This is a genomic window from Kitasatospora sp. NPDC091335 (assembly GCF_044757205.1).
Lineage (GTDB): Bacteria > Actinomycetota > Actinomycetes > Streptomycetales > Streptomycetaceae > Kitasatospora.
The window spans coordinates 1-172,520 of sequence record NZ_JBIVUM010000019.1 but is presented as its reverse complement, the minus strand read 5'-3'; the positions used below and the strand labels follow the sequence as shown (position 1 = coordinate 172,520).

The following is a 172,520-nucleotide window of genomic DNA, read 5'->3' as shown; positions in this document are numbered from 1 at the left end:
TCTCCACCCTCGAACGCGGAATCCGCCGAGACGACGACCTCGCCAACGCCTACCGCGACTGGCTCACCGCCGCTTGACAGCCCATAGGAGCATCAACCGGCTCCCCCGGAGCGGGTTCCGGGCCGCCGCGATCTGACGGATGGTCAGCAGAGACGGTGCGGACACACGACGGCCCCGCCCCGGCGACCGGCCGGAACGGGGCCCCGCGGCGGAACCGCGCAGGTCAGATCAGCTCGACCAGGTCCGCGATCGACTGGACCACCCGGGTCGGCCGGTACGGGAAGCGCTCCACGTCGGAGGCGGAGGTCAGGCCGGTGAGCACCAGGATGGTCTCCATGCCGGCCTCCATGCCCGCGACGATGTCGGTGTCCATCCGGTCGCCGATCATCACCGCCGTCTCGGAGTGGGCGCCGGCCGTGTTCAGCGCCTCGCGCATCATCAGCGGGTTGGGCTTGCCGACGAAGTACGGGTCGACGCCGGTCGCCTTGGTGATCAGGGCCGCGACCGAGCCGGTGGCCGGCAGCACGCCCTCGGTGGAGGGGCCGGTCTCGTCCGGGTTGGTGCAGATGAACCGGGCGCCCTGGTTGATCAGGCGGATCGCCTTGGTGAGCGCCTCGAAGGAGTAGGTGCGGGTCTCGCCGAGGACCACGTAGTCGGGGTTGTTGTCGGTCAGCACGTACCCGGCCTGGTACAGGGCCGTGGTGAGCCCCGCCTCGCCGATCACGTACGCCGTCCCGTTCGGCCGCTGGCTCTTGAGGAACTTGGCCGTTGCCAGGGCGGAGGTCCAGATGCACTCCTCGGGCACCTCCAGGCCCATCCCGGCCAGACGGGCGCTGAGGTCGCGCGGGGTGTAGATGGAGTTGTTGGTGAGGACCAGGAAGGGCTTGCCGGACTCCCGCAGCCTGCGCAGGAACTCCTCCGCCCCGGGGATCGGCGTGCCCTCGTGGATGAGGACCCCGTCCATGTCGGTCAGCCAGGACTCGATGGGCTTACGGTCTGCCACGTGCGTGTCTCCCGAAGTGTTGCAACGTCTTGCATGGTACGAAGGCCCTGACGCGGCACAGCCTAATCCGCGCACCTGGCCGATGGCAGCACGTCCCGCCCACCGGGACGCGGCCGCCGGCCCGCGGCCGTCCCGTCGAAACCGGGAGCAACCGGGCGCCGCGTGGTTGAGTGGGCGCATGAACCCGCAGACGACCTCCCGCCCGTTCCGCGTCGGCCTGATCGGCTACGGCCTGGCCGGCTCCGCGTTCCACGCGCCACTGATCGCCACCACGCCGGGGCTGCGGCTGGACGCCGTGGTCACCGCCAACCCCGAGCGGCGGGCCCGGCTGGCGAGCGAACACCCCGGCGCCCGCGCCGTGGACACCCCCGAGCAGCTGCTGGCCGACCCGGACGCGCTCGACCTGGTCGTCATCGCCTCGCCCAACCGCACCCACGCCCCGCTCGCCCACGCCGCCCTGCGGGCCGGCCTGGCCACCGTCGTGGACAAGCCGCTGGCCGGCACCGCCGCCGAGGCGCTGGAGCTGTGCCGGCTCGCCGAGGAGCAGGGCGTCCTGCTCTCCGTCTTCCACAACCGTCGCTGGGACGGCGACTTCCTCACCGCGAGCCGGCTGGTGCGCGGCGGCGCGCTCGGCCGGGTGCACCGCTTCGAGTCCCGCTTCGAGCGCTTCCGCCCCAAGCCGAAGCCGGGCTGGCGGGAGCTGGCCGACCCGGCCGAGGTCGGCGGCACGCTGTACGACCTGGGCAGCCACCTGGTCGACCAGGCACTCACCCTGTTCGGGCCGGTCGAGACGGTGTACGCGGAGATCGACGTGCGGCGCGACGGCGCGGTGGTGGACGACGACGCCTTCCTCGCCCTCACCCACGCCTCCGGCACCCGCTCGCACCTGTGGACGAGCGCCGTCACCCCGCTGATCGGCCCCCGGCTGCGGGTGCTCGGCGACACGGCCGGCTACGTCAAGCCCGGCATGGACCCGCAGGAGGCCGACCTGCGGGCGGGCCTGCGCCCGGACGGCACCCGCCCCTGGGGCGCCGACCAGCCCTCGCACTACGGCACCCTCGGCACCGACGAGTCCGCGATCCGGCTGCCCACGGACCGGGGCGACTACCCCCTCTTCTACGCGGGCATCGCCGCCTCCCTGGCCTCCCCCGGCACCCCGCCTCCGGTCGATCCGCGCGACGCGGTGGCCACCCTCGCGGTGCTGGAGGCCGCCCGCGCCTCCGCCGCGACCGGGACGGCGGTCCGCCTGGGCTGACGCGCGCCTCGCCCGGCCGGCCGCCACACCCCTGCCGCCGCACTCCTGGAGGCATTCCCCTGGAGCCCTGCCTCGCGCCGCTCCTAGGATGATCGGATGAGCAGTCAGCGGGGGCGGCAGGCCGACGGCGAGGAGCGCCTCCGGCGCGAGCGGGAGTGGTCCGCCGAGCAGAAGAAGCGCGAGAAGGCGTGGAGCGCGGAGTTCGAGGAGCGCCGGAAGGCCAAGGAGGCCGAGGAGCAGGAGCGCCGGCGGGCCGCGGCCATCGCCTCGAACCGGGCGGCCTGGGCGACCGGCCGGGCGGGCGGAAGCGAGACCATCGGCTACGTCGACGTCACCGGACCCGACGCCGTGCCCGTACGGATCGCGGTGGTGTGGCTCGGGCGATTCGGGGCCACCGCCCGGCCGCTGAACGACTACCGCCCGCTCCGCAACGTCGACGTGGGCGGCGGCGAGGGAATCATCTACCTGATCCCGTACGCGGCCCTCGTGGGCCTGAACTTCGGGGTCCGCTGGCTCGTCCTGCAACTGCTCGGCCGCCCGCTCTGGGCCGTCGCCGCCAGGACGGGGGCCGACCGGGGCGGGCGGGGCAGCGCCACCGTCCTGCTGCGCACCCGGGACCGGGCGACGGCCCTGAAGCGCGCGGCCGCCCTCGCCGACCGGGTCGAGCAGGACGGGACCGCCGCCCTCAGGACCCGCTGACCCTCAGGACCCGCTGACCTCACGACCGGCCGGCCCGCTGACCCTCACAGCCCGATGACCTCCACCGCCGAGCCCAGCCCGCGGAAGTCCGACACGTTGCGGGTGTACAGCGGCAGCCCGTGGGCGGAGGCGACCGCCGCGATCATCAGGTCGATCCGGCGCGGGCGCGGCTGCCGCCCGGCGGCGATGGTCAGGGTGACCAGCGTCCCGTAGCGGGCGGCGGCCGCCGCGTCGAAGGGCAGCGGGTCGAAGTCCGCCATCGCCGCGCCCAGCACCTCAAGCCGGGCCGCCCGGCCGGCCGGGTCGCGGGCCATCGACACGCCCTGCTGCAGCTCGGCGAAGGTGATCGCGGTCAGCTCGGGCACGGCCGGCAGGTCGGCCGGGTTGAGCAGCGCCAGATCGATGTACACACAGGTGTCCAGCACCCCGGCCGGCCGCCGCCGGGGCGCTCTGCGGCGCTCAGCCACGCCGCCGCTCGAACGGGTCGCCGTCCTCGTCCCCCACCAGCTCCTCGGGCCCGAAGTACTCCTCGGCCTCCTTGCGCATCTGCTGGTAGTCCACCCGCGGCAGCTTCACGTGCCGCGCCACCAGCTCCTCCGCGGTGAGCCGCCGGCGCCCGGACACCGGCCGCAGCTCGGCGACCTCGACCCCGTTCCTGGTGATGTGGAAGGTCTCCCCCGCCTCCACCGCGTCCATCACCGCGGCGGAGTTGTTCCTGAACTCCCGCTGGGTAATCGTCTTCACCCCTCCACGGTAGCCCCGCGTAGCCCCCTCGGCTACACCTCGCACGATCCCCCCGCGATCCCGCGAAACCCCGCCCCTTGCCGGTCCGCGACCGTCACGTTCGTATACAAAGGGGAATTCCGGGAGACCCGGCCCCGCCGAAGCGGGAGGGGGACGCGGCGTGGGTGTGCGCGGGGGACGTTCCGTAGGGGGTTTCCCCGATGGAGGCGGGAACCCGGGGGCTCGTAGGATCGTCCTGCTGGTACGTCAGGAAGCCGAGGGACGCCGGGAGGGGGCAGCCGCCGTGGCCGTGGTCGCGATGCTGCTGGGCCTGCTCCGGGTGTTGACCGGGGAGTTGGTGGCCGACAGCGGGGCGCTGGCGTCGGTGGCGGCCGTTGCGGCCGTGGTGCTGGTGGCCGGGGCGGTCGCCGGGGCGCTGGCCGGGGCTCGGCTGCTGGGGGCGCGGGCGCCCGCGGCGGTGCGCAGCGGGGTGCTGCGGCGTCGGGCGTTCGGTACGGCGTTCCTTCCGCAGCGTGATCCGGACGCCCGGGGCAGGCGACGCCCCAGGGCACCGGGAGCGGCCCCGGCGGCCGCGTGAAACCCCTGGTCCCTCTGGTGCCGTAGGAAGATTCCTCGCAGGCCGTCCTCCGCCGATCGCTCATGTCCTGAGACCCCGGAGGGCTCGCTTCACCATGTCCGTACTCGCTGTTCTCGACCCGGCCGTCGCCGTCGCGCACGCCGCCGTCGCCGCCGTCGCCCACCTGGTGCCGACGGCGCTGGCCATCGTCCTGTTCACCGTCGCCGTCCGGCTGGCGCTGCATCCGCTGGCGCGGGCGGCGGCGCGCGGGGAGAAGGCCAGGGCGCGGCTGGCGCCGAAGGTCGCCGCGTTGCAGAAGAAGTACCGGGACCGGCCGGAGCGGCTGCGCGAGGCGCTGGCCGAGATGTACCGGAAGGAGCAGGCGTCGCCGTTCGCGGGGTGCCTGCCGATGCTGGTGCAGGTCCCGTTCTTCTCGGTGATGTACCGGCTGTTCACCACCCCGAACGACCTGCTGGACCGCACCCTGTTCGGCGTGCCGCTGGGCCTGCACGTCACGGGTGCGCACGGCGCTGGCCAGTGGGTGGTGTTCGGGGTGCTGTTCGCCGGGCTGGCGGCGGTGGGGTACGTCAACTTCCGCCGGGCCCGGCGCGCGGCCGCGGCGGCGATTGTGAGTGCGGCGCAGCCCGCCCCGCAGCCGGGGGCGGGGCTGCTGCCGTACCTGTCGTTCGGCTCGGTGCTGTTCGCGGCGCTGGTGCCGGTGGCCGCCGTGCTCTACCTGCTGACGACCGGCGTCTGGTCGGCCGCCGAGCGGGCCTGGCTGTACCGGGACGGGACGCCGGTGCCGGCCGCCGCGCTGATGACCTGATGTCCCGATGAAGCGCTGAGCCGCTGAGCCGAAGCGACCGGCCGACCGGCCGACCGTCAGAAGTGGCGCAGCAGCTCGGGAAAGGCTCCGATCCGCAGCGTCGCCTCGTCCGGGCCGAGCTCCTCGTGCTCCAGCACCCAGGTGTGCTCGTGCGGGATGAAGACGGTGTGCAGGCCGGCCCGGCGGGCGGGGGCGATGTCGGACTTGGGCGAGTTGCCGATCATCCAGGTGCGGCCCGGGTCGAGGTCGAGGTCGGCGGTCAGCTGCCGGTAGGTGTCGACCGACTTCTCGACGACGATGTGGATGCCCCGGAAGTGGTGGTCGATGGCGGACTCGGCCACCTTGCGCTGCTGCTCGCCCTGGTCGCCCTTGGTGAGCAGCAGCAGGTGGTGGCGGTCGGCGAGGGCCGCCAGGGTGTCGGCGACGCCGGGGATCAGCTCGACGGTCCGGCTGGTCAGCGGGGTGAGCAGGTCGTCGATGCGGGCCTGCTCGTCCGCCGTCGGCGTACGGCCGTTGAGCCGTTGCAGGCAGTCGGCGAGGCTCTGCCGGAAGACGGCGGCGCCGTAGCCGAGGGCGGCGGAGTTGACGGCCTCGATCTCGTTCAGCAGGGCCCTGGTGCGCTCCTGCTCGGCCGGGGCGGCGACCCAGTCCAGGAAGCCGTCGATGACCCGCTCGAAGAGGACGTTGTTCTCCCAGAGCGTGTCGTCGGCGTCGAAGATCAGGATCTGGTCGGTGTGCATCCGGTGGTCTCCAGGGTGAGGTCGGTCAGGCGGGCGGCAGCAGGCGGGCGGCGCGGTCGAGCGTCTGCCGGAGGTTCTCCTCGGTGGTCCGCCGGCCGGCCTCCTCGATGGTGAGCCACTCCAGCGGGGAGGCCGGGTTCTCCGGCCTGGCCTGCTCCGGGGTGCCGGTGGCGAGCAGGAAGCGCAGGTCGGCGTGCTCGTGCGCGGGTTCGGCGGGCGAGGCGGGGACGGGCACCACGGCGAGGTGGACGAGGGCGGGGCCGGGCCAGGGGGTGAGGTCGGTCAGCCCGGACTCCTCCAGGCCCTCGCGCAGGGCGATGTCCAGCGGCCTGGTCTCCCCCGGGTCGCCGTGGCCGCCGACGTGCAGCCAGGCCTGCTGACGGACGTGCCAGCGCAGCAGGACGCGGCGGGTCGGCGGGTGGACGATCAGCGCGGAGGCGGTGAAGTGGAGTGGGAAGGTGCCCCTGTTCCAGGCGTCGGCGACGCCGAGGAGGCGGCGGGCCCGCTCGTGGTCGGCGGTCTCCACCGGACCCTGCGGGTGGTGGTCGTCCAGCAGTCGGGCCAGGTCGGGGCTCGGGGACGGGCGGCCCGTGGTCACCATCGGTCTGCGCTCCTCGTTCCGCTCCGGGACGGCACCGGCCGCGCGGACCGTGGGCCGTGGAGCACGTCGGCCGGCGTGCGGGCGGGCGTCCGGCCCGGGGCTTCGGGTTCCGGCGAACCCGCGCAGCCTAGCCCGGGGGCGCTCGGGCGTCCCACCGGTTTTCACCGGCGGGAGCACCGGTCCACAGGCCTTCCGGCGGGCGCCCCGACGGACGTTCCACCGGAGGACACCTCCCGTACCGCCGGCGGCGTACCGGCTGGTCCGGGCGTTTCCCCGGAGGCCGTAGCCTGTGGTGATCGTTTCGGGACAGGTGGAGGGATGTCGTCATGGTGGCTGCTCCGGCACTCGCCGAGCTGCGCGAGGTGTGCCAGCCGCAGGCCAAGATTCAGAGCCGCAACGGCGAGCACTGGGCGGGACGGCTGTACATGCGGCGGATCTCGCTGCGCACCACCCGGCAGCTGGTGCGCACGTCGGTGTCGCCGAACACCCTCACCTGGGTGATGGTGGTGTGCGGGGTCGGTGGCGGCGCGGCCCTGCTGATCCCGGGCCTGACCGGTGCGGTGCTGGCCGCCGTACTGTTCCAGCTGTTCCTGCTGTTCGACTGCGTGGACGGCGAAGTGGCGCGCTGGAAGCGCCAGTTCAGCATGGCCGGGGTGTACGTGGACCGGCTCGGCGCCTACCTGGCGGACGCCGCGCTGATGATCGGCGCGGGCGTACGGGCGGCCCGCGGCGGGTCGGAGCTGTGGGTGTCGGTGGGGCTGGCGGCCGCGCTGGGCGTGGTGCTGCTGAAGGCCTCGACGGACCTGGTGGACGTGGCCCGCGCCCGCAGCGGGCAGCTGCCGGCGACCGAGGAGTCGACACAGCCGCGCTCCCAAGGCATCGCGACGGCCCGCAAGGTCGCCTCGCTGTTCAAGATCCACCGGGTGACGAACGGCATCGAGGCCTCGCTGGTGCTGCTGGCGGCGGCCGTGGCGGACGCGGGGCTCGGCCACCTGGACGCGACCCGGTGGGTGCTCGCGGGCATCACGGTGATCACCTGGGGCATGGTGGTCGCGCACCTGGCGTCGATCCTTTCCTCCTCCCGGCTGCGATGAGGCCGAAGCGCTGAGACCGATCACCCCGGGGCGGACCGCCCCGGGCCGGCTGGCCGAGGCCGGCCGCGCCGAGCGGCCTGGCCCCGCTGTGGACGCCGTTCGCCGCGCGGTGGGCCGTGCCGGGTCCGGACATGACCCCGCGCGGCCACCTGCTGGTCGGCTTCCTCTACCTGCCGACCCGTCGCCTGGGCCCCGTTGCTCGCGGCCGTCACCGTGTCGTACCACCGCCGGCACCGGACGGTGGCGGACGCGGCCCCGCGCCCGGCCTGAGGGCCGATGAAGCCCCAGGGCCCTCCACCGCCGCGATGATCCGGACCTGATGTCAGGGCCCCCCTTCCTTCGGAACCAATTGGACTACATATTCAGTCCAACGGCATATACAGTCGTCCGACAGTCCGACAGAAGGGGGGCACGTCCATGCCGCACCGCACGCCCGCCCGGCCGCGCCGACTCCGGCCCGCCACCACCCCGCCCACCACCGGCATTCCGTTCAGCAGCATCCCGATCAGCGCCCTGCTCGCCACCGCCCGCGCCGCCGCCGTCCGCACGGCCGCCACCCGGCCCGCCGTCGTCCTGCTCGTGGGGTACCTCGCCGAGCTGCTGTTCCGGCTCGTCCTCGTCCGGCGCATGAGCTTCCCGTCCGTCCACCCCGACGAGGACTCCTACCTCGCGATCGCCCGCGTGCTGGCCGGCGGCTCGGCGACCGAGATCCCGGTCGGCGTGGTCATCCCCGGCGGCTACCCGCTGCTGATCTCCCCGGCGCTGCGCCTGGCCGGCGATCCGGTGACCGCCTACCACCTGATCATGGACATCAACGCCGCCGTCAACGCGCTGGTCTTCCCGCTCGCCTACGTCGCACTGCGCCGCCTCGGCCTGAACCGCCGGCTCTCGTACCTCTTCGGCGCCACGACCGCGCTGCTGCCGCCGGTGATCTTCTACTCGCAGTTCGTGATGACCGACGCCGTGTTGCCCGTCCTGGTGCTCGCCTGGCTGCTCTGCCTGCACGGCTGGCTCGCCGACGGCCCGGCACGGCGCCGCGCCTGGCACGCCGTCGGGGCGGGCGCGGCCGCCGGCTACACGATGGCCGTGCACGACCGCGGCGGGGTGGTGGTGGCGCTGACCGCCGCCGTCCTGCTCGGCGTCCTGCTGCTGCGCCGGGCCCCGTGGCGCGCCACGGCGGCCGGGCTCACCGCGCTCGGCCTCGGCGTGCTCGGCGCCAAGCTGCTGGAGGCCTGGCTGCACGCGCGGTTCACCGTCGAGAACAGCGACGTCGGCGGCTACCTCTGGGAGGGTCTGACCGACCCCGAGGCGGCGCAGCGGACCCTCGCCAGGACCGCCGGCCAGACCTGGTACTTCATCACCTCCACCTGGGGCGTCGGCGGGCTGGCCGTCGTCGCCTGCCTGGGTGCGGTGTTCGACCGCCGCAGGCCGCGCGCCCTGCGGATCACCGGCGGCGTGCTGGTGGCGCTGCTGTTCGGCACCGCCCTGGCCTCCGCCGCCGCCCTGCCGCCCGACGGGCGGGTCGACGACTGGGTGTACGCCCGCTACACCTCCTACCTCGCCCCGGCGGCCTTCGTGACGGGCGTCGCGGTGCTCGCCGGGTACGGGCGGCGCGCGCTGCGCCGGACGGCGGCGGTCACCGCCGGACTCACCCTGCTGCTGGCCGAGGCCGTGCTCCTGTCGGCCGGCAAGGAGCTGCGCACGTCGAACTTCATCCCCTGGAGCCTGCCCGACGTCTCGTTCCTGGCCGCGAGCTGGGGCCGGCTCGACATGCTCCGCACCTCCGCCGCCGCGCTGATCGTGCTCGGCGCGGTGGTCATGGTGCGCAACGCCGGGGGCCGCCGGATGCTCCGGGTGCTCGGCGTCTCGCTGGCGCTGTTCGCCGCGTTCGCGACCACGACGATCACCACGCAGGTCGCCCGGCCGCACTCGGTGGGGCGCGAGGGCCTGGCGACCGGCTTCACCCGCGCCTCCGGGATCAGCCAGGACGACAACGTGGTGTTCGCCTGGGACATCGACTGGTCGCTGCGCGCCGTCCAGACCTTCGAGGTCTACCGGGGGAAGGTCTGGTCCCGCGACCCGCGCTGGCAGCCCGTCCCCGCGGAGGCGAACGCCATGGTCCTCCCGCTGCCCGGGGCGGGGAAGCAGGCGGAGGCGTACTGGCCGGACCATCCCGCCGACTGGTACGTCGAGCGGGTCGACGCCCGGCAGAACTGGGCGGTCTGGCGCCGCCGTTGAGCCGCCCGGCACCGAACCCGGCCGGCGCCGGGCCCGACCGGCACTGAGCCGGCCCGGCAACAAGCCCGACCGGGCCGGCTACCCCTCCGTACGGGTGTGGGCGGCGAGGACGGTGTCCAGCACCCCGGGGAAGCGCCGCTCCAGGTCGGCCGTGCGCAGCGCGGAGAAGCGCCGGTTGGCCTCCTCGCGCTGGGCGATCAGCCCGGACTCGCGCAGCACCTTGAAGTGGTGGCTCAGGGTGGAGGGCGCGACGTCCACCGGGAAGGTGCCGCAGGCCCGTTCGGGCTCGGTGCGCAGAATGCGGACGATGGTCATCCGGGTGGGGTCGGAGAGCGCGTGCAGGACGTCGAGGAGGTCGATCTCCTCGGCGGCGGGGTGCGCGAGTGCCGGTCGGCGGCGGGTATTGCGAGGCAAGGTCGACCTCCCTGATCTGCGATGTTCGACATCCATAGAAGAGGCGTGGTACCACTGCCCCGAGCTAATTTCGTATTTCGTCGAATATCGTAGCCGAGGGGGCCCGACATGCGCGCACTGGTGATGACCGCACCCGGTGGAGCCGAGAACTCACAGGTCCTGGAGATCGCGGCGCCGCACCCCGGGCCGGGCCAGGTGACGATCGACGTCGCCCGCGCCGGGCTGAACTTCGTGGACGTGATGACCCGCCGCGGCGACGCCGCGTACGCCGCCGAGTGGCCGTACCGGCCCGGCAAGGAGGTGTCCGGCACGGTCCGCGAGCTCGGCGCGGGCGTCGCCGGACTGGCGGTGGGCGACCGGGTTGTCGCCGCGCCGGTCGGCGCCGGGCTCGCCGAGGTGGTGGTCGCCGAGGCCGCCCTCACGGTGACGGTCCCGGACGGGGTGGCGCTGCGCGAGGCCGCCGCCGTCCCGCTCGGCCTGGCCACCTCGATGCTGCTGCTCACCGACGCCGGCCGCTTCACCGCGGGGGAGACCGTCCTGGTCCACTCGGCGGGCGGCGGGATCGGCAACGCCGTCGCCCGGCTCGTCCCGCTGCTCGGCGGCGGCCGGCTGATCGGCACGGTCGGCCGACCGGAGAAGACCGCGGCGGCGCTCGCCTCCGGCTACCGGCACGCGTTCGCCCGCGGCGAGGGCCTGGCCGAGGCCGTCCGCGCCGCCACCGGCGGACGGGGCGTCGACCTGGTGCTCGACCCGCTGGGCACCGCGGCCCTCGACCTCGACCTCGCCGTGGCGGCGCCCGGCGCGCGGATCGTCCTGTTCGGCAACGCCGGCGGCGGCGCCGTCGCCGACCTGCCTCCGCTCGGCCGCCTGATGGCGGGCAACCTGACCGTCACCGGCTTCAGCCACCGCGGCCTGGCCGCCACCGCCCCCGAGCGTCTGGCCCGCGCCATCCGCCGGGTCCTCGGCCTCCTCGCCGACGGCGGCCTTGAGCTGCCGGTCACCGAACTGGCCGGGCTCGACGCCGTCCCGGCCACCCACGACGCCATGCAGGAGGGCCGGGCGACCGGCAAGTACGTGGTGCGCGTCGGCGGCTGAAACCTGGAGCCCCCGACCAGGACGGAAACGCGGGAGCCCGGAACGGCACCGTGCCCTGCACGGGAAGCGACTCCGCCGACTTCCCGTGCAGGGCGCGCCAGGTCACCGAGGGGGATCGGCGAGCCGGCCGTTCAGCGCCCGGAGGGGCTCGCGGCGCCGGTGGTGGAGGATCCGGAGCCGGCCCGGCCGGTGGCGGTGGTGGCGGTACGGACGCGACGCTTCAGAGCCATGTGCATGACAGGGCTTCCTTTCGGAGGGAGGAAGGGGCGGAGGGGAAGAAGGCGACGGGAGTCGCCGGCGACGGCCGGTCAGCTCAGCGGCCTGCCGGGGCACCAGGCGTCGCCCCAGGCCGTCGTCTCGATGCACTTGTGGCCGCCCTGCCCGCCGACCGAGCCCGCCGGCGGCGCGCCGTGGAACACCGAGGCGCCGGCCGGGGCCACCCCGCCCAACCAGGCAGCGGCGCCCAGCGCGACCGCGACCAGGGTCCGCGTCACGATTCCTCGCATGGCGACAACTCCCATCACTTCGTGGACAGTTCGATACGATTCGGGCGTTTTCGCAGTTCCTGCCGCTGCCGCCCGGGCCGTGATCGTCACCCTGCCAGTCGGCGGATGGCCACGGCATCCCCCGCAGGGGATCATGAGCCTGCCTGGCAGCTTTAGGAGGCATGCGATGGAGCCCGGGAACGGTCCGGAACCGGCCGTCGGCGTACCCGCGCTCGACAGCGCGGCCGTCACGCTCTACCGGTGGACGGTGGTGCACGAGCGCCTCACTCCGGCGACCCTCGCGCAGGCCGCGTCGGAGACCGGCCTGAGCCTCCGGGAGTGCGAGTCGGCCGTCCGGCAGCTCACCGGGGCCTGCCTCTTCCAGGAGCTGCGCCCGGCCGGCGACCCGGCGGGCGCGGACCCGACGGGGGCGGGCCCGACGGCCGACGACCCGACTGCCGACGGCCCGACGGGGCCGGGCCCGGCGACCGACGGCCCGACGGGGGCGGGCCCGACCGCCTGGCGGCCCGTCAGCCCCCAGGCCGCGACCGCGCAGCTGCTCTCCGCGCGCGACACCGCCCTGCGCGCCCAGGAGGAGTCCCTGCGCGAGCAGCGCCGGCTCATCCAGCAGCAGCGCGACGGGCTCGCGGCGCTGCTGCCCGTCTACCTCCAGGCCCGTCAGCACGCCTTCCCCCAGGGCACCATCGACCGCCTGCCCGACCAGTTCGCGGTGCGCTCGCTACTCTCGGACGTGATCGACTCCTGCCGCAGCGAGGTGCTGGTCTCCAAGCACGGCGGATCGTTCCCTCCGGCCGCCCTGCGCGAGGCACTGCCGCGCGACCTGGCGCTGCTCGACCGGGGCGTCCGGATGCGGAGCCTCTACCAGCACGCGACCCGCTTCGACCAGCCCACCCGGGTGCACTCGGAACGGCTCATCGAGGCCGGCGCCGAGATCCGGACGCTGCCGGAGGTGCTGCCGCAACTGATCATCGTGGACGGCTCGCTGGCCCTGCTGCCCGCCAGCTCGGGTGGCGCGCTGATCATCCGGGAGCCCGACCTGCTCTCCTACCTGCTGACGGTCTTCGAGCGGGACTGGGGGAACGCGACCCCGTTCGCCAGCGGCCCGCAGGCCGCGCACGACGTCACCAAGACGATGAAGCAGAGCATCCTGGTGCTGCTCGCGAAGGGCCTCAAGGACGAGTCGATCGCCCGGCGGCTCGGCATCTCCCTGCGCACCTGCCGCCGCCACGTCTCGGACCTGCTGGACAACCTCGGCGCGCACAGCCGGTTCCAGGCCGGCGTGGTCGCGGAACGGCTGGGCCTCACCGCGCACCCGGCACCGGCCGCCCCGGCCTCCGGCGAGGAGCCGACACCGGCCCCGGCCTGCCCGGCCTGCCCCGCGTGCGGCGGACCGCTGCCGACCGCCCCGGCCCCCTCCCCCGGCGGGCCGCGCCCGGGTGGCCGCCCACCGCGCTACTGCTCGCCCCGCTGCCGCTCCCGCGCCTACCGGACCCGGCAGAGGGAACGGGCGGACGGCGTCACGTAACCCGGCGGCGGCGTGACGTAACCCCGGCCGGCGCCGGGGCAGGGCGGGCACGGTCCGCCCGGCTCCCCGCCGTGAACGCCCCGAACCCCTGCCGGGCCGTCGACCCCGCGAGGCCGCGAGGCACCGCCGGCAGCCGCCGGGCATAGCCCCCGCCCGGCGGGCGTTGACCCCCGGCATGACCAAGATTCTGGTGATCGGCGCAACCGGCAGTGTGGGCAGGCACGTTGTGGCCTCGCTGGCCGAAGGCGGCCACGAGGTAAGGGCGTTGGTGCGGGACCCGGCGAAGGCCGTACTGCCCGCGGGGGTCGAGGCCGTCCGGGGCGACCTGACGGATCCGGCGAGCCTGGAGCCGGCGCTGGCCGGCGGGGTGGAGGCGGTCTACCTGATGTGGCCCGGCCTGCCCGTGCAGCCCCGGGTGGTGGAGCTGATCGCCCGGCACGCGCAGCGGGTCGTCTACCTCTCGGCGGACGTGCCGGACCTCGCCGACGACGAGCCGGCCGTGATCTTCCACCAGGAGATCGAGCGGCTGATCCGGCACTCGGGCCTGCGCTGGACCTTCGTCCGGGCGATCGACTTCGCGGGCAACCTGCTGGCCTGGGCGGACCAGGTGCGGGACGGCGTGGTCCGCTGGCCGTACGGGCGGGCCCGGCGTTCGCTGGTGCACGAGCGGGACATCGCGGACGTCGCGGTCCGGGCGCTCACCGAGGACGGGCACGACGGCGCCGCGTACGTGGTCACCGGCCCGGAGTCGCTCGCGCACGCCGAACTGGCCGGGATCATCGGCGAGGAGCTGGGCCTCGCGGTGCGCTGGGAGGAACTGCCGCCGGAGACGGCCCGCGAGCGGCTGACGGCGGCCTGGGGGAACGCGGCGTTCGTGGCGGCCCGGCTGCGCGCCTGGGAGTCGTTCACGCACGAGCCGGAGCGGGTGACCGACACCGTGCGGCAGGTGCTGGGGCGTCCGCCGCGCGACGTCCGCAGCTGGGTGCGGGATCACGCGGCGGACTTCCGGTAGACCGGACGGGTGGCGCGGTCAGTAGCGGACGGCCTTGACCACGACGGGGAGCAGCGTCGTGTCGGCCGGCTGCCTGCTGAACGCGACGGGCTGGGCCTTGCCGTTCGCCGGGACGTTCTCGGCGCCGACGACGGCACTGTCCACGGCCTTGCCGCTGGTGTCGGTGAAGTCGACCTGGACGGCGTAGGAGGCCTCGTCGAGCCCCGAGTTCTGGATCGTGACGACCACGGCGTGCAGGCCGCCGGTGTTCTGCCGCGCGATGCCGGTGATGGTGATGTCGTTCTGCGCGTTGCCGCCGTCCGTCACCCCGCTGAGCACCGAGGCGGCCTTCTCCCTGGTCATCGCCTGCTGCGCCGAGACGGAGGCCTCGAAGGCGGACGCCGCCGCGGAGTTGGAGGCGGCGGCGGCCACGGAGGCCTCCGACGCCGAGGCCGCCGCGGCCGACGCCGAGGCCAGCATCGACTCCGCGGCGGAGGCGACGGCGGAGGGCGGCTCGCCGGAGAAGGCGCTCGCGTTGGGCGGGGTGGCGGTCGGCGAGCCGGCCGCCGTGCCCGAGGAGCTGCTGCCGCAGGCGGCGAGCACGGCGGCGCCGGAGGCCGCCACGATCAGCGCGACCGTGCGCTGCATCGTCCACCTCCGGACCGGCGGCCGGTCGCCGCCCGACGTCTGGCCGCCGTCCGGGGTGCTGCGGGGCGCCGGACGGCGGCCGGGTCGGCCGTGGCTGGGGGGACTGTGGAGTTCACGCACCGAGGGATCCCTCTCCTGGTCGGTGTTCGGCGGCCGAGGGGCCCGTACGTCCCCATGCTTGGCAACAACCGGCTCCACAGCGACAGCTCGTGACCCGTCCGAGTGGGGCGGGCCCGCGCCCGGGCGTCCCGGCCGGGGGCCGAACGGGTCCGCGGGCGGGCCTCGGGCACCGGCCCAGGGGTCCGAACGGGTCCGCGGGCAGGCCCCTCAGGCGCCGATGGTCAGCACCGCCTTGCCGTGCAGCCGCCGCCCGAGCAGGGCGTCGACCGCCCCGGCCGCGTCGTCCCAGCCGCCGCGCCAGGTGATGCCGGGGTCCAGCTCGCCCGCCGCGACCCGGTGGGCGAGCCAGCCGAGGTCGCGGTCGAGGCCGGGGCAGGCGAGCAGGTAGAAGGAGATCACCGAGCGGTCGTGCCTGGCCGCGTCGCCGAAGAGGTCACCGAACGCGAAGTCCTCGCCCCGGCCGGAGCTGTGCCCGGCGGCGACCAGGGTGCCGCCCGGGCCCAGGACCCGGTAGGCCTCGACCAGGTGGTGTCCGCCGACGAGGTCGACCACGCCGTCGACCGGGCCAGCCGCCTCCTTCGGCGAGGTGACCACCTCGTGGGCGCCGAGCCCGCGCAGCACGTCGCCGTTGCGGGCGGGCGAGCCGGTGGACGCGATCACGTGCGCCCCCGCCGCCCGGGCGAGCTGGACGGCGTAGCGGCCGACGCCGCCGGTGGCGCCGGTGACCAGGACGCCGCGGCCGAGCAGCGGGCCGATGCGGTGCAGCGCGCGCAGGGCGGTGGCGGCGGCGACCGGGATGGTGGCGAGGGCGCCGAGGTCGGCACCGGCGGGCGCGGCGCCGATCAACCCGGTGTCCACCGCCCGCAGTTCGGCCCAGCCGCCGGCGGGCATCAGGGTGACCACCGGGGTTCCCTCGGCGGGGCCGGAGCCGTCGGCGGCGGCGCGTTCCACGGTTCCGGCGGCGTCCCAGCCGAGGACGGTGCCGTCGGGGGCCGCGTCGAGGCCGAAGGCGACCTCGCCGTAGTTGAGCGAGGTCGCGGTGACCCGGACCAGCGCCTGGTGCGGCGCCGGTTCGGGGTCCGGGGCCGTGCCGAGGCGCAGGCCGCCGGGGGCCGAGCGGTCGACCAGGAGTGCGCGCATGGAAGATCCTCCCCAAGATTCTGCCACTGAGTGGCATAAGCCTATAGGTGGCACTCCGGGCCTGACTACACTGACCGCGATGACTCCCGAGAACGCCACCGGCACCGCGCCCCGGGCGGGCGCCCCCGAGGCCCCGGGCGCCACGCTCCCGCTGCGCGAGCGCAAGAAGCTGCGCACCCGTCAGGCGCTGATCGACACCGCCCTGGAACTGTTCGGCGAGCACGGCTTCGACGGGGTGACGCTGGACCGGCTCTGCGAGGCCGTCGAGGTCTCCAAGCGGACCTTCTTCCGCGCGTTCACCAGCAAGGAGGACGTCGCGATGGCCCCCACCCAGGACCTGTGGGCGGCGTTCCTGGAGGTACTGGAGGCACTGGAGGCCCCGGCGGACCGGCGGCTGCTGGCTGTCCTGGAGGAGGCGCTCACCGGGGCGATCGGCCGGATGCCGGCCGACGGCTGGGCCGAACGCGCCCTGGCCAGCCGCCGGCTGGCCGCGGGGACGCCCTCGATGGACGCCCATGGACTGGCCTTCTGCGAGCGGACGACCCGGGAGGCGGTGTCGGCGATCGACCGCCGCTTCGCCCTCGACGGCCTTCCGGGCAGCGCCGGGCCGCGCGCCCGGCTGGCGGTGGACATGCTGGTCGCCGCGTTCCGCCAGGCGATGGACGGCTGGGTGGCGCAGCCGTACGGGCACACCCGCGAGGACCTCGCCCAGCGGCTGCGCGCGGCCTGTGCCGAACTTCCTGGCGCGCTCGCGGCGACGGTCGAACCGCGACGGGCCTGAGGCACGGCGGGCCCGAGGTGCGGTCGCGCCGCCGGCGTTCCGCGGCGGTGAGCCGGGCGCGCACGGGCCGGGCCGCATCCCTCCGGCCCGGGTCGGGCGGAGCCCGCCGGCGTTCCGATGGCCACCCCGAGGCCCGGGCGCGCGGGAGCACCGCGCGCCCGGGCAGGGCTCAGGCGGTGGCCGCCTCCGCGCCGTCCGCCTCCGGGGCGGGCACGGCCCGCAGCTGGGGAGCGGGCGGCGCGGGGATGACGGCGGCGACGGCGGCCGCGATCAGGGCGACGCCGCAGCCGATCACCAGGCCGACCCGGAAGCCGCCCTCCGAGGGCAGGGTGTGCCCGCCCAGGGTGACGGTCATCTGCGACAGCACCACGCCCATCACTGCGGCGGACACCGAGGTGCCCAGCGAACGCATCAGGGTGTTGAAGCTGTTCGCCGAGGCCGTCTCGGACAGCGGAACCGCGCTCATGATCAGCGCGGGCATCGCCCCGTAGGCCAGGCCCACGCCGCTGTTGCAGACGACCGTCACGACCAGCACGCCCCAGGTGGAGCCCATCAGCGCCAGCGCCAGCCCGTACCCGACGGCGATCGTCAGGGCGCCGGCGGCCAGGGTGAACTTCGGTCCGCGGGCGGCCGACAGCTTTCCGCCGAACGGGGAGACCACCATCATCATCAGACCGCCGGGCGCCATCCACAGGCCCATGGCGAGCATCGACTGCCCCAGCCCGTAGCCGGTGGCCTCCGGCAGCTGGAGCAGCTGCGGCACGATCAGCGCCTGGGCGTACATGCCGAAGCCGACCAGGACGGAGGCGAGGTTGGTCAGCAGCACCCGGGGGCGGGCGGTGACCCGCAGGTCCACCAGCGGCTCGGTGACGCGCAGCTCCCAGCGGGCCCAGAGCATCAGGATCGCGGCGGAGGCGGCGAACAGGCCGAGGGTGCGGGTGCTGCCCCAGCCCCAGTCGCCGCCCTTGGAGACGGGCAGCAGCAGGCAGACCAGCCCGGCGCTCAGGCCGATCGCGCCGACGAAGTCGAAGCGCCCGCCGACGGGACGGCGGTCGGCCGCGGCCGGGGCGGGGATGACGGTCCAGAGCATGCCGATGATGACCAGGGCCAGCACGGCGGTGCCCCAGAACAGCACGCGCCAGCTGGCGTAGTCGGCGACGCCTGCGGCGATCGGCAGGCCGAGGCCGCCGCCGATCCCCATCGAGGCGCTGACCAGCGCGATCGCCGAGCCGAGCCGCTCGGGCGGCAGCACGTCGCGCAGCAGGCTGATGCCGATCGGCACCAGGCCCATGCCCATGCCCTGGAGTGCCCGGCCGATGATCATCGGCACCACGGAGTCGGCCAGCGCGCACAGCACCGAGCCGAGCAGCAGCGGGACACAGGAGGCGATGAGCATCGGCCGCTTGCCCACCAGGTCGCCGAGGCGTCCGCTGATCGGGACGAAGACGGCGGCGGAGAGGAGGGTCGCGGTGATGACCCAGGAGGCGTTGGACGCGGAGGTGTGCAGGAGTTGCGGCAGTTCGCTGATCAGCGGGGTGACCAGGGTCTGCATGATCGCGGCGACGGTGCCGGTGAAGGCGAGCGTCGCCACGATCGGACCGGTGCGGAGGGTGGGGGCGGGGCCGTTGATGACGGGCCTCCTCGGGCAGTCGAAGAGCAGACGTGTGCGAAAAACACACGATGTGCATGAAACACAGACTGGTCAGCTTACACAAGATGTGCGTCATGCACATCGTGTGTGATGCGCATACCTCTGGCATACTGAAGGGTGATTCACGGAGAACCCGCAGGTCGAAGCGGTGATGAAGGGACTTCGACATGACCAGCCCCACGCACGACGTCGCCCTCGAATTCCTGGTGTTCGCCCGGCACCGCGACCTCAGCCAGGTCAACGCCCGCCCCGAGGGCAGCCAGCTCGAACGCAGCGCCTACATCCTGCTCAGCCGCGTCGAGGCAGAGGGGCCCATGTCCATCGGGCAGTTGAGCGACGCCTTCGCCCTGGACGTCTCCACGCTCAACCGCCAGACGGCGGCCCTGAAGAGCGCGGGCCTCCTCGAACGCATCCCGGACCCGGACGGCGGCATCGCCCGCAAGTTCCGCCTGACCGACAAGGGCAAGCACCGGCTGGACGCCGAACGCGAGGCCCACGTACGGGCACTGAACCTCGTGATGGCCGACTGGCCGGAGGAGGACGTCGCCGGCTTCGCCGGCTACCTGCGCCGCTTCAACACCGGCATCGAGCGCCTCGACGGCCGCCCCTGGCCCCGGAGTTGAGGCGCCGACTGGCCTTAAGGCAGGCAGCCCGGGCACCGGCCGGGCAGGGCACGGCACCGCGCGCGGCCACCCGGGATCGAGGGCGGAATGGCGCGACCTCGTCGCCGCCATCCGCGCCGGCGAGTTCGACGTCTGAACTCCCCCGCCGCACCGGCCGGGGCCGCTGTCCCCGGCCGGTGCTTCAATCGTCCCCATGCGGATAGAGCGCCACCACGTAGCAGCCTCAGCCTCGACGACTTCTCCGACCACATCGGTCGCGAAGTCCACTCCTACTCCCGCGCCGACCTGATGACCGCCACCGAATGGCAGCTCATCTCCGACGCCTTCCTCGACCAGCTCGGCGCCCTCTCCCTCACCTCTCCCCAGCTCTCCTCCCCCGAGGCCCAGGCCCTCCTCCGCAACGCCGCCGAAGCCGCCGCCGGCGTCGTCTCCTTCTCCGCCTACTACCCCCGCGACCGCTTCTCCGTCTTCCTCGACTACGTCAACTTCGGGATGGAGTACGACCGCGAAGCCGCGCCCACCCCGGCTCGCCTCGGCGTCCACCGGTGGGTCAACGCCTTCTGCCTCATCGTTCTCGCCGACGCCTTCGACCGTCATGCCGAAGCCCTCATCTTCACCTGGCAGGCCCTCGCCCCGGCCTCCGACCTCGCCACCGCCCTCCTCTCCCACTTCCCGACCTGCATCGACTTCCCCACCAACACCGGCGACGACCCCACCTTCCAGGCCCTCCACGCTCTCACCACCGCGGACCGGCCCGCCTTCGACGCCGCCGTCCTCGCCCTCCTCGACCGCACGGACGGCACCCGCCCCCGTACTCTCCTGCCGCTCCTCCCCCTCGCCCTCTCCGCCCTGGCCCACCGCGCCCATGGCTGGCTCCCCTCCGTGGAGACCGACTACCTCCCGCACTCCCTCGTCACCGGATTCGCCACCCCCGAGCGCCGCCCCGAGGACGTCGCCTGGCCCGTCCGGCTGGACCGGCCGACCCCACCGCTCCCCCTCGACGCGAATTCCGAGGCCCTCTTCGAGCGCAGCGCCCTGGAGGCGACCACCGCCTCTGCCCGCGCCCGCGCGCTGGAGAAGCAGGCGACCCTCTTCTGCATCCGCGCCTCGCACGCTCCCGACGCCACGGACGCCCAGCTCGCCGGCCTCCGCCGGGGCTCCCAGCTCGGCGCCGACCTCTTCCGCGACGCCCTCGCCGACTCCGACGCCACCACTGCCGCGAGCCCCGGCCACTGACAGACCGCCGTCTCCTTCGCCCTCGTCGCCGACGACCGGGACGACCTCGAACCGCTCCTCCTCGCGGGCCCCACCCGTTCCACCGGCGACCGCTCCGTGTTCGCCGCCTACCGCCTCGCCCTGCACGACCACCTCCGGGGCATCGACGCCCGCCCTGCCGTCGAGAAGGCCCGGTTGGAAGCGGCCCGTGCCAAGGAGTGGGGCTTCGTCCCGGCGCCCGTCGCCCTGCTCTCCCAGCTGGTCGACGGCGACGAGGACGGCTTCAACCTCGCCCTCCTCGACGCCCTTACCGCCCACCGCGACCACCACCTCGTCGCCGACCGGGCCACCGAGACCACGGCTCCGCTCAGCCTCGATCTCCTCGCCCTCGCCTGCCTCGCCCGCCACCACCGCTGGACCGTCCGCGTCGAATCCCCGTACCTCCCGGCCCGGCTCCTCCAGGACCGCGATTCGGCGCACCGGCGTTGAGCTGCTAATCTTCCTGATGTCGCGAGGAACATGATTCTTCGCCAGGCGTCAGCGGTGCTACCAGAGCACGTCCTACTTTCAGTAGGAAGAGTCCGTGCAACCCGGGCCTGGCGCTCCACAACCGGAAGGGTCCGGCATCCACCAGGATGCCGGACCCTTCCACGTTCCCCACCCCAGGATCAGCCCTTCATCGCACTCCAGTAGACATCCGCGTTGTCCCCTCCACCGCTCTCGCGATTCATGGAGAAGATGCCGCAGTCGTCGTAGCTGCTGGATCCCACGTACGGGTTGGCCCAGTGCAGCGCGACCTTGGCACCGCTGTGCCAGCCGTCGCCCGTCGGTCCGGACGAACGAGCAGCCGTCCCGTCCCACCTCCGGGGCCACGATTCGGCATACCGGTGCTGAGCTGCTAATCTTCCTGATGTCGCGAGGAACATGATTCCCCGTCAGGCGTCAGCGGTGCTACCAGAGCACGTCCTACTTTCAGTAGGAAGAGTCCGTGCAACCCGGGCCTGGCGCTCCACAACCGGAAGGGTCCGGCATCCATCAGGGTGCCGGACCCTTCCGCATTCCCCCTCAGGCCGGACGAAGAGGCTCAGCCGGTGGGTGACCATGGAGTGGGAAATCGGAGATCTCGACTTCCCACTCCACGACAGCACCCTTCGCCTCAGACAGAAGGCTTCGCGAGTGCGGGCCGCACGAGCACGGCGAGCAGGGCCAGCACTGCCAGGGCGAAGAGCGTGAACAGGTGCGCCCCCAACAGCAGACCGAAACCAATCAGCACGACCTGCACCGCTCCCGCCCCGACCAAGGCGGGGACACCACGGGACGCCCTTTGCGGGGACTGCATCGCCCACAGACCCCGAGCCGCCCAACCGTTGACCCCGGACATGACGATTCCCGCCACCAGGAATCCGTACGGCAAGTAGCTCGGAACGGGCGCTCTCTCGTCCTCGAAGGCGATACCGCCGGCGAACAGCGGCATGGCTATGCAGAAGAAGAGAACGATCGCAATGGTTTCAAGCAGCATCAGAGCCATTGCGCCCAGCAGGGCGGCAGTGGAGGAGCGGGTCATCTTGCCTTCCAAACGTTGCGGCCGGATCGGTCGTGAGTCGAGATATAAAGATTCACGCTCAGTATGACAGCGAGTACAATCCCTCGTCGGCCACCGCAATTGCACACCAGGTGCGGATCTGAGCATGGTAGTCCACTGCGGGGCCGTCCTTCATGTGATCCAGCATGTGCTGACCGAAGAACCTCCCCGTGGCGTTGCTGTGATAATCCATCGCGTGGTGGGCGTTGGCGGTTTCTTCCGACATGTTGGACGGCTTCGGGCTCATCTCATGGCGATCAGCGAACCCCTTTGCGGTTTTCGCACCCATCATCAGAGTCATACTGCCGTTCCACGCACAATGACGGTAGGCGTCACGCTTCCCGCCGTTGCCGTTGCTCCCGGGCCAGATTCCACCCGGCTTGCCTTCCTGGTTGGAATGGTAAATCGCCAGTTCGGAGGCGTCATACGCCTTGGCGCAGATGATCCAGCGGCTCGGCCACGCACAGAAGTTTCGCTCGGCTTCGTTCATGTAGTCGTCGGCACCCAATATCGCCGTATCTCTCGACTGCAGCCCAGGGGTCGCTGGCGCACCCTCGTGCGTCCAGTCCGGGGCGATACCGAAGCCAGCGATGTCCTCCATGCTACCGGGCGCCTCGCCGGCCGGTACGATCTCGCCACTCACGAACGCTTCGGTTGCCGCGTCCTTCGCCTCCTGGGCGACCCCGTCCGAGATCGTCGAAGAACTACCGAATACGGTGACGTCCTTCACCTTGGCGCTGTGGTCCTCGGCAAACCACTGCGGGCCGATTTCCAGAGCCTGGGGCGACGTGAGCAGAATCGGGCTGCCGATCGTCGCCGCGTACGCCCCACCGGAAATAGCGTCGGTCGGGTTTGTCGCACTGGCGACGGAAGCCGCCGAGGCCGACGGGAGGAAGCGGTCGGACACCAGCGCATTGGTCTCGATGTCATTGGATCCCTGCACCGGACCCGTGCTGCTCGGGTAGGCGCTCGCCGATGCGGCCCCGACGGTCGTCTTGGTGACACCAGCAGGAAGCGCGTCGAGCCATGCCTTGATCTCCGGCTCGACGCCGGAACCGAAGCTGTACACGAGGGCGCCATCGACTGCCGCCACCGCAGTCGACGCGCTGAGCGCCTCCTGCCAGGACTCCGTATGGACGATCACGACGTGCTTCGGGGACGCGATGCCGTCGCGGGCGATCGACAGGGAAACCTGTGCGGCATTCCCTCCAAGGAACCGCTTGGTCTGATATCCGAGCGCGCGGATCTGCTGCTCCGTGGCATCCGATATCGACCCGGTTCCCCCGGACAGGTAAACGGTCTTGCCCGCCGGCAGGGTCCGCTTCAACTCCTCCGCAACGGAAGCGTTCAGTCCGTTCTGCGGGTTGAGCAGCAGCGGACCGCGCTTCGACTTCGCCAACGGAATGGCGCTGACGGCATCATGCCAGGCATCGAACCTCGCCACCACGGCCGAATCTGCCGCGTTACCCGTCGCCGAATCCCTCGAGCGCCAGTGCTTCTTCGACGCGTTGACGGATGTTTCGGAATCGGACGAGCCGGATACTCGGCTGAGATTCACCGGCTCCGTGTAGGCCTCGAAGGGGGATACCCGGAAGGCCTCCATCCAGAGTGACTTCCCCGTGGTGCCGATCTCCGATCGCACCGTCGCGCGCTGGTCCAGCTGCTGCCAACCGATGTCCTTCACATGCCCGTCGGCCTTGTAGTAATTCGCATGGTCCCCGCCGAAGGTCAGGGCTTCCAGTGACGGCCCGGCGACACCTGCCGTCCCGAGCAGGAGTTTCGTTCCACTTCCTGCCACGGGGACCCGCGAGTACTGCGACCAGCCGACGCCGGACCAGTGCGCCCTGACATCCAGAATCGCGCCGACCGGAGCCGAAGCCCAGGAGACCTCGACCGCCTCGATCGGCTCGCCCTTCCCCGTCCAGCCGGCGAACCCGTCCGAAGCACTAGTGACCCAAGGACTCCAGCCGAGGTTTCTCACGTGCGCCCGGTAGGCCAACAGTCGCCCGTCGCTGTTGACTGAAAGCCTGGTCTTCGAAATAGCCGCCCTGTCTTCGGCCGTGAGCTCCACCGTGTGCGGCTCGACCGATCCACCGGCATTGGGAGAAGCCTCAGCCGACCCGGCGCCGATGCAGCCGAGAAGAACGGCAGAGAGAACGACCGATGCCACCGCTCTCCTTCTGCGGCTCATCGCTCCGTCGCCAGACCGGCGCGCTGCTCTCTGCTTTCCAATTAGCGAAAAGTGCACCATTTGCCCCCCTTTTTGTAATTTAAATGCATTTAAATAGATATCTCTTTACCTAAGTTAAATACTAATAGCATTCCTGGCACCTGCCAACACCCGCCCACCCGGAGTACCGGCGAAAGCCGCGCCCTCCACCAAGGGTGAGACGGTGACGGCTTCCGCGGCGACTCGGGACGGAAATCCGGGTGAGGCCGGCCCCGCGGGCCCGTACGATCCCTTGCGGAGCGCGCGAAACACAGTCCCCGGTCGGTAGTCCGGGCGCCGTCGGCGATGACCGGCGGTCAGTAACCTCCCCTCCCAGGGTGTCCGGCGCCCTCCCTCCCGGCGCGCGACCGCGTGCGGGAAACGGCAGGACAACCAATGGGAGGAACGCACCATGCCGAGCACGTTCAGCGTGTTCTTCGAGGGCCCGTTCTGGGTCGGGGTGCTGGAGATCGCGGGCCCGCGAGGGGTCCGTGCGGCCCGCCATGTCTTCGGCGGCGAGCCGGGCAACGCGGAGTTGCCGGAGTTCGTCCGCAGGGACTTCGGCCGGCTGCTGGACTCCGCGCTCGCGGCGCCGGAGGTGGCCGACGAACGGCGGCCCCGGGGGCTGACGTCACTGAATCCCAAGCGGCTCGCCCGGCAGGCGGCCAGGGAGTCGGCGGCCGGGCCGCTGAGCACCGCTGCCTTGGAGGCGCTGGAACGCCGGGCGGCCGCCCGGCGCCAGGCCAAGGAGCGCCACCGGGGCAGGTGAACCGCCAGGGCCGGTGAGCCGCCACAGGCTCGCCGGCCCCGGCTGCGCCTCAACTCGCCGAGCCACTCCCGTACCTGCCCGTCACCACGCGGGTAAGGTCCACCGCTCACGGCCGGTCGGGCTCGAAGACGGCCGGGCCGAGGTCGGCCGGGACGTGGGCCTCGGCGAGGGCCGCCGCCTCGGCCGCCGACCCGACCTCGGCGATCAGGTCGCCGCCTCCCTCGCAGTCGAGGGTGCGCTGCACCCGGTACGTGCCGCTGCCACGGACCGGGACGATGACGACCGCAGGCCCGAGCACGTGGCCGACGCTGGGCCGGAAGCCGAGTCGCCACATGCTGGAGAACGGGAGCAGCTGTCGCAGTCGCGGTCGCACCTGCGCCGCCTCCACCGCCGCCCCGAACTCCGGGAACCCGGGCAGCTCCTCCTCCCCCCATTCCCGGAGCCGTCGCCACGCCACGTCGACCGCTTCGGCCGCGCCGCGGTCGGCCGCCTCCGCGAGTTCGCCGCACGTCAGCCACGGCAGCAGCTCGCGCATGTCGGGCAGGCGCTGCCCGCTCCCCCAGGCCACGCCCGCCCGGACGATGTCCCCGAGGTCCTCGGTGCCGCCCGCGATCATCGCCAGGCCCCGGCTCCAGCCGTCGACCCCGATGAAGCGGCAGTCGTCCTCAAGGTAGACGTCGAGCGCCTCCCGTCCGGGCACCCGGGCTTCGATGCTCGCCGTCCGGCCCGAGTCGTCCGGCATCACGGCGATGTCCAGGCCCAGTTCGGCTGACATCCGCTCCAGCGCCGCGGCGAGGCCACCGGCGGCGACGACATCGGGATAGAACGCGGGATCCATGTCGCCAGTATGGCGATATGACTATCCCGGATCGAGAGAACGGCCTGATCTCATCGTCCCCGAACCTCCCAGGCGGAAGCCGGTTTTCCAGCGCCGGAGGCCGGGGTAAGGCCGAGACGTTCGCACCCCGACCGTTCCACTGCTCCCGGCGGGGGTGAATTCCCTGACGCTCTCCCACCGGATTCCCACCGGAAGGACAACCCTCATGCACAGGACTCTTCGGAACGCCCTCGCGACCGTCCTCGTGACGGGCGCGCTCACCGCCGCCGCCGCTCCGACCGCCGTGGCCGCCGAGTCCACGCCGTCGGCGGCCGGGGTGCAGACGGAGCTCCGCAACCCGAGGACGATCAAGGTGGCCGACTACAACAAGGCCCGCAGCACCCTGATCAACGCCGGCAGCAGGACGGCCGCCAAGTCCCACCCGGCTCACGGCACCAAGGACGTCCCGGTCTCCCACGGCACCAGCCTGCTCGCGGAGGCCCGGGACGAGTTCCGCGCCGCCGACCGGAACCTGCCGGCGGGCCAGAAGAAGTCCGACATGTCGATCCCGCACTACAACGCCGTCCACAGCGCGGCCAGGACCATGGGCATCGACCGCTGGTGACTGCCGGTTCCCTGTCGATCGTCGGGCGCGGACCCTACTGCAACGGCCACGCGGGCTTGGGCGTCACCGAAGGGCCGCCCAGCGTCCCGTCCTCGTCCACGGTGTAGACCCTGACCTCGTGCTCCAGCGTCACCGTGATCCGGCCCGGTCCTGTCCACTCGGCCCGGAGGAAGCCCTCCTCCTCGCCCCAGGTGCCGAGGCTCCAGTGCCGGGCCGACCAGCCGGTGCCGGACACCAGCTCGACCCGGTAGACCGGATCGATCGAGAAGGCCAAGTCGGTGATGTTCAGCACGTGGTCGGCACGGTTCGGCTCCGGCCTGCTGTCGACCAGCCGGCCGTCGCCGCCGAAGACGTACGCCAGCGCGCCGACCGCCGCCCCGACGACGAGGAGCGGCGACAGGACGGCCGCGCAGCCGATCTGCGCCCACCTGGTCCGGAACTCGAACTGGGCCACCGCCGAGGCCACGGCCAGGGTGACCGCCGTCCCGAGCAGCAGCACCGGATGGTTCAGCCAGCGTTCGACCTTGACCAGCCCTCCCTGCTGGGAGGAGAGGTAGCCCGGCAGGTACACCAGGAAGGCCGCCAGCGCCGCGCCACGAAGCCACCAGACGACCTGTTTGCGGCGCGTCACCGTCATTTGCTCCCCCCGGAGTTGCTCTTTGCCGGGACTTTACTAGAGGGTGCCACCGGGCCCGGACGACGGGTACCCCGTCGTCCGGGCCTGGTGGACCACCGGCCGTACCCCCGTCACCGCCGGTAGAAGACGCTCCGCGACCAGAAGTAGCCGACCAGCGTCAGCACCGTGCACCAGGCCAGGGCGCTCCAGGCGCTGGTGCCGATCCCGGTGCCCATCAGCAGGCCGCGCAGGGTCTCGATCATGGGCGTGAACGGCTGGTACTCGGCGAACCAGCGCAGCGCCGTCGGCATGGAGTCGGTCGGCACGATGGCACTGCCGATGAAGGGCAGGAACTGTAGGGGCATCGGCATGTTGCTGGCGCTCTCGACCGTCTTGGCCACCAGCCCGATGCCCGCCGATATCCAGGTCAGGGCGACGGTGAGGAACAGCAGCAGGCCTGCTGCCGCCAGCCACTCCACCGGTCCGGCGTCCGGCCGGAAGCCCATCGCCAGGGCCGCGCCGATCACCAGCACCAGCCCGATCATGGTCTGGATGACGCTGCCGGCCACGTGCCCCGCCAGGAAGGCGGAGCGCGATATGGCCATCGTGCGGAAGCGGTTGACGATGCCCTCGGTCATGTCCGTGCAGATGCCGATCGCGGTGACCAGCGACCCGGACGTGGCCGCCATCAGCACGATGCCGGGCGTCACGTAGTCGATGTAGTTGCCGCCGCCGATGCCGGCGCCCAGCGTGCTGCCGTAGGCGTAGTTGAAGAGCAGCAGCATCATGACCGGCATCACCACGACCGCGAAGGTCAGGGACGGGTACCGCAGTGCGTGCTTGAGGTTGCGCCGCAGCATGGTCAGCGAATCGCTGAGCACGTAGCCGGCCGTCCCCGTGGCCGTGCTCATCGCACGCCCTCCCCGGTGAGTCGAAGGAACACGTCGTCCAGGTCGGCCGTCTCCACGATGAGCGACTCGGCCTGCACCGACGCGTTGTCGAGCGCCTCCAGCACGGCCCGGACGGTGAGGACGGAGTTGTCCCCCGGGATGTCCAGCCGCAGCGTCTCGCTGTCGGCCTCGGCGTACTCGAACAGCGCGGCGGCGGTGGCCAGTCGGCCGGCGTCCGCGAACCGGAGCCTGATCCGCCCGCCGGGGACGAACCGCTTCAGCTCCTCGGCCGTGCCCTCGGCGACGATCCGGCCACCGTCCAGGACGGCTATCCGGTCGGCGAGTTGGTCGGCCTCCTCCAGGTACTGGGTGGTGAGGAAGATCGTCACCCCCTGGTCGGCGACCAGGCCCCTGATGATCTCCCACATGGTGCGCCGGCTGCGCGGGTCCAGCCCGGTGGTCGGCTCGTCCAGGAAGATCACCTTCGGGTCGCCGACCAGCGTCATCGCGAGGTCGAGCTTGCGCCGCATGCCGCCGGAGAAGGTGGTGACGGGCTTGCCGGAGGCCTCGGTGAGGTCGAAGACCCGCAGCAGTTCCTCGGTCCGCCTCCGCCCCTCCCGACGGCGGAGGTGGTTGAGGTCGGCCATCAGCATCAGGTTCTCCTCGGCGGTGAGCAGGTTGTCCACCGCCGAGAACTGGCCGGTCACCCCGATCGCCTTCCGCACCCCGTCGGCCTCACGCTCCACGTCGTGCCCGGCCACCCGGGCCGAGCCGCCGTCGGCCGGGATCAGGGTGGAGAGGATCTGCACGACGGTGGTCTTGCCGGCGCCGTTGGGCCCGAGCAGGGCGAAGACGCTGCCCGCCGGGATGTCCAGGTCGACGCCCTTCAGGACCGCCTTGTCCCCGTAGGACTTGGTGAGTCCGGTCGCCGAGACCACCGGGTGCGCCGGGACCGCCGGGATCGCCGCCATCACGCCCTCCGCACGATGACGTTGCCGACCTGGGTGCGGCCGCGGACCTCGACCGTCTCCACCGCGTCGCCCGGGCCCTTGGTGGGGCCGAGGTCGTTGCGGACACCGCCGACCTTGCTGTGCACGTCGAGCCAGGCCGCGGTGCCCTCCGCGATGCCGACCTCCACGTCCCCCACGCTGGTCTGGAGGGTGACCTGGCCACGGACCACCCGGCCGACCCGGATGTGGCCGTGCGCCGACTTGGCGTCCACGTTCCCCTCGGCCACGCCGACGTGGATCCGGCCGTTGGAGGCGTTGGCGTGCAGCTCTCCGCGCACCTCGTCGATCTCGGTGTCCCCGTTGCTGTTCTTGACCGTCAGCCGGCCCTCCACGGAGCCGATCTCGATCCGGCCGGCGCCGGTCACCTCGGCGTCCCCGGCGGCCGCCCCGAGCCGGACGTCACCGAAGCCGCTGTCGAGCCGCACGCTGCCGGCGCTCTCGACCTGGATCCGGCCGAGCGAGGTCTTCAGCCGGCAGGCGCCGAGCGGCCCCTCGGTGACGAACTCGGCCATCGGGGACTCGCTGTGGACCTCGGAGCCGGCCGGCAGCTCGACCAGGACCTCGACCGCGCCCTTCTTGCCGGCGAAGACGGAGCGCTGCTTGGGCGTCTTGATGCCGAGCCGGCCGCCGGAGAAGTCGACCTGGGTCTGCTCGGCGGCCTTGACGTCCGCCTCCTTGGCCGGGTTCGCGGGCCGGACCTCGACCACGGCGTCGGTGCGCTTGCCCGCCTTGATCCAGACCGAGCCGATGTCGAATTCGATGACGGCGGAGATCGGTCCGTCGGTCTCGTACGTGGGCATGGCTGTCCCGTCCTCTTGACTCGTGTAGGTGTTCCCGCTGGTCGGAGCGGGGGTGACGTCGAAGGTGCAGAAGTCTCGGGTACCGCGGAGGTGCTAGTGGACCCAGCCGGTGAAGCCCTGGCCGCCGACGCTGCGCGGGACGTGGCTGCCGGGGTCGGCGACCGGACGCCGGGCCGGCTCACCGCCCTCCAGCGCGCCCGCCAGCGCCCGGACCAGCCAGGCGTTGAGCGAGAGCCCGGCCTCGCCGGCGGCCTCCTCCGCCCGGGCCTTGAGGTGGGCGGGCAGGCGCAGGTTGATCCGGGCGGTGCCCGTCTCGTCCGGCTCCGGCGGCGCCGACGGCATCGCCGCCGCCACCAGTGGCGCCACGCCCGGTGCCATCGATGGCACCGCCGATGGCACCGCCGATGGCGTCACCGGCGGCAGATCGCCGTGGAAGGCGCCCGAGCCGGGCGGCGCCGTCACCACGAACTCCGGGTCGAGTCCGCGCAGGCGCACGTCCACCGAGCCGGGGGCGAGGTCGCGGGTGACCTCGCCCATGGCGGCCGAGAGCGCGTTGAGCAGGGTGAGCCGCACGGCCGACTCCAGCGGGAGCGTCAGCCGCTCGGCCAGCGCGCGGGCTTCGTCCCCACCGGTGGCAGCGGCCACCGCGAGCTCGTTCCGGAGGTTTTCCACGTAGGGCGTGAGGTCCATGGCCGATAGCTTGGCACGTCCGTGGCGCCATGTCGAGCCATTTGTGGCACCACTTTGGCGCCACGCCTCGGACGGGGTTGGCACCGACAACGGAACCGCCCCGCCGACCCGGGCGGAATCCAGGGGTCGACGGGGCGGTTCACCAGCGGGAACGCGACGGCGGAAGGGTCAGGACGAGGGCTGCTGCCAGCCCGCCAGGTAGGCGTCGATCTCCCCGGCCAGCCGGGTCTTGCCCGCCCCGTCCAGGAAGGAGGCCTCGACCGCGTTGCGGGCCAGCGCCGCCACCCCGGCCGCGTCCAGGTCCAGCAGCCGCGCCGCCACCGCGTACTCGGTGTTGAGGTCGGTGCCGAACATCGGCGGGTCGTCGCTGTTGACCGTCACCAGCAGCCCGGCCGCCACCATCCGCTTGATCGGGTGGTCCTCGATCCGCTCCACGGCCCGGGTGGCGATGTTGGAGGTCGGGCAGACCTCCAGCGGGATGCGGTGCTCGCCCAGGTGGTCCAGCAGCGCCGGGTCCTTCACCGCCTGGGTGCCGTGCCCGATGCGCTCGGCGCCGAGCAGCCGGATCGCGTCCCAGACCGTCTCGGGACCGGTGGTCTCGCCCGCGTGCGGGACGCTGTGCAGGCCGGCCGCCCTGGCCCGGTCGAAGTACGGCTTGAACTGCGGGCGCGGCACACCGATCTCCGGGCCGCCCAGGCCGAAGCTGACCAGGCCCTCGGGCGCCAGCTCGGTGGCCAGCCGCGCGGTCACCTCGGCCGACTCCAGGCCGGCCTCGCCCGGGATGTCGAAGCACCAGCGCAGCACCACGCCGAGCTCCTTCTCGGCGCGCAGCCGGGCGTCCTCGATGGCCTCCATGAAGGCGACCTCGGGGATGCCCCGGCGGACCGAGGAGTACGGGGTGATGGTCAGCTCGGCGTAGCGGATGTTCTGCCGGGCCATGTCCTCGGCCACGCCGTAGGTGAGCGCCCGGACGTCCTCCGCGTCCCTGACCAGGTCGACCACGCTCAGGTAGACCTGGATGAAGTGCGCGAAGTCGGTGAACTGGAAGTACTCGGCGAGCGCCTCGGGGTCGGTCGGCACCCTGGAGTTCCCGGCGTGCCGGGCGGCCAGTTCGGCGACGACGCGCGGCGAGGCCGAGCCGACGTGGTGGACGTGCAGTTCCGCCTTGGGCATCCCGGCGATGAACGCCTCGATGCTCCGGTCTCCCGACCCGATCCGACTGGCACTGGGGACGATCCGACTTCCGTCCGGCTGGACCACGGTGGTTCCCTACTTCCTTCTACGCGCGTACCGACGACAGTGCTGGCAAGGATAGGCCGTGCCCGGGAGCGGCTTCCGGGCTTCCCGGGGATCACCCTCCGAGCGCGACCGCCGCCGTGTGGATCAGCAGCCCGGCCAGGGCGCCGACCACCGTCCCGTTGATCCGGATGAACTGGAGGTCGCGGCCGACGTTGGCCTCGATCTTGCGGGAGGCGTCGTCGGCGTCCCAGCCCGCCACCGTCTCGGAGATCAGCGAGGTGATCTCGGCGCGGTAGGTGTCGACCAGGTACTGGGCGGCGTCCTGGAGCCAGCCGTCCGCCTTGGCCTGGAGCTTGGGGTCGGTGGCCAGGCGCTCGCCGAAGCCGCGCACGCCGTCGCGGATGCGCCGGCGCAGTTCGCTGTCCTCGTCCTCGGCCGCGCCCATCACCAGGGTGCGCACGGCCGCCCAGGTGGAGTTGATCAGGTCCTGCACCTCGGGGCGGGCCAGCAGCTCGGCCTTGGCCCGCTCGACCCGGGCGATGGTCTCCGGGTCGGTCTGCAACTCGGTCGCGAAGTCGGCGAGGAAGTTGTCGATCGCGCCGCGAGCCGGGTGGGCCGGGTCGTCCCTGATCTCGGTGACGAAGCGCAGCAGCTCCTTGTAGACCCGCTCGCCGACCTGGTGGTCGATGAACCGGGGCGTCCAGCCCGGGGTCTTCTGGGTGACCTTCTGGACCACCTCCTCGTGGTTGGCGGTCAGCCAGCCGTGCGCCCGGACCGCCACCAGGTCCACCACCCCGTGGTGCCCGCCGTCCGCGACCACCTTGCCGAGCATCCGGCCCATCGGCTCGGCCACCGAGGTGGCGGCGGCCCGCCTGGTCACCGCCTCGGCGACGACCGCCCTGACGTCGTCGTCGCGGAGCACCGCGAGCAGGCCGCGCAGCGCCGCCGAGGCCTCCTTGGTGACCCGCTCGGCGCTGCCCGGCGCGGCCAGCCACTCCCCCAGCCGCCGGCCGATGCCGAGCGCCGCGAGGCGGCCGCGCACCACGTGGCCGGAGAGGAAGTTGTCGCCGACGAAGTCGCCGAGCGAACGGCCGAAGGCGTCCTTCTTGGTCGGGATGATCGCGGTGTGCGGGATCGGCAGGCCGAACGGACGGCGGAACAGCGCGGTCACCGCGAACCAGTCGGCGAGCGCGCCGACCATGCCCGCTTCGGCGGCGGCCGCCACGTACCCCGCCCAGGGCCCGGCACCGGCCGCCTTGGCCCAGGTCGCGAGGGCGAAGACCAGGGTCGCGAAGGCCAGCAGGCCGGTCGCGATGGTCTTCATCCGGCGGACGCCACGTCTCTTCTGCTCGTCGGCCGCGGTGAACCGGACCCCGGGGCCGGTCCCGCTGAAGGCATCGTCACTCACCCCGCCAGTCTGCCCGGTGCCCGGCGCGGGCGGGGGCTCGCATCGCGATCACGCGCCCCGGGCGGGCTTCACGCCCCGGATCGACGGCAGGGTTCCACGCCCTGGACCGTAAGCGCGGGCCTCACGCCCCCGCCGCGGGCGCAGGGCCTCACGCCCCGCCCAGCACGATCCGCCGCACCCCCTCGCCCGCCCACCGCGCCGGGTCCGTGCACCGCCGCCCGTCCAGCAGCACCCGCACCCCCGGCAGGTCCACCGGCGCCAGGTCCCGGTACTCCGGGTGGTCCGCCTGTAGCACCGCCGCCACCACCGGCTCCCCGCCGTACGGCGGCAGCCCGAGCGCCGCCAGCTCCTCCGCCCGGTACAGCGGGTCGCCGACGTACGGGCGCGCGCCCGCCGCCGCCAGCGCCGACACCAGCGGGAACACTCCGGAGTAGGCCGTCTCCTTGACCCCGCCCCGGTACGCCGCGCCGAGCACCAGCACGCCCTGCCCGGCGATCCCGCCCGGCACCGCCCCCGCCAGCACGCCCACCGCGTAGCCGGGCACGGCCAGGTTGGCCTCGCGCGCCGCCCGCACCACCGTCGCGCCCGGGTCGTTCCACAGGTACAGCCGCGGGTACACCGGGATGCAGTGCCCGCCGACCGCGATGCCGGGCCGGTGCAGGTGGCTGTACGGCTGCGAGTTGCAGGCGTCGGCGATCTCCGCGAAGTCCACCCCGACCTCGTCCGCGTACCGGGCGAACTGGTTGGCCAGCGCGATGTTGACGTCCCGGTACGTGGTCTCGGCGAGCTTGCTGAACTCGGCCGCCTCCACCGAGGCCAGCTCCCAGACGCCGTTGGGCCGCGGCAGGTCCGGGCGCGGGTCGAAGTCCAGCACCGCCCGGTAGAACTCGGCGCCGCGCCGGGTGGAGGACTCGTCCAGGCCGCCGACCAGCTTGGGGTAGCGCCGCAGGTCGGCGAAGACCCGTCCGGTGCGGACCCGCTCCGGGCTGAACACCAGCCCGAAGTCCGCCCCGGCGGCGAGCCCGGACCCGGCCGCCAGCCGGGGCGCCCAGCGCTCCCTGGTGGTGCCGACCGGCAGGGTCGTCTCGTAGCTGACCAGGGCGCCCCGGCGCAGCCCGGCCGCGACGGCGTCGGTGGCGGCGTCGAGCAGGGCGAAGTCCGGGCTGCCGTCGGCGGCGGTGACCAGCGGGACGACCAGCACCACGGCCCCGGACCGGGCGACCGCGGCCGTGGTGTCGGTGGTGGCCCGCAGCCGGCCCTCGGCGACGACCCTCTTGAGCGCCTGCTCCAGGCCCTCCTCCCGGGGGAACGGGGGCACGCCCCGGTTGACGCTGTCCACCACGCCGGGCGCGATGTCCGCGCCCGTCACCCGGTGGCCCTTCGACGCGAACTGCACCGCCAGCGGCAGGCCCAGCTTGCCCAGCCCGACCACGCAGACGTCCAGACTCATCCCCGTTCCCCTTCCACCGAAGTCCCCGCTGTCTCCGAGGCTCACCACGGGCCTCCGTACGCCGATGTTCACCGGACGTCCCCGCTCACCGAATCGGCGAACCGGCGCCACGCCGGGTGGCGCCGCAGTCCGCGGCGCAGCTGCGCCGGGACGAGTCCGCGCCACAACTGCCGGGCCAGACCGGGCGACGGGGCGACCGCCTCCGCCGCCCCGGCCGTCTCCTCGCGCAGCAGGAACAGCTCGTCCGGCAGCCCGGTCCCGGCGTCCCGGAACGCCGGATAGTCCGCGTACAGCCGCCGCCCGTCCCGCACCGCCGGCGGCTCGCCGTGCGCGGCCTCGTAGCGGATCTGGTTCCGCAGCGCCTCCGGCCTTCCCGCGGCGGCGAGTTCGAGCCGCACCCGCTCGGCGACCGGCAGCCGGTGGTACACCTCGCGGGCGCCGAACCGCTCGACCAGTCCGGCGACTTCGGCGCACACCCGCCCCTGGGTCTCCTCGGCCAGCAGCAGGAAGCCCTCGTCCAGCAGGCGCGGCACGTCCCAGGCGAAGCTGCGCACCCGGATGGCGTCCAACTCCTCTACGGGGCTGGCAAGTTCGGCGGCCACCTGCTGGAGCGCGGCGATCCCGCGCAGTCGGTCCAGCACTCCGGCCCGCTCGGTGACGTTGCCCCGGTCGTCGCGCAGCACCAGGAAGTAGCAGTCGTAGTCGGCGAGGACGGACACCCTGGCCGCCCGCAGGCAGGCCTCCAGGGTGAACGGCTGGTCCGAGAAGACCTTCAGCCGCTCGTCGCGGCGCAGCCCGTGGCGCCGGACGAGGTCGAGGCGGAACAGCTTGGTGTCGGCCAGCGCCCAGGCCAGCGCCGAGTCGGCGAAGCCCACGGACTCGGCGTCGGCGTGGAAGATCCCCTGCGGCACCAGCCGCCCGTTCACCCCGACCTGCTTGGGCACCACCACGTCCGAGCCCCAGGCGTCGGCGGCCGTGACCAGCCGCTCCAACGCCTCCTCGCCGAGCCAGTCGTCCGCGCCCAGGAACAGCACGTAACGGCCGCGGGCCAGCTCCAGGCCCCGGTTGGTCGGGCCCGCGGGGCCGCCCGAGTTGGGCTGGTGCACCACCGTGAACAGCCCGGGGTGACGGGCCGCGTACGCGTCCAGCAGCTCCCCGCCGCCGTCCGTGGAGCCGTCGTCCACGGCCACCACCTCCAGCCTCCCCGGCGCCAGGGACTGGCCGACCAGCGAGTCCAGGCAGGCGGTGAGGTACGGCACGGTGTTGTAGACCGCGACCACCACGGTCACGTCGGGTACGGGCATCGGGCGGCGGGCCTCCGGATTCGGTTTCGGTGAGTGACGACTGGCCAACTCGCGGTGAGGGCGCCGGGTCACGACCGTCACCCGCACCGGCGACGGGGAACAGAACACGCTCCCGGTCGCCGCACGGACACGCGGCGACCGGGAGGCGACAGGCCGACGGGCCGCGCGACGACCGGGGGCGGACGCGCGGAGCCCGGGGAACGGAACGCCGACGGGCCGGCCCGTCAGCCGATCGCGACCCGCGCGTACATCCGGGCGATCACGTCCTCGATGGCCGGCTCGCGCACCGACAGGTCCACCAGCGGGTACCGCGCCGCCACGGCGGCCACGATCGGCGCGGCACTCTCCTCGGCCGGGAAGGCCAGCCACTGGCGCGGCCCGTCGACCCTGCTGACCCGCGCCCCCGGCACCTCGATCGGGGGCCCGGCCTCGGCGAGGTCCACCACCAGGGTCCGCTCGCTGCGGCCGTCGGCGTGCAGGCCGTCCAGCCCGCCGTCGTACACCACCCGGCCGTGGTCGATCACCATCACCCGGCCGCAGAGCTGCTCGATGTCGGTGAGGTCGTGGGTGGTGAGCAGCACGGTGGTGCCCCGGTCGCGGTTGACCTCGCGCAGGAACTCGCGCACCCGGCCCTTGCTGACCACGTCCAGGCCGATGGTCGGCTCGTCCAGGTAGAGCACCCTGGGGTCGTGCAGCAGCGCCGCGGCGAGGTCGCCGCGCATCCGCTGGCCGAGCGAGAGCTGGCGCACCGGGGTGTCCAGCAGGCCGCCGAGGTCGAGCAGTTCGACGCAGCGGTCGAGGTTCTCGCGGTACCTGGCGTCGGGGATGCGGTAGATCCGGCGGGCGAGTTCGAAGGAGTCGCACAGCGGCAGGTCCCACCAGAGGGTGGTGCGCTGGCCGAACACGACGCCGATCCTGCGGGCCAGCGCGACGCGTTCGCGGGCCGGGTCGACCCCGGCCACCCGCAGCCGTCCGGAGCTGGGGACGAGGATGCCGGTGAGCATCTTGACGGTGGTGGACTTGCCGGCCCCGTTGGGCCCGATGTAGCCGACGCACTCTCCGGCGTCGACGGTGAAGCTGAGCCCGTCGACCGCGCGGACCTCGCGTTTGACCCGGCGGAACCGGCCGGTGCGGGCCCGTACGGTGAAGTCGCGGTGGACGTCGTCGAGTTCGATCAGTGCCATGGGAGCTCCTTCTGGGGGCTGGAGTGGTTCAGCTGCCGGTGCCGCGATAGGCGCGCAGCCCGGCGCGCCAGGCGAGCCCGGCGGCGAGGAGGCAGAGCGCGGCGGCGGCCGGGGAGGCGAACCGGAAGGCGACGGGCAGGCCGAGCGGGTCGGTCCGGCCGAGGACGTGCAGTGCGGGCAGCCAGTTGACGAAGGCCAGCGGGACGCCGAAGACCACCCCTGCGACCAGTTCCTTGGCGAAGACGGTCGGCGGGTAGTGCAGCAGGGTCGCGCCGCCGTAAGTGAAGGAGTTCTGGATCTCCTTGGACTCGCCCCACCAGAACTGGACGGTGGCGCCGCCGACGTAGACCGCGCCGAAGATGACGGTGCCGCAGACCAGCATGACGGGCACCATCAGCACCCGGTCCCAGGTCCAGTGCACGTCCAGGGCGGCCAGCGACCAGGCCAGCACCGCGACGGCCTGGAGCGGGCGGCCGAGCCGGCGCAGCGTGAAGCGTTCGGCGCACAGCTGGGAGAGCGCGGGGGCGGGCCGGATCAGCATGGTGTCCAGCGAGCCGCTGACGATCCGCGCGCCGAGTCCTTCGGCCGAGCCGACCAGCAGGTTGGCGGCGCCGAGCGAGAAGGTCGCGGTGCCGTACAGGAAGGCGGTCTCCGGCAGGGTCCAGCCGCCGAGCCGGTCGGTGTGCCGGAACATGATCACCAGCACCACGAAGTCCAGGGAGTGGGAGACCAGGCTGGCCACCAGGTTCAGCGCGAAGGAGGCCCGGTAGGCCATCATCGAGCGCATCCACATCCGGGCGCAGAGCCACCAGGAGCGCACCGCCCAGGCGGCGCGGGGCCCGAACCGCTCCCGCACGAAGGGCTCCGGGCCGAGGGGCCCGGGAGCGTACGGCTCCCGTACGAGCTGCTCAGCCACCCTGGACCACCACCTTGCGGGTCGCCAGCCACTGGGCACCCCGCCCGGCGGCGAGCAGCACGGCCGCCCAGCCGAGCTGGAAGCCGAACGCGCCGAGCAGGCCGGTGCCGCTCGCACGTTCCAGGAAGACGTCGCTGGGGACCTTCACCAGGGCCGCCCAGGGCAGCACCCCGCCGAGGTCGCCGAGCCATCCGGGGAACAGCGCGATCGGCAGCAGCATCCCGGAGAAGAACATCGAGACCACCAGCATCACCGAGCGGATGCCCTCCGAGTCGTTCAGCCAGAAGCCGGTGATCGAGACCAGGAAGCGCAGCCCGAAGCTGACCACCACCGCGAGCAGCGCGGAGAGCAGGAAGAATCCCCAGGTCAGCGGGTGCTCGGGCATCCGGAGGTGAAACACCAGCGCACCGATCAGCATCGGCACGGTGCCGCGGACCAGCGCCTGGAAGCCGGCCCGGCCGAGGTCGGAGGCCAGCCACCAGCACTGGAAGTCGACCGGACGGTAGAGGTCGACGGCGATGTCCCCGCTGCGGAAGCGGTCCTGGAGGTCGTCTTGGAAACCGCCGCCCCAGACCGCGACGGTGACCAGCAGGCTCTGGCTGACCCAGATGTAGGTGACGGCCTGGCTCTGGTCGTAGCCGCCGAGGCCGGGACGGGCCTGCCAGAGGGCGAGGAAGGTGTAGGCGAGGATGACGCCGAAGACGGTGTTGGTGAAGGTGCCGGCCACGGTGGCGGCCCGGTAGGTGGAGTAGCGGCGGAAGGCGCCGCGGGTGACGGCGGCGTAGAGCATATTGTCTCCTTATCGACAAACAGGAGCAGAGGGGAGTGCCCCACGGCATCCGCGCACGCCCCAACGGCCCCGACCGGCCGCACCCGGGGGTGCCGGGCCGGACGGGCGGAGCTGCGGAAGTGGGTGCGCTATGCGGTTCTCACCTTTCACCGTACCTCCGGCCCACACCCCCCGCACCCGGTTTATCCGGCCTGATCGCCCGTCAAATAGCAGATAATCTCGGCATGACCTTGAGCAGCCGACGCCAGGCCAAACGGGCCGCCCGCCGCGAGGCCCGCCGCGCCCTCCCGCTCTGGCGCCGGGCCCTGCCCACCTGGCGGATCACCCTCGGCACCCTCACCGCGCTGCTCCTGCTCGCCGTCGGCGGCTTCGCCGCGCTCTACGCCGTCGTCCCGGTGCCCGATCCCAACGCCCACGCCGTCGCCCAGAACAACATCTACCTCTACGCCGACGGCACCACCGAGATCGCCCGCACCGGCGCCGTCAACCGCACCGACGTCACCATCGACCGGATCCCGCTCCAGACCCAACAGGCCGTCGTCTCCGCCGAGGACCGCACCTTCTACCAGAACCGCGGCATCGACCTGAAGGGCATGATCCGGGCCGGCTGGAACACCCTGCTCGGCAAGGGCACGCAGGGCGGCTCCACCATCACCCAGCAGTACGTCAAGAACTACTACCTCACCCAGGACCGCACCATCGAGCGCAAGGGCCGCGAACTGCTCATCGCGCTCAAGGTCGACCAGCAGCGCGACAAGCGCGAGATCCTCGCCGGCTACCTCAACAGCAGCTACTTCGGCCGCGGCGCCTACGGCATCCAGAGCGCCGCCCACGCCTACTACGGCGTCGACGCCGCCCAGCTCACCCTCGGCCAGGGCGCCTACCTCGCCGCCCTGCTCCAGGCCCCCAGCCTCTACGACGTCAGGACCGCCACCCCCGCCAACCGCGAGAAGGCCCTCGCCCGCTGGCACCACACCCTGGACGGCATGGTCCAGCTCGGCTTCCTCGCCCCCGCCGACCGCGACGCCACCACCTTCCCCGAACCGCTCGACCCCCAGCCCGCCACCGGCCTGTCCGGCCAGGCCGGCTACCTCGTCGGCGTCGCCGACGACTACCTCATCTCCTCCGGCACCCTCGACGCCGCCACCCTCAAGGCCGGCGGCTGGCGCATCACCACCACCTTCGACAAACCCCGCCAGGACGCCTTCGCCCAAGCCGTCCAGGAGCAGCTCACCAGCGAACTCGACCCCCGGGCCCGCCCCGACACCGACACCGACGTCCGGGTCGCCGGCGCCTCCGTCGAACCCGCCACCGGCCGGGTCGTCGCCGTCTACGGTGGCCCCGACTACGCCAAACAGCCCTACAACGACGCACTGCGCCAGGACAACCAGATCGGCTCCACCTTCAAGCCGATCGACCTCGCCGCCGGACTCCTCGCCCAGCACACCGTCGACGGCCGCCCGATCACCACCGAGTCCCGCTACGACGGCACCAGCGAACGCCCCGTCACCGGCGGCCCCACCCCGTACGCGCCGCCCAACGAGGACGACATCGACTACGGCAGCATCACCCTGCGCCAGGCCATGGTGAAATCCGTCAACTCCGTGTACGCGCAGGAGGGCGTGGACGCCGGACTCGCCCGCGTCCGGGAGACGGCCGTCAGACTCGGCATCCCCGACAGCGTCCGCGGCATGGACCCGGCCAACACCTCCATGACCCTCGGCACCGCCACCCCCAGCGCCATCGACCTGGCCGGCGCCTACGCCACCCTCGCGGACCACGGCCAGGCCCGCACCCCCTGGTCCGTCCTCACCCTCGAACGCGCCACCCCCGGCGGCACCGTCGACGTCCCCGAACTGCCGGAGCACAACCCCACCGACGCCATCGGCCGCGGCATCGCCGACTCCGTCACCGACGTGCTGCGCGGCGTCATCAGCCCCCGCGGCACCGGCGCCGCCGCCCTCGACCTCGGCCGCCCGGCCGCCGGGAAGACCGGCACCACCGACTCCAACCTCTCCGCCTGGTTCGCCGGCTACACCCCCGAACTCGCCACCACCGTCGGCCTGTTCAGGGAACACCCGAAGACCCACGCCAAGGAACCCCTGGCCGGCACCGCCGGACTCGCCCGGATCAACGGCGGCGCCTTCCCCACCCGGATCTGGACCGCTTACATGACCGCCGCCCTCGACGGCACCCCCGCCCAGGACTTCGACCTCCAGACCGCCAACGGCGAGCCCGGCGACACCACCTGGCCCACCGCCCCCGTCAGCACCACCCCCAGCGCGACCACCACCCCCACCACCCCGGCCACCGGCGGCGCACCCACCGCCGCCGAGCCGGCCCCGGGCACGCCGCCCCCCACCCACGCACCCGCCACCCACGACGCGCCCAGCGCCCCCGCCGCCACCGGCGAACCCGAGCCGCGCCCGACCACCCCCAGCCCGCAGGCCCCCAAGCCCACCACCGAACCGGAACAGCCCAGCACCACCCCCCAACCCAGCCGGCCCCAGCCCACCAGGCCCACCGCCCTCCCCAGCACCACCGGCGGGCCCCCCACCCACCTGGCGACCCCGCCCGGCACCCCGCACTAGCGCAGGCCCCGGCCCCAACACCGCCCGCTACCGCACCAGTTCGCGCTCCAGCGGAGTCCGGAACCGCGGCGTCACCCGCACCTCCCCCAACCAGCCCGCCAACCGCCGCGCCTCAGCCGCCACGGCCCCCTCGGCCTGCGCCCCGACATCCCGGAACAGCCGCCACACCAGCTCGCCGTCGGCCCGCTGCGCCCAGCCGCCCACCACCTCGCCGCACCACCACACCGTCGGCCCGGCGTTGCCCGCCCGGTCGAACAGCGCCGGCACGTCCTCCGGCCGCAGGTACCAGTCCCGCCCACGCCAGCCCATCACCGCCGGGTCCAGCGCGGGCAGCAGCGCCGCCCACGGCTCGGGCTCCGCCACCGGCCCCTCGTCCCCCGGCAGCACCAGCGCCGCCGCCCCGCCGGCCAGTGCCACGTCCCGCGCCCCGAGGTCCGCCAGCGCCCCGCGGACGTCCCTCAGCGTCCAGCCCGTCCACCACTTCACGTCCTCGACCGTCGCCGGCCCGTACGCCGCCAGCCAGCGCCGCACCACCTCGGCCCTGGCCTCCCGCACCGGCACCTCGGGCCACTGCGGCACCAGCGCCCACGGATAGCTGCTGCTCAGCCACGAACCCCGCGGACGGCAGCGGCGCAGGTGCCCGTCCGAGGCCAGCAGCCGCAGCAGCCGGCTGCCCACGCTCTGCCTCGCCTCGTACGCCTTGCCCGCCGACATCAGCATCGTCTCGCGCAACTGCGGTACGTCCTCGGACAGTTCCCTGGCCGTCGCCTCACCTCGCCGGGCCAGCGCGGCCAGCACCTCACGCTCGGTCTCCGCCAGCCTGGCCTCGTCCCAGCCCTCGGCGTGGTCCCGCAGGTGCTTCAGCAGCGTCGCCCGCTCCTTGGCCGCGATCGCCCGCGCCGCCGCCGAACTCACGTACGGGGCGAGGCCCTCCGTCACCGCGAAGATCGTCCGCCGCATCGACAGCAGTTTCACCAGCGAGACGTCCTCGTACAGCGCCCGGTCCACCTCCGCCGCCGAGGGCTCCGCCAGCCGCGCGCAGGCCGACAGGTACACCGTGGCCGCGTCCGTCGCGTGCAGCCCGACCACCGCGTCGGCCACGGCCTCCACCCGCGCCGCCCGCACCGACGGCGCCAACAACTGCCGCCGCCCCAACCGGGCGCGACGCTCCTCATCACCGATCACCGGCACGCTCATGCCGGGACCCTAGCCCGTGCCGCCGACAACGCCCGGAACCGGTCCACCACCGCCCGGCCCGGGCCGACCGGACCGGACTCGAAGAAGAAGAAGAAGCGCAGCCGCTCCGCCGTCACAGGTACAGTCCGGTCGAGCCCTCCGTGTCGCCGAAGCGGGCCGCGGCGACGGCGTGCAGGTCACGCTCGCGCAGCAGCACGTAGGTGGCGCCGCGGACCTCGACCTCCAGCTTGTCCTCCGGGTCGTACAGCACCCGGTCCCCCGGCTCCACCGCGCGCACGCTCTGGCCCACCGCGACGGCCTCGGCCCAGGTGCAGCGCTTGGACAGCTCCGCGGTCGCAGGGATCAGGATGCCGCCGGTCGAGCGGCGCTCGCCCTCGCTGCCCTCGATGCGCACCAGCACGCGGTCGTGCAGCATCCGGATCGGCAGCTTCTCGCCGAGCCGGTCGTGACGGAGGACCTCCTGCTGGTGGTCGGGGCGGGTCGGTTCGTCGTTCGTACTCACGGTCCCGAAGGTACCGTCCCCCCGGCACGGCGCGTGACGCTGGCCCGGCATGCGGAAGGCCGCACGTCCGGAAGTCCCGACATGCGGAAGGCCGGGCACGCGGAAGGCCGGGCACGCGAAAGGCCGGCCGCCCGATGGCGCCCGGCCTCTCCGTCCTGCCGCACTCAGCCCTTGCGGCGCTTGCGGGCCGAGGCGACCAGCAGCACCAGGCCCACGCCGACCAGCGCGGCCGGGACGACCCGCTCGCGGCGCGGCTGCCCCTGCTCGTCCACGAACTGCGCCCTGACCTTCTCCACCACGCCGCTGGCGGCCACGTAGACCCGGGCGGTCTTCTCCTCGACGGCGGCCGCCGCCTTGGCCTTGACCTGGGCGGAGATGGTGCTCGGGTGGACGCGGACGGCCAGCTCGTCCAGGGTCGACGCCAGCCGGTCACGCGTCCGCTCGATGTCCGCCTCGATCTGGACGGTCGTCCGCACCGACCTGTCCTGCGTGCTCGCCTCGCCCACTCGGGCCACCCCATTCACTTGCCGATGTTGTTCCGTCCGATCCGTGCGATCGGTGCGACTGACCCAGTGTGTCAGCTGCCGAACACGGTCGCGCGGCCCCACCCACCATCGGAGGTAAGTTTGCCGTGGTACGACCGTCCGTCCCAGCATCCAGGAGAGTACGACCGTGACTGAGCGCCTCCAGCCCGGCGACACCGCGCCCGCCTTCAGCCTGTCCGACGCCGACGGCAACCAGGTGTCCCTCGCCGACCACGCGGGCCGCAAGGTCATCGTCTACTTCTACCCGGCCGCCCTGACCCCCGGATGCACCAAGCAGGCCTGCGACTTCACCGACAACCTGGAGGTCCTCGCGGACGCCGGCTACGACGTCATCGGCATCTCCCCGGACAAGCCGGAGAAGCTCGGCAAGTTCCGCGAGGCCGAGAACCTCAAGGTCACCCTGCTGTCCGACCCGGACAAGACGGCGCTGGAGGCGTACGCCGCCTTCGGTGAGAAGCAGAACTACGGCCGCACCTACCTCGGCGTGATCCGCTCCACGATCGTCGTGGACGAGCAGGGCAAGGTCGAGCACGCGTTCTACAACGTGCGGGCCACCGGCCACGTCGCCAAGCTGCTGCGCGACCTCAAGGTCGGGGCCTGAACCCAGGGCGTGAGTCCAGGACCTGGTGCCGGGGCCTGAATCCGGCTCCGGGGCCCGGCCCGGGAACGACGAAGCGGTGGCGGCACACCCCCCGACCGGGTGCACCGCCACCGCCGTCCATCACCTCAGCGGACCATCCTGATCATCTGATCAGCAGGCCCCGAGGTCGCTCCAGACACCCCACGAACCGCTGGCGGAGGGGTCGTCGCCCTTGGTCCACCACTTGTTCTGGTAGTAGTGGCCCTTCCACGAGACCTTGGTGGGGGTCGCGTAGGTGGTGCCCGCGTCCCAGCTCGGGGCGGCCGCGCAGGTGCCCGAGGTCGGGGTCACGGTCGGCGTGACCGTGGGCGTCACCGTGGGGGTGACGGTCGGGGTCACGGTCGGCGTGACCGTCGGCGTCACCGTGGGGGTCGGGGTCGGGGTCGGCGTACCGCCGTCCACCGCGCCGCGGGTCAGGTCGCCCTTGATCCCGTACAGCGTGCCGCCCACGTTGACCGTCCAGTTCGACGGGGTGGACACCGGCAGGTAGTAGACGAAGTCCATGTCGATCGAGGCGCCCGGCGCCAGCGACTGCCAGCCCGGCAGCTTGACCGACACCCGGTTGTAGTTGCCCTTCAGGCCGCCCACGTTGCCCGGGCCCGGGTTGTCCTGCTTGATGACCTGGAGGCCGAAGCCGGACTGGTCCTTGGCGTTGCCCGGGGCCGAGTTGCCGTAGTCGAACTGGAACTCGGTGCCGCCCGGCAGGGTCAGCGTCGAGTTGTTGACGATGTGCAGCTTCGGGTTGATCGGGTAGTTCGAGTCGCCCAGCGCGAAGTTGTTGAACGACACGTCGATCGGCAGGGTCTGCTGCGGCAGCGCGACCGTCGAACGGATCGCACCGTACGGGGTCGACGCCTTGAACTTGTCGTACATCAGCGAGGTCAGCGTGTTGCCGGGCACGTACTGGCCCTTGCCGCCGTTGGCGGTGGCGTCCCACTTGTAGTCGCCCGCGAGCTCCCAGATCATCGCGCCGCCGGCGCCCTGGTTGACGATGTAGTCCGCCTTGGCGCCCACCGACTGCTCGTCCTCGGTGGAGAGGAAGACCTTCTTGGTGTCGTTCCACAGCCACGGCGCCACCAGGGTGGAGCTGTAGTTGCGGGTGTAGGTGCCCTGGAGCGCGGTGTCCGACACGCCGTACTTGGACAGGTAGTCGGGCAGGATGCCCTTCTCCAGGTTCTTCGCGTGCCACATCGGGTTCGACCCGGCCGGGGACTCCTTGCCCGCGTCGTCCTTGTCGTTCCAGATGTTGTCGATGCCGACCGCGCCGTCACCGCAGGCGGTCAGGCCGGAGCCGACCGGGCAGGTGGTCGCCGAGGCGGTGCCCCAGAGGCCGTTGGTGCCGCCCTGGACGTTCTTGAACCCGCGGGTGTAGTACGGCAGGCCGACGTTGATCCGGCCGCCCGGCATCGAGCCGCGGAAGTAGTGGTACGACCAGTCGGCGTTCAGGTAGCCGATGCCGCCGTACTGACCGGTGCCGTAGACGTTGGCGGAGGCCAGCTCGCCGTCCTTGCCGTCGTCGAACAGCGAGGCGTTCGGGCCGACGTACTTGTTCCAGGCGCCGTGCAGGTCGTACGACATGATGTTGACGTAGTCCAGGTACTTGGCCACCTGGAAGGTCTCCATGCCGCGCAGCAGGTAGCCCGAGGACGGGGCCGCGACCGACAGCAGGTAGTGCTTGCCGTCGGCGGCGCCCGCCTTGTCCAGGCTCTCGCGCAGGGTCTTCATCAGCGCCGCGTAGCCCTTGGCCAGCGAGCCGCGCTTGGAGTTGGCGAGCTGCCAGTCCAGCGGGTTGCCGGCGTCCTTCATCGAGGTCGGGTACTCGTAGTCGACGTCGACGCCGTTGAAGCCGTACTTGCGGACGAAGTCGACCGACGAGGCGGCGAAGGTGTCGATGCCGGCCTGGTTGACGCTGCCGTCCGGGTTGACGGTCATCGAGTAGAAGCCGCCGGAGTTGACGCGCTTGCCGTCGTCCCCGAAGTAGCCGCCGGTCTCGGTCCAACCGCCCACCGAGATCATGGTCTTGACGTTCGGGTACTGCTTCTTGTACTTCGTCAGCAGGTTGAAGTGACCCTTGTACGGCAGGCTCGGGTCCAGCTCGGCACCGGGGACGCCGGGGAAGGAGATCCCGGTGGCCTCGTTGGTCGGGCCGTCGGTGCCGACCGAGAGCTTGTTGTCGCCGCCGACGTGGCCGAAGGCGTAGTTGAGGTGGGTGACCTTGTCCCAGGGGATGTCACTCACCAGGTACGGCGCGTCACCGTTCTTGCCGGTGCGCCAGCCGGTGAAGTAGCCGATGATGCGGCGCTGGTGGTCCGCGCCCATCTTCTCGCGCCCGCTGGTGTCGTAGACGGAGCAGTACGGGACGTCCACGCCGGCGGTCTGGTACAGGCCGTCCGGCCGACAGGCCGCGTTGTCGACGGCCGCCGAAGCCTGCGAGGGCGCCGCACCCAGCGTCGCCATCAGCAGTCCGGCCAGCGAGGCCGCCGCGAGCGAGGCCACACCGGCCCGCGCCGCAGGGCTCTTCCGGCGGTCGGCGGCGGTGGGACGCCGCTCCGCCGTGTTTCGGATCAACACTCGGTCCTCCAGGAGAGAGTGTCTGCGCGTGCCTGTGGGGGAGCACGTGCGTGGGGGATTGCAATTGGCGCAGAAGCTATGTGGTCTGAACCACATAGGTCAATAGGTCTGTACCAATTGGTAATCAACAACCAAACATCACAGGTCGGGAGCCCGTGACAACCGGTCATCCCGTGGCCGAAAACCCCCTCCTGGCACTTCCCCGTCGACCCGGGGGGCGCCGCACCCCCACGGCCGGGGAACCGGGACGCGGCACCGGCGGGGCCACGGCCGAACTCGCTGTCCCCTTGCCCGGCAAAGCCCTAGACTGGTCGCCATGCGGCCTTGGCGGAATTGGCAGACGCCTGGGCTTTAGGTGCCCATGGGAGAAATCCCGTGAGGGTTCGAGTCCCTCAGGCCGCACTAGCCTTGAAATCGAAGGCCCGCCCCGAGAGTGATCTCGGGGCGGGCCTTCGGCGTCCCCATCGGACAGGACATCAGGCCAGGAGGTCCTTGACCACCGGGGCGAGGGCGCGGAAGGCCTTGCCGCGGTGGCTGATGGCGTTCTTCTCGTCGGCCGTGAGCTCCGCGCAGGTGCGGGTCTCGCCGAGGGGCTGGAGGATCGGGTCGTAGCCGAAGCCGCCGTCGCCGGCCGGGGCGGTGCGCAGGGTGCCGAGGAGGCGGCCCTCGACGACGCGCTCGGTGCCGTCGGGGAGGGCGAGGGCGGCGGCGCAGAAGAAGTGGGCGCCGCGGTGCGGCTCGGCGATGTCGGAGAGCTGGGCGAGCAGCAGGTCGAGGTTGGCGCGGTCGTCGCCGTGCCTGCCGGACCAGCGGGCGGAGAAGATGCCGGGTGCGCCGTTCAGCACGTCCACGCAGAGGCCGGAGTCGTCGGCGACGGCGGGCAGGCCGGTGGCGCGGGCCAGGGCGTGGGCCTTGAGCAGGGCGTTCTCGGCGAAGGTGACGCCGGTCTCGGGGACGTCCGGGATCTCCGGGTAGGCGTCGGCGCCGATGAGTTCGACGTCCAGGCCGGCGTCCGCCAGGATGGCGCGGAGCTCGGTGACCTTGTGCTGGTTACGGGTGGCGAGGATCAGACGGGTGGACATATCGCCCACCCTACCGAGAGGCCGGGAACGGTCAGCCGGTGCAGACCGAGGTGAGGTTGCCGGCCGCGTCGCCGAGCGGCTTGAGGTCGGGGACCTCGTTCCTGTCGGCGGCGTGCTGCACGTTCTCGACCTGCTTCCTGAGGTCGGTCACGGCCTTGGCGACGTCGGTGTTCTTGGAGTTCTTCCCGACCTGGTCGAGGTCGTTCTTGAGCTTCTGCAGGGCCTGTCCGGCTGCGGCCGAGTCGTTGCTCGCGTTGTCGTAGGCCTTGGTGACGTCGGCGATGTCCCCGGTGAGCTTCACGGCGGTGTTGCCGCAGTCGAGCGCCTTCTGGGCGGCGGAGCAGCTCACCATGCTGAGCGGGAGGATCGCGATCAGTCCGGCCACGGCGAGGGCGGCGGGGCGGGCGATGCTGGACGGCATCCGGTCCTCCTGTGGGGCGCGGGTTCCGTGGTGGGAGACGCGCGCCGGGAGGTGCGCGGTTCCCGCAGCGGGAGTGCTGCGGGAACCGTACGGTCTCCGGGCCCGGCCTGTACAGCAGGCCGACCGTTCGGCGGGCCGTTCACGTCGTGGCCCGTACGGGTGTCCGGACCGTGGCCCGTACCGGTGTGCGGGCGCGGCCCGAACGGCCGTCCGCGCCCGCGGTCTGAACGTGCGTCCGACCGGGTCCACGGCTGCGGGGCCCGCGCCGGTTCAGCCCTCCAGGGCCTTGCGCTGGATCTCGTCGAGCTCCGCGCAGCCGAGGCTGCCGAGGTCGAGCAGCCGGTTGAGCAGGTCGCGGTCGAACGGGGCGCCCTCGGCGGTGCCCTGGACCTCGACGAAGCGGCCGTCGGCGGTGCAGACGATGTTCATGTCGGTCTCGGCGCGCACGTCCTCCTCGTACCTGAGGTCGAGCATCGGGGCGCCGTCGATGATGCCGACGCTGACGGCGCTGACGCCGCCGGTGATCGGCTGGCCCTTGGCGCGCAGCAGCTTCTTGTCGCGGGCCCAGGCGACGGCGTCGACCAGGGCGACGTAGGCGCCGGTGATGGCGGCGGTGCGGGTGCCGCCGTCGGCCTGGAGGACGTCGCAGTCGAGGACGATGGTGTTCTCGGCGAGCGCACGGTGGTCGACCACGGCGCGCAGCGAGCGGCCGATGAGCCGGCTGATCTCGTGGGTGCGGCCGCCGATGCGGCCCTTGACGGCTTCGCGGTCGCCGCGGGTGTTGGTGGCGCGCGGGAGCATGGAGTACTCGGCGGTGACCCAGCCCTCGCCGCTGCCCTTGCGCCAGCGGGGCACGCCCTCGGTGACGCTGGCGGTGCACAGCACCTTGGTGTCGCCGTAGGAGATGAGGACGGAGCCTTCGGCGTGCTTGCTCCAGCCCCGTTCGATGGTGATCGGGCGGAGCTGTTCGGGGGTGCGGCCGTCGATGCGTGACATAGGCACTGAGCGTAGTCGCTCGGGGGCTGCGTCCGGATGGCGCTCCGGGGCCGCGTCCGGATGGCGTCGCGGGGGCCGCTCGGGATGCGCCGCGGCCCGCTGTCCCCCTGAGCGGGTCGGCGGGCCGGGCGGGCTGAACCTGGGTGGCTCAGCTCACATCATGTCCTCGATGTCGGCGGCGATCGGGTCGGCGTCGGTGCCGATGACGACCTGGATCGCGGTGCCCATCTTGACGACGCCGTGGGCGCCGGCGGCCTTGAGGGCGGCCTCGTCGACCAGGGAGGCGTCCTTGACCTCGGTGCGCAGGCGGGTGATGCAGCCCTCGACCTCTTCGATGTTGTCGATGCCGCCCAGACCGGCGACGATCTTCTCAGCCTTGCTGGCCATCTGATTTCTCCCTCTGTACTCGGCCCTTCGGCGGCTCTGCCGGGTGCCGTCCTGCGCTGGTGCTGGGGTTGTTGTCCCTCGACCGTCGGGCGGTGAGGTCCGTGCCGGTGGCTGATGCGGATTCAGCGGCGGTCGTGCTGGCGAGCAGCGCGACCAGCATCACCCGTGCCGGTCCGATTTGCCACGTTAGTCCACTTTCGGCCCATCCCGGCGGGCGGGCTCCCGGTCGTCGCCCGAGGATGACGATCAGCGGGGCCGGCTCCTCCGGGGTTCGGCCTGCGTCCAAGTGGTCTACACCAATATAGGTGTACCCCGATGAACGCAGGCAGGGACCCCGGGTGTTCCCGGGCTCCGCCCGAGGGTCCCGCGGGGGCCCCCGGGTCGGCAACTGCTCCCGGAGGGCGAAGGATGAGTTCGGCAGGCGCCACGACCCCGCAGACCACGTGGTGGCACACCTTCTACGGCGGCCTCCAGAAGATGGGCCGCTCCCTGCAGCTGCCGGTGGCGGTGCTCCCCGCCGCGGGCATCCTCAACCGGCTCGGCCAGCCGGACGTGTTCGGCAAGGACGGGCTGGGCTGGGACAACGTCGCGAAGGTGTTCGCCTCGGCGGGCGGCGCGCTGCTCGACTCCTCCTTCGGCCTGCCGCTGCTGTTCTGCGTCGGCGTCGCGATCGGCATGGCGAAGAAGGCGGACGGCTCCACGGCGCTGGCCGCCGTGGTCGGCTTCCTCGTCTACTACAAGGTCCTGCACGCCTTCCCGGAGAGCTGCCCGGCGGGAACGACCCTGGCCCCGGACGCCTGGACCGGCCAGTGCGTGAGCTACTCGTCGGCGAAGATCGCCGCCGCGACGTACCAGAACCCGGGCGTGCTGGGCGGCATCCTGATCGGCCTGCTGTCGGCCTGGCTGTGGGTCCGGCTCCACCGCACCAGGCTGGTCGACTGGCTCGGCTTCTTCAACGGCCGCCGCCTGGTGCCGATGGTCACCGCCCTGGTGGGCCTGGTCATCGCCGTGCTGGCGCTGTGGGTCTGGCCGCCGATCGGGCGCGGCCTGAACGACTTCTCGCAGAACCTCTCCGACCTCGGCGCGGGCGGCGCCGGCATCTTCGGCGTGTTCAACCGCGCGCTGCTGCTGATCGGCATGCACCAGCTGCTGAACACCTTCGTCTGGTTCCAGTTCGGGTCGTTCGACAAGCCGGACGGCACGATCGTGCACGGCGACATCCCGCGCTTCCTGGCGGGCGACCCGACCGCCGGCCAGTTCCAGACCGGCTTCTTCCCGATCATGATGTTCGCGCTCCCGGCCGCCGCCCTCGCCATGGCGCACGCGGCGAAGCCGCACCGGCGCAAGGAGATCTACGGCCTGATGCTCTCGGTCGGCCTGACCTCCTTCGTCACCGGTGTCACCGAGCCGCTCGAGTACTCCTTCGCCTACATCGCCCCGGCCCTGTACGCCGTGCACGCGCTGCTGACCGGCGCCTCGATGGCGGTGACCTGGGGGCTCGGGGTGCACGACGGGTTCAGCTTCTCGGCCGGCCTGATCGACTACGTGATCAACTGGGGACTGGCCACCAAACCGTGGCTGATCATCCCGATCGGGCTCTGCTTCGCCGCCGTGTACTACGCGCTCTTCCGGTTCATCATCGTCAAATTCGATCTGAAAACACCGGGTCGGGAGGACGAAGCAGAGGTGGAGGACGTCACCAAGGCCTGAAACCGAGCGTCACCGGGGTTATCCCCGCATTGGCCTCCGGACCCACCGGTCCGGGGGCCATCGGCTTTTTTCACAGGGGGGCGGCCCCGGCCCAACTCCCCTGGCAGGACCGGGTGTGCTTTTGTTGCGCGATTAGCCAAAATCGGTTTTGTTGCGTGACCGGCCAAAATCCAATGGTGACCGGCGGCCATGATCGCCGCCGGTATGTAGGTTTCGATTTCATAGCGCTTCCCGGCGACAGCGCTTTCCGGGGTTCCTCGACTTCTCCACCCGTGCTACAAAACTGGTCTACACCACGTGTGGTGTAGACCAGTTCGCGGTTGGCCCCCTGTGCCTCCCCCCGACCGACCGCCATGCCGTAAGGAACCCACCCCCATGAGTCAGTCTGAGCAGGCACCGGCGCCCGCCACGGCTCCGGCCCCGCCAAGCCCCGCCAAGAAGTTCGGCCAGAGCCTCCTCCAGGGTCTGCAGAAGATCGGTCGCAGCCTCCAGCTGCCCATCGCCGTGCTCCCCGCGGCCGGCCTGCTGATGCGTCTCGGCCAGGACGACGTGTTCGGCAAGGACGGCCTCGGCTGGGACAAGGTCGCCGCGGTGTTCAACACCGCCGGCACCTCGGTCTTCGACGCGCTGCCGATGCTCTTCGCGGTGGGTATCGCGATCGGCTACGCGAAGAAGGCGGACGGCTCCACCGCCCTCGCCGCGCTGGTCGGCTACCTGGTGTACAAGAACGTGCTCACCGCGTTCCCGATCACCGAGTACAAGATCCTCCCCGGCAAGGACGAACCCGCCACCTACCAGAACCCGGGTGTGCTCGGCGGCATCGTCATAGGCCTGCTGGCCGCGGTGCTGTGGCAGAAGTACCACCGCACCAGGCTGGTCGACTGGCTCGGCTTCTTCAACGGCCGCCGCCTGGTCCCGATCATCATGGCCTTCGTCGGCACCGCCGTCGGCGTCTTCTTCGGTCTGGCCTGGGGCCCGATCGGCGACGTCATCAAGAGCCTGAACGACAGCCTGATCAGCGCCGGCGCGCTCGGTGCGGGTGCCTTCGGCCTGGTCAACCGCGGTCTGCTGCCGGTCGGCATGCACCAGTTCGTGAACTCCTACGCCTGGTTCCAGACCGGTGACTTCACCAAGCCCGACGGCACCGTCGTGCACGGCGACCTGACCCGCTTCTTCGCCGGCGACCCGACCGCCGGACAGTTCATGACGGGCTTCTACCCGATCATGATGTTCGCGCTGCCCGCCGCCGCGCTGGCCATCGCCCACGCCGCCAAGCCGCACCGCCGCAAGGCCGTCACCGGCATGATGATGTCGCTGGCCCTGACCTCCTTCGTGACCGGTGTCACCGAGCCGATCGAGTTCGCCTTCGTCTTCATCGCCCCGGTCCTGTACGTCATCCACGCGGTGCTGACCGGCCTCTCGATGGCCCTGACCTGGGCGCTCGGCGCACACGTCGGCTTCACCTTCTCCGGCGGCCTGATCGACTACGCGCTGGCCTGGACGAAGGCCACCAACCCGTGGATCATCATCCCGCTCGGCCTGGCCTTCGCCGCGGTCTACTACTTCCTGTTCCGCTTCGCGATCACCAAGTTCAACCTCAAGACCCCCGGTCGCGAGGACGACGACGAGATCGAGGACGTCACCAAGGCCTGACGCCCGCGTCACCACCACGCCTCGAAGGCCCCGCCCCGCCGCTGCTCCCCCAGCGGCGGGGCGGGGCCTTCCGCGTACCCGGGCCCGCCCCGCGCGTACCGGGCCCGCCCCATGCGTGCCCCGGGGCACTCCGGGCGGTCGGGAAAGCCGGTTGACGAACCGACGGACGCCCTGGTCAACTGAAGCGGTGAACGCCTCGTGCCCGCTGGTCACCCGCAGCCACATCGACTTCGGTCGCGTGTGGTCCGCGGCGTGTCGCGGCTGAGCTGACCGTTCCCCCACCGCCGCCCGGCTGACGACCCGCCCGGCGCCGGTCCTTCCCTCCCCCCGCCCGCACGGGCCCCGCCCACGCAGGCTCCGCCCGCGGGCCACCACCGCGCTCCGGCGTGCCCCCGCGCGGCCGTCTCCGCACGGCCGCGCCGGTCGCCCGCACGCGTCCGCACGAGGAAGTCAGGCTCACCATGCCCCGCCAGTTGCACCTGTCCGCAGCCCTCGACAGCCCCGGCCGTCTCGACGCCGGGCACTACGCCGCCCTCGCCCGCCACGCCGAACGGGCCACCCTGGACTTCGTCACCCTCGACGACTCCTTCGCCGCCGAGCCGCACCGCCCCGACGCCCTCGCCACCCTCGCCCGGATCGCCCCGCTGACCGGCCGGGTCGGGCTGGTGCCGACCGTCACCACCACCCACACCGAGCCCTTCCACACCTCGATCTCGGTCAACACCCTGGACTGGGCGAGCGAGGGCCGGGCCGGCTGGCTGGTCGGCGTCTCCACGACCGAGGCCGAGGCGCGGGCCTTCGGCCGCAAGCCGGCCGCCGCCGAGGACGAGCTGTGGGCCGAGGCCGCCGACGCCGTCGAGGTGGCCGCCCGGCTCTGGGACAGCTGGGAGGACGACGCGGAGATCCGCGACACCGCCACCGGACGGTTCGTCGACCGCGACAAGCTGCACTACGTCGACTTCGCGGGCCCGCACTTCTCGGTCCGCGGGCCGTCCATCACCCCGCGCCCGCCGCAGGGCCGCCCGGTCGTCACGGTGCCGGTCACCGCCGCGGACCTCACACCGGACGCCTCCCCCGGCGGGCGTGCCCGGGTCGCCGCCGCCATCCGGCACGCCGACGTCGTGCTGCTCGACGCCCCCGACCGTGCCACCCGGCTGACCGCCGCCACCGAACTGCGGCTGCGGGCCGGCGAGAACCTGCGCGTCCTCGCCCGGCTCGACGCCTCACTGTCCGCCCTGCCCGACCGGGCCGCCGACGAGCGGCTGCTCGCCGAACTCACCGCGACCGGCACCGGCGTCGACGGCTTCCACCTCACCCCCGCCGACCCGCTGCGCGACCTGGCCGCGCTGGCCGACCGGATCGCCCCGGCCCTGCGCGCCGCCGGACTGCTGCGCACCGGCTACCCCGGCCGCACCCTGCGCGACCACCTCGGCCTGGCCCGCCCGGCCAGCCGCTACGCCGCCCGCCCCGCCGACGCCTCCACCGGTGCCCCTGCCACCGGCGACCTGTCCACCGGTGCCCCTTCCACCACCGCCCCCGCCCTCGCCGAGGTGACCCGATGACGGACCGACCGCTCAAGCAGATCCACCTCGCCGCGCACTTCCCCGGCGTCAACAACACCACGGTGTGGAGCGACCCGGCCGCCGGCAGCCACATCGAGTTCGGCTCCTTCCGCCACCTCGCGCAGACCGCCGAGCGCGGGAAGTTCGACTTCTTCTTCCTCGCCGAGGGCCTGCGGCTGCGCGAGACCAAGGGCCTCATCCACGATCTGGACGTGGTCGGCCGTCCCGAGTCGATCACCGTGCTGAACGCGCTGGCCGCCGTCACCGAGCGGCTCGGACTGGCCGCCACCGTCAACGCGACCTTCAACGAGCCGTACGAACTGGCCCGCCGCCTCGCCTCCCTGGACCACCTCTCCGGCGGGCGCGCGGCCTGGAACGTGGTCACCTCCTCGGACGCCTTCACCGGCGAGAACTTCCGCCGCGGCGGCTACCTGGACCGCGCCGACCGGTACACCAGGGCCGCCGAATCCGTGCAGCTGGCACGGGAGTTCTGGGACGCCGGGGAGGAGCCCGTCCGGCACTCGGGGCCGCAGTTCGACGTCGAGGGCCGGCTCTCGCTGCCCCGCCCGCCGCAGGGCCACCCGGTGGTGATCCAGGCCGGCGACTCCGACGAGGGCCGGGAGTTCGCCGCCGCCACCGCCGACGTGGTCTTCTCCCGGCACTCCACCCTCGCCGACGGCCAGGCCTTCCACGCCGACGTCAAGCGCCGGCTCGCCGCGTACGGGCGCAAGCCGGACGAGCTGAAGATCATGCCCGGAGCCACCTTCGTGCTCGGCGACACCGACACCGAGGCGGCCGAACGGGCCCACGAGATCCGCCGGGCCCAGGTCAGCCCGCAGACCGCGCTCGCCTTCCTGGAGCAGGTCTGGGGCGTCGACCTGTCCGACCACGACCCGGACGGCCCGCTGCCGTCCGTCGACCCCGTCCCGGACAGCGCCCTGGTCCAGGGCCGGGTGCGGCACACCGACCCGGTGACCGTCGCCGAACAGTGGCGCGCGGTGGCCGCGGAGAAGAAGCTGACCAGCCGCGAGCTGGTGATCGAGGTGACCGGGCGGCAGTCCTTCATCGGCTCGCCCGGGACCGTCGCCGCCCGGATCGACCACTTCGTGCAGAACGACGCGGCCGACGGCTTCATCCTCGTCCCCCACCTCACCCCGGGCGGCCTGGACGAGTTCGTCGACCGGGTGGTGCCGCTGCTCCAGGAGCGCGGGGTGTTCCGCACCGACTACACCGGCCCCACCCTGCGGGACCACCTCGGGCTGCCGGTGCCCGGGCGGCGCTGACCCAGGGCCCAGGGTGTGTCTGACAATTCGCGTCGGAACAGGGCGCGGCGTTGGGGTGCGTGCATCGCAAGGCGGAGGAGGGGGACCTCCCGGCCGAAGGCTGGGGGCGCGTCGCGCACCCGGCGGGAATTGATCAGACACACCCTAGATCCACCCGCGCCGAGCGGCGTGCACGCCGGCCTGGAAGCGGCTCTCCGCGCCCAGGCCGGCGGTCAGTTCGGCGACCAGCCTGCGCACCGTGCGCTCCGACACCTCAAGCTTCCTGGCGATCGCGGCGTCCGTCTGCCCGGCCGCCAGCAGGCGCAGCACCGCGACCTGGCGATCGGTCGTCTCCGCTTCCCCGGGGCCGAGTTCGGGCGGGGTCCAGGCGGCCGACCAGAAGTACTCGAACAGCTCGGCCACCAGGGCCACCAGGGCCGGCTCGCGGACCACCACCGCCGCCTCGGCGACCGGAGCGTCCCCGCCAGGTCCGGCGCCGGGCGCGGGCAGGATCGCCAGCCGGGCGTCCACCACGATCAGCCAGAGCGGCAGCGAGTGCGCCGCCCTGATCCTGGCCCCGGCCCCGGTCAGCTCCCGGACGTGCGCCAGCACGGCGGGGCGGCGCAGCGCGGCGGCCGGGTAGATGGTGCGCAGGGCGGCGCCGTGGGCGAGGGCGAGGCGTTCGCGGGCGAGCTTGCCGGCCAGGGCGGGGCCGGAGAGGTCCTGGCCGGGGCGCAGCGAGAGGGCCTCGGTGCGGGCGCCGCGGGCGGCGTCCTCCAGCAGGGCGGCGATCCGGTCGGCGCCGCGGACGAGTTCGAGTGCGGTGTCGGCGCGGTGCCGTTGCTGGACGGGCAGGTAGCCGGTGTGCAGCCGGTCGACGGAGTCGCGGGCGTGGCGCAGGGCGGTGACCAGGGCGGTGACCTGGGTGTCGGCGTCGAGCAGGAGCTGGCGTACGGCGGTGTCGACGGAGACGGCGGTGCCGGTGGTGCCGGTGGAGTCAGTGCCGGTGGAGTCCTCGTTCCGGTGGTGGTCGGCGGTCGGCTGGAGCAGGCCGAGTGCGCGCAGCTCGGCAGTGGCGGCGGCGAGCCTGCGGCCGTCCCAGTCGAGGCCGAGGGTCTCGGGCGGGCGACCGGGTTCGGTGAGCAGGCGGGCGTAGAGCTGGGTGGCGTCGGTGCCGGTGGGGCTCTCCATCGGCGCAGCCTAGTGACGGCGGGCGGGGGCCGGTCGGGGGTTTCCGCTCCGCGAGACGGCGGCGGCCCGGCGGCGGTACGGCGGTGAAGTCCGCTGTCCGGTACGGCGTTTCCGCTCCAGGACATGGCCGGTTGCGGTCGGCCGCGGCGGGCTGACCCGGTCGCCCGCGGCCCGCAGGATGTCCGGCATGGCTCTTCCCGAAGCTTCGACGATCTGGTGGAACGGCGCCCTGGTGCCCTGGCGGGAGGCCCGGGTGCACGTCCTCGCGCACGGCCTGCACTACGGCACGGGGGTGCTGGAGGGCACCCGGGTGTTCGCGACGGCGGACGGCCCCGCGGTCTTCCGGCTACCCGAGCACCTGCGCCGGCTGCACCGCAGCGCCCGGATGATCAGGATGGAACTCCCTTACGACGTAGCCGACTTGACCAGAGCTACGGTGGACCTGGTGCGCACCAACGGCCACCGGGACTGCTACCTGCGGCACTTCGCCTTCCTCGGCTACGGCACGATGGGCATCGACATGCGCCACTCGCCGGTCGACGTGTCGATCGCGAGCTGGGAGTGGCGGGGCCAACTCCCGCACGAGGAGGGCGGGATCACGCTGAAGACGAGCAGCTGGCGGCGGAACGACCCGAACGCGGTGCCGCCCGCCGCGAAGGCCACCGGCCCGTACCTGAACTCGGTGCTCGCCCGCCGGGAGGCCAACGACGCGGGCTACGACGAGGCGCTGCTGCTCGGGCCGGACGGCACGGTGAGCGAGTGCACCGGGGAGAACGTGTTCGCGGTCAGGGACGGGGTGCTGCGCACTCCCCCGTCGAGCGCGGGTGCCCTGGAGGGCATCACCCAGGACACCGTGCTGACCCTGGCCCGTGACCTGGGGATCGAGGCCCGGGTGGAGAGCCTGCTGCGCTCGGACCTGTACGCGGCGGACGAGCTGTTCGTCTGCGGTACGGCGGCGGGCGTCATCCCGGTGCGCGCCCTGGACGACCGGGCCCTGCCCGCCGCGCCCGGCCCGGTGACGAGCCGGCTGCGGGAGGCCTACCGGGCGGCCGTGACCGGTGCCGATCCGCGCTACCGGCACTGGCTGACGCCGGTGGCGTGACCGTGCGCGGTCCGTCCGGTGCCCCGGACGGACCGCGCTCGGAAGGCGGTCAGCCGGTGCGGCGGCGGCGGATCAGGGTGAAGGCGCCTGCCCCGACGCCGACCAGCAGTGCGCCGACGCCCGCGATCAGGCCGGTCCGGTCGCTGTCGCCGCCGGTGGAGGCCAGGTTCACGTCCGCCGGCCGGGCGGCGGCCGGGGCACCGTCCGCGGGCGGGGCGGTGGCCATGGGCGCGGCCGGGGCGGCGGGCGCGGTGGTGGCGTCGCCGGCCGGGCGGGCGGCGGGCGCGCCACCGGCCGGCTTCGAACCGTCCGAACCGTCCGAGCCGTTCGAGCCATGAGAGCCGTGAGAGCCGGACGGTGCTGCCCGGGTCACGTCGGCCTCCCGGGCGGCGATCCCCTGGGCGGTGGTCGTGGCCGGCCGGCCGGTGGGCTTCGGGGCCGGGGCGACGACCTTGACCTTGGCGCCGCGCGAGCACATGGTGGTGCCCCGGAAGGGAAGGTCGCCCTCGTTGACGAAGACGCAGGGGTTCAGCTCGGTGGTGCCGAGCGGGGTGTCTGCCGGGTAGCCGACCCGGACCCGCCTGGTCGTCGAACTGTTCGGCGCCGCCGAGGAGTTGCGGCCGTCCAGGTAGAAGCCCGCCGGGGGCTCGGCCGCGCTGGTGACCGGTGCCAGGACGGTCCAGGCGCCGTCGTCGCCGCGGACCTCGACCCTGGCGTGCCGGTCGGTGAACAGCACGTTCCCGAGGTTGGTGTAGGCGGACGGGGTGGGGTTGTCGAGCACCGCGTCGAACTCGATCGGTGCCCCGCCGGCGACAGCGGTGGCCGGGACCCCGGACACGCCGTTGCTGATCGCGTCGACCTTGATCACGTGGGTGTCGTTCAGCGGCGGCTCGATCGGGGAGTCCAGCCACCAGCCCTTGACGCCGGTGCGGAAGGTGAGGTCCGGGCCGACGCCGCCGTTGGAGGCCCCGTCGTGGGGCAGGCCCATGGGGACGCCGAGGCGCACCTTGATGTCCGTGCCGCCCGCCAGGGTGTGGAGCTTGTCGGTGGCGCCCGAGTAGACGGTCCGGTCCGCCTCGGTGCGCTCCTCCAGGTCGACCGTGCGCCACGCGCCGAGCGAGTCGTCGTGGTACGCGAGGCTCAGCGCGTGCGGCGGCGTTCCGAGGCCGGTCTCGATCGAGAACTCCAGTACGACGGCGCTGCCCTGGTCCCCCGGGTTGCCGATGTGCTCGGTGAACTCGACCGGTCCGCCCGCGGCGCCGATCACGGCCGGGGCGTTCACGGTGAGGCTGAACGGCCCGGCGGTGGCGAAGGCCGGGGCGGCCGTCACGGCGCCGCCCGCGACCAGCGCGGCGGTGAGCGCGACCGCCGGGGCGAGCCGACGGGCCCGGTGCGGGGCACGGTTGTTCTTGCGCATGGGAATCCCCCCTGGATTTCCGCCCCGGACCGGCACGGCCGGGTCCGGGCAGCACGAAGCGAACCTGGTGACTGGTGTGATCGCGGCCGCACCCGACGGGCCGGCCGTTCCGGCGGTGTCTCCCGCCTCTTGTCCACCAGGACGTGCGGGGGGCGGCGGGGTTGCAGGTCGTCCCCCGAATTCTTCCGGGAATCCCGTGGACACCGTCGGCCCGCTCAGATCTCGTACACGGCGCCGGCCCGGGCGATCTCGACCGGCCCCGGGTAGGCGGCCGCGGCGTCCCTGCGGTTGTGCTCGGCGTCGGTCCACGGGGGGATGTGGGTGAGGACGAGCCGGCGGGCGCCGGCCGCGACGGCGTGCTCGCCCGCCTCGCGGCCGTTGAGGTGGACGGCCTGGTAGGTGTCGCGTCCGTCGATGTACGCGGCCTCGCAGAGGAAGAGGTCGGTGTCGCGGGCGAGCCCGACGAGTTCGGTGCTCTCCCCGGTGTCACCGCTGTAGACCAGCGAGCGGCCGTCGTGCTCCAGCCGGAAGGCGAAGGCGTCGACGGGGTGGTTGACCCGGGCGACGTCGATCCGGAACGGGCCGAGCTCGAAGCTGCCGGGGGTGAGGGTGCGGAACTCGAACACCTCCTTCATCCCGGGGTTCTCCGGCATGTCGTAGGCGCGGGCGAGGCGTTCCGCGGTGCCGGCCGGGCCGTACACGGGCAGCAGGCCCGGGCAGCCCTCGGCGCGGTAGTTGCGGGCCACCCAGTAGGCGCACAGGTCGACGCAGTGGTCGGCGTGGAGGTGGCTGAGCAGGACGGCGTCGACGTCGTAGAGGCCGGTGTACTTCTGGAGGGCGCCGAGGGCTCCGTTGCCGAGGTCGAGGACGACGCGGTAGCCCTCGGCCTCGACCAGGTAACTGGAACAGGGCGAGTCGGCGGCCGGGAAGCTCCCCGAGCACCCCACCACGGTCAGTTTCATCCGAGCCCCTCCGCCCCGACACGTCCTGGCTGCTGCTGGAAAACGGCGTCGCCGTCTTCCGTGGAGAACGGCGTGGAAAACGGCGGGCCGGGCCGGTGGACCGGCCGGTGGCACCGCGTTGGTGTGTCGAGGGTAAGGGCGGAGCGGCACTTTGCCCCCGTCCCCGTGCCGGGCTGTGGGCGGAATCACCAGAACGCCCGGGGCGGGGACGAGGGCGGTTGACGGGGCCGGGTCTCAGCGGCTCCGTGGCCGGTTGCGGGCCCAGGTGCGGATGGTGAAGGGGTACCAGCGCGGGTGTCCGCTGCCGTCGGTCAGGTCCGGATCGGGCAGCAGCGCGTGCCGGCGGTAGCTGCGGACGGTCTCGGGCCGGACGTTGATGTGACGGGCGATCTCGGCGTAGGACCACAACTCGGGGCCACGGGCCACGGGGCACCTCCGGGGGGACGGGGGCGGACGTTCGTGACGCAGCCTTGCCGAGTCGGGCAGGGCGCCGGGCCCGGAACGGCCGCCGTGGCACGACCGTGACGAACCGGGAGCAATGCGCTGACAAACACCCGGACACCTGCCCGACCGTCGCGGCGGCCACGGTGGTGGCGTTCGCCCCGGGCCCGGTACGGTCGCCGCATGAACGGCATGACCGCTACCTGGCTCGTCCTGTCACTGCTCGGCGTCGCGCTGCTGGCCGCCGCCGTGGCGGTGCTGGTGCGGCGCACCCGCCCGGCCCCGCGCCCGGCCGGGCCGCCCCGCCCGCGGCCGCGCCCGGGGACCGCCCCGGCGCCGCGGGAGATCTGGTGGGCCGACGTGCCGTTCGAGGACGGCCCCGGCTCCAAGGACCGCCCGTGCCTGGTGCTGCGGGTGCACGGCCGGACCGCCACCGTCGCCAAGATCACCAGCAAGCACCGTGCCGAGCGCCCCGGCGTGCTGCCGCTGCCGCCCGGCACGGTGGGCGACCGGCAGGGCAGGACCAGCTGGCTGGAGACCGACGAGCTGCGCGAGGTGCCGCTGTCGTCCTTCCGCCGCCGGGCCGGCACCCTGGACCAGCGCTCCTGGGCCCGGGCCCGGCAGGGCCGGTAGCGCCCTACGCCCAGAGCTGGCCCTGCAGGGCCTCGACCGCGGCCTCGGTGGACTCGGCGGTGTAGATGCCGGTGGACAGGTACTTCCAGCCGCCGTCGGCGACCACGAAGACGATGTCCGCGCGCTCCCCCGCGGCCGCGGCCTTGCGGCCGACGCCGATCGCCGCGTGCAGGATGGCGCCGGTCGACACGCCTGCGAAGATGCCCTCCTGCTGGAGGAGTTCGCGGGTGCGGCGGACGGCGTCCGCGGAGCCGACCGAGAAGCGGGTGGTCAGCACCTCGGCGTCGTACAGCTCGGGGACGAAGCCCTCGTCCAGGTTGCGCAGCCCGTAGACCAGGTCGTCGTAGCGCGGCTCGGCGGCGACGATCCTCACGCCGGGGACCTTCTCGCGCAGGAAGCGGCCGACGCCCATCAGGGTGCCGGTGGTGCCGAGGCCGGCCACGAAGTGGGTGACGGTCGGCAGGTCGGCGAGGATCTCGGGGCCGGTGCCGGTGTAGTGGGCGCCCGCGTTGTCGGGGTTGCCGTACTGGTAGAGCATGACCCAGTCGGGGTGCTCGGCGGCGGTCTCCTTGGCGATCCGGACGGCGGTGTTGGAGCCGCCCGCGGCCGGCGAGGGGATGATCTCGGCGCCCCACATGCGGAGCAGCTCGCGCCGTTCCTCGCTGGTGTTCTCGGGCATCACGCAGACCATCCGGTAGCCCTTGAGCCTGGCGGCCATGGCCAGCGAGATGCCGGTGTTGCCGCTGGTGGGCTCCAGGATGGTGCAGCCGGGGGTGAGCCGGCCGTCGGCCTCGGCGCGCTCGATCATGTGCAGCGCCGGGCGGTCCTTGATCGAACCGGTGGGGTTGCGGTCCTCCAGCTTGGCCCAGAGGGTCACCAGGCCCTCGGCGTTGCCGGGGACGGCGGCGGACAGCCTCGGCAGGCGGACCAGCGGGGTGTTGCCGACGGCTTCGAGCGGACTGTCGTAGCGCAAGGGAGGCCTCCGGCCAAGGCGGTGAGGGTGACGAGGGACGGCTCCCCCCGCCGGGCCGGCGGGGGGAGCCGGGAGCTCAGCGGGCGCCGCCGGCGACGGCGGGCAGGATGGTGACGCTGTCACCGTCGGCGAGGGCGGTGGAGATGCCCTCCAGGAAGCGGACGTCCTCGTCGTTCAGGTAGACGTTGACGAAGCGGCGCAGCTCGCCGCCCTCGACCAGGCGGGCGGCGATGCCCGGGTGGCGGACGTCGAGGTCGGTGAAGAGTTCCCCGAGGTTGCTGCCGTTGCCCTCGACGGCCTTGGCGCCGTCGGTGTAGGTGCGGAGGATGGTCGGGATGCGGACCTCGATGGCCATGAGTGCGCTCCTGGGCGAGTCGTGGAGTGGATGGGCCGCAGCGAGCGCGGCGGGGCGGGCGGACGCCCGGGGCCCGGCGTCGCGGGAGGGCGGCGGGCCCGGGTGAGTGGGTGCAGCGGCTCTCAGCGCGAGCGCGCGGGCGTGCCGGGACAGATCGCACCGGCGTGCCGGCACAGGTCGATGTGCAGGCGCGCCACGAGGCGGGTGCCCGGGGCCTGAGTGCTCACATCGACGGAACGCATGGGCTCATCGTATAGATTCCCGGCCCCGCTCCGACATGCCCGTCTCGGGATCCGGATGTTCTCGTTTCCCGTACTGAGACGACGGCGGCCCGCCGCCCCCTGGCGAGGGGGCGGCGGGCCGTGTCCGCGGGGCTGCCGGTCAGGCCTGGTAGGCCTCGACGACCTGCACGTCTTCCTCTGTGATCTCGCCGTCCACGATGCGGAACGAGCGGAACTCGTAGGGGTCCTCCTCGCCGGTGCCCTCGGCGGTGGAGACCAGGACGTAGTGGGCGAACGGCTCGGAGGCGTAGCTCACGTCGGTGCGCGAGGGGTAGGCCTCGGTGGCGGTGTGCGAGTGGTAGACGATCACCGGCTCCTCGTCCCGGTCGTCCATCTCGCGGTAGAGCTTGAGCAGGTCGCCCGAGTCGAACTCGTAGAAGGTGGGCGAGCGGGCGGCGTTGAGCATCGGGATGAACCGCTCGGGCTGTCCGCTGCCGGCCGGTCCCGCGACCACGCCGCAGGCCTCGTCCGGGTGGTCGGCGCGGGCGTGGGCCACGATCCGGTCGCGGAGTTCTCGGGTGATGGTCAGCATGCGGTCAGGATAGCCACGCCCCGGCGCGTGTCCGCCGGGGTGTCCGAGGCGCGGTCGGCCACCGTCCGAGGCACGGTCAGCGGGCGTCCGCGTTCCCGTCGGCGGCGGGCAGCCGGGCCGGGCCGGCGCCGTGGAGGGCCTGCGGGTCGCGGCGCTTGAGCACCCGGTAACCGACCACCAGCAGCAGGGCCCAGGCGGGGAAGACGAACAGCGAGATCCGGTTGTCCCGGTCCAGGCCGATCAGCACCACGACCACGGCGAGGAAGGCGAGCGCCGCCCCGCTGACCCAGGCGCCGCCGGGCGCCTTGAAGCTGGGCGCCGGCAGGCGGCCGGCCTGCCAGGCCCTGCGGTAGCGGATCTGGGAGATCAGGATCATCGCCCAGGTCCACAGGCCGCAGACCGTGGCGACCGAGGTGATGTACTCGAACGCCCGTGCCGGGACGAGGTAGTTGAGCACCACGCCGGCACCCATCAGCAGGCTGGAGACGGTGATCGCGAAGGCCGGGGTGCGGCGGGCGTTGAGCCTGGTGAGCCGTCCCGGTGCCTGCCCGCTCAGCGCGAGGTCGCGCAGCATGCGGCCGGTGGAGTACATCCCCGAGTTGCAGGAGGAGAGCGCCGCGGTGAGCACCACGAAGTTGATGATGCCGGCCGCCGCCGGGATGCCGATCTTGCCGAAGGCGGCGACGAACGGGCTGACGCCTGGCCGGAATTCGGTCCACGGGACGAGCGAGAGGATCACCACCAGCGCGCCGATGTAGAACAGCGCGATCCGCCAGGGCAGGGTGTTGATGGCGCGCGGCAGGGTCTTCTCGGGATTCTCGCTCTCGCCCGCGGTGACGCCGACGAGTTCGACGCCCAGGTAGGCGAACATGACGATCTGGAGGGTCATCACGGTGGAGCCGATGCCCTCGGGGAAGAAGCCGCCGTGCTGCCACAGGTGACTCACCGACGCGGTGTCACCGGCCTTGCTGAAACCGAGGGTCAGCACCCCGATGCCGATCAGGATCATGCCGATGATGGCGGTGACCTTGACCATGGAGAACCAGAACTCGATCTCGCCGAACAGCTTCACCGAGATCAGGTTGGCCCCGTAGAGCAGGACCAGGAAGGTCAGCGCGCTGATCCACTGAGGTATGCCGGGCGCCCAGAACCGCACGTAGACGGCGGCGGCGGTGGTCTCGGCCATGCCGGTGACGACCCAGAACAGCCAGTACGTCCAGCCGGTCACGTAGCCGGCGAAGGGGCCGAGGAACTCCCGGGCGTACTCGGCGAAGCTGCCGGAGACCGGGCGGTAGGTGAGGAGTTCGCCGAGTGCCCGCATGATCACGAAGATCACCAGGCCGGCGACAGCGTAGGAGAGGATCAGGCTCGGACCCGAGCGGGAGATCGCGGTGCCCGCACCGAGGAACAGGCCGGTGCCGATCGCGCCGCCGATCGCGATCATCTGGATCTGACGGCTGCCGAGCCCGCGCTCGTAACCCTCCTCGCCCGCCGTGCCCTCGGCCACTCCGTCGTACAACTTCTCGGCCATCGCGCACCGTCCTGGTCGGTCTCGGGGGTGGAGAAGTCGTACCACGCGGAGTTCGGACAGCGGTGTCCATCTGAGCGTTATTTGAGCATGACCCGTCCCGTTTTGCCCGATTTTCATAAGAAATGCCCCGGCCATTCGTCCGCATTCTGGACGAAACGACCGGGGCTTGCCCGGAACCGGGCAGGATCGGTGCGCGGTCAGTCCGCGATGGCCTCCAACAGCGACTCCTGCAGGGCTCCCAGCCACAGGTACGCCATCACCAGCGGCTTGCGCTCGTCGCCGTCCGGCAGCTCGTAGAGGCCGTCCTCGTCCTCCTCGGTGATCTCCAGCCGGGCCCCGACGGCCAGCCGCAGGTCGTTCAGCGCGCCCAGCCAGCGCAGGCAGTCGGGGGCCACGAGCTTGAGCACCCCGCCGTCGCCGAGGCCGTCCAGCGCCCGGACGACGAACAGCGCGTCGTCCCGCTTGCGGGCCCGCAGGTCCAGCTCGGTGAAGCGGCGGAACTCGCCCGCGGCGGCCCTGGTCTCGTCGTCCGCCGGCTTCTCCGGGTCCCCGTAGGCGTCCGGGAAGAGCCTGGCCAGCGCCGGATCGGTGGGCGCCTCGGTCGGGCCCTCGGCGAACAGCGCCGCCAGCGGGTCCCCGTCCTCCCCGCCCGGGCCCGGGCCGATCAGCTCCAGCAACTGCACTTCCAGCGAGCGCAGGATGGAGGCCTCCCACTCGTCCAGCGCGATCGCCGCGCCGCCACCGCCGGTGCTCTCGAACAACCCAGCCATCTGTATCGGTCAGCCCGTCTTCGTCGTCTTCGGTCGTACGGCCGGCGGTCCGGCAGTCCGGCGCCGGTCGGGTCGGCGTCAGTCGTGCTGCAGCGTCGCCCAGAGGCCGTAGCCGTGCATCGCCTGCACGTCACGCTCCATCTCCTCGCGGGAACCGCTGGAGACCACCGCCCGCCCCTTGGTGTGAACGTCCATCATCAGCTTCCTCGCCTTGTCCTTCGGGTAGCCGAAGTAGGCCTGGAAGACGTACTGGACATAGCTCATCAGGTTGACCGCATCGTTGTGCACGATGGTCACCCACGGCGTGTCCGGCTCGGTCACCGCCAGTCCTTCGACCTCCGGGCGCTCGATCTCCACGGGCGCGACGCTCACGCCGGGTCCTCCTCGCTGCACAGTCGTCCGATACCCCTCACGCCCCATGCTGCCATCCGGGGGACACCCGGGCGATTCCGGCCCCGGCGTCCCGAAGAGAAATCGTCACTCTGACGCTAAGTGGTAGTAGCATCATCCTCATGGACGCCACTTCAGTGCGCGCGGCCGGCTCGACCGCGCTGCTCACCGACCGCTACGAGCTCACCATGCTGCAGGCAGCCCTGCGCAGCGGAGCCGCGCACCGCCGCTCCGTCTTCGAGGTGTTCACCCGCCGCCTGCCCAGCGGCCGCCGCTACGGCGTCCTGGCCGGCACCGGCCGGGTGCTGGACGCCGTCGAGAGCTTCCACTTCTCCACCCCCCAGCTGGACTGGCTGGCCGACCAGGGCGTGGTCGACGAGGACACCCTGCGCTTCCTGGCCGACTACCGCTTCCGCGGCGACATCCACGGCTACCCCGAGGGCGAGGTCTACTTCCCCGGTTCGCCGCTGCTCACCGTCGAGGGCAGCTTCGCCGAGGCGGTGATCCTGGAGACGGTGATCCTCTCGATCCTCAACCACGACTCGGCCATCGCCGCCGCCGCCTCCCGGATGACCGCCGCCGCGGGCGGCCGTCCGGCGATCGAGATGGGCGCCCGCCGGGCCCACGAGCAGGCCGCCGTCGCCGCCGCCCGGGCGGCCTACGTGGCCGGCTTCGCCGCCACCTCCGACCTGGAGGCCGGCTTCACCCACGGCATCCCGACCACCGGCACCGCCGCGCACGCCTTCACCCTGGTCCACGACAGTGAGCGGGACGCCTTCAGGGCGCAGATCGCCTCGATGGGCAAGGGCACCACGCTGCTGGTCGACACCTTCGACCTGCGCGAGGCCGTGCGCACCGCCGTCGAGGTGGCCGGGCCCGAGCTGGGCGCCGTCCGGATCGACTCCGGCGACCTCACCCTGTTGGCCCACCGGGTCCGCCGCCAGTTGGACGACCTGGGCGCCGACCGGACCAGGATCATCGTCACCTCCGACCTCGACGAGTACGCGATCGCCGCCCTGGCCGCCGCCCCGGTGGACGGCTACGGCGTCGGCACCAGCCTCGTCACCGGCAGCGGACACCCGACCTGCGCGATGGTCTACAAGCTCGTCGCCAGGGCCGGGACCGACGGCGGGCCGATGGTGCCGGTGGCCAAGCGCGCGGCCGGCGGCAAGACCAGCATCGGCGGCCGCAAGTGGGCGGCCCGCCGGCCCGACGCCGACGGGGTGGCCGAGGCCGAGGTGGTCGGCACCGGGCCCGTCCCTGACGACCTGCGGCCGCACCTGCTCCAGGTGCCGCTGGTGCTCGGCGGCGAGACGGTCGGCCGGGAGCCGCTCAGCGCCGCCCGTGACCGGCACGTGCGCGCCCGCGCCGCGCTGCCGCTGTCCGCCACCCAGCTGTCCAAGGGCGATCCGGTGCTGCCGACCGAACTGGTCCTGCCCACCGAACCCACCCGCTGACCGGAGCCGCCCGGGGCCGGGCCACCGGACCGGCCCCGGGGCTTCCGCCCCCGCTCGCCACTCCCTAGAGTCAGCCTTAGAGTTCCCCCGAGTTTTCCCCGGAGCTCCCCGAGGACCCCCGCGCCCCGCACGGCCGGGCCGAGTGCTCCCGAGGGCTCCCCCACCGGGGCGCCGCCTCCCGCGGGCCCCCGAGATCCGAGGATGCCAGCCATGCACCGGGCACTGATCGTCGTCGACGTGCAGAACGACTTCTGCGAGGGCGGCAGCCTGGCCGTCGCCGGAGGCGCGGAGGTGGCCGCCGCCATCACCGACCTGATCGCCGAGTCCGCCCCCGGCTACCGGCACGTCCTCGCCACCCGCGACCACCACATCGACCCTGGCGACCACTTCTCCGCCGAGCCCGACTACGTCGACAGCTGGCCGCCGCACTGCGTGGCCGGCACCGAGGGCGTGGGCTTCCACCCCAACTTCGCGCCCGCCGTCATCTCCGGCGCGGTCGAGGCGGTCTTCGACAAGGGCGCCCGCTCGGCGGCGTACAGCGGCTTCGAGGGGCTGGACGAGAACCGCCGCGGGCTGGTGGAGTGGCTGCGCGAGCGGCAGATCGACGAGGTCGACGTGGTCGGCATCGCCACCGACCACTGCGTCCGGGCCACCGCGCTGGACGCCGCCAGGGAGGGCTTCAGCACCCGGGTGCTGCTGGACCTCACCGCCGGGGTGAACCCGGAGACCACCGCCGCGGCGCTGGCGGAGCTGCGGGCGGCCGGGGTCGAGCTGGTCGGCGAGCCGGTGGTCCGCCCGTAGCGCCTTCCGGCGCTGCGACGTGGGGACTGCGGCTCCGGGTCTGTGACTCCGGGCCGTGGCTCCGGGCCGTGGCTCCGGGCCGTGGCCACAGCCGGCCGACCGGAGGGCCGGCCGCTCAGACCACCAGCAGCTCCACCACGTCCGTCCCGCCGACCCGGTGCGCCTCGCGCAGTTCGCCGCCGACCGCGTCCGGGTCGGCGGCCAGCCGGGCCCCGGAGACGTACACCACGCGGACGCCCAGGTACTCCATCCGGTGCTGGCCGCCGCGCACCCAGGCGGCCTCGCCCTCGCTCACGCTGCGCAGCTCCGGGTCCACCTCCACCGCGACGCCGCGGTCCGGCCAGTAGAGGTCGGGGACGGCGATGTACGTGCCGCCGCGCATCCGCAGCTCGGGGGCGCTCAACGGGGCGGGCAGCAGCCACTCGTCGACCAGTCGGCCGATCCGCTCCAGCAGCAAGTCCCGCTCGGCGGCGATGAGTTCGTCCAGCGCGGCCCGCACCCTGGGTTCACAGGTGAGCCCGGAGTCGGCCAGCTCGTCCACCAACTCCCGTACCGTGCAGCGGTTCTCGGGCGATGCCACGGCCTCCCGCAGCACCTCGCGCACCGGGGCCGGGCCGCCGGGACCGGCCGTCCACTCGACCAGCGCGTCGGCGACCGCCCTGGCCACCGGAGCGCAGGCCAGGCCGTGCACCGACCGCGCCACCAACTCCCGTTCGGTGCGCCTGATCCGGACCTCGCCGACGTCCTTCAGCCGGCGCTGACGGGGCACCAGGACGTCCACCCCGGCCACCGCGGGCAGCCGGGGCACCGCGGTGAAGCCGTACAGCGCCAGCGCGGCCGTACCGGTGATCACCGCGACCTCCCGACGGCCCTCCTCGCGCCCGTTCTGCGCGGCGTACAGCAGGGCGGCCCACATCCGTTGCTCCGGGGTGGGCTCGGCGGACTGCAGCAGGTAGACCCTGGGCAGCATCCGCCGCCAGGGGCCGCCCCGACGACAGTGCTCGGTGATCACCCGGGCCGGCACGCCCCGGGCGCGCAGCTGGTTCGCGGTGACGACGTTCTGTTGACGCTTCGCCAGCTCCTCCAGGGACGGCGGCGGCGACGGAATCCGGTAGCTCATGCCGACACCATCCCCAACCGTCCGGACCCCCGACCGGGTGCCTGACGCACTGTTACCCAACCGTCGCGAAACCGGGATCAGCCGGCACTAAAGTCCTCATACCCTCACTCATTTGGAGTAATTGACGCTCATAAGGTTGTCACATGTGATCGAAAACGATCGCCACCCTGGTCGCCTGACCCAGAGTGACCAAAGGCATACGGCGAGGGACCCCCAGGGCGTCAATCCCACCCCGGGAATTGCCTAGGCTTACGTCATGTCACGTGACGAGACCGCCGGCCTCCGCGCGGCCCAGCTCCGCCTCGGCCGTCTGCCCGGATACGTCCGCCGCCCAGACCCCGCCCGCCGGAGCGGCGAGAAGGGCCATACGTACAAGAAGGGCTGGGAAGTCCGCTTCACCGCCCGCAGTGAGGCCGAGATAGCAGAGATCCGCGACCTCGTGGTCGCCGCCGGGTTCGCCCCGGCCAGGCCCTTCTTCAAGGGGCACCAACTCATCCAGCCCGTCTACGGCATGGCCGCCGTACAGGCCTACCTGGCCGCTAGACAGGCCGCCGAGGAACACGCCGCCAGGGCCGCGCTCGGCCGCCGGCGGCGCACGGACGGACCGACCGTCGGGGGGCACGGGTCCGGACCGCTCGTGGGCGGCGGGCACACCGCGGGTTCGCTCGGGTCCGGAGGGCACTCGCCCGGAGCGCACTCGCCCGGAGCACACGGGCCCGGAGGGCACTCGTCCGGAGGGCACGGGCCCGGAGCGCACGCCGCGGGTGCGGCGCACCGGTGCGAGCGTGAGGAGGCCGCCGCCGGAGCAGCCGCGGCGGCTGCGGCCGCGGCTGCCGTGGCCGCGCGGGCGGCCCGGCGACGAGCGGTCGAAGCCTTCCCGACCCAGGTCGAACGGGACACCGCCGCCGACCGGATCTCCCCCACGGAGGCCCGGACGACCTCCTGACGGGCGGCCGCTCCGCCCGTCCGCCCGCCCCGGCCGGTCCCGCCCGCCGGCTCCGTTCGGGCCGGTCCCGATCGGACCGGCTCCGTCCAGGCCGGCCCCGTGCAGGCCGGTCGCGTCCAGACCGGTCCCGTTCAGGCCGCCGGGGCGTGGTCGATGTGCACGGTGGCGGCCAGCAGGCGCGGGACCGCCCGGATCAGCGCCTGCTCCGCCGCCTCGGCCACCCGGTGCGCCGCCACCACGGTCAGCGCGCCGTCCACCACCACGTCCGCCTCGGCGCGCAGCGAGTGCCCGATCCACCGCATCCGCAGCGCGCCCACCCCGCGCACGCCGTCCACCTCGCGCAGCGCACCCTCGGCGGTGTCCACCAGGACCGGGTCCACCCCGTCCATCAGCCGGCGGCCCACCTCGCGCACCGAGCCGCGCAGCACCAGCAGGATCGCCGCCGTGATCAGCAGGCCGACCAGCGGGTCCGCCCAGGGCAGGCCGAGTCCGGCTCCGGCCGCGCCGACCAGCACCGCGAGCGAGGTCAGCCCGTCGGTCCTGGCGTGCACGCCGTCCGCGACCAGCGCCGCCGAACCGATCCGGCGGCCGGTGCGGATCCGGTAGCGGGCCACCCACTCGTTGCCCAGGCAGCCGGCCAGCGCGGCGACCGCCACCGCCACCAGGTGGTCCACCGGCCGGGGGTGCAGCAGCCGGTCCACCGCGGCCACCCCGGTGAACACCGCCGAGGCCGCCACGGCCAGCACGATCGCCACCCCCGCCAGGTCCTCGGCCCGCCCGTACCCGTAGGTGTAGCGGCGGTTGGCGGCCCGGCGGCCGAGCAGGAAGGCGATCCCGAGCGGGACGGCGGTCAGCGCGTCGGCGACGTTGTGCACGGTGTCGCCGAGGAGCGCCACCGAGCCGGAGAGGGCCACGATGGCGGCCTGGACCAGCGCGGTGGCGCCGAGCACCACCAGCGAGATCCACAGGGTGCGCAGCCCCTCGGCGGAGGCCTCCATGGCCGTGTCCACCCGGTCGGCGGCGTCGTGCGAGTGCGGGCGCAGGAGATGGGTCAGGCGGTGGCGCAGACCGTGGGCGTGGTCGTGGTCGTGGCCCTGGGCCCGATCCTGGGCGGGGGTGATGCCGTCATCGTGGCGATGGCCATGCCCCCGTCCGTGGTGATCTTCACCGCGATCGTGAGTGCGGTTGTGCGGGTGGTTGTGCGGGCGCGGGTTCGCGCCCTGGGCGTGGACGTCAGCCTCCATAGGCCCTACGGTGGCACATCAACCGCCTTGCAGCCATAGCCGTCCTACACCCTCTGACCAGCTGCGACGCGCTCGCAACTACGCCTCCCACGCCACTGCGCAGCACCACCCCGCCGGCCCCCGCCCGGCCGTCCCGCCGCCACTCCACCCCCGGTCGCCACCGGAACCGGCCTGGCGGCGACAGGTTCCGGGCATTCCATCGGATTGGTCACCCAGCGCACCGAGGGCCTACCGTAGAGTGAGCACAGATGATCGACCGTCAGAAACCCATCTCCCTTTCCGAGAAGCCGAGATGACCAACCGTCACGAGAGTCCCGCCGAGCCGCCCCCGGGGCCCGGCGAGCCGGCGGAGGTGCCACTGGAGTTCACCGCGTTCTGCGAACTCCACCGCCCCCGGTACCTCAGCTATGCCCGCGTGTGGCTGACCGAGCACAGCGCCGCGGCCACCGCCGTCCAGCAGGCGTTCGCGGAAATCGCGGTGCACTGGCGGGAGTTGATGGGCAGCTCCAACCCGACCGCGCACGCCTGGGAGATCCTGCGCGGCACCGTCGCCGAACACACCCGCAGGGTGACCGCCGACCCGGACCGCCACCCGGCCGACGACGACCTCGCGGTCCTCCACTACGTCGTCGGGCTCGCCGCCCCCGAGATCGCCGACGTCATCGGCACCGACGCCGCCAGCGTGGCCGGCCGACTGCGCCGCACCATGCTGCGCGAGGCCTCCGGCTGGTGACCCCTCGCCCCGCCCGCCGCCGGAACGGCCTCCCCGGGGGCGGCCGGTCCCCGGACACCCGTTCCCGGGGCCTCCGGTCCGTGGACGACCGCCCCCGGGACCGTCTCAGACCCGCTCGCCCGTCACGTCGAACAGGTGGTGCACCGGGTCGTGGATCAGGTACCGGGAGAACGTCTCGACCGTGAACCGCGCCCCGTCACCGCGGTTCCCGGTCCGCCGCCACTGCTCGCCGGCCACCCGCTCGAAGGCCGCGGCGAGCTTCTCCGCGGCCTCCGCCAGCTCCCCGGCCACCACCTGCGGGTCCTGCTCCCCGTAGCGCTCGGCGACGGCCGTCTCGTCCTGGTCCCAGTTGGGGAACAGCGGGCCGTCCTGGTCCAGCATCAGGTTCAGCCGGATGTCGAACAGTCGGAAGACGTCCCGGACGTGGCACGCGTACTCCAGGTCCGACCAGATCCCGGGGGCGGGCCTGCGGCGCAGCCCCTCCCCGTCCCCGGCCAGCACCGCCAGCCAGCCCTCCGCATTGGCCCTGACCATCCCGGCGACGTCCTCCCGGACCACCCGCGGGGTGTCCAACCCGCAGTCGGGGCAGGGGCGTTCCAGCACCCAGGTCCAGTCCTTGGTGTCCGGGACGATTCCGTCGGTGGTGGTGGTGGCGGTGACCGGTGCGTTCTCGACCGGCGTGCTCTCAGAAGTGCCCATGGCCCCAGCATCTCCGCCGCCCCACCGACCCCACCAGCGGCAATGACGCCAGCGACCGCCGAAATGCGGCCACCCCCGGCGCATTCACCCGGCGCAGTCCCCCCATACGCGCCCCCTCCGCCACGCTCACCCCATATCGGCGCGTACGGACGAAAACGCGTGGACGAACCGGAGACCGACCACCCATCCTGAGCGCCATGACCGCCGACACCGCCGCCGACATCGCCGCCCTCGCTGACAAGCCCACCCTGGACGGCCGCACCGTCCGCCTCGTCCCCCTCGGCGAACGGCACACCGACCCGCTGTGGGAGCTCTGCGCCGACGAGACGACCAACCGCCTCACCGGCACCCGCACCGCCTTCACCCGCGACCGGATCCGCCAGTGGTGCGCCACCCGCGCCGACCAGCCCGACCGCCTCGACCTCGCCGTCGAGGACCCCGCCACCGGCCGCTTCCTCGGCGAGACCGCCCTCACCGACGTCGACCCCGACAACTCCTCCGCCGGCTTCCGGATCGCCCTCACCCCGGACAGCACCGGCCGCGGCATCGGCACCGAGACCACCCTCCTGGTCCTGCGCCACGCCTTCGAGACCATCCGCCTCCACCGCGTCCACCTCGAAGTCTTCGAGTACAACGAACGCGCCGCCCACTCCTACCGCAAGTCCGGCTTCACCCTCGAAGGCCGCGCCCGCCAGGCCCACCACTGGGGCGACCGCTACTGGGACGTCCTCCACATGGCCGCCCTACGCGACGAATGGCTCGCCACTCACTGATACGGCCCCCCATACGGCGGCTGCCGGTACGGCTGCTGCTGATGCTCCCCCGCAGCCGCGGCCCGCCTCCTCCGCCCCCGCACCACGAACACGACGACGAGCACCACGGCCCCGACCAACAGTCCCAGCAGCCCCACACCGATCCCCACGATGACCCAGGGGCCGATCGCGTCGCTGCCGCCGCCGTGGTCCCCCTCAGGGACCATGGGCGCCTCGGAGGGCTCGTCCGTCTCCTCATCGGCGGGAGGAGGCGTGCCCTTTGCCTCCGGTCGGTTCGCCAGCGGGTTCTCCCGAGGTCCGTTGTCCACCGCGGGGTTCGCTTCCAGAGCCTTCGCCGGTGAGAGAACCCCATATCCGTAGTGGCTGTTGGGTACCCCGGACCCATCAGCCGGCGGAGTGGCCGACTTGATCATCCGGTTGATCACCTGTCCAGCTGACAGGCTCGGATATTTCGACCGAATCAGCGCAGCAGTGGCGGACGTATAGGCGGCGGCGGCGGAGGTACCGTCGCCGGCCGCGTAGCTCGTGGGTGACTTGGCCGAAGCGTGATAGATGTCCACGCCAGGTGCGATGAGTGTGGTCTCGGGCCCCGGTGTGGAACCGGCCCACACAACTCCCTTGGAATCCATGGCGCCCACGGCCACCACCCCGGGGAAGGCCGCCGGATAGTTGACACCCAAGTCCGAACCGCTGTTGCCCGCACTGGCGATCAGAACGGCGTCCTTCGACACCGCGTACGCAACGGCCTTGCGCGTCTTCGTGTCGAACCGGAGGAGCCCTCCCAGGGACATATTGACGACCGTCGCACCGTGGTCCACCGCGAAGCGGATAGCCTCGGCAAGATCGTTCACCTGAGGTTCGGAGCCACCGTCCGTGGTCTTCACCTTCACCGGCAGAATCTTTGCCTTCGGGGCCAGACCCATCACTCCGGCCTGCGAACCGTGTCCATGCCCCACGATGAGGCTCGCCATGCCGGTACCGTGGCCGACAGTATCGATACGGCCATCCGACTGGGTTCCTGAGAAGTCAGCCCCAGGAACGACCTGCCCGGTCAGATCCTGATGATCCGAGTTCACCCCGCTGTCGATCACCGCAACGACGACGCCTTCGCCCTGGCTGACCGGCCACACCTTCGACTCGACCTCGAAGGTCTTCAAGGCCCACTGCTGGTCCCTGATCTGATCGCCCGATGCCGCCGGTGCGGCAACACCCCAGACCAATGCCCCGACGGCAAGGGCCGCTGTACCACGCGCCAACCAACGGCTCGTCAAACCCGGTCACCCCACTCGCCGAGGCGTCCCACAGATCCGCGACCTGCGGGACGCGATCAGATCACCCGTCCGTCCACGGGTCGGCCTCATTCCACCACGTTCGGGTTGGTCGGCTTGTCCGACGCCCAGGTCTCCTCGTCTTCTACGAGGTAGTCCGGCCGCTTGCCGTCCTTCTCCCGGTCCTTCTTCCGTCCTTGCGCCCCGCCCAACGGGACACCGGGCGTCATGCCGTTCGTGCTTGCGGCGCTGGACTCCCCCCTGAACCGGTTTCGCGCCCCCAGCCCCGACCCGCCCTCGATGAATGCCTGCTTGCCGCGCGCACCCTCGCCAGGCAGCGTGGTCTCACGGACAGCACCACCAGGCCGAGCCGGAAGCCCAGCCGTCTGCCTGGCTCCGGACGCCCCACGCCCCCCGGCCCCGACACCCGGGTGGACTTGACCGCCACCACCGGTGTTGCCGGCTCGGCCCCCGAGTGAACTCGAACCGCCCCCTGGCGTCTCGGCGCCGGGGAACCCCTTGCCGCCGATTCCGGTCTTGCTCTGGCCGAATCCAGGCACGCCCGGCGCATTCTGCGCGGTCGGCCCCGCAGGACTGATGCTCTGCACGCCCCCGCCGGGGGGCGATCCATTCACGGGCCCTGCGGCCGGTGCACTGTTCAGGCCGGAGGTCTGGGTCCCCGAGGTAGGGGGCGTCGGAACGCTACCGCTCGGGCCAGGAACCGGCGTACCGGTGATGCCCGAACCTGAAACACCGCCCGGTGTGGTCAACGGCTTCGCCGAGGCCTGCGCCGAACCTCCCTTGATCCCGGAGTCCACCGGGACAGCTGAATTCCTGGGTACGGAGCCCGCAGCCGCCGGTGGCTGGGAGGACTTCGGCCGCTGCATTGCGGGGGCGGGTACCGTCCGTACCGGCGTTCCCCCGGCCCCAAGAGAGGTGCCCGACATCATCGCGGCGGCCATCGCCGCTGCGGAACTCGGATCGCCCTGTGCTGCCACCTCGTGCGAGTTTTCCTTCCCCCTAGGACTGTACGGCGACGGAGCCTTCAGGGCCGGGGTGGCGACGCGGTAGTGCATGGCGAGGGTTTGCATGATGGCGGCCGCTTCGGCCTTCTTGCGGTCGGCGACCGGGATGTGTTCGTCGTCGTCGCCGAAGAGGGCGTCGCCGACGGTGTCCTTGACCTTGTCCCAGTTGCCGGGTTCCTCCGGCATGTCGCGCTTGGCCTTGGCCATGGCTTCGGAGGTCTGGTGGAGGATGTTGGCCGCGTCGTTGGCGTAGGCGGCGGCGTTGTTGATGCTGGCGGCCAGGGTGAGCATGCGGGTGTGGAAGGCGTCGCTGGTGGTGCCTTCCCAGGAGGTGGCGGCCTCGGTGCTGGCCTTGGTGAGGGTCAGGCGGATCTGCTTGAGGGTGTCGGCGGCCCTGCGCCAGGGGTCGCCGGCGGCCATCACCGCGCCGGGGTCGAGGGCCTGGGCCATCGTGCGGAGCTGGGCGTGGCTGTACTTGGTGAAGTCGGTGTAGACCACGGGCGGTCGGCCTCCGTTCGGTCCGGGCAGCGGGCGGCGAGCGGCGGCTAGACGGTGGTGTTGCCGCGGTTGGACGGGGTGAGGTTCTTCCGGGCCGCTGCCTGGCTGCTCGCGGAGGGCTGGGCGACGGACCAGCCGTCGTCGCCGGGCTTGAGCTTGGCGACGGTGTGCCGGTCCTGCTCCTCGTAGTTGGTGGCGGTGAGGTCGGCCTTCCGCTGGGCCTCGTTCACGGCTTCCTGGAGCTGGTTGAGGACGTCGCGCAGCGCGTCCCGCATGGTGCCGTAGCGGCCGTGGATCTCGGTGGCCTCGGCGAAGGTCCCGAAGGCGCTCTTGCCGATGCCGCTGCGGCCGTGGGTGTCGGTGCCGTCGGCGTGCTTCTGGAAGTCGGCGAGCAGCAGCCGTACTTGGCCGGCGAAGGTGCGCAGTTGCTCGACTTCGACGCGGTAGCCCTGCCCGGCTCCGCCGGTCGAACCGGTACCTGTGGTCCCTGGTCCTGATCCCATTTTCGGCGCCTCCCCCGTGCGTCCGTCCCTGGCGGCCGGGGCCGGGCCCCGGTGTCTCATGTCTAACACACCGTGCCCGAATCCCGCCCCGGGCATGGTCAGTTCGCGGTCGTCCCGGTCCGCTGGGCTTCGGCGAGGGCGCGTCGGCAGAGCGCGTCGGCGTGCCGGGTGGTCTCGGGGAGGCGGTAGTGGCGGGCGAGGCCGAGGGTGGTGCGGACGGCGGTGTCGAGGCCGGTCCGGTGGCCGACGGAGACGAAGACGGGTTTCACGCCCGGCCTGGTGCGGACGGCGCGGCCGACCTCCTCGCCGGTGGCTGGGTCGGTGAGCGGGGTCCAGGAGCCGCGCGGGGCGTCGGGCTGGTGGTGGTCGAAGGTGAAGGGGGTCTTGGCGACGCCGAGGGTGCGCAGTCCGGTGAGGACGCCGAGGTGGCTGGCGAGTCCGAGGCGGCGCGGGTGGGCGATGCCGTAGCCGTCGCAGACGACGGTGTCGGGGGTGCGGGTGAGGGCGGCCAACGCGTCGAGGACGGCGGGCAGTTCGCGGAAGGCGAGCAGTCCGGGGACGTACGGGAAGGCGATCCGGCCGACGACGGTGGCCTGTTCCACGACGTCCAGGGTGTCCCGGTCGAGCAGGACGGCCGCGGCGGCGACGAGGTCGCGGTCGTCGTCGTACGCGACGTCCACACCGGCGATCAACGGGCCGGCGGCCTCGTCGTCGTGGGTCTGGACGAGCGGGCGCAGCCGCTCCTGTTCGGCGAGCGCCTCGGCCTCGGTGGTGGGCCAGTCGGCGGGGATGGGCACGGTCGGTTCCCCCGGTACGTGTGGGTGCATGGTGGTGCGCGGTGTCGACAGGTTCCGGGCCACCGTACCGACCGGGTCGGACGACCCCGGGATGAGCCCGTGCGCCCCCTGTGCCCCCGCCCCCGGCGGCTAGCCTGGACGTACCCGGCTCCCCCGCCGGGCAGGACCACCGGAACCGGCACCACTCCCGCCCGTTTCCCCCCGACGCGCGAAGGACCCCCCGCCATGCCGCGCCCCTCCGTCGCCCAGGTCTGCCTCGGCTCGTTCACCGTCGTCGCCGCCACGGTGGCACTGCTCGCCGTCTCGGGCGCCTCCGGCGTCCTGGCGGTCGCGGTGCTGGTGGGGTTCTCGCTGGCGCTCGGCACCGTGGTGACGGTGCTCGCGATGTCCGCCGCCCGGTCCGGGGCCCCGGCTCCGGTGGCGAGCCCCGCGGATCCGGCCGAGGCGCCCGGCCCCGCCCCGGCCGCTGCCGGGCACGCGTACGCCCGGCAGCGCTGAGGCGCCGCCGGGCGCAGGTGCGTCCCGCTCCGCCGCTCAGACCTCCGTGGTGACCACCACGGTCTTCGCGGCCTTGTCGTGCAGGCACTGCCGGTACGGCTTGTCGAAGACGCCGAAGAGCCCGTCGACGACCCACCAGAGTGCGGCGCAGCAGAGCACGGCCGGGAGGATGAAGACGGCGGCGCGGGTCCAGGCGGCGGACTGGGTGGGCTTGTTCCCGTCGACGAGCATGGCGACGCGGATCTTCATCGCCTTCTTGCCGAGGGTCTGGCCGTCCCGGCTGAGCATCAGGGCCTCGTAGACGAGGTAGATGGCGCAGCCGAGCCAGAACGCCTCGGTGGAGCCGTTGCGCGTGCCGAGGTCGCTGAAGGGCCCCACGATGATCACAGCGATGAGCTGCATCAGGAGGTAGTCGATCAGCCGGGCGAGGATCCGCTTGGGCCAGGTGCCGATCGGCGGCATGCCGGGGACGGGGCCGGCGCCGGGAGTGCCGTACGCGCCGGGACCGTAGCCGGTGCCGTAGCCGGGCGGGGCCTGGTCGGACGGAGTCTGACCGTACGGGTCCTGACCGGGGGTCGGAGCGCCGTACGGGCTCCCGCCGTAGGTGCCCTCATAGGCGCCGGGACCGCCGGACGGACCGTTGGACGGGGTCGGGCCGGACGGCTCGCCTTCCGGCGTGCCGCCGCCGGGCTGCGGGGGCTGCTTGTCGAAGGAGGGCTTGCCGCCCCCCTCCGGCTGGGGGCCTGAGGGGTCGTGGGTGCTCATGCTCCCGAGTAGAACATCACACATTCTCAATGCTTGGGACATTTTGTCCGTTTTGCACGAGGCCTGCGGCCCTCAGCCGCGCACCACCCGGGTACGGGCCGCGCGGTCCTGCCAGCCTCGCCGCGCCGTACGGTCGAACACCGGCCAGACCAGGCCGAGCAGCAGCAGCACGCCCAGTTGTCGCACGGCCCACCGGAGCAGTGAGCGGCCGAGGCTCAGCCTGGCCCTGGCGGCCGGGGCGGCGGCGTCCACCACGCGGATCCGGGCCAGCCGCTTGCCGAAGGTCTGGCCGGTGCGGGCGATCGGCAGCACCTCGTAGAGCAGGCTGACGAACAGCAGGATGCCGATCAGCACGGCGATCTTGCCGAGCACCACGTCGTCGACCAGCCAGACCTGGATCTGGCGCCGGGTGAGGGCGCTGGCCATCCGGGCCTGGTCGAGCTTCCGCTGGAGGTGGTCGGTCACCGAGCGGCCGAGCGGGATCCCGGCGGCGACGGCGACCACCAGCAGCACGGCGGTGTCCACCGCCCGCGCCGCCAGGCGACGGCCGAGGCCGGCCGGCACGGCCGCCCGGGAGCCCCGGGAGCCCTTGGCGGCCCGGGAGCCCCGGGGGGAGGCGGCGGGGACGGGGGCGGCACCGGACGGGCGGGGCTGGACGGCGGTCTCCCGGACCGTCCGCACGGTGGGCAGCGGGGCGACCGGGGCGGAGCCGGCCGTGGCGACCGCAGGCGTCGAGGCCACCGGGGCGGCCGCGACCGGAGCCGCCTCCCCGCCGAGCACCGGCACCGGCCCCGAGGCCAGGACGGCCGGCACCGGCGCCTCCCGGACCGCCATCGCCACCGCCACGGCGGGCGCACCGGTGGCCACCGGCTCCACGGCAGCCGAAGCACGCTCGGGCTCCGCACGCCCTTGGTCCGCGTCGAGCGCCTCCGGAAGCACCCCCCAGGAGACCCAGCGCGGCGCATCGCCCGTCTCCACCAGGCCCCGCTGCGCCCGCGGATCGGCCTGCCAGCCGGACTCTCCGTGCCACCCGGGCTCCGCGGCAGCCGGGGCGGGGGCCGGAGCCGAGGAGGCAGCCGGAGCCGAGGAGGGAGCCGGAACCGGGACCGCACCCGCCCTCGGGGCCGTCCCCGGCATCGCGCCGACGGCCACCGGCTCGTCCGGGGCCCCGGGCAGCCCGATGCCGGCGAAGCCCGAAGGCGCCGCCGACGGAGCCCCCTGTGCGTCGACCGTCCGGAACACCGGCCCGCCGATCACCTCCGCCACCCGCGACCCGAGCACGAAGGACGCCCCGCCCGAGGTCTGGTCGAAGTACACCGGCCCGGTGTCACCGCCGCCCGCCGGCATCCCCGCCACCACCATCGCCTGCATCCCCGCCGCGGGCCCCAGGCCCGGAGGCCCCAGGTCCGGAGCCTGCCCCGGCCCCTGCCGCTGCCCCGACATCGCGTCCACCCCGACCGGAGGCAGCACCGGAGCCACCACCGAAGGCGCCACCGGTGGCACGACCGGTGGCACGACCGACGACTCCGTGGACGGCACCACCGGCGGCGGCACCACCCGCGCCGCGCCCCCGTCCGGGGCGGGCCGCCGGGTCGCGTACCGGGGCGCTTCCAGCACCTCACCCTCGGCGGGCGCGAGCCGGGTGGTGCCCGGCACCCAGGCCGAGCCGCCCCAGTACCGGACGAAACCGGGGATGGAGGGGTCGGGGTAGTAGCCGGGCTCGGGCGCGACGGCCGGGTCGCCGGCGTCGGCGAAGGGACGGTCCGTCATGGGGGTCTTCTCTCCTGGCAGGTCCCGACGAGGGCGGTGCGGGCCGGTCGAGCCCGCCACGGCAGACGAGTCGATCCGCGCGCACGGCCCGGCGCGCGCCCGGCGCTCGGCGCGTGCGGGGGCGCCACCGATGGGCGGACAGTCGCCGGACAGTCACAAAGGGTAGTACCTCACCGGAGCCAGGACGGGAAGTTCGTGATTCCCCGGACAGTGAAGGGTCGCTCAAGGTAGGGAACCCGGCGCACGACGAGTGCTCGCGCGCCGTACCGTCCGCCGTTCACCACCCCTCACCGAACTTCCCGAAGAAATCCCGGAAACGCGTGTAAGAGCCGGTGCGGACCGCTCTCTCAAAGGTCACAGGGGCCCGGAACCGGGCACCGCCCGAAGGCAGAGAGGAAGACGATCATGGAGCGTCCCGTCAGCGTGGTCGAGCACGAGCTGGAGCTCAACCTGGTGCTCTCGCCGGAGCACAGCGTCCCCGTGCCGGCCCGGCTGTCCTACGGCAGCCACGACCCGTACGCGGTGTACATGACCTTCCACCTGGACACCGGGTCCCCGGTGACCTGGGTGTTCGCCCGCGAGCTGCTGGTCGAGGGCACCTTCCGCCCGTGCGGCCAGGGCGACGTGCGGATCTGGCCGACCCGCTCGGGCCGGCGCAGCGTGCTCTGTCTGGCCCTGAGCTCGCCCGCCGGGGACGCGCTGCTGGAGGCACCGCTGCCGGTCGTCGCGGCCTGGCTGGAGCGGGCGCACCGGCTGGTCCCGCCGGGCAGCGAGCTGGCCGCGCTGGACATGGACGGCTCGCTCGCCGAGCTGCTCGCCTAGGCGTGCGCCGCAGCGTGCACCGGCACGTACAGCAGCACCTGCCCGGACCCGAACGCGACCGAGCACACGAGCACGGGTACGAGCGGGAGCGGGACCGGGGAAGCAGGAGCGGCGCCCCCGCCGGTTCAGCGGGCCGCGGGGGCCTGCTGACGACCGCGGGCGGTGTCCGGGCCTCCGGCGTCGCGCTGTCCGGGCAGCCGGACCAGCGGTGCGCCGGCCGAACGCCGTCGGGCCCTTATCCGGACGGCGGCGGCGAGCAGGAAGCAGAGTCCGACCCACGGATAGACCGAGGTCGGCAGCTGGCGCCACGGTGACATGTCGAGGACGGCCTGGCCGACCGGCTTCGCGGCCCACATCGCGAAGGACAGGAAGGCGACCAGCGTGGCCCAGAAGACGGCCCGCCAGCGCAGCCGGCGCACGCCGGCCGGGCGGGCGTGCTCGACGGAGGCCTCGGCGGCGAGCAGGACCAGCATCGGCACGCACCAGACCCAGTGGTGGGTCCAGCTGATCGGCGAGATCAGCACGGCGGTGACGGCCGCGCAGCAGACGCCCCAGGCCTCGGCCCGGGGCAGCCAGCGGCCGCTGCGCGCGGCCCAGGCGGAGACCGCGAGGCCCGCCAGCGCGACCAGGCCGGCCCCGAGGGTGGCGATCGTGCCGGGGTCGGCGGTGTGCAGCAGGCGGGCGAAGGCGCCGCGCAGCGACTGGTTGTCGACGATCCAGGTCTTGCCGACCCTGGAGGAGTCGTAGAGGTACTCGGTCCAGAAGCCCCGGGTGGCGTCGGGCAGCACCAGGGCGCCGAGCAGGAAGGTGCCGAGGAAGGTGAAGCCCGCCACGAAGGCGGCCCTGATCCTGCCGGTGATCAGCAGGTAGACCGCGAACAGGCCGGGGGTGAGCTTGATGCCGGCGGCGATGCCGATCGCCACGCCCTTGCTCCGCCGCCCGTCCGGGCGGGTGAGGTCCCAGAGGATCAGGCAAGCCAGCGCGAGGTTGATCTGGCCGTAGCGGAGCGTGGTGAAGACCGGTTCGAGCCAGACCCCGAGGCCGGTCACCAGGATCACGCCGATCGGCCGCAGCTCGCGGCGCGGCCAGCCGGCCAGCTTGAACGACAGGTGGGTCAGCAGGGCGAGCAGCCCGACGTTGCCGAGAGTGATCGCCACCCTGAGGAACGGGACCGGGAACCAGGTGGTCGGGACGAACAGCATCGCCGCGAACGGCGGGTAGGTCGCGGGCAGGTTCCACTCGGTGACGCGCAGCGCGTACAGGTCGGTGCCGTCGGCCACGGCGGCGCCCTCGGCCCGGTAGACGATCATGTCCACCATCGAGGTGTGGACGAAGTGCCGGACCACCGCGTACACCAGCAGCGACACCAGCGCCACGGCGGAGGCGGCCAGCAGCGGGCGGCGGGGGGCCTCGCGCAGAGCCCGGACGGGAGCGCCGACGGCCCGGCGCAGCCGGTCCGACAGGGGGGCGGGCGAGGGGTCGGGTGCGGTCCGCACCGGGCTGCGCTCGTCTTGCACCGCTGTCACTGTCCACTCCGTCCAGGGCTGGGCCGACCAGCGACGATACCGGATGCGGTCCGGGCGGGACCGGACACGTTCGCCTACGCAGCGTGACAAAACGGCCCTGACCGGCCGTACTCCGTTGCGGGCGGAGTACGGACGGCCAGGACCGGAGGCAGCGGCGCGAACCGGGCGATCGGGGAGGACCGGCAGGACGGGGAGGACGGGCCTCAGCCCTTGTACGCCCCCAGGGCCCGGGTGAAGTCCAGCGGCTGCTGGACGACGCTGCTGCACGTGGCGTCGGCCACGGCCTTGGCGCCGCCCTCGCAGGCCTTGTCCCGGGTGCCCGACCACATGGACAGCCAGGCCAGGTGCCTCGCCGTCGCGAAGTCGGCCAGCTGCTTGGCGTCGGCCACCGTGAAGACCTCGCTGGCGACGTCGTTGACGCCGATCATCGGGGTGACCGCGACCTTCCGCCAGGCGGCCGCGTCGTCCAGTCCGAGCACGCTCTTGACCTGGGCCTGGGTGGCGGTCGCCGCGGCGATCGCGTACTTGCCCATCTGGCCCTGCGGGTTGGGGGCGACGCCGTCGCCGAAGTCCATCGCCATGATGTTGACGGCGCCGATCGCGACCCCGTTGGCCTTGGCGCCGGCGACCAGGTCGACGCCCTCCTGGGTCAGGCCGGAGGGCAGCGCGGGCAGGGTGAAGGAGACGTCCAGGGCCTTGCCCTTGGCGGCGGCGGTCTTCTGGAGCTGGGCGATGGCCTGGGCGCGCCGGGTGTTGGCGGCGGCGTTGGCGATCGCCCCGCCCTCGACGTCGAAGTCCAGCCTGGTGAGGCCGTAGGTGTCCACGACCTTCTGGTACACGGCGGTCAGCTCGGCGGTCGAGCCGCAGGCCAGGGCGAGCTCGCTGCCGTTGGCGCCGCCGAAGGAGGCGCGGACCTCGCCGCCGGCCGCCCGCAGCGCGCCGATCTGGGCGGCCACCGCGTCGGCGGACAGCTCGCTGACACCGCCCCACTTGGGCGTGCAGCCGCCGCCGGACACCACGAAGGCGAGGTTGAAGTCCTTCACCCCGCTCGCCTTGGCGGTGGCGACCAGGTCGTACGGCGGGTAGAGCGAGGTGTCCACGTACGGGGCGAAACCGGCCCCGGCGCCGACCGGGGGAACGGGCACACCGGTCGCCGTGGGGGTGACGGTCGGGGTGGGGGTCGGCGCCGGGGTGGTCGGCTTCACCGTCGCGGTGACGGTCGGGGTGGCGGTCGGGGTGATGGTGGGGGTGACGGTGGGGGCCGCGGTGGTGGTCGGCGCGGCGGTGGCCGTCGCGCTCGCCGTGGGCGAGGGGGTGGTGGTCGGACGGCCCGAGGGGGTGGGCGCGGTGCCGTCTCCCGCCTTGCAGGAGACGTTGTTGATCAGACAGCCGGACGGCTCGGCCTGGGCCCCGCCCGCGCCCTGGGCGACGAAGCCGACGACCACGCTCTTGCCGGGCTCCAGCCGCTTGTTCCAGGCCTCCGGCCTGACCGTGACGTGCTGCCCGTCGACGGTGAGGGTGGCGTTCCAGAGCGAGTCGATCTTCGCCCCGGCCGGCAGGTCGAAGCTGAGCGTCCAGTCCTCGATCGCGCTGCTGTCCGGGTTGGTGACCAGGTACTGGCCGGTGTAGCCGGAGTCCCAGGAGCTGGTGCGGCTGTAGACGGCACCGAGCGAGGCGGCGCTGGCCGAGGAGGCGAGGACGATCGTCCCGCCGGCGACCAGGGCGGCGGCGACCGCGGTGGCCCCGATGATCGCGCCCCGGCGGCCGCGCCTGCGGTGGCCGGAGCGGCGGGTGGGCTGGGTCGTCATGGCGCGTTTCCTCCGCGGATGCCTACGGTCGGCCGCCGTCCGGGCGCGGCTGCGCGGGGACCTCCGGGCGGCCGGCCCGGCACGGTCGGGTGACCGGCGCGACCGACGCTAGCGGCGGTCCGGGGGCGAAACCGACGGGCTGAGCGAGGGGTAGAACTCCCTTAGGCCGCCGTTAAGGAACCTCCCCGGCCCACCGCCGCGGAGCGGCCGGTCCCAGGCCGGTCCCAGGCCGACGCCAGACCGGCAGCAGACCGACGCCAGACCGGCACCGGGCCTCGGGGCCGGACCGGTCGGACGCCGCAACGGAACCGGAGGCACCGTCACTTCTGGAAGAGCGCGCCCCGGCTCCGCCGCCGTCCGGTGCGCGCGGGCTCCGCCGCCTGCGGCCCGGTGAGCAGCCGCAGCCGGGTCTCGGCACCGCCGAGCACCGCCGAGCGGCCGAGCGCGAGGTCGCCGCCGGTGGACTCGGCGAGCTTGCGGACGATGTCCAGGCCGAGGCCGGTGGAGCCCTCGCCGCCGTGCCCCTCGCCGCGCTTCAGGGCGGCGGCCGGGTCGCTGTAGCCCGGGCCGGCGTCGCCGACCAGCACGATCACCGAGCAGTCGGTGGCCAGCACGTCCACCGAGAAGGCGGTGCCGACGGTGGTGTGCCGGAAGACGTTGCCGAGCAGCGCGTCGACGGCGGCCGCCAGGTCGCCGCGCTGGACGGGCACCGGCGCCGCCCGTTCGGCGCCGGCCAGTTGCCAGCGGCGCCCCTCGTCCTCGGCCAGTGCCGACCAGAAGGCGACCCGTTCCCTGATCACCTCGGCGGCGTCGCAGCCGACCGCGACGGCGGGCGCGTCCTCGGGGGCGCGGCGGGCCGAGCGGATGATCTGGTCGACCTCGCGCTCCAGTTGGGCGACCGCGTGCCGGGTGGCGTCGGCCGCGTCGCCCTCGCCGAGCGAGGCGGCGTTGAGCCGCAGCACGGTCAGCGGGGTGCGCAGCCGGTGTGACAGGTCGGCGGCCAGTTCCCGTTCCGCGGCGAGGAGTTGGACCACCCGGTCGGCCATGGTGTTGAACGCGTGGCCGGCCTCGCGCAGTTCCTCGGGGCTTCCCTCGACCTGTTTTCCCTCCACCGGGACCCGCACCGAGAGGTTCCCGGCGCCGAGCGAGCGGGCGGCGGCGGCGAGTTTCCTGGCGGAGGCGACGATCCGGCTGCCCATCCGGTCGGCGACCAGGACCGAGATGGCGACCAGGCCGAGCGCCACGGCGGAGAGCACCTGCCAGGCCGTGGCGACGCCCCGGGTGAGGTCGCTCTCGGCCACGAACACCTCGACCACCGCGGTCCGTCCGGTGTCCACCGCGACCGGCTGGAGCAGGGCGTACCCGCCGGCCACCTGCACGGTGAAGGAGCGGCCCTGCCCGCCGGCGGTGGCCACGTCGGCCGCGACGGCGCGGGCCTCCCCGAGCGTCGGGCCCCCGGGCTCGCCGACGGCCGGTCCGGCGGCACTCGTCCCGGCACTCACTCCGACACCGGCCCCGGCACCGGCCCCGGCACTCGTCCCGGCGGCGGTGGTGCCGGAGCTGCCCGTCCCCGCACCACCCTCCCCGCCACCCGGCCCGGCGGGCTGCCCGGCCGCCGGCAGGTGGACCGCCATCCGCCCCTGACCGCCGGCGTCCGTGCTGGCCAGGGCCCGGTTGATCGCGTCCTGGTCGGTGGTGATCGCCAGGGCGGGCCCGAGTGCCGCCGCCTGCCGCTCGGCGGCGGTGAACGCCCGGTCCCGCGCGGTCTGTTGGACCATCATCCCGAGCGGGATGAGGAAGGCCAGCGCGACCATGGTGGTCCCGGCCACGGCGGCCTTGATCAGGGCCCAGCGCAGCGAGCGCCCGAAGCGCCTCATGTCCGGTGCTCCGCCGGACCCCCGGCCGCCTCCAGCCGGACCCCGACACCCCGGACGGTGTGCAGGTAGCGGGGGTTGGAGGCGGTCTCGCCGAGCTTGCGGCGCAGCCAGGAGAGGTGGACGTCGATGGTCTGGTCCCCGCCGTAGGTCTGCTGCCAGACCTCGGCGAGGATCTCCTTGCGGGGCACCACCACGCCGGGCCTGGCGGCCAGGAAGGCCAGCAGGTCGAACTCACGGCGGGTCAGGTCGAGCGGCCGTCCGTCCAGTGCGGCCTCGCGCCGCTGGAGGTCGATGGCCAGCCCGCCGACCCGGAGCACTTGGGCGACGGGCGCGGCGCCGCCGCCGAACCGGCGCAGCACGGCGGTCATCCGGGCGCTGAGGTGCTCACCGGAGAAAGGTTTCACCAGGTAGTCGTCGGCACCGTCGTTGAGCAGCCGGATGATCTCGGCCTCGTCGTCCCTGGCAGTGGAGATGATCACCGGCACGTTGGTCAGGCCCCGGATCATCTTGAGCGCCTCGCTGCCGTCCAGGTCCGGCAGGCCCAGGTCGAGGATCACCAGGTCACAGCCGACCTGGGCGACCTCCCGCAGCGCCTCCAGGGCCGTGCCCACGCTGCGGACCGCGTGACCGGTGTCGGTCAGGTGGCGGATGAGGGCGGAACGCACGAAGGGGTCGTCCTCGACCACGAGCACTGTTGCCATGGGCCTGCACGGTACGCCATCGCCGGGTAATGGTCTGTACCTCGGGGGTGGGTCCGGACATTGTGCAACTGCCCTGCCGAATACCGGGGGTGCCGGTCTCCATCCGTATGGAAATACGGCAGGATGTGCGGACGATGCGGAACGGACTGGTACAGCTCGGCGCCTGGGCGGCGGCCACCGGGGCGGCGGTGGCCCTGTCCTGGCTCGGTGTGCACACGGTGCTGACCGGCGCCGCGTTCGAGCAGCCCACGGCCCTGCCGCTGCCCTCCGCGAAGGCCGACGGCACGCCGCACCCCGCGCCCACCACCACCGAGCAGCCGCGCTCCGCCACACAGTCCACCACCCCTTCCCCGGCGGCCTCCCCGACCACCGCCACCGCGACCACCAGCGCCGCCACCGCCCCGCACGGCCCGGCCCCCGCCCCCACCGCCGCGACGCCCACCCGCAGGCCCAGCCCCACCCCCACCGCGACGTCGACGGTGAAGAGCTACCCGATCCCGGGCGGCAAGATCGCGCTGGACCTGAAGCCGGACCGGGCCACCCTGGTCTCGGCCACCCCCGACCCGGGCTGGCAGATGCAGGTGTGGACCGACGGCCAGTGGCTGCGGGTCGACTTCACCCGGGGCGACGAGGCCAACTCCGTCATCGCCTCCTGGAACGGCCACGCGCCGATGGTGCAGACGGTGGTCCGCTAGCGGCACCGGCGCCCCGCCCACCCGGCACCCCGTCAGAACCCCTCTCGCCGGAACACATCGGCGGAACCCGTCGTCAGAACCCCTCGCGCGGCCGGTACCCCGGCAGGTACGGCCCCACGTACCCCGCCCGGTCCACCAGCGTGTGCCTGGTCCCGCCCGGCACCCCGATGGTGGCCAGCACCACCGCGCCGTAGTCGTCCCGCGCCTCGTACGGCTCGGCCAGCGACAGCGCGCCCCGGTCCACCGCGTAGTCGTAGGCGTAGTAGACGTCGGGCACGCTCACCGAGAGGTCCAGCACCCCGTCCCCGTACTGGTCCAGGTACGCGGCCAGCTCCCGGCCGCGGGGTCCCGTGGTCCGCACCGGGGAGGTGAGCACGATCCGCGTGCCCGGCGCGGCGAGCACGTACGAGCGCGTCTCCCGGTCGCCCGTCTCCGGCCCCGCGTACGCGGTACAGCACAACCCGAGCGCGGCGCAGTAGCGGCGGGCCGCCCGCTCGGCGTCGGCGACCGCGAAGACCACCGCGTCGGCGCGGCCCAGCGGCAGCGGCCCCGCCTCCGCCGGGTCCGGTGCGAGGCCGGCCCCGAGCAGGACGGCTTCGGCGGCGGTGTCGGTCATGACTGCCCTCCCGGTAGGCGTACGGACCATCGTGGCCGCCCCCGGCACCGCGGGTGGGGCCCTGCGCACGGGGGTGTGGCTGGAGGGTGGCGCCGGGCCGACCCGCGCGCAACTGTTCCGTTTCCTCCTGGTCAAGCTGTGCCCCGGAGCGGGAGAATCGGCCGCGCCGCTGTACAGATTGCCCACCACAGGACGGTGCCGCGATGCCCCCCGCCCACGCCCCGAGCTCCGCCGGCTCACCCGACGCCCCCGCCGCGCACGGTGCCGCCACCACCTTGCCGGGCAGCACCAACGACACCATCGACACCCTGGACGGCCGGCTGATCCGGCTGCTCGCCGAGGAGCCCCGGATCGGGGTGCTGGAGTGCTCGCGCCGGCTCCAGGTCGCCCGGGGCACCGTGCAGGCCCGGCTGGACCGGCTCCAGGCCAAGGGCGTGATCGGCGGCTTCGGCCCCGAGGTGGACCCGGCGGCGATCGGCTACCCGGTGACGGCCTTCGCCACCCTGGAGATCTCCCAGGGACAGGGCGCGGACGTGCGGGCGCACCTGGCGAGCGTTCCCGAGGTGCTGGAGCTGCACACCATCACCGGGATCGGGGACATGCTGGTGCGGATCGTGGCCCGGTCCAACGCCGACCTGCAACGGGTGATCGACCGGGTGCTCGGCTTCGACGGGATCGTCCGCTCGTCCACCGCGATCGTGCTGGAGAACCCGGTACCGTACCGGATCCTGCCGCTGGTGGACCAGGCCGCCGCCGAGTAGGAGGGTCCGGACGACGCCACGCGCCGATTTGGCACAGACGCGAGGCGGCGGCGGTTGCCGCAAGATTTATGTATGAACGTTCTACTATTCTTCGCGCCACCCCCGGAGCCATCGATACCCCCGGCAGCCGCGCCCTCGCCCGGGTCGGCCCCCGCATGACCCACACCGTCGCGGCCGACGGTACCGCCCCCACCCTCATCGCATCCGCCCAGCGCGCCCTGCGCCTGCTGGAGGCGGCCGCCCAGTACCCCAAGGGCGCCACCGCCAAGCAGCTCGCCCGGGACACCGGCCTGGCCCTGGGCACCGCCTACCACCTGCTGCGCACCCTGGTGCACGACCGCTACCTGGAACGGCGCAGCGGCCTCTACCGCACCGGCCCCGCGGTCGCCGGGCTCCTCAGGAACGACGGCCCCTCGGCCGGCCGGGCCCGGCTCAAGGCGCTGCTGGGCACGCTCGCCGACGAGCTGTCCGCCGCCGTCTACTTCACCTGGTACCGGCAGGGCGAGGTGGAACTGATCGAAGCCGCCGAGGCCCCCGGCGCGCCGCTGACCGACCGGCGCCACTGGCGGTCCGGCGCGCACGCCCACGCGGCCGGCAAGACCCTGCTGGCCCTGATGACCGCCGAGGAGCGCCGGAACCACCTGGCCCGCTACCCGATGGTGCCGCTCACCCCCTACACCCTGCGGGACCCGGCGCACCTGCCGCTGCTGACCCGCCAGGGCCCGCGGCGGGCCGTCCCCATCACCCAGTTCCAGGAGTACGCGCTCGGCACCGCGGGCGCGGCGGTGCCGATCGTCGCGGGCAGCGGCATCGGCGCGGTCTCGGTCTCCCTGCCGATGGCCCAGGCCCACCGGCTGGCCGGGATCGCGGCCCAGCTGCACACCAGGCTCGGCGACGACTTCGCCGCGGTGGCCTTCGGGATCTGACCGGGCCGGGAACCGACCGGCCGGAATCCGACTCCACCGGGTCGGGCTGCCCCCGTGCGGAGGGGGCGGGGGGGGAGCCCGGTCAGCAGGAGGGAACGCTGCCGCCGCTCCTGAGCGCCTCCAGGGCCGCGACCGACTCGCCCAGGGTGCCGACCGGCACCAGCCGCAGCGACTTCGGCGTGTTCACCCGGGCGTCCGCGCACTCGTCCTTGGGCAGCAGGAACACCGTCGCGCCGTCCCGGGCGGCCGCCTGCGTCTTCAGCGGGACGCCGCCGACCGGGCCGACGGTGCCGTCCTTGTCGATGGTGCCGGTGCCGGCGATGGTGAGCCCGCCGGTGAGGTCGCCGCCCTTGCCGTCGCCGGCCAGCTTGTCGACGATGCCCAGCGCCAGCATCTGGCCGGCGCTCGGACCCCCGACCTCCCCCAGGTCGACCTTGACCTTGACCTGGTCCGGCGACAGGTGGAGGAAGTTCAGGGCGGCCGCGGTGGCGGCGTCCTGCGACTCGGCCATCTGCTGGGCGGTCGCCTCGTCCGCCTTCACCGGATTGGTCTCCGGGTAGACCGTCTCGGTCGGGCGCACGGCCTCCTTCGGGTCGAACCACGCCCGCACCGAGCGCCAGAAGGTGTTCTTCTGCCCCGGGTTGGTCGCCGTGATGGTGACCATCCGCAGCTCTCCCCGCGTGGTGCGCAGCGGCGCCCCGGTGATGGTGAGCACCGGCTTGTCCTGGTACGAGCCCAGGGTGTCCGCGGTCAGGCCCGGCCAGGTGATCGTGTACGGCAGCGGAACGAAGGCGGCCACGCCGAACAGGGCGGCGACCAGCGCGCCGCACAGCGTGAGCGTGCGGGTCCGCGGGGAGGTGAGGGCCTTGGGGAGCTTGGTGTCGGACACAAGGGGAATCCAAACACACCCGACGCCGTGCGCGGGCGCTACCTGAGGGCGTCGGCCACCTCGGTCGCCGCCTCCACCACCCGGGGGCCGACCCGCTCGGGCACCATGCCGTTCAGCATCACCACGCCGACGCTGCCCTCGATGCCGCTCAGCCCGAGCAGCGCGGCGGCCGCCCCGCTCGCTCCCGACTGCTCCTCCGCGCGGGTGATGACGAAGCCCTGCTCGGGCCGGCGCTGGCTGGGGAAGGTGCGCGCCTCCAGGATCGCCCGGCCGGCCGCGCTCTCGGTGAGCGGGTGGCGCAGTCCGGTCCGGTAGGCGACGTGGAAGTCGGTCCAGCTCGGCTCGACCACGGCGACGGCCAGCGCCTCGTTGCCGTCCACCAGGGTCAGGTGGGCGGTGGCGCCGAGGTCCTCGGCGAGGCTGCGCAGGGCGGGCAGCGCGGCCTCGCGCAGCAGCGGGTGCACCCGGTGCGCGAGGCGCAGCACGCCGAGGCCCACCCGGGCGCGCCCGCCGATGTCCCGGCGGACCAGACCGTGCTGTTCCAGGGTGGCCAGCAGCCGGTAGACCACGGTCCGGTTGACGGCCAGCCGGGCCGCCAGCTCGGTGACGGTGAGCCCCCGCTCGGAGTCGGCGAGGAGCTTGAGGACCCGGACGCCGCGGTCCAGGGTCTGGGAGGTCTCGGCAGTCACGACGGGGCAATCCTTTCCGCGGCGCTCGCGGGGCGGGCGGCGCCGTTCCAAGGCCGGTGTCGCGCGCAGGTGGGGGTGGCCGCGCTCGGGCCCGTACGGCGTCGTCCTTGACGCGCACGGCCCTGCGGCGCCGTCCCGCGGGGGTTGCCCGGCGGAAGAGCGTGGGGGAAAGGTAGTGAAGGAAATGACGCGACGGAAGTGGTTGTCCAAAATTCGGGCGTGATCGACGGCAACGCCGCCTCGAAATCCGGACGAACCCCCGCGATTCGCCGGGTGCGTCAGGGTGCGGACGCGCCCCCGGTCCGGAGTGCGGACACCCCGGGACGGGCGGGGCGGTGCCGCGCCCGTTGCCGCAGCGCTCCTCCGCGTGCTCCCGGGCCTGCTACTTGGCCCACTCCCGGATCTTCGCGATCCGCGCCGTGAGCTGGTTGGCGGTGGCCTGGGCGGTGAGCGGCCCGCCGCACTGGCGGCGCAGCTCGTTGTGGATGGTGCCGTGCGGCTGGCTGGTGCGGTGGTGCCAGGCGGCGACCAGCGCGTTCAGCTCCTTGCGCAGCTCCCTGAGCTCCTGGTGGGTGACCACCGGCCGCTGCTCGGCCGGCAGCTCCAGCAGGTCGGCCTCCTCGGCGGGCTTGGTCTTGCTGCGCTGGATCTGCCGGTGCTGGCGCTTCTGGAGCAGCATCTGCACCTGGTCGGGTTCCAGCAGGCCCGGGATGCCGAGGTAGTCCTCCTCCTCCTCGCTGCCCGGGTGGGCCTGCATGCCGAATTCCATGGCGTTGTAGAGCACCCGGTCGAAGACCGCGTCGGAGCCCAGCGCCTCGTAGGAGAACTCCTCGCCGCCCGCGCCGTCCGGCCCGTCGTTCGCCCGCTCGGCCTCGGCGAGCAGCCGGTCCTCCTCGTCGAAGAGGCCCTCGCCCTCCTTCTTCGGCCGGTCCAGCACGTGGTCGCGCTGGACCTCCATCTCGTTGGCGAAGCCCAGCAGCATCGGGATGGTCGGCAGGAACACCGAGGCGGTCTCGCCGCGCTTACGGGCGCGCACGAAGCGGCCGACCGCCTGGGCGAAGAACAGCGGGGTGGAGATCGAGGTCGCGTACACCCCGACGGCCAGCCGGGGCACGTCGACGCCCTCGGACACCATGCGGACCGCGACCATCCAGCGCGAGGTGCCGGCCGCGAAGTCGGAGATCCGCTGGGACGCCTCGGTCTCGTCCGAGAGCACCAGGGTGACCTTCTCGCCGCTGATCTCGCGCAGCATCTTGGCGTACGAGCGGGCGACGGTCTGGTCGGTGGCGATGACCAGTCCGCCGGCGTCCGGGATCGCCTTGCGGACCTCGGTGAGGCGCCGGTCGGCGGCCTGGAGCACGGCCGGGATCCACTCGCCCTGCGGGGACAGCGCGGTGCGCCACGCCTGGGCGATCAGGTCCTTGGTCATCGGCTCGCCGAGCCTGGCCTCCAGCTCGTCGCCGGACTTGGTGCGCCAGCGCATGTTGCCGCTGTAGCTGAGGAAGATCACCGGGCGGACGACGTGGTCGGCCAGCGCGTGCCCGTATCCGTAGGTGTAGTCGGCGACGGACTTGCGGATGCCGTCGCCGCCCGCCTCGTACGCCACGAACGGGATCGGGTTGGTGTCCGAGCGGAACGGCGTGCCGGTCAGCGCGAGGCGCTTGGTGGCCGGCTCGAAGGCCTCGAAGCAGGCCTCGCCCCAGGACTTGGAGTCACCGGCGTGGTGGATCTCGTCCATGATCACGAGGGTCTTGCGGGCCTCGGTCCGGTTGCGGTGCAGCATCGGGTTGACCCCGACGCCCGCGTAGGTGACCACGATGCCGTGGTAGTCCCTGGACAGCGGCCCCGAGGAGTACCCCGGGTCCAGCCTGATGCCTATCCGCGCGGCGGCCTCGGCCCACTGCTTCTTCAGGTGCTCGGTCGGCGCGACGACGGTCACCTGCTGCACCAGGTGGTTGTGCAGCAGGTACGAGGCCAGGGTGAGCGCGAAGGTCGTCTTGCCCGCGCCCGGGGTGGCGACCGCGAGGAAGTCGCGCGGCTGCGTCTCGATGTACTTGTCCAGCGCACCCTGCTGCCAGGCCCGCAGCTTGCCCGCGGTGCCCCAGGGGGCGCGGCCGGGGAAGGCCGGGGAGAGGTGGTGCGAACCGGCGGGCGCGGCATGGCCGACGGACCGGACGGGCGCCTGCGGCTCCGACATGTCGGAGAACAGCGGCATCGAGGAGGCGGCGGCAGTACTCACGGTCTCCGAGGGGGGATCATCGCAGGTCAGAGGCGGTTTTGCGGCCTCGCCCCGCGGTCGGGCGGCGATCGGACAACCCGCCCAGCGTACCGGCCCGGCGCCGTTCGGGCCTCCAGGCGGGGCTCCGCGCCGGGCCCGCGCGGCCGGAAATCGTCGTGACCCGGATCACACCGGAAGTCCCGTGGAACCGGGTAATCACCCCGGGCCCCGGCACTCTCACCAGGGTGAGGCCGCACCACCCCCACCTGCCCGAGCGCGGCCTCGCACCGAACCGAAGGGACCCACCCGTGCGCACCGTCGAAGAGACCGTCCAGGCCCGTCTGATCCTCTCGCTCCACCGTTCCGTCCGGCTGCGCGTGGTGCTGTCCTACCAGCCCGAGGACCCGCTGGCCGTCCGGATGGCCTTCCCCGCCGAGTTCTCGCTGGACGACGCCGAGGGCCAGAGCGCCGAGGACATCGTCTGGGTCTTCGCCCGCCAGCTGCTCTCGGCGGGCATCGAGCTGCCGGCCGGCGTCGGCGACGTCCACGTCCGGCCCTCGGTCGGCCGGCGCACCGTGGTCGAGCTGCGGGCCCCGGAGGGCACCGCGATGCTCCAGTTCGACACCGCCGACCTGCGCCGCTTCCTGTGGCGCAGCCGGCTGGTCGTCCCCGAGGGCGAGGAGCACCTGCATCTGGACTCCGACCGCGCGCTCGCCCAGCTGCTGGGCTGACGGGCGGCCCGGCGGCACGGCCGGGACAGCGGCGCACGGTCACCCGGGTCCGGGGCCCGGGGACTGTGACCCACCGCTCAGCCCGACAGCCTGCGCATCAGCCGGACGCCCTGGGCCGCCGTGAGGTGCGGCAGGTAGGCCTTGCCGATCGCCCTGGTGATCCCGGGCAGCGCGGCCGGGTCGGGATACGCCATGTACATCGGCCGGTACTCCGGCTGGAACTTCGCCTTGAACGCCAGCAGCGAGCGGAAGCCGTACACCGGCTCCAGCACCTTGCCCATCCAGTCCAGCATCCGCTGCAACCCGGTGGGCTCGCCGTCCTGCCCGGTGCGGGCCAGCGGGGCTCCCGACAGCGAGAGGAAGCGCGCGCCCTCCTCCTTGAAGCCCAGCGCGGCCGAGGCGATCAGGAACTCGCTGACGCCGCGGAAGCCGTCCGAGCGGCGGCGCATGAAGTCCAGCGTCCAGCCGACCGGCACGCCGTCCTCGTACACCGGCATCCAGCTGGTCAGCCCGTGCACCACCCGCTGCCCGTCCACCGCGATCAGCACCCGCACGTCCGGGTCGTCCAGCTCCTCCAGCCCGCCGAGCGTGAAGCCCATCTCCGGCAGGCCCTTCTCCGAGACCCACTCCTCGGAGATCGCCCGGATCTGCTCCCGCAGCGCGAGCGGCGCCTCGTGGTACGCCCACCACTCGGCCGAGATGCCCTGCTTGCCGGCCTTGTTGAGGGCGGTGCGGATGTCCTGCCACTTGCGGCCGGTGAAGGCCAGCTCGGGCAGCGGCACCACGGTGTCCTCGGCGACCTGCACCGAGCGCCAGCCGAGCTGCGCGGCGGCGGCCCTGGTCTCGCCGCAGACGCTGTAGAAGCACGGCGTCCAGCCGCGCGCGTCGCAGTACCGGGCGAAGCCGGCCACCGCCGCCGCCCGGTCCTCCGGGGCGCCGAACGGGTCGCCGGTGGTCAGCGCGACGGTGCCCACCACCCGGTAGGCGACGGCCGCCCTGCCCCCCTCGTCGAACCAGTAGTGGTTGCCGTCCCAGGTGGCGATGAACGAGAGCGTCCCGCCGCCGTGCTCGGTCAGCAGCGCCCGCGCCCTGGCGGCCGCCGCCGCGTCGGTGTGCAGCACCGGACGGCGGAAGACGGACAGCAGCACGACCAGCGCGACCGCCCAGAACGCCAGCCCGCAGTACGTCTCCAGGAGGCGCGCCACCGGCCCGACCGCGATCGGGTAGTCCGGCAGCAGGTCGTTGTACGCGGGCGGCAGGAACTGGGCCGGCAGCCCGGCCACCAGCCGGCGCGCGGTCGCCCCCGGCTCGAACTCGCCCGCCACCAGCCGCCCGAGCCCCACGTACGCGGCCGCGGAGGCGAGCGCCGCGCCGCCGAGCACCAGCGCCAGCCGGCGCACCGAGCGCCCGGCCAGCCGCAGCGGGAACCGCTTGCGGGTGGCCAGCAGCAGGACGGTGGTCAGCAGCGGCAGCAGCAGCGCCTCGACGAAGTACTGCACCACGTCCCGGCCGACCGGCCCGGCGTCCACGTACAGCCAGCACAGCAGCGCCGCCCAGAGCAGCTCGGTGGCCACGGTGACCAGCCAGGCGAACCGCAGCCCCCGGCGCAGGCCCTCGGCGAGCACCAGCAGCAGCGCGGGGAACAGCGCGGCCATCATCCGGCCCGGGGTGTCGAAGATCCGGACCACGGCGTGCGCCCGGGCGCAGTCGTGCGCCGACACCGCGCAGAAGTCGGCGACCTCCTCCGGGCTGAGCCGGTGCGAGAGGTACAGCTCCGAGAAGGTGTTGAACGGCCCGCTGGCGTTGTCGTACAGCGAGGCGATCAGCGGCCCGAAGGCCGCGGCGACCAGGCAGAGCGCGACCAGCACCCGGGTCTCGGAGTGCGAGGAGCGGTGACTGCGCAGGTGCGGGCGGCCCCGGCTGACCAGCGCGCCCAGGCCGAGCCCGGCCAGCGCCGCGGCGCACCGCTGGACGCTCTGCAAGTGGCCCACGTACAGCGTCATCACCAGCGGGACGAGCAGCACCAGCAGGTGCAGCCGGCGCCGCCAGAGCACGGTGAGCCGGTACCCGAGCACCCCGGCCAGCGCGAACAGGCCGACGGCGGGGCCGACCGAGATCTGGTCGGCCACCGAGAGCGTCCACGGCTCCCCCGCCGAGGAGCCGAACGCGACCAGCGCGGTGCCCAGCAGGGTGCCGACGACCTGCCCGCCGACCAGCACCGCGAGGGTGCGCGGCCGCCCGAGCCGGTGCTCGGCGGCCGGGCCGACCAGGAGCAGCAGCAGGCTGGTGAACACGTACGAGCCGCTGCCCGAGCACCAGAACACCGAGGTGACCGGCGTCCACCAGTGGCCGTCGGCCAGCGTGGACGTTCCGACCCCGGCCCGTTCCAGCAGCCGGTCGGACGGGCCGTGGGCCAGGCTGCCGGTGGCCGCGCCGAGCAGCCAGAGCCCGGCCAGCAGGGCCAGCGTCAGCGGCGCCGAGCGCAGCCGGGCACCGAGCGCCCTGGCCGCCCGCCGGACCCGCTGCGGGCGCGGCTCGGGCGTCCGGGTGACCGGGGCCCGGTCGGTGCCGCGGCCGGTCGCCCGCCCCGCGTCCGGCCCGGCCCCCTGCTCGCCGACGGCGGCGGCGACCAGCGCGGTCCCCGCCCCGGTCACCGGGTCAGCCCGGTCTGCTGGGCGAGCCACGGGATCTGCTGGGCGATGCCGGGGCGGAAGACGACCCAGCCGTGACCGCCCGGCATCAGCTCGAACTTGGACTTCATGCCGGCCGCCTGCACGGCCTCGTAGACCTTCTCCATCTGCGGTCTGAACTCCTCGTCGGTCTCGCCGACGACCAACGCGACGTTGGTGTCCGGGAACTTCCTGCGGGCCATCACCTGGAGCGGATCGACCGCGTCGAACTTCTTCTCGTCACCACCGAACGCGGCCTTGACGGTCTGTTCCCGACTGCCCAGGGTCGGCTCGTCCTGACCCGACATGTCGAGGACGGTGCCGTACACGTCGGACGCGTTGACACCGAGCTGGAGCGCGCAGGTGCCGCCCATCGAGGCGCCCCCGATCGCCCAGGCGTTCCGTCCGGTCGCGGCCTGGAGGTTCTGGTGGACCCAGGTGGGGACGTCCACCGCCAGGTAGGTCTGGGTCTTGGCGATCTTCGAGTCGAGGCAGAGCGTGTTGGCCCAGGTGGAACCGAGCTGATCGGGCATCACCACGATCGGCGCGAGGCCGCCGTGGTCCGCGGCGTAGGCGTCCAGCGCCTCGTTGATCTGCGCGGAGAGCACCCAGTCCCCCGGGACGCCGGGCTGACCGGTGATCATCACGACCACCGGGAGCAGCGGCCGCGGGGTGGCCTGGTAGGCGGGCGGGAGGTAGACGTACGCGTCCCTGGCCTTGAACCCCGACTTGGTGCCGGGGATCGGCACCACCGAGACGGTGCCCTTCTCCGGCAGGCCCGCCGGGGGCTTCCAGACCTCCTCCAGCACCTTGCCCGGCGGGGTGGTCAGGATCTGGCCGACCTTGGTGGCGACCAGCCCGTCGGTCCTGGTCAGCCACGGCGCCAGCATGACGCGGCCGCTCGGGAACTGGCCGAAGCCGATGTTGACCTGGGAGGAGGCCATCAGCACCACCAGGCCGCTCAGGCCCAGTGCGAGCCCCCGGCGCTTCCAGGTGAGCCGGCGGACCCGGTAGCCGGCCAGGCAGAGCGCGGTGAGGGCGACGGCCGTCCACCACGTGACGTACCGGGGCGTGCCCTCGGGGAAGGGGTGCCACCAGCCGTCGACCACGACGTCCAGGAGCAGGCTGAGCACGGCCGCGGTGAGCAGCGCGGCGGGCAGTCGGAACCGCCACCAGCTCCGCCCGCGGCCGACGGTCAGCGCGAACAGCGCCGCCCAGCCGGCCGCCAGCACGGCGTGCGGAATCGGGCCCTCGGTGAGCGGCCAGTCGATCGGGTTCCAGCGGGAGGCAAGGGTCAGCGTGGTCATGCGGCTTCGCCCGGCCGGGTGGTGTCGGCCAGGAACCCGTAGGCGACGACGTTGCCGTCGTAGCCGTGTTCCTCGCTGTACGCGCCGCCACAGGTGATCACCCGCAGCTGTGCGTCGCCGGCCTGACGGTAGACCCGGTCGTCCGGGAAGTCCTTTCGGTCGTGCACTTCGATGGCGTAGAGCTGGTAGACGGCGGTGGCGCCGTCCGCCCGGGCGATCTCGATCCGGTCCCCCCGGTGGAGCGCGCCCAGATGGTAGAAGACGGCCGGTCCGGCCTTGTTGTCGACGTGTCCCGCCAGGATCGCGGTGCCGCGCTGGCCGGGGCTGGCGCCGCCGCGGTACCAGCCCGCCAGGTTCCGGTCCGCCTCGGGCGGGGTCTGGAGGTGGCCCGCGGCGTCCAGTCCGAGCGCGGTGACCGGGGCGTCCAGCCGGACGGCGGGGATGCGGATCCTGGTCGGCGCGGACGGGCCCAGCGGCGGGACGACCGAGACCGGCGCGATCCCGGCCTGGGCCTGGCCGGCCCCGGGCGCGGGCGGCGGCGCCGACGGACCGCCGTCGTGCAGCAGCCAGGCACCGAACACCAGCGCGGCTCCCGCCGCCAGGGTGCCCGGCCAGGGGCTCCTGCTCTGCTGGACGCCCACGGGCGCTCCCCTCTGCCGACGAGACTCCGCTTTCTGGGAGTTTCCTGGGAAACAATTCAACCGGAACGGACTGTAAGGCACGTCCATACGACGGTCGTACCGGCACCCGCCGATCGGCAGGGTCGACGGCGCCTTTCCTGCGCCACGTGCGCGACCGGTCGCGGAGCGCGACGACCGCCCCCCACATACGATCGCCGCGGGACCCCACCCGACACGACCTACCGACGGTCCGACGGGCCGGTTCGGTTGCGTCGTTCGGGGGATCGCCCGCGACCGCGCGCTGCGCCTCTTCGGCCGGCCCCGCCCCCGTGCCATGCTGACCCGGTCGCGGGGCCCCCACCCCACCCGCCCCGAGCCGGACTCCGCACTCCCGCACGCCGCCCCCGCCCCACGAACGGAGTGACCATGGAAGCCCTCTCCCGCCGGACCCTGCTGGCGGCCGGTGCCGCCACCGCCGCCACCCTGGCGGCGGGCTGCGGCAGCAACCACGCCGCCGACGGGGAGCGGGCGACCGGCACCACCGGGGCCGCCACCGTCCCCGCCACCGGCGCGGCCGACGAGCGGGACGGCTCCCCCACTCCGGCCCCGGCCCCCAGGCCGCAGGCCGTCCTGATCGGCGACGGCTCCACCTCGGACACCGGCGCCCAGCCGCACCAGCCCGTCCCCGACCAGCTGCGGCCCGGGCAGCGCCCGCCCCAGTTCGTGGTCTTCTCCTGGGACGGCGCCGGCGAGCTCGACAACGGCCTGTTCGCCCGCTTCCGCCGGCTGGCGCAGGAGCACGACGCGAAGATGACCTTCTTCCTCAGCGGCCTCTACCTGCTGCCCGAGTCCAGGAAGGACCTCTACCGCCCGCCGCAGCACAAGGCCGGCGCCTCCGACATCGGCTACCTGAGCGACCAGCACATCCGCGACACCCTGGAGAACGTGCACGCGGCCTGGCTGGAGGGCCACGAGATCGGGACCCACTTCAACGGCCACTTCTGCGGCTCCACCGGCGTCGGCAAGTGGTCCCCCGAGGAGTGGGACAGCGAGATCCAGCAGGCGATGGACTTCGTGACGAACTGGCGCACCAACACCGGCTTCACCGACCTGCCGGCGCTGCCCTTCGACTACCGCAAGGAGCTGATCGGCAGCCGCACCCCCTGTCTGGAGGGCCAGCGCAACCTGCTGCCCACCGCGGTCAAGCGCGGCTGGCGCTACGACAGCAGCGGCAACGGCACCCAGGTGTGGCCGCAGAAGATCCAGGGCGGCGCGCTGTGGGACCTCCCGCTGCAGTCCATCCCGTTCCCCGGGCACACCTTCCAGGTGCTCTCGATGGACTACAACATCATGTACAACCAGTGCGGGCCCAACACCAAGGCCGACCCGGCGCTCCATCCCGGCTTCCAGACCCAGGCCCGCGACGCCTACCTGATGGGCTTCGACCGCGCCTACAACGGCAACCGGGCGCCGTACGTCATCGGCAACCACTTCGAGGAGTGGAACGGCGGCATCTACATGAACGCCGTCGAGGACGCCCTGAAGGCCATCGCGGGCAAGCCGGAGGTCCGGCTGGTCTCCTTCCGCCAGCTGGTCGACTGGCTGGACGCCCAGGACCCCGCGGTGCTGCGCAAGCTCCAGACGCTCGCCCCCGGGCAGTCCCCGGGCGGCGGCTGGGAGGCCTTCCTCGGCAGCCCGGCGGCGCCGCCGGCCCCCGCCGCCGGCGCCGTCGGCTGACCGTCAGGCCTTCGTCCGCACCCGGCCGGAGAGCAGCGCGCCGATCAGCGCCACCGCGGCCATCGACAGCAGGATCACCGCGAAGGCGCCGGGCGAGCCGGCCGCCTCGCCGCCCTCGTGGGCGGCGGCGAGCGTGCCGCCGCCCAGCGCCGCGAACATCACCCCGGCCAGGCCCGTCAGCAGCACGTTGCCCAGCGCGTCGCTCATCTGGAGGGCGGCCGAGTTGGCCCCGGCGTCCTCCGGCGCGGAGAGCTTCATCATCAGCACGCTGACGGTCGCGATCGCCATCCCCATCCCGATGCCGCCGACGCCCCAGGCCACCGCCGCGGCCCAGGCCGGCACCGCGGGGACCAGCACCAGCGCGGCGCCCGCGATCGCCACCGCGGTCAGCACGAAGCCGCCCCGGATCATCGCCTCGCGGTAGCGCTCAGCCCCCGGCCGCCCCTGGAGCCAGGAGCCCAGCGCCCAGGTGAGCCCGCCGCTGGTCAGGGTCAGCCCGGACAGCGTCGGCGAGAGGTCCCGCTGGGTGGTCATCATCAGCGGGACGAAGGCCTCGGCCCCGAGGAACGCCCCGGCCGCCAGCCCGCGCAGCAGGATCACCGTCGGCAGGCCCCGGCCGGCCCGCAGGGTCCCCCGCGGCAGCAGCCCCAGGACGGCCGGCACCAGCAGTGCCGCCCCGGCGATCCCGGGGAGCAGCCCGACCAGGTCGCGCCGCTGGCCGGCGTACTGCAACAGGCCCGCGCCGACCGCCGCCATCGCGGCCAGCAGGGTGCGGCGGCGGTCGAAGGCCGCGCCCCTGACCGCCGGGTGCTCCCGCTCGGAGCGGGCCAGCGCCGGGCCCATCACCGCCAGCGGCAGCAGGATCAGCGCCGGCACGGCCAGGAAGACCCAGCGCCAGCCCAGGTGCTGGGTGACGGCCCCGGAGACCAGCGGGCCCAGGATCGAGGGCAGCACCCAGGCCGAGGAGAAGGCCGCGAACACCGCCGGCCGCAGCCGGTCCGGGTAGGCCCGGCCGACCACCACGTACAGCGCGACGATCACCAGCCCGCCGCCCAGGCCCTGGATCGCCCGCCCGGCCACGAACACCCACATGCCGGGCGCCGTGCCGGCCACCACCAGACCCACGCCGAACACCGCGATGCCGGTGAACAGCGGCCGCAGCGGCCCGCTCCGGTCGCACCACTGGCCGGAGACGACCAGGGCGAACAGCGTGGTGGTGAAGTAACCGGAGAAGGCGAAGGCGTACAGCCCCAGACCGTCCAGTTCGCGGGCCGCGGTGGGCATCGCGGTGTTGACGGCGGTCGCCTCGAAGGCGATCACCAGGACCACCGAGACGATCCCCAGTGTCAGCGCCCGGTAGCGGGCGCCGAGCACCCCGCCACCGGGGTCGTCGTCGGGGGGTATCGGTACGGGGTCGACCGAGGTGGGGGAAGCAGTGGTCATACGGGACATGGTAAGAGCCGTCCGCCCCGATGACCCCTGACCCCGGTCGGTGATCGACTCGGTCCTCGGACCCAGGCCCCCGGACCCGGGACCGGCCCGGAGGCCGGTCGCCGCGGCGCCCTCAGGGCGGATGCGGCGCCCTCAGGGCGGATGCGGCGCCCTCAGGCCGGGTGCGGCGCCCTCAGGCCGGGTGCGGCACCCCGGGTCTCAGTGCAGCACCTTGAGGCCCACCACGCCGGAGACGATCAGCAGCAGGCAGGCGATCCTGGCCGTGGTCGCCTGGTCCCCCAGGGCCGCCATGCCGTAGACCGCGGTGCCGACCGCGCCGATGCCGACCCAGACGGCGTAACCGGTGCCGATCGGAATGGTGCGCATCGCGTACGCCAGACCGCCCATGCTGAACAGCAGCGCGACGCCGAAGACGAGGCTGGGAACGAGGCGGGTGAAGCCCTTGGACGATTCCAGGGCGACCGCCCACACGGTCTCCAGAAGACCCGAGACGATCAGAACGAGCCAGGCCATGACGGTCGTACCTCCGCAGTCCACAGCGGCCGGAATGCCGCTGAACTGCGCCGTCTTGTCGTCACCGGGTACGACGCGCTCGTCCGGGATGGCGGAAATGCCGCCACCGGTCTCCGACCGTAGCACATGTCGCCATACAGAATTTACACAAGGACATTGACCCCTCTCCCCCGGATCGGCCACTATGAATTCACTGGCCGTGTGCCCGAGTGGCTTAGGGAACCGTCTGCAAAGCGGTACACGCGGGTTCGATTCCCGCCATGGCCTCGCCGGAAAAGGGAATTGCCGGCCGACTTCTCCGAGTCGGCCGGCAATTCCCTTTCCGTCGTTTTCCCGGGTTTCCGGTCAGGCCGTGACGGCGTCCTCCGCCCGGATCGGCAGCCGGCCCACCGGCAGGCCGGTGGCGGCGCGCACGGCCGCGGCGACGGCCGCCGGGGCGACCACCGCGGGGACGGCGCCGACCGCCTTGGCTCCGAAGGGGGCCACCACGTCGCGCTCCTCCAGCAGCGTGGCGATCCGCACCTCGGGGGTGTCCAGCGCGGTGGGCAGCCGGTAGCCGGTGAGCGAGGGGTTCTGGAGCACCCCGCCCTCCGTGCGCAGGTCCTCCAGCAGCGCCAGGCCCACGCCCTGGGCCACGCCCGCCTCGATCCGGTCCTCGATCTGGCGCGGGTTCAGCGCCCGGCCGACGTCCTGGGCGACCGTCATCTCGACCACCCGAACGGCGCCCAGCTCGATGTCCACGTCCACCACCGCGCGCATCGCGCAGAACGAGATGGAGACGAAGGCGTCACCGTGCCCGGCCTCGTCCAGCGGCTCGGTGGGGTGCGGGCGGCACTGCGCGGTGGCCCACAGCTCCTTGCCCTCCAGCGCCTCGGCGACCGGCATGCCGAGCACCCCGTCGTACGAGGTGATCTTGCCGTCGGCGATCTGGAGCAGCTCCGCCGACATCCCGAAGTTCGCCGCGATCGGCTGGAGCAGCTGGTGGCGGACCATCAGCGCGGCCCGCTCGACGGCGCCGCCGGAGACCCAGGTGTGCCGGCCGCGGGCGGCGGGCCCGGCGATCGACTGGTCGCTGTCGGCCGGCGCGATGTAGACCTCGCTGACGCCCAGCACGGTCTGCACGATCTGCCGGGCCAGCGTCGCGAAGCCCTGCCCGGCGTCGACCGCCGCGCAGATCACCGTGGCGTGGTCGCCGCTGACCCGCACGGTCGCGGTGGAGACCTCGTCCTCGCCCTCGGCGCCCAGCATGTGCACCATGCCGACGGCGTAGCCGATGCCGCGCCGCACCGCCGCCGGGTCGCCCGCGCCGCCGGGACCGCCGGGCAGCAGCCACTCGGCGTCCGGGTCGTCCACCGGCAGGGCCGGCAGCGGCTCGTCCGCGACCGCGTCCAGCAGGGCGCGCACCGGCGCCGGGCAGGTGACGGCCTGTCCGGTGGGCAGCGGGTCGCCGGTGGACATCGCGTTGCGGCGGCGGATCTCCACCGGGTCCACGCCGATCCTGGCGGCCAGCTGGTCCAGCTGCGACTCGTACGCGAAGCAGACCTGGAGGGCGCCCTCCCCGCGCATCCGCCCGGCCGGCGGGTTGTTGGTGCGCACCGCCCAGGCGTCCACGAAGACGTTCGGGCAGACGTACGGACCGGCCGAGAAGGCCGTCGCGGCGGCCAGCGCCTCGGCGGAGACGTCCGCGTAGGCACCGCCGTCCAGCAGGATCTGCGCCTCGACCTTCACCAGCGTGCCCTCGGCGTCGGCGTGGTGGCGGTAGCGCAGCAGCGCGGGGTGGCGCGAGGCGTGGGTGTGGAAGGACTCCTCGCGGGTGAGTGTCATCTTCACCGGGCGGCCGGTGCGCAGCGCCAGCAGCGCCAGGGTGACCTGGAAGGAGAGGTCCTCGCGGTCGCTGGTGGCGCCGGGCACGCCGGTGACCACCAGCCGGACCCGGTCCGGCTCCAGGCCCAGGCAGGCGGCGGTGCGGTCGCGGTCGCCGTGCGGGTCGGTGGAGGACAGGTGCAGCTCCACCCCGCCGTCCGGGCGCGGCACGGCCAGCCCGGCCTCGGCGCCGAGCGGGGCCGGGTCCTGCCGGCCGACCTGGTACAGGCCCTCGACGACGACCTCGCCGACCGCGTCCGGGTCCCCGGTGCGCAGCGGCAGGTGGCGGAACAGGTTGCCGTCCGGGTGCAGCGGCGGCGCGGTGAAGGCCTGCTCGGGGTCGGTGACGGCCTCCATCGGCTCGTAGTCGACCGCGATCAGACCGACCGCCAGCCGGGCGGTGTCCGGGTGGTCGGCGGCCACCGCGGCGACCGGTTCGCCGTGGTGGCGCACCACGCCCGCGGCCAGCACCGGCCGGTCGGCGACGATCGGCCCGGCCGGGGCGCCGTCGGGGGTGCCGTCAGGGCCCGGCGGCAGGTCGGCCGCGGTGACCACGGCGTGCACGCCGGGCAGCGCCAGCGCGGCCGAGGTGTCGATGCCGCGGATCCGCGCGTGCGGGTGCGGCGAGCGCAGCACCGCGCCCCACAGCAGCCCCTCGGCCCACAGGTCGGCGGCGTACGGGTAGATGCCGAGCGCCTTGGGCAGCGCGTCGCTGCGCAGCGGGGAGCTGCCCAGGCCGGTCGGCTCCGGCGTGCCGCCCTCGCCGCCGTCCTGCTGGAGTGCTGCGCCGATGTCGGTAGGCGACGTCATGATGCGTGGTCGTCCTCGGGGAGCCGGATGCCGTGGGCGGGGGTGGCCCCGTACGGGACGCCGGCCGGGGCGCCGCCCTCGGCCGGGGCACCGTGCGGGTGCGGGACGGCGTACGGGGTGCCGTGCGGCGGCGTGCCGTCGTGGGCGGTGCCGGGCAGCGGGGTGCCGTGCGCGGGGGTGGGCTCGTAGACCGGGGCGTCGTACCCGGTGTCGTAGCCGTTCTGCTGCTGGTGGCCGTCCGGGTAGGGCAGGTAGGTGCCGTGCGCGGGGGTGGCCTGGTACGGCTGTTCGGGGTAGCCCTGCGGCGGGTAGTACACCTGGTCGTCGGCGGCCTGGGCGGGGATGGCGTCCCGGATCGGGGCCAGCACGGTGGTGTCGTACACGCCGGTGTCGTAGCCGCCCTGGGGGTCGCCGTACGGCGGCGCGGCCGGGGCCTGCTCGACGCCCTGCGCTCCGGCGTGGTGCTGTCCGACGTGCCGGGGGCCGGTGGCGTGCGCGTCCGGGTGGGGCCCGGCGGACTGCTGCGGGACGTGCTCGATCCAGGCCTCGGCGTCGGTGTAGACCGGCGGCTCGACGGGCTGGTCCGGCTCGGCGGGCCCGTCCGCCGGCCCTTCGGCGGCCGTTTCGGCGGACGCCTCGGCCGCCTCGGCGGCCTCCTCCGCCTCCAGCGCGCGGGCGTCCGCGACGGTCTGGACGGCGGCCAGCACGCCCCGGTAGCCGGTGCAGCGGCAGAGGTTGCCGCAGAGCGCCTGGCGGGCCTCGACCTCGGTGGGCCGGTGGTTGCGCTGGAGCAGGTCGTGCACGGCCATCGCCATGCCGGGGGTGCAGTAGCCGCACTGCACGGCGCCGGAGGCGGCCAGTGCCTGCTGGACCCCGCTCGCGCCGCCGGCGGCCGACAGGCCCTCGACGGTGCTGATCTCGCTGTCCGCGGCCAGCGCGGCGGGCACCAGGCAGCCGGCCACCAGCTGGCCGTCCACCTGCACCGAACAGGCCCCGCACTCGCCCTGCTCGCAGCCGTCCTTGGCACCGGCCAGGCCGAGCCGCTCGCGCAGCACGTAGAGCAGGCTCTCGCCGATCCAGGCGTCGGTGACGGGCCGTTCGAAACCGTTGACCCGCAGCGTGTACGAGGCGCACGGGCGCAGCTCGCGGCTGACCTGCGGGGAGAGGCCGAGCGGGTCGGCGTCGAGGGTCTCGATGGGGTCTGTGCTCACTTCAGCGCCCTTCCCAGTGCCCGTCGGGCCAGCACCGATACGGTACGCCGCAACCGAACGGCGGCCGCGGTCGGCCCCTCGGTCACGGCCTCCCAGGCGCCCTCGGCGCCGTAGTTGTCGGGGACGCAGGCGGCGGCCGCGTACTCGCCGAAGGCCACGGTCGCGGCCGGGTCGATCTCCCGGCTGCCGTCCCAGTCGATGCAGCCGGCCACCCAGGCCTCGGCCTCCAGCGGGCGCAGCGGCACCGGGGCGACGGCTCCGACGGCGCAGCGCACCGAGCGCCGGGCCGGGTCGAGGACGAGGGCGACGGAGGCGGTGGCGCGGGCCGGGCCGCTGCGGCCGGTGGCCTTGAGGAAGACCTGCGGGGCGTGCAGCAGCGGGACCCGCACCCAGGTGAGCAGTTCGCCGGGGCGCACCGGGTCGAGTCCGGTGAGCAGGTGACTGACCGGCACCTCGCGGCTGCCGCCCGCTCTGGTCAGGGTGACGCTGGCCTCCAGCGCGGTGAGCACCGGGAGGGTGTCGCCGGCCGGGGCCGCGGTGACGATGTTCCCGCCGAGGGTGCCGACGTTGCGGACCTGCGGCGGCCCCGCGGTGCGGGCGGCGTCGGCGAGCGCGGGGATGAGCGCCGCGAAGTCGGGGCGGTCCATCCGGGCGTGGGTGAGTCCGGCGCCGAGGACGGCGGTGCCGCCGTCCTCGTAGCGCCACCCGCGCAGTTCGGTGATCCGGCCGAGGCCGACCAGGGCGGCGGGCCGCAGCCGGCCGGCGTTGACGGCCTCCATCAGGTCGGTGGCTCCGGCCACCGGTACCGCGGCCGGGGCGGCGGCCAGCGCGTCGACGGCCTCATCGAGGGAGGCCGGCAGCATGATCGTCCGGTTCACCTGGGTCCCACCGTGCTCCACTTGCTCATCGATCGCCTGCCGCCCGCCGGCCTACGGCCGTGCCGTCCCGCGTCAGCAGCCCGGCCTGGCCCGTAGGGTACGGGCGATCGGGCCGGGTTGGGCAACTCTGGCACACAATGCTCGATGATCACTTCGGGGCCGGTGAACGGGGCTGCCCGATTGGGACTGATACCGGGCGGTATCTGCCCCGACCCGGTCCGGGCCAGGGCAGATGTTCATCTCTTCTTGACGTCGGATGACCGCTCAGAAGTTCCCGGTGAGTAGGACTAACGGACCGGCGGCGGACCCTCCAGCGGGCGGCCGACCACCCCGGGCCGGCGCTGCCAGGGGTGCGGCCCGTCGGCCGGGCGGTACTCGACGCCGAGCGCGTCCAGCGCCTTCAGGTGCGTCGTCAGCCGCTGCTCGAACCCGGCGAAGTCGCGCGCGGCAGGCTCGGCGGGCAGCTCGGACCAGGCGACCTCGGCGAAGGCCACCAGCCGGGGGAAGGCCCGGTAGTCGATGTCCCTGGCGCTGTCCGTGAACTCGCTCCACAGGTTGGCCTGGGTGCCGATCACGTGCCGGGCGGCGGACTCGTCCAGCTGCCCGGGGACCGGCTCGAACCGGTAGACGTCCTCCAGGGTGCGCACGAAACCGATCGGGATCGGCTCGTCCGGCCCGTCCGCCTGCCGGTGGTCGAAGTAGACGTGCTGCTCGGGGCACATCACCACGTCGTGCCCGGCCTTCGCGGCGGCGACCCCGCCGCCGAAGCCGCGCCAGGAGGCGACGGCGGCGCCCGGGGCGAGCCCGCCCTCCAGGATCTCGTCCCAGCCGATCAGCCGGCGGCCGCGCTCGGCCAGCCAGCGGTCGAAGTGCCGGATGAGGTGGCTCTGCAGTTCGTCCTCGTTGGCCAGGCCCAGCTCGCGGATCCGCTCCTGGGCGGCCGCGCTGTCCTTCCACTGCTCCTTGGGGCACTCGTCGCCGCCGAGGTGGATGAACTCGGACGGGAACAGCTCCAGGACCTCCTCCAGCACGCCCTCGAAGAAGCGCAGGGTCGCCTCGGAGGCGTTGAGCACGTTGTGGCTCACCCCCCAGTCGGTCCAGACCCCGAGCGCGGCGGTGTCCACCACGTCGGAGTTGCCCAGCTCGGGGTAGGCGGCGACGGCGGCCTGGGTGTGGCCCGGCAGGTCGATCTCCGGGACGACGGTGATCCCGCGCGCGGCCGCGTAGGCGACGATCTCGCGCAGGTCGTCCTGGGTGTAGTAGCCGCCGTGCGGGCGGTCGTCACGGCGCTGGGCGGCCCGGTAACCGACCATCGAGCGCTCCCGCCAGGCCCCGCGCTCGGTCAGCCTCGGATAGCGCCTGATCTCCAGCCGCCAGCCCTGGTCGTCGGTCAGGTGCAGGTGCAGCACGTTGAGCTTGTGCGCGGCCAGCAGGTCGACGAAGCGCAGCACGTCCGACTTCGGCAGGAAGTGCCGGGCGACGTCGAGCAGCACCCCGCGCCAGCCGAACCGGGGGGCGTCCTCGATGTCGGCGCCGGGCAGCACCCAGCCCTCGCGGCGCAGCGGCGAGCGGCGGTAGGCGTCCGGTCCGAGCAGCTGCCGCAGGGTCTGCGCGCCCCACACCGCACCGGCCGGGCCGCCCGCGGCGAGCAGGACGTGGCCGGGGCGCACCGTGAGCCGGTACGCCTCGGCGGCCAGCGCGTCGTCCTGGACCAGCTCGATTCCCTCACCCGGACGGCCCGGGCCGAGCGGCAGCCCGGTGGCGGCGGACAGGGTGGCCCGCAGCCAGCGCTCGGCGTCGGCCAGCGCGGGGGAGGCGGTCAGCGTGGTGGCGGCGTCGAGCGGGAAGTCCTCGTCCGGGCGCCGGACGGCACTGGAGGGTGCGGGAATGAGGTCCATTCCGACATCCTGCCCACGCCCCGAACGATCGGCATAGACCACCATCGAAAAGCAGTGCTATGCAAAACGGCGTTGTGCGTGACGCCGCGGAGCCCCTCGGACTACTTGTTCTCCCCGTCGCCGTCCTTCGGCTTGCCGATGCCGTCGTAGATCTCCTTGCACATCGGGCAGACCGGGTACTTCTTCGGGTCGCGTCCCGGCACCCACACCTTGCCGCAGAGCGCCACCACGGGGGACCCGGAGAGCGCGCTCTCCATGATCTTGTCCTTCTGGACGTAGTGCGCGAAGCGCTCGTGGTCGCCGTCCCCGTGGGACACCTGGGGGACGGGCTCGACCAGGGTGCCGGTGCCGAGGCCGCGCTCGGGCTCAAGAGTGCTCATGGGTGCCAAGTCTATGGGCGCCTCCGGAAACCCGGCCAGTATCGCGCCGCCGGGCCCCGGCTCAGTTCATCGTCGGGTCCTCCGGATAGGTCGCCAGCAGGGCCAGCGGGCCGCGCTGGCGGCGCAGCACCGAGCGCCACAACCGCTCCGGCTCGGGGCTGGAGACGTCCCCCGGCTCGCAGTCCACCAGGTACCAGGCGCCGCTCTCCAGCTCCGTCTCCAGCTGCCCGGGCGACCAGCCCGCGTACCCGGCGAAGATCCGCAGGCTGCCCAGCTCGCCGGCCATCACCTCGGGCGGCGCCTCCAGGTCCACCAGGCCGATCGCGCCGTGCACCCGGCGCCAGCCGAGCGGCTCGGCGGTGCCCGGCTCCCCCGGCGCCACGGCGAGGCCGAGCGCCGAGTCCAGCGCCACCGGGCCGCCCTGGAACACCACGGCCGGCCGGCCGACGAGTCTGTTCCAGCCGTCCAGCACACTGCCCACCTCGACCGGCGTCGGCCGGTTGAGGACCACGCCGAGCGCCCCCTCGGCGTCGTGGTCGAGGAGCAGCACCACCGCCCGCGCGAAGTTCGGGTCGGTGAGCATGGGCGTCGCGACGATCAGACGGCCGGTGTGGGACCGGCCTCCGTGCGAATGGGCCGCCGTCATGCCCACATGATCCCGCAGAACGGCACCGCTCGGACACCGCAACGCCCGGAAACCCGCCACGCCGGACGAACACCCGTACGGCCGCACCGGCGGGCGCCGACAGGCCCGGAGAGAGCACCATCACGGGAGAGGCTCACGGGAACCAACGGCGCGCCTACTACCATCTACGTCTGGTGGACGCCTCTCTACGGTGCCGACTCGGTTTCGCCGGGGGCCCGAACGCGCCCGTACGACCGGTCCACCACCGGCTCTCTCCCGGAGCCCTCCCCCCGACTCCTCTGGCACCCCGGATTGCGAGAACGATGACCGACGACGTCCTGCTGGTCCACGGCGGAAACCCCCTCGAAGGCGAGATCCGCGTCCGCGGAGCGAAGAACCTGGTCCCCAAGGCCATGGTCGCCGCCCTCCTCGGCCAGGGCCCCAGCAGACTGCGCAACGTCCCGGACATCCGTGACGTCAAGGTGGTCCGCGGCCTGCTTCAGCTGCACGGCGTGACCGTGCGCACCGGTGACGAGGAGGGCGAGCTGATCCTCGACCCCTCGCACGTCGAGAGCGCCAACGTGGCCGACATCGACGCGCACGCCGGCTCCTCGCGGATCCCGATCCTGTTCTGCGGCCCGCTGCTGCACCGCCTCGGCCACGCCTTCATCCCCGGCCTGGGCGGCTGCGACATCGGCGGCCGCCCGGTCGACTTCCACTTCGAGGTGCTGCGCCAGTTCGGCGCCAGCATCGAGAAGCACCCGCAGGGCACCTACCTGGTCGCCGCGCAGCGCCTGCGCGGCACCAAGATCGAGCTGCCCTACCCCTCGGTCGGCGCGACCGAGCAGGTGCTGCTCACGGCCGTCCTGGCCGAGGGCGTGACGGAGCTGCGCAACGCGGCCATCGAGCCGGAGATCGTCGACCTGATCTGCGTGCTGCAGAAGATGGGCGCGATCATCACGCTGGGCACCGACCGGACCATCCTGATCACCGGTGTGGACGAGCTGAACGGCTACAACCACCGCGCGCTGCCGGACCGCCTGGAGACCGCCTCCTGGGCCTGCGCGGCGCTCGCCACCAAGGGCGACATCTACGTCCGCGGCGCCCGCCAGCTGGAGATGATGACCTTCCTCAACACCTTCAGGAAGGTCGGCGGCGCCTTCGAGGTGGACGACGAGGGCATCCGCTTCTGGCACCCGGGCGGCGAGCTCAAGGCGATCGCCCTGGAGACCGACGTGCACCCGGGCTTCCAGACCGACTGGCAGCAGCCGCTGGTGGTCGCCCTGACCCAGGCCACCGGCCTGTCCATCGTCCACGAGACGGTGTACGAGTCGCGGCTGGGCTTCACCGGCGCGCTGAACCAGATGGGCGCGCACATCCAGCTGTACCGCGAGTGCCTGGGCGCCACCCCGTGCCGCTTCGGCGCCCGCAACTTCCTGCACTCCGCGGTCGTCTCGGGCCCGTCCAAGCTGATCGGCTCCGAGCTGGTCATCCCGGACCTGCGCGGCGGCTTCTCGTACCTGATCGCGGCGCTGGCGGCCGAGGGCACCTCGACCGTGCACGGCATCGACCTGATCAACCGCGGCTACGAGAACTTCATGGACAAGCTGCGCGACCTCGGCGCCCACGTCGAGCTGCCCAGCGAGCAGCTGGTCGACGCCTGACGGGCCGGGTCACCGGAACGGCGAGAGGCCGGGCTCCCCAGCGGGGAGCCCGGCCTCTCGGGCGTTCAAGGGGTGGCTCAGGCAGCGCCCTTGGCGGCTTCCTTCAGCTTGGAGCCGGCGCTCACCTTGGCGCTGTAGCCCGCGGCGATCTGGATCGGCTCGCCGGTCTGCGGGTTGCGGGCGGTGCGGGCAGCGCGGTGGGTGCGCTCGAAGGTCAGGAAACCGGGGATGGTGACCTTCTCGTCGCCCTTGGCGACGACCTCGCCGACGATCTCGGCGAAGGCGGCCAGAACGGCGTCGGCGTCCTTGCGGGTCACCTCGGCGCGCTCGGACAGCGCGGCCACCAGCTCACTGCGGTTCATGTGTACTCCTGTGGTCTGTTCGCTTGCGGTGTGCGGGGGCCCATCGGTGCTCCCACCGGGGGGCACCCGGATGGGCCGCAGGTCCGCACACTGTGCTCATGCAGGCAATGCGTGGTCACGGGCCGGATCCGCACCCGGTGCCGTGCGCCGGAGCCGTCGAAGGCCCGCCCGCCTGCCTGGATACGAATCCTGCCCCGACCGGCCCCGAGAAAGCCAATCGGGCCCCGGCCGAGCCACCCCAACATCGCCCGCCCGTTGGAGGTGTGACGCTCCGTCGGCTCCGGCGGACCGGGCGCGGGCGGCGGTCGGGACGACACGCCGGAAGACCAGGGGGACGTTCCGTACTTGTCGGACACGCCTGCCCCGTGCAGAGCTACGGTACGCCCTAGGACTGACAAGCCCAAACACGCCCCTCGCCCTTGTGTCGCAAGGGTTCGGGGCGGGACTGGGCGGGTATGACCGCTATTCGCACATTTGAGCGATCCGTGACGGGTCGCCCGATGCCTCCGTCAGAGCTTGACGACGGGGAAAGCGGCGGTGTCGAGGGTGCCGACGATGCCCGGGGTCGGACGGGCCGGTACGGGGGCCTCCTGGGCACCGGCCAGGGCCGCCTCGCGCACGGCGGCGGCGACGGTCTTGGCCACGTCCTTGTGGAACACGCTCGGGATGATGTAGTTGGCGTTCAGCTCGTCGTCGGCCACGGTGGTGGCCAGCGCCCGGGCGGCGGCGATCATCATCTCGGTGTTGACCGTACGGCTCTGGGCGTCCAGCAGGCCGCGGAAGACACCCGGGAAGACCAACACGTTGTTGATCTGGTTCGGGAAGTCGCTGCGGCCGGTGGCGACCACGGCGGCGGTCTGCCGGGCGATGGCCGGGTCGACCTCCGGGTCCGGGTTGGCCAGCGCGAAGACGACCGCGTCCGGCGCCATGGTGGCCAGGTCATCGCCGTCCAGGACGTTCGGGGCCGAGACGCCGATGAAGACGTCGGCGCCCGCCACGGCCTCCTTGAGGCTGCCGGTGCGGCCCGAGCGGTTGGTGTGCTCGGCGATCCAGCGCAGGCTGTCGTCGAGGTCCCCGCGGCCCAGGTGGACCACGCCGTGGACGTCCGCCACGGTGGCGTGCTCGACGCCGGCGGCCATCAGCAGCTTGAGGATCGCGGTGCCCGCCGCGCCGGCGCCCGACATCACCACGCGGATGTCGGCGATCTCCTTGCCGACCACCTTCAGCGCGTTGGTGAGGGCGGCCAGCACCACGATCGCGGTACCGTGCTGGTCGTCGTGGAAGACCGGGATGTCCAGGGCCTCGCGCAGCCGGGCCTCGATCTCGAAGCAGCGCGGCGCGGAGATGTCCTCCAGGTTGATCCCGGCGAAGCCGGGGGCGATCGCCTTGACGATGGCGACGATCTCGTCGGAGTCCTGGGTGTCCAGGCAGATCGGCCAGGCGTCGATGCCGGCGAAGCGCTTGAACAGGGCGGCCTTGCCCTCCATGACCGGCAGCGCGGCCTCCGGGCCGATGTTGCCCAGGCCCAGCACCGCCGAGCCGTCGGTGACGACGGCCACGCTGTTGCGCTTGATGGTCAGGCGGCGGGCGTCCTCGGGGTTCTCCGCGATCGCCATGCAGACCCGGGCGACGCCCGGGGTGTAGATCATGCTGAGGTCGTCACGGTTGCGGATCGGCAGCTTGGAGGACATCTCGATCTTGCCGCCGAGGTGCATCAGGAAGGTGCGGTCCGAGACCTTGCCGATCGACACGCCGTCGATCGTGCGCAGCTTCTCGACGATCTCCTCGCCGTGCACGACCGAGGAGGCCGCCACCGTGACGTCGATCCGCAGCGCCTCCAGGCCGGAGGCGGTGACGTCGAGACCGGTCACCGATCCGCCGGAGGACTCCACGGCCGTGGTGATCGCACTGACGGCGTTGCCCCTGGCCGGGACCTCCAGCCGTACCGTGATCGAGTTGGAGACACTGGGCACCGTCGCCATCGACGCTTCCTTCTTCCGTCTGTCCCGCAGGCTCAACATCTTGTTGAAGGCATCGCCTGCGCATGCTGGGACTCGATCGTCGCACCTTCCGAGGGGTAGCCAGAAATAACGTTCATTGAGTGTGCGGATCCGACAATCCCACCCGAACGCCGCCGGGCTCCCGCCGCTCACTCCTTGCCTCCTCCGGCCGATGCGTTACATTGGACGGGACACCGGCTCGATCCAAGCCCCCGGGCCCAACCTTCGTCCCTTCGAGGGACCACTTGCCGCGAGGCGAGCATGGCGGGTCGGTGTCATCAACGTCTGAAGGCCCCTCACCAACCGGTGAGGGGCCTTCGTGCTGCGGTCCGTCAGCCGTGCAGCAGCGCGGGCACGCCGGCCGCGTCCGGCAGGTCGTCCGGGCCGGAGAGCACGGTCAGCCGCTGGGTCGCGCGGGTCAGCGCCACGTACAGCACCCGCAGGCCCGCCTCCGACTCGCCGGCGATGCCGGTCGGGTCGGCCACCACGGTCGCGTCGTACTCCAGGCCCTTGGCCTCCAGACTGCCCAGCACCACCACGCGCTCGCCCAGGCCCTCGGCCCAGCCCGCCGCCTCGGTCCTGCGGTCCATCGGCACCACGATCGCCACGGTGCCGTCCACCTCGGTCAGCAGCCGCGACAGCTCGGCCCTGGCGGCCGCGCCGAAGGCCTCCGGCGAGGGGTCGGCGACGGCCGCGAAGCGCGGCTCCATGCCGACGTGGCGCACCGCGCTCGGCGAGGGGGTGCCCGGTGCGGCCAGCGCCAGCACCTTGGCCGCCACCTCGGCGATCTCGGCCGGGTTGCGGTAGTTCACGGTGAGCGTGAAGCGGCGGCGCGGCTTGCCGGCGAGCACCTCGTCCAGCGCGCCCTGGGCCTCCTGCGGGAACGGCCAGGAGGACTGTGCCGGGTCCCCGACGATCGTCCAGGTGGCCATCCGGGCCCGCCGGCCGATCATCCGCCACTGCATCGGGGTGAGGTCCTGCGCCTCGTCCACGATGACGTGCGCGTACTCCTTGCGCTCGACCGGCAGGCTGTCGCGCCGGCGGGCGCTGCGGTCGGCGAAGGTGGTGACCTCCTCCAGGCCGCTCAGCAGGTCCACCGCGTCCACCTCGCGGAACTTCGGGCGGGCCGGCTCGCCGAGCAGCACCTGGAGCTCGTCGATCAGCGCGACGTCGTGCGCGGACAGCGCGCCCTCGCCCGCCGCCGACAGGTGGCGCCAGGAGGCGGCCAGCAGCCTGGCCTCGTCCGGGGTGACGGCCCTGCGGGCGATCCGGTTGGTGTGCCGGTGCTGCCGCAGCGTGCCGAGCACCCGGCGCGGGGTCACGGCCGGCCACCAGGCGTCCAGGAAGTCCAGGAAGGAGGCCTCGTCCGAGACGTACTCGTCGAAGGACTCCTTCTCCTCCTGGCGCTGCTCGCGGGCGTAGTGGTCGGCGGGCTTCGGCAGGTCCCTGGTGGCCTGCTGCCACAGGGCGTCCAGCAGCAGCCGGCGGGCGCGCGGGCGCAGCAGGTTCAGCGGGGTGCCGCCGGAGCCCACCACGTTGCCGCGCACGGCCTTCAGCCGGCCGGCGTCCAGCTTCAGCACCTCGCCGCGGGCGACCACCTTCAGCTCCTGCGGGGCACCCAGCTCCAGCGCCGCCCGGGCGGCCCGGCGCAGCAGCTGCACCATCCGGGCCGAGCCCTTGACCCTGGCCGCCTCGGGGGTGTCGTAGGTGCCCGCCTCGATGCCGTCCACCAGCGAGCCGACGGCCCGGATGGCGACCTGGCCCTCCTCACCGAGCGAGGGCAGCACGCCCTCGGTGTAGGAGACCAGCAGCGGGGTCGGCGAGACCACCAGGATGCCCCCGGCGTAGCGGCGGCGGTCCTGGTAGAGCAGGTAGGCGGCGCGGTGCAGGGCGACCGCGGTCTTGCCGGTGCCGGGGCCGCCGGTGACCAGGGTGGCGCCCGCGGCCGCGGCGCGGATCACCTCGTCCTGCTCCCGCTGGATGGAGGAGACGATGTCGCGCATCGAGTGGCTGCGGGCGCGGCCCAGCGAGGCCATCAGCGCGCCGTCGCCGACCACGGCCAGCTCCTCGCCGTCCAGGGTCGGGGTGAGGTCGGGACGCAGCAGGTCGTCCTCGACGCCGATCACCTTGCGGCCCTTGGAACGGATCACCCGGCGGCGGATCACCCGGCCGGGCTCGACCGGGGTGGCGCGGTAGAACGGCGCGGCGGCGGGCGCGCGCCAGTCGATCACCAGCGGACCGTACTCGGCGTCCAGCACGCCGAGGCGGCCGATGTGCAGGGTCTCGGCGACGGCCGGGTCGGCCCGGTCGAGCGGGGTGTCCGACGGGATGCCGTGCTCCTCGGGGGCGTCCGCCCGTTGGAGGTCGATCCGGCCGAACAGGAAGTCCTCGAACTCGTTGTTCAGGCGTTGGAGGTGGGCGCCGGCCCGGTAGACCTGGGCGTCCCGCTCGGCGAGCGCGCCGGGAGTACCGACCTGGACCCGCTTGGCGGCGTCCTCCAGGATGTACTCGGCCTCGGCGAGCTTCTCCTCCAACCGGTGGTAGACGGTGTCGAGGTGCTGCTGCTCACCGGCGATCTCGCGTGCGCGGACGGTCTCGTGGTCGGTGGCGGGGGTGGTGGGCGTGTTGCTCTGCATGGCCTCGGTGGTAGCGGCGGAATCCGGCTCCGGAAAACGAGCGGACGGATGATCCTACGCCGCGACCCCCCGGCCGCGCTGCTCCGGAGCGGACAAAAGTCGAAGGCCGCCCTCCGCTGAGCGGTGGACGGCCTTCGACATGAACATGGGGTGGTGGAGATGCCGGGAATCGAACCCGGGTCCAGTGGAGTTAATTCAGGGCTTCTCCGAGCGCAGTCCGCTGTGCTTTTCTCGGCCCTGGCGGTCACACGGACAAGCCGCCAACAGGCCCAGCTGCTGTTTGATTTCCCATCCACCCTCGCAGCCCGGGCGGACGGTTGAGTTCCCTAGATTATGCCAGGGTCCGGGTCGGGAACTCCCCGGTCTGACACCCAAGCGCTATCGGTGCTTATTAGGCAGCGAGAGCGAACTGCTGGGAATCGCGCTTAGAGTTGGCGATTATTTTTTTGCGACACGTGGTTTACGAGATCATTGCCGCGTTCCTCGGCTCGCTTCCCCTGTTTCAACATCCCCTGTCGAAACCGATCATCCCCATGTTTTTTTGAGAAACAGCTCGGACGGTGATCGTCCGTGTTGCTTGCGCCATACTACGCGAGGCGACGGGCGAGGGTCCAGCGGATTAACCCTGGCGCCGCCGGGCGGCCGCCACCGCACGGGCCGTCTCGCGGGTGTCCTGCTTCTCCCGCAGCGTCTGGCGCTTGTCGTAGAGCTTCTTGCCGACCGCGAGTGCCAGTTCGAGCTTCACCCGGCCGTCCTTGAAGTACAGCGAGAGCGGGACCAGGGTGTGACCCGCGTCGCGGACCTTGGTCTCGATCTTCTGGATCTCCATCCTGTGCAGCAGCAGCTTGCGCTTGCGCCGGGCCGCGTGGTTGGTCCACGTCCCCTGGGTGTACTCGGGGATGAAGACGTTGTCGATCCACGCCTCGTGGTTCTGGATGTAGGCGTAGCCGTCGACCAGGTTGGCCCTCCCCTCACGCAGCGACTTGACCTCGGTGCCGGTGAGGACGAGGCCGCACTCGTAGGTGTCGAGGATCGTGTACTCGTGTCGCGCCTTCTTGTTCTGCGCGATCAGCTTCTGTCCGGTTTCCTTTGCCATAGCGCGGCCATTCTCGCACTTCGACGCCGGATGGGGCAGCTGCTTTAGCGGCCGGGCTAGGCGAGGGTGCCGAGCCCGGACAGCACCCGCAGGGCCAGCCCGTCGGCCTCCTCGCCGGAACCGGCCGGGACGTCGGGGGTCAGGCCGGTGCCGTCCAGCGAGCGGCCGGCCGGGGTGTGGTAGCGGCCGACGGTCAGCTCCAGCACGGCGCCGTCGGCGAGCCGGCTGGGCTGCTGGACGGTGCCCTTGCCGAAGGTCCGCGAACCCACCACCACGGCGCGGCTGCGGTCCTGGAGGGCGCCGGCCAGCAGTTCGGCGGCGCTCATCGTGCCGCCGTCCACCAGCACCACCAGCGGGGTGCGCTGGTCGCCGCCGGGCGGGGCGGTCAACTCCCTGGTCTCACCGCGCTCCTGGTACGAGCCGACCGTTCCGCCGTCCAGGAAGATCCCGGCGGTGCCGGCCGCCTCGTCCACCAACCCGCCGGAGTTGCCGCGCAGATCGAGCACCACGCCGGCGTGCGGGGCGCGCAGCGCGGCGCGCACCTGGTCGGCCACGCCGCTGGTGAAGCCGCGTACGGTCACCCGCAGCACGCCCTTGCCCAGCTGCTCCGCGGTGACCTGCCGACTGTCCAGCAGCACGCGCCGCAGCCGCAGTTCGCGCACCTCGGCGCCGCCGCGCCGGACGGCCAGGGTGACCTCGGAGCCGGCCCGCCGCTCGTCGCCCTGGCCGCGCAGCCGAGCGACCACCTCGGTCACCGGCAGGCGGTCCGCCTGGTCCTGGCCGATCCGCAGCAGCCGGTCGCCGGGGGCGATCCCGGCCGCGGCGGCCGGGCCGTCCGGCGCGACCTGGGCGACCTCGGTGACGCCGTCCTCACCCCGGCCGACCGAGAGGCCGACGCCCGGGTACCGGCCGTCCAGGCCCTGGCTGAACTCCGCGTACTCCTGGGCGCTGTAGTACGCGCCCCAGCGGTCGCCGCCGGCCGCGAGCAGGTGCTCGGCCTGCTGCTCGGACAGGGCGGCGCCGGCCGGGTCCGCCGGCAGGCCGCCGACGGCCGCCGGGGCGGTGTCGGCGGAGGGGCGGTGCGGCGGACCGCCCGGATCGCCCCAGGCACCGGTGGCCGCGCCGGTCAGCAGCACGGCGCCGAACACCAGGCTGAGAGCGGCCACCTGGCGGGCCCTGCGCGGATTCTGCAGCATGTCACGGGAGTGTAGACACCGGTCCGCGCGGGACGGGCCGCAACGGTGGACCGCGGAACGCCGACGGCCCCGGACGGCGCAGTGCCGTCCGGGGCCGTCGGGGTGTCCCCGAATCAGACCTTGAGGTACTTGCGCAGCGTGAAGAACGCCGCGACGCCGGCCATTCCCATGCCCACCACGATCAGCAGCGGTATCACCGCCAGCACCGAGCCGAGCCCGATGAAGTGGATGAACTGCACCCGGTCGGCCAGCCAGTTCTGGACGAAGAAGTGCCCGCCGACCAGCAGCCCGGAGGCCATCGCGGCGCCGAGCAGCGCCGAGAAGGCCGCCTCGGCGATGAACGGCATCTGGACGTAGAAGTTCGAGGCACCGACCAGGCGCATGATGCCGGTTTCACGCCGTCGGCTGTACGCCGACACCCGGACGGTGTTGACGATCAGCAGCAGGGCGACGAAGAGCATCAGCACCATGATCACGAAGGCCGCCGTCTGGAGGCCGTTGAGCAGGCCGAACAGGTTCTCCAGGATCTTCCGCTGGTCCTCGACCGACTTGACGCCGGGCTTGCCGGCGAAGGCGCTCTGGATCACGTCGTACTTGGTCGGGTCGTTGAGCTTGACCCGCCAGGACTGCGGCATGGCGTCCGGGCCCAGGACGGAGATGAGCGGGTTGTCCGGGTTCATCTCCTTCCAGTGCTTGTACGCCTCGGCCGAACTCTCGTACGTGGACGACTGGACCACCGAGGTCATCTTGTCCAGCTGGTCCTTGATGTCCTGGACCTGCTGGTCGGTGGCCGCGCCCTTGTCGCACTGGGGCGAGTTGCGGGCATCCGCCTTGGTGCAGAAGTAGATGCTCACCTCGACCTTGTCGTACCAGTACCCCTTCATGGAGTTCACCTGGTCGCGGACCAGGAGCGAGGAACCGGCGAGGGCGAGGGAGAGCGCGACGCTGACCACGACCGCGATGGTCATGGTCAGGTTGCGTCGGAGACCCACACCGATCTCCGACAGGACGAACTGGGCACGCATGCGGGAAACAACTCCAGGGTCGGTACTGCTCGTGGTCTGGCGGTCCGGGCCGGCGGCCCCACGGGTCAGCGCTGGTCGGTCAGTGCTGGTATCCGTAGACGCCGCGGGCCTGGTCGCGGACCAGCAGCCCCTTGTCGAGCTCGATGACGCGCTTGCGCATCTGGTCGACGATGGCCTGGTCGTGGGTGGCCATCAGCACCGTGGTGCCGGTGCGGTTGATGCGGTCGAGCAGCTTCATGATGCCGACCGAGTTCTGCGGGTCGAGGTTGCCGGTCGGCTCGTCCGCGATCAGCAGCATCGGACGGTTCACGAAGGCACGGGCGATCGCCACGCGCTGCTGCTCACCACCGGACAGCTCGCCCGGCATGCGGTCCTCCTTGCCGCCCAGGCCGACCAGCTCCAGCACCTCGGGCACCACCTTGTTGATGGCGCTCTTGGGCTTGCCGATCACCTCCAGGGCGAAGGCGACGTTCTGCGCGACCGTCTTGTTCGGCAGCAGGCGGAAGTCCTGGAAGACGGTGCCCAGCTGGCGGCGCATGTGCGGCACCTTCCAGTTGGACAGCTTGCCGAGGTCCTTGCCCAGCACGTGGACCGCGCCCGTGCTGGGCCGCTCCTCGCGCAGGCACAGGCGGAGGAAGGTGGACTTCCCCGAGCCGGACGAGCCGACCAGGAAGACGAACTCACCCTTCTCGATCTCCAGCGAGACGTTGTCCAGGGCGGGACGGTTCTGCTTGGGATAGGTCTTGGAGACGTTGTCGAATCTGATCACGGCTGCATCACGGAGGCCATCCTAGGCGGCGCCAGTCCTCGCTCGATCCGCCCCGGAGGCCCGGTCCGCGGGCGGGCGAAAGGAGGGCAGAGGGCCGCTCCCGGACTGGGACCATACGCGAATCGGCAACCGGCCCGCAGGGACCGCCCGTGACAGCGTCCGGACCATGGGAGAGAATGTCCGTTTATGCCCCGAATATTGCGAGGCATCTCACAGCCCGGGAGCCGGAACCGCCGGAACCTGGCAGAGTGGAGGGAGCGACCGCGCCCGGCCGCTCCCCCGTACAGGGCAGTCCATGGAACCAAAGCCCCGTCCGGTGCGTTGGCAACAGCAGCGAGGAGGAGATCGCATGACCTGCGACCATCTGGTGTGCGCCAACTGCAACGGCCGCGTCAGCGACGGGCGTTGCCCGGTGTGCCGGGCCAACCGGGCCCGGATTCAGGAGCAGCAGGGGCCGTTCGCCGCGCTCTCCCCCGCGGTGCTGCTGGCCCTGCTGGCCGGGCTGCTCGCGGTGGCGCTGATCGCGCGGCAGGCACTGGCCTGAGTTCCCCTGACGTACGAGAAGGCCCCCGACCGCTGCGGTCGGGGGCCTTCGTCATGTCTGCTGTCACCCGGCGTGCTACTCGGCGCTGGTCTCGCGCTGCTTGCGCCGGCGGATGCCGGCCTCGATGCTGTGCCTGATGTTCATCGAGGCCGGAATCCTCACGCCTCGTTCGAGGTTTCCCGCTGCTTGCGCCAGCGGATCCCGGCCTCGATGAAGCCGTCGATGTCGCCGTCCAGCACGGCCTGCGGGTTGCCGGCCTCGTACGCGGTGCGGACGTCCTTGACCATCTGGTACGGGTGCAGGACGTAGGAGCGCATCTGGTTGCCCCAGGAGCTGCCGCTGTCCTTGAGGGCGTCCATCGCCGCCTTCTCCTCCTGGCGGCGCCGCTCCAGCAGCTTGGCCTGGAGGACGTTCATCGCGGACGCCTTGTTCTGGATCTGCGAGCGCTCGTTCTGGCAGGAGACCACGATGCCGGTCGGGAGGTGCGTGATGCGCACCGCCGAGTCGGTGGTGTTGACGCCCTGGCCGCCGGGGCCGGAGGCGCGGTAGACGTCCACCCGCAGCTCGCCCTCGTCGATGTCGACGTGGTCGGACTGCTCGACGACCGGGAGGACCTCGACACCGGCGAAGGAGGTCTGCCGGCGGCCCTGGTTGTCGAACGGCGAGATGCGCACCAGGCGGTGGGTGCCCTGCTCGACCGAGAGGGTGCCGTAGGCGTACGGCGCCTTCACGGTGAAGGTCGCCGACTTGATGCCGGCCTCCTCGGCGTACGACGTGTCGTACACCTCGGTGGGGTACCCGTGCCGCTCGGCCCAGCGCAGGTACATGCGCATGAGCTGCTCGGCGAAGTCGGCGGCGTCCACGCCACCGGCCTCGGCACGGATGTTGATCAGCGCCTCGCGGGAGTCGTACTCGCCGGACAGGAGGGTGCGGACCTCCAGCTCCTCGACCGCCTTCTGGAGGGCGACGAGCTCGGTCTCGGCCTCGACGCGGGTGTCCGCGTCGTTCTCGGCCTCGGCGAGCTCGAACAGCACGCCCAGGTCGTCGATGCGGCTGCGCAGGCCCTCGACCCGGCGCAGTTCGCCCTGGAGGAAGGAGAGCCGGCTGGTCACCTTCTGCGCGTTCGCGACGTCGTCCCACAGGGTGGGGGCGGCTGCCTCCTCCTCCAGGACCGCGATGTCGGCCCGGATCTTGTCCAGGTCGAGGACGGCCTCGATCGACCCCATGGTCGTATCGAGGTTCTTGAGCTCTTCGGAAGGATCGACGGCTGCCACGCCCCCAGGGTAATGGTTCCGGGAGTGGTCATGGCGACACCCCCGGTTCCTCAGGAGTCCCGGCCGCCGTCACGCCCGGGGCCGGGCCCCGGCTTCAGGGCGCCCGCGAGGCCGTGCCCGACACCGCGGGACGGGCCGGGTGCCCCTCGTCGGGGACGGTGGCCGCGAAGGCCGTCCAGGCCGCGGCGGCGCCCGCCAGCAGCAGCACGGTGGCCAGCAGGACGGCCAGCAGCCGGCGGCGGCGCAGCAGGGCCTGGCGGTCCCTGCGGTGGCCGGGGGCGGCGCGCTGGGCGCGGGACTCGACCGCGTACGCGGCCAGCTCGTCGGCGGACGGGCGGCGCAGGCTGGTGTGGGTGTCCCGGGTGGAGTCCGGGGCGGCCCCCGGCACCAGCGGGACGGCCGGGCCGCGGCGACGCTTGTGAGCGCCGGGGGCTGCGTCGATCTCGGCGTAGACGGCCTCGCCCGGGGTCAGCTGCTCCTCGGCCGGGGCGCGGCCCTGGCCGGGCACGGCGAGCACCGGCAGGCCGGCCAGCGAGGGCAGCTGCTCGCGCAGCCTGGCGGCCAGCTCGGCGGCGCGCAGCCGGGAGGCGGGGGCCTTGGCCAGGCACTCGGAGATGATCCGCCACAGCCCGTCCGGGAGGCCGGGGATCGGCGGCACCTGCTCGGTGACGTGCCGGCGCAGCACCGCGCCGGTGTGGCCGCCGCCGAACGGGGTGAAGCCGGCCAGCAGCTCGTACAGCACGGTGGCGAGGGCGTAGATGTCGACGGCGGCGCGCGGCTCCAGGCCCTCGATGATCTCGGGGGCGAGGTAGTCGGGGGTGCCGATGATCCGGGTGGCCCTGGTCCGGCGCGGGGCGTCGACCAGGCGGGCCACGCCGAAGTCGGTGAGCTTGGCGCGCGGGGCGCCGCCCGGTCCCGGGGCGGCGGCGAGGTCGAGCAGGACGTTCTCCGGCTTGACGTCGCGGTGGACGATCCCGGCGGCGTGCGCGGCGGCCAGGCCGTCGGCGACGTCGGCGATGACCGAGGCGGCGGTCTGCGGCGGCAGCGCGCCGTCCCGCTCCAGCCGGGAGCGCAGGTCGGTGCCCTGGACCAGCTCCATCACCAGGGCGAGGTCGCTGCCGTCCACCACCATGTCGCGCACGCCGACCACCCGGGGGTGGTCGAGGCTGGTCAGCGCGGTGCGCTCCTGGACGAAGCGGCCGACCAGCACCTGGTCGGCGGCGAGGTCCTCGCGCAGCAGCTTGACGGCCACCGGGCCGTCGGGCCCCTCACCGAGCCAGACCGTCCCGGCCGAACCCCGGCCGATCACCTGGTGGACGGTGTACCGGCTGCCGATCTTGCGTGCCAATGCTGCTCCGTGGGCGGCGCGGGAGCGCTCCGGGGGTCCGGCGCGCTCGGTGGGGCGGGACAACAGCGACCAACCTACGCGCCCGGAGGCCCCGCGGGGGCCGCCCGAGGGGCCCGGGGCCGGAGTCTCGGCCGAGAAATCCCACAAACTGTCGACAAAGCGTCAATATCGACGTCCGGGGCGGTCCTGAGCCCCGGTCGGCTCCGGCCCGGCCCCGGACGGCGCTACTTGCCGACGACGCTGTTCACCCAGTCGCGCGCCGAATCGAACCAGCCCACGACGTTGTCCCAGTAGTGGGGCAGCGGCGTGAAGTTCCACAGCGCCGCCCCGGCCAGGGCCAGCACCAGCAGCACCATCAGGCAGCCCTTGAAGCAGCCGAGCCCCGGGATGTACATCCGGTTGCGGCTGCGCGGGCGCGGCTCGCGGGCGGGTGCGGGCTCGCGGCGGGCCGGCGCCGGCGGCTCCTCGCGGCGCTGCGGCGGGGCCTCCCGGTGCTGCGGCGCCGGCGGCTCGGCCCTGCGGGCCACCGGGGCGGGCGCGGGCGGCGGCGGGTAGCCGCCCTGCGACTGCGCCTGCCCGTACCCGGCCGGGGCCTGCCGGTAGCCGCCGGCCGACTGCGGACGGCCGCCGCCCCGGGCGCCGGGGTGGCCGCCCTGGCCACTCTGACCGGGGTGGCCGCCCTGGCCGCCCTGGTAGGGCGGCGGGGCCACCGGCGGGCGCTGGGCGTAGCCGGGCGGGGGCGGGGGCTGGCGGTAGCCGCCGGGCGGCTGCTGCTGCCCCGGCCGCCCGCCGGGCGCGCCCTGGCCGCCATGCCCGCCCTGGCCGGCCTGGTAGGGCGGCGGGGCGAGCTGCGGCGGCGGGTAGTCCTCGTAGTCCTCGGGGCCGAAGTAGCCGACCTGGGTCTGCTGGTTGCGGTCCCGCGCCGCGCGCAGCTGGGTCTGCCACGGGTGCGGCTCCTCCTCCTGCGGCGGCCCGGCGGGCAGGGGCGGCGGCGCGGCGACGGGCGGCATCATCCGGGTACGGTCCTCGGCACCCTGCGGGGGCGCGGCCGGCGGCTGGGTGCCCATCACCCGGGTCGCCGCGGCCGGGTCGAACTGCCCCCCGCCCGGGGTCGGCGGCAGCAGCTGGGTGCGGTCCTCGGTGCCCGGGGCCATCGCGCCGGGCACCGCGGGCGGCAGCAGCGGCACGGCGGCGGGCACGACGGTCGGCTGCGGGTCCGGCACCAGCAGGGCGCCGACCGCCAGCGCCTCGTCCACCGCCACCGGGGAGGCGTGCACGCCGACCCCGGCCGCGACCACCCGCAGGGCGCGGGCCAGCGAGGTGGCGCCGGGCCGCTGGGCCGGGTCCTTGCGCAGGCAGCGCTCGATCACCGTCCAGAGCGGCTCGGGCATGGTGCTGGGCCGCTGCGGCTCCTGGGCCAGGTGGGCCTGGAGGAGGGCGAGCGCGCTGTCGCCCTGGAACGGCTGGCGGCCGGTGACCAGCTCGTACAGCATGATCCCGGCGCCGTACACGTCCACCGCGGAGGTCTGCGGGCGGCCCTCGGCGGACTCCGGCGCGACGTAGGCGGGGGTGCCGACGAACTCGTGGGTGCGGGTGACGCCCGGGGAGTCGGCGAGCCGGGCGATGCCGAAGTCGGTCAGCAGCGGGTGCATCTGCTCGGTTCCGTCCACCAGGATGGAGGCGAGCAGCACGTTGGCCGGCTTGAGGTCGCGGTGGACGATCCCGTCCGCGTGGCTGGCCGCGAGCGCGTCCGCGACCTGGGCCATCAGCAGGGCACCCGCGATCGGGCTGAACGGGCCGTGGGCGCGCAGGTAGCGGGCCAGGTCGGGGCCCTCCACCAGGTCCATCACCAGGGCCAGCAGCTCGCCCTCGACGACCAGGTCGCGGACCCGGACGATGTTGGGGTGGGTCAGCCGCAGCAGCAGCGAGCGCTCGCGCAGGAAGCGCATCACCACGTCCGGGTCGGCGGCCAGCTCCTCGCGCAGCACCTTGATCGCCACCCGCTGCCCGGGCGCGCAGCCAGGCACCTGGACGTCCTCGCGCACCACACCGCGCCAGACGGTGCCCGTCGCACCTCGCCCGAGGGTCTCATCCAGCAGATACTTGCTGCCGACTGGCCGCACCTGTCGCACTCCTCGCCGTGCCGCCCGCGCGGGGCGCTCCTCCGCCGGTGCGGTGAGCCTGCCGGGCCCGTGTCTGCGGCCACTCTAACGGTGTCCGTTGGGGTTTTCGGGGTGCCCGGCGGGCCTTCGGAGCAGGGTTGGGGGACATCCCCTAGGGGAGTACCCGGAGCCGGTCCCCCGGCTCGTCCCCGGGCTCGTCCCCGGGCCCATCCGCAGGCCCGTCCGCAGGCCCGGGTCGCGACGGTTGACCTGACCCACCGTCGCCTCCAACATGGCGATGATCGCAAGATCGTCAAATCCGGTACGGTGCGCGGACCGTCCGTGACGGATGGCAGGATGGACACTCGGCACTCGTGTGGCCCACACGGTCGCCGCGACCGCCCGGTGCGTCCGCGACGGCACCGGGCAGCGGTACCAGGCTTCACATCAGCAGAAGGGACCCGCGGGCGAGATGCAGATCCGGCTGACCGTCCTCCGACCGCGCAGCGGCCCGTCCGCCGCCGGCTCCGCCATTCCCTACGTGGACGTGCTGGTCACCGCGCCCGTCGGCACCGCACTCGGCGCCATCGCGGGCGCACTGGCGGGTGCCGTGGGCGTGCGCGGGCCACGGGCCGCCACCCACGTGCACCTGTACGCCGGGGCGCACCGGGTGGACGAACACACCCTGCTCGGCCACCCGCCACTGCTCGACGGCGCCGTCCTCAGCCTGAACGAGCCCGACCCGACCGCCGACGACCCCGACGACGCCCCCGCCGCCGCCGAACTGCGCGTGGTCGGCGGCCCGGACGCCGGCGGCGTGCACCGGCTGCACGGCCGGGAGATCCGGATCGGCCGCTCCGCCGAGGCCGACGTCCCGCTCGACGACCCGGACGTCTCCCGGCTGCACCTCTCCCTGCACCTAGGCGAGGACGGCCGGATCTCCGTACGCGACCTCGGCTCCACCAACGGCACCACCCTGGACGGCCGGCTCGTCCCGCCGGCACCGCCGGAGGCCGCCGTCCCGCTGGAGCCCGGCGCCGTGCTGCGGATCGGCGAGTCCACCCTGCAAGTGGCCGCCCCCGACCCGGCCGAGGCCGTCGGAGCCGTCCGCACCGCCCTGCCGGACGGCCACGGCCACCTCCAGCTCGCCGCACCCGGCCCGGTCAGGCCCGCACCGCCGGTGGCCGAGCCGCCCGCCGCCCCCGAACCGGCGCCCGGCCGCGGCCGCGGCCTGTTCTCCCTGCTGCCCGGCCGCGCCGCCGAGCCGCCCGGCCAGGAGAGCGCCGAGCGCCACCACGCCGCGGTACGGCTGCGCCAGACCGCCGCCCAGCGCGAGCGCTGGCCCGACCTCGCCACCCTGCTGCTGAACGCCGTCGGCCCCGGCCCCCGGCTCTGGGAGCGCGGCCCCGGCCACCCCGACGCGCTCACCCTGCGCCTCGGCACCGCCGACCGCCCCGGCGGCCCCGGCACCACCCCGGGCACCATGCTGCCCGCCGTCCCGGTCACCCTCGACCTCCAGACCGCGGGCAGCCTCGGCCTCAGCGGCCCGCGCGAGCGCCTGGACGCGCTCACCCGCGCCGTCGTCGCCCAGCTCGCCGCGCTGCACCCGCCGACCGGCCTGAGCCTGGTCGTGGTCGACGCCGACCCGGCCCGCGCCGTCGAGGAGCGCGCCGACACCTGGGCCTGGGCCCTGTGGCTGCCCCACCTGCGCCCGGTCGACGGCCAGGACTGCCGGCTGCTGATCGGCCTCGACGACGAACAGGCCACCGCCCGGCTGACCGAGCTCACCGCCCGGCTCAACGGCCCGAGCGGCCTCGGCGGCCACGGCGCCACCGTGGTCGTGGTGGACGGCCGCCCGGCCACCGAGGCCGCCCGGCAGGCGCTCGACCTGCTGCTGCGCCAGGGCCCGGCGGTCGGCATCTTCCCGATCTGCCTCGCCGAGCAGCCCGAGCTGCTCCCCCGGGGCCTCGGCGCCACCGCCCTGATCACCGGCGAGGTCGGCACCCAGCTCTCGCTGGACCGCCCGGTCGCCCGCGGCCGGGAGACCCTGCACGAGGTCTCGCTGGACGCCGTCTCGGACGCCTGGGCAGAACGGCTGGCCCGCGTCCTCGCCCCGCTGCGCGAAGCCGCCCCGGCCACCCGCGGCCCGCTGCCCGACGCCCTGCGGCTGCTCGACCTGCTCCAGCTCGACACCGTCACCCCGGCCAAGCTCTCCGCCCGCTGGGAGGCCCACGCCGGCGGCATCGGCGCCGCCACCGCCCTGCTCGGCACCACCAGGGACGAGCTCTGCACGCTCGACCTGGCCGACCCGGAACTCACCCTCCCCTCCCCCGACCCGGGCGGCCCGCACCTGCTGATCGGCGGGGCCCACGGCTCCGGCAAGACCGAGCTGCTGCGCACCCTGGTCGCCTCGCTCGCCGTCTCCGAACGGCCCGAGCGGCTGACCGTCACGATCGTCGAGGGCCGGGCCACCGAGGAGGGCCTGGACGGCTGTACCGAGCTGCCGCACGTCACCGGCCGGGTGAACGCCGCGACCGACCCGCGCGCCGCGCTGCTCGCGGCCGAGGCGCTGGAGGACGAACTCGCCCTGCGGGAACGGCTGTTCGACGGGCTGGACTTCGCGTCCTGGCACGCCACGCGCATCCTGGACGGGCACGGCCTGGACGGGCGCGGCCTCGACGAGCACCGCCTTGACGAGCACCGCCTCGACGGGCGGGACGCGGGCGCGGAGCGCCCCCAGGTCCCGGTGCCCGCCACCGTCGGCGGCGGCGCCGCCATCACGCCCCGGGTCATCCCGCCGCGCAGCGCGGAGGGCCCCCGCCCGTCCGACGGCCCCGCCGCCACGCCCGTACCCGCCCGGCTGGTCGTCGTCGTCGACGACTACGACGCGCTGCTCTCCCCCACCTCCCCGGCCGGCCGGCCGCTCGCCCGCGCGCTGGCCGCCGTCGCCCGCCGCGGCGGGCCGCTCGGCGTCCACCTCGCCGTCGCCACCGGCCGCCCCGAGGAGAGCGCCGGCACCGAGGTGGACGAGGCCGCGCTGCTCCGGATCGCGCTGCGCACCGACGACCCGGCCGACTCCGACCTGCTGATCCACCTCGGCGACGCGGCCGCCCTGCCCGAGGACACCCCGGGCCGCGGCTACCTGCGGCTGCCGGACGGCGGCGTCAGCGCCTTCCAGACCGCCCGGATCAGCGGCCGCATCCCGCGCACCGCCACCCTGCGCCCCACCGTGGTCGCGATAGACCCGCTCCAGCTCGGCGCCCCGCCGGCCCGCCGCCCGGTCCGCGAACTCGGCAACGGCCCCACCGACCTCGCCCTCCTCGCCAGCGCCCTCCAGCGCGCGGCCGCCCGCTGAGCCCAGCACCACACCCCGTTGCCGCTTCGGCCCCGCCGAGCGGCAACGGCGTCTTCCGGTCCCCTGTGTAGGAGGTCGGCGGGGTCGACTTCCCGTGCTCAGGGGTGGGTTGCGCGGGTGCGGCAGTGGGTGAGGGCGTGGGTGATGCGGCGTTCGGAGGGGAGGGTGGTGGCGAGGAGTTCCCCGGCGGTGACGAGGGTGGTCCAGTAGAGGGTGGGGTTGCCGGTGCGGGGCAGGGGTTGGGCGGCGGCCAGGGAGAGGTAGGCGTCGGTGAGGTTGCCGGTGGTGAACCAGCGCTGAAGCCCGTGCTGATGGCCGGGGCGGATGCCGCCCATCGCGTCCATGGCGACCAGGAAGTGCTCGACGACGGCGAGTTCGGTGTCGGTGAGGGACTTGGGGATGTCGAAGACGCCGAGGGCTTCGAGGAGTTCGCCGGTGTCGCTCTCGGTGTCGGGGCGGGGGTCGGCGAGGAGGGCGTCGTAGCAGTCGGTCAGGCGGCGGGTGGTCTCGGCCTGGGGGATGTCGAGGGCGAGGCAGACGGCGCGCGCGACGCGGAGGGGCTGGTGGCCGAGGCGGGCGATCAGGGCGTAGGTGGCTGCGGGGGTGGCGCCACGGGAAAGCGTGTGGCGGGCGAGGGTTGAGAGGTGCACCGGGAATCGAACTTTCAGACGAGGGTGGCGGAGGAGGCGACGAGAGCCCGGACGAACCTGCCGATGCCGCACGGGCGGAGGTGACTCCCCCATTGTTCGGCGAGTTCGTCAACGGGGCGGAGCACGCGGGGACGGCGGGACGTGAGCATGAGGGAGCACCTTGAAGGGAAGGAAGATGGAGCCAGTCGCACCACCGTCGGCGATTTACTGACGACGAGTAGTCAGTTGTCCACGGGAGTGGCATGTTCAAACGGAATTCGGGGATGACGGTCCGGGCATCCGGTGGAACCACAACGGCTGGTATTACTGGGACATGCAGGAAGAGACCGCACGCTCCGCGATCGACACGTTCATCTCCGCGTTCAACGCCTCGGACGACAGCTATGTGACCGCCCTGCTCCCGCAAGCCCTGACCTCGGACGTGGTCTTCTGGGGGCCGCTGGGCCGCAGCGAAGGGATCGAGGCGGTCGAGCGGTTCGTGCTGGACATCCGGCGCCACCCGGCGGGGACCGGCACGATGGTGCGCTGCTCAGCGGTGGACATGCCTGGCGAATGGGCCCGGTACCAGTGGGTCTTCACCACGCCCGATGGAGGCCCCCGCCTGGTGGGGACGGATGTCGTCCATCTGCGACGGAACCTCATCGACCAGATCATCGTCTTCGCGGGGGAGATCGAGCCGTTCGCCTCCTGAGTCGCCCTTCTGTCGCCGCCCTTCCCCTGGACTTGCCCCGTCGGCGTCCGGGGGCTGTGCTCGCGGTTGGTCAGGCCGCGGTGTCGAGGGGGCGTCCGCCCCGGCGAATGCCCTTTTCGCTGCGGGTGCGGGAGCACGGGGAGCCGGCGGCGCCGACTTCCCACGCAGGGGGTGGGGGCGCACTTGATGCGCGAGGCGGGGCTTCACGCTCGAACGGTTCGCACTCCGCGTAATCGATGTGCTACTTTCCGCATCATCGACAGAACATAGGAGACCCCGGCGGTGGTGGAACACCCCGGGGTCGGGCACCAGGAGCAGCAACTCCCCATGCGGATTCATCGTAGCGCGCATGCGCGTGCGTTCACCGTCCTTCCGAACGGCCTGTTGCAGGACCGCCGGCTCAGTTTCACCGCGCGCGGCCTGCTCGCTGACCTCCTCTCCCGCCCCGACGGGCGCCGCGAGGACGGGCGGCAGATGGCGGACAGCAGCCCGCAGGGGCGCGGCGCCGTCCGACGGGCGCTCAACGAGCTGAGGAACGCCGGGTACTACCGGGTCGACACGGTCCGGATGCCCGACGGGACACTCCGTTCCGAGACCCACGTCTTCGACACCCCGCAGCCCGCACCGGCTGCCCACCCCCCGGACTTCGGCGCAGGGGGCACCGGCCGCCCTGTCACCCCTCCCGTAAAGGACCCGGGGAAAGAAACCACCCTCCCGGATGAACCAGGTGAACCGGGTGAACCGGGTGAACCGGACGCACAGACCAGGTCCGCCGTGGCCGTGCTGTTCCGGGTGATCCGGCCCGAACCCCGCCTGCGCCTCGGCGACGCCGAGGCCCGGACACTGGCACCACTCGTCACAAAGTGGCTGCTACGAGGATGCGGCGAGGCCGAGTTGGCCCACGCCCTGCTCCCCGGACTGCCCCGGCCGATGCACTCCCCCGCCGCGATCCTCCGGGACCGCCTGCAACGCAAACTGCCACCGGAACGGCCGGCCGCGCAGCCCCCACCGGCCCCGTACGCCGAATGCGGCCGCTGCCACGACCCGGTACCCCGCCCCGGCATCTGCCGCGCCTGCGCGGGCCTCGGCACGAGAACCGTCGCCGTCGGCACCGGCGCGACCGCCACCTCCGGCGGCGTCGCCCGGGCCCGCGCGGCCCTGCGCGCACGGCTCGGCCCGCCCGCGGTGGCACTCGACTGCTGACCACCACGGGCGGGCCGCACCGAACCGTCAAGCGGCCAGACCCTCAGGCGGTCAGGCGCACTTGATCTCGCGGTTCACCACGGCCATCCCGGCGACCTTGTCGCCGTCCACGGTGAACTCGTACTGCCAGCCCTGCTGCCCCTCGACCGGCATCACGTACTTGCCGCTCTTGGCGAGCTGGAGGCCCTTGGCGCCGTACGCCTGCTGGAGCGCCTCCACGGTGGAACCCGCGCCGACGCCCTCGGCCGTCTTCGCCTCCGCCGGCGCGGCCAGCTCGCGCAGGCCCGTCGCCGCGAAGGAGACCCGGCCGCTGGCCAGGTACGCCTTGTCCTTGGCCTCCTGGGCGAACCGCAGGTCGACCAGGGCCATCGTCGAGTCGGCGATCGCCTTGGCGGCGTCGGCCGATCCCTTGGCCGCGGCGGCGGAGCCCGCGGCGGCGGCCGCCGCGTCCTTGGCGGAGGCGTTCGGCGGCAGGGTGCCACCCGCCGCGGGCGCCTTGCCCGAGGCCGCGTCGGCCTTGGCGCTCAGGTCCTTGTAGCGGGCCTCGGTGGCCGCCTCGGCGGTCATCCGGGCCTGGTCCGGCGCCGGGCCGCCCTTGTAGACGAAGTCCGTGCAGCCACCGAGCAGCGAGACCGGCGCGCTCTCCAGGGCGCCGGTGGCCAGCCCGGCGTCCTTGGCCATCCCGGGCGTCAACCCCCGGTACCCGGCCGCCGCGAAGGCCTCCGGGCCCTTCGAGGTGGGCGCCGCCGAGGGCGTCGCCACGGGCGCCCCGGCGGTGGCCGGAGCCTTCGCCGCGTCCTTCGTGTCGCTCTTGTCGCTCTTGTCGTCGGACGTACAGGCCGCCGCACCGGCGACCAGCAGTACCACCGAGATGCCCACGCCCACCGCGCGGACCGAGGCCCGGTTCTTCCCCATGTCACAACCCCCACTTGATCGTTCGCGGCTCACCGTACCGAGCGCGCGACCGTGATCCACAACCGGTTTCTCAGGCGCAGTACGTGTTGTGCCTGACCAGCGCGAGGCCGGCGACCCTGCCCTCGGCCATGGTGAACTCGTAGAACCAGTCCGGGCCGCCGTTGCCGCCCTCGGCCGGGAGCTCGTACCCGCCGTCCTCGGCCGGCTGCGGCGGCGTACTGGCCGCCGCGGTCGCACCGGCCCCCTGCCCGGTGCCCTCGCCGCCCTCGCAGGCCGCCGCTCCTGCCGCGACCAGAGCCGTCGTCAGCACGGCCCCCACCACGCGCGCGCCGCGCGCCGTCCCCACGGTCATCCCATCCTCTTCATCGATCGCACACACCAGCGAACGTGCGGGTACGGTCCACCACCGGCTGCCACTCGGGCCGAAGGGGCCCGTGTCCGCGGACACGGGCCCCTTCGCGCGCGCCGGTCAGTGGCCCGGCGGCTGGGCGGCGAGGCCGCGGGTGTAGTGGGCGGCGGCGAGGACCGAGGCCATCAGCTCGGAGTCGAGCACGGAGGCGTCGGCCAGTCGGGTGGCCGCCGCGTGGGAGGCGATGAGCGTCTTGGTGACCCGCAGCGCGGCCTCCGGGCGGCGGGTGACGGGCCTGATCCACTCCTCCACCGCCGCGTCCAGTTCCCGCTCGGGAACGACGCGTTGCAGGATGGCGAGCTCCCCCGCCTCCACCGCGCCGACCGGGCGGCTGGTGAGGATGATCTCGCGGACCCGGGCCGCGCCGACCTCGTGGAGCAGGCGGGGCAGCAGGCCGCCCCAGGCGACGGGCAGGCCCAGGGCCAGCTCGGGCAGCCGGAAGACGGTGTTGTCGGCACCGACCCGCAGGTCGCAGGCGAGCGCCAGGGCGAAGCCGGCGCCGGTCGCCCGGCCCTGGACCCGGGCGACGGTCACGGCGGAGCTGTTGGTGAGGGCGTCGCAGACCCGGCGGGCCCGGTCCCCGTAGCTCCGAATGCCGCCACCGGTCGGGTCCTCGTCCAGGCTCCCGAAGAGTTCGTCGCGGTCGCCGCCGAGGCAGAAGTCCCGGCCGGCCCCGGACAGCACGATCACGCGCACGCCCGGGTCGGGTACGGCCAGGACGACGAGGAGCTCGTCCAGCATGGCCGAGGTGACGGCGTTCCCGGTCGCCGGGCTGTCCAGCTCGATGCGGAGCACGGGGCCCTGGCGCTCGGTACGGACCGCACGGGCCGCCACGGGCGCGGGAACGGGCGCGGCGACGGGCTCCGGGACGGGTCCGGGAACGGGGACGGGCTCGGGGTACGGGTGCGGCAGGTACGACGGCTGCGCCGCGTGCGGCGGGTACTGCGGCGCCTGCGGTATCCGGGGCACCTCGGGCATCTGCGGGGACACGTTCATGCGGCCACTCTCAGGGACGTCACCCGGTGGAAGACCATCCGGGGCGCGTACTCGGGCGGGCTCACCGCCCGCAGGGTCGGGAAGCGCCGCAGCAGCCGGCCGAGCAGGGCCCGCGCCTCCAGCCTGGCCAGGCCCGCGCCGAGGCAGTAGTGGGCGCCGCCGCCGAAGGTGAGGTGGTCGCCGCGGCGGAGCAGGTCGAAGGTGTGCGGGTCCGGGTTGCGGCGCGGATCGCGGTTGGCCGCGCCGTACATCACGTGGACCATGGTGTCCTTGGGGAGGAACACCCCGGCCAGCTCGGTGTCCTCGCCCGCGACACGGCTGTTGACGCGGATCGGCGGGTCGAAGCGCAGCGCCTCGTCGATCGCGGCGTCGATGTGCTCCGGGTGCTCCCGCAGCCACTCCCACCGGCCGGGCGACCGCAGCAACGACCACACCAGCGAGGAGAGCAGCGTCGCCGTGGTCTCCAGCGAGGCGATGGTGACGAACATGGTGAGCTGGTAGACCATCCGGTCGGTGGCCTCGCGGTCGCCCTCCAGCCCGTCCCAGGTACGGATCCAGCCCGCGATCACGTCGTCGCCGTCGTTGTCGCGGCGCTCCCGGACGAGGCGGGTGAAGTACCGGCGCAGCTCCATGGTGGCCTGCTCGGAGACCGCCAGCTGGCTCTTGGTGGGCAGCAGCTCCTGGGCGTGCACCTGGTTGTGGGTCATCGTCAGGATGTGCGGGTAGTCCGCCGGGTCGATGTCCAGCCAGCGGCCGACGGTGCCGATCGGCAGCTGCTCGCTGACCAGGGCCGAGAGGTCCGCCTCGCCGTCCGTCCGTATTCGCTCGGCCAGGCGGTCGAGCAGCCCGGTGACGTCGGCCTCGATCTCCGGCTGCATGTCCCGCAGGGTGGCGTGGTTGAAGAGGTTCCCGAGACTGCGCCGCTGCCGGGTGTGCTCGGGGGCGTTGAGCCGGGAGAGCGTCCGGCTCATCTCCCGGGTGGCGACGGCCTCCCAGCGCTCCGTCCCGGTCTGCCGCTCCTGCCAGGCGAAGTCGGGGACGAGCCAGGTCCTGCCGCGCAGGACCTGGTCGCACGCGTCGTAACCGGTGACCAGGTAGCCGCCCCAGGGAGCCGGGACGAGGTCCCCCAGCGCCCGCAGCTCGTCGTAGACCGGGCTCGGGTCGGCGAGGCCCTCGGCCGACCGGAGCCTGCGCAGGAGCGGTACGGCGGCCCGGCGGTCGACCCCTCCGCCGGGACTCACCTGGTCCGCGGGGCGGGCTTCCAACATGGCGGTCACACGGGGCTCCTAACGCGCGGGCGGGCAGTACGGCGGCGTACTACCCAGCAACAGCGCGCTCAAGCGTCGATCCGTGTTGCCCCCGTCACGTACTGCGCGGCCGTCGCACGCCGTTCACCGCGCGGTGACACGGGCGCTTCCGACGGCCCGACAGCCCGCCGCCCCGGCAGCCTGTCAACGTGTCAGGCGACCGGCCCGAGAGCCCCCGGACCCCGCCGGATCGGGCCCCCGACGCCCTCAGACCCGGAACACGTCCAGGAAGGAGCTCCACCACCCCTTCTTCTGCGGAGCCCGGCCCGCCGCGGGGGCGGCCTGCGGGTACGGCTGCGCCGTCTCGGAGCCGGCCGACGGCCGGTCGGACGACCCGCCCGAACCGGTGTCCGCCCCCGCGACCGGCCGCGTGGTGCGGGCGGCCACCGGGCTGAACCGCACCGGCAGCGAGACCAGACCGCGCTGGAACGGCCCCGGCCGCCACTCCACGCGCTCCGCGGGCACCGCGAGCGTGACGTCCGGGAGCGCGTTGAGCAGGCACTCGATCGCGCTCAGGGCGATCAGCTGGGCCGGGGACTTGGCCGGGCAGGCGTGCGGGCCCGCACCCCAGGCCAGGTGGGCGCCCTTGCTGAGGGTCAGCCGGGCGTCGGTCAGCGCGGGGTCGCTGTTGGCGGCGGCGAAGCTGATCACCACCGGGCTGCCCGCGTCCATCGGGACCCCGCCCACGTTGAGGTCCTGCATCGGGTAGTGCGTGGCGTAGTTGGCGATCGGCGGGTTGTTCCACAGCACCTCGTCGAGGGCTTCCTCGATGCGCAGCCCGGAACCGCCCTCGCCGGACAGCAGCAGGAGCAGCGCGTTGCCGATCAGGTTGCGCTCGGGCTCGACTCCGGCGCCCATCAGCATGACCAGCTGGTCCTTGAGCTCCTCGTCCCGCAGGCCGGCCGGGTGCTGGATGAGCCACGAGGTGATGTCGTCGCCGGGCTGACGGCGCTTCAGCGCCACCAGGTCCATCAGGCAGGAGGTCAGGTCCTCGTTGGCCTGCATCACGTCGAGGCCGTCGAAGAGCGCGGACATGCTGCGGGTCAGCCGGTCACCGATGTCGGCCGGGCAGCCGAACAGCTGGTTGAACAGCAGCAGCGGCAGCAGCTTGGCGTAGTCGTTGAGCAGGTCGGCCCGGCCCAGCGCGCTGAACTGGTCGATCAGGTAGCCGGCGATCCGCTCGACGTGCCGGTTGAGCCGGTTGTCGTTGAGCCGGTCCAGGCTCTCGGTGACGGCCTTGCGCAGCCGCAGGTGCTCGGCGCCGTCCGTGAAGAGGCAGTTGGGCCGGTAGAACATCATCGGCAGGACGGGGCTGTCCAGCGGCACCCGGCCTTCGTTCAGCGCCGCCCAGCGCCGCGAGTCCCGGGCGAACATCCCCGGGTTCTGGAGCACCCGCAGCGCGGCCTCGTGCGAGGTGACCAGGGTGGCGTCCACGCCCGGGGCCAACTCCACCGGCGCGGCGGGACCGTGGGCGCGCAGCTTGTCGTAGACCGCGCCGGGGTCGGCCGAGAACATCTCCCCGTAGAGCGGTGTGCTCACGCCGACGTGCATCGGGCAGCCCGGCGGAGCCGACTGCGGGGCGGGTCGCTGCGGAGAATCCATGGGTCGTTCCTTGGAGGTGGCCCCGGGCGGGTGCGGACCCGGGAGACGTCGGGAGAGGAAGGCGTGGGGGAGGTCAGGAGGCGCGGGCGAGCAGGTGCCGGACGAGCGTCAGCAGCGCGTCGGCCGAGGAGCGCTGGTCCCGCGCGTCGCAGAACACCACCGGGGTGTGCGGCAGCAGGTCCAGCGCCTCGCGCAGCTGGTCCTCGGTGTAGTCGCTCTGCCGGTCGAAGCTGTTGACCGCCACGGCGTACTCCAGGCCGTACTGCTCGATCAGGTCGATCACCGGGAAGGAGTCCGCGAGGCGGGTCGGGTCGGCCAGCAGCAGTGCGCCCAGCGCGCCCCGTGCCATGTCCTCCCAGAGCTGCATGAACCGCTGCTGGCCCGGCGTGCCGAACAGGTACAGCACCAGGTCGTCGCCGAGGGTCAGCCGGCCGAAGTCCAGGGCGACGGTCGTGGTCTTCTTGTCCGGTACGCCGTGGAGGTCGTCGACGCGGATGGACGCCTGCGTCATGCTCTCCTCGGTGCTCAGCGGAGCGATCTCCGACAGGGCCCCGATGAGCGTCGTCTTGCCGACCGCGAAGTGCCCCACGACCAGGATCTTGACAGCGGTCGTCACCGCGCCCGGGACGTAGATGTCCTCAGGCGAACCGGCGTTGAAGTCCATGCAGTACCTTCTCTAGAAGTCTCGGATCCGGGGCCTGGGCCGGCGGCGGGGCCGACCGGCGCAGCAGCCGTCCCTCGCGGATCAGGTCCGTCAGCAGCAGCCTCACGACTCCCACCGGCAGTTCCAGCCGTGCCGCGACCTCGGCCACCGAGAGGTAGCCGCCGGAGCACAGCTCCCAGATCGCCAGGGTCTCCGGGCTCGGCAGGCCGGGGAGGTCCTGCTCGGGCGCGATGGTGACCAGGGTGATCAGAGACAGGTCGTCCGCATCCGGTAATTCGCGCCCACCGGTGATGACGTAGGAGCGGATGAAGCCGCCGGTGACCCGCTGTTCCTCGCCGCCCCCGGTCATGAGCCGCTGAGCGTGCTCTGGCGCGGCGCGGCCGACATCGCCCGTCCGAGTGCGCCCACCTGCTGCTGCATCCGGAAGGACATCGCCTCCATGTCGACGTCGGGGGCGGTGGAAGCCGCCAGGTACGCGCCGCTGCCGGCCGCGATCAGGAAGATCCAGCCGTGGTCGTACTCCAGGAGGGTCTGTCGCCAGACCCCGCCGCCTCCGCCGACGAACGGGGCGACCGCGCGGCTCAGCGACTGCATCGAGCTCATCGCGGCGGCGTTGGTCTCCGCCTCGTCACGGCCGATGTCGCTGGACCGTTCGAGCAGGAGGCCGTCGGCGGAGACGAGGATGGCGTGCCGGGCGCCGGGTACCTGGAGTACGTCGTTGAGCACCCAGGAAAGATCGCGGCTCACTGGATCTCGGTTCCTTCCGTGGTCATGGTGGTGCGCCCGGACAGCGTGCCGCGCTGGAACGCGCCGAGGCGGGACGGCGTGTGGTGGCCGGTACCGCGCACCGGCTCCTCGGCCCGTCCGGGCTCCTGCGGGGTCGGGACGACCGACACGGAGCGCTGGCGGCGGCGCCGCGGCAGCTGTCCGTCGGCGGTCATCTCGGGTGCCGGCATCGCCGCCCCCGCCGCCGTCGGCACGGGGGCCAGGGGCGCCGCCGGCTCCGGCAGCGACACCAGCCGCTGGCCGGGGGCCTGCGCCCAGGCCGCCGCGGGCTGCTCGGGCGGCGCGGGCTGGTAGTCGGCCTGGTACTCGGGCTGGTAGTCGGTGTGCCCGGTGACGACCGGGGCCGTGACCTCGTTGCTGAGCAGCTCGGCCGGCAGCAGCACCACGGCCCGCACACCGCCGTACGGGGAGACCGAGTCGACGGAGACCCGGAAGCCGTAGCGGGCGGCCAGCATGCCGGAGACGGCGAAGCCGAACTTCGGGGGGTTGCCCAGGCTGGTGAGGCTGATCGGCGCGCCCGGGTTCAGGAGGGCCGCCGCGCGGTCCTTCTCCTCCTGGCCCATGCCGAGTCCGGCGTCGTCGACGATCAGGCAGACGCCGGTGGGGACGGCCTGGACGCTGACCTCCACCGGGGTGTCCGGGGCGGAGTAGTTGGTCGCGTTGGCGAGCAGTTCGGACAGCACGACGGCGACCGGCTCGACGACCTTGCTGGCGAGCGCGACACTGACCCGGGAGTGGATCCGCACCCGGTCGAAGTGCCGGATCCGGCCCTGGGCGCTGCGGACCACGTCGTAGACCGAGGCGACGCTCTCCCTGCGGCCCAGCCAGCCGCCGCAGAGCACCGCGATGCCCTGGGCGCGCCGGCCGAACTGGCTGTTCGTGTGGTCGACCGTCATCAGGTCGGCGAGGATCTGCGGGCTGTCGCCGTACTTCCGCTGCACCCTCTCGATGACGACCTGCTGCTCGTCGGCCAGGCCCTGCAGCGTCCGCATCGCCGCCTTGAGGACGGCCTTGGTGTCCTCCTCGGCGTCCCGGCGGACGTCCGTCAGCTCGGACGCGTGCTGGCCCCGCAGGCGGTCGTGCAGCACGGCGAGCTCGTCGCGCTGCCGCTGGGCCAGGGCGCCCGCCTCCTCCAGGGAGGCGTTGCGCCGCCGCAGGGCGAGGTTCGTCCTGCGGGCCTGGACGGCCGCTCCGACGGCTGCGAGCATCACCACGATGAAGACCCAGAAAAAGGGTTCCTGCACAAATGACGTCATGAAACTCTCTTCAGGTGGCATCGCGCGGAGCCGGTCCGGGCCCCAATACGCGAATGGGACTGGCGGCCTGAACCTCCCCGAAAGGCACCTGATGTCACATCACATCGCGGTGCTTATCCGGCACGAGACCTGCGGCGACGCCTATCGCGGAGTCAGCCTACTGCAACTCTTGTCTCGTCAGAACAGCTACCAAAAAGGGCAGTTGGGGCGAAATTCCACGACCTGCCGGGAACTCTGGCGAGAATTGGTGGAGTTCGTGATGCCGCGTTAACCGCAGGGACACATTCCCCCCACGCCCGGGTTCACGCGCAGAGTGATCACGTCGTCACCCTCCGGAATTCGCCGTTCTCCGAAAGCGTCCTCCGCCGCGGGAATCCGCCGCCCACCGGAAGCCCGTCCCCGGAACCGCCCGCCGGCCGGGCCCGGGCACGCGAAAGCGGCGGGCCCGCGTCCGAGGACGCGGGCCCGCCGGGAAGCAGCCGTCCGTCAGCGCATCGAACCGGTGCGCAGCAGGGTGCGGATGACGCGCATCGCGACCGAGAGGCTGGACAGCTCGTACTTGTCCGAACCCCTTATGTCGTCGAGGGTGCTCTTGGCGCGGTTCAGCAGGGTCGAGTTGAGCTCGGCCCAGGCGGCGTACCGCTCCTCCGGGGTGGCACCCTCGGCGCCGCAGGCCAGGATGTCGGCGGTCAGCGCCGCGTGCGCCGCGAAGAGCTCCTCGCGGATCGCGGCCCGGGCCATCGACGACCAGCGGTCGGTGCGGGGCAGCTCGATGATGCGGTCGAGCAGGTGCGAGATCTGGAGCCGGTCGCCCAGGTCGTAGTAGAGGTCGGTGACCTCGGCGACGTCCTTGCCGGAGCGGTCCGCGACCTCGGCGATGTCCAGGGTCGGGAAGACCGAGGAGAGGCCGGCGATCCGGGTGGCCAGTTCCTCGGGCACCCCGGCCGAGGCCAGCTCGTCGTACACCGACTCGAACCAGGTGAGGTCCTCGCCGCGCAGCGGCTTGGGCAGCGAGGCCCAGACCTGGTTGACCCGGTCGTGGAAGAACTCGATGGTGCCGGCGATGTCGAGCGGCTGGCGGCGGTTGTTGAGCATCCACCGGGTGGCGCGCTCGACCAGGCGCCGCGAGTGCAGCCGCATCTTGGTCTGCACCCGGGCCGGGACCTTGTTGTCCAGGTCCTCGATCTCGGCCCAGATCGGCTCCAGGTCGAAGACGGCCCGCGCGGCGGTGTGCGTCCGGGCGATCTCCTCGTAGGTCGCGCCGGTCTCCTCCTTCAGACGGAAGGCGAAGGTGCAGCCACCGCGGTTGATCGTGTCGTTGACGATCAGCGTGGTGATGATCTCGCGGCGCAGCGCGTGGTTGTCGATCGCGTCGGCGAACCTCGACCGCAGCGCGCTCGGGAAGTACTCGTGCAGCGCGGTGCGGAAGAACGGGTCGTCCGGCAGATCGGTGGCCAGCAGCTCCTCGGCCAGGATGATCTTGGTGTACGCGAGCAGGACGGACATCTCGGGCTGCGAGAGGCCGCGGCCGCTCTGCTGGCGCTCACGGATCTGGCGCTCGGCGGGCAGGAACTCCAGCCCGCGGTCGAGCCGGCCGGCCGACTCGAAGCGGCTGATCATCCGGGCGTGGACGTTGACCATGCTGTGCGCCTGGGCGACGGCGTTGGCCAGCACCACGTTCTGCGCGTAGTTGTTGCGCAGCACCAGGTGGCCGACCTCGTCGGTCATCTCGGCCAGCAGGATGTTGCGCTGCTTGACCGTCATGTCGCCCTCGGCGACCACCTGGTTGAGCAGGATCTTGATGTTGACCTCGTGGTCCGAGGTGTCCACACCGGCGGAGTTGTCGATCGCGTCGGTGTCGATCCAGCCGCCGGTGCCCTCGGGGCCGCCGGAGGAGGCGTACTCGATGCGGCCGAGCTGGGTGCAGCCGAGGTTGCCGCCCTCGCCGATGACCCGGGCCCTGATCTGCTCGCCGTTGACGCGGATCGCGTCGTTGGACTTGTCGCCGACCTCGGCGTTGGTCTCGGTGGAGGCCTTGACATAGGTGCCGATGCCGCCGTTCCAGAACAGGTCGACCGGGGCCTGGAGGACCGCCCGCATCAGCTCGGCCGGGGTCAGCTTGCCCGCCTCGACGCCGAGCGCGGCCCGGACCTGCGGGGTCAGCTGGATCGACTTCGCCGACCGGGGGAACACCCCGCCGCCGGCCGAGATCAGCGACTTGTCGTAGTCGGCCCAGGAGCTGCGCGGCAGCTCGAACAGGCGGCGGCGCTCGGCGTACGAGACGGCCGCGTCCGGGTTCGGGTCGAGGAAGATGTGGCGGTGGTCGAAGGCGGCGACCAGCCGGATGTGCTCGCTGAGCAGCATGCCGTTGCCGAAGACGTCGCCGGACATGTCGCCGATGCCGATGACGGTGAAGTCCTCGGACTGGGTGTCGACGCCGAGTTCGCGGAAGTTGCGCTTGACCGACTCCCAGGCGCCGCGGGCCGTGATGCCCATGCCCTTGTGGTCGTAGCCGGCCGAGCCGCCGGAGGCGAACGCGTCGCCCAGCCAGAAGCCGTAGGACTCGGCGACGCCGTTGGCGATGTCGGAGAAGGTCGCGGTGCCCTTGTCGGCGGCGACGACCAGGTAGGTGTCGTCCTCGTCGTGGCGGACCACGTCGGCCGGGTGCACGACCTCGCCGCCGACCAGGTTGTCGGTGATGTCCAGCAGCGCCGAGATGAAGGTCTTGTACGAGGAGACGCCCTCGGCCAGCCAGGCGTCGCGGTCCACCGCCGGGTCCGGCAGCTGCTTGGCGACGAAGCCGCCCTTGGCGCCGACCGGGACGATGACGGTGTTCTTGACCATCTGCGCCTTGACCAGGCCCAGGATCTCGGTGCGGAAGTCCTCGCGCCGGTCGGACCAGCGCAGACCGCCGCGGGCGACCTTGCCGAAGCGCAGGTGCACGCCCTCGACCTGCGGCGAGTAGACCCAGATCTCGAACGCCGGGCGCGGGGCCGGCAGGTCCGGGATGGCCTTCGGGTCGAACTTCATCGACACGTAGGAGTGCCACTCGCCGGAGCCGGCGCGCTGGAAGAAGTTGGTCCGCAGGGTGGCCTTGATGAGGTTCAGGAAGGAGCGCAGGATGCGGTCCTCGTCCAGCGAGACGACCTCGTCGAGGGCGCCGGTCAGCTCCTCCAGGATGCCCTCGGTCAGCTCCAGGGCGCCTGAGCGGTGGCTCGGGCTCAGCCTGGCCTCGAACAGGTTGACCAGCAGGCGGGTGGTGTGGGTGTTGTTGCGGAGCGCGTCCTCCATGTAGTCCTGGGAGAACGTGGAGCCCGCCTGGCGCAGGTACTTGGCGTACGCGCGCAGCATCGTCGCCTGGCGCCAGGTCAGCCCGGCGGTCAGCACCAGCTCGTTGAAGCCGTCGTTCTCGGCCTTGCCGGTCCAGGTGGCCGCGAAGGTCTCCTGGAAGCGCTCGCGGGCCTCGTCGGTGAGCTCGGTGGCCTCGCGCAGCTTCAGGCCGAAGTCGTAGACCCACGCGGTGGTGCCGTCGGAGCGGCGCAGCGCGTACGGGTGCTCGTCCAGCACCTCGACGCCCAGGCGCTGGAGCACCGGCAGGACCTCGGTGAGCGAGATCGGGCCGCCGACCCGGTAGATCTTGAAGCGGCGCTCGTCGTCGCCGGCGCCGACCGGCTGGTACAGGTTCAGGCGGAAGTCGCCCTCGCCGTGCAGCGACTCGATCTGCTTGATGTCGGCGACGGCGGTGCGCGGCGGGAAGTCGGCGCGGTAGCCGTCGGGGAAGGCGTTGGCGTACTTGTGGCCGAGTTCGGCGGCCCTCTCCTCGCCCAGCTCGACGTGCAGCTGGTCGTGGAAGCCGTCCATCCAGAACCGGGCGGCCTCGGCGAGACGGCTCTCGATCCGCTCGATGTCCGCGTCGGTGAGCTGCGGCAGCTCGGTGCCGGGGGCGACCCGGACCATGAAGTGCAGACGGGTCAGCACCGACTCGGTGGCGTACACCGTGTAGTCGATGGTGGCGCCGTTCAGCTCCTCCTTGAGGATGTCGGTGATCAGCAGCCGGATGCGCGTGGTGTAGCGGTCGCGCGGCAGGTAGATGAACGCCGAGAAGTAGCGCCCGTACTCGTCCTGGCGCAGGAACAGCCGCAGCTTGCGGCGCTCCTGGAGGTAGAGCACGCTCGTCGCGATGGAGAGCAGCTCGGAGGCCGGGGTCTGGAAGATCTCGTCCCGCGGGAAGGTCTCCATGATCTGGAGCAGGTCGCGGCCGTCGTGGCTCTCGCTGGAGAAGCCGGAGTCCTCCAGCACCTCCTGGACCTTGCGGCGGACCACCGGGATGCGGGTGACCGACTCGGTGTAGGCGGCGGAGGAGAACAGGCCGAGGAAGCGGCGCTCGCCGATCGGCTCGCCCGCGGCGTTGAACTTCTTCACGCCGACGTAGTCCAGGTAGGACGGGCGGTGCACGGTGGCGCGGCTGTTCGCCTTGGTCAGGACGAGCAGCTTCTTCTCGTGGGCCTTGGCGCGCACCGGCGCGGAGAGCCGGCCGAAGGCCTCGCTGACCGGGTGGTGGGCGTCGTCGTGACCGTGCGGGTCGGAGCGCAGGATGCCGAGGCCGGTCCCGGCGACGGCCCTCAGGACCTCCTCGCCCTCGTGCCCGACCAGGTCGTACTCGCGGTAGCCGAGGAACGTGAAGTGGTCGTCGGCGAGCCAGCGCATCAGTTCCCAGGCCTCGCCGACCTCCTGCTCGGGCAGGCCGGCCGGGGGCTGCTCGGCCAGCTCGTCGGCCAGGCGCAGCGCGCTCTCGCGCATCTTGCCCCAGTCCTCGACGACCTCGCGGACGTCGCCGAGCACGCGGCGCAGGTCGGCCTCGATGGAGCGCAGGTCCTCACGGTCGGTCTCGCGGTCGATCTCGACGTGCATCCACGACTCGACGGTCGCGTCGGCGGGCCAGTCGGTCCCGGCGGCCTGGCTGCGGGAGCAGGCGTCGACGTCCAGGATCTCCAGCAGCTTGCCGGTGATGTCGCGGCGGACGACCAGCTGGGGGTGGATCACGAGGTGGATCGCCCGGTCCTGGCGGGACAGCTCGTTGGTGACGGAGTCGACCAGGAAGGGCATGTCGTCGGTGACGACCTCGACCACGGTGTGGCCGCAGGACCAGCCGTTCTCCTCGACCGAGGGGGTGTACACCCGCACCTCGGCGGTGCCCTGCGGGCGCTTGAGGCCCACCCGGTAGTGGGAGGCGGCGGCGCCGTAGACGTCGACCGGGTCGGACTCGACCAGGTCCTCGGGCGCGGTGTGGAGGTAGTAGTGGTGCAGGTACGCGGTCAGAGCGCCGTTGCTCAGCCCCTCACCCGGCGCCGCTCCCCCCACCTGGCTGTTCTCAGCGGCTACGGCTGCCTTCTTGAGCAGTTCGGCCTTGGCTGCGTCCAGCTTGGTCTGCATGACTTCTTGACTCCTGTCGCGCGCCGTTGCGTGACTCGGTTGGTGTGTGGATGTACACCGCCGGGTCACCGCAATCCTGCCGCACCATCCGACTGAAAGGGGCTCATGGCACGCATGAAACGCCCGCCCAGCGGGTAGGACGTCTCATTCGTCCTGCAAGCCACCCGACGACGCCAGCCAGCCTAACCGGATCAATCGAAGGTGCACAGGGACAGGTAGGCGCAAACCCGCAGGAAGTCGGGTCCGTCCTGGACAGCATGTCCAAACCGGATCCTGGTGTTCACTCTCAGCCCATGTGCGGGTGGCCGTGGTGGATCGGGGGGACGAAGGTCTCCTTGATCGAGCGGGCCGAGGTCCAGCGCAGCAGGTTCTGCGGGGCGCCCGCCTTGTCGTTGGTGCCGGAGGCCCGGCCGCCGCCGAAGGGCTGCTGGCCCACCACGGCGCCGGTCGGCTTGTCGTTGATGTAGAAGTTCCCCGCGGTGAAGCGCAGCTCCTCGACGGCCTGGGCGATGGCGTAACGATCCTGCGCGATCACCGAACCGGTCAGGCCGTACGGGGCGCCGCCGTCGACCCGGCGGAGCACGTCGTCCCAGCGGGAGTCCTCGTAGACGTGGACGGCGAGGATCGGGCCGAAGTACTCGGTCCTGAAGATGTCGCCCCGGTGGTCGGAGGAGACCAGCACGGTCGGGCGGACGAACCAGCCGATCGCGTCGTCGTACTGTCCGCCGGCCGCCAGTTCGATCGTCGGATCGGCCTTCGCCCGGTCGATGGCGTCCCGGTTCCGTTCGAAGGCCCGCCGGTCGATCAGGGCGCCCATGAAGTTCGACAGGTCGGTCACGTCGCCCACCGCGAGGGCGTCCACCTCGGCCAGGAAGTCGTCCTTGATCTTCTGCCAGAGGCTGCGCGGCAGGTAGGCGCGGGAGAGCGCCGAGCACTTCTGGCCCTGGTACTCGAAGGCGCCGCGGATCAGCGCGGTCCGCAGGATGTCCGGGTCGGCCGAGCGGTGGGCCAGCAGGAAGTCCTTGCCGCCGGTCTCCCCGACGATCCTCGGGTACGTGCGGTAGCCGCCGATGTTGGCCCCGATGGTCTGCCACAGGGACTGGAAGGTGGCGGTGGAGCCGGTGAAGTGCAGCCCGGCCAGCGCCGGGTCGGCCAGCGCGACCGGGGAGACCTGGAGGCCGTCGCCGGTCACCAGGTTGATCACCCCGGGCGGCAGGCCCGCCGCCTCCAGCAGCCGCATCAGGTGGTACGCGGCCAGGGTCTGGGCCGGCGCGGGCTTCCAGACCACGGTGTTGCCCATCAGCGCGGGGGCGGTCGGCAGGTTGCCGGCGATCGCGGTGAAGTTGAACGGGGTGACCGCGTAGACGAAACCTTCCAGCGGGCGGTGGTCGGTCCGGTTCCACACGCCGGGCGAGGAGATCGGCTGGTCGGCCAGGATCTGCCGGGCGAAGTGGACGTTGAACCGCCAGAAGTCGATCAGCTCGCAGGCGGAGTCGACCTCGGCCTGCTGGGCGGTCTTGGACTGGCCGAGCATGGTCGCCGCGTTGAGCGTCTCCCGCCAGGGGCCGGACAGCAGGTCCGCGGCGCGCAGGAAGACCGCCGCGCGGTCGTCGAAGGAGAGCGAGCGCCACCGCCGCCCGGCGGCCAGCGCCGCGTCCACCGCCGCCCTGGCGTCCTCCCTGGTGGCGTTGCCGAGCACCCCGAGCTTGGCGGCGTGGTGGTGCGGCTGAACGACCTCGATCCGCTCGCCGCCGCCGAAGCGCTGTTCGCCGCCGATGGTCATCGGCAGCGGGACCTGCTCGGCCGACAGCTCGTCCAGCCGCCGGACCAGCCGGTCCCGTTCCGGGCTGCCGGGCGCGTAGGCCCGCACCGGCTCGTTGACCGGGGTCGGCACCTCGGTGACTGCGTCGATGGGCATGACGGCTCCGTCCTGGCGGCTGGTCGGGTGTGACACCAGCCTGACCAGCCCGGGCGGGATCCGCCCGTTCAGACACGCGGGCGGCGGACGTGGCGCCCGCCACGTCCGCCGGGACGTGCCGTGGCCCCGGGGCGCTCCCCCGGGATCAGCCGGCGATCCGGCCGGCCAGCTCGACCGCCTCGGCCAGGCTGTCCACCACCGGGACGCCGACCGGCTCCAGCTTCTCCCTGGTGTGCGAACCACCGGTGTACAGCACCGCGTGGGCGCCCGCCCCCAACGCCGCGAGGGCGTCGTCCGCGGCGTCGCCGATCAGCACGGTGCGGGCCGGGTCGACCTGCCGGGCGAGCGCGGCCAGGTGCCGGGTCAGGTGCTCCGCCTTCTGCCCGCCGGACGGGCCGCTGCGGCCGTCCACCCGCAGGAAGCTGCCGGTCAGGCCGAAGGTGTCGACCAGCGGGAGCAGCTTGTCGTGCTCGTACATCGACAGCAGCGACTGGCTGTGCCCGGCCGACTGCCAGCCCGCCAGCAGGTCCCGCACGCCCTCGGTCAGGCCGCACCCGGGGCTCAGCTCGCCGTAGCGGACGTGGAAGGCCTCGTCGAGCTCCAGCCACTCCTCCGGGGAGGGCATCCGGCCGAGCAGCCGCTCGTAGAAGCGGGGGATCGGGATCTCGTACTGCTCGCGGTACTGCTGCATGGTCATCGGACCGACGCCGATGGTCGCGAACGCGGCGTTGCTCGCTGCGAGCACCGCCTCCATGTCGTGGAAGAGGGTGCCGTTCCAGTCCCAAACGATGTGAGTGCGCACGGGGTGAAACGGTAACCCGATCGGGCGACCCGCCGGTAGGGCGGAACTCACGCGAGCAGCGAGGAGATCTCCTGGGTCGCGAACCAGAGCAGGTCGTGGTCCTCCGCGCCGTCCACGGTGAACTGGGCGTCCTGGTCGCCCGCGTCGGCCGCGGCCACCGCCGCCACCGCCGCCGCCACGTCCGTGACCACCTCGGTGTCCGCCACGTCGGCGTGCACCGCGGCCGCCTTGGCCAGCCGCACCGGGCCGGCCAGCACCACCCGGCCGAGCGAGGCCTGGTCCTGGTACTCGTCGCCGGGGAAGGGCCGCACCGACGCGTCGGCCACGTCCAGCGCCACCACGACCCGGCGGCGCGGGGCGTCCCCGTCGGCGGCCAGCAGCCGCAGCGAGGACTGCGCGGCCCGGTTCAGCGCCGCGTACTCCAGCTCCTCGATGTCGTCGCTGACGTACCACTCGCGCAGCGCGGGCGTCACGGCGTACGCGGCGGACTGGTCCAGGGCGCCGCCCTCGTGTGCCGCCGCCAGGCCGGTCAGGGTGGTGGGCACGTACACGCGCATCGGTGGCACTCTCCGGTTCGTCCAGCGGGGTTCGTCCAGCGGCACAGATTCTCCAGCGCCCCAAGAATAAGCTCCGCGCGGGCCCCGGTGGCCGGCTCCCGCTCACCGACCGGCGCCCAGGGCCTCCCTGCTGGTGCGCAGGGCGCTCTCCAGGACGGCGCCGCGGCGGGCCGGGTCCATCATGTTGGGACCCATCACCGCGAGGTCCGCCAGGGTCGGCGCGAGCAGCCGCACCCGGACGCCCTCGGCCCGCAGCAGCGCGGCCTCGCGGAGCAGCTGCCGGGTGACGGCGCGGCGGTAGCGGCTCACCAGCTGGGCCAGCACGCCGCGCGGGCGGTCCCTGGCGCGCCACTCGCGCAGCGCGGCCAGGGTGTCGCGGCCGCGGCCGAGCGGGCCTTCCCGGCCCTCCTGGGGGACGCCGGCGTTCCGCGGGTCCAGCCGCAGGGCCATCGGGGCCAGCACGTACACCTCGTCCAGCCCCCGGCCGAGCATCAGGTCGGCGTTGGTGGCGGACCAGCAGCCGCCGTCCACGTAGGCCGAGCCGTCCAGGCGCACCGGCGCGAACCATCCTGGGATCGCGCAGGAGGCCATCACGGCGTCGGGGACCGGCACGGCCGGGGCCTCCGGATCGCCGAAGACCACCCGGTGGCCGCTGCGGTAGTCCACGGCCACCACCCGCAGCGGTGATCCCGGGCCGGGCGGGGCGTCGGCGTCGGGCGGGCCGTCGGCGTCGGGCGAGCAGCCGTCGGGGCCGAGCAGGCCGCGCACCAGCTCGCCGACCGGCGCCAGCGAGCCGCGGCCGTGCGGGGCGATCGCCGAGACCATGGTCAGCAGCGGGTACTCGCGCGGGTGCCGGACGGCGTCGCGCAGCAGGCCGGGCGAGCCGATGCCGGCCCGGGGGCGGGGCGGCAGCGCGCCGCCGACGGCGGCGTCGTAGTCGAAGGGCACCCCGGCCAGCGGGCCCTCGGTGATCGACAGGCCGCGCTGGTGGTCGCGCAGCTGCTCGGGGCGGACGCCGCCGGCCAGCATCGCGGCGAGGATCGCGCCCGCCGAGGTGCCGAGCAGGACGTCGGCCTCCCCCGGCTGGCGCCCGGTGGCCTCCTCGACGGCGCACAGCGCACCGACCGTCCAGGCCGCGCCGAGCATCCCGCCGCCACCCAGCACCAGGCCGCGCCGGGTCGGGCCCGCGGCGGGCGGGGCGGTGCCCGCGGCCGCCGGGGTCGGCCCTGCTGCCACCCGTGTCGTCATACCGGCCGCCCCTCGTCTCGTCCTGGGAGCCCGGCCGTCCGCTCCCGGTCAGGCTCCGATGGTGCGCGCCGGGGCGGTACGGCGCAATGCGGCGGCCGCGCGCCGCCACCCGGTCCGCCCACCCCGGGCGTCCCCTTTCGGAGCGTACGGCCCGCCCCCGTACGTCAACCCGGCGCCGTCGAACGGCCCGGCCGACCCGGCGCCGCACTGGCCGGTTCCCCCGGATAGGTGAAGTCTGCGGCCCGCCACGACCGCCCGGGAAACCCGTTGCCGCCGGGTGCGGGACGCCCCCAGCCTGGACCCGTCCGTACCCGCACCACCCAGCCGAGGAGCCACTGCCGTGACCGCCCAGTGCAGCGCCCACCGCACCGCCCGCCCGCACCGCCGTCCGCACGGCGCCGACGGCTGCGACCCGGCCGGGCGCCGGCCGCGCCACCCGCGCGCCGCCTGCACCGGCGCCCCCGGGACCGCCCCCGCCGGCGGAGCCGACTCAGGAGCGCTGGCCGCCCGCTTCGCCCGCCGGCTGGTCGAGGTGCTCACCGGCGTGCGGCCCTCCGGGCAGCTGATGCGGCACACCAGCCTGGCCGGCTACGGGCAGCTCGCCTCACTGGTCAGGGCCGGGGCGCTGCGCCGCGGCGGCCCCGTGGGCCGGCCGCGGCTCGGCCCGGTGCACGACCGCTCCCCCTCGCCGGACGCGGTCGAGGCCTGCGTCCGGGTCGACCTCGGCCGGCGGCACCACATGGTGGCCTTCCGGCTGGAGCAGCGCGGCCCGGCCGGGCAGTGGCAGTGCACCGCCGTGGAGGCCCGGTGAGCGCCCTGGCACGCGTCCGTCGGTGCGGCACCCGCACCCGGCGGTACACGACGGCGCAGGGCGCCGTCCCGGACCGGGAACGGCGCCCTGCGTGGCGTCCTGACTGGTGTCCGCCGTCCGGCCCGGGCTCGGTGCCCGGGCCGGACCGCACGGCCGGCTCAGCCCTTGCGGCGGCGGCCCTTGGTGGACTTGGCGGCCTTGCGGCGCTCGGCGCGGGTCATCCCGTCGCCCTCGTCCTCCGGCGCGAGGTCCTCGAAGTCGCCCTCGATGACACCGCCGCCGACCTCGTCCGAGGGGGCCGTGTAGTGCAGCCGCTGCGGCTTCGGGGCCTCCAGGCCCTTGGCCTTGATCTCCGGGCGGGCGGCGTCCTTCTCCAGCTTGTCGAGCACCACCTGGGCGTCCTCGACCGGGACCTCCTCGACCTGCTGCTCGACCTGGACCTCCAGGTTGAACAGGTAGCCGACGGACTCCTCCTTGATGCCCTCCATCATCGCGGTGAACATGTCGAAGCCCTCGCGCTGGTACTCGATCAGCGGGTCGCGCTGCGCCATGGCCCGCAGGCCGATGCCCTCCTGGAGGTAGTCCATCTCGTAGAGGTGCTCGCGCCAGCGGCGGTCCAGCACCGACAGCACGACCCGGCGCTCCAGCTCGCGCACGATCTCCGCGCCCAGCTGGTCCTCGCGGGCGCCGTACTCGGCCTGGATGTCCTCCTGGATGGACTTGATCAGGAACTCGGGGGTCAGCCCGGCCTGGCCGCCGGCCTCCTCCTCCAGCTCCTCCAGGTCGAGGGTGAGCGGGTAGAGCTGCTTGAGCGCGGTCCAGAGCTTGTCCAGGTCCCAGTCGTCCTCGAAGCCCTCGCCGGTGGCGGCCCGGACGTACGCCTCGACGGTGTCGTCCATGAAGTGGCCGACCTGCTCCTGGAGGTCCTCGCCCTCCAGCACCCGGCGGCGCTCGCCGTAGATGACCTCGCGCTGGCGGTTGAGCACCTCGTCGTACTTGAGGACGTTCTTGCGGATCTCGAAGTTCTGCTGCTCGACCTGGGTCTGCGCCGAGGCGATGGCGCGGGTGACCATCTTGGACTCGATCGGCACGTCCTCGGGCACGTTGGCCATCGAGAGCACGCGCTCGACCATGCCGGCCTTGAACAGGCGCATCAGGTCGTCGCCCAGCGACAGGTAGAAGCGGGACTCGCCCGGGTCGCCCTGACGGCCGGAGCGGCCGCGCAGCTGGTTGTCGATCCGACGGGACTCGTGCCGCTCGGTGCCGAGGACGTAGAGGCCGCCGGCCTCCTTGACCTCGTCCTGCTCGGCCTTCACCGAGACCTTGGCCTTCTCCAGCGCGGCCGGGAAGGCGGACTCGTACTCGTCCGGGGTGTCCGTCGGGGTCAGCCCGCGCTGCGCCAGCTCGGCGGCGGCCAGGTGGTCGGCGTTGCCGCCCAGCATGATGTCGGTACCGCGGCCGGCCATGTTGGTGGCGACGGTGACGGCGCCCTTGCGGCCGGCCTGCGCGACGATCTGCGCCTCGCGCTCGTGGTGCTTGGCGTTCAGCACCTCGTGCGGGATGCCGCGCTTGCGCAGCTCCTGCGACAGGTACTCGGACTTCGCGACCGACACGGTGCCGACCAGCACCGGCTGGCCCTTCTCGTGCTTCTCGGCGATGTCCTCGACCACGGCGGCGAACTTGGCCGGCTCCGACTTGTAGATCAGGTCGGGCTGGTCGAGGCGCAGCGGCGTCTTGTTGGTCGGGATCGGCACCACGCCGAGCTTGTAGATCTGGTGGAACTCGGCGGCCTCGGTGGTGCCGGTACCGGTCATGCCCGCGAGCTTGTCGTACAGGCGGAAGAAGTTCTGGAGGGTGATGGTGGCCAGGGTCTGGTTCTCGTTCTGGACCTCCACCCCTTCCTTGGCCTCGATCGCCTGGTGCATGCCCTCGTTGTAGCGGCGGCCGGCCAGGATGCGGCCGGTGTGCTCGTCCACGATCATGACTTCGCCGTTCATGACGACGTAGTCCTTGTCGTTCTTGTACAGCTCCTTCGCCTTGATCGCGTTGTTCAGGAAGCCGACCAGCGGGGTGTTCACCGACTCGTAGAGGTTGTCGATGCCCAGGTAGTCCTCGACCCTGCCGACGCCCTCCTCCAGGACGCCGACGGTGCGCTTCTTCTCGTCGACCTCGTAGTCGCGGTCGACCTTCAGGCGCTGCACCAGCTTGGCGAAGTCGGCGTACCACTTGGTCGCCTGGTCGGCCGGGCCGGAGATGATCAGCGGGGTCCTGGCCTCGTCGATCAGGATCGAGTCGACCTCGTCGACGATCGCGAAGTTGTGGCCGCGCTGGACGAGTTCGTCCCTCGACCAGGCCATGTTGTCGCGCAGGTAGTCGAAGCCGAACTCGTTGTTCGTGCCGTACGTGATGTCCATCCCGTACTGCCGCTTGCGCTCGGCGGGCGTCATGCTGCCCAGGATCACGCCGACTTCGAGGCCGAGGAAGCGGTGCACCCGGCCCATCCACTCCGAGTCGCGCTCGGCGAGGTAGTCGTTGACGGTGATCAGGTGGACGCCCTTGCCGGTCAGGGCGTTCAGGTACGCGGGCAGGGTGCCGACGAGGGTCTTGCCCTCACCGGTGCGCATCTCCGCGACGTACCCGTGGTGCAGGGCCGCGCCACCCATCAGCTGGACGTCGTAGTGCCGCTGGCCGAGCACCCGCTTGGCGGCCTCGCGGACGGTGGCGAACGCCTCGGGGAGGATGTCGTCCAGGCTCTCGCCGTCCACCAGCCGCTGCTTGTACTCGTCGGTCAGAGCGCGCAGCTCGGCGTCGGTGAGGTTGACGAAGTCCTCTTCGATGGAGTTGACCTGGGCAGCAATCCGCTGCAGCTTGCGAAGGATCTTGCCCTCGCCGGCGCGCAGGATCTTGTCGAAGACGGACACTTGAGCGGGCTCCTTGCCTGTATTGGCACTGGACGACTGCACGGGGGGTCCACCCCACCGCACGGGCCATCGTATGCGAGGAGTCCAACCCCCCGGGAGGTGCGTCAGCACGGTATTCCCGTGTCACCCGCGCGAGCACATGGCCCGATAGCACCGTCCACCGGGGCAAAACGGTCGGCGAGCCGGAGAGTTGGCCGCCCGCGGCCGCGACCGGCGGGCGGAACGGCGGACCGGCGGGATATTCGGATGCCCGCCCTCCCGCCCGGCGGAATAATCCGTTCATGGAAGAAACCGCCGCGGAACCGGCCACCCTCACCACCGAGCGGCTCGTCCTGCGCGCCCCTCGGGAGTCCGACATCGACGCGGTCTTCGCCGCCTGCCAGGACCCGGAGATCCAGCGCTGGACGGTCGTGCCGTCGCCGTACCGGCGCGAGGACGCGGAGTACTTCGTGCGCGATCTAGCCGTCGAGGGCGGGCGCACCGGAGCGAACCGGATCTGGTGCGTGTTCGAGCGCGGCTCCGGCGCCCTGGTCGGTTCCCAGGCGCTCGTCCTGCGCCCCCACGATCCGGGCTCCGCCGAGATCGGCTGGTGGGCGGTGAAGGAGTTCCGCGGCCGCGGCTACACCACCGAGGCCGCCCGTGCCGTCTCCCGCCACGGCCTGCGCGAGCTCGGCCTGCGCCGCCTGGAGTGGCAGGCCTACGTCGGCAACGAGGGCTCCCGCGCGGTCGCCGAGAAGGCCGGCTACCGCTTCGAGGGCACCCTGCGCTCGTACGCCGAGCAGCGCGGCGTCTTCCACGACGCCTGGATCGCCTCCCTGCTGCCCGCCGACCTCCACTGAGCCCGTCCGCACCGTCGGTGCACCGGGATACGCTCGCCGCCATGACTGCCGCCGTCCCCCGCCCCGCGCCCGTCACCACCCTCGGTGCGGACGAAGCCCGCCGGATCGCCCTGCGCGCCCAGGGCCTGCTGGGAGCGCCCGACCGCAGGGCCGGGGTGCGCGGGGTGCTGCGGCACCTGGGCGCCGTCCAGCTGGACACCATCTCGGTGCTCGCCCGCTCCCACGAGCTGATCCCGTACGCCCGCCTCGGCGCGGTCGGCCGGCCCGCCGTGGAGGCGGCCTACTGGGGCGGCGGCACCAGCTTCGAGTACTGGTCGCACGCGGCCTGCGTCCTGCCGGTCGAGGAGTGGCCGCTGTTCGCCTTCCGGCGCCGCCGCTACCGCGACCGCGGCCACCTCTGGGGCTACCAGGTCACGCCCGAGACCTACCGCGGCGTGCTCGACAAGCTGCGCGCCGAGGGGCCGTTGACCTCCACCGAGCTGGGCGGCGCCAAGAAGACCGCCGAGTGGTGGGACTGGTCCGACACCAAGATCGCGGTCGAACGGGCGCTGGCCTTCGGCGACGTGGTCTGCACCGAACGCCGGAGCTGGAAGCGGGTCTACGCCCTGGCCGAGCAGGCCGTCCCGGACGCCCTGCTCGGGCAGCAGCGGTCGGACGAGGAGTGCGTGCGCACCCTGGCCGCCCAGGCCGGCGCCGCGCTCGGCGTGGCCACCAGGACCGACCTGCTGGACTACCACCGGCTGCGCGCCGAGGAGTTGGACCCGGTGCTCGCCGACTGCGGGCTGGTCCCGGTCGAGGTGGCCGGCTGGGGCCAGGACGGCGCCCCGGCCGCCGCCTGGGCCGACCCGGCCGCCCTCGCCGCACCCCCGCGCGGGCGCCACCGCACCACGCTGCTCTCGCCGTTCGACTCGCTGGTCTGGGACCGCGCCCGCACCGAGCGGATCTTCGGGATGACCCACCGGCTGGAGGCCTACACCCCCAAGCACAAGCGGGTGCACGGCTACTTCGCGATGCCGCTGCTGACCGGCGGCCGGCTGGTCGGCCGGGTCGACCCGGCCCGCGAGGGCCGCACCCTGGTCGCCCGCCAGGTCTCGCTGGAAGGCGGCGGCACCCGGCACGTCGAGGCGCTGGCGACGGCCCTGCGCGAGGCCGCCGACTGGGTCGGCTGCGACGAGGTGCGGGTCGGGACGCTGCACGACGAGCGGCTGCGCCCGACCCTGGAGAAACTGCTGGCGGACCGGTAGGTCCCGGCCGGCTCACCCTATTTCGAGGATCTTCTCCCGCATCGCGTACACCACGGCCTCCATCCTGGAGTGCAGCTGGAGCTTCTCCAGGATGTTGCGCACGTGGTTCTTCACCGTGTTCTCGCTGATGAACAGCTCCTTGGCGATCTCCCGGTTGTTCATCCCGGTCGCCACCAGCTTGAGCACCTCCAACTCCCGGTCGGTGAGCCGGGGTGCGGGCACCAGGTCCCGGTCGTCCGAGCGGCGCTGGATCATCGACTTGAACTCGGTGAGCAGCTTGGACGCCATCGAGGGGCTGATCTGCGACTGCCCGTCGGCGACCGCGCGGATCGCGGTGGCGACCTCGTCGGTGGAGATCTCCTTGAGCAGGTAGCCGGTGGCCCCCGCCTTGATCGCCTCGTAGAGGTCGGCCTCCTCGTCGCTTATCGTCAGCATGATGATCTTGGTGCTGGGCGCCACGTCCTTGATCGCCGTGCAGGCCTCGATCCCGCTGCGGCGCGGCATCCGGACGTCCATGAGGATGATGTCGGGCAGCAGGTCAGCGGCCTTCAGCACCGCCTCGGCGCCGTCCCCGGCCTCGCCGACGACCTTGATGTCCGGCTCCTCCGCGAGGACGATCTCCAGACCCCGCCTGAACAGCGCGTGGTCGTCCACCACCAACACGCGGATCGGCTCACCCCGGCGCGGCTCGTACGCAGGCTCCTCCTCCGCCCCCAACGGCATCCCGGGCCTGCCGGGCCCCAGCCCGAAGTGATCCCCCATCCGCTCCTCCCCCTTCGCGGGTCGTCGTGCGCCAATCATTCCACGCCCCGAACCCGCCACGGTCACGCTCCGATGCCGATTCCCCCGCATCGGGTGACCCCGCCCCGGGACACGGCGCCGTTCGAACCGCCCTGCCCCCGAACGCCGGTGACCCCGGCGGCCGCGGCCGCCGGGGTCACCCCTCCATCGCTGCTCGGACGGTCAGTCCTCGCCGTCGGACCCGCCGATCGCGCCGCCCGCCCCACTGCCCGCCCCGGCCGCGAGGTCGGTCTGGAGGTGGATGACGCCGTAGTTGTAACCGTGCCGGCGGTAGACCACGCTCGGCAGACCGCTGTCCTTCTCCACGAAGAGATAGAAGTCGTGGCCGACCAACTCCATCTCGTAGAGCGCCTGGTCCAGCGCCATGGGGGCGGCCGGGTGCGTCTTCTCCCGGACCACCAGCGGGCCTTCGCCCTCCACTTCCACGGATCCCATCATGGTCTTGCGGACAGCGCCGTTCGTCTCGTTCTCCGGCGCCGTCGTCTCCGGCAGCGAGGCCAGGGACGCGGTCGCCTCGGCGACGCTGATCGGGGTGCGGCCGTTGGCGCCGCCCTTGTGCACCCGGCGCCGGTCCGCGGACTTGCGCAGCTGCGCGTCGAGCTTCGCCGACGCCAGGTCGAGCGCCGCGTACGGGTCCCCGGCGGCGGCTTCGGCCCGGATCACGGGGCCGCGGCTGCGGAGAGTGATCTCCACCCGATCGGAGCGGTCGGCCTGCCGCGGGTTGTGCTCCTTGGACACCTCGACGTCGAGGCTGATGGCCTTGGCGTCGAACTTCTGGACCTTCTCCAGCTTCTCGGCCACGTGCTCGCGGAACCTCTTGGGCACCTCGGTCTTGCGGCCCTTGACGACGATGTCCACGCAGAACTCCGATCCCTCGTGCTGACGCCGATCCGGGTGCTACCGGACCGGACTGAGACCCAGCTGGACCAGCCCGTCCACTGCCGGCCCCCCGCCCCCCGCCGCCAGCGGCGGGAAACGACTGGCCCTCACCTCACTTCCTCCCCACCAGGGACGTTTGAAACCCCCTGGGCCTTATCGAACACCTCACACGGGTTTTTCGCCTCCTCAGGCGATAAGGAGGGTATGACCCGATACTGCGGTCGGGCGGTCAAGCTGGTGCACCCTGTCTACCCTCCCGTGGGTGAAGTATGGGTAAATGCCTGGACAACGCCCCCCATACGGCCGATCCTGTGCTGACTCTCCGTGTCTGCCGCCGCCAGGAGCAGCCGTGCCGACGTCCCCCTCCTCTACCCGCCCGCCGTCCGTCCAAGGACCGCTCGGCCACGCGCTGGCCGGCCTGCTGGACGTCCTGCTGCCCGCCGACTGCGCGGGCTGCGGCAGCGAGCGCACCCAGCTCTGCCCGGCCTGCCGGCACGCGCTGGCCACCGCCAGGCCCGCCCCCACCCTGCTGCCCTGGGCGCACGCCGCCGCGCCGTACGCCGGTCCGGTCCGCCAACTGCTGCTCGCGCACAAGGAGCGGGGCGCGCTGCGGCTGGCCGGGCCGCTCGGCGAGGCCCTCGGCCGGGCGGTGCGCTCCGCCCTGGGGGCACGGGCCGGGGCCGCGCCGCTACTGCTGGTCCCGATGCCCTCGGCGCGCTCCGCGGTCCGCGCCCGCGGACACGATCCGACGCTGCGGCTGGCCGGGGCGGCCGCCCGCTCGCTGCGCCGGGCCGGCCTCGACGTACGGACCGCGCCGCTGCTGCGGCACACCAGACCGGTCGCCGACCAGAGCGGGCTGAACGCCGCCGAGCGGCGCCGCAACCTGCACGGCGCGCTCACCGTGCCGCCGCGCGCCGGGACGGGGCCGGCGGGCGTGACTCGCCTGGCGGGCCTGACCGGCCGTCACCCGGTGCTGGTGGACGACCTGGTGACCACCGGGGCCAGCCTCGCCGAGGCCGCCAGGGCCCTGGCCGACGCCGGGCTGCCCGCCCTGGCCGGAGCCACGGTCGCGGCGACGGCGCACCAGGCCGGCTGACCGCCGGCACCCCGTCAGCCCACCGCGAGGGCGCGGGGAAGACGCCAGGGAGGCACAGGAAGGCCCCGGGGAGCCCCCGGGAGGGCGCGCGGCCCCCACCCGAACGCCCCGTCAGCCCGCCCGGGCCTCAGCCCGCGTAGAAGAAGGACCGTGGCTTGTCGATCAGCGAGGTCTCCCGCCACTGGTTGTTGACCAGGCGGAAGGCCTTGATCTCGCTCGGCTTGCCGTCCGTCTGCTTGACCTCACCCATCGCGAGCACCGACGGCACCTGAGCCAGGCGGTCCTGCCGGGACTCCGAGGCCGCGACGGTCAGCATGCTCTCGGCGCTCTGCAACTGGGTGTCCGTGCTCTGCGAACCGTCGGTGCTGATGAAGTACAGCTGCTGGGTCCGGTCGGCCTCCTTGCCGAGCACGACCAGCTGGTCGCTCTCCGCCCAGGACACCGAGGCGACGTCGGTGAGCGTGGGAGCGGCCCGGCGCAGATCGGTGATCTTCACGGTCGGCGCCTGCGGGGTGCCGCCGTGCACCACCAGCCCGAACATCAGCGAGCGGATCGCCGAGCCCTGGGTCCTGACCACCAGGGCGACCCGGAGGCCGTCCGAGGAGATCTTCAGCGCCTGCACGGTCTGTCCGGTCAGCCCCTCGACCGACACGGTGTACGGCTTGGCGCCGCGCACCATCACCACCCGCGGTGCCTGCTTGTTGTGGTCCACCACCCAGAGGTCGCCGCGGCCGTCCCAGCTGGGCGAGTCGAAGCCGTCCTCCTTGTCGCCGCCCTTGGCCGGCGAGCTGAGCACCGGCTCGCCCATGGCCACCGCGTTGTCCGCCAGCGGCACCGAGTAGACCTGGTGGCCGTCCTCGCTGATCGCGGCGGCCTGGTTGGCGCCGCGGCTGACCGCGAAGACGCCGAGCGGCGGCTTGGTGTTCGACTGCGGCTTGCCGAGGATGCCGCGGACCGGGTCGCCGGGGCGCCCCTCGTCGGTCGCCACCAGGGCGCCGTCGGCACGCTGGTAGTACTGCGTCGGGGCCGCCTGCCCGGCCAGGGAGCCGGGACCGGTGGCCGGGCTGTCGCCGCGGGTGGCGGTGCAGGAACCGCCGGGCCCCTTCAGTTCCAGCTTGTCGAACTGGCCCTTGCCCTGGTCGGCGAGGGTGTAGAAGAGCTGGGTCGCCATCCGGCGGCAGGCCATCGGCTCGCCGAGGTCGGCCGCGCCGAGCTGCACGTGGGCGCCCTTGGAGTCGTCCATGGTCACCCGCTCGACCCTGGTGCCGTCCGGGAACGCCGTCCTGACCACCTGCGAGAGCCACTTCGAGGGTCCGTCGGCCACCGCCTGGGCCGCCGAGGCCAGCGGGTCCACCCGGCGCCGCAGGTAGATCGGGTCGGCGACCAGCACCTCCTGGCCGACGTTCCCCGAGGCCACCGCCGACGGGTCGGGCGCGGTGTAGAAGAACCGCTCGACCTGCCGGAAGCTGTTCCGGAAGTTGGTCTCGTTCATGATCACGCCGGATGGCAGCTTGTCGATCCGCCACTCGCCGTCCTTCCGGACGAAGGTGAAGTCGGAGACGCTGTTGTTCTGCCCGGCGACCAGCCGGTACGAGTGCTTCTCGTCGACGTTGGCGACCAGCTGCCCGCTCACCGGCACCGAGACCGTGGTGTCCGCGTCGGTGACGTCCTGGCCGGCCGGGATGGTCGTGGACGCGAGCACCACGATCCCCAGCTCCGGCTTCCAGTCCGCGGCGGCGCTCTCGGTGAGGTACTTGCGCGCGGTGTCGTACCCCTCGTCGGCGGTCACCGCGTCCAGGAACCCGGTCAGCAGCTCGCGTGGCTTGGCGCCCTTGCCGGGCGCCACCGGGTAGACCCGGGCCTGGAGGTTCTTGTCGGCCGAGCCCTGGGACAGCTCCACCCTGGTGATGCCGCCGGAGTCGGGCATGGCCGCGCAGCCGCTCGCCACCAGGGCGCCGAGCAGCCCGCCGACCACCGCGAGGACCCGCGGCTCAGTCCTGTTGCTCGTCCTTCGCACGCTGCGACCCCTCCGCGTCCGTCGTCCCACCCGTGGCGTCCGGCTCCGCCGTCCGCTGTGCCACCGACAGCCGTCCCGGCGTCGGGTCCACCATGACCTGGGCGCCGGTGGCCCCGTACCCGGCCGCCGCCCGCACGTCCGAGGGGTCCGCGCGCGGGCCCTCGGGCAGCCGGCGCCGGCCCAGCCCCGGGCCGATGTTCAGCACCCCGCCGAGCCCGCTGCCGAGGCCGTTGCCCTCCGGCGTCTCCGCGTGGTCCTCGACGGCGGCCGTCGCCGTCGATCCCGCCGGGCTGATCGCCCGCCGGTACGGCGTGCCCTGCGCGCCCAGGCCCCGGTTGTTGCGGGAGTCCTCCGGCTCCAGCCGGAACGGCGCCCTGGTGATCTCGCCGCCGCGGGTGCGCGGCAGGGTGAGCCGGAAGTGCGATCCACCGCCCGGCTCGCCCCAGGCCTGGAGCCAGCCGCCGTGCAGGTGGGCGTCCTCGACGGCGATGGACAGGCCGAGGCCGGTGCCGCCGGTGGTCCGCACCCGGGACGGGTCGGCCCGCCAGAAGCGGTGGAACACCCGGGACGCCTCGCCCGGCTTGAGACCGATGCCGTAGTCGCGCACGCCGACCGCGACCGCGCCGTCCGCGGAACCCAGCCGGACCACCACCTCGCGGCCCTCGCCGTGCTCCAGGGCGTTGACCACCAGGTTGCGCAGGATGCGCTCGATCCGGCGGGAGTCCACCTCGGCGAGCACCGGCTCGCCGTCGCCGCGGATCACCACGGCGCTGCCCTTGGCCTGGGCCAGCGGGTCCGCGGCCTCCAGCACCCGGGCCACGATCTCGCGCAGGTCGACCGGCTCGGCGTCCAGGATCGCGGCGCCGGCGTCGAAGCGGCTGATCTCCAGCAGGTCGGCGAGCAGCGACTCGAAGCGGTCCAGCTGGCCCTGGAGCAGCTCCGCCGAGCGGGCCGCCATCGGGTCCAGGTCCTCGCGGCTGTCGTAGATCAGGTCGGCGGCCATCCGGACCGTCGTCAGCGGCGTGCGCAGCTCGTGCGAGACGTCGGAGACGAACCGCCGCTGCACCCGGGACAGCTCCTCCAGCTGGCGGATCTGCGCCTGGAGGGCGTTGGCCATCCGGTTGAAGGACTCCCCGAGGCGGGCGATGTCGTCCGTCCCGGTGACCTTCATCCGCTCCTCCAGGTGCCCGTCGGCGAGCCGCTCGGAGATCCCGGCGGCCATCCTGACCGGGGTGACGACCTGGCGCACCACGACCCAGGCGATGCCGCCCATCAGGATCACCACGAACACGCCGGCGGTCGCCAGGGTGCCGGTGACCAGGTTGAGGGTGTCGGTCTCCTGCCCGAAGGAGAACACGTAGAACAGCTGGTACGGCGTCCCGCCCGGGCCGACGAACTGCATGCCGAGGGCCAGCCCCGGCTCCGACTTGACGCTGCTCTCGGGCGAGCGGTGGATCCGGGTCGGCTGGTCGAACATCTGCTGGGTGGGCTCGGAGCGCAGCTTGGCCCGCAGGGAGTCCGGGATGCTGTTCGGCTGGATGTCGCCCGAGTAGCGCGGCGCGAAGCCGGCGGTGTCCGGGACGACGGTGCCGGTGCCGGGGGCCATCGCGATCACCGAGTAGACGGTCTGCCCGCTCCCGGCCAGGTCGTTGACCTGCCGCAGCAGCCAGGTACCGACCTCGTCGACGGCCGGGTCGCCGCCGCCGCGCAGCTTCTGCTCCCCGGCCTCGTCGATCTTCTTCTGCTCGACCTGGAAGCCGATCCTGGCCTGCGCGCGGGCGGCGTCGATCTTGGTGTCGAGCAGGCCGGTGCGCACCTGCGCCACCACGACCACGCCCAGCACCAGGACCACCGCGATGGACGCCAGCAGGGACACCGCGACCACGCGCAGCTGGATCGACCGGCGGTACAGCGTGGCCACCCGGTGCACGGGGCGGCGCAGCTGACGCTTCACCAGCCCGACCGCACCCGCGGGGCCGCGCCGGCGGCGGGTGGTCGAACTCAGCACGTCGCCGCGCACGGCCCCGGCCCCGTCGGTCGCGGAACCCGACGGGGTGTCGTCTGCCCGGTCCGTCACGTCAGCTGGGTCCGGCCTTGTAGCCGACGCCGCGGACGGTCACCACGATCTCGGGGCGCTCCGGGTCCTTCTCGATCTTGGAGCGCAGGCGCTGCACGTGGACGTTGACGAGGCGGGTGTCCGCCGCGTGCCGGTAGCCCCAGACCTGCTCCAGCAGCACCTCGCGGGTGAACACCTGCCAGGGCTTGCGGGCCAGCGCGACCAGCAGGTCGAACTCCAGCGGGGTCAGCGGGATGCCCCGGCCGTCCCGCTTGACCGAGTGGCCCGCCACGTCGATCACCAGGTCGCCGATGGTCAGCTGCTCGGGAGTGGGCTCCTCGGCGCGGCGCAGCCTGGCGCGCACCCGGGCCACCAGCTCCTTGGGCTTGAACGGCTTGGTGACGTAGTCGTCGGCACCCGATTCCAGGCCCACCACGACGTCGACCGTGTCGGTCTTCGCGGTCAGCATCACGATCGGGATGCCGGACTCCGCCCGGATCTGCCGACAGACGTCGATACCGTCCCTGCCGGGCAGCATCAGGTCCAGCAGGACCAGGTCTGGCTTGGTCTCCCTGAACGCGGCTAGCGCCCTGTCTCCATCCGCGACGAAAAACGGCTCAAAACCCTCACCACGCAGCACGATACCGAGCATCTCGGCCAGTGCGGAGTCGTCATCAACGACGAGGACGCGTCCCTTCATGCGTCCATCTTCTCATTACCGGATTGTGACCTGCCGCACAGCAGTGCCAATGCTCCAGAACGGCCAACTCCCCTGCCGGTGCATTCCGGCCATACCGGGCGAATAACCCTGCCGGGGCGGCTCGGAACGCCTCGCGGACCACCACCCGGCCCGCCCCGGAGGGCCGTTGCCGATCGGCAACCCGATCACCGTGGGGCCGGTTTCCGGCCCCATGGCACGATGGGCGCTGCGCGCGGGCGGAGACCGCCCGCAGTCGCGCCCCTGACGCCCTCCGAGGAGCAGTGATGACCGACACCCCGGGCTGGGCCTCGCCCAGCTCGTCCGAGCCGCCCCGCGACGGCGCCCGGCCCCCGGCCGACGCGCCCGCCGCCGTGCCCGGGCCGTCGGCACCACCGCAGGCCACCCCCGGCTGGACCGGCCCGGCCGGCGCCCCCCGGCAGGAACAGCACGGTGGGCAGCAGTGGGGGCAGCAGCAGCCCGGCGGCCGACGCCCGTACGGCTGGGGCGCCCCGCTGAGCCCCAAGCCGGGCGTCATCCCGCTGCGCCCGCTGACCGTCGGCGAACTGCTGGACGGCGCCGTCACCACCGTCCGCCGGCACTGGCGCACCGTGCTCGCGTTCTCGCTCGGCCTCGCCGTCGTCTCCCAGGCCGGCACCGTCCTGGTCAACCTGCTGGTCAAGGGCAGGACCGGCGCGGCCACCCCGACCCTGCGGATGCTGGCCGGGCTGCCGCTCGACCTGCTGCTCACCGTGTTCGCCACCGCGCTGCTCACCATCGTGGTCAGCCGCGCCGTCCTCGGCCGGCCCGTGACCGCCGGGGAGGCCTGGCGCGACGCCCGTCCCCGGCTGCTGCAACTGCTCGGGCTGACCGTGTTCACCCTCTTGCTGGGCCCCGGGGTGATCCTGCTCGGCCTGCTCCCGCTGATCGGCTACTCCGCCGCCGGCGCGGACTCCGACGCGATCGCCGGCCTGCTGACCCTGGTCGCCCTGCTGACCGCGCCCGTCGCCATCTGGCTGTGGGTGCGCTTCAGCCTCGCCGCCCCCGCCCTGATGCTGGAGAAGCAGGGCGTGCTGACGGCGCTGTCGCGCTCGCGGCGCCTGGTCCGCGGCGCCTGGTGGCGGGTCCTCGGCATCACCGTCCTGGCCCAGATCCTGGCGTTCATCACCGCGATGATCGTCATCGTCCCGTTCCAGTTCCTCGGCCTGGCCCTCGGCTTCGAGAGCCTCGACGGCCAGGGCCTGCCCACCACCGCCGACCAGGGCACCGCCATGGTGATCCTGCTGGCGGTCGCCGGGATCATCGCCGGCACCTTCACCACCCCGTTCATCGCCACCGTCGGCGTGCTGGTCTACATCGACCAGCGGATCCGCCGCGAGGCCCTGGACATCGAGCTCGCCCGCGCCGCCGGTCTGCCCGACTACGGCGGCACCGGCCGGAACGGGCCGGGCGACCCGACCACGGCGAGGCGCTGAACCGGATGCCCAGCTGGGGGGACAGGCTCCTCGTCGCGGGCGGCGCCCCGGTCACCGTCCCGCGTGACCCGGCGCGCGACGCCGCCCGCGACGAGCTTCTCGACGCGGAGTACCACAAGCACGACCCGTCCGTGCTGCAACGGATCACGGACTGGTTCTACGACCACATCGCCGACGCGCTCGACAGCATCTCCGGCGAGGGCACCAGCGGCACCACCGGACTGATCCTCTTCCTGATCGTCGCGGTGCTGATCGGCGCCGCGCTCTGGTGGCGCCTCGGCGCACCCCGCCGCACTGCCCGCACCGTCCAGGACGTGTACGGCGCCGAAGGCCCGCGCAGCGCCGCCCGGTACCGGGCGGACGCCGCCGGGCACGCCGCCGCCGGACGCTGGACCGAGGCCGTCCGCGAGCAGATGCGCGCGCTGGTCCGCGGCCTGGAGGAGCGCACCCTGCTCGACACCCGCCCCGGCCGCACCGCCGACGAGGCCGCCGCCGAGGCCGGCCGGGCACTGCCCGAGCACGCCGCCGCCCTGGCCGCCGCCGCCCGGACCTTCGACGACATCGCGTACGGCGAACACACCGCCGACCAGGACGCGTACCGGCTGCTGCACGAGCTCGACCGGACGCTGGAACGCACCCGCCCGGTCCTCACGCCCGACCAGGCCGCCGTCCCCGCCCCGACCCCGGGAGGAGCGGCATGACCGGCACCGTCCCCACACCCGCCCCGGTGCCGCCCGTCGAAGCGCCCGCCGCCGCCCCGACCAGCCTCGCGCCCACCGCGCGCACCCTGTGGCGCCGGGCCCGCTGGTACCTGGCCGTCCTCGCCGCCCTGCTGATCGGCGCCGCCGCCGTGTCCGCGCTCGGCCAGGACCGCCGCTACCCGCCACTGGACCCGCGCTCGTACGACCGCGACGGCACCCACGCCGTCATCGCGCTGCTCGAACGCCAGGGCCTCAAGGCCGGGTTCACCACCGACCCGGCGCTCTCCCCGGGCGGTCAGGACACCCTCGTCCTGCCCGAGCCCGACCTGCTCAGCCCCGCCCAGCTGCACGGCATCGCCGCCGCCCGGCACCGGCGACTGGTGCTGGTCGCCCCGGGACCGGCCGCGCTCACCGTGCTCGCCCCCGGTATCCGGCTCTCCGACGACGCGGGCGGGCCGCCGTACGCCGCCGTCCGCTCCACCCCCGCGGAATGCTCCCTCCCCGAGGCCGTCCAGGCCGGCAGCGCCCAGCAGGGCGGCATGCTCTACACCAGCGGCAGCCGCGGCGAGGGCTGCTACCCCCGCGGCCACGGCTACCCGCTGGTCCACCTCCCGGCCGGCGACGGCGACCGGGACGTCATCGTGCTCGGCAGCGGCACCTTCCTGCACAACGGCCGGCTGACCGAGGACGGCGACGCCTCCCTCGCCCTCGGCCTGCTCGGCTCGCAGCCCCGCCTCACCTGGCACCTGCCCGACTACTCCGTCCCGCTCCCCGAGAGCTCCCGCACCAAGACCTTCGAGGACTACCTCCCGGACGGCTGGCGCTGGGCCGGCTACCAGCTCGCCGTCGCCGCCGTGCTCGCCGCCCTGTGGCGCGGGCGCCGGCTCGGCCCGGTGGTCAGCGAGAACCTGCCCGTGGTGGTCCGCGCCGCCGAGACCACCGAGGGCCGCGCCCGCCTCTACCGGCGGGCCAGGGCCCGCGGCCGCGCCGCCGAGGCCCTGCGCGGCGCCGCCGCCCACCGTCTCGCCCCCGCCCTGGGCGTCCCGCTCCAGGCGGGCGCGCCCGACCCCGAGGCGCTCTGCGCCGCCGTGGCCGGCCGGCTGCCCGAACGGCCCGCCGGGGACGTCCGGGCCCTGCTGTACGGCCCGCCCCCGACCGACGACGCCGCGCTGCTGCGGATCGCCGACGACCTCGACGCCCTCGAAAGGCAGGTACGGAACCCGTGACCGACCAGGCAACCGCCCAGCTCCGCTCCGTCCCCGGCACGGCACCCGCCACCCCCGCCACCGATCCGCACATCGACCCGCGCGGCGCGCTGACCGCCCTGCGCGCCGAGATCGGCAAGGCCGTCGTCGGCCAGGACGCCGCCGTGACCGGCCTGGTCGTCGCCCTGCTCTGCGGCGGCCACGTGCTGCTGGAGGGCGTCCCCGGCGTCGCCAAGACCCTGCTGGTGCGCACCCTGTCCACCGCGCTCAGCCTGGGGACCAAGCGCATCCAGTTCACCCCCGACCTGATGCCCGGCGACGTCACCGGCTCGCTCGTCTACGACGCCCGCACCGCCGAGTTCTCCTTCCAGCCCGGCCCGGTCTTCACCAACCTGCTGCTCGCCGACGAGATCAACCGCACCCCGCCGAAGACCCAGGCCGCCCTGCTGGAGGCCATGGAGGAGCACCAGGTCACGGTGGACGGCGAGCCGCGCGCGCTGCCCGTCCCGTTCCTGGTCGCCGCGACCCAGAACCCGGTCGAGTACGAGGGCACCTACCCGCTGCCCGAGGCCCAGCTGGACCGCTTCCTGCTCAAGCTGGTCCTGCCGCTGCCCGACCGCGACCAGGAGTTCCAGGTGCTCTCCCGGCACGCCGCGGGCTTCGACCCGCGGGACCTCGGCGCGGCCGGCGTCCGCCCGGTCGCCGGCCCCGAGCACCTGGCCGCCGCCCGCGAGCAGATCGCCAGGCTGACCGTCTCCCCCGAGGTCCTCGCCTACATCGTCGACCTCTGCCGGGCCACCCGGCAGTCCCCGTCGCTGTCCATCGGCGTCTCCCCGCGCGGCGCCACCGCCCTGCTCGCCGCCTCCCGCGCCTGGGCCTGGCTCGCCGGCCGCGACTACGTCACCCCGGACGACGTCAAGGCGCTCGCCCTGCCCACGCTGCGGCACCGGGTCGCCCTGCGCGCCGAGGCGGAGATGGAGGGAGTCACCGCCGACTCCGTCATCCAGGCCGTCCTCGCCCAGACGCCCGCGCCCCGCTGAGTCCGGCTCTCGCCGCAGCTCTCGCCGCACCGCTGACCGCACCGCACCACTGACCGCACCCGATCCGGCTCTCCGGCTCACGGCCCTCCCGCTCACGGGCTTCCGGGCTTCCGGCATCCGGGTTTCCGAAGGAGCGCACCGCATGGCCCTCACCGGGCGAACCGCCCTGCTCGCCGCACTCGGCGCGCTCGTCGTGGGTCTGCTGCTGCCGTCCTGGACCGGGATCGGCCTGGTCACCGGTGCGGTGCTGGTCGCCGTCGCGGTCGACCTGGTGCTCGCCGCCCCCGTCCGCGGCCTGCGGTTCGGGAGGGCCGGCGACACCACCGTCCGGCTCGGCGAGCCCGCCACGGTCGAACTGACCGTCACCAACCCCTCCGGCCGCCCGCTCCGCGGCCTGGTCCGCGACGCCTGGGCCCCCTCCGCCTGGCGCCCCGGCACCGCCGAGGCCGCCTCCCGGCACCCCCTGGACCTCCCCGGCGGCGAACGGCGCCGGGTCACCACCGTGCTCACCCCCACCCGCCGCGGCGACCACCACGCCCACCGGGTGACGGTCCGCTCGCTCGGCCCGCTCGGCCTGGCCGGCCGCCAGGGCTCGCACCTCGTCCCCTGGACGGTCCGCGCGCTGCCCCCGTTCACCAGTCGCAAGCACCTGCCCTCCCGGCTCGCCCGGCTGCGCGAACTCGACGGCCGCACCTCCGTGCTGACCCGCGGCCAGGGCACCGAGTTCGACTCCCTGCGCGAGTACCTGCCCGGCGACGACGTCCGCTCCATCGACTGGCGCGCCAGCGCCCGCCGGAACACGGTCGCCGTCCGCACCTGGCGCCCCGAGCGCGACCGGCACATCCTCGTCGTCCTCGACACCGGCCGCACCTCGGCCGGCCGGGTCGGCGACGCACCCCGCCTGGACGCCGCCCTCGACGCCGCGCTGCTGCTCACCGCCCTCGCCACCCGGGCCGGCGACCGGGTCGACCTGCTCGCCCACGACACCCGCAAGCGCGTCGCGGTGGCCGGCGGTTCGGCCCACGAGGTGCTGCCCGCCTTCACCAACGCCATGGCCGGCCTGGAACCCGCGCTGCACGAGACCGACATGCGCTCGCTCGTCTCCACCGCCCTCAGGATGGCGCCGCACCGCTCGCTGATCGTGCTGCTCACCGGCCTGGACGCGGCACCCGTCGAGGACGGCCTGCGCCCGCTGCTGCCCATGCTCACCAAGCGGCACGAGGTCGTCCTCGCCTCGGTCGCCGACCCCCAGCTGGACGTCCTCGCCGCCGGGCGGGGCACCCTGGAGGCGGTCTACGGCTCGGCGGCAGCCGAGCAGACCCGCGCCGACCGCCGGGCCACCGCGGAGCGCCTCACCCGCCACGGCGCCACCGTCCTGGACGCTCCGCCCGCCCGGATCGCCCCGGCGCTGGCCGACACCTACCTGGCACTGAAGGCCGCCGGGCGGCTCTGAGCCCCCGGCACACTTCCGCGCCAGGCGCTTCAGCCCGTCCGACGGTCCTTCAGCACCGCATTGAGCCGCGCCGCCTGACGGGTCAGATAGTCGCGCTCGGCGAGGTTGGGCGCCTCGTGCGCCGCCACCGCGTACAGCCGGGCCGCCGTCACCACGTCCTCGTCGCGCTCGTGCAGGTACGCCGCCACCGCGGTACGCCTGGGCAGCGAGTCGTCCAGCTCCGCGAGCGCCGCCAGCCCGGCCCGCGGACCGTCCGCCTCGCCGACGGCCACCGCGCGGTTGAGCCGCACCACCGGGCTCCCGGTCAGCCGGACCAGCTCGTCGTACCACTCGACGATCTGCACCCAGTCCGTCTCCTCGGCGGTGAGCGCGTCGGCGTGCAGCGCCGCGACCGCCGCCTGGGCCTGGAACTCGCCCAGCCGGTCCCGGGCCAGCGCCCGCTGGAGCACCGTGATGCCCTCCGCGATCAGCCCGGTGTCCCACTGGGCCCGGTCCTGCTCGGCGAGCGGCACCAGACCGCCGTCGGGCGCGGTCCGGCTCGCCCGCCGGGCGTGGTGCAGCAGCATCAGCGCCAGCAGCCCCGCCACCTCGGGATGGTCGACCACGGCCGCGAGCTGCCGGGTGAGCCGGATGGCCTCGGCCGCGAGGTCGACATCGCCGGAGTAGCCCTCGTTGAAGACCAGGTAGAGGACCCGGAGCACGGTGGCGACGTCCCCGGGCTGATCGAACCGGACGCCCGCGACGGTGCGCTTGGCCCTGCTGATCCGCTGCGCCATGGTCGCCTCGGGCACCAGATAGGCCCGGGCGATCTGGCGGGTGGTCAGCCCGCCCACGGCGCGCAGGGTCAGCGCGACCGCCGAGGAGGGCGTCAACGACGGGTGGGCGCACAGGAAGTAGAGCTGGAGCGTGTCGTCCGCGTCGGCCGCGGGCCCCGGTTCCGGCTCCAGGTCGACCAGGTCCTCCCGGCGTCGACGGGCGGTGTCCGACCTGGTGGCGTCCAGGAACTTCCGCCAGGCCACGGTGACCAGCCAGCCCTTGGGATCGCGGGGCCGTTCGGCCGGCCAGACCCGGACCGCCTCGACCAGCGCCTCCTGCACGGCGTCCTCGGCCGCCGCGAAGCCTGCTCCGCGGCGGACGAGGATGCCGATGACGCTCGGCGTGAGGCTCCTCAGCAGGGCCTCGTTCATCCGAACTCACCTGTCCCGTAAGTCACTTGGAACTCCACTGGCCCCTGTCCCCGGGATCACTCCGTGATGGTGGGCGGGGCCGCCAGGAACGGCCGCAGCTCCAGCCACTCGTGGATCGGTCTCCCACCGGCGCCCGGGGCGGCGGAGAGCTCACCGGCCAGTTCGAGGGCGCGCTCGTAGCTGTCCACGTCGATCACCATCCAGCCGGCGATCAGGTCCTTGGTCTCGGCGAACGGCCCGTCGGTGACCGGCGGCCGGCCCTCCCCGTCGTACCGGACCCACGTGCCCTCGGGCGCGAGCGCCTGGCCGTCGACGAACTCGCCGGTCTGCTCCAGCCGGGCCGCGAAGTCCTGCATGTACTTGATGTGGGCCGCGACCTCCTCCGGCGTCCACTGGTCCATGGGGGTGCAGTCGACCGCGGCCGGGGCGCCCCGGTAGTGCTTCAGCAGCAGGTACTTGGCCATCGTCTTCTCCTTGGAGCCGGTGCCACCCATTGTGGCCGCGTTCACCCCGGGGACGGTGCCGGGCACGGGTTCTCGACACAGCCGGCCAAGATTTTTTCCGGTGTGCCCGCGGCCGCCGGCCCCACTGCCCCCTGTCCTGGCTCACCGACGACCCGGAAACGCGAAGAACCCCCATCCGGGATTCCCGGATGGGGGTTCTTCAGAAGAATTGTTCGGCGGCGTCCTACTCTCCCACAGGGTCCCCCC

At 73.2% G+C, this 172,520-nt stretch carries 153 protein-coding genes, 2 tRNA genes, 1 other RNA gene, 1 pseudogene and 1 riboswitch; of the genes and pseudogenes, 51 read left to right on the top strand and 106 right to left on the bottom strand.

Annotated features, from left to right (window positions below):
• Nucleotides 1-223: 223 nt before the first annotated feature.
• Entirely contained in the window at nucleotides 224-1,003 is a 780-nt protein-coding gene (locus ACIQOW_RS32345) for an HAD-IIA family hydrolase (protein ID WP_188295330.1), read from the bottom strand.
• Between the two features lie 178 nt (nucleotides 1,004-1,181).
• Here ACIQOW_RS32345 and ACIQOW_RS32340 point away from each other — a divergent pair, with 178 nt between their 5' ends.
• Together ACIQOW_RS32340 and ACIQOW_RS32335 are read left to right on the top strand one after the other, a co-directional pair.
• Nucleotides 1,182-2,258, top strand: coding sequence for a Gfo/Idh/MocA family oxidoreductase (locus ACIQOW_RS32340; protein WP_401090942.1), 1,077 nt, complete (start codon nucleotides 1,182-1,184; stop codon nucleotides 2,256-2,258).
• A gap of 96 nt (nucleotides 2,259-2,354) precedes the next feature.
• Nucleotides 2,355-2,957 (top strand): hypothetical protein, encoded by a 603-nt coding sequence (locus ACIQOW_RS32335; protein ID WP_401090940.1) that lies wholly within the window; start codon nucleotides 2,355-2,357, stop codon nucleotides 2,955-2,957.
• Nucleotides 2,958-3,001: 44 nt separating this feature from the next.
• On the opposite strand, the gene ACIQOW_RS32330 is transcribed toward ACIQOW_RS32335, so the two are convergent.
• Nucleotides 3,002-3,424, bottom strand: a complete 423-nt coding sequence (locus ACIQOW_RS32330; protein ID WP_317619944.1) for a type II toxin-antitoxin system VapC family toxin — start codon at nucleotides 3,422-3,424, stop codon at nucleotides 3,002-3,004.
• Nucleotides 3,417-3,701, bottom strand: coding sequence for a type II toxin-antitoxin system Phd/YefM family antitoxin (locus tag ACIQOW_RS32325; protein ID WP_188295332.1), 285 nt, complete (start codon nucleotides 3,699-3,701; stop codon nucleotides 3,417-3,419). The genes ACIQOW_RS32330 and ACIQOW_RS32325 overlap by 8 nt, the downstream gene beginning before the upstream one ends.
• Before the next feature lie 283 nt (nucleotides 3,702-3,984).
• Here ACIQOW_RS32325 and ACIQOW_RS32320 point away from each other — a divergent pair, with 283 nt between their 5' ends.
• Both ACIQOW_RS32320 and ACIQOW_RS32315 read left to right on the top strand, forming a co-directional pair.
• The gene (locus ACIQOW_RS32320) at nucleotides 3,985-4,278 is read left to right on the top strand and encodes a DUF6412 domain-containing protein (RefSeq protein ID WP_317619945.1); all 294 of its coding nucleotides are present in this window, start codon (nucleotides 3,985-3,987) and stop codon (nucleotides 4,276-4,278) included.
• A 94-nt stretch (nucleotides 4,279-4,372) separates the two neighbouring features.
• Nucleotides 4,373-5,083, top strand: a complete 711-nt coding sequence (locus ACIQOW_RS32315; protein ID WP_401090937.1) for a YidC/Oxa1 family membrane protein insertase — start codon at nucleotides 4,373-4,375, stop codon at nucleotides 5,081-5,083.
• 56 nt (nucleotides 5,084-5,139) lie between these two features.
• Here ACIQOW_RS32315 and ACIQOW_RS32310 read toward each other — a convergent pair whose 3' ends face one another.
• A complete protein-coding gene (locus ACIQOW_RS32310) occupies nucleotides 5,140-5,823 on the bottom strand; it encodes an HAD family hydrolase (RefSeq protein WP_401090935.1) in 684 nt (227 codons plus the stop codon).
• A gap of 25 nt (nucleotides 5,824-5,848) precedes the next feature.
• A complete protein-coding gene (locus ACIQOW_RS32305; RefSeq protein WP_401090934.1) occupies nucleotides 5,849-6,424 on the bottom strand; it encodes an NUDIX hydrolase in 576 nt (191 codons plus the stop codon).
• A gap of 326 nt (nucleotides 6,425-6,750) precedes the next feature.
• On the opposite strand from ACIQOW_RS32305, the gene ACIQOW_RS32300 reads away from it, so the two are divergent.
• Together ACIQOW_RS32300 and ACIQOW_RS32295 are read left to right on the top strand one after the other, a co-directional pair.
• Nucleotides 6,751-7,518: a CDP-alcohol phosphatidyltransferase family protein gene (locus ACIQOW_RS32300; protein ID WP_401090932.1), complete on the top strand. Its 768-nt coding sequence runs from the start codon at nucleotides 6,751-6,753 to the stop codon at nucleotides 7,516-7,518.
• 417 nt (nucleotides 7,519-7,935) lie between these two features.
• Nucleotides 7,936-9,756 carry a hypothetical protein gene (locus tag ACIQOW_RS32295; protein ID WP_401090930.1) on the top strand — a complete coding sequence of 607 codons (1,821 nt, stop codon included), beginning with the start codon at nucleotides 7,936-7,938 and terminating at the stop codon, nucleotides 9,754-9,756.
• Between the two features lie 78 nt (nucleotides 9,757-9,834).
• On the opposite strand, the gene ACIQOW_RS32290 is transcribed toward ACIQOW_RS32295, so the two are convergent.
• A complete protein-coding gene (locus ACIQOW_RS32290) occupies nucleotides 9,835-10,170 on the bottom strand; it encodes an ArsR/SmtB family transcription factor (protein WP_401090928.1) in 336 nt (111 codons plus the stop codon).
• Between the two features lie 108 nt (nucleotides 10,171-10,278).
• Between ACIQOW_RS32290 and ACIQOW_RS32285 the strand changes: the two genes are divergently transcribed.
• On the top strand, nucleotides 10,279-11,265 hold the full coding sequence (locus ACIQOW_RS32285; RefSeq protein ID WP_401090926.1) for a zinc-binding alcohol dehydrogenase family protein: 987 nt from the start codon (nucleotides 10,279-10,281) through the stop codon (nucleotides 11,263-11,265).
• Between the two features lie 308 nt (nucleotides 11,266-11,573).
• Here ACIQOW_RS32285 and ACIQOW_RS32280 read toward each other — a convergent pair whose 3' ends face one another.
• Nucleotides 11,574-11,771, bottom strand: coding sequence for a hypothetical protein (locus tag ACIQOW_RS32280; RefSeq protein WP_401090925.1), 198 nt, complete (start codon nucleotides 11,769-11,771; stop codon nucleotides 11,574-11,576).
• 166 nt (nucleotides 11,772-11,937) lie between these two features.
• On the opposite strand from ACIQOW_RS32280, the gene ACIQOW_RS32275 reads away from it, so the two are divergent.
• Both ACIQOW_RS32275 and ACIQOW_RS32270 read left to right on the top strand, forming a co-directional pair.
• Nucleotides 11,938-13,296, top strand: coding sequence for a LuxR C-terminal-related transcriptional regulator (locus ACIQOW_RS32275; RefSeq protein ID WP_401090923.1), 1,359 nt, complete (start codon nucleotides 11,938-11,940; stop codon nucleotides 13,294-13,296).
• A gap of 175 nt (nucleotides 13,297-13,471) precedes the next feature.
• Nucleotides 13,472-14,308, top strand: coding sequence for an NmrA family NAD(P)-binding protein (locus tag ACIQOW_RS32270; RefSeq protein ID WP_401090921.1), 837 nt, complete (start codon nucleotides 13,472-13,474; stop codon nucleotides 14,306-14,308).
• 18 nt (nucleotides 14,309-14,326) lie between these two features.
• Here ACIQOW_RS32270 and ACIQOW_RS32265 read toward each other — a convergent pair whose 3' ends face one another.
• Both ACIQOW_RS32265 and ACIQOW_RS32260 read right to left on the bottom strand, forming a co-directional pair.
• Nucleotides 14,327-14,935 carry a hypothetical protein gene (locus ACIQOW_RS32265; RefSeq protein WP_401090919.1) on the bottom strand — a complete coding sequence of 203 codons (609 nt, stop codon included), beginning with the start codon at nucleotides 14,933-14,935 and terminating at the stop codon, nucleotides 14,327-14,329.
• A gap of 327 nt (nucleotides 14,936-15,262) precedes the next feature.
• The gene (locus ACIQOW_RS32260) at nucleotides 15,263-16,195 is read right to left on the bottom strand and encodes a zinc-binding dehydrogenase (protein ID WP_401090917.1); all 933 of its coding nucleotides are present in this window, start codon (nucleotides 16,193-16,195) and stop codon (nucleotides 15,263-15,265) included.
• A 79-nt stretch (nucleotides 16,196-16,274) separates the two neighbouring features.
• Between ACIQOW_RS32260 and ACIQOW_RS32255 the strand changes: the two genes are divergently transcribed.
• Nucleotides 16,275-16,976: a TetR/AcrR family transcriptional regulator gene (locus tag ACIQOW_RS32255; RefSeq protein WP_401090915.1), complete on the top strand. Its 702-nt coding sequence runs from the start codon at nucleotides 16,275-16,277 to the stop codon at nucleotides 16,974-16,976.
• Nucleotides 16,977-17,145: 169 nt separating this feature from the next.
• On the opposite strand, the gene ACIQOW_RS32250 is transcribed toward ACIQOW_RS32255, so the two are convergent.
• On the bottom strand, nucleotides 17,146-18,606 hold the full coding sequence (locus ACIQOW_RS32250; protein ID WP_401090959.1) for an MFS transporter: 1,461 nt from the start codon (nucleotides 18,604-18,606) through the stop codon (nucleotides 17,146-17,148).
• A gap of 188 nt (nucleotides 18,607-18,794) precedes the next feature.
• Between ACIQOW_RS32250 and ACIQOW_RS32245 the strand changes: the two genes are divergently transcribed.
• The 3 genes and pseudogenes from ACIQOW_RS32245 to ACIQOW_RS32235 all read left to right on the top strand — a co-directional run.
• On the top strand, nucleotides 18,795-19,250 hold the full coding sequence (locus ACIQOW_RS32245; RefSeq protein ID WP_401090913.1) for a MarR family winged helix-turn-helix transcriptional regulator: 456 nt from the start codon (nucleotides 18,795-18,797) through the stop codon (nucleotides 19,248-19,250).
• 288 nt (nucleotides 19,251-19,538) lie between these two features.
• Entirely contained in the window at nucleotides 19,539-20,486 is a 948-nt protein-coding gene (locus tag ACIQOW_RS32240) for an Imm49 family immunity protein (RefSeq protein ID WP_401090911.1), read from the top strand.
• 15 nt (nucleotides 20,487-20,501) lie between these two features.
• Nucleotides 20,502-20,954: pseudogene (locus ACIQOW_RS32235) on the top strand (Imm49 family immunity protein); the annotation flags it as partial.
• Between the two features lie 667 nt (nucleotides 20,955-21,621).
• Here ACIQOW_RS32235 and ACIQOW_RS32230 read toward each other — a convergent pair.
• Complete coding sequence (locus ACIQOW_RS32230) at nucleotides 21,622-22,029, bottom strand: hypothetical protein (protein ID WP_401090909.1); 408 nt, start codon at nucleotides 22,027-22,029, stop codon at nucleotides 21,622-21,624.
• Nucleotides 22,030-22,087: 58 nt separating this feature from the next.
• Nucleotides 22,088-24,217: a cell wall-binding repeat-containing protein gene (locus tag ACIQOW_RS32225; protein ID WP_401090907.1), complete on the bottom strand. Its 2,130-nt coding sequence runs from the start codon at nucleotides 24,215-24,217 to the stop codon at nucleotides 22,088-22,090.
• Between the two features lie 451 nt (nucleotides 24,218-24,668).
• Here ACIQOW_RS32225 and ACIQOW_RS32220 point away from each other — a divergent pair, with 451 nt between their 5' ends.
• Nucleotides 24,669-25,025 (top strand): YjdF family protein, encoded by a 357-nt coding sequence (locus ACIQOW_RS32220; protein ID WP_401090905.1) that lies wholly within the window; start codon nucleotides 24,669-24,671, stop codon nucleotides 25,023-25,025.
• A 106-nt stretch (nucleotides 25,026-25,131) separates the two neighbouring features.
• Here ACIQOW_RS32220 and ACIQOW_RS32215 read toward each other — a convergent pair whose 3' ends face one another.
• Nucleotides 25,132-25,863 (bottom strand): DUF6193 family natural product biosynthesis protein, encoded by a 732-nt coding sequence (locus ACIQOW_RS32215; protein WP_401090903.1) that lies wholly within the window; start codon nucleotides 25,861-25,863, stop codon nucleotides 25,132-25,134.
• 205 nt (nucleotides 25,864-26,068) lie between these two features.
• On the opposite strand from ACIQOW_RS32215, the gene ACIQOW_RS32210 reads away from it, so the two are divergent.
• Nucleotides 26,069-26,467 carry a hypothetical protein gene (locus ACIQOW_RS32210; RefSeq protein WP_401090901.1) on the top strand — a complete coding sequence of 133 codons (399 nt, stop codon included), beginning with the start codon at nucleotides 26,069-26,071 and terminating at the stop codon, nucleotides 26,465-26,467.
• Between the two features lie 34 nt (nucleotides 26,468-26,501).
• On the opposite strand, the gene ACIQOW_RS32205 is transcribed toward ACIQOW_RS32210, so the two are convergent.
• From ACIQOW_RS32205 to ACIQOW_RS32150, 12 genes are all read right to left on the bottom strand, one after another.
• A complete protein-coding gene (locus ACIQOW_RS32205) occupies nucleotides 26,502-27,104 on the bottom strand; it encodes a hypothetical protein (protein ID WP_401090899.1) in 603 nt (200 codons plus the stop codon).
• A 110-nt stretch (nucleotides 27,105-27,214) separates the two neighbouring features.
• Nucleotides 27,215-27,994: an ABC transporter permease gene (locus ACIQOW_RS32200; RefSeq protein ID WP_401090897.1), complete on the bottom strand. Its 780-nt coding sequence runs from the start codon at nucleotides 27,992-27,994 to the stop codon at nucleotides 27,215-27,217.
• Nucleotides 27,991-28,944 (bottom strand): ATP-binding cassette domain-containing protein, encoded by a 954-nt coding sequence (locus tag ACIQOW_RS32195; RefSeq protein ID WP_401090895.1) that lies wholly within the window; start codon nucleotides 28,942-28,944, stop codon nucleotides 27,991-27,993. The genes ACIQOW_RS32200 and ACIQOW_RS32195 overlap by 4 nt, the downstream gene beginning before the upstream one ends.
• Nucleotides 28,944-29,783 (bottom strand): DUF4097 family beta strand repeat-containing protein, encoded by an 840-nt coding sequence (locus ACIQOW_RS32190; RefSeq protein WP_401090893.1) that lies wholly within the window; start codon nucleotides 29,781-29,783, stop codon nucleotides 28,944-28,946. The genes ACIQOW_RS32195 and ACIQOW_RS32190 overlap by 1 nt, the downstream gene beginning before the upstream one ends.
• Before the next feature lie 93 nt (nucleotides 29,784-29,876).
• Nucleotides 29,877-30,473 carry a toxin-antitoxin system HicB family antitoxin gene (locus ACIQOW_RS32185; RefSeq protein ID WP_401090891.1) on the bottom strand — a complete coding sequence of 199 codons (597 nt, stop codon included), beginning with the start codon at nucleotides 30,471-30,473 and terminating at the stop codon, nucleotides 29,877-29,879.
• 168 nt (nucleotides 30,474-30,641) lie between these two features.
• Nucleotides 30,642-31,688, bottom strand: a complete 1,047-nt coding sequence (locus ACIQOW_RS32180) for an adenosine deaminase (protein ID WP_401090957.1) — start codon at nucleotides 31,686-31,688, stop codon at nucleotides 30,642-30,644.
• A 136-nt stretch (nucleotides 31,689-31,824) separates the two neighbouring features.
• On the bottom strand, nucleotides 31,825-33,120 hold the full coding sequence (locus ACIQOW_RS32175) for a DUF445 family protein (protein WP_317620063.1): 1,296 nt from the start codon (nucleotides 33,118-33,120) through the stop codon (nucleotides 31,825-31,827).
• 148 nt (nucleotides 33,121-33,268) lie between these two features.
• Entirely contained in the window at nucleotides 33,269-34,564 is a 1,296-nt protein-coding gene (locus ACIQOW_RS32170) for a nucleotide sugar dehydrogenase (RefSeq protein WP_188296705.1), read from the bottom strand.
• Nucleotides 34,565-34,638: 74 nt separating this feature from the next.
• Nucleotides 34,639-35,874: a glycosyltransferase family 2 protein gene (locus ACIQOW_RS32165; RefSeq protein WP_401090889.1), complete on the bottom strand. Its 1,236-nt coding sequence runs from the start codon at nucleotides 35,872-35,874 to the stop codon at nucleotides 34,639-34,641.
• Nucleotides 35,875-36,098: 224 nt separating this feature from the next.
• Nucleotides 36,099-37,058, bottom strand: a complete 960-nt coding sequence (locus tag ACIQOW_RS32160; protein WP_401090887.1) for an ATP-binding cassette domain-containing protein — start codon at nucleotides 37,056-37,058, stop codon at nucleotides 36,099-36,101.
• Between the two features lie 28 nt (nucleotides 37,059-37,086).
• Nucleotides 37,087-37,974: an ABC transporter permease gene (locus ACIQOW_RS32155; RefSeq protein WP_401090885.1), complete on the bottom strand. Its 888-nt coding sequence runs from the start codon at nucleotides 37,972-37,974 to the stop codon at nucleotides 37,087-37,089.
• On the bottom strand, nucleotides 37,967-38,764 hold the full coding sequence (locus ACIQOW_RS32150) for an ABC-2 family transporter protein (RefSeq protein WP_188296687.1): 798 nt from the start codon (nucleotides 38,762-38,764) through the stop codon (nucleotides 37,967-37,969). Before ACIQOW_RS32150 ends, ACIQOW_RS32155 begins: the two co-directional genes overlap by 8 nt.
• A gap of 224 nt (nucleotides 38,765-38,988) precedes the next feature.
• On the opposite strand from ACIQOW_RS32150, the gene ACIQOW_RS32145 reads away from it, so the two are divergent.
• Nucleotides 38,989-41,355 carry a transglycosylase domain-containing protein gene (locus tag ACIQOW_RS32145; RefSeq protein WP_401090883.1) on the top strand — a complete coding sequence of 789 codons (2,367 nt, stop codon included), beginning with the start codon at nucleotides 38,989-38,991 and terminating at the stop codon, nucleotides 41,353-41,355.
• A gap of 27 nt (nucleotides 41,356-41,382) precedes the next feature.
• On the opposite strand, the gene ACIQOW_RS32140 is transcribed toward ACIQOW_RS32145, so the two are convergent.
• From ACIQOW_RS32140 to ACIQOW_RS32130, 3 genes are all read right to left on the bottom strand, one after another.
• A complete protein-coding gene (locus ACIQOW_RS32140; protein ID WP_401090881.1) occupies nucleotides 41,383-42,552 on the bottom strand; it encodes a winged helix DNA-binding domain-containing protein in 1,170 nt (389 codons plus the stop codon).
• Nucleotides 42,553-42,664: 112 nt separating this feature from the next.
• Complete coding sequence (locus ACIQOW_RS32135; protein WP_188296708.1) at nucleotides 42,665-42,967, bottom strand: co-chaperone GroES; 303 nt, start codon at nucleotides 42,965-42,967, stop codon at nucleotides 42,665-42,667.
• Nucleotides 42,968-43,218: 251 nt separating this feature from the next.
• Complete coding sequence (locus ACIQOW_RS32130; protein WP_401090879.1) at nucleotides 43,219-43,530, bottom strand: DUF3618 domain-containing protein; 312 nt, start codon at nucleotides 43,528-43,530, stop codon at nucleotides 43,219-43,221.
• A 196-nt stretch (nucleotides 43,531-43,726) separates the two neighbouring features.
• Here ACIQOW_RS32130 and bcp point away from each other — a divergent pair, with 196 nt between their 5' ends.
• Nucleotides 43,727-44,200 (top strand): thioredoxin-dependent thiol peroxidase, encoded by a 474-nt coding sequence (gene bcp / locus ACIQOW_RS32125; RefSeq protein ID WP_188296692.1) that lies wholly within the window; start codon nucleotides 43,727-43,729, stop codon nucleotides 44,198-44,200.
• A 150-nt stretch (nucleotides 44,201-44,350) separates the two neighbouring features.
• On the opposite strand, the gene ACIQOW_RS32120 is transcribed toward bcp, so the two are convergent.
• Entirely contained in the window at nucleotides 44,351-46,696 is a 2,346-nt protein-coding gene (locus tag ACIQOW_RS32120) for a chitinase C-terminal domain-containing protein (RefSeq protein WP_401090954.1), read from the bottom strand.
• Nucleotides 46,697-47,128: 432 nt separating this feature from the next.
• On the opposite strand from ACIQOW_RS32120, the gene ACIQOW_RS32115 reads away from it, so the two are divergent.
• A tRNA-Leu gene (locus tag ACIQOW_RS32115) sits at nucleotides 47,129-47,212 on the top strand.
• 74 nt (nucleotides 47,213-47,286) lie between these two features.
• Here the strand turns inward: ACIQOW_RS32115 and rdgB are convergent.
• From rdgB to ACIQOW_RS32095, 4 genes are all read right to left on the bottom strand, one after another.
• Nucleotides 47,287-47,892 carry an RdgB/HAM1 family non-canonical purine NTP pyrophosphatase gene (gene rdgB / locus ACIQOW_RS32110; RefSeq protein WP_401090877.1) on the bottom strand — a complete coding sequence of 202 codons (606 nt, stop codon included), beginning with the start codon at nucleotides 47,890-47,892 and terminating at the stop codon, nucleotides 47,287-47,289.
• Nucleotides 47,893-47,923: 31 nt separating this feature from the next.
• A complete protein-coding gene (locus tag ACIQOW_RS32105; RefSeq protein ID WP_401090875.1) occupies nucleotides 47,924-48,313 on the bottom strand; it encodes a hypothetical protein in 390 nt (129 codons plus the stop codon).
• A 270-nt stretch (nucleotides 48,314-48,583) separates the two neighbouring features.
• Entirely contained in the window at nucleotides 48,584-49,309 is a 726-nt protein-coding gene (gene rph, locus ACIQOW_RS32100; RefSeq protein WP_188296696.1) for a ribonuclease PH, read from the bottom strand.
• Nucleotides 49,310-49,462: 153 nt separating this feature from the next.
• Entirely contained in the window at nucleotides 49,463-49,696 is a 234-nt protein-coding gene (locus tag ACIQOW_RS32095) for a glucose PTS transporter subunit EIIB (RefSeq protein WP_030060521.1), read from the bottom strand.
• Nucleotides 49,697-50,104: 408 nt separating this feature from the next.
• Here ACIQOW_RS32095 and ACIQOW_RS32090 point away from each other — a divergent pair, with 408 nt between their 5' ends.
• The 4 genes from ACIQOW_RS32090 to ACIQOW_RS32075 all read left to right on the top strand — a co-directional run bounded on the left by ACIQOW_RS32090 (nucleotide 50,105) and on the right by ACIQOW_RS32075 (nucleotide 55,904).
• Entirely contained in the window at nucleotides 50,105-51,406 is a 1,302-nt protein-coding gene (locus ACIQOW_RS32090; protein WP_401090873.1) for a PTS transporter subunit EIIC, read from the top strand.
• 375 nt (nucleotides 51,407-51,781) lie between these two features.
• Nucleotides 51,782-53,059, top strand: a complete 1,278-nt coding sequence (locus ACIQOW_RS32085) for a PTS transporter subunit EIIC (RefSeq protein ID WP_401090871.1) — start codon at nucleotides 51,782-51,784, stop codon at nucleotides 53,057-53,059.
• Nucleotides 53,060-53,520: 461 nt separating this feature from the next.
• Entirely contained in the window at nucleotides 53,521-54,621 is a 1,101-nt protein-coding gene (locus ACIQOW_RS32080; protein ID WP_401090869.1) for an LLM class flavin-dependent oxidoreductase, read from the top strand.
• On the top strand, nucleotides 54,618-55,904 hold the full coding sequence (locus ACIQOW_RS32075; RefSeq protein WP_401090867.1) for an LLM class flavin-dependent oxidoreductase: 1,287 nt from the start codon (nucleotides 54,618-54,620) through the stop codon (nucleotides 55,902-55,904). The genes ACIQOW_RS32080 and ACIQOW_RS32075 overlap by 4 nt, the downstream gene beginning before the upstream one ends.
• Nucleotides 55,905-56,048: 144 nt before the next feature.
• Here ACIQOW_RS32075 and ACIQOW_RS32070 read toward each other — a convergent pair whose 3' ends face one another.
• Complete coding sequence (locus tag ACIQOW_RS32070; protein ID WP_401090865.1) at nucleotides 56,049-57,074, bottom strand: response regulator transcription factor; 1,026 nt, start codon at nucleotides 57,072-57,074, stop codon at nucleotides 56,049-56,051.
• A 187-nt stretch (nucleotides 57,075-57,261) separates the two neighbouring features.
• Between ACIQOW_RS32070 and ACIQOW_RS32065 the strand changes: the two genes are divergently transcribed.
• Nucleotides 57,262-58,176, top strand: a complete 915-nt coding sequence (locus ACIQOW_RS32065; protein ID WP_401090863.1) for a branched-chain amino acid transaminase — start codon at nucleotides 57,262-57,264, stop codon at nucleotides 58,174-58,176.
• Nucleotides 58,177-58,225: 49 nt separating this feature from the next.
• Here ACIQOW_RS32065 and ACIQOW_RS32060 read toward each other — a convergent pair whose 3' ends face one another.
• From ACIQOW_RS32060 to ACIQOW_RS32050, 3 genes are all read right to left on the bottom strand, one after another.
• Nucleotides 58,226-59,593, bottom strand: coding sequence for an LAETG motif-containing sortase-dependent surface protein (locus tag ACIQOW_RS32060; protein ID WP_401090861.1), 1,368 nt, complete (start codon nucleotides 59,591-59,593; stop codon nucleotides 58,226-58,228).
• A gap of 215 nt (nucleotides 59,594-59,808) precedes the next feature.
• Nucleotides 59,809-60,555 (bottom strand): MBL fold metallo-hydrolase, encoded by a 747-nt coding sequence (locus tag ACIQOW_RS32055; RefSeq protein WP_188299419.1) that lies wholly within the window; start codon nucleotides 60,553-60,555, stop codon nucleotides 59,809-59,811.
• 234 nt (nucleotides 60,556-60,789) lie between these two features.
• Nucleotides 60,790-60,981, bottom strand: a complete 192-nt coding sequence (locus tag ACIQOW_RS32050) for a MarR family transcriptional regulator (protein WP_188299420.1) — start codon at nucleotides 60,979-60,981, stop codon at nucleotides 60,790-60,792.
• A 198-nt stretch (nucleotides 60,982-61,179) separates the two neighbouring features.
• On the opposite strand from ACIQOW_RS32050, the gene ACIQOW_RS32045 reads away from it, so the two are divergent.
• The gene (locus tag ACIQOW_RS32045) at nucleotides 61,180-61,629 is read left to right on the top strand and encodes a type II toxin-antitoxin system PemK/MazF family toxin (RefSeq protein ID WP_401090859.1); all 450 of its coding nucleotides are present in this window, start codon (nucleotides 61,180-61,182) and stop codon (nucleotides 61,627-61,629) included.
• Between the two features lie 4 nt (nucleotides 61,630-61,633).
• Here the strand turns inward: ACIQOW_RS32045 and ACIQOW_RS32040 are convergent, their stop codons facing one another.
• The 7 genes from ACIQOW_RS32040 to clpS all read right to left on the bottom strand — a co-directional run bounded on the left by ACIQOW_RS32040 (nucleotide 61,634) and on the right by clpS (nucleotide 66,443).
• The gene (locus ACIQOW_RS32040; RefSeq protein WP_401090857.1) at nucleotides 61,634-62,602 is read right to left on the bottom strand and encodes a PLP-dependent cysteine synthase family protein; all 969 of its coding nucleotides are present in this window, start codon (nucleotides 62,600-62,602) and stop codon (nucleotides 61,634-61,636) included.
• A gap of 76 nt (nucleotides 62,603-62,678) precedes the next feature.
• On the bottom strand, nucleotides 62,679-62,957 hold the full coding sequence (locus ACIQOW_RS32035) for a MoaD/ThiS family protein (RefSeq protein ID WP_188299422.1): 279 nt from the start codon (nucleotides 62,955-62,957) through the stop codon (nucleotides 62,679-62,681).
• 122 nt (nucleotides 62,958-63,079) lie between these two features.
• Nucleotides 63,080-63,199, bottom strand: coding sequence for a putative leader peptide (locus ACIQOW_RS32030; RefSeq protein WP_310593142.1), 120 nt, complete (start codon nucleotides 63,197-63,199; stop codon nucleotides 63,080-63,082).
• Nucleotides 63,200-63,338: 139 nt separating this feature from the next.
• A complete protein-coding gene (locus ACIQOW_RS32025) occupies nucleotides 63,339-63,770 on the bottom strand; it encodes a Mov34/MPN/PAD-1 family protein (protein ID WP_401090854.1) in 432 nt (143 codons plus the stop codon).
• A gap of 76 nt (nucleotides 63,771-63,846) precedes the next feature.
• Nucleotides 63,847-65,301 (bottom strand): amino acid permease, encoded by a 1,455-nt coding sequence (locus tag ACIQOW_RS32020; RefSeq protein ID WP_401090852.1) that lies wholly within the window; start codon nucleotides 65,299-65,301, stop codon nucleotides 63,847-63,849.
• A gap of 197 nt (nucleotides 65,302-65,498) precedes the next feature.
• Entirely contained in the window at nucleotides 65,499-66,071 is a 573-nt protein-coding gene (locus tag ACIQOW_RS32015) for a DUF2017 domain-containing protein (protein ID WP_401090850.1), read from the bottom strand.
• 78 nt (nucleotides 66,072-66,149) lie between these two features.
• Nucleotides 66,150-66,443: an ATP-dependent Clp protease adapter ClpS gene (clpS, locus tag ACIQOW_RS32010; protein ID WP_188299426.1), complete on the bottom strand. Its 294-nt coding sequence runs from the start codon at nucleotides 66,441-66,443 to the stop codon at nucleotides 66,150-66,152.
• A 140-nt stretch (nucleotides 66,444-66,583) separates the two neighbouring features.
• Between clpS and ACIQOW_RS32005 the strand changes: the two genes are divergently transcribed.
• Both ACIQOW_RS32005 and ACIQOW_RS32000 read left to right on the top strand, forming a co-directional pair.
• Nucleotides 66,584-67,918 (top strand): nicotinate phosphoribosyltransferase, encoded by a 1,335-nt coding sequence (locus tag ACIQOW_RS32005; RefSeq protein WP_401090848.1) that lies wholly within the window; start codon nucleotides 66,584-66,586, stop codon nucleotides 67,916-67,918.
• A 210-nt stretch (nucleotides 67,919-68,128) separates the two neighbouring features.
• A complete protein-coding gene (locus tag ACIQOW_RS32000; RefSeq protein ID WP_401090846.1) occupies nucleotides 68,129-68,719 on the top strand; it encodes an isochorismatase family protein in 591 nt (196 codons plus the stop codon).
• Nucleotides 68,720-68,834: 115 nt separating this feature from the next.
• Here ACIQOW_RS32000 and ACIQOW_RS31995 read toward each other — a convergent pair whose 3' ends face one another.
• Nucleotides 68,835-69,839 (bottom strand): hypothetical protein, encoded by a 1,005-nt coding sequence (locus ACIQOW_RS31995; RefSeq protein ID WP_401090844.1) that lies wholly within the window; start codon nucleotides 69,837-69,839, stop codon nucleotides 68,835-68,837.
• A gap of 256 nt (nucleotides 69,840-70,095) precedes the next feature.
• On the opposite strand from ACIQOW_RS31995, the gene ACIQOW_RS31990 reads away from it, so the two are divergent.
• A complete protein-coding gene (locus ACIQOW_RS31990) occupies nucleotides 70,096-70,785 on the top strand; it encodes a hypothetical protein (RefSeq protein ID WP_401090842.1) in 690 nt (229 codons plus the stop codon).
• A gap of 131 nt (nucleotides 70,786-70,916) precedes the next feature.
• On the opposite strand, the gene ACIQOW_RS31985 is transcribed toward ACIQOW_RS31990, so the two are convergent.
• Nucleotides 70,917-72,029, bottom strand: coding sequence for a cation diffusion facilitator family transporter (locus ACIQOW_RS31985; protein WP_401090841.1), 1,113 nt, complete (start codon nucleotides 72,027-72,029; stop codon nucleotides 70,917-70,919).
• 292 nt (nucleotides 72,030-72,321) lie between these two features.
• On the opposite strand from ACIQOW_RS31985, the gene ACIQOW_RS31980 reads away from it, so the two are divergent.
• On the top strand, nucleotides 72,322-72,762 hold the full coding sequence (locus ACIQOW_RS31980; RefSeq protein ID WP_401090839.1) for a hypothetical protein: 441 nt from the start codon (nucleotides 72,322-72,324) through the stop codon (nucleotides 72,760-72,762).
• Between the two features lie 105 nt (nucleotides 72,763-72,867).
• On the opposite strand, the gene ACIQOW_RS31975 is transcribed toward ACIQOW_RS31980, so the two are convergent.
• Entirely contained in the window at nucleotides 72,868-73,461 is a 594-nt protein-coding gene (locus tag ACIQOW_RS31975) for a DinB family protein (protein WP_401090837.1), read from the bottom strand.
• 197 nt (nucleotides 73,462-73,658) lie between these two features.
• Between ACIQOW_RS31975 and ACIQOW_RS31970 the strand changes: the two genes are divergently transcribed.
• A complete protein-coding gene (locus ACIQOW_RS31970; RefSeq protein WP_401090835.1) occupies nucleotides 73,659-74,234 on the top strand; it encodes a GNAT family N-acetyltransferase in 576 nt (191 codons plus the stop codon).
• Here the strand turns inward: ACIQOW_RS31970 and mycP are convergent.
• The 4 genes from mycP to ACIQOW_RS31950 all read right to left on the bottom strand — a co-directional run bounded on the left by mycP (nucleotide 74,228) and on the right by ACIQOW_RS31950 (nucleotide 78,355).
• The gene (gene mycP / locus ACIQOW_RS31965) at nucleotides 74,228-75,391 is read right to left on the bottom strand and encodes a type VII secretion-associated serine protease mycosin (protein WP_401090833.1); all 1,164 of its coding nucleotides are present in this window, start codon (nucleotides 75,389-75,391) and stop codon (nucleotides 74,228-74,230) included. The two genes, ACIQOW_RS31970 and mycP, sit on opposite strands and share 7 nt — an antisense overlap.
• A gap of 200 nt (nucleotides 75,392-75,591) precedes the next feature.
• Nucleotides 75,592-77,025, bottom strand: coding sequence for a hypothetical protein (locus tag ACIQOW_RS31960; RefSeq protein ID WP_401090831.1), 1,434 nt, complete (start codon nucleotides 77,023-77,025; stop codon nucleotides 75,592-75,594).
• A gap of 47 nt (nucleotides 77,026-77,072) precedes the next feature.
• Nucleotides 77,073-77,528 (bottom strand): hypothetical protein, encoded by a 456-nt coding sequence (locus tag ACIQOW_RS31955; protein ID WP_401090829.1) that lies wholly within the window; start codon nucleotides 77,526-77,528, stop codon nucleotides 77,073-77,075.
• 98 nt (nucleotides 77,529-77,626) lie between these two features.
• On the bottom strand, nucleotides 77,627-78,355 hold the full coding sequence (locus tag ACIQOW_RS31950; RefSeq protein ID WP_401090828.1) for an endonuclease V: 729 nt from the start codon (nucleotides 78,353-78,355) through the stop codon (nucleotides 77,627-77,629).
• A gap of 195 nt (nucleotides 78,356-78,550) precedes the next feature.
• Here ACIQOW_RS31950 and ACIQOW_RS31945 point away from each other — a divergent pair, with 195 nt between their 5' ends.
• Nucleotides 78,551-78,823 carry a hypothetical protein gene (locus ACIQOW_RS31945; RefSeq protein ID WP_401090826.1) on the top strand — a complete coding sequence of 91 codons (273 nt, stop codon included), beginning with the start codon at nucleotides 78,551-78,553 and terminating at the stop codon, nucleotides 78,821-78,823.
• Nucleotides 78,824-78,859: 36 nt separating this feature from the next.
• Here the strand turns inward: ACIQOW_RS31945 and ACIQOW_RS31940 are convergent, their stop codons facing one another.
• On the bottom strand, nucleotides 78,860-79,588 hold the full coding sequence (locus tag ACIQOW_RS31940) for an RDD family protein (RefSeq protein ID WP_401090824.1): 729 nt from the start codon (nucleotides 79,586-79,588) through the stop codon (nucleotides 78,860-78,862).
• A 72-nt stretch (nucleotides 79,589-79,660) separates the two neighbouring features.
• On the bottom strand, nucleotides 79,661-81,358 hold the full coding sequence (locus tag ACIQOW_RS31935) for an RDD family protein (protein ID WP_401090822.1): 1,698 nt from the start codon (nucleotides 81,356-81,358) through the stop codon (nucleotides 79,661-79,663).
• Between the two features lie 405 nt (nucleotides 81,359-81,763).
• On the opposite strand from ACIQOW_RS31935, the gene ACIQOW_RS31930 reads away from it, so the two are divergent.
• The gene (locus tag ACIQOW_RS31930; RefSeq protein WP_188298732.1) at nucleotides 81,764-82,180 is read left to right on the top strand and encodes an SsgA family sporulation/cell division regulator; all 417 of its coding nucleotides are present in this window, start codon (nucleotides 81,764-81,766) and stop codon (nucleotides 82,178-82,180) included.
• A 125-nt stretch (nucleotides 82,181-82,305) separates the two neighbouring features.
• Here ACIQOW_RS31930 and ACIQOW_RS31925 read toward each other — a convergent pair whose 3' ends face one another.
• The 4 genes from ACIQOW_RS31925 to ACIQOW_RS31910 all read right to left on the bottom strand — a co-directional run bounded on the left by ACIQOW_RS31925 (nucleotide 82,306) and on the right by ACIQOW_RS31910 (nucleotide 88,092).
• Nucleotides 82,306-83,706, bottom strand: coding sequence for a glycosyltransferase 87 family protein (locus ACIQOW_RS31925; protein WP_188298731.1), 1,401 nt, complete (start codon nucleotides 83,704-83,706; stop codon nucleotides 82,306-82,308).
• A 203-nt stretch (nucleotides 83,707-83,909) separates the two neighbouring features.
• On the bottom strand, nucleotides 83,910-85,514 hold the full coding sequence (locus ACIQOW_RS31920; RefSeq protein WP_401090819.1) for a cellulose binding domain-containing protein: 1,605 nt from the start codon (nucleotides 85,512-85,514) through the stop codon (nucleotides 83,910-83,912).
• Between the two features lie 320 nt (nucleotides 85,515-85,834).
• Nucleotides 85,835-87,391 (bottom strand): sensor histidine kinase, encoded by a 1,557-nt coding sequence (locus tag ACIQOW_RS31915; RefSeq protein ID WP_401090817.1) that lies wholly within the window; start codon nucleotides 87,389-87,391, stop codon nucleotides 85,835-85,837.
• Entirely contained in the window at nucleotides 87,388-88,092 is a 705-nt protein-coding gene (locus ACIQOW_RS31910) for a response regulator transcription factor (RefSeq protein WP_188300081.1), read from the bottom strand. The genes ACIQOW_RS31915 and ACIQOW_RS31910 overlap by 4 nt, the downstream gene beginning before the upstream one ends.
• 134 nt (nucleotides 88,093-88,226) lie before the next feature.
• On the opposite strand from ACIQOW_RS31910, the gene ACIQOW_RS31905 reads away from it, so the two are divergent.
• The gene (locus ACIQOW_RS31905; RefSeq protein WP_401090815.1) at nucleotides 88,227-88,787 is read left to right on the top strand and encodes a hypothetical protein; all 561 of its coding nucleotides are present in this window, start codon (nucleotides 88,227-88,229) and stop codon (nucleotides 88,785-88,787) included.
• A gap of 73 nt (nucleotides 88,788-88,860) precedes the next feature.
• Here the strand turns inward: ACIQOW_RS31905 and ACIQOW_RS31900 are convergent, their stop codons facing one another.
• The gene (locus ACIQOW_RS31900) at nucleotides 88,861-89,403 is read right to left on the bottom strand and encodes a VOC family protein (RefSeq protein ID WP_401090813.1); all 543 of its coding nucleotides are present in this window, start codon (nucleotides 89,401-89,403) and stop codon (nucleotides 88,861-88,863) included.
• 203 nt (nucleotides 89,404-89,606) lie between these two features.
• Here ACIQOW_RS31900 and ACIQOW_RS31895 point away from each other — a divergent pair, with 203 nt between their 5' ends.
• Nucleotides 89,607-90,164 carry an Lrp/AsnC family transcriptional regulator gene (locus tag ACIQOW_RS31895; RefSeq protein ID WP_401090811.1) on the top strand — a complete coding sequence of 186 codons (558 nt, stop codon included), beginning with the start codon at nucleotides 89,607-89,609 and terminating at the stop codon, nucleotides 90,162-90,164.
• 155 nt (nucleotides 90,165-90,319) lie between these two features.
• Nucleotides 90,320-91,090 carry an IclR family transcriptional regulator gene (locus tag ACIQOW_RS31890; protein WP_401090809.1) on the top strand — a complete coding sequence of 257 codons (771 nt, stop codon included), beginning with the start codon at nucleotides 90,320-90,322 and terminating at the stop codon, nucleotides 91,088-91,090.
• Between the two features lie 82 nt (nucleotides 91,091-91,172).
• On the opposite strand, the gene ACIQOW_RS31885 is transcribed toward ACIQOW_RS31890, so the two are convergent.
• The 3 genes from ACIQOW_RS31885 to ACIQOW_RS31875 all read right to left on the bottom strand — a co-directional run bounded on the left by ACIQOW_RS31885 (nucleotide 91,173) and on the right by ACIQOW_RS31875 (nucleotide 94,865).
• Nucleotides 91,173-91,979 (bottom strand): S16 family serine protease, encoded by an 807-nt coding sequence (locus ACIQOW_RS31885; RefSeq protein ID WP_401090807.1) that lies wholly within the window; start codon nucleotides 91,977-91,979, stop codon nucleotides 91,173-91,175.
• Nucleotides 91,980-92,017: 38 nt separating this feature from the next.
• Nucleotides 92,018-92,668: an IclR family transcriptional regulator gene (locus tag ACIQOW_RS31880; RefSeq protein WP_188300086.1), complete on the bottom strand. Its 651-nt coding sequence runs from the start codon at nucleotides 92,666-92,668 to the stop codon at nucleotides 92,018-92,020.
• Nucleotides 92,669-93,050: 382 nt separating this feature from the next.
• Nucleotides 93,051-94,865: a DEAD/DEAH box helicase gene (locus tag ACIQOW_RS31875; RefSeq protein ID WP_401090952.1), complete on the bottom strand. Its 1,815-nt coding sequence runs from the start codon at nucleotides 94,863-94,865 to the stop codon at nucleotides 93,051-93,053.
• Between the two features lie 329 nt (nucleotides 94,866-95,194).
• Between ACIQOW_RS31875 and ACIQOW_RS31870 the strand changes: the two genes are divergently transcribed.
• A complete protein-coding gene (locus ACIQOW_RS31870) occupies nucleotides 95,195-95,617 on the top strand; it encodes an SsgA family sporulation/cell division regulator (RefSeq protein WP_401090805.1) in 423 nt (140 codons plus the stop codon).
• 77 nt (nucleotides 95,618-95,694) lie between these two features.
• Here the strand turns inward: ACIQOW_RS31870 and ACIQOW_RS31865 are convergent, their stop codons facing one another.
• Genes ACIQOW_RS31865 through ACIQOW_RS31855 form a run of 3 tightly spaced genes read right to left on the bottom strand, consistent with a single transcriptional unit; the run spans nucleotide 95,695 to nucleotide 100,234 of the window.
• Complete coding sequence (locus tag ACIQOW_RS31865) at nucleotides 95,695-98,301, bottom strand: rhomboid family intramembrane serine protease (RefSeq protein ID WP_401090803.1); 2,607 nt, start codon at nucleotides 98,299-98,301, stop codon at nucleotides 95,695-95,697.
• Nucleotides 98,268-99,593 carry an alpha/beta hydrolase gene (locus ACIQOW_RS31860; protein WP_401090801.1) on the bottom strand — a complete coding sequence of 442 codons (1,326 nt, stop codon included), beginning with the start codon at nucleotides 99,591-99,593 and terminating at the stop codon, nucleotides 98,268-98,270. The genes ACIQOW_RS31865 and ACIQOW_RS31860 overlap by 34 nt, the downstream gene beginning before the upstream one ends.
• Nucleotides 99,590-100,234, bottom strand: a complete 645-nt coding sequence (locus ACIQOW_RS31855) for a class F sortase (protein WP_401090799.1) — start codon at nucleotides 100,232-100,234, stop codon at nucleotides 99,590-99,592. Before ACIQOW_RS31855 ends, ACIQOW_RS31860 begins: the two co-directional genes overlap by 4 nt.
• 405 nt (nucleotides 100,235-100,639) lie before the next feature.
• Here ACIQOW_RS31855 and ACIQOW_RS31850 point away from each other — a divergent pair, with 405 nt between their 5' ends.
• Nucleotides 100,640-101,950: a hypothetical protein gene (locus ACIQOW_RS31850; RefSeq protein ID WP_401090797.1), complete on the top strand. Its 1,311-nt coding sequence runs from the start codon at nucleotides 100,640-100,642 to the stop codon at nucleotides 101,948-101,950.
• A 3-nt stretch (nucleotides 101,951-101,953) separates the two neighbouring features.
• On the opposite strand, the gene ACIQOW_RS31845 is transcribed toward ACIQOW_RS31850, so the two are convergent.
• Both ACIQOW_RS31845 and ACIQOW_RS31840 read right to left on the bottom strand, forming a co-directional pair.
• Complete coding sequence (locus ACIQOW_RS31845; RefSeq protein ID WP_401090795.1) at nucleotides 101,954-103,393, bottom strand: MFS transporter; 1,440 nt, start codon at nucleotides 103,391-103,393, stop codon at nucleotides 101,954-101,956.
• A gap of 207 nt (nucleotides 103,394-103,600) precedes the next feature.
• Complete coding sequence (locus ACIQOW_RS31840) at nucleotides 103,601-103,915, bottom strand: multidrug efflux SMR transporter (RefSeq protein WP_188294832.1); 315 nt, start codon at nucleotides 103,913-103,915, stop codon at nucleotides 103,601-103,603.
• A 44-nt stretch (nucleotides 103,916-103,959) separates the two neighbouring features.
• Nucleotides 103,960-104,025, bottom strand: a riboswitch (guanidine-III (ykkC-III) riboswitch).
• 85 nt (nucleotides 104,026-104,110) lie between these two features.
• Between ACIQOW_RS31840 and ACIQOW_RS31835 the strand changes: the two genes are divergently transcribed.
• Nucleotides 104,111-104,182: transfer RNA gene (locus ACIQOW_RS31835), tRNA-Cys, on the top strand.
• Between the two features lie 78 nt (nucleotides 104,183-104,260).
• Here ACIQOW_RS31835 and ACIQOW_RS31830 read toward each other — a convergent pair.
• From ACIQOW_RS31830 to ACIQOW_RS31805, 6 genes are all read right to left on the bottom strand, one after another.
• Nucleotides 104,261-106,588, bottom strand: coding sequence for a xanthine dehydrogenase family protein molybdopterin-binding subunit (locus ACIQOW_RS31830; protein ID WP_401090793.1), 2,328 nt, complete (start codon nucleotides 106,586-106,588; stop codon nucleotides 104,261-104,263).
• Nucleotides 106,585-107,799, bottom strand: coding sequence for a 2Fe-2S iron-sulfur cluster-binding protein (locus ACIQOW_RS31825; RefSeq protein WP_401090791.1), 1,215 nt, complete (start codon nucleotides 107,797-107,799; stop codon nucleotides 106,585-106,587). Before ACIQOW_RS31825 ends, ACIQOW_RS31830 begins: the two co-directional genes overlap by 4 nt.
• The gene (locus tag ACIQOW_RS31820; RefSeq protein WP_223244628.1) at nucleotides 107,796-108,662 is read right to left on the bottom strand and encodes a xanthine dehydrogenase family protein subunit M; all 867 of its coding nucleotides are present in this window, start codon (nucleotides 108,660-108,662) and stop codon (nucleotides 107,796-107,798) included. The genes ACIQOW_RS31825 and ACIQOW_RS31820 overlap by 4 nt, the downstream gene beginning before the upstream one ends.
• A 302-nt stretch (nucleotides 108,663-108,964) precedes the next feature.
• Nucleotides 108,965-110,575 (bottom strand): beta-N-acetylhexosaminidase, encoded by a 1,611-nt coding sequence (locus ACIQOW_RS31815; protein WP_401090789.1) that lies wholly within the window; start codon nucleotides 110,573-110,575, stop codon nucleotides 108,965-108,967.
• A gap of 101 nt (nucleotides 110,576-110,676) precedes the next feature.
• Nucleotides 110,677-110,955: a DUF3039 domain-containing protein gene (locus ACIQOW_RS31810; RefSeq protein WP_188298100.1), complete on the bottom strand. Its 279-nt coding sequence runs from the start codon at nucleotides 110,953-110,955 to the stop codon at nucleotides 110,677-110,679.
• 61 nt (nucleotides 110,956-111,016) lie between these two features.
• On the bottom strand, nucleotides 111,017-111,601 hold the full coding sequence (locus tag ACIQOW_RS31805; RefSeq protein ID WP_188298099.1) for a YqgE/AlgH family protein: 585 nt from the start codon (nucleotides 111,599-111,601) through the stop codon (nucleotides 111,017-111,019).
• Between the two features lie 302 nt (nucleotides 111,602-111,903).
• Here ACIQOW_RS31805 and murA point away from each other — a divergent pair, with 302 nt between their 5' ends.
• A complete protein-coding gene (gene murA / locus ACIQOW_RS31800; protein ID WP_188298098.1) occupies nucleotides 111,904-113,244 on the top strand; it encodes a UDP-N-acetylglucosamine 1-carboxyvinyltransferase in 1,341 nt (446 codons plus the stop codon).
• 77 nt (nucleotides 113,245-113,321) lie between these two features.
• Here the strand turns inward: murA and ACIQOW_RS31795 are convergent, their stop codons facing one another.
• The 8 genes from ACIQOW_RS31795 to ftsE all read right to left on the bottom strand — a co-directional run bounded on the left by ACIQOW_RS31795 (nucleotide 113,322) and on the right by ftsE (nucleotide 122,328).
• Nucleotides 113,322-113,606, bottom strand: a complete 285-nt coding sequence (locus ACIQOW_RS31795; protein WP_030242980.1) for an HU family DNA-binding protein — start codon at nucleotides 113,604-113,606, stop codon at nucleotides 113,322-113,324.
• 509 nt (nucleotides 113,607-114,115) lie between these two features.
• A complete protein-coding gene (locus ACIQOW_RS31790) occupies nucleotides 114,116-115,588 on the bottom strand; it encodes an NAD-dependent malic enzyme (protein WP_401090786.1) in 1,473 nt (490 codons plus the stop codon).
• Nucleotides 115,589-115,938: 350 nt separating this feature from the next.
• Nucleotides 115,939-118,242: a HelD family protein gene (locus ACIQOW_RS31785; RefSeq protein ID WP_401090785.1), complete on the bottom strand. Its 2,304-nt coding sequence runs from the start codon at nucleotides 118,240-118,242 to the stop codon at nucleotides 115,939-115,941.
• A 151-nt stretch (nucleotides 118,243-118,393) separates the two neighbouring features.
• Nucleotides 118,394-118,775, bottom strand: a transfer-messenger RNA (tmRNA) gene (gene ssrA / locus ACIQOW_RS31780).
• A gap of 86 nt (nucleotides 118,776-118,861) precedes the next feature.
• Nucleotides 118,862-119,338, bottom strand: coding sequence for an SsrA-binding protein SmpB (gene smpB, locus ACIQOW_RS31775; protein ID WP_188298095.1), 477 nt, complete (start codon nucleotides 119,336-119,338; stop codon nucleotides 118,862-118,864).
• Between the two features lie 56 nt (nucleotides 119,339-119,394).
• Entirely contained in the window at nucleotides 119,395-120,534 is a 1,140-nt protein-coding gene (locus tag ACIQOW_RS31770; protein WP_401090784.1) for a S41 family peptidase, read from the bottom strand.
• 113 nt (nucleotides 120,535-120,647) lie between these two features.
• The gene (gene ftsX / locus ACIQOW_RS31765) at nucleotides 120,648-121,559 is read right to left on the bottom strand and encodes a permease-like cell division protein FtsX (RefSeq protein ID WP_188298093.1); all 912 of its coding nucleotides are present in this window, start codon (nucleotides 121,557-121,559) and stop codon (nucleotides 120,648-120,650) included.
• A gap of 79 nt (nucleotides 121,560-121,638) precedes the next feature.
• Nucleotides 121,639-122,328 (bottom strand): cell division ATP-binding protein FtsE, encoded by a 690-nt coding sequence (gene ftsE / locus ACIQOW_RS31760; RefSeq protein ID WP_030059730.1) that lies wholly within the window; start codon nucleotides 122,326-122,328, stop codon nucleotides 121,639-121,641.
• 349 nt (nucleotides 122,329-122,677) lie between these two features.
• On the opposite strand from ftsE, the gene ACIQOW_RS31755 reads away from it, so the two are divergent.
• Nucleotides 122,678-122,872 (top strand): hypothetical protein, encoded by a 195-nt coding sequence (locus tag ACIQOW_RS31755; RefSeq protein ID WP_188298092.1) that lies wholly within the window; start codon nucleotides 122,678-122,680, stop codon nucleotides 122,870-122,872.
• Nucleotides 122,873-123,030: 158 nt separating this feature from the next.
• On the opposite strand, the gene prfB is transcribed toward ACIQOW_RS31755, so the two are convergent.
• The 3 genes from prfB to ACIQOW_RS31740 form a co-directional block, all read right to left on the bottom strand.
• Nucleotides 123,031-124,146 (bottom strand): peptide chain release factor 2, encoded by a 1,116-nt coding sequence (gene prfB, locus ACIQOW_RS31750; RefSeq protein WP_401090781.1) that lies wholly within the window; start codon nucleotides 124,144-124,146, stop codon nucleotides 123,031-123,033.
• 94 nt (nucleotides 124,147-124,240) lie between these two features.
• Nucleotides 124,241-125,494 (bottom strand): serine/threonine-protein kinase, encoded by a 1,254-nt coding sequence (locus ACIQOW_RS31745; RefSeq protein WP_401090779.1) that lies wholly within the window; start codon nucleotides 125,492-125,494, stop codon nucleotides 124,241-124,243.
• Between the two features lie 224 nt (nucleotides 125,495-125,718).
• Nucleotides 125,719-127,617 (bottom strand): protein kinase, encoded by a 1,899-nt coding sequence (locus ACIQOW_RS31740; protein ID WP_401090777.1) that lies wholly within the window; start codon nucleotides 127,615-127,617, stop codon nucleotides 125,719-125,721.
• Nucleotides 127,618-127,972: 355 nt separating this feature from the next.
• Between ACIQOW_RS31740 and ACIQOW_RS31735 the strand changes: the two genes are divergently transcribed.
• A complete protein-coding gene (locus tag ACIQOW_RS31735) occupies nucleotides 127,973-130,951 on the top strand; it encodes an FtsK/SpoIIIE domain-containing protein (protein WP_401090775.1) in 2,979 nt (992 codons plus the stop codon).
• A gap of 98 nt (nucleotides 130,952-131,049) precedes the next feature.
• Here the strand turns inward: ACIQOW_RS31735 and ACIQOW_RS31730 are convergent, their stop codons facing one another.
• Complete coding sequence (locus ACIQOW_RS31730) at nucleotides 131,050-131,601, bottom strand: hypothetical protein (RefSeq protein WP_188295952.1); 552 nt, start codon at nucleotides 131,599-131,601, stop codon at nucleotides 131,050-131,052.
• Nucleotides 131,602-131,914: 313 nt separating this feature from the next.
• On the opposite strand from ACIQOW_RS31730, the gene ACIQOW_RS31725 reads away from it, so the two are divergent.
• Both ACIQOW_RS31725 and ACIQOW_RS31720 read left to right on the top strand, forming a co-directional pair.
• A complete protein-coding gene (locus tag ACIQOW_RS31725; protein ID WP_401090773.1) occupies nucleotides 131,915-132,292 on the top strand; it encodes a nuclear transport factor 2 family protein in 378 nt (125 codons plus the stop codon).
• A gap of 327 nt (nucleotides 132,293-132,619) precedes the next feature.
• Entirely contained in the window at nucleotides 132,620-133,495 is an 876-nt protein-coding gene (locus tag ACIQOW_RS31720; protein ID WP_401090771.1) for a hypothetical protein, read from the top strand.
• A gap of 51 nt (nucleotides 133,496-133,546) precedes the next feature.
• Here the strand turns inward: ACIQOW_RS31720 and ACIQOW_RS31715 are convergent, their stop codons facing one another.
• The 14 genes from ACIQOW_RS31715 to ACIQOW_RS31650 all read right to left on the bottom strand — a co-directional run bounded on the left by ACIQOW_RS31715 (nucleotide 133,547) and on the right by ACIQOW_RS31650 (nucleotide 151,376).
• Nucleotides 133,547-134,410, bottom strand: coding sequence for a hypothetical protein (locus ACIQOW_RS31715; protein WP_401090769.1), 864 nt, complete (start codon nucleotides 134,408-134,410; stop codon nucleotides 133,547-133,549).
• A gap of 70 nt (nucleotides 134,411-134,480) precedes the next feature.
• Nucleotides 134,481-134,762 (bottom strand): hypothetical protein, encoded by a 282-nt coding sequence (locus ACIQOW_RS31710; RefSeq protein ID WP_401090767.1) that lies wholly within the window; start codon nucleotides 134,760-134,762, stop codon nucleotides 134,481-134,483.
• Nucleotides 134,763-134,879: 117 nt separating this feature from the next.
• Nucleotides 134,880-135,815 carry an enoyl-CoA hydratase/isomerase family protein gene (locus ACIQOW_RS31705; protein WP_401090766.1) on the bottom strand — a complete coding sequence of 312 codons (936 nt, stop codon included), beginning with the start codon at nucleotides 135,813-135,815 and terminating at the stop codon, nucleotides 134,880-134,882.
• Complete coding sequence (locus ACIQOW_RS31700; RefSeq protein WP_401090949.1) at nucleotides 135,812-136,945, bottom strand: cytochrome P450; 1,134 nt, start codon at nucleotides 136,943-136,945, stop codon at nucleotides 135,812-135,814. The genes ACIQOW_RS31705 and ACIQOW_RS31700 overlap by 4 nt, the downstream gene beginning before the upstream one ends.
• Nucleotides 136,946-137,329: 384 nt before the next feature.
• A complete protein-coding gene (locus ACIQOW_RS31695; protein ID WP_401090764.1) occupies nucleotides 137,330-138,724 on the bottom strand; it encodes a cytochrome P450 in 1,395 nt (464 codons plus the stop codon).
• 73 nt (nucleotides 138,725-138,797) lie between these two features.
• Nucleotides 138,798-139,388, bottom strand: a complete 591-nt coding sequence (locus tag ACIQOW_RS31690) for a GTP-binding protein (RefSeq protein WP_401090762.1) — start codon at nucleotides 139,386-139,388, stop codon at nucleotides 138,798-138,800.
• Complete coding sequence (locus tag ACIQOW_RS31685; RefSeq protein ID WP_401090760.1) at nucleotides 139,363-139,737, bottom strand: DUF742 domain-containing protein; 375 nt, start codon at nucleotides 139,735-139,737, stop codon at nucleotides 139,363-139,365. Before ACIQOW_RS31685 ends, ACIQOW_RS31690 begins: the two co-directional genes overlap by 26 nt.
• The gene (locus tag ACIQOW_RS31680; RefSeq protein WP_188295958.1) at nucleotides 139,734-140,135 is read right to left on the bottom strand and encodes a roadblock/LC7 domain-containing protein; all 402 of its coding nucleotides are present in this window, start codon (nucleotides 140,133-140,135) and stop codon (nucleotides 139,734-139,736) included. The genes ACIQOW_RS31685 and ACIQOW_RS31680 overlap by 4 nt, the downstream gene beginning before the upstream one ends.
• On the bottom strand, nucleotides 140,132-141,430 hold the full coding sequence (locus ACIQOW_RS31675; RefSeq protein ID WP_401090758.1) for an ATP-binding protein: 1,299 nt from the start codon (nucleotides 141,428-141,430) through the stop codon (nucleotides 140,132-140,134). The genes ACIQOW_RS31680 and ACIQOW_RS31675 overlap by 4 nt, the downstream gene beginning before the upstream one ends.
• Nucleotides 141,431-141,916: 486 nt before the next feature.
• Nucleotides 141,917-146,863 (bottom strand): NAD-glutamate dehydrogenase, encoded by a 4,947-nt coding sequence (locus tag ACIQOW_RS31670; RefSeq protein WP_401090756.1) that lies wholly within the window; start codon nucleotides 146,861-146,863, stop codon nucleotides 141,917-141,919.
• Nucleotides 146,864-147,149: 286 nt separating this feature from the next.
• Nucleotides 147,150-148,775, bottom strand: a complete 1,626-nt coding sequence (pruA, locus tag ACIQOW_RS31665; protein ID WP_401090947.1) for an L-glutamate gamma-semialdehyde dehydrogenase — start codon at nucleotides 148,773-148,775, stop codon at nucleotides 147,150-147,152.
• 151 nt (nucleotides 148,776-148,926) lie between these two features.
• Complete coding sequence (locus tag ACIQOW_RS31660) at nucleotides 148,927-149,583, bottom strand: HAD family hydrolase (RefSeq protein WP_401090754.1); 657 nt, start codon at nucleotides 149,581-149,583, stop codon at nucleotides 148,927-148,929.
• A gap of 47 nt (nucleotides 149,584-149,630) precedes the next feature.
• Nucleotides 149,631-150,140 (bottom strand): DUF6912 family protein, encoded by a 510-nt coding sequence (locus ACIQOW_RS31655; protein WP_401090753.1) that lies wholly within the window; start codon nucleotides 150,138-150,140, stop codon nucleotides 149,631-149,633.
• Nucleotides 150,141-150,242: 102 nt separating this feature from the next.
• Entirely contained in the window at nucleotides 150,243-151,376 is a 1,134-nt protein-coding gene (locus ACIQOW_RS31650; protein ID WP_401090751.1) for a patatin-like phospholipase family protein, read from the bottom strand.
• Between the two features lie 352 nt (nucleotides 151,377-151,728).
• On the opposite strand from ACIQOW_RS31650, the gene ACIQOW_RS31645 reads away from it, so the two are divergent.
• Entirely contained in the window at nucleotides 151,729-152,199 is a 471-nt protein-coding gene (locus tag ACIQOW_RS31645; protein ID WP_401090749.1) for an Rv3235 family protein, read from the top strand.
• A 158-nt stretch (nucleotides 152,200-152,357) separates the two neighbouring features.
• Here ACIQOW_RS31645 and secA read toward each other — a convergent pair whose 3' ends face one another.
• Nucleotides 152,358-155,120 carry a preprotein translocase subunit SecA gene (secA, locus tag ACIQOW_RS31640; RefSeq protein WP_401090747.1) on the bottom strand — a complete coding sequence of 921 codons (2,763 nt, stop codon included), beginning with the start codon at nucleotides 155,118-155,120 and terminating at the stop codon, nucleotides 152,358-152,360.
• 281 nt (nucleotides 155,121-155,401) lie between these two features.
• Between secA and ACIQOW_RS31635 the strand changes: the two genes are divergently transcribed.
• Both ACIQOW_RS31635 and ACIQOW_RS31630 read left to right on the top strand, forming a co-directional pair.
• Nucleotides 155,402-155,959, top strand: a complete 558-nt coding sequence (locus ACIQOW_RS31635; protein WP_401090746.1) for a GNAT family N-acetyltransferase — start codon at nucleotides 155,402-155,404, stop codon at nucleotides 155,957-155,959.
• Nucleotides 155,960-156,000: 41 nt separating this feature from the next.
• The gene (locus ACIQOW_RS31630) at nucleotides 156,001-157,203 is read left to right on the top strand and encodes a winged helix-turn-helix domain-containing protein (protein WP_401090744.1); all 1,203 of its coding nucleotides are present in this window, start codon (nucleotides 156,001-156,003) and stop codon (nucleotides 157,201-157,203) included.
• A 12-nt stretch (nucleotides 157,204-157,215) separates the two neighbouring features.
• Here the strand turns inward: ACIQOW_RS31630 and ACIQOW_RS31625 are convergent, their stop codons facing one another.
• Both ACIQOW_RS31625 and hpf read right to left on the bottom strand, forming a co-directional pair.
• Complete coding sequence (locus ACIQOW_RS31625) at nucleotides 157,216-157,965, bottom strand: response regulator transcription factor (RefSeq protein ID WP_188300880.1); 750 nt, start codon at nucleotides 157,963-157,965, stop codon at nucleotides 157,216-157,218.
• A gap of 201 nt (nucleotides 157,966-158,166) precedes the next feature.
• Nucleotides 158,167-158,862 carry a ribosome hibernation-promoting factor, HPF/YfiA family gene (gene hpf / locus ACIQOW_RS31620; protein WP_188300879.1) on the bottom strand — a complete coding sequence of 232 codons (696 nt, stop codon included), beginning with the start codon at nucleotides 158,860-158,862 and terminating at the stop codon, nucleotides 158,167-158,169.
• Between the two features lie 370 nt (nucleotides 158,863-159,232).
• Here hpf and ACIQOW_RS31615 point away from each other — a divergent pair, with 370 nt between their 5' ends.
• Entirely contained in the window at nucleotides 159,233-159,979 is a 747-nt protein-coding gene (locus tag ACIQOW_RS31615; RefSeq protein WP_401090741.1) for a ComF family protein, read from the top strand.
• Nucleotides 159,980-160,106: 127 nt separating this feature from the next.
• Here the strand turns inward: ACIQOW_RS31615 and ACIQOW_RS31610 are convergent, their stop codons facing one another.
• Genes ACIQOW_RS31610 through mtrA form a run of 3 tightly spaced genes read right to left on the bottom strand, consistent with a single transcriptional unit; the run spans nucleotide 160,107 to nucleotide 164,752 of the window.
• The gene (locus ACIQOW_RS31610) at nucleotides 160,107-161,996 is read right to left on the bottom strand and encodes an LpqB family beta-propeller domain-containing protein (protein ID WP_401090739.1); all 1,890 of its coding nucleotides are present in this window, start codon (nucleotides 161,994-161,996) and stop codon (nucleotides 160,107-160,109) included.
• Complete coding sequence (mtrB, locus tag ACIQOW_RS31605; protein WP_401090737.1) at nucleotides 161,971-164,073, bottom strand: MtrAB system histidine kinase MtrB; 2,103 nt, start codon at nucleotides 164,071-164,073, stop codon at nucleotides 161,971-161,973. The genes ACIQOW_RS31610 and mtrB overlap by 26 nt, the downstream gene beginning before the upstream one ends.
• Nucleotide 164,074: 1 nt before the next feature.
• The gene (gene mtrA, locus ACIQOW_RS31600; protein ID WP_030247322.1) at nucleotides 164,075-164,752 is read right to left on the bottom strand and encodes an MtrAB system response regulator MtrA; all 678 of its coding nucleotides are present in this window, start codon (nucleotides 164,750-164,752) and stop codon (nucleotides 164,075-164,077) included.
• Nucleotides 164,753-165,036: 284 nt separating this feature from the next.
• Here mtrA and ACIQOW_RS31595 point away from each other — a divergent pair, with 284 nt between their 5' ends.
• The 5 genes from ACIQOW_RS31595 to ACIQOW_RS31575 all read left to right on the top strand — a co-directional run bounded on the left by ACIQOW_RS31595 (nucleotide 165,037) and on the right by ACIQOW_RS31575 (nucleotide 170,623).
• Nucleotides 165,037-166,224, top strand: a complete 1,188-nt coding sequence (locus ACIQOW_RS31595; protein ID WP_401090736.1) for a hypothetical protein — start codon at nucleotides 165,037-165,039, stop codon at nucleotides 166,222-166,224.
• Nucleotides 166,225-166,229: 5 nt separating this feature from the next.
• Nucleotides 166,230-166,925, top strand: a complete 696-nt coding sequence (locus ACIQOW_RS31590; RefSeq protein WP_401090734.1) for a DUF4129 domain-containing protein — start codon at nucleotides 166,230-166,232, stop codon at nucleotides 166,923-166,925.
• Complete coding sequence (locus ACIQOW_RS31585; protein ID WP_401090733.1) at nucleotides 166,922-168,151, top strand: DUF4350 domain-containing protein; 1,230 nt, start codon at nucleotides 166,922-166,924, stop codon at nucleotides 168,149-168,151. The genes ACIQOW_RS31590 and ACIQOW_RS31585 overlap by 4 nt, the downstream gene beginning before the upstream one ends.
• Nucleotides 168,148-169,170: an AAA family ATPase gene (locus tag ACIQOW_RS31580; RefSeq protein ID WP_401090731.1), complete on the top strand. Its 1,023-nt coding sequence runs from the start codon at nucleotides 168,148-168,150 to the stop codon at nucleotides 169,168-169,170. Before ACIQOW_RS31585 ends, ACIQOW_RS31580 begins: the two co-directional genes overlap by 4 nt.
• Nucleotides 169,171-169,312: 142 nt before the next feature.
• On the top strand, nucleotides 169,313-170,623 hold the full coding sequence (locus tag ACIQOW_RS31575) for a DUF58 domain-containing protein (protein ID WP_401090729.1): 1,311 nt from the start codon (nucleotides 169,313-169,315) through the stop codon (nucleotides 170,621-170,623).
• Nucleotides 170,624-170,652: 29 nt separating this feature from the next.
• Here the strand turns inward: ACIQOW_RS31575 and ACIQOW_RS31570 are convergent, their stop codons facing one another.
• A complete protein-coding gene (locus tag ACIQOW_RS31570) occupies nucleotides 170,653-171,810 on the bottom strand; it encodes an RNA polymerase sigma factor (RefSeq protein ID WP_401090727.1) in 1,158 nt (385 codons plus the stop codon).
• A gap of 56 nt (nucleotides 171,811-171,866) precedes the next feature.
• A complete protein-coding gene (locus ACIQOW_RS31565; RefSeq protein WP_401090945.1) occupies nucleotides 171,867-172,274 on the bottom strand; it encodes a YciI family protein in 408 nt (135 codons plus the stop codon).
• Nucleotides 172,275-172,520: the final 246 nt, after the last annotated feature.

Excerpts from the sequence above, each read along its gene's own strand:
- mtrA (WP_030247322.1), bottom strand. The coding sequence starts at position 164,752 with ATGAAGGGACGCGTCCTCGTCGTTGATGACGACTCCGCACTGGCCGAG.
- ACIQOW_RS32060 (WP_401090861.1), bottom strand. The coding sequence starts at position 59,593 with ATGCGCAAGAACAACCGTGCCCCGCACCGGGCCCGTCGGCTCGCCCCG.
- ACIQOW_RS32210 (WP_401090901.1), top strand. The coding sequence starts at position 26,069 with ATGCACAGGACTCTTCGGAACGCCCTCGCGACCGTCCTCGTGACGGGC.
- ACIQOW_RS31920 (WP_401090819.1), bottom strand. The coding sequence starts at position 85,514 with ATGACGACCCAGCCCACCCGCCGCTCCGGCCACCGCAGGCGCGGCCGC.
- ACIQOW_RS32085 (WP_401090871.1), top strand. The coding sequence starts at position 51,782 with ATGAGTCAGTCTGAGCAGGCACCGGCGCCCGCCACGGCTCCGGCCCCG.
- ACIQOW_RS32120 (WP_401090954.1), bottom strand. The coding sequence starts at position 46,696 with ATGGCGACGCTGGGTGCGGCGCCCTCGCAGGCTTCGGCGGCCGTCGAC.
- ACIQOW_RS31840 (WP_188294832.1), bottom strand. The coding sequence starts at position 103,915 with ATGGCCTGGCTCGTTCTGATCGTCTCGGGTCTTCTGGAGACCGTGTGG.
- ACIQOW_RS32300 (WP_401090932.1), top strand. The coding sequence starts at position 6,751 with ATGGTGGCTGCTCCGGCACTCGCCGAGCTGCGCGAGGTGTGCCAGCCG.
- ACIQOW_RS31725 (WP_401090773.1), top strand. The coding sequence starts at position 131,915 with ATGCAGGAAGAGACCGCACGCTCCGCGATCGACACGTTCATCTCCGCG.
- ACIQOW_RS31575 (WP_401090729.1), top strand. The coding sequence starts at position 169,313 with ATGGCCCTCACCGGGCGAACCGCCCTGCTCGCCGCACTCGGCGCGCTC.
- ACIQOW_RS32145 (WP_401090883.1), top strand. The coding sequence starts at position 38,989 with ATGACCTTGAGCAGCCGACGCCAGGCCAAACGGGCCGCCCGCCGCGAG.
- ACIQOW_RS32045 (WP_401090859.1), top strand. The coding sequence starts at position 61,180 with ATGAACGGCATGACCGCTACCTGGCTCGTCCTGTCACTGCTCGGCGTC.
- ACIQOW_RS31985 (WP_401090841.1), bottom strand. The coding sequence starts at position 72,029 with ATGGAGGCTGACGTCCACGCCCAGGGCGCGAACCCGCGCCCGCACAAC.
- ACIQOW_RS31755 (WP_188298092.1), top strand. The coding sequence starts at position 122,678 with ATGACCTGCGACCATCTGGTGTGCGCCAACTGCAACGGCCGCGTCAGC.
- ACIQOW_RS31910 (WP_188300081.1), bottom strand. The coding sequence starts at position 88,092 with ATGGCAACAGTGCTCGTGGTCGAGGACGACCCCTTCGTGCGTTCCGCC.
- ACIQOW_RS32285 (WP_401090926.1), top strand. The coding sequence starts at position 10,279 with ATGCGCGCACTGGTGATGACCGCACCCGGTGGAGCCGAGAACTCACAG.
- ACIQOW_RS31670 (WP_401090756.1), bottom strand. The coding sequence starts at position 146,863 with ATGCAGACCAAGCTGGACGCAGCCAAGGCCGAACTGCTCAAGAAGGCA.
- ACIQOW_RS32165 (WP_401090889.1), bottom strand. The coding sequence starts at position 35,874 with ATGCCCGTACCCGACGTGACCGTGGTGGTCGCGGTCTACAACACCGTG.
- ACIQOW_RS31940 (WP_401090824.1), bottom strand. The coding sequence starts at position 79,588 with ATGAGCACCCACGACCCCTCAGGCCCCCAGCCGGAGGGGGGCGGCAAG.
- ACIQOW_RS31830 (WP_401090793.1), bottom strand. The coding sequence starts at position 106,588 with ATGACGTCGCCTACCGACATCGGCGCAGCACTCCAGCAGGACGGCGGC.
- ACIQOW_RS32140 (WP_401090881.1), bottom strand. The coding sequence starts at position 42,552 with ATGAGCGTGCCGGTGATCGGTGATGAGGAGCGTCGCGCCCGGTTGGGG.
- ACIQOW_RS32190 (WP_401090893.1), bottom strand. The coding sequence starts at position 29,783 with ATGCCCACGTACGAGACCGACGGACCGATCTCCGCCGTCATCGAATTC.
- ACIQOW_RS31860 (WP_401090801.1), bottom strand. The coding sequence starts at position 99,593 with ATGACCACGCTGACCCTTGCCTCCCGCTGGAACCCGATCGACTGGCCG.
- murA (WP_188298098.1), top strand. The coding sequence starts at position 111,904 with ATGACCGACGACGTCCTGCTGGTCCACGGCGGAAACCCCCTCGAAGGC.
- ACIQOW_RS31790 (WP_401090786.1), bottom strand. The coding sequence starts at position 115,588 with ATGGCGACGGTGCCCAGTGTCTCCAACTCGATCACGGTACGGCTGGAG.
- ACIQOW_RS32245 (WP_401090913.1), top strand. The coding sequence starts at position 18,795 with ATGACCAGCCCCACGCACGACGTCGCCCTCGAATTCCTGGTGTTCGCC.
- ACIQOW_RS31995 (WP_401090844.1), bottom strand. The coding sequence starts at position 69,839 with ATGAGCTACCGGATTCCGTCGCCGCCGCCGTCCCTGGAGGAGCTGGCG.
- ACIQOW_RS32000 (WP_401090846.1), top strand. The coding sequence starts at position 68,129 with ATGCACCGGGCACTGATCGTCGTCGACGTGCAGAACGACTTCTGCGAG.
- ACIQOW_RS31695 (WP_401090764.1), bottom strand. The coding sequence starts at position 138,724 with ATGGATTCTCCGCAGCGACCCGCCCCGCAGTCGGCTCCGCCGGGCTGC.
- ACIQOW_RS31705 (WP_401090766.1), bottom strand. The coding sequence starts at position 135,815 with ATGAACGTGTCCCCGCAGATGCCCGAGGTGCCCCGGATACCGCAGGCG.
- ACIQOW_RS31595 (WP_401090736.1), top strand. The coding sequence starts at position 165,037 with ATGACCGACACCCCGGGCTGGGCCTCGCCCAGCTCGTCCGAGCCGCCC.
- ACIQOW_RS31685 (WP_401090760.1), bottom strand. The coding sequence starts at position 139,737 with ATGACCGGGGGCGGCGAGGAACAGCGGGTCACCGGCGGCTTCATCCGC.
- ACIQOW_RS31795 (WP_030242980.1), bottom strand. The coding sequence starts at position 113,606 with ATGAACCGCAGTGAGCTGGTGGCCGCGCTGTCCGAGCGCGCCGAGGTG.
- ACIQOW_RS31690 (WP_401090762.1), bottom strand. The coding sequence starts at position 139,388 with ATGGACTTCAACGCCGGTTCGCCTGAGGACATCTACGTCCCGGGCGCG.
- ACIQOW_RS32055 (WP_188299419.1), bottom strand. The coding sequence starts at position 60,555 with ATGAAACTGACCGTGGTGGGGTGCTCGGGGAGCTTCCCGGCCGCCGAC.
- ACIQOW_RS31785 (WP_401090785.1), bottom strand. The coding sequence starts at position 118,242 with ATGCAGAGCAACACGCCCACCACCCCCGCCACCGACCACGAGACCGTC.
- ACIQOW_RS31905 (WP_401090815.1), top strand. The coding sequence starts at position 88,227 with ATGCGGAACGGACTGGTACAGCTCGGCGCCTGGGCGGCGGCCACCGGG.
- ACIQOW_RS31970 (WP_401090835.1), top strand. The coding sequence starts at position 73,659 with ATGACCGCCGACACCGCCGCCGACATCGCCGCCCTCGCTGACAAGCCC.
- ACIQOW_RS31930 (WP_188298732.1), top strand. The coding sequence starts at position 81,764 with ATGGAGCGTCCCGTCAGCGTGGTCGAGCACGAGCTGGAGCTCAACCTG.
- ACIQOW_RS31875 (WP_401090952.1), bottom strand. The coding sequence starts at position 94,865 with ATGTCGGAGCCGCAGGCGCCCGTCCGGTCCGTCGGCCATGCCGCGCCC.
- ACIQOW_RS31565 (WP_401090945.1), bottom strand. The coding sequence starts at position 172,274 with ATGGCCAAGTACCTGCTGCTGAAGCACTACCGGGGCGCCCCGGCCGCG.
- rdgB (WP_401090877.1), bottom strand. The coding sequence starts at position 47,892 with ATGTCCACCCGTCTGATCCTCGCCACCCGTAACCAGCACAAGGTCACC.
- ACIQOW_RS31980 (WP_401090839.1), top strand. The coding sequence starts at position 72,322 with ATGACCAACCGTCACGAGAGTCCCGCCGAGCCGCCCCCGGGGCCCGGC.
- ACIQOW_RS32105 (WP_401090875.1), bottom strand. The coding sequence starts at position 48,313 with ATGCCGTCCAGCATCGCCCGCCCCGCCGCCCTCGCCGTGGCCGGACTG.
- ACIQOW_RS32280 (WP_401090925.1), bottom strand. The coding sequence starts at position 11,771 with ATGCGAGGAATCGTGACGCGGACCCTGGTCGCGGTCGCGCTGGGCGCC.
- ACIQOW_RS31635 (WP_401090746.1), top strand. The coding sequence starts at position 155,402 with ATGGAAGAAACCGCCGCGGAACCGGCCACCCTCACCACCGAGCGGCTC.
- ACIQOW_RS32230 (WP_401090909.1), bottom strand. The coding sequence starts at position 22,029 with ATGACCCGCTCCTCCACTGCCGCCCTGCTGGGCGCAATGGCTCTGATG.
- ACIQOW_RS32015 (WP_401090850.1), bottom strand. The coding sequence starts at position 66,071 with ATGGCTGGGTTGTTCGAGAGCACCGGCGGTGGCGGCGCGGCGATCGCG.
- ACIQOW_RS31935 (WP_401090822.1), bottom strand. The coding sequence starts at position 81,358 with ATGACGGACCGTCCCTTCGCCGACGCCGGCGACCCGGCCGTCGCGCCC.
- ACIQOW_RS31585 (WP_401090733.1), top strand. The coding sequence starts at position 166,922 with ATGACCGGCACCGTCCCCACACCCGCCCCGGTGCCGCCCGTCGAAGCG.
- ACIQOW_RS32160 (WP_401090887.1), bottom strand. The coding sequence starts at position 37,058 with ATGGCACTGATCGAACTCGACGACGTCCACCGCGACTTCACCGTACGG.
- ACIQOW_RS32295 (WP_401090930.1), top strand. The coding sequence starts at position 7,936 with ATGCCGCACCGCACGCCCGCCCGGCCGCGCCGACTCCGGCCCGCCACC.
- ACIQOW_RS31625 (WP_188300880.1), bottom strand. The coding sequence starts at position 157,965 with ATGGGGGATCACTTCGGGCTGGGGCCCGGCAGGCCCGGGATGCCGTTG.
- ACIQOW_RS32310 (WP_401090935.1), bottom strand. The coding sequence starts at position 5,823 with ATGCACACCGACCAGATCCTGATCTTCGACGCCGACGACACGCTCTGG.
- ACIQOW_RS32265 (WP_401090919.1), bottom strand. The coding sequence starts at position 14,935 with ATGCAGCGCACGGTCGCGCTGATCGTGGCGGCCTCCGGCGCCGCCGTG.
- ACIQOW_RS31720 (WP_401090771.1), top strand. The coding sequence starts at position 132,620 with ATGCGGATTCATCGTAGCGCGCATGCGCGTGCGTTCACCGTCCTTCCG.
- ACIQOW_RS31590 (WP_401090734.1), top strand. The coding sequence starts at position 166,230 with ATGCCCAGCTGGGGGGACAGGCTCCTCGTCGCGGGCGGCGCCCCGGTC.
- ACIQOW_RS32215 (WP_401090903.1), bottom strand. The coding sequence starts at position 25,863 with ATGGATCCCGCGTTCTATCCCGATGTCGTCGCCGCCGGTGGCCTCGCC.
- ACIQOW_RS32275 (WP_401090923.1), top strand. The coding sequence starts at position 11,938 with ATGGAGCCCGGGAACGGTCCGGAACCGGCCGTCGGCGTACCCGCGCTC.
- ftsX (WP_188298093.1), bottom strand. The coding sequence starts at position 121,559 with ATGCGTGCCCAGTTCGTCCTGTCGGAGATCGGTGTGGGTCTCCGACGC.
- ACIQOW_RS31570 (WP_401090727.1), bottom strand. The coding sequence starts at position 171,810 with ATGAACGAGGCCCTGCTGAGGAGCCTCACGCCGAGCGTCATCGGCATC.
- ACIQOW_RS32020 (WP_401090852.1), bottom strand. The coding sequence starts at position 65,301 with ATGGCCGAGAAGTTGTACGACGGAGTGGCCGAGGGCACGGCGGGCGAG.
- ACIQOW_RS32090 (WP_401090873.1), top strand. The coding sequence starts at position 50,105 with ATGAGTTCGGCAGGCGCCACGACCCCGCAGACCACGTGGTGGCACACC.
- ACIQOW_RS32025 (WP_401090854.1), bottom strand. The coding sequence starts at position 63,770 with ATGCTGACCATCACCCGAGAACTCCGCGACCGGATCGTGGCCCACGCC.
- ACIQOW_RS31815 (WP_401090789.1), bottom strand. The coding sequence starts at position 110,575 with ATGGACCTCATTCCCGCACCCTCCAGTGCCGTCCGGCGCCCGGACGAG.
- ACIQOW_RS31990 (WP_401090842.1), top strand. The coding sequence starts at position 70,096 with ATGTCACGTGACGAGACCGCCGGCCTCCGCGCGGCCCAGCTCCGCCTC.
- ACIQOW_RS31710 (WP_401090767.1), bottom strand. The coding sequence starts at position 134,762 with ATGACCGTGGGGACGGCGCGCGGCGCGCGCGTGGTGGGGGCCGTGCTG.
- ACIQOW_RS31805 (WP_188298099.1), bottom strand. The coding sequence starts at position 111,601 with ATGACGGCGGCCCATTCGCACGGAGGCCGGTCCCACACCGGCCGTCTG.
- ACIQOW_RS32070 (WP_401090865.1), bottom strand. The coding sequence starts at position 57,074 with ATGGAGAGCCCCACCGGCACCGACGCCACCCAGCTCTACGCCCGCCTG.
- ACIQOW_RS32005 (WP_401090848.1), top strand. The coding sequence starts at position 66,584 with ATGGACGCCACTTCAGTGCGCGCGGCCGGCTCGACCGCGCTGCTCACC.
- ACIQOW_RS31915 (WP_401090817.1), bottom strand. The coding sequence starts at position 87,391 with ATGAGGCGCTTCGGGCGCTCGCTGCGCTGGGCCCTGATCAAGGCCGCC.
- ACIQOW_RS31950 (WP_401090828.1), bottom strand. The coding sequence starts at position 78,355 with ATGCACCCACACGTACCGGGGGAACCGACCGTGCCCATCCCCGCCGAC.
- rph (WP_188296696.1), bottom strand. The coding sequence starts at position 49,309 with ATGTCACGCATCGACGGCCGCACCCCCGAACAGCTCCGCCCGATCACC.
- ACIQOW_RS31975 (WP_401090837.1), bottom strand. The coding sequence starts at position 73,461 with ATGGGCACTTCTGAGAGCACGCCGGTCGAGAACGCACCGGTCACCGCC.
- smpB (WP_188298095.1), bottom strand. The coding sequence starts at position 119,338 with ATGGCAAAGGAAACCGGACAGAAGCTGATCGCGCAGAACAAGAAGGCG.
- ACIQOW_RS32200 (WP_401090897.1), bottom strand. The coding sequence starts at position 27,994 with ATGAGCACGGCCACGGGGACGGCCGGCTACGTGCTCAGCGATTCGCTG.
- ACIQOW_RS32030 (WP_310593142.1), bottom strand. The coding sequence starts at position 63,199 with ATGCGTTCCGTCGATGTGAGCACTCAGGCCCCGGGCACCCGCCTCGTG.
- ACIQOW_RS32080 (WP_401090869.1), top strand. The coding sequence starts at position 53,521 with ATGCCCCGCCAGTTGCACCTGTCCGCAGCCCTCGACAGCCCCGGCCGT.
- ACIQOW_RS31845 (WP_401090795.1), bottom strand. The coding sequence starts at position 103,393 with ATGACCACTGCTTCCCCCACCTCGGTCGACCCCGTACCGATACCCCCC.
- ACIQOW_RS32335 (WP_401090940.1), top strand. The coding sequence starts at position 2,355 with ATGAGCAGTCAGCGGGGGCGGCAGGCCGACGGCGAGGAGCGCCTCCGG.
- ACIQOW_RS32135 (WP_188296708.1), bottom strand. The coding sequence starts at position 42,967 with ATGCTGCACGACCGCGTGCTGGTGCGCATCGAGGGCAGCGAGGGCGAG.
- ACIQOW_RS32035 (WP_188299422.1), bottom strand. The coding sequence starts at position 62,957 with ATGGCCATCGAGGTCCGCATCCCGACCATCCTCCGCACCTACACCGAC.
- ACIQOW_RS31675 (WP_401090758.1), bottom strand. The coding sequence starts at position 141,430 with ATGACGTCATTTGTGCAGGAACCCTTTTTCTGGGTCTTCATCGTGGTG.
- ACIQOW_RS32270 (WP_401090921.1), top strand. The coding sequence starts at position 13,472 with ATGACCAAGATTCTGGTGATCGGCGCAACCGGCAGTGTGGGCAGGCAC.
- ACIQOW_RS31895 (WP_401090811.1), top strand. The coding sequence starts at position 89,607 with ATGCCCCCCGCCCACGCCCCGAGCTCCGCCGGCTCACCCGACGCCCCC.
- ACIQOW_RS31900 (WP_401090813.1), bottom strand. The coding sequence starts at position 89,403 with ATGACCGACACCGCCGCCGAAGCCGTCCTGCTCGGGGCCGGCCTCGCA.
- ACIQOW_RS31810 (WP_188298100.1), bottom strand. The coding sequence starts at position 110,955 with ATGAGCACTCTTGAGCCCGAGCGCGGCCTCGGCACCGGCACCCTGGTC.
- ACIQOW_RS32205 (WP_401090899.1), bottom strand. The coding sequence starts at position 27,104 with ATGACGGTGACGCGCCGCAAACAGGTCGTCTGGTGGCTTCGTGGCGCG.
- ACIQOW_RS31820 (WP_223244628.1), bottom strand. The coding sequence starts at position 108,662 with ATGCTGCCGGCCTCCCTCGATGAGGCCGTCGACGCGCTGGCCGCCGCC.
- ACIQOW_RS32195 (WP_401090895.1), bottom strand. The coding sequence starts at position 28,944 with ATGGCGGCGATCCCGGCGGTCCCGGCGCACCCGGTGGTCTCGGCGACC.
- ACIQOW_RS32315 (WP_401090937.1), top strand. The coding sequence starts at position 4,373 with ATGTCCGTACTCGCTGTTCTCGACCCGGCCGTCGCCGTCGCGCACGCC.
- ACIQOW_RS31655 (WP_401090753.1), bottom strand. The coding sequence starts at position 150,140 with ATGCGCGTGTACGTGCCCACCACCCTGACCGGCCTGGCGGCGGCACAC.
- ACIQOW_RS32185 (WP_401090891.1), bottom strand. The coding sequence starts at position 30,473 with ATGGACCTCACGCCCTACGTGGAAAACCTCCGGAACGAGCTCGCGGTG.
- ACIQOW_RS31890 (WP_401090809.1), top strand. The coding sequence starts at position 90,320 with ATGACCCACACCGTCGCGGCCGACGGTACCGCCCCCACCCTCATCGCA.
- ACIQOW_RS32095 (WP_030060521.1), bottom strand. The coding sequence starts at position 49,696 with ATGGCCAGCAAGGCTGAGAAGATCGTCGCCGGTCTGGGCGGCATCGAC.
- ACIQOW_RS31630 (WP_401090744.1), top strand. The coding sequence starts at position 156,001 with ATGACTGCCGCCGTCCCCCGCCCCGCGCCCGTCACCACCCTCGGTGCG.
- ACIQOW_RS32220 (WP_401090905.1), top strand. The coding sequence starts at position 24,669 with ATGCCGAGCACGTTCAGCGTGTTCTTCGAGGGCCCGTTCTGGGTCGGG.
- ACIQOW_RS32075 (WP_401090867.1), top strand. The coding sequence starts at position 54,618 with ATGACGGACCGACCGCTCAAGCAGATCCACCTCGCCGCGCACTTCCCC.
- ACIQOW_RS32255 (WP_401090915.1), top strand. The coding sequence starts at position 16,275 with ATGACTCCCGAGAACGCCACCGGCACCGCGCCCCGGGCGGGCGCCCCC.
- ACIQOW_RS32150 (WP_188296687.1), bottom strand. The coding sequence starts at position 38,764 with ATGCTCTACGCCGCCGTCACCCGCGGCGCCTTCCGCCGCTACTCCACC.
- ACIQOW_RS32065 (WP_401090863.1), top strand. The coding sequence starts at position 57,262 with ATGGCTCTTCCCGAAGCTTCGACGATCTGGTGGAACGGCGCCCTGGTG.
- ACIQOW_RS31955 (WP_401090829.1), bottom strand. The coding sequence starts at position 77,528 with ATGGGATCAGGACCAGGGACCACAGGTACCGGTTCGACCGGCGGAGCC.
- ACIQOW_RS31770 (WP_401090784.1), bottom strand. The coding sequence starts at position 120,534 with ATGCTGCAGAATCCGCGCAGGGCCCGCCAGGTGGCCGCTCTCAGCCTG.
- ACIQOW_RS32260 (WP_401090917.1), bottom strand. The coding sequence starts at position 16,195 with ATGCGCGCACTCCTGGTCGACCGCTCGGCCCCCGGCGGCCTGCGCCTC.
- ACIQOW_RS31850 (WP_401090797.1), top strand. The coding sequence starts at position 100,640 with ATGGAAGCCCTCTCCCGCCGGACCCTGCTGGCGGCCGGTGCCGCCACC.
- ACIQOW_RS31715 (WP_401090769.1), bottom strand. The coding sequence starts at position 134,410 with ATGGGGAAGAACCGGGCCTCGGTCCGCGCGGTGGGCGTGGGCATCTCG.
- ACIQOW_RS32340 (WP_401090942.1), top strand. The coding sequence starts at position 1,182 with ATGAACCCGCAGACGACCTCCCGCCCGTTCCGCGTCGGCCTGATCGGC.
- ACIQOW_RS32240 (WP_401090911.1), top strand. The coding sequence starts at position 19,539 with ATGACCGCCACCGAATGGCAGCTCATCTCCGACGCCTTCCTCGACCAG.
- ACIQOW_RS32305 (WP_401090934.1), bottom strand. The coding sequence starts at position 6,424 with ATGGTGACCACGGGCCGCCCGTCCCCGAGCCCCGACCTGGCCCGACTG.
- ACIQOW_RS31945 (WP_401090826.1), top strand. The coding sequence starts at position 78,551 with ATGCCGCGCCCCTCCGTCGCCCAGGTCTGCCTCGGCTCGTTCACCGTC.